Annotated in this window: 156 protein-coding genes, 4 tRNA genes, 2 pseudogenes and 1 riboswitch; of the genes and pseudogenes, 36 read left to right on the forward strand and 126 right to left on the reverse strand. The window is 70.6% G+C overall.

Annotated features, from left to right (window positions below; translation table 11 throughout):
• Both QCN29_RS11785 and QCN29_RS11790 read right to left on the reverse strand, forming a co-directional pair.
• A partial coding sequence (locus tag QCN29_RS11785) for a helix-turn-helix domain-containing protein (protein ID WP_279927817.1) occupies window positions 1-341 on the reverse strand: 341 nt, incomplete at its 3' end.
• The gene (locus QCN29_RS11790; RefSeq protein WP_279927818.1) at window positions 331-1,335 is read right to left on the reverse strand and encodes a helix-turn-helix domain-containing protein; all 1,005 of its coding nucleotides are present in this window, start codon (window positions 1,333-1,335) and stop codon (window positions 331-333) included. The genes QCN29_RS11790 and QCN29_RS11785, both read right to left, overlap by 11 nt.
• Window positions 1,336-1,608: 273 nt before the next feature.
• Here QCN29_RS11790 and QCN29_RS11795 point away from each other — a divergent pair, with 273 nt between their 5' ends.
• Window positions 1,609-2,025: a peptidoglycan-binding domain-containing protein gene (locus QCN29_RS11795; protein WP_279927819.1), complete on the forward strand. Its 417-nt coding sequence runs from the start codon at window positions 1,609-1,611 to the stop codon at window positions 2,023-2,025.
• A gap of 195 nt (window positions 2,026-2,220) precedes the next feature.
• Here the strand turns inward: QCN29_RS11795 and QCN29_RS11800 are convergent, their stop codons facing one another.
• The 3 genes from QCN29_RS11800 to QCN29_RS11810 all read right to left on the reverse strand — a co-directional run bounded on the left by QCN29_RS11800 (window position 2,221) and on the right by QCN29_RS11810 (window position 5,225).
• On the reverse strand, window positions 2,221-3,444 hold the full coding sequence (locus QCN29_RS11800; protein WP_279927820.1) for an NADP-dependent isocitrate dehydrogenase: 1,224 nt from the start codon (window positions 3,442-3,444) through the stop codon (window positions 2,221-2,223).
• 116 nt (window positions 3,445-3,560) lie between these two features.
• Entirely contained in the window at window positions 3,561-4,343 is a 783-nt protein-coding gene (locus QCN29_RS11805) for a DUF3017 domain-containing protein (RefSeq protein ID WP_279927821.1), read from the reverse strand.
• Window positions 4,344-4,361: 18 nt separating this feature from the next.
• The gene (locus tag QCN29_RS11810) at window positions 4,362-5,225 is read right to left on the reverse strand and encodes a bifunctional methylenetetrahydrofolate dehydrogenase/methenyltetrahydrofolate cyclohydrolase (protein ID WP_279927822.1); all 864 of its coding nucleotides are present in this window, start codon (window positions 5,223-5,225) and stop codon (window positions 4,362-4,364) included.
• Window positions 5,226-5,490: 265 nt separating this feature from the next.
• Here QCN29_RS11810 and QCN29_RS11815 point away from each other — a divergent pair, with 265 nt between their 5' ends.
• Complete coding sequence (locus QCN29_RS11815) at window positions 5,491-6,027, forward strand: hypothetical protein (RefSeq protein ID WP_279927823.1); 537 nt, start codon at window positions 5,491-5,493, stop codon at window positions 6,025-6,027.
• Between the two features lie 298 nt (window positions 6,028-6,325).
• On the opposite strand, the gene purH is transcribed toward QCN29_RS11815, so the two are convergent.
• Both purH and purN read right to left on the reverse strand, forming a co-directional pair.
• Complete coding sequence (purH, locus tag QCN29_RS11820) at window positions 6,326-7,882, reverse strand: bifunctional phosphoribosylaminoimidazolecarboxamide formyltransferase/IMP cyclohydrolase (RefSeq protein ID WP_279927824.1); 1,557 nt, start codon at window positions 7,880-7,882, stop codon at window positions 6,326-6,328.
• Complete coding sequence (gene purN, locus QCN29_RS11825; RefSeq protein ID WP_240139863.1) at window positions 7,869-8,525, reverse strand: phosphoribosylglycinamide formyltransferase; 657 nt, start codon at window positions 8,523-8,525, stop codon at window positions 7,869-7,871. The genes purH and purN overlap by 14 nt, the downstream gene beginning before the upstream one ends.
• Window positions 8,526-8,783: 258 nt before the next feature.
• Between purN and QCN29_RS11830 the strand changes: the two genes are divergently transcribed.
• Window positions 8,784-9,584 carry a hypothetical protein gene (locus QCN29_RS11830; RefSeq protein ID WP_279927825.1) on the forward strand — a complete coding sequence of 267 codons (801 nt, stop codon included), beginning with the start codon at window positions 8,784-8,786 and terminating at the stop codon, window positions 9,582-9,584.
• A gap of 107 nt (window positions 9,585-9,691) precedes the next feature.
• On the opposite strand, the gene QCN29_RS11835 is transcribed toward QCN29_RS11830, so the two are convergent.
• Complete coding sequence (locus QCN29_RS11835) at window positions 9,692-11,743, reverse strand: trypsin-like serine protease (protein WP_279927826.1); 2,052 nt, start codon at window positions 11,741-11,743, stop codon at window positions 9,692-9,694.
• A gap of 66 nt (window positions 11,744-11,809) precedes the next feature.
• Entirely contained in the window at window positions 11,810-12,313 is a 504-nt protein-coding gene (locus tag QCN29_RS11840; protein WP_279927828.1) for a hypothetical protein, read from the reverse strand.
• A 430-nt stretch (window positions 12,314-12,743) separates the two neighbouring features.
• Between QCN29_RS11840 and QCN29_RS11845 the strand changes: the two genes are divergently transcribed.
• Window positions 12,744-12,929 (forward strand): ALF repeat-containing protein, encoded by a 186-nt coding sequence (locus tag QCN29_RS11845; protein ID WP_279927830.1) that lies wholly within the window; start codon window positions 12,744-12,746, stop codon window positions 12,927-12,929.
• Between the two features lie 293 nt (window positions 12,930-13,222).
• Here QCN29_RS11845 and QCN29_RS11850 read toward each other — a convergent pair whose 3' ends face one another.
• Window positions 13,223-14,872 carry a cell division protein PerM gene (locus QCN29_RS11850; protein ID WP_279927832.1) on the reverse strand — a complete coding sequence of 550 codons (1,650 nt, stop codon included), beginning with the start codon at window positions 14,870-14,872 and terminating at the stop codon, window positions 13,223-13,225.
• Window positions 14,873-15,348: 476 nt separating this feature from the next.
• On the opposite strand from QCN29_RS11850, the gene QCN29_RS11855 reads away from it, so the two are divergent.
• Window positions 15,349-16,092, forward strand: a complete 744-nt coding sequence (locus QCN29_RS11855) for a sigma factor-like helix-turn-helix DNA-binding protein (RefSeq protein WP_318036707.1) — start codon at window positions 15,349-15,351, stop codon at window positions 16,090-16,092.
• 165 nt (window positions 16,093-16,257) lie between these two features.
• Here the strand turns inward: QCN29_RS11855 and sucD are convergent, their stop codons facing one another.
• The 5 genes from sucD to QCN29_RS11880 all read right to left on the reverse strand — a co-directional run bounded on the left by sucD (window position 16,258) and on the right by QCN29_RS11880 (window position 23,407).
• The gene (sucD, locus tag QCN29_RS11860; protein ID WP_240139869.1) at window positions 16,258-17,142 is read right to left on the reverse strand and encodes a succinate--CoA ligase subunit alpha; all 885 of its coding nucleotides are present in this window, start codon (window positions 17,140-17,142) and stop codon (window positions 16,258-16,260) included.
• Window positions 17,143-17,163: 21 nt separating this feature from the next.
• Complete coding sequence (gene sucC / locus QCN29_RS11865) at window positions 17,164-18,342, reverse strand: ADP-forming succinate--CoA ligase subunit beta (RefSeq protein ID WP_240139870.1); 1,179 nt, start codon at window positions 18,340-18,342, stop codon at window positions 17,164-17,166.
• A 189-nt stretch (window positions 18,343-18,531) separates the two neighbouring features.
• On the reverse strand, window positions 18,532-19,755 hold the full coding sequence (locus QCN29_RS11870; RefSeq protein ID WP_279927938.1) for a VWA domain-containing protein: 1,224 nt from the start codon (window positions 19,753-19,755) through the stop codon (window positions 18,532-18,534).
• A 128-nt stretch (window positions 19,756-19,883) separates the two neighbouring features.
• The gene (locus tag QCN29_RS11875) at window positions 19,884-22,280 is read right to left on the reverse strand and encodes a DUF5682 family protein (protein ID WP_279927834.1); all 2,397 of its coding nucleotides are present in this window, start codon (window positions 22,278-22,280) and stop codon (window positions 19,884-19,886) included.
• The gene (locus tag QCN29_RS11880; protein WP_240139872.1) at window positions 22,277-23,407 is read right to left on the reverse strand and encodes an ATP-binding protein; all 1,131 of its coding nucleotides are present in this window, start codon (window positions 23,405-23,407) and stop codon (window positions 22,277-22,279) included. The genes QCN29_RS11875 and QCN29_RS11880 overlap by 4 nt, the downstream gene beginning before the upstream one ends.
• 167 nt (window positions 23,408-23,574) lie before the next feature.
• Here QCN29_RS11880 and QCN29_RS11885 point away from each other — a divergent pair, with 167 nt between their 5' ends.
• Together QCN29_RS11885 and QCN29_RS11890 are read left to right on the forward strand one after the other, a co-directional pair.
• The gene (locus tag QCN29_RS11885; RefSeq protein WP_279927836.1) at window positions 23,575-24,924 is read left to right on the forward strand and encodes an SWIM zinc finger domain-containing protein; all 1,350 of its coding nucleotides are present in this window, start codon (window positions 23,575-23,577) and stop codon (window positions 24,922-24,924) included.
• A 40-nt stretch (window positions 24,925-24,964) separates the two neighbouring features.
• Window positions 24,965-26,596: a DUF5691 domain-containing protein gene (locus tag QCN29_RS11890; protein WP_279927837.1), complete on the forward strand. Its 1,632-nt coding sequence runs from the start codon at window positions 24,965-24,967 to the stop codon at window positions 26,594-26,596.
• A gap of 73 nt (window positions 26,597-26,669) precedes the next feature.
• Here the strand turns inward: QCN29_RS11890 and QCN29_RS11895 are convergent, their stop codons facing one another.
• A complete protein-coding gene (locus QCN29_RS11895; RefSeq protein ID WP_279927939.1) occupies window positions 26,670-27,083 on the reverse strand; it encodes a cobalamin B12-binding domain-containing protein in 414 nt (137 codons plus the stop codon).
• Between the two features lie 428 nt (window positions 27,084-27,511).
• Here QCN29_RS11895 and QCN29_RS11900 point away from each other — a divergent pair, with 428 nt between their 5' ends.
• The gene (locus QCN29_RS11900; protein WP_279927839.1) at window positions 27,512-28,393 is read left to right on the forward strand and encodes an esterase/lipase family protein; all 882 of its coding nucleotides are present in this window, start codon (window positions 27,512-27,514) and stop codon (window positions 28,391-28,393) included.
• Between the two features lie 243 nt (window positions 28,394-28,636).
• Entirely contained in the window at window positions 28,637-30,202 is a 1,566-nt protein-coding gene (locus tag QCN29_RS11905) for a peptidoglycan DD-metalloendopeptidase family protein (RefSeq protein ID WP_279927840.1), read from the forward strand.
• A 168-nt stretch (window positions 30,203-30,370) separates the two neighbouring features.
• On the opposite strand, the gene pcrA is transcribed toward QCN29_RS11905, so the two are convergent.
• Window positions 30,371-32,848 (reverse strand): DNA helicase PcrA, encoded by a 2,478-nt coding sequence (gene pcrA, locus QCN29_RS11910; protein WP_279927842.1) that lies wholly within the window; start codon window positions 32,846-32,848, stop codon window positions 30,371-30,373.
• A gap of 299 nt (window positions 32,849-33,147) precedes the next feature.
• A riboswitch (cyclic di-AMP (ydaO/yuaA leader) is annotated at window positions 33,148-33,306 on the forward strand.
• A gap of 2 nt (window positions 33,307-33,308) precedes the next feature.
• On the opposite strand from pcrA, the gene QCN29_RS11915 reads away from it, so the two are divergent.
• The gene (locus tag QCN29_RS11915; RefSeq protein WP_279927844.1) at window positions 33,309-34,535 is read left to right on the forward strand and encodes a C40 family peptidase; all 1,227 of its coding nucleotides are present in this window, start codon (window positions 33,309-33,311) and stop codon (window positions 34,533-34,535) included.
• A gap of 21 nt (window positions 34,536-34,556) precedes the next feature.
• Here QCN29_RS11915 and QCN29_RS11920 read toward each other — a convergent pair whose 3' ends face one another.
• On the reverse strand, window positions 34,557-34,910 hold the full coding sequence (locus QCN29_RS11920) for a hypothetical protein (protein WP_279927846.1): 354 nt from the start codon (window positions 34,908-34,910) through the stop codon (window positions 34,557-34,559).
• A 334-nt stretch (window positions 34,911-35,244) separates the two neighbouring features.
• Between QCN29_RS11920 and QCN29_RS11925 the strand changes: the two genes are divergently transcribed.
• Window positions 35,245-36,372, forward strand: a complete 1,128-nt coding sequence (locus tag QCN29_RS11925) for a C40 family peptidase (protein ID WP_279927940.1) — start codon at window positions 35,245-35,247, stop codon at window positions 36,370-36,372.
• Window positions 36,373-36,430: 58 nt separating this feature from the next.
• On the opposite strand, the gene QCN29_RS11930 is transcribed toward QCN29_RS11925, so the two are convergent.
• Both QCN29_RS11930 and QCN29_RS11935 read right to left on the reverse strand, forming a co-directional pair.
• Window positions 36,431-37,129: a response regulator transcription factor gene (locus tag QCN29_RS11930; RefSeq protein ID WP_279927847.1), complete on the reverse strand. Its 699-nt coding sequence runs from the start codon at window positions 37,127-37,129 to the stop codon at window positions 36,431-36,433.
• The gene (locus tag QCN29_RS11935) at window positions 37,126-38,433 is read right to left on the reverse strand and encodes an ATP-binding protein (RefSeq protein WP_279927848.1); all 1,308 of its coding nucleotides are present in this window, start codon (window positions 38,431-38,433) and stop codon (window positions 37,126-37,128) included. The genes QCN29_RS11930 and QCN29_RS11935 overlap by 4 nt, the downstream gene beginning before the upstream one ends.
• Window positions 38,434-38,609: 176 nt before the next feature.
• Between QCN29_RS11935 and QCN29_RS11940 the strand changes: the two genes are divergently transcribed.
• Window positions 38,610-39,983, forward strand: a complete 1,374-nt coding sequence (locus QCN29_RS11940; protein ID WP_279927849.1) for a PspC domain-containing protein — start codon at window positions 38,610-38,612, stop codon at window positions 39,981-39,983.
• Window positions 39,984-40,205: 222 nt separating this feature from the next.
• Here the strand turns inward: QCN29_RS11940 and QCN29_RS11950 are convergent, their stop codons facing one another.
• From QCN29_RS11950 to guaA, 3 genes are all read right to left on the reverse strand, one after another.
• Entirely contained in the window at window positions 40,206-40,709 is a 504-nt protein-coding gene (locus QCN29_RS11950) for a DoxX family membrane protein (RefSeq protein WP_398859179.1), read from the reverse strand.
• 207 nt (window positions 40,710-40,916) lie between these two features.
• On the reverse strand, window positions 40,917-41,777 hold the full coding sequence (locus tag QCN29_RS11955; protein WP_279927851.1) for a class II aldolase/adducin family protein: 861 nt from the start codon (window positions 41,775-41,777) through the stop codon (window positions 40,917-40,919).
• A gap of 106 nt (window positions 41,778-41,883) precedes the next feature.
• Window positions 41,884-43,479: a glutamine-hydrolyzing GMP synthase gene (gene guaA, locus QCN29_RS11960; RefSeq protein WP_279927852.1), complete on the reverse strand. Its 1,596-nt coding sequence runs from the start codon at window positions 43,477-43,479 to the stop codon at window positions 41,884-41,886.
• Window positions 43,480-43,805: 326 nt separating this feature from the next.
• On the opposite strand from guaA, the gene QCN29_RS11965 reads away from it, so the two are divergent.
• On the forward strand, window positions 43,806-44,099 hold the full coding sequence (locus tag QCN29_RS11965; protein WP_279927853.1) for a chorismate mutase: 294 nt from the start codon (window positions 43,806-43,808) through the stop codon (window positions 44,097-44,099).
• Between the two features lie 561 nt (window positions 44,100-44,660).
• Window positions 44,661-45,788: a hypothetical protein gene (locus QCN29_RS11970; RefSeq protein WP_279927854.1), complete on the forward strand. Its 1,128-nt coding sequence runs from the start codon at window positions 44,661-44,663 to the stop codon at window positions 45,786-45,788.
• Window positions 45,789-45,945: 157 nt separating this feature from the next.
• Here the strand turns inward: QCN29_RS11970 and QCN29_RS11975 are convergent, their stop codons facing one another.
• From QCN29_RS11975 to QCN29_RS12005, 7 genes are all read right to left on the reverse strand, one after another.
• Window positions 45,946-47,775, reverse strand: coding sequence for a GMC family oxidoreductase N-terminal domain-containing protein (locus tag QCN29_RS11975; RefSeq protein WP_398859180.1), 1,830 nt, complete (start codon window positions 47,773-47,775; stop codon window positions 45,946-45,948).
• 90 nt (window positions 47,776-47,865) lie between these two features.
• On the reverse strand, window positions 47,866-49,479 hold the full coding sequence (locus QCN29_RS11980; protein ID WP_279927855.1) for a succinic semialdehyde dehydrogenase: 1,614 nt from the start codon (window positions 49,477-49,479) through the stop codon (window positions 47,866-47,868).
• A gap of 152 nt (window positions 49,480-49,631) precedes the next feature.
• Window positions 49,632-51,395: a serine/threonine-protein kinase gene (locus QCN29_RS11985; RefSeq protein ID WP_279927856.1), complete on the reverse strand. Its 1,764-nt coding sequence runs from the start codon at window positions 51,393-51,395 to the stop codon at window positions 49,632-49,634.
• A 41-nt stretch (window positions 51,396-51,436) separates the two neighbouring features.
• Window positions 51,437-53,176: a serine/threonine-protein kinase gene (locus QCN29_RS11990; RefSeq protein ID WP_279927857.1), complete on the reverse strand. Its 1,740-nt coding sequence runs from the start codon at window positions 53,174-53,176 to the stop codon at window positions 51,437-51,439.
• 199 nt (window positions 53,177-53,375) lie between these two features.
• Entirely contained in the window at window positions 53,376-55,883 is a 2,508-nt protein-coding gene (locus tag QCN29_RS11995; protein WP_279927858.1) for a protein kinase, read from the reverse strand.
• A gap of 162 nt (window positions 55,884-56,045) precedes the next feature.
• Window positions 56,046-58,511, reverse strand: a complete 2,466-nt coding sequence (locus QCN29_RS12000) for a serine/threonine-protein kinase (protein ID WP_398859178.1) — start codon at window positions 58,509-58,511, stop codon at window positions 56,046-56,048.
• Window positions 58,512-58,999: 488 nt separating this feature from the next.
• Window positions 59,000-60,706: a glycerol-3-phosphate dehydrogenase/oxidase gene (locus tag QCN29_RS12005; RefSeq protein WP_279927860.1), complete on the reverse strand. Its 1,707-nt coding sequence runs from the start codon at window positions 60,704-60,706 to the stop codon at window positions 59,000-59,002.
• 327 nt (window positions 60,707-61,033) lie between these two features.
• On the opposite strand from QCN29_RS12005, the gene QCN29_RS12010 reads away from it, so the two are divergent.
• Complete coding sequence (locus QCN29_RS12010) at window positions 61,034-62,281, forward strand: nucleotide sugar dehydrogenase (protein ID WP_279927861.1); 1,248 nt, start codon at window positions 61,034-61,036, stop codon at window positions 62,279-62,281.
• 173 nt (window positions 62,282-62,454) lie between these two features.
• On the opposite strand, the gene QCN29_RS12015 is transcribed toward QCN29_RS12010, so the two are convergent.
• The 4 genes from QCN29_RS12015 to QCN29_RS12030 all read right to left on the reverse strand — a co-directional run bounded on the left by QCN29_RS12015 (window position 62,455) and on the right by QCN29_RS12030 (window position 66,873).
• Window positions 62,455-63,579 (reverse strand): GuaB3 family IMP dehydrogenase-related protein, encoded by a 1,125-nt coding sequence (locus QCN29_RS12015; RefSeq protein ID WP_279927862.1) that lies wholly within the window; start codon window positions 63,577-63,579, stop codon window positions 62,455-62,457.
• A gap of 115 nt (window positions 63,580-63,694) precedes the next feature.
• Window positions 63,695-65,200, reverse strand: coding sequence for an IMP dehydrogenase (gene guaB, locus QCN29_RS12020; protein ID WP_279927864.1), 1,506 nt, complete (start codon window positions 65,198-65,200; stop codon window positions 63,695-63,697).
• A 173-nt stretch (window positions 65,201-65,373) separates the two neighbouring features.
• The gene (locus tag QCN29_RS12025; protein WP_240139397.1) at window positions 65,374-65,961 is read right to left on the reverse strand and encodes a sigma-70 family RNA polymerase sigma factor; all 588 of its coding nucleotides are present in this window, start codon (window positions 65,959-65,961) and stop codon (window positions 65,374-65,376) included.
• 300 nt (window positions 65,962-66,261) lie between these two features.
• Entirely contained in the window at window positions 66,262-66,873 is a 612-nt protein-coding gene (locus QCN29_RS12030) for a response regulator transcription factor (protein ID WP_003948568.1), read from the reverse strand.
• 438 nt (window positions 66,874-67,311) lie between these two features.
• Between QCN29_RS12030 and QCN29_RS12035 the strand changes: the two genes are divergently transcribed.
• Complete coding sequence (locus QCN29_RS12035; RefSeq protein WP_279927866.1) at window positions 67,312-67,635, forward strand: WhiB family transcriptional regulator; 324 nt, start codon at window positions 67,312-67,314, stop codon at window positions 67,633-67,635.
• Window positions 67,636-67,809: 174 nt separating this feature from the next.
• On the opposite strand, the gene QCN29_RS12040 is transcribed toward QCN29_RS12035, so the two are convergent.
• On the reverse strand, window positions 67,810-68,766 hold the full coding sequence (locus tag QCN29_RS12040) for a LysR family transcriptional regulator (protein WP_279927867.1): 957 nt from the start codon (window positions 68,764-68,766) through the stop codon (window positions 67,810-67,812).
• An 80-nt stretch (window positions 68,767-68,846) separates the two neighbouring features.
• Here QCN29_RS12040 and QCN29_RS12045 point away from each other — a divergent pair, with 80 nt between their 5' ends.
• From QCN29_RS12045 to QCN29_RS12055, 3 genes are all read left to right on the forward strand, one after another.
• A complete protein-coding gene (locus tag QCN29_RS12045) occupies window positions 68,847-69,527 on the forward strand; it encodes an MOSC domain-containing protein (protein ID WP_279927868.1) in 681 nt (226 codons plus the stop codon).
• Window positions 69,528-69,729: 202 nt separating this feature from the next.
• Window positions 69,730-71,244: a multicopper oxidase family protein gene (locus tag QCN29_RS12050; RefSeq protein WP_279927870.1), complete on the forward strand. Its 1,515-nt coding sequence runs from the start codon at window positions 69,730-69,732 to the stop codon at window positions 71,242-71,244.
• A 10-nt stretch (window positions 71,245-71,254) separates the two neighbouring features.
• Complete coding sequence (locus tag QCN29_RS12055; protein WP_279927871.1) at window positions 71,255-72,028, forward strand: SDR family NAD(P)-dependent oxidoreductase; 774 nt, start codon at window positions 71,255-71,257, stop codon at window positions 72,026-72,028.
• A 311-nt stretch (window positions 72,029-72,339) separates the two neighbouring features.
• On the opposite strand, the gene groL is transcribed toward QCN29_RS12055, so the two are convergent.
• The 3 genes from groL to QCN29_RS12070 all read right to left on the reverse strand — a co-directional run bounded on the left by groL (window position 72,340) and on the right by QCN29_RS12070 (window position 75,616).
• Window positions 72,340-73,968, reverse strand: coding sequence for a chaperonin GroEL (groL, locus tag QCN29_RS12060; RefSeq protein WP_240140192.1), 1,629 nt, complete (start codon window positions 73,966-73,968; stop codon window positions 72,340-72,342).
• Window positions 73,969-74,068: 100 nt separating this feature from the next.
• Complete coding sequence (gene groES / locus QCN29_RS12065; RefSeq protein WP_066995800.1) at window positions 74,069-74,377, reverse strand: co-chaperone GroES; 309 nt, start codon at window positions 74,375-74,377, stop codon at window positions 74,069-74,071.
• 306 nt (window positions 74,378-74,683) lie between these two features.
• Window positions 74,684-75,616: a polysaccharide deacetylase family protein gene (locus QCN29_RS12070; protein ID WP_279927874.1), complete on the reverse strand. Its 933-nt coding sequence runs from the start codon at window positions 75,614-75,616 to the stop codon at window positions 74,684-74,686.
• Between the two features lie 215 nt (window positions 75,617-75,831).
• On the opposite strand from QCN29_RS12070, the gene QCN29_RS12075 reads away from it, so the two are divergent.
• Entirely contained in the window at window positions 75,832-77,067 is a 1,236-nt protein-coding gene (locus QCN29_RS12075; protein WP_279927943.1) for a class I SAM-dependent methyltransferase, read from the forward strand.
• Between the two features lie 144 nt (window positions 77,068-77,211).
• Here the strand turns inward: QCN29_RS12075 and QCN29_RS12080 are convergent, their stop codons facing one another.
• The 6 genes from QCN29_RS12080 to tsaB all read right to left on the reverse strand — a co-directional run bounded on the left by QCN29_RS12080 (window position 77,212) and on the right by tsaB (window position 81,494).
• A complete protein-coding gene (locus QCN29_RS12080; RefSeq protein WP_279927875.1) occupies window positions 77,212-78,474 on the reverse strand; it encodes an RNA polymerase sigma factor in 1,263 nt (420 codons plus the stop codon).
• Window positions 78,475-78,518: 44 nt separating this feature from the next.
• Entirely contained in the window at window positions 78,519-78,875 is a 357-nt protein-coding gene (locus QCN29_RS12085) for a YciI family protein (RefSeq protein ID WP_279927877.1), read from the reverse strand.
• 100 nt (window positions 78,876-78,975) lie between these two features.
• Entirely contained in the window at window positions 78,976-79,236 is a 261-nt protein-coding gene (locus tag QCN29_RS12090; protein ID WP_240140195.1) for a hypothetical protein, read from the reverse strand.
• An 11-nt stretch (window positions 79,237-79,247) separates the two neighbouring features.
• Window positions 79,248-80,357 carry a tRNA (adenosine(37)-N6)-threonylcarbamoyltransferase complex transferase subunit TsaD gene (tsaD, locus tag QCN29_RS12095; RefSeq protein WP_279927878.1) on the reverse strand — a complete coding sequence of 370 codons (1,110 nt, stop codon included), beginning with the start codon at window positions 80,355-80,357 and terminating at the stop codon, window positions 79,248-79,250.
• Window positions 80,350-80,820 carry a ribosomal protein S18-alanine N-acetyltransferase gene (rimI, locus tag QCN29_RS12100; protein ID WP_398859181.1) on the reverse strand — a complete coding sequence of 157 codons (471 nt, stop codon included), beginning with the start codon at window positions 80,818-80,820 and terminating at the stop codon, window positions 80,350-80,352. Before rimI ends, tsaD begins: the two co-directional genes overlap by 8 nt.
• 20 nt (window positions 80,821-80,840) lie before the next feature.
• Window positions 80,841-81,494 (reverse strand): tRNA (adenosine(37)-N6)-threonylcarbamoyltransferase complex dimerization subunit type 1 TsaB, encoded by a 654-nt coding sequence (tsaB, locus tag QCN29_RS12105; RefSeq protein WP_279927880.1) that lies wholly within the window; start codon window positions 81,492-81,494, stop codon window positions 80,841-80,843.
• 120 nt (window positions 81,495-81,614) lie between these two features.
• Between tsaB and QCN29_RS12110 the strand changes: the two genes are divergently transcribed.
• Window positions 81,615-82,184, forward strand: a complete 570-nt coding sequence (locus tag QCN29_RS12110) for a hypothetical protein (protein WP_279927881.1) — start codon at window positions 81,615-81,617, stop codon at window positions 82,182-82,184.
• A gap of 340 nt (window positions 82,185-82,524) precedes the next feature.
• Here QCN29_RS12110 and QCN29_RS12115 read toward each other — a convergent pair whose 3' ends face one another.
• The 10 genes from QCN29_RS12115 to QCN29_RS12160 form a co-directional block, all read right to left on the reverse strand.
• Window positions 82,525-82,722 (reverse strand): hypothetical protein, encoded by a 198-nt coding sequence (locus QCN29_RS12115; protein WP_279927882.1) that lies wholly within the window; start codon window positions 82,720-82,722, stop codon window positions 82,525-82,527.
• Between the two features lie 139 nt (window positions 82,723-82,861).
• Window positions 82,862-83,386 carry a tRNA (adenosine(37)-N6)-threonylcarbamoyltransferase complex ATPase subunit type 1 TsaE gene (gene tsaE / locus QCN29_RS12120; RefSeq protein ID WP_279927883.1) on the reverse strand — a complete coding sequence of 175 codons (525 nt, stop codon included), beginning with the start codon at window positions 83,384-83,386 and terminating at the stop codon, window positions 82,862-82,864.
• Window positions 83,346-84,620: an alpha/beta fold hydrolase gene (locus QCN29_RS12125; protein ID WP_279927884.1), complete on the reverse strand. Its 1,275-nt coding sequence runs from the start codon at window positions 84,618-84,620 to the stop codon at window positions 83,346-83,348. The genes tsaE and QCN29_RS12125 overlap by 41 nt, the downstream gene beginning before the upstream one ends.
• Before the next feature lie 9 nt (window positions 84,621-84,629).
• Window positions 84,630-85,940 (reverse strand): alanine racemase, encoded by a 1,311-nt coding sequence (alr, locus tag QCN29_RS12130; RefSeq protein WP_279927886.1) that lies wholly within the window; start codon window positions 85,938-85,940, stop codon window positions 84,630-84,632.
• Between the two features lie 21 nt (window positions 85,941-85,961).
• Entirely contained in the window at window positions 85,962-87,431 is a 1,470-nt protein-coding gene (locus QCN29_RS12135; protein WP_279927887.1) for an NAD(P)H-hydrate dehydratase, read from the reverse strand.
• 77 nt (window positions 87,432-87,508) lie between these two features.
• On the reverse strand, window positions 87,509-87,877 hold the full coding sequence (locus QCN29_RS12140) for a holo-ACP synthase (protein WP_240135323.1): 369 nt from the start codon (window positions 87,875-87,877) through the stop codon (window positions 87,509-87,511).
• The gene (glmS, locus tag QCN29_RS12145; RefSeq protein ID WP_279927889.1) at window positions 87,874-89,721 is read right to left on the reverse strand and encodes a glutamine--fructose-6-phosphate transaminase (isomerizing); all 1,848 of its coding nucleotides are present in this window, start codon (window positions 89,719-89,721) and stop codon (window positions 87,874-87,876) included. Before glmS ends, QCN29_RS12140 begins: the two co-directional genes overlap by 4 nt.
• Window positions 89,722-89,801: 80 nt before the next feature.
• A complete protein-coding gene (locus tag QCN29_RS12150) occupies window positions 89,802-90,038 on the reverse strand; it encodes a hypothetical protein (protein WP_279927890.1) in 237 nt (78 codons plus the stop codon).
• 39 nt (window positions 90,039-90,077) lie between these two features.
• Window positions 90,078-90,887 (reverse strand): ABC transporter permease, encoded by an 810-nt coding sequence (locus QCN29_RS12155; protein ID WP_240135326.1) that lies wholly within the window; start codon window positions 90,885-90,887, stop codon window positions 90,078-90,080.
• A gap of 2 nt (window positions 90,888-90,889) precedes the next feature.
• A complete protein-coding gene (locus QCN29_RS12160) occupies window positions 90,890-91,918 on the reverse strand; it encodes an ATP-binding cassette domain-containing protein (RefSeq protein WP_279927891.1) in 1,029 nt (342 codons plus the stop codon).
• Window positions 91,919-92,109: 191 nt separating this feature from the next.
• On the opposite strand from QCN29_RS12160, the gene coaA reads away from it, so the two are divergent.
• Window positions 92,110-93,105 carry a type I pantothenate kinase gene (gene coaA / locus QCN29_RS12165; RefSeq protein WP_279927892.1) on the forward strand — a complete coding sequence of 332 codons (996 nt, stop codon included), beginning with the start codon at window positions 92,110-92,112 and terminating at the stop codon, window positions 93,103-93,105.
• Between the two features lie 165 nt (window positions 93,106-93,270).
• Here the strand turns inward: coaA and glmM are convergent, their stop codons facing one another.
• The 4 genes from glmM to QCN29_RS37325 all read right to left on the reverse strand — a co-directional run bounded on the left by glmM (window position 93,271) and on the right by QCN29_RS37325 (window position 97,957).
• Complete coding sequence (gene glmM, locus QCN29_RS12170) at window positions 93,271-94,629, reverse strand: phosphoglucosamine mutase (RefSeq protein ID WP_279927894.1); 1,359 nt, start codon at window positions 94,627-94,629, stop codon at window positions 93,271-93,273.
• A 152-nt stretch (window positions 94,630-94,781) separates the two neighbouring features.
• On the reverse strand, window positions 94,782-95,297 hold the full coding sequence (gene rpsI, locus QCN29_RS12175) for a 30S ribosomal protein S9 (RefSeq protein ID WP_240135330.1): 516 nt from the start codon (window positions 95,295-95,297) through the stop codon (window positions 94,782-94,784).
• Between the two features lie 40 nt (window positions 95,298-95,337).
• Entirely contained in the window at window positions 95,338-95,781 is a 444-nt protein-coding gene (gene rplM, locus QCN29_RS12180; protein ID WP_240135331.1) for a 50S ribosomal protein L13, read from the reverse strand.
• A gap of 490 nt (window positions 95,782-96,271) precedes the next feature.
• Window positions 96,272-97,957 carry an ABC-F family ATP-binding cassette domain-containing protein gene (locus QCN29_RS37325; RefSeq protein WP_279927895.1) on the reverse strand — a complete coding sequence of 562 codons (1,686 nt, stop codon included), beginning with the start codon at window positions 97,955-97,957 and terminating at the stop codon, window positions 96,272-96,274.
• A gap of 55 nt (window positions 97,958-98,012) precedes the next feature.
• Here QCN29_RS37325 and QCN29_RS12190 point away from each other — a divergent pair, with 55 nt between their 5' ends.
• Window positions 98,013-98,963, forward strand: a complete 951-nt coding sequence (locus QCN29_RS12190; protein WP_279927896.1) for a hypothetical protein — start codon at window positions 98,013-98,015, stop codon at window positions 98,961-98,963.
• Here the strand turns inward: QCN29_RS12190 and truA are convergent.
• The 34 genes from truA to QCN29_RS12360 form a co-directional block, all read right to left on the reverse strand.
• Window positions 98,919-99,794 carry a tRNA pseudouridine(38-40) synthase TruA gene (truA, locus tag QCN29_RS12195; RefSeq protein ID WP_279927897.1) on the reverse strand — a complete coding sequence of 292 codons (876 nt, stop codon included), beginning with the start codon at window positions 99,792-99,794 and terminating at the stop codon, window positions 98,919-98,921. The genes QCN29_RS12190 and truA overlap by 45 nt on opposite strands.
• A 126-nt stretch (window positions 99,795-99,920) precedes the next feature.
• Entirely contained in the window at window positions 99,921-100,409 is a 489-nt protein-coding gene (gene rplQ / locus QCN29_RS12200; RefSeq protein WP_279927898.1) for a 50S ribosomal protein L17, read from the reverse strand.
• Window positions 100,410-100,863: 454 nt separating this feature from the next.
• Window positions 100,864-101,886: a DNA-directed RNA polymerase subunit alpha gene (locus QCN29_RS12205; protein WP_003956430.1), complete on the reverse strand. Its 1,023-nt coding sequence runs from the start codon at window positions 101,884-101,886 to the stop codon at window positions 100,864-100,866.
• A gap of 155 nt (window positions 101,887-102,041) precedes the next feature.
• Window positions 102,042-102,446: a 30S ribosomal protein S11 gene (gene rpsK / locus QCN29_RS12210; RefSeq protein WP_003948617.1), complete on the reverse strand. Its 405-nt coding sequence runs from the start codon at window positions 102,444-102,446 to the stop codon at window positions 102,042-102,044.
• A gap of 68 nt (window positions 102,447-102,514) precedes the next feature.
• Window positions 102,515-102,895 carry a 30S ribosomal protein S13 gene (rpsM, locus tag QCN29_RS12215; protein WP_240135336.1) on the reverse strand — a complete coding sequence of 127 codons (381 nt, stop codon included), beginning with the start codon at window positions 102,893-102,895 and terminating at the stop codon, window positions 102,515-102,517.
• Window positions 102,896-103,111: 216 nt separating this feature from the next.
• Window positions 103,112-103,225, reverse strand: a complete 114-nt coding sequence (gene rpmJ, locus QCN29_RS12220) for a 50S ribosomal protein L36 (RefSeq protein ID WP_003956441.1) — start codon at window positions 103,223-103,225, stop codon at window positions 103,112-103,114.
• 60 nt (window positions 103,226-103,285) lie between these two features.
• Complete coding sequence (infA, locus tag QCN29_RS12225; RefSeq protein WP_003956442.1) at window positions 103,286-103,507, reverse strand: translation initiation factor IF-1; 222 nt, start codon at window positions 103,505-103,507, stop codon at window positions 103,286-103,288.
• A 262-nt stretch (window positions 103,508-103,769) separates the two neighbouring features.
• The gene (map, locus tag QCN29_RS12230; RefSeq protein ID WP_240135337.1) at window positions 103,770-104,606 is read right to left on the reverse strand and encodes a type I methionyl aminopeptidase; all 837 of its coding nucleotides are present in this window, start codon (window positions 104,604-104,606) and stop codon (window positions 103,770-103,772) included.
• Window positions 104,607-104,716: 110 nt separating this feature from the next.
• Window positions 104,717-105,376 carry an adenylate kinase gene (locus tag QCN29_RS12235; protein ID WP_279927900.1) on the reverse strand — a complete coding sequence of 220 codons (660 nt, stop codon included), beginning with the start codon at window positions 105,374-105,376 and terminating at the stop codon, window positions 104,717-104,719.
• Window positions 105,376-106,695 (reverse strand): preprotein translocase subunit SecY, encoded by a 1,320-nt coding sequence (gene secY / locus QCN29_RS12240; protein ID WP_279927901.1) that lies wholly within the window; start codon window positions 106,693-106,695, stop codon window positions 105,376-105,378. Before secY ends, QCN29_RS12235 begins: the two co-directional genes overlap by 1 nt.
• Before the next feature lie 235 nt (window positions 106,696-106,930).
• Entirely contained in the window at window positions 106,931-107,386 is a 456-nt protein-coding gene (gene rplO, locus QCN29_RS12245; RefSeq protein ID WP_240135340.1) for a 50S ribosomal protein L15, read from the reverse strand.
• Between the two features lie 2 nt (window positions 107,387-107,388).
• Entirely contained in the window at window positions 107,389-107,571 is a 183-nt protein-coding gene (gene rpmD, locus QCN29_RS12250) for a 50S ribosomal protein L30 (RefSeq protein ID WP_071273185.1), read from the reverse strand.
• Complete coding sequence (gene rpsE, locus QCN29_RS12255; RefSeq protein WP_030201551.1) at window positions 107,571-108,176, reverse strand: 30S ribosomal protein S5; 606 nt, start codon at window positions 108,174-108,176, stop codon at window positions 107,571-107,573. The genes rpmD and rpsE overlap by 1 nt, the downstream gene beginning before the upstream one ends.
• 41 nt (window positions 108,177-108,217) lie before the next feature.
• Complete coding sequence (gene rplR, locus QCN29_RS12260) at window positions 108,218-108,601, reverse strand: 50S ribosomal protein L18 (RefSeq protein WP_279927903.1); 384 nt, start codon at window positions 108,599-108,601, stop codon at window positions 108,218-108,220.
• A gap of 3 nt (window positions 108,602-108,604) precedes the next feature.
• Entirely contained in the window at window positions 108,605-109,144 is a 540-nt protein-coding gene (rplF, locus tag QCN29_RS12265) for a 50S ribosomal protein L6 (protein ID WP_240135342.1), read from the reverse strand.
• A 21-nt stretch (window positions 109,145-109,165) separates the two neighbouring features.
• A complete protein-coding gene (gene rpsH, locus QCN29_RS12270) occupies window positions 109,166-109,564 on the reverse strand; it encodes a 30S ribosomal protein S8 (protein ID WP_240135343.1) in 399 nt (132 codons plus the stop codon).
• Between the two features lie 225 nt (window positions 109,565-109,789).
• The gene (locus QCN29_RS12275; RefSeq protein ID WP_003956452.1) at window positions 109,790-109,975 is read right to left on the reverse strand and encodes a type Z 30S ribosomal protein S14; all 186 of its coding nucleotides are present in this window, start codon (window positions 109,973-109,975) and stop codon (window positions 109,790-109,792) included.
• Between the two features lie 5 nt (window positions 109,976-109,980).
• Complete coding sequence (gene rplE / locus QCN29_RS12280) at window positions 109,981-110,538, reverse strand: 50S ribosomal protein L5 (protein ID WP_240135344.1); 558 nt, start codon at window positions 110,536-110,538, stop codon at window positions 109,981-109,983.
• Window positions 110,538-110,861, reverse strand: coding sequence for a 50S ribosomal protein L24 (gene rplX / locus QCN29_RS12285; protein ID WP_240135345.1), 324 nt, complete (start codon window positions 110,859-110,861; stop codon window positions 110,538-110,540). The genes rplE and rplX overlap by 1 nt, the downstream gene beginning before the upstream one ends.
• A gap of 2 nt (window positions 110,862-110,863) precedes the next feature.
• Window positions 110,864-111,232, reverse strand: coding sequence for a 50S ribosomal protein L14 (rplN, locus tag QCN29_RS12290; RefSeq protein WP_003956455.1), 369 nt, complete (start codon window positions 111,230-111,232; stop codon window positions 110,864-110,866).
• A 103-nt stretch (window positions 111,233-111,335) separates the two neighbouring features.
• Entirely contained in the window at window positions 111,336-111,620 is a 285-nt protein-coding gene (rpsQ, locus tag QCN29_RS12295) for a 30S ribosomal protein S17 (RefSeq protein ID WP_240135346.1), read from the reverse strand.
• Complete coding sequence (gene rpmC, locus QCN29_RS12300) at window positions 111,620-111,844, reverse strand: 50S ribosomal protein L29 (RefSeq protein ID WP_030759371.1); 225 nt, start codon at window positions 111,842-111,844, stop codon at window positions 111,620-111,622. The genes rpsQ and rpmC overlap by 1 nt, the downstream gene beginning before the upstream one ends.
• The gene (gene rplP / locus QCN29_RS12305) at window positions 111,844-112,263 is read right to left on the reverse strand and encodes a 50S ribosomal protein L16 (RefSeq protein WP_240135347.1); all 420 of its coding nucleotides are present in this window, start codon (window positions 112,261-112,263) and stop codon (window positions 111,844-111,846) included. Before rplP ends, rpmC begins: the two co-directional genes overlap by 1 nt.
• A 5-nt stretch (window positions 112,264-112,268) precedes the next feature.
• Entirely contained in the window at window positions 112,269-113,102 is an 834-nt protein-coding gene (gene rpsC / locus QCN29_RS12310) for a 30S ribosomal protein S3 (protein WP_279927906.1), read from the reverse strand.
• A complete protein-coding gene (gene rplV / locus QCN29_RS12315; RefSeq protein ID WP_043264895.1) occupies window positions 113,102-113,449 on the reverse strand; it encodes a 50S ribosomal protein L22 in 348 nt (115 codons plus the stop codon). The genes rpsC and rplV overlap by 1 nt, the downstream gene beginning before the upstream one ends.
• A gap of 52 nt (window positions 113,450-113,501) precedes the next feature.
• Window positions 113,502-113,783 (reverse strand): 30S ribosomal protein S19, encoded by a 282-nt coding sequence (rpsS, locus tag QCN29_RS12320; protein ID WP_240135349.1) that lies wholly within the window; start codon window positions 113,781-113,783, stop codon window positions 113,502-113,504.
• Between the two features lie 12 nt (window positions 113,784-113,795).
• Window positions 113,796-114,632, reverse strand: a complete 837-nt coding sequence (gene rplB, locus QCN29_RS12325) for a 50S ribosomal protein L2 (RefSeq protein ID WP_240135350.1) — start codon at window positions 114,630-114,632, stop codon at window positions 113,796-113,798.
• A gap of 42 nt (window positions 114,633-114,674) precedes the next feature.
• The gene (rplW, locus tag QCN29_RS12330; protein ID WP_240135351.1) at window positions 114,675-114,998 is read right to left on the reverse strand and encodes a 50S ribosomal protein L23; all 324 of its coding nucleotides are present in this window, start codon (window positions 114,996-114,998) and stop codon (window positions 114,675-114,677) included.
• Window positions 114,998-115,648 carry a 50S ribosomal protein L4 gene (gene rplD, locus QCN29_RS12335; RefSeq protein ID WP_279927908.1) on the reverse strand — a complete coding sequence of 217 codons (651 nt, stop codon included), beginning with the start codon at window positions 115,646-115,648 and terminating at the stop codon, window positions 114,998-115,000. The genes rplW and rplD overlap by 1 nt, the downstream gene beginning before the upstream one ends.
• Before the next feature lie 8 nt (window positions 115,649-115,656).
• Window positions 115,657-116,301, reverse strand: coding sequence for a 50S ribosomal protein L3 (rplC, locus tag QCN29_RS12340; RefSeq protein ID WP_240135353.1), 645 nt, complete (start codon window positions 116,299-116,301; stop codon window positions 115,657-115,659).
• Between the two features lie 14 nt (window positions 116,302-116,315).
• The gene (gene rpsJ / locus QCN29_RS12345) at window positions 116,316-116,624 is read right to left on the reverse strand and encodes a 30S ribosomal protein S10 (RefSeq protein ID WP_003948644.1); all 309 of its coding nucleotides are present in this window, start codon (window positions 116,622-116,624) and stop codon (window positions 116,316-116,318) included.
• A 494-nt stretch (window positions 116,625-117,118) separates the two neighbouring features.
• On the reverse strand, window positions 117,119-117,796 hold the full coding sequence (locus tag QCN29_RS12350; protein ID WP_279927910.1) for a DUF899 domain-containing protein: 678 nt from the start codon (window positions 117,794-117,796) through the stop codon (window positions 117,119-117,121).
• A gap of 96 nt (window positions 117,797-117,892) precedes the next feature.
• Window positions 117,893-118,102, reverse strand: coding sequence for a DUF397 domain-containing protein (locus QCN29_RS12355; RefSeq protein ID WP_279927911.1), 210 nt, complete (start codon window positions 118,100-118,102; stop codon window positions 117,893-117,895).
• Window positions 118,099-118,980, reverse strand: coding sequence for a helix-turn-helix domain-containing protein (locus QCN29_RS12360; RefSeq protein WP_279927912.1), 882 nt, complete (start codon window positions 118,978-118,980; stop codon window positions 118,099-118,101). Before QCN29_RS12360 ends, QCN29_RS12355 begins: the two co-directional genes overlap by 4 nt.
• Before the next feature lie 151 nt (window positions 118,981-119,131).
• Between QCN29_RS12360 and QCN29_RS12365 the strand changes: the two genes are divergently transcribed.
• Both QCN29_RS12365 and QCN29_RS12370 read left to right on the forward strand, forming a co-directional pair.
• On the forward strand, window positions 119,132-119,581 hold the full coding sequence (locus QCN29_RS12365) for an ATP-binding protein (RefSeq protein WP_279927913.1): 450 nt from the start codon (window positions 119,132-119,134) through the stop codon (window positions 119,579-119,581).
• Window positions 119,582-119,974: pseudogene (locus tag QCN29_RS12370) on the forward strand (hypothetical protein); the annotation flags it as partial.
• 111 nt (window positions 119,975-120,085) lie between these two features.
• On the opposite strand, the gene QCN29_RS12375 reads toward QCN29_RS12370, so the two are convergent.
• Window positions 120,086-120,673, reverse strand: a complete 588-nt coding sequence (locus QCN29_RS12375; RefSeq protein WP_279927914.1) for a Uma2 family endonuclease — start codon at window positions 120,671-120,673, stop codon at window positions 120,086-120,088.
• A 258-nt stretch (window positions 120,674-120,931) separates the two neighbouring features.
• Between QCN29_RS12375 and QCN29_RS12380 the strand changes: the two genes are divergently transcribed.
• From QCN29_RS12380 to QCN29_RS12390, 3 genes are all read left to right on the forward strand, one after another.
• Window positions 120,932-122,602: an RNA ligase family protein gene (locus tag QCN29_RS12380; protein WP_279927915.1), complete on the forward strand. Its 1,671-nt coding sequence runs from the start codon at window positions 120,932-120,934 to the stop codon at window positions 122,600-122,602.
• A complete protein-coding gene (locus QCN29_RS12385; RefSeq protein WP_279927916.1) occupies window positions 122,603-125,440 on the forward strand; it encodes an RNA repair domain-containing protein in 2,838 nt (945 codons plus the stop codon).
• Between the two features lie 434 nt (window positions 125,441-125,874).
• A complete protein-coding gene (locus QCN29_RS12390) occupies window positions 125,875-128,001 on the forward strand; it encodes a PIG-L family deacetylase (protein WP_398859183.1) in 2,127 nt (708 codons plus the stop codon).
• A 110-nt stretch (window positions 128,002-128,111) separates the two neighbouring features.
• On the opposite strand, the gene tuf is transcribed toward QCN29_RS12390, so the two are convergent.
• From tuf to QCN29_RS12460, 14 genes are all read right to left on the reverse strand, one after another.
• Window positions 128,112-129,305 carry an elongation factor Tu gene (gene tuf / locus QCN29_RS12395; RefSeq protein WP_279927918.1) on the reverse strand — a complete coding sequence of 398 codons (1,194 nt, stop codon included), beginning with the start codon at window positions 129,303-129,305 and terminating at the stop codon, window positions 128,112-128,114.
• A gap of 156 nt (window positions 129,306-129,461) precedes the next feature.
• On the reverse strand, window positions 129,462-131,588 hold the full coding sequence (gene fusA, locus QCN29_RS12400) for an elongation factor G (protein ID WP_240135363.1): 2,127 nt from the start codon (window positions 131,586-131,588) through the stop codon (window positions 129,462-129,464).
• A gap of 38 nt (window positions 131,589-131,626) precedes the next feature.
• Window positions 131,627-132,097: a 30S ribosomal protein S7 gene (gene rpsG / locus QCN29_RS12405; protein WP_100108597.1), complete on the reverse strand. Its 471-nt coding sequence runs from the start codon at window positions 132,095-132,097 to the stop codon at window positions 131,627-131,629.
• A 2-nt stretch (window positions 132,098-132,099) separates the two neighbouring features.
• The gene (gene rpsL / locus QCN29_RS12410) at window positions 132,100-132,471 is read right to left on the reverse strand and encodes a 30S ribosomal protein S12 (RefSeq protein ID WP_003948652.1); all 372 of its coding nucleotides are present in this window, start codon (window positions 132,469-132,471) and stop codon (window positions 132,100-132,102) included.
• Between the two features lie 857 nt (window positions 132,472-133,328).
• Window positions 133,329-137,240 carry a DNA-directed RNA polymerase subunit beta' gene (locus QCN29_RS12415; RefSeq protein ID WP_240135364.1) on the reverse strand — a complete coding sequence of 1,304 codons (3,912 nt, stop codon included), beginning with the start codon at window positions 137,238-137,240 and terminating at the stop codon, window positions 133,329-133,331.
• A 96-nt stretch (window positions 137,241-137,336) separates the two neighbouring features.
• Entirely contained in the window at window positions 137,337-140,822 is a 3,486-nt protein-coding gene (gene rpoB, locus QCN29_RS12420; protein ID WP_279927920.1) for a DNA-directed RNA polymerase subunit beta, read from the reverse strand.
• 536 nt (window positions 140,823-141,358) lie between these two features.
• Window positions 141,359-141,745, reverse strand: coding sequence for a 50S ribosomal protein L7/L12 (gene rplL, locus QCN29_RS12425; protein WP_279927921.1), 387 nt, complete (start codon window positions 141,743-141,745; stop codon window positions 141,359-141,361).
• Window positions 141,746-141,869: 124 nt separating this feature from the next.
• Window positions 141,870-142,397: a 50S ribosomal protein L10 gene (gene rplJ / locus QCN29_RS12430; protein ID WP_240135367.1), complete on the reverse strand. Its 528-nt coding sequence runs from the start codon at window positions 142,395-142,397 to the stop codon at window positions 141,870-141,872.
• A 296-nt stretch (window positions 142,398-142,693) separates the two neighbouring features.
• Window positions 142,694-143,650: a LolA-like protein gene (locus tag QCN29_RS12435; RefSeq protein WP_279927922.1), complete on the reverse strand. Its 957-nt coding sequence runs from the start codon at window positions 143,648-143,650 to the stop codon at window positions 142,694-142,696.
• 157 nt (window positions 143,651-143,807) lie between these two features.
• Window positions 143,808-144,530 carry a 50S ribosomal protein L1 gene (gene rplA / locus QCN29_RS12440; RefSeq protein WP_240135369.1) on the reverse strand — a complete coding sequence of 241 codons (723 nt, stop codon included), beginning with the start codon at window positions 144,528-144,530 and terminating at the stop codon, window positions 143,808-143,810.
• A gap of 108 nt (window positions 144,531-144,638) precedes the next feature.
• Window positions 144,639-145,073: a 50S ribosomal protein L11 gene (gene rplK, locus QCN29_RS12445; RefSeq protein WP_067282281.1), complete on the reverse strand. Its 435-nt coding sequence runs from the start codon at window positions 145,071-145,073 to the stop codon at window positions 144,639-144,641.
• Window positions 145,074-145,257: 184 nt separating this feature from the next.
• Window positions 145,258-146,127 (reverse strand): transcription termination/antitermination protein NusG, encoded by an 870-nt coding sequence (nusG, locus tag QCN29_RS12450; protein ID WP_240135370.1) that lies wholly within the window; start codon window positions 146,125-146,127, stop codon window positions 145,258-145,260.
• Window positions 146,128-146,202: 75 nt separating this feature from the next.
• Window positions 146,203-146,490 carry a preprotein translocase subunit SecE gene (secE, locus tag QCN29_RS12455; protein WP_240135371.1) on the reverse strand — a complete coding sequence of 96 codons (288 nt, stop codon included), beginning with the start codon at window positions 146,488-146,490 and terminating at the stop codon, window positions 146,203-146,205.
• 122 nt (window positions 146,491-146,612) lie between these two features.
• Window positions 146,613-146,685, reverse strand: a tRNA-Trp gene (locus QCN29_RS12460).
• 228 nt (window positions 146,686-146,913) lie between these two features.
• Here QCN29_RS12460 and QCN29_RS12465 point away from each other — a divergent pair.
• Both QCN29_RS12465 and QCN29_RS12470 read left to right on the forward strand, forming a co-directional pair.
• Complete coding sequence (locus QCN29_RS12465) at window positions 146,914-148,140, forward strand: pyridoxal phosphate-dependent aminotransferase (RefSeq protein ID WP_279927923.1); 1,227 nt, start codon at window positions 146,914-146,916, stop codon at window positions 148,138-148,140.
• A 235-nt stretch (window positions 148,141-148,375) separates the two neighbouring features.
• A complete protein-coding gene (locus QCN29_RS12470; protein WP_279927924.1) occupies window positions 148,376-149,407 on the forward strand; it encodes an adenosine deaminase in 1,032 nt (343 codons plus the stop codon).
• 549 nt (window positions 149,408-149,956) lie between these two features.
• On the opposite strand, the gene QCN29_RS12475 is transcribed toward QCN29_RS12470, so the two are convergent.
• The 6 genes from QCN29_RS12475 to QCN29_RS12500 all read right to left on the reverse strand — a co-directional run bounded on the left by QCN29_RS12475 (window position 149,957) and on the right by QCN29_RS12500 (window position 152,678).
• Window positions 149,957-151,012: a UDP-N-acetylmuramate dehydrogenase gene (locus QCN29_RS12475; protein WP_279927926.1), complete on the reverse strand. Its 1,056-nt coding sequence runs from the start codon at window positions 151,010-151,012 to the stop codon at window positions 149,957-149,959.
• 241 nt (window positions 151,013-151,253) lie between these two features.
• Window positions 151,254-151,682 carry a MaoC family dehydratase gene (locus QCN29_RS12480; RefSeq protein ID WP_279927927.1) on the reverse strand — a complete coding sequence of 143 codons (429 nt, stop codon included), beginning with the start codon at window positions 151,680-151,682 and terminating at the stop codon, window positions 151,254-151,256.
• 5 nt (window positions 151,683-151,687) lie between these two features.
• Complete coding sequence (locus QCN29_RS12485; protein ID WP_240135376.1) at window positions 151,688-152,140, reverse strand: MaoC family dehydratase N-terminal domain-containing protein; 453 nt, start codon at window positions 152,138-152,140, stop codon at window positions 151,688-151,690.
• Window positions 152,141-152,228: 88 nt separating this feature from the next.
• A complete protein-coding gene (gene rpmG, locus QCN29_RS12490) occupies window positions 152,229-152,393 on the reverse strand; it encodes a 50S ribosomal protein L33 (protein WP_003956487.1) in 165 nt (54 codons plus the stop codon).
• Window positions 152,394-152,484: 91 nt separating this feature from the next.
• Window positions 152,485-152,557: transfer RNA gene (locus QCN29_RS12495), tRNA-Met, on the reverse strand.
• 48 nt (window positions 152,558-152,605) lie between these two features.
• Window positions 152,606-152,678: transfer RNA gene (locus tag QCN29_RS12500), tRNA-Thr, on the reverse strand.
• Between the two features lie 212 nt (window positions 152,679-152,890).
• Between QCN29_RS12500 and QCN29_RS12505 the strand changes: the two genes are divergently transcribed.
• Both QCN29_RS12505 and QCN29_RS12510 read left to right on the forward strand, forming a co-directional pair.
• The gene (locus QCN29_RS12505) at window positions 152,891-154,129 is read left to right on the forward strand and encodes an amidohydrolase family protein (RefSeq protein WP_279927928.1); all 1,239 of its coding nucleotides are present in this window, start codon (window positions 152,891-152,893) and stop codon (window positions 154,127-154,129) included.
• A gap of 132 nt (window positions 154,130-154,261) precedes the next feature.
• Complete coding sequence (locus QCN29_RS12510) at window positions 154,262-154,918, forward strand: NAD(P)H-binding protein (protein WP_279927929.1); 657 nt, start codon at window positions 154,262-154,264, stop codon at window positions 154,916-154,918.
• A 107-nt stretch (window positions 154,919-155,025) separates the two neighbouring features.
• On the opposite strand, the gene QCN29_RS12515 is transcribed toward QCN29_RS12510, so the two are convergent.
• Window positions 155,026-155,107 (reverse strand) — tRNA-Tyr (locus QCN29_RS12515).
• Between the two features lie 196 nt (window positions 155,108-155,303).
• Here QCN29_RS12515 and QCN29_RS12520 point away from each other — a divergent pair.
• The 3 genes from QCN29_RS12520 to QCN29_RS12530 all read left to right on the forward strand — a co-directional run bounded on the left by QCN29_RS12520 (window position 155,304) and on the right by QCN29_RS12530 (window position 157,124).
• Complete coding sequence (locus QCN29_RS12520) at window positions 155,304-155,792, forward strand: YajQ family cyclic di-GMP-binding protein (RefSeq protein ID WP_240135386.1); 489 nt, start codon at window positions 155,304-155,306, stop codon at window positions 155,790-155,792.
• A 172-nt stretch (window positions 155,793-155,964) separates the two neighbouring features.
• The gene (locus tag QCN29_RS12525; protein ID WP_279927930.1) at window positions 155,965-156,462 is read left to right on the forward strand and encodes a methylated-DNA--[protein]-cysteine S-methyltransferase; all 498 of its coding nucleotides are present in this window, start codon (window positions 155,965-155,967) and stop codon (window positions 156,460-156,462) included.
• Complete coding sequence (locus QCN29_RS12530; protein WP_279927931.1) at window positions 156,459-157,124, forward strand: alpha-ketoglutarate-dependent dioxygenase AlkB family protein; 666 nt, start codon at window positions 156,459-156,461, stop codon at window positions 157,122-157,124. Before QCN29_RS12525 ends, QCN29_RS12530 begins: the two co-directional genes overlap by 4 nt.
• A gap of 24 nt (window positions 157,125-157,148) precedes the next feature.
• Here the strand turns inward: QCN29_RS12530 and QCN29_RS12535 are convergent, their stop codons facing one another.
• The gene (locus tag QCN29_RS12535) at window positions 157,149-157,418 is read right to left on the reverse strand and encodes a GlsB/YeaQ/YmgE family stress response membrane protein (protein WP_240135389.1); all 270 of its coding nucleotides are present in this window, start codon (window positions 157,416-157,418) and stop codon (window positions 157,149-157,151) included.
• Between the two features lie 128 nt (window positions 157,419-157,546).
• On the opposite strand from QCN29_RS12535, the gene QCN29_RS12540 reads away from it, so the two are divergent.
• Window positions 157,547-158,794 carry an APC family permease gene (locus tag QCN29_RS12540; protein WP_279927932.1) on the forward strand — a complete coding sequence of 416 codons (1,248 nt, stop codon included), beginning with the start codon at window positions 157,547-157,549 and terminating at the stop codon, window positions 158,792-158,794.
• 195 nt (window positions 158,795-158,989) lie between these two features.
• On the opposite strand, the gene QCN29_RS12545 is transcribed toward QCN29_RS12540, so the two are convergent.
• The 11 genes and pseudogenes from QCN29_RS12545 to QCN29_RS12595 all read right to left on the reverse strand — a co-directional run.
• Entirely contained in the window at window positions 158,990-159,544 is a 555-nt protein-coding gene (locus QCN29_RS12545; RefSeq protein ID WP_279927933.1) for an SMI1/KNR4 family protein, read from the reverse strand.
• Between the two features lie 59 nt (window positions 159,545-159,603).
• Window positions 159,604-159,996: a YccF domain-containing protein gene (locus QCN29_RS12550; RefSeq protein ID WP_240135392.1), complete on the reverse strand. Its 393-nt coding sequence runs from the start codon at window positions 159,994-159,996 to the stop codon at window positions 159,604-159,606.
• Entirely contained in the window at window positions 159,993-160,856 is an 864-nt protein-coding gene (htpX, locus tag QCN29_RS12555) for a zinc metalloprotease HtpX (RefSeq protein ID WP_279927934.1), read from the reverse strand. Before htpX ends, QCN29_RS12550 begins: the two co-directional genes overlap by 4 nt.
• 158 nt (window positions 160,857-161,014) lie before the next feature.
• The gene (locus tag QCN29_RS12560) at window positions 161,015-162,577 is read right to left on the reverse strand and encodes an NADH-quinone oxidoreductase subunit N (RefSeq protein ID WP_279927935.1); all 1,563 of its coding nucleotides are present in this window, start codon (window positions 162,575-162,577) and stop codon (window positions 161,015-161,017) included.
• Window positions 162,574-164,169, reverse strand: a complete 1,596-nt coding sequence (locus tag QCN29_RS12565; RefSeq protein ID WP_279927944.1) for a complex I subunit 4 family protein — start codon at window positions 164,167-164,169, stop codon at window positions 162,574-162,576. The genes QCN29_RS12560 and QCN29_RS12565 overlap by 4 nt, the downstream gene beginning before the upstream one ends.
• A gap of 27 nt (window positions 164,170-164,196) precedes the next feature.
• Window positions 164,197-166,203: an NADH-quinone oxidoreductase subunit 5 family protein gene (locus QCN29_RS12570; RefSeq protein WP_279927936.1), complete on the reverse strand. Its 2,007-nt coding sequence runs from the start codon at window positions 166,201-166,203 to the stop codon at window positions 164,197-164,199.
• A complete protein-coding gene (gene nuoK / locus QCN29_RS12575; RefSeq protein WP_279927937.1) occupies window positions 166,200-166,574 on the reverse strand; it encodes an NADH-quinone oxidoreductase subunit NuoK in 375 nt (124 codons plus the stop codon). Before nuoK ends, QCN29_RS12570 begins: the two co-directional genes overlap by 4 nt.
• Window positions 166,574-167,161 (reverse strand): NADH-quinone oxidoreductase subunit J family protein, encoded by a 588-nt coding sequence (locus QCN29_RS12580; RefSeq protein WP_240135397.1) that lies wholly within the window; start codon window positions 167,159-167,161, stop codon window positions 166,574-166,576. Before QCN29_RS12580 ends, nuoK begins: the two co-directional genes overlap by 1 nt.
• Window positions 167,158-167,667 carry a 4Fe-4S binding protein gene (locus tag QCN29_RS12585; RefSeq protein ID WP_279927945.1) on the reverse strand — a complete coding sequence of 170 codons (510 nt, stop codon included), beginning with the start codon at window positions 167,665-167,667 and terminating at the stop codon, window positions 167,158-167,160. The genes QCN29_RS12580 and QCN29_RS12585 overlap by 4 nt, the downstream gene beginning before the upstream one ends.
• Before the next feature lie 95 nt (window positions 167,668-167,762).
• A complete protein-coding gene (locus QCN29_RS12590; protein WP_240135398.1) occupies window positions 167,763-168,734 on the reverse strand; it encodes a complex I subunit 1/NuoH family protein in 972 nt (323 codons plus the stop codon).
• Window positions 168,731-169,433 (reverse strand): annotated as a pseudogene (locus QCN29_RS12595) (hypothetical protein); the annotation flags it as partial. The pseudogene QCN29_RS12595 and the gene QCN29_RS12590, both read right to left, overlap by 4 nt.

Here is a 169,433-nt window from a genome sequence, read left to right on the forward strand (position 1 = left end):
TCGGCGGCGGGGCGGGCGGAGCCGTGCTCCGCCGACGCGGCGGGCGGCTCGGGGGCGGCGGGGCGGGCGCGGCCGCTCCAGGCGGCGTCGGCCAGCTCCCACAGGGCGAGCAGCCGCCCGGCCGGGACCCCGGCGACCGCGCACAGCGCCTCGACCGCCTGTCGCGGCACCGGCTTTCTGCCGTTGACATAGCGCTCCCAGGAGGACTTGCTGTACGGGGTGCGCGCGGCCAGTTCGGCAAGGCTCAGCCCCGCCGCCTCCCGCAGCGCCCGCAGTTCGGCGGCGAGCCGTTCGCACTCCGCGGCCGGCGGGAGGTCCCCGCTGCCGCGGCTATCGGGCACGGCGTAGCTCTCCCAGGGTGTCGGGGCCGACGATGCCGTCCTGGACCAGCTCGCGGGCGGCCTGGAAGCGCTTCGCGGCGGTCTCCGTACTCGGGCCGTACAGACCGTCGACATCGCCCGGGTCGAACCCGTGCCGCTTGAGCAGGCACTGGGCCTCGACGACGTCCCAGCCGCTGCCGTTGAGGGCGAGAATCGTGTCCTGGACCAGGCTGTGGCCCGCGTACAGCTTGCCGTCCTTCTCGCCCGGCTCGCACTCGTACGTCTCCCCCTGGCGGTACACGAACAACTCCTGCTGGCTGTTGCCCCCCTTGCCGGCCGACGTCCCGTCCTCGCCCGCCGACGCGGTGAGGAAGCCTCCCGCGAAGGCCAGGGCCGCCAGGACGACGGCGACGGCGAGAGCAGCCGCCAGGGGAACGGTCCGCCGGACGCGGGGCTCGGGGCCCTCGCCCGACGGCGGCGGTCCGGACTCCCCAAGCTCCGCCGTGCCGTTCTCGGCCCCGACCTCAGAGACACCAAAGACCCCCGTTGCATCCAGGGGAGATCCCGGGCCCGAGACCGTCGCGGAGGGCGATCCTGACGGGGTCCTCGACGCGGCCCCCGACGGGGCCCCCGACGGGGTCCCAGACGGGGTCCCTGACGGGGTCCCTGACGGCCGCGCGGCGCCGGGGAAGGAGTCCGACGGGGGCTCGGTCCCCGGCAGCCCGCCCTCCGCCGGGCGCGCCGCCCTCGACGCCTTCGCCTGCTCCGCCACCTCGTGCAGCACGAGCAGCCGGGTCGGCTCCGTACCGCAGATCCGCGCCAGTTCCTCGACGGCGCCGCGCGGCACCGGCTTCTTCCCGTTGAGATAGCGCTCCCAGGACGAGCGGCTGTAGCTGGTCTTGCCCGCGAGAGCGGCGAGGCTCAGACCGCTGTGATCCTTCAGTCTGCGTAACTGGACGACCAGTTGCCGCTCATGGTCGTCGAGTGCCGCCGGCAGTTCCTTCCATCGGGCCATATGAGATCCCCCCTCCCTCTGCGTCACTCCCCCATCAGATCGCCCTTCGGGAGGGCAGTTCCACCCTCTTCTCGTTCATGGCGTGTTCCGGCCAGGCGCCGGCGTCCCACGGCAGTCTTTCGAGCGCTCGCATCCCAGCAGCTCAGAGCTTGGGACGTCCCACAGGGGCCCATTCCGTCGACTTTCCTGGACCGCGGCGGAGTTGGCGCAGGAGAGTCGTTCCCGAACCGATGCCGGGCAGGGGCCCGGCGCACTCACAGGGGGATGAAACCAGTGAACGTACGCAGGCATCTCGCACTGGCGACGGCCGCTGCCGCTCTCGGCGGCGGTCTCGCCCTCGCCCCGGCGGCACAGGCGAGCACGGCCCAGACGGCTCAGGAGAGCGGCGCAGCGGCCTACTCCTGTCATATGACGAAGAAGAACGGCCGTTGGCACGCGGGCCACTACAGCGGCAACACCGTCACCCCCGCGGCCGGCAGGGTGACCTCGGCAGGCATCGAGGCTCAGTGCATCCTCAAGCACGTCTGGAAGCAGAGCATCGCGGTGGACGGCTACTTCGGGCCCAAGTCCCGGGCCGCGTTCAAGCCCGTGCAGCGGAGCGCGAACAGCGTCTGCAACGCGAAGCTCGTGGTCGACGGGCTGCCCGGCCCGAAGTCGTGGCCGTACCTGCGGCACACCGGCTGCCCGTGAGCCCTCGCGGTCACGGTGAGTCCGACGGCCGACGGCCGATGGCCGGGCACCGCTGATCGGTGACCGATGGCCGGTGGCCGGTGACCGATGGCCGGTGGCCGTGATGGCTGACGGCCGATGACTGACGGCTGACCACTGCCGTCGGGGATGCGCGGCCCGGCCTCTACGGGGGGAGGTCGGGCCGCCGTCGTCGTGTCAGCCGACCGAGGCCGTCTGCTTCTGCAGACGGCCGTCGAGCGCGTCCAGGAACTGCTCGGTCGTGAGCCACGGCTGGTCGCGCCCGATCAGGACCGCCAGGTCCCTGGTCATCTGGCCGTTCTCGACGGTGTCCACGCACACCTGCTCCAGTGTCCGCGCGAAGTGCGTGACATCAGGTGTGCCGTCCAGCTCTCCCCGGTGGGCGAGACCGCGCGTCCAGGCGAAGATCGACGCGATGGGGTTGGTCGACGTCGACCTGCCCTGCTGGCGCCTGCGGTAGTGGCGGGTGACGGTGCCGTGCGCGGCCTCCGCCTCGACCGTCCTGCCGTCGGGCGACATCAGGACCGACGTCATCAGGCCGAGGGAGCCGAAGCCCTGGGCCACGATGTCGGACTGCACGTCCCCGTCGTAGTTCTTGCACGCCCAGACGTAGCCGCCCTCCCACTTCAGCGCGGAGGCCACCATGTCGTCGATCAGCCGGTGCTCGTACGTCAGCCCCTTGGCGTCGAAACCGGCCTTGAACTCGGTGTCGAAGACCTCCTGGAAGAGGTCCTTGAAGCGGCCGTCGTACTTCTTCAGGACCGTGTTCTTGGTCGACATGTACACCGGGTACTCCCGCGCCAGCCCGTAGCGGAACGACGCACGGGCGAAGTCGCGGATCGACTCGTCGAGGTTGTACATGGACAGCGCCACGCCCGCGCCGGGGAACTCGTACACCTCCAGCTCCACGGGCTCCGAGCCGTCCTTCGGGGTGAAGGTCATGGTGAGAGTGCCCTCTCCGGGGACCTTCAGATCGGTGGCGCGGTACTGGTCGCCGAAGGCGTGGCGGCCGACGACGATCGGCTTGGTCCAGCCGGGGACGAGCCGCGGGACGTTCTCCATGATGATCGGCTCGCGGAAGATCACCCCGCCGAGGATGTTGCGGATGGTGCCGTTGGGCGAGCGGTACATCGCCTTGAGGCCGAACTCCTCGACCCGCGCCTCGTCCGGTGTGATCGTGGCGCACTTGACCCCGACCCCGTGCTTCCTGATGGCGTGCGCGGCGTCGATCGTCACCTGGTCGCCGGTGGCGTCGCGGTGCTCGATGCCGAGGTCGTAGTACTCCAGCTCGACGTCGAGGTACGGCAGGATCAGCCGGTCCTTGATGAACTGCCAGATGATGCGGGTCATTTCGTCGCCGTCGAGCTCGACGACGGGGTTGGCTACCTTGATCTTGGGCATCAGGCGGTACGTCCCTCTCGCGCGACTCGGCGATTTATCTCGTCGTCAAGATACTCGCCGTCGTGATGTCGCGCCGCTACAGCCGCGCCGCGCCGCCGGGGCGGGATTCCCGCGGGCTACCGGACGGTGAAGTGGACCGCGTCCTCCATGAAGGGGACGTCCAGCCACGGCTTCGGCTGGGTCACCAGGGCGAGCAGCACGATCAAGGTGCCCAGCAGGCCGTACGTCACCATGTCGGTGAACCGGGACCGCACCGCCAGCATGCCCACGGAGGGCACGACACGGCGCATGACGGCCCCGCCGATCAGTGCGCCGCCGATCAGGATCGTGCCGATGCGGAACGAGTCGGCGAAGGCGTCGACACCGACGACCACCAGGCCAACGCCGACGAGCAGAAGCACAGTGAGCAGCGGCCACTGCCGCGCGGGCGCGGGCGCGTCCCACGGCGCGGCGCGTCCGCCGCCCTCGGGGCGGGCGGTGTCGGTGGTGACGGCGGGGAACCTCCGGGAGCCCTTCTTCACAGGGCGTTCGGACGCATGGCCCACGGCAGCGGCGGAGGACGACGCCTCCGCCTCCGGGCCCGCAGAGTCAGCGGCGGTGCGTGCGGACGAGGTCTCCGCGGCAGGCCGTCCCGTGGGCCCGCCCTGCGATTCGGCCTCCCCGGCGCGGTCGTGCGGGGGGACCGACGTCGCTGTCCCGGCCGCCGCCGCAGGTCCCGCAGGGGACGGCTCTTCGGCGGACCCGCCGTCGGGCGGCGTCGCCGAGCCGGCCCGCCCGTCGCCGCCGGGCGACTCATCAGCCGGGCCCGCAGAGGCCGGCGACCCGCCCGACGTCGCCGACGGGTCGCCGGAGGGCTCCGGCTCGTCGTCTGCCCGGCCGCTGTTCGCAGATACGCCCATGGGGTCGGCCCCTTCGCTTCAGTCCGCTGCGGCGACGGCGCGCTCCGCCGCCTCGACGACGTTCACCAGCAGCATGGCGCGGGTCATCGGGCCGACGCCGCCCGGGTTGGGGGCGACCCAGCCGGCCACCTCCGCGACGCCCGGGTGGACATCGCCGACGATCTTGCCGCTCTCGTCGCGGCTGACGCCGACGTCGAGGATCGCCGCGCCGGGCTTGACGTCCTCCGGCTTGATCAGGTGCGGCACGCCCGCGGCGGCGACGATGATGTCCGCCTGCCGCAGCTGCGCGGCCAGGTCGCGCGTACCCGTGTGGCACTGCGTGACGGTCGCGTTCTCGGTCCGGCGCGTCAGCAGCAGCGGCATCGGGCGGCCGATGGTGACACCGCGGCCCACGACGACCACATGCGCACCGGCGATCTCCACGCCGTGGCGGCGCAGCAGATGCACGATGCCCGCCGGGGTGCACGGCAGCGGACCGGTCTCGTTCAGCACGAGCCTGCCGAGGTTCATCGGGTGGAGCCCGTCGGCGTCCTTGGCCGGGTCCATCAGCTCCAGCACCCGGTTGGCGTTGATGCCCTTGGGGAGCGGGAGTTGCACGATATAGCCGGTACAGGCAGGGTCCTCGTTGAGCTCCCGCACGACCGCCTCGATCTCTTCCTGCGTGGCGGTGGCGGGCAGTTCACGCTGGATGGACGCGATGCCCACCTGCGCGCAGTCGCGGTGCTTGCCCGCGACGTACTTCTGGCTGCCGACGTCGTCCCCGACGAGCAGGGTCCCCAGCCCGGGCGTCACGCCCTGGGCCTTGAGGGCCGCCACGCGGGCGGTCAGGTCGGACTTGATCGCGGCTGCGGTGGCCTTGCCATCGAGAATCTGGGCAGTCATGGGCCCATCCTCCCGGATGACCCGGCCTCTGTTCCAATCGCGTCCGATCGCACCGACTCACGGGATGCGCACATCCCAGCGGCCCTGGCCACGCAGGGTTGCACTTGCACAACTCCTGTGCATACCGACTGGACAAAAAGTCAACGTTACGACCACGATGAGCCGCGCAGTACCGCGGCAGCGCTGGGGGGCAGATCGCGAAGATTGTGGAAGTTCCTCCGCTCGGACCGCGTCGTCCCCGCACTTTCAACGGAGGAAACACGCCATGAGTTTCGGCGACCCGAACAACCCCTACGGCCAGCCCCAGGGCCAGCCGGGCTACGGCTACCCGCAGGCCCCGCCGGTCCAGCCGGGCTACGGCTACCCCGCCGGCCCGACCGAGATGCCGGGCGGCGTCAAGGCCGCGCGCGTGATGCTCTTCATCATCGGCGGCTTCCAGGTGCTCGGCGCCGCGCTCTTCGCGTTCACCGGCGCGGCCATCAGCGCGGCCAAGGACGACCCGACGCTCAAGGACGACGTCCAGTTCCAGCAGCTCGCCGACTACTCGGCCGGCGCCATCTACGCCATCGCGTTCATCGTCCTGCTGTGGGGCGTGCTCGCGATCTTCCTGGGCGCGAAGTTCGGCAGCGGCGGCAACGGCATCCGCATCACCGCGATGGTCTTCGGCATCATCACGGCGATCCTGGGCATCTACCCGTTCGTCATCGTGGGCCTGGTGCACACCGTGCTCGCCATCCTGATCGCCGTCTTCGTCGGCAAGTCGGACGGCGGCGCCTGGTTCAACCGCCAGCGCGTCGCCTGAGCGAGCGCACCCGCGTGCGAAGGCCGTGACGCGCCCCCGGGCGCGTTGCGGCCTTCGGCCGTTCTACTGGCGCATTCAGGCCACTCCGGCCTGGGCCCTACCGGTTGACCACTCCGGCACATCAGCCGCTCCGGCGGGATCGGCACACGAGTGGGTGACGAACGCGGCCTGTCAGGGCGACTGGCCTGGTACAGGGACGCCCGGCACCGGCCGCGGCAGTCGGACGCCCGGAGCCGTCCGCGCTCTCGCAGGCCCGCGGCGTCGACAGTCCGCGGGCCTGCGGTTCGCCCTGTTCGCCTCAGTGGAAGAAGTGGCGCGTCCCCGTGAAGTACATCGTCACGCCCGCCTTCTTTGCCGCCTCCACCACCTGCTCGTCCCGCACCGAACCGCCGGGCTGGACGACCGCCCTGACGCCCGCCGCGGTGAGGATCTCCAGGCCGTCCGGGAAGGGGAAGAAGGCGTCGGAGGCCGCGTACGAGCCCTGGGATCGCTCCGTGCCCGCGCGCTCGACCGCGAGCTTCGCGGAGTCGACGCGGTTGACCTGGCCCATCCCGACGCCGACCGACGCGCCGTCCTTGGCGAGCAGGATGGCGTTGGACTTGACCGCGCGGCAGGCGCGCCAGGCGAAGGCCAGCTCCTTCAACTCGTCCGCGGCGAGCGCCTCGCCCGTCGCGAGCGTCCAGCCGGCCGGGTCGTCGCCGTCCGCCTGGAGGCGGTCGGCGGCCTGGAGCAGTGCACCGCCGTCGATCGCCTTGACCTCGACCGGGTCGGCGGGGGCATCCGGGCAGCGCAGCACCCGGATGTTCTTCTTGCGGGCCAGCGCCTCGACCGCGCCGTCCTCGTAATCCGGGGCCACGATGACCTCGGTGAAGATCTCGGCGACCTGCTCGGCCATCTCCTTGGAGACCGGGCGGTTGACGGCGATCACTCCGCCGAACGCGGAGAGCGGGTCGCAGGCGTGCGCCTTGCGGTGCGCCTCGGCGACGTCCGCGCCGATCGCGATCCCGCACGGGTTGGCGTGCTTGATGATCGCCACGCACGGCTCGTCGTGGTCGTACGCGGCACGGCGCGCGGCGTCGGTGTCCGTGTAGTTGTTGTACGACATCTCCTTGCCGTGCAGCTGCTCGGCCTGGGCGAGGCCGCCGCCGCGGCCGCCGACGTACAGCGCCGCGCCCTGGTGCGGATTCTCGCCGTATCGCAGCACGGCGGAGCGCTCGTACGTCGCGCCGAGGAAGTCGGGGAAGCCGCTGTCGTCGGCCGCCGCGTAGTCGTCGGCGAACCAGCCCGCCACCGCCACGTCGTACGCGGCGGTGTGCTGGAACGCCTCGGCGGCGAGCCGCTTGCGCGCCGCCAGGTCGAAGCCGCCCGACCGCGCGGCCTCCAGGACCTCGGCGTACCGTGCCGGGCTGGTCACCACGGCCACGGACGGATGGTTCTTGGCCGCGGCGCGGACCATCGACGGGCCGCCGATGTCGATCTGCTCCACACACTCGTCGGGCGTCGCGCCCGAGGCGACCGTCTCCCGGAACGGATAGAGGTTCACGACCACCAGCTCGAACGGCTCCACGCCCAGCTCTGCGAGCTGCCGCTGATGGTCCTCGAGCCGCAGGTCGGCGAGGATGCCGGCGTGTACGCGCGGGTGGAGCGTCTTCACCCGGCCGTCCAGGCACTCGGGGAACCCGGTCAGGTCCTCGACCTTGGAGACCGGGACGCCGGCGGCAGCGATCTTGGCCGCGGTGGAGCCGGTGGAGACCAGTTCGACGCCAGCTTCGTGCAGCCCGCGTGCGAGCTCCTCGAGACCGGTCTTGTCATAGACGCTGATCAACGCTCGACGGATGGGCTTATTCACCGACATGAACCTTTCGTCCCTCAATGCGGTAGCCGTGCCAGGCCAGACGCCGCACGACATCGACGAGCAGCCTTCGCTCGACTTCCTTGATCCGCTCATGGAGAGCGGCCGCACCGTCCGGCGTGTCCTCTTCCGTCACCTCCACCGCGCCCTGCGCGATGATCGGGCCGGTGTCGACGCCGTCGTCGACGAAGTGGACGGTGCACCCGGTGATCTTCGCGCCGTAGGCGAGCGCGTCGCGCACTCCGTGCGCACCCGGGAAGCTGGGCAGCAGGGCGGGGTGCGTATTGACGATGCGCCCGCCGAACCTCGCGAGGAACTCCTTCCCCACGATCTTCATAAAGCCGGCCGACACCACGAGATCGGGGTCGTACGCCGCCGTCGCCTCGGTGAGCGCGTGGTCCCACTCCTCGCGCGTGCGGTGGTCCTTGACCTTGCACACGAACGTGGGAAGCCCCGCCCGCTCGGCACGCTCCAGCCCGGCGATGCCGTCGCGGTCGGCGCCGACCGCCACGACGCGTGCGCCGAACCCCTCCGGGTCGGCGTCGACGGCATCCAGCAGGGCCTGCAGATTGGTGCCGGAGCCGGAGACCAGGACGACGAGGCGTGCGGGCCGACCGGGGCGGGCGAGGGGAGGCGGGGAGGCCACGGCGGGTCTCTTTCTCACGGGCTGCTGCACTGACGGACTGCTGTTCTGACGGGCGGCGCCGGCGGGCTGAGCCGGCTTTGTATGGTCGTACGAACGAATCATGCCCTTCGATACGGGGAACCCTACGAAGGAGCCGACCGTCAGCAACGATACCGGCACCGACAACGGCCCCCGCGGGACGGGGGCGGAGCCGGGAGGTAGCGTCTGGGGACAGCACCCGTCCGCTGACGGGCACGACGAGGGGAAGACGTTCACCAGATGCCGGACCGCCGCCGCCGTATGGGCCACCTCCTGTTGCCGCGGGAACGCCAGTCCACGGACGAGAACAACCCCTTCGCGCCGCCGCCGGAGGGCAGGCCGGACCAGCCCTGGCAGCCGCGCCGCCCCGAGAACGGCGGAGGCGCCGAAGGGGGTGGCCGTGACGGCGGCAGCCGCGAGGACCACGAGGGTCGTGAGGACTCACCGGGCGAGGGCCCTGGTTCCTCCGGATCTGGCTCCTCCGGTTCCTCCTGGGGCGGCCAGTGGAGCAGCCGGCAGCCGGGCCGCGCCTCGGGCGGCGGCTTCGGCGGCCGCCCCAACGGCCAGCAGGGCTCCGGAGGCGGCCGCTCCGGCGGCCCGGCGGGCCTGCGCTGGGACCCGACGGACCCGGCCCAGCGCCGGGCGCGCTATGCGCTGCTTTCGGGCATGTGGGCGTTCTTCTTCGCGCTCTTCGACTTCCCGGAGATCGCGCTGCTGCTGGGCGCGCTCGCCCTGTACTGGGCGATCAGCTCCCTGCGTGCCAAGCCGCAGTCCCGCACCCCCGACCCGGCCGCCGCACAGCCGCCCGCCTCCCGGCAGCCGTCGTCCGGCAGCCCGGCCCGGCCCTTGATCACCGCGGCCGTCAGCGGCCTGGTCATGGCTTCGATCGCCCTGATGTTCGTAGCCGCGAACTTCACCGCGCAGCTCGTCTACCGCGACTACTACACCTGTGTCTCGGACGCCCTGACCAAGGACGGCCAGCTCGCCTGCAACGAACTCCTCCCGGAGCCCCTGCGCGGATGGATCGGCGTCAAGGAGTAGGGCCTGGACAAGCGCCGGGGGTGCCTTGCAGCCCTGCTGCACGGCACCCCCGAGGAGCCCTGTGAATCCGGCCGGCGCCGCACCTGCGGCGTCGGCCGGATCGCGTCTCAGTTCACGATCTTGCTGTTCCAGTGCTTGACCGGAGCTTCGAAACCGCCGCCCGTGCTGGTGAAGCTCCAGACACCGGTGTGGCTGCGGCCGTCGGAAGTGGTGCCGTAGTCATACAGGACGCCGAGGTCGGTCTTGCCGTCACCGTTGAAGTCACCGGCAACCGGCTCACTGCGCTCCCAGCTCCAACTACCCGAACCGGAATCCCACACCTTCAACGGCTTCTCAAAACCCGCACCATTACTGGCGAACGTCCACAGCCCAGAGTGATTACGACCGTCCCCAAGCTTCCCGTAGTCATACAGGACACCGAGATCAGCCTTACCATCACCGTTGAAATCACCGGCAACCGGCTTACTACGCTCCCAGCTCCAACTACCCGAACCGGAATCCCACACCTTCAACGGCTTCTCAAAACCCGCACCATTACTGGCGAACGTCCACAGCCCAGAGTGATTACGACCGTCCCCAAGCTTCCCGTAGTCATACAGGACACCGAGATCAGCCTTACCATCACCGTTGAAATCACCGGCAACCGGCTTACTACGCTCCCAGCTCCAACTACCCGAACCGGAATCCCACACCTTCAACGGCTTCTCAAAACCCGCACCATTACTGGCGAACGTCCACAGCCCAGAGTGATTACGACCGTCCCCAAGCTTCCCGTAGTCATACAGGACACCGAGATCAGCCTTACCATCACCGTTGAAATCACCGGCAACCGGCTTACTACGCTCCCAGCTCCAACTACCCGAACCGGAATCCCACACCTTCAACGGCTTCTCAAAACCCGCACCATTACTGGCGAACGTCCACAGCCCAGAGTGATTACGACCGTCCCCAAGCTTCCCGTAGTCATACAGGACACCGAGATCAGCCTTACCATCACCGTTGAAATCACCGGCAACCGGCTTACTACGCTCCCAGCTCCAACTACCCGAACCGGAATCCCACACCTTCAACGGCTTCTCAAAACCCTCGCCGTTGCTGAGGAACGTCCACAGGCCGGAGTGATAGCGGCCGTCCTCATGCCGGCCGTAGCGGTACAGCACGGCGACATCGTCCTTGCCGTCGCCGTTGAAGTCGCCGGCAACCGGCTTGCTGGCGCCCCAGTACCAGCTGCCCGTGCCGGAGTCCCACAGAGTGCGCGGGGCCTTGAAGCCGTCGCCGTCACTGGTGAAGCCCGTCAGGGCGGAGTGGTTGCGGCCCTCCGCGATCTTGCCGAGGTCGCTCATGACGCCGAAGTCGGCCTTGCCGTCGCCGGAGAAGTCGCCGGCCAGCGGAGTGTGCTGCCTGGGCAGGGAGCGCACCTGCTGAATCCACGGATTGATGTCGTCGACACGGGTGTCGAGAGCGCCCGTGCGCGTCTCCTCCGAGCCGAGGCATCCGCCCTGCCACGACCTGCTGTGGAGAGCCACCAGCTCGGGCCGTCCGTCGGCGATGCGGACGGCCGGGCCGCCCGTGTCGCCCTTGCAGATGGCGGCGTCGCCCTTGGCGGCCAGCCCGATGGTGGCGCCGTCGACGGCGTCGATGCCGAACTCGCCGCTGTGCAGACGGCCGGGCGCCCACCCCGTGGCCGTGCGGCCATAGCCCATGGCCTCCAGCGTCTCCCCCTTCTGCGGCGCCGAAACAGCCAGCTGAACGGGGGCGACATCGGTGACCGGCTCGGCGAGCCTGGCCATGACCAGGTCACGGTCCGATCGGGGAACGACCTCGGTGATCGCCACGGTCCGCGCGGCGGGCTGGAGCAGATCCGTGCTGCCGAGCGTGGCGGTCGACGGCTGCGCGGGCTTTCCGGCCGCCACCGTGCCGCCCGGGGTCTCTGCGAAGCAGCTGGCGGCGGTGAGGATCCACTGAGGGTCCACCAGCGCGCCCGTGCAACCGCGCGTGTCGCCGACGTCGATCTGCGCGGCGAAGGTACGGGATCCTTCCGCGGCCTGCCCGCCCGAAACGGCCAGGGCAGGCGTGCTGCCCAAGGCTGCGGCGGCGATGGCGGTGGCGGCCGCCAGGGTGCATCTGCTCGTTCTTCGAGAAAGGAACTGCGATGGCATGGGTGTCCTCCGGTGTGGAGTTGCTGGAGTCGAGTAAGCCGGTCCTGCCCTCGCGGCAGGCAGCGCCTACTTGTTGGCGTGGATCTCCAGGAGGACGTGGTCGCGTCCCTGGGGATCGGCCGTCTCGCCAACCGCCGTCCAGGTGTTCTTCTCGACGTCGAAGGAGACCTCGCGCTCGTCGACGCTCATGTCCACACGGGTCGAGTAGTCGTTCCCCCTGACCCCGTACACCTGATCCAGTTCCAGCTGGAGGTACCCGCCGTTCCCGGTGACCTCGAAGCAGTGCTCGCCCTTGGACCGGCTTGAGACCACAAGCGGGTTGGTCGCGGTCGCGCAGTCGGCGAGCACGATGTGGCCGTCGCCGCGGATCAGGCGGATTCCGCGCTCTTCGAAGATCTTGTCGGCCTGGGGGTAGGCGAAGTCCTCGACGGCGAAGGGCGGCATCTCGGCCGCTGCCGCGGCGGGGGCCACCGGTGCGTGGCCGTCGCGGGAGTCGGCGACGGCGGTTGCGGCGAAGGCGACGGTCCCCAGGACGGCGCCAGTCGCAAGAAGGGCAGAAGTAAGCTTCATGGTCACTCGATTGCTTCCTGTGCGTGTGGTCAGTACGGCCCGGAGAAATCGGGTGAGGCCCCGTCACCGTCTCGAATCATCGAGCATCGAGCATCCCTCGACGGTCGCAGCAGCAATCTGCGATCCATCCCCCGCTTCCCCCGTGTCAGCAAGGCTATTCATATCATCCTCCCGGCTGCCTTCCTTCGGAGAGGTGCGACGCCGACCAATGGGCCGGGACCGCCAGTTGACGACTTCCGGGCACGGCAGGGCCGGATGGCTGCGATGACCACGCAGTGCGCCGGACGGCGCGGGAGTGTGTGTCATCATGCGCGGTTCCGGGAACAGTTGCCCCGTTGGGCCCCGACCCGGCCCGACAGCAGTCGAGGGGGATATGACCATCAGCGGAAAGAGACTGAGACAAGCGGTGCGAGCGCGCGCCGCTGTCGCCATGACCACGGTCATCGCGCTCAGCACGGGGGCGCTGGGAATATCGACGGCGACCGCGGCCGAACAACCCCGGACCGGGAATGACCGCGGCCGCGTCGTCGCCGCCTGGCAGGCAGGGGATTCCGGCGTCAGGACGGCGGCCGAGCAGGCTCTGACCGGCTCGGACGAAGACATGAGGAATTCCTGAACGAGGGCCTCCGCATCGCTGCGGAGGAAGACGACCGGGTAGCGGCCCTGCGGATGCCCAGTTCCGTCGGAAAGGGAGTTCAGACAGCCGCAAGGAAGCCCTGACCCCCAGGGCCCGGGACCCAAGACCCACCGACACTCCTCAGGGGGCCCGGCGGCAAGCCCGCCAACACCCCAGGGAGGTCTGGGAGAAGCCTCGCCGAGCCCCCAGGGTGCAGGGCAAAGCCCACCAACACCCCCGGACGCCAGGCGAAGCCACTCGCACACCCCGGGGGTCGGGGGCAGAGCCCCCGGTTACGGGGAGGGGCGGGATTGGGGAAGGTCTCCCCCCGAAGAGCCCGACGGCTCCGTGCGCGGTTCGCCCTGGGCGCCCCGGTCCGCCCAGGGATCCGCCGGCAGGAAGTCATACGCCTCCGAGGCCTCCGGGCTCTCCGAGGTCCCGGAGCCCTTCGAGGTTTTCGGGGCTTCCGAGGTTTTCGGGCTCTTCGGGGCCTTCGAGGCTCCCGAAGGCTCCGCAGGCTTGGAAGGCCCCGCAGGCTTGGAAGGCCCCGCGGGCTTGGAAGGCTCCGCGACCTCGGAGGGCCCCGAAAGCACCGCAGACTGACCCGCCGTCTTCTCGATCCCCAGATCCGCACCCACCGGCACCTCCCGCGCCCCACTCACCCGGCGCGCCTCCCCCATCGCACGCAATCGCCGCCACCCCCGTACTCCCAGCGCCCCCGTCATCCCGATCCCCCCGCACCACACCAGCGCCGCCGCACCCGTCAGCCACCACACGGGGCCGAAGGCCGCCAGACGGCCGGTGCCCAGCGAACCGCCGGACGCCGCGGCGAGGAAGGCGGTCAGCAGGGCGCAGCCCGCCGCGCCGAGGAGGGCGGTGAGCACGGTGTCCCGCCACCCGGCGGGCCCCCGGTCCCGTACCGTCAGCCACGCCACCGCTCCGCCCGCCGCCATCGGCACCGCAAACGCGGCACTGGTCAGCGGCGTCGCCCCGCCACCCGTTTCCGGCACCGCCGCCAGCCACGGGAAGTACGGGGCGCCGCCGAGGGCGTCGGCCACGGACCCGCCCCCGCCCAACGGCGCCGCCGTCGCACCTGCGCCCACACCGAAGCCGGGCCCGAGCCCGTACGCCGCCCCCCAGACGGCCGCGTTCGGCATCAGCGCCAGCATCAGCAGGACCACCGCGGCCTGCCCCGGCCACGCCTCCGCCAACCGGAACAGCGACTCGTGCGCCGTGCCCCAGTGCCATCCCAGCGAGGCGACGGCGAGCACCGCACCGCCGGCGGCCAGGGTGAGGGCGGCCGTGCAGGCCGCGCGCAGCGCCACGATGACGCGGGTGCGGGCGACCCCGACCCGCGCCCGTTCCGGCACCCACCCCGGCAGCGGCCCCAGCGGCCGGCCCCGTGCCGTCCAGATCCCCGCGGCCGCCGACGCCGCCGCCACCGGCGGCAGATGCAGTACGGCACTGACGACGTCCCCGGCCAGCGGCCCGCCCGCCGCGTACGCCGTCGCCGCCGCGCCGACGATCAGATATCCCCCCGTCACCGCGCACCACACGTCCAGGCCGTTGCGCAGGCCGGCCTGCTCGCCGCGCTCCGCGGAGTCCCGCGCGGCGCGGTGCGCCAGCCAGACGGGCAGCGCCGCAAGCAGCAGCGGCACGACGCCCATGGGGGCGGGCTGGCCGGAGAGCGTGTCGGTCCGTACGAGCTCCACGCCGTGGGCGAGCAGCCACAGCGACGCGGCGACGCGGAACGCCCCGCCCGGCCCGCTGTCGGGGTACGGGGAGCTGATCCACGCCGCCGTCGCCAGCATCGTCAGGGCCCCGAGTCCCAGCCCCGCCGCCACCGCCCCGCGTACGGACGCCGCAGCCACCAGGACGGCCCGTCCGCCGTACGCCACGCTCTCCGTCTCGGCTGTCTGCGTCACGTCGGTCGCCTGAGTCACGCCGCCATGCTGCCAACGGCACCTGCTTTCGCCCCGCAACAGGCGAATGACCGTTGTGTCGCTCAATATATGGTTATGTACTTTAACGCAGAGTGCAGTGCGGCGGTGTCCCGGCCATGACCCGGAGCAGCACCCTCCTGGCCACGTCTTCGGAACCCGGCACGGCCTCTCGGGCGCCCACTGCGGAAACAGCGCCAGAGGGTTCGCCGAGGCCCGAACCGGAAACCGGTTCCAAAGCGGACCAGGGAGCGGAACGGGAAGCAGCCCCGGAACCGGGAACGGCCCCGGGGGCGGAAGCAGCTCCTGAGGCGGCTTCTGAGGCGGTTCCTGAGGCGGTTCCTGAGGCGGTTCCTGAGGCGGTTCCTGAGGCGGTTCCTGAGGCGGCTTCTGAGGCGGAAGCGGCTCACAGCCGTGCGCCGTCGCCCGCCCCCGCCGAGGCGTTCGACGCGCTCTACACGGAGGCCGCCCCCGCCCTGGTGCACCAGGCCTACCTGCTCACCGGCCGCCGCAGACTCTCCCAGGAGGCGGTAGAGCGCGCCTTCCACCACGCCTGGCAGCACTGGGCCGAGGTGGCACGCGACCGCGACCCCGCCGGCTGGGTACGGGCCGTCGCGTACGACCACGCCCTCTCCCCCTGGCACCGGCTGCGCCCCACCCACCGGCACCCCGACGCCCCGCCGGTCGAACACGACCGCCGCGCCCTGCTCGATGTGCTGCTCTCGCTGCCGCCGTCGTACCGCCGGACTCTGCTGCTCTACGACGGCCTGGGACTCGACCTGCCCGAGACGGCGGCCGAGACGGAGGCGTCCACTCCGGCCGCCGCGCGCCGACTGCTGCACGCCCGCGAGGCGGTGGCCGTGCGCCTGCCCGAGCTGGCCGACGCCGGGGGGCTCCAGAAGCGGCTGGCGGCCCTCGTCGGCTCCGGGCCCGCCATGGCGCCGTCGCCCGCGCGCGCGGTGCGCACCGGCGGCGAACGCCGGGCCAGGCTGTGGACGCGGGCGGCGATCGTGGTCACGACGCTGCTGATCGGGGTCACGGCCGTTGCCGCGATCACCTCCCCGGGGGAGTACCGGGCCCCCGTGGCCCCGGGTCGGCCGGTCGACGGAGTGCCCCCGGCCGCCGGACCCGAAAAGCTGAGCGATGGGAACGAGGCGCTGCGCGACCGGCTCCGCTCCGGGCCCGCCGCCGGACCCGGGCGACTTCTTCCGCAGCTCCGCTAGCAAGGGTGCGAGGTGACGCGCGGTGACGCTGATGGTGCGTGACGGTGGGTGATGGTGGTTGATGGTGCGGAGTGACGCGTGACGACGTGAAAGGACCCGCCCCCGTCCATCGGGGTGCGGGCCCTTTTCACATGCGTGCGTACGTCAGCCGACGAGGCTGTGTGCTCAGCCGCCGAGAATGGCGCGCGCCAGCTTGGCCGTCTCGGTCGGGGTCTTGCCGACCTTGACGCCCGCGGCCTCCAGGGCTTCCTTCTTCGCCTGGGCGGTGCCGGAGGAGCCGGAGACGATGGCGCCGGCGTGGCCCATGGTCTTGCCCTCGGGCGCGGTGAAGCCCGCGACGTAGCCGACGACCGGCTTGGTGACGTTGGCCTTGATGAAGTCCGCCGCACGCTCCTCGGCGTCGCCGCCGATCTCGCCGATCATCACGATCAGGTCGGTGTCGGGGTCCTCCTGGAAGGCCTTCAGCGCGTCGATGTGCGTGGTGCCGATGATCGGGTCGCCGCCGATGCCGACGCAGGACGAGAAGCCGATGTCACGCAGCTCGTACATCATCTGGTAGGTCAGCGTGCCGGACTTGGAGACCAGGCCGATGCGGCCGGGCTTGGTGATGTCCGCCGGGATGATGCCCGCGTTCGACTGACCGGGGGTGATCAGTCCCGGGCAGTTGGGGCCGATGATCCGGGTCTTGTTGCCCTTGGCGCCCGCGTACGCCCAGAACTGCGCGGTGTCGTGGACGGCGACGCCCTCCGTGATGACGACCGCGAGGCCGATCTCGGCGTCGATCGCCTCGACGACCGCGTCCTTGGTGAACTTCTCCGGGACGAAGATGACCGTGACGTCCGCGCCGGTCTGCTCCATCGCGTCCTTGACGGACCCGAAGACCGGGATTTCGGCGCCGTCGAACGCGACCGTCGTGCCCGCCTTGCGCGGGTTGACGCCGCCGACGATGTTGGTGCCGGAAGCCAGCATGCGCTTGGTGTGCTTCTGGCCCTCGGAGCCGGTCATGCCCTGGACGATGACCTTGGATTCCTTGGTGAGGAAGATAGCCATGGTTGTGGTGTCCCTCGTCCCTTACTTCGCAGCAGCCAGCTCGGCGGCCTTGTCGGCCGCGCCGTCCATGGTGTCCACACGCTGCACGAGCGGGTGGTTGCGGTCGTCGAGGATCTTGCGACCCAGCTCCGCGTTGTTGCCGTCCAGACGCACGACGAGCGGCTTGGTGACGGCCTCGCCCTTGGACTCCAGGAGCTCCAGGGCCTGCACGATGCCGTTGGCGACCGCGTCGCACGCGGTGATGCCGCCGAAGACGTTGACGAAGACCGACTTGACGTCCGGGTCGCCCAAAATGATCTCCAGGCCGTTCGCCATGACCTCGGCCGAGGCGCCGCCGCCGATGTCGAGGAAGTTGGCGGGCTTGACGCCGGAGTGCTTCTCACCGGCGTACGCGACGACGTCGAGGGTCGACATGACCAGACCCGCGCCGTTGCCGATGATGCCGACCTCGCCGTCCAGCTTGACGTAGTTCAGGCCCTTGGCCTTGGCAGCAGCCTCGAGCGGGTTGGCTGCGGCCTTGTCCTCGAGCTCGGCGTGCCCCGGCTGGCGGAACTCGGCGTTGGCGTCCAGCGACACCTTGCCGTCCAGCGCCAGGACGTCACCGTCCACGACCTTGGCGAGCGGGTTGACCTCGACGAGCAGGGCGTCCTCGGCGACGAAGGTCTTCCACAGGGAGACCAGCACCTCGGCGACCTTGTCGGCGACGTCGGCCGGGAACTTGGCGGCCGCGACGATCTCGCGGGCCTTCTCCGGGGTCACGCCCTCGTTCGCGTCGACCGGGATCTTGGCCAGGGCCTCGGGCTTGGTGGCCGCGACCTCTTCGATGTCCATGCCGCCCTCGACGGAGGCCATCGCGAGGAAGGTTCGGTTGGTGCGGTCGAGGAGGTAGGAGACGTAGTACTCCTCGGCGATCTCCGGCGCCAGCTCGGCGAGCATCACCTTGTGGACCGTGTGGCCCTTGATGTCCATACCGAGGATGTCGCGGGCCTTCGCGACCGCGTCGTCCTCGTCGGAGGCCACCTTCACGCCGCCGGCCTTGCCCCGGCCGCCGACCTTGACCTGCGCCTTGACGACCGACTTGCCGCCGAGACGCTGGGTCACCTCGCGCGCCGCCTCAGGCGTGTCGATGACTTCACCGGCCAGCACCGGTACACCGTGCTTGGCGAAGAGGTCCCTCGCCTGGTACTCGAACAGGTCCACGCGCGTCCGTCCCTTTTCTAATGATCGCGGTTCGTTGTCTGCGTGGGCGTGCCGCGAAGGGCAACGTGACTCCGCTGTCACATAGGGGGGCGTACACGGTGTCCGTGGACGCGGCATGTCCGTCTCGCAGGTTATCCCCGTGGGACCTGGCTCCCTAAATCGCAGATCACACCTGCGCGGTGATACCGGTCACAGAATCCCCTCCCGGGGGCCGCGGCCATAGGACGCCGTGTCCGGTATGGGCAGAGGGCGTTTCTCGATGGCCGCCGCCATCACGTCGGGGAACAGATCCGGCGTACAGGCGAACGCAGGCGCGCCCAGCGCGGCGAGCGCCGCCGCGTGCTCGCGGTCATAGGCCGGCGTGCCTTCGTCGGAGAGCGCGAGCAACGCGACGAACTGCACCCCCGAGGCCTTCATCGCCGCAACCCGCTTCAGCATCTCGTCCCGTATCCCCCCTTCGTACAGATCGCTGATCAGGACGACGACGGTGTCGGCGGGGCGGGTGATCTGCGACTGGCAGTACGCCAGGGCCCTGTTTATGTCGGTGCCGCCGCCGAGCTGTGTGCCGAAGAGGACGTCGACCGGATCGTCAAGCTGGTCGGTGAGGTCAACGACGGAGGTGTCGAAGACGACCAGCCGGGTGCTGATGGATCTCATGGACGAGAGGACCGCCCCGAACACCGAGGCGTAGACGACGGAAGCGGCCATCGAGCCTGACTGGTCGATGCAGAGCACCACCTCCTTCTTCACCGACTGCGACGCCCGCCCGTATCCGATGAGCCGCTCCGGAACGACCGTGTGGAACTCGGGCAGGTAGTTCTTGAGGTTGGCCCTGATGGTGCGGTCCCAGTCGATGTCCCGGTGCCGGGGACGGCTGACCCTGGCCGAGCGGTCGAGCGCTCCCGTGAGCGTGGACCGGGTGCGTGTAGCGAGCTTCTTCTCGAGCTCGTCGACGACCTTGCGCACCACCGCCCTGGCGGTCTCCTTCGTCGTCTCCGGCATGGCCTTGTTGAGGGAGAGCAGTGTGCCGACCAGATGCACATCGGCCTCGACGGCCTCCAGCATCTCCGGCTCCAGCAGCAGCGTGGACAGTCCCAGCCGGTCGATCGCGTCCCGCTGCATCACCTGGACGACGGAGGCGGGGAAGTAGCTGCGGATGTCCCCCAGCCAGCGGGCGACCGAGGGGGCGGACGCGCCGAGCCCCGCGGAGCGGTCGCCCTCACGGCCGCGGCCGCCCGCCCCTCCCCCGTACAGCGCGGTGAGCGCTCCGTCCATGGCCGCGTCCCGGCCGGAGGGCGCCCAGCACGTGCCGTCGGCGTCGCCGCCTCCGAGGACGAGCCGCCAGCGTCGCAGCCGCTCGTCGCCCCCCTCTCCCATGGCCGCGTCGTCCGCCGTGGTCAGCCTGTCCGCCATGGCCGCGTCGTCCGCCGTGGTCAGCCTGTCCGCCATGGCCGCGTCGTCCGCCGTGGTCAGCTTGTCCGCTGTAGCGGTCTTGTCCGCCGTGGCCGTCTCATCCGCCGCGGCCGCCCTGTTCACCGTGGTCATCGAGTCACCCCCCGCAAGGTCGTCAGGTCGTTGTCGTTCGGCCCGTCGGCTTCCGCGGTCCCGAGCAGCAGGCGCAGCACCGGCAGGACCGCGCCCGCCCGCGTCTCGTCGAGGCCGGGGCCAAAACCGGGGGTGTGGGGTCCGGAGTGCGCCGCCGCCCCTGGGCGGCCCGCGCCCGGGGCTCCACGCCGGACCAGCTCGCCCAGAGTGCGGCGCACCCCGGGCTGGTAGGCCGAGAAGGTGCGGCGCAGCAGCGGCAGCACATCCGTGAACGCCTCCGTCGGCACCCCGGTGAGCCAGGCGTCGACCAGCCCCAGCAGCCGCTCGTCGTGGATCAGGAGCATGCCGCCGCCTGAGGCTCCGCCGACGAAGCCCTCGATCCAGGCTGCCGCGTCGGCCGGCGGCGTGCCGGCCGAGAGGGCGAGCGCCATCAGCCGGGCGGCCTCGTCGTCCGCCAGCCGCCGGTCGTCGAGCAGCAGCCGCACGGCGCGGCCGCGGAGGACTCCGGGCACCGTGTCGCGGTCCGCGAGGCGGCGGAGGACCGCGGTCCAGCGAAGGGTCTGCCGGCCGGCGTCGGGCAGCAGACCGATCACGCCGTGCACGGCGTCGAGATTGGTGCGCATCGCGGCTGCGCCGTCCGCGTCGAGCCCTGTGCACGCGGGCGGCAGGCCGACGCATATCCGGTCGGCGAGCCCGGAGGCGACCTCGGCGAGCGCCGCCGTGTCCGTGGACCGCACATCGCCGTACCGAAGCGAGCGGACCAGTGCGGGCAGCGCCTCGGCGAGATGGCCGACGTCCGCGTCGAGCGCGGCACGGTCGGCGAGGGCACGCATCACCACGGGCAGCGCGTCCGGCAGCCCGGCCAGCAGACACCGCTCGGCGAGGGCCGTGACATCGGCGAGCGCGGCGGCCTCCAGCGCCCGGGCCTGGGCCTTGGCGGTGGCGGCGGAGAGCACGGTGGTGCCCCAGACTCCGGCCTCCGCGACCCGCACGGCCAGCTCCGGGTCCCAGCGGAGCCGCCAGGTCTCGCGGAAGGTGCCCGTCCCCGACCGTCCGGCGGCGGGCTCGCCCCAGCGGATGCCGAGCAGGTTCAGCCGGTGCAGCAGCCGGCTCTTGGCGGCGTCGGTCTCCTTGCGCAGGTCGAGGTCCGCCTCGCGCTCGAGAGCCTCGGGTTTGAGGCGCAGGCTGCGCTGCTGCCGGGCCAGATCGCGCTGGAGCGGGACGGCGGGTGCCGCTTCCGGGACCTCCCCGAGCACGTCCCCGACGACGAGCCGGTCCCGGACGAGGTCGAGCGGCACGTCGGAGCCGTCGCACAGCACGGCTCTGACGGCGTCGGTCGTCTCGGTCAGCCCGGCGAGCGGGCGTCCGCGCATGGCGGCGAGCGTCCCGGCGAGCCGCACCGCCTCGATGACATGGGCGGAGGAGACCATGTGGTCCTCCTCGCGCAGCAGCCCGGCGACCTTGGTCATCCAACGCTCGACGGGCCGGTCGGGTGCGCTGAACAGATGCGCGTACCAGCCGGGTGAGTCGATGCCCGCGCCGTAGCCGGTGTGCCGGGAGAGACGGCGGTGGGTCCAGGGCACCCAGGTCATCTCGGTCTTGACCTTGGGGAGGCCCTTGAGGAGGGCCTTGTCGGCCGCCATGGTGGTCTTCCGGGCGAGCGCGGGCACATGCCAGGCCCCGCACACCACGGCGACGGCGTCCCCGAACTCCTTGCGCGCCGCACGGAGCTTGAGCCGCATATGCGCTTCGCGTACGAGGTCGCTCCCGTGCCCGCCGTGGTCGTATGTCTCGCGCAGCGCGGCCATCGCCTCGGCGACGGCGGCGAACGGGGCGTGGGAGTCGTCGTCTTCGCGGGCCGTGCGGTGCTCGACGACGTCTTCCCACCAGCGCTCCGGGTCGTCGTAGCCGGCGGCTTGGGCGAGCGCGCCGATGGGGTCCACCCGCATGGCCTCCGCGGTGCCGTGGATGTCCGTCTCCTCTCCGCCGTCTTCGGGGGCGGCGCCCTCCCCCGCGGTATGCGCCGATTCCGCCGGGTTCTCCTCCGGCTCCCCCGCGGTCTCCTCCTGCCGCATCGCCAGCGAGTGCGCCGCCGGGAGGTCGATGAACCGCACCGGGACGCCGTGCGCCAGCGCCCACCGGATCGCGGTCCACTCCGGCGAGAACTCGGCGAACGGCCAGAACGCCGCCCGCCCGGGGTCGTCGACCGCGTGGGCGAGCAGTGCGACCGGCGGCCGCATGCCGTCGTCGGCGGCCAGCGGCAGCAGTGCGTCCGCCTCGGGCGGGCCCTCGATCAGGACGGCCGCCGGCGAGGCCGCGTCCAGTGCGGCCCGGACCGCCCGCGCCGAGCCGGGCCCGTGGTGGCGGACGCCGAGGAGCAGCGGATGCGTCATGCGCTCACCTCGCGGCAGGCGCGGTAGAAGTCCTTCCAGCCGTCACGCTCGCGCACGACCGTCTCCAGATACTCCTGCCAGATCACCCGGTCCGCCGCCGGGTCGCGCACCACCGCGCCGAGGATGCCGGCGGCCACGTCGCCGGGGCGCAGCACTCCGTCGCCGAAGTGCGCCGAGAGTGCGAGACCGCCGGTGACCACGGAGATCGCCTCGGCCGTGGACAGCGTGCCCGAAGGGGACTTGACCTTGGTGCGGCCGTCGGCGGAGACGCCGTCGCGCAGCTCGCGGAAGACGGTCACGACCCGCCGGATCTCCTCCAGGCCCTCGGGCGCGGCCGGCAGGTCGAGTGAACGCCCTATCTGGTCCACTCGCCGCGCCACGATGTCGACTTCGTCGTCGGCCGAGGCGGGCAGCGGCAGCACGACCGTGTTGAAGCGGCGGCGCAGCGCGCTGGAGAGGTCGTTGACGCCGCGGTCGCGGTCGTTGGCGGTGGCGATGAGGTTGAAGCCGCGCACCGCCTGCACTTCCTCCCCCAGCTCGGGCACCGGCAGTGTCTTCTCCGACAGGATCGTGATCAGGGTGTCCTGGACGTCGGCGGGGATGCGGGTCAGCTCCTCGACCCGCGCGGTCATGCCTTCGGCCATGGCGCGCATGACCGGGCTGGGCACGAGGGCGTCGCGGCTGGGGCCGTGGGCGAGCAGCTGCGCATAGTTCCAGCCGTAGCGGATGGCCTCTTCCGGGGTGCCGGCGGTGCCCTGCACAAGCAGTGTCGAGTCGCCGCTGACGGCCGCCGCGAGATGCTCGGACACCCATGTCTTCGCCGTGCCGGGGACGCCGAGCAGCAGCAGGGCGCGGTCGGTGGCGAGCGTGGTGACGGCGACCTCCACGATCCGCCGCGGCCCCACGTACTTGGGTGTGATCACGGTGCCGTCCGGGAGGGCGCCGCCGAGGAGGTAGGTGGCGACGGCCCACGGCGACAGCCGCCAGCCGACCGGACGCGGCCGGTCGTCGGCTGCGGCGAGGGCCGACAGCTCATGTGCGAACGCCTGCTCGGCGTGGGGCCGCAGCGCCTCGGGCCCGGCCGAGTCCGATGCGTCGGACGCGTCGTCACAAGCGCTGTCGGGCATGGTTTCAGGCATGGCTTCGGACACGGACATGGGTCCCCCTCAAGATCGCTCGGCTCCGTCGGCCGATGCGTTCTCCACGGTGCACCACACCACTGACAATCGATCGCTGACGAGCCGTCGCCGCAGGTCAGAGCCGATTGTCAGTGGTCGGTCCTACCGTCGTCGACATGAATCAGCAGGGGGTGCGCTGGACGTCGGAACAGGTGCTGGCACTGGCTCCTGACGACGCTTCACGCAGAGCGGGAAACAAACTGAGCGGGCCCGGCCCGTGGTCGGGTGCGGGCTGCAGCGGCTCGGGGGCGGTGTGGGGTCTGTGCAAGGGCAGTGGAAGCAGGCCGTACCAGACGGTTGTGGACACCGCGGGCGGCCCGGCCTACAAGTGCAGTTGTCCGAGCCGCAAGTTTCCGTGCAAGCACGCGCTGGGTCTGCTGCTGCTGTGGGCGTCGGACGGCGCCGCGGTCCAGGACGCGGCCGCGCCGGAGTGGGCCGAGCAGTGGCTGGAGGGCCGCAGACAGCGAGCCGCCGGCCGGGACGGCAAAGGCGGGGGCCGGGGCGGCGGGAAGCCGGCCGATCCGGAGGCGTCCAGGCGGCGTGCGGAGCGCAGGGCGGAGCGGATCACCGCGGGCGCGGGTGAGCTGGAGCAGCGGCTCGCGGATCTGCTGCGCTCCGGGCTGGCCACGGCCGAGCAGTCGGGGTACGGGCTGTGGGAGGAGACCGCTGCCCGCATGGTGGACGCCCAGGCGCCCGGGCTGGCGGCCCGCGTCAGGGAGTTGGGCGCGGTGCCCGGCTCGGGGGCGGGCTGGCCGGTGCGGCTGCTTGAGGAGTGCGCGCTGCTGCATCTGCTGAATGCGGCCTGGCTGGGCCTCGATCGGCTGCCCGATCCGCTGGCGGCGGTGGTCCGGTCCCGGGTGGGGCTGTCCTCGCCCGCGGCGGGCGAGCCGGTGCGGGACCGCTGGCTGGTCCTCGCGCAGTACGACTCCGCGGACGGCAAGATCACCACGCGCCGCATCTGGCTGCACGGCCGGGAGTCGGGCCGGACGGCGCTGCTGCTGTCCTTCGGCGCCCCGGGCCGGGCTCCGCAGCTGGCGCTGCCGGTGGGGCTGACGGTGCAGGCCGTGCTGACTCCGTACGGCGGGGCAGGCCAACTGCGTGCAGAGCTCACCGAGACGGCCGGCGCCCCCGTGCAGGACGGCGGACGGCCGCCGGGAGAGCCGGTCACCTCCGCGGTGGAGGCGTATGGGCGGGCGCTGCGCGACGATCCGTGGCTGGAGTCCTGGCCGGTGACGTTGCGGGACGTCATACCGGTTCCTGCGGACGAGGGGTGGCAGCTCGCCGACGCGGACGGCGAACTCGCGCTGCCGGTCGCCCCCGACGCGCTGTCCCGACCCGGCCTGCTGCGTCTCGCCGCGGTGTCCGGCGGCCGGCCGGTGGCCGTGTTCGGCGAGGCGGGCCATCGGGGCTTCTCCCCGCTCGCCGTCTGGCCCGAAGGCGCGTCCGAGACGGTTCCGCTGATCTGAGCCCGCTGAAGAAGCCGAAAGCAGAAGAAAGGGAGGCAGCATGACCGACGCCTCGCTCTGGGAGGATCTCGTCACCTCGGCCCTCCTCGGCACCGACCGGCGCGCAGTGCCGGGCGCGGCCGCCGCACCCGGCAAGGACGCGCCGGTCGCGCTGCTGGACGCGGCGGCGCTGCAGACCGTGCGGCGCAGGGCGGGACTGCTGCCCGCGCCCGCGGCGCCACTGCCCGAGCCCGCCCCTCATGACCCGCGACCGGGGTTGCCCGCGGCGGCTCGCCGCCGTCTGGCGCAGCTGCTGGCGGACCGCGCCGCGCCTTCGGGCGGCAGCGGCCGGCGCGGCGTCGCGCCCGATCTGACCGAGCTGCTCCCGCAGTGGCTGACCGCCGCCAACGAGCGGGGGTGCCAGGCCCCGGCGGAGCTGCTGCCCGCTCTGCTGGACGCGGCGCGGGCGCGCACGGATCTGCGGCCGCAGACCCTCGTCTTCGCCGGGCCGCGCGCGCTCTGGCTCGCCGGGCTCAACGCTGAGTGGAGGTTCGCGCTGCGCAGCGCGGGAAGCGGCTCGGCACTGCCCGATGCGACCGACGCGGACGCGGTGCGAAAGCTGTGGGAGGAGGGCCTGTTCGCCGAGCGGGCAGCGCTGCTCGCAGCCGTGCGCGACCGGGACGCCGGTGCGGCGCGCGAACTGCTGGCTTCGACCTGGCCCACCGAGCGTGCCGAGGACCGGCTGATGTTCCTCGACTCGCTGCGTACGGGGCTGTGCCCGGCGGATGAGCCGTTCCTGGAGCAGACCCTGTCCGATCGGAGCCGTAACGTCAGGGCCCTGGCCGCGGAGCTGCTGTCCGCGCTGCCGGGCTCCGCACTCGCCGGGCGTATGGCGCGGCGGGCGGCCTCCTGCGTCAGCCTGGACCACGACGGCCCGGACGGACAGGCGGCCATCGCGGTGGAGGCCCCGCACGAGTGCGACGCGGACATGCAGCGCGACGGCATGACCGTGAAGCCGCCCTCAGGGCGCGGTGAGCGCTCCTGGTGGCTGGGGCAGCTCGTGGAAGCCGCGCCGCTGACGGTCTGGCGGGAGCGGCTGGGCGGGCGCTCGGCGGCGGAGACGGTGGCCCTGCCCGTGGCGGACGGCTGGCGGGACGAGCTGCACGCCGCCTGGTGCCGGGCGGCGGTGCGGCAGGGGGACGCCGAGTGGTCCCGGGCGCTGCTGGGCGTCCCCGGCTCGCCGCCTGCGGACGGCCCCGGCACGATATCCCTGGCCGAACGGGCGAAACTGCTGGCGGCGCTGGCGGAGGAGGAACGGGCGGAGTGGGTCGCGCGCTTCGTCGCGGCGCACGGCCTGTCGGAGGCGTTCCAGCTGCTCGGGGTGTGCGCGGTGCCCTGGGCGCAGCCGCTGGGCCGGGCAGTGGTCGACGCCCTGGACATCGCGCGCGACGCCGGGAGCTATCCGTGGAGCTTCAGCGGTGTGATGGGCCTGGCCGAGCGCTGTCTGGACCCGTCGGCGGCCGTCCGCCTCGAGCCGCTGGCGGCCACGCCGGACGAGCCGGAAGGAGCGTCTCCGGGCGCGGGCGGCTACTGGTCGGAGGCCTTCCAGCGGCTGGTGTCCACTCTGCGCCTGCGGGAGGCCATGCACGCCGAGCTGGCCGGCCCGGCAGCACCCGGTCCCGACACCGCCTGACGCCCGGGGCGGGCATGCCGGGACACCGGCTCACGGAGCCGGAAGGAGCAGCCGGAAGGACACGGCAGACAGGCTATGTCTCGGCCGGGTGGCGGACGTTGGCGTTGACCCAGTCGACGATGGACGCCGTCGTGGCGCCGGGGGTGAAGATCTCCGCGACGCCGAGCTGCTTCAGCTCGGGGATGTCCGCCTCGGGGATGATGCCGCCGCCGAAGACCTTGATGTCCTCGGCATCCCGGTCCTTCAGCAGCTCGATCACCTTCGCGAAGAGCGTGTTGTGCGCGCCGGAGAGGATGGACAGGCCGATCGCGTCCGCGTCCTCCTGGATCGCGGTGTCCACGATCTGCTCGGGCGTCTGGTGCAGCCCGGTGTAGATGACCTCCATGCCCGCGTCGCGCAGCGCCCGCGCGATCACCTTCGCCCCGCGGTCATGGCCGTCGAGGCCCGGCTTGGCCACCACCACGCGGATCGGACCGCTCACACCCATCACTGCCTCCACAAACCCGGCTGCCGTGTCCCCGGAGGGGCCGGCGAAGTGAACGAACGTTATCTCCAGCATCCCGCAACCCGCAGTTTCACGGCGGACAGGGAGGGGGAAATCACACGTGGGACATGTTCGCTATGCGTCGTACCCGCACCAGAGGGCTCACAAGCCGTCGCGGGCACGATCGCAGGGGAGCCGCTACAGGGTCATCGCGCCACCGCGCCGTCAGCCGCCCGGCACGGCGGCGCGACCCGACCCACCTCGGTACGCGCTACGCCACCGCCCCCGACGACGCCGCCGTCCAGACCCGCACAGGACGGCAGGCGGCGCGCGGGGGCGGACAGCGCATCCGCCGGCCGCGAGTGGCAGCACCCCATGAGGGGCGCACGGGGGACGGAGCCTGCTCTCGCGTGCCGTAGGGGAGGTAGGCCATGAGGGTCCCCACCAGGGTCCTGACCTTGCCGCTGCCGATTCCACGGCTTCCGCACCCGATGCGGCATCTGCGACTGTCTGCCGCACTGCTCCGCGCCACCGCCCTGGAGCTGACGATCCTCGCCGGCCATCTGCTGCTCTATCCCACCGGCCTGACGCAGGAGCGCCCCGGGCCGGAGCCCGCCTCCGACCCCTCGGGCCGAGGCCACGCGGGCACGGCCGCTCTGCCCGCGGACACGACGCGGCGCCCACCGGTCGTCCTGCTCCACGGCTTCGTCGACAACCGCTCCGTGTTCGTGCTGCTGCGCCGCTTTCTCGCCCGCGACGGCGGCCGCCGGGTCACCTGCCTCAACTACTCTCCCCTCACCTGCGACATCCGCACCGCTGCCGCGTCGCTGGGCCGCCATATAGAGGACATATGCGCCAGCACCGGCCATCGCGAGGTCGATGTCGTGGGGCACAGCCTCGGCGGCCTCGTCGCCCGCTACTACGTGCAGCGCCTGGCCGGCGACCGCCGCGTACGCACACTCGTCACCCTCGGCACCCCGCATGCCGGCACACCCGTCGCCCTGCTCGCGGGCGCACACCCCCTCGCGCGCCAGATGCGCCCCGGATCGCCGGTGATCGAAGAGCTGCGGCAGCCCGCTCCGGGCTGCCGCACCAGATTCGTGAGCTTCTGGAGCGATCTCGACCATTTGATGATCCCGATGGAGACGGCCTGCATCGACCACCCGGATCTGATCGCCGAGAACGTGCCGGTGAGCGGAATCGGCCATCTTGCGCTGTCGGTGCACCCGGCCGTCGCAGCCGGCGTCCGCCAGGCGCTGGAGACGGGCAAGGCGGCGGCGGGCGGCCCGTCGGACACGGCCTCCGCAGCCTGACGGTCGGAGCACCTCCAACACCCCCCAGTCGAACGAATTTCGAACGTACCGCCAAAGCTGCGCCCACTGACTGCCGAAAGGCCGCCGAATGCCCGTTTCCTGATTCGCTGAAAGCAGCTGGAGATTGTCGCCGTCGCATACCGCCGGGTACAGTCGCGGCCACTGCGTCGCCTCCGGGACCGCCGTTCGCCGGCCCCGGACCCAGGCGCCCCAGGTCCTGCTGCCGAGGCGAGAGAGAAGTTGGTGAACGACCAGCACGCCCACGCCGGGTACGTCGGATACGACGGCCACGCTGCCGGCAGCTTCGACGCCGACCCGCTCTTCGGCTCCCTCCCCGGCGGCTACGAGGCCGGCCACAGCGGCCAGTACGACTCCTCGCAGTGGAACGCTGGAACCGCCGGCTACGGATACGACACGGGCTACGCCGGAACGCAGGGCGAGCAGCACCAGCAGCAGCAGTACGAGACCGGCGTCTACCAGACATCCGCCACCGCCTCGTATGACACGGCCGGCTACGACGCCACCGGCCAGTGGGACGCCACCGCCTGGAACCAGGCCTCCGGCCAGACGGGCCAGTACGAGAACGTCGCCGCGTCGTTCGGATACGACGGGTACGGGGCGACGACCACGGGCCAGTGGGCGGCACAGGCCTACGATGCCACCGGCCAGTGGGACGCCACCGCCTGGAACACCGGCGAGACCACCGCAGAGCCGTTCGTACCGCAGCAGTTCACGCCTGAGCAGGAGCTCGCGCCGGAGCAGGACTTCGCACCGGAGCAGGACTTCGGGCAGGGGCAGGACTTCACACAGTCGTTTGCCCAGGAGCACGCCTACGAGCCGCCCTCCCCCGACGAAGGCGACGGCGGGCACGGCTACGGCCCCGAGGGCCTGGACAGCACAGCGGAGTTCCAGGGGCTGGACGACGTCCACAGCGCGGCAGATGCCGAAGACGGCGGCATGGCTGCCGACGCCGGTGGCCCGGATGGCGAGCCCGAGACGCTCACCCCCGCCGCCCCGGTCACCCCGCGCCCCGTCCGCCGCTCCGGCGGAGGCAGCAGAGGCCGCCGCCGCACCCCTGCGAAACGCTCCGCCCTGCTCACCGTCGCCGTCCCCTCGGCCTGTGTCATGGGCGTCGCCGGCATCGCGGCCGCTTCGGTCAACAACCTCGGTTCGGGCGACGACGGGGACGGCAAGGACGGCACGTCCACCGTCGCGGCCGCCGCAGACGAAGCCGCCGCCGAGTCCATCGCGGCCAACAGCAAGATCGATACGCAGCTCGCGGCCCTCAGCGCCGACGCCCGCGACTTCGGCGACCGCGCCTCCCGCACCCAGGAGCGCATCGACCTCAAGGCACGCCAGGAGGCGGAGCGCAAGAAACGCGAGGAGGAGGCCAAGCGGCGCGAGGCGCTGCGGCCCAAGTTCATGCTGCCGGTCAAGCAGCACGGCCTCAGCGCGTACTACGGCCAGGCGGGCATCAACTGGATGTCCGTGCACACCGGCATCGACTTCCCGGTGGCCTATGGCACACCCGTTATGGCGGCCACCGACGGCACCGTGCGCACCCAGTGGAACAGCGCCTACGGCAACATGGCCATCGTCACCGCTCCCGACGGCACCGAGACCTGGTACTGCCACCTCAGCAGCACCAAAATCCGGTCAGGCACGGTCAAGGCCGGCGACGTCATCGCCTACGCAGGCAGCTCCGGCAACTCGACCGGCCCGCACCTCCACTTCGAGGTCCGGCCCGGCGGCGGCTCCGCCGTCGACCCGCTGGCCTGGTTGCGCGGCAAGGGCCTCGACCCGACGTAGCGATCCGCCGTAGGCGACGGCGGCGTCTGCTGGGCCGACGTATACCTCAACGAACGAGGTCCCCTCCGGTCACGGAGGGGACCTTTTCTCACACGTGTCACCTTGCGCCCGGTCACAGTGCGAGGGCCGTGAAACCTCACGGCTTCACCACGTCACGGCTTCACCACGTCACAGCTTCACCACCGGCGCGTACCTCAGCAGCAGCCGCTTCGGCTTGGCGTCGCCGAAGTCGATCGTCGCCTGCGCGTCGCCGCCGGAGCCCTTCACCTCGATCACGGTGCCCAGGCCGAACTGGTCATGGGTGACGCGGTCGCCGACCGAGAGCGCGATCACCGGCTTCTCACCGGCGCGCCGCGTGGCGAAGCCCGACGCTCCGCGCCCCGCACGCGAGCCTGAAGCGGCGCTCAGCGAGGACGCGATCCCCGCGGTCGGACCCGCGGGCGCGGCCACAGGCCCGGTCCGCTTCCACTCCACATGCTGCCCGGGGATCTCCTCGAGGAAGCGGGAGGGCGGGTTGTACGACGGCTGGCCCCAGGCGCTGCGCATCGACGAACGGGTCAGATACAGCCGTTCACGGGCGCGGGTGATGCCCACATAGGCCAGCCGCCGCTCCTCCTCCAGTTCCTTGGCCTGCCCGAGCGCCCGCATATGCGGGAAGACGCCGTCCTCCAGGCCCGTGAGGAAGACGACCGGGAACTCCAGGCCCTTGGCCGTGTGCAGCGTCATCAGCGTGATGACGCCCGAGCCCTCCGTGTCCTCGTCGGGGATCTGGTCGGAGTCCGCGACCAGCGCCACCTGCTCGAGGAACTCGGCGAGGGTCCCCGCTCCCTCGGCTTCGCCCCGCTCCTGCTCGAACTCCAGTGCCACGGCGGCCAGTTCCTGGAGGTTCTCGATCCGTGTCTCGTCCTGCGGGTCGGTGGACGCCTGGAGCTCAGCGAGATAGCCCGTGCGCTCCAGGACGGCCTCCAGGACCGTGGCGGGGCCGGCGCCGGACTCCACGACGGTGCGCAGCTCGTCCATGAGGGCGTTGAAGCGCTTGACCGCGTTGGCGGAGCGGGCCGCCATGCCATACGCCTCGTCCACACGGCGCAGCGCCTGCGGGAAGCTGGTCTTCTCGCGCAGCGCCAGCGCCTCGATCATCGCCTCGGCGCGCTCGCCGATGCCCCGCTTGGGGACGTTGAGGATGCGGCGCAGCGGGACGCTGTCCTCGGGGTTGGCCAGGACCCGCAGATACGCAAGGACGTCCCGGACCTCCTTGCGCTCGTAGAAGCGCACTCCGCCGACGACCTTGTACGGCAGGCCGACGCGGATGAAGACCTCTTCGAAGACACGGGACTGGGCGTTGGTGCGGTAGAAGACGGCGACGTCGCCCGCCTTCGCCTCGCCCGCGTCCGTCAGCCGGTCGATCTCGTCGGCGACGAACTGCGCCTCGTCGTGCTCGGTGTCGGCGACATAGCCGGTGATCTGTGCGCCCGCGCCCGCATCGGTCCACAGGTTCTTGGGACGGCGGCTCTCGTTGCGCTCGATGACGGCGTTGGCCGCGGAGAGGATGGTCTGCGTCGAGCGGTAGTTCCGCTCGAGCAGGATGGTGGTGGCGTCCGGGTAGTCCTCCTCGAACTGGAGGATGTTGCGGATGGTCGCACCGCGGAAGGCGTAGATCGACTGGTCGGCGTCGCCCACCACGCACAGTTCGGCGGGCGGCAGGTCCTCGTACCCCTCTCCCACCAGCTCGCGCACGAGCGTGTACTGGGCGTGATTGGTGTCCTGGTACTCGTCGACCAGGACATGACGGAAGCGCCGGCGGTAGTGCTCGGCGACATCCGGGAACGCCTGGAGGAGGTGGACGGCGGTCATGATGATGTCGTCAAAGTCCAGGGCGTTGGCCTCGCGCAGCCGCGCCTGGTACATCCGGTACGCCTCGGCCAGGGTCTGCTCGAAGCCTCCCCCGGAGCCTCCGGCCTGGGAGGCGCCCCCGGCCACCTGATCGGCGAAGGTCTCCTCGTCGATCAGCTCGTTCTTCAGATTCGAGATCTTGGCGCTGAAGGACTTGGGCGGGAACCTCTTGGGGTCGAGGTCCAGGTCCCGGCAGACCAGCGCCATGAGGCGCTTGGAGTCGGCTGCGTCGTAGATCGAGAACGACGAGGTGAAGCCGAGCCTCTTGGACTCGCGGCGCAGGATGCGCACGCATGCGCTGTGGAAGGTGGAGACCCACATCGCGCCCGCACGCGGGCCGACGAGCTGCTCGACGCGCTCCTTCATCTCCCCGGCGGCCTTGTTGGTGAAGGTGATCGCAAGGACCTGGCCGGGGTGCACATGCCGGGTGGCCAGCAGATGCGCGATCCGGTGGGTGAGCACGCGCGTCTTGCCGGAGCCGGCGCCGGCCACGATGAGCAGCGGCGATCCGGAGTGCACCACGGCGGCGCGCTGCTGCTCGTTGAGCCCCTCCAGCAGGGCGGCGGGGTCCACGACAGGGCGCGGCGCGCCGTCGCGGTAGTAGGCGTCCCGCGCCGGAGGCACGTCGTAGGCGCCCTGGAAGAGGTCGTCCGGAACCGGCTCCGGCGCCGTCGCGTCATCGGGCGGCGGCGGGTGCTCGTCCTCCGGGGGCTGGAGGTCCGCCAGGAAGCTGTCGTCAAAGAGGCTGCTCATCGCTCTCAAAGTCTAGGCGTCCGCTCTGACACTCCGGGGCCGCATTGAGCCAGACCCCCGGGCGGCCGGGGAGCGGCCGTAGGCAGCGCTTGCACGCGCACCGTGCGCGACGGAACGACGACATCCGGTCAATGACCACCAGTGACGACATCGGCCCTACCGGCGGTAAACGGCCTGATCCCGCCGAGGTAACGAAAATGTATCGGACATTTCGAACATCAACCTTCACAGCAACCACACGGGTTGGCTAGCGTGCTCGACCAAGCGATCCCGCACCGCCATGGCGAACCACGCCAAACGGGTCGCCCACGCCGAATCCGGCCTTTCCGCAGGGAAGTTCGGAACCGGGGAACCACCCAGCACAACCGGGGTGAATCGGACCCTCGCCGGTCCGTAGGGCAGCCTTCCGTCCCGCCCGAACCCGTCAGCTAACCCGGTAGGCGGTTCACGGAAGAAGGAGATGTCGGCCTTGGCGTCGCATCGCAAGCCCCGCGGCCGTACCGCGATATCCACCCCCGCCGTCGGGTTCACCACCGCAGCCCTCGCCGGCGTCACGCTGCTGTCCTCCCAGAACGCAGGCGCCGCGCCCAGCGCGCCCGCCGAGCCGAAGCCGTCCATCGAGGAAGTGCAGAAGAAGGTCGACGACCTGTACCGGCAGGCCGGGACGGCCACCCAGAAGTACAACCAGGCCAAGGAGGCCACCGCCGAGAAGCGGCAGGAGGTCGGCAAGCTGCTGGACGAGGCGGCGGAGCGCACCGAGGCGCTGAACGAGTCCCGGCGCGCGCTGGGCAACTACGCCGCCGCGCAGTACCGCTCAGGGGCAGTGGCCCCGACCGCCGCGCTGGTCTTCGCCGACAGCCCGCAGTCGTACTTCGACCAGACACAGCTGATGGAGCGGCTGAGCGACCGTCAACGCAGCGCGGTCGCCGACTACGAGACCGAGCGTGCCGCCGCCGCGAAGCAGCGCACCGAGGCGGCCAAGAGCCTGGAGTCGCTCACCGCGTCGCAGGAGACGCTGCGCGCCGGGAAGCAGGAGGTGCAGGCGAAGCTGCGCGAGGCGCGCGAGCTGCTGTCGAAGCTGACGGCGGAGGAGAAGGCACGGCTCGCGGAGATCGAGCGGAAGAAGGCGGCGGAGGCCCGCCGCAAGGCCGAGGAGAAGGCCAGGGCGGAAGCGGAGGCGGCGGCCGCCGCGGAGGCCGAGAGGGAGCGCCTGCGCGCGCAGGAGCAGCAGGAACAGCAGCAGGAGCAGCAGGAGCAGAGCCAGGACTCCGGGGCGGATAGCGGGACCGAGTCGGGGGCGGGCACGACGTCCGGCGGCGACGCGGACGCCGACTACGCGGCCAAGGCCGACAAGGTGCTGGACTTCGCCCGCGCCCAGCTCGGCAAGCCCTACGTCTGGGGCGCGAGCGGCCCGTCCTCCTACGACTGCTCAGGGCTGACCCAGGCCGCCTGGCGGGCTGCCGGAGTCTCCCTGCCGCGCACCACCTGGGACCAGGTGGAGGTCGGCAAGCGGGTCGCGACGGAGGATCTGCTCCCGGGCGACCTGGTCTTCTTCTACGACGACATCAGCCACGTGGGCATCTACATCGGCGACGGCATGATGATCCACGCGCCCAAGCCCGGCACGAACGTGCGCGAGGAGTCGATCTACTACATGCCCATCTACGGCAGCGTGCGCCCCGCCTGACGCCTGCGGCGCCGGGGCGTCTCAGGTCCAGAGGGTGGCGATGAAGACATTGGCCGTCGTCAGCGCGCCCACCGCGCCGAACAGCGGCTTGTCGATCTTCTCCTCATCCCGCTTCACGTACACCAGGCCCAGGATGACGACAAGGATCACCAGCTTGATGCCGACCTTGAGGTTGTTCACCGACTGATCGTCGGCCTGGTTGAGGCCGACCAGCGCCACCCCGGTGATCAGCATGGTCAGCGCGCCGTGCAGCATCGCCGGGGTGAAGCGCGCCGTGCCCGCGCTCATCGCCTTCATCTGGGTCAGGAAGCCGCCGAGCAGCGAGGCGATGCCGATGATGTGCAGGGCGACGAAGACATTGATGAGTACGTCCATGAAGCGGAGCCTAGCCCGGCCTATAGCACCCCCCTCCTGGCGGGTCGAGGGCTTTCCCGTGCATTGGTCAGCCCCCGGCGGCAAAGGGCCCCGCACCATGATCCACCCGGTCTCAATGCGCACCCCCCTGTCCACCTTCGGGCAATAACGGTCCATACGGCGCTCGGCCGTGACCGCCAGGTCTAGCGTCCTGCGGCAGGTGGCCGACTCCCACCACCCGCCGGGCCGCCCCGGCGGCCGTCGGCTGCCCCGCCCAAGACCCGGCGACGGCCCGCTCCCCCTGTGCGGTCCGCCGCCGGGTCCGCAGGGAGAACGGAAGGATGTGGACGCCGTCGTGGCAGCGCACCGGAAACCCAAGCAGAACCCCCTGGCCGGGCCCGCCGCCCGCACCGCAGCCACCCTCGCCCTCGCCTCGGCGGCCACGGCGACCGCTTTCGAAGGCGGCGCCCACGCGGAGCCGGCCCTCACGCCCGCGCAGATCAAGGCCAAGGTCGACCAGCTCTACCAGGAGGCGGAGGCGGCGGCCGAGAAGCACAACGGCGCGCAGGAGACCACCGCCAAGGCTCGCAGGGAACTGGACCAACTGCGCGACCAGGCGGCGCGGAAGACCGAGAAGCTCAATGCCTCACGGGACCGGCTGGGGTCGTTCGCCGCCGCCCAGTACCGGGCGGCGGGCATGGACCCCGGCATGCAGCTCGCGCTCACCTCGGACCCCGACGAGTATCTGGAACGGGCCGAGCTCGCGGGCCGGGTCGGCGAGCTGCAGGCCGGGGCGATCGCCGGGGTGCACCGGCAGCTCGTGGAGATCGGGCAGCTCAAGGCGCGTGCGGAAGAGCGGGTGGAGACCCTCAGGACCCGGCAGTCCGACCTCGCCAGGCACAAGACGACCGCCCGGGACAAGCTCGCGGCCGCCCGGCGAATGCTGGACCGGCTGACCGCCGAACAGCGCGCCGCGTACGAAGGCGTCGCGGCGGGCGAGAGCAGCGGCGCCGCGGCGGCTGCCCTGCGCCCCTCCGGGGCACGCGTCGCGCAGCAGACCGGGGCGGCCGCCCCGTCGGCCCCCGCGCAGACATCCGCCCGGACACCTGCCGAGTCCACCCCGAAGGCCGCCGACTCCCGTGCCGCTCAGGCCGTCTCCTACGCCTACGGGGCACTTGGCAAGCCGTATGTGTGGGGCGCGACCGGCCCGTCGTCGTTCGACTGCTCAGGGCTCACCCAGGCGGCATGGCGCTCCGCCGGGGTCTCCCTGCCGCGCACCACCTACACCCAGATCAACGCGGGCCGGCGGGTCACCCGATCCCAACTCGCCCCGGGCGACCTGGTCTTCTTCTACTCCGGCGTCAGCCATGTCGGCATCTACATCGGCAACGGCCAGATGATCCACGCGCCCAGGCCCGGCGACGCGGTGCGGATCGCGCCGATCGACCAGATGCCCTTCGCGGGCGCGAGCCGCCCCGCATGAGCCGGGTCCGCGAACTGGCGGGCCGGCGGGCTCGCTGGCTGGCTGGCTGGCTGGCTGATCAGACCAGCCGACGGGCGGTCGCCCAGCGCGTCAGCTCATGGCGGTTCGACAACTGGAGCTTGCGCAGCACCGCGGAGACATGCGACTCGACGGTCTTCACCGAGATGAACAGCTGCTTGGCGATCTCCTTGTAGGCATAACCGCGGGCGATCAGCCGCAACACCTCGCGCTCCCGCTGAGTCAGCCGGTCCAGGTCCTCGTCCACGGGAGGCGCGTCCGTGGAGGCGAACGCGTCCAGGACGAACCCGGCGAGCCGCGGTGAGAACACGGCGTCGCCCTCCTGCACCCGGAAGATCGAATCCACCAGATCCGTGCCCGTGATCGTCTTGGTGACATAGCCGCGGGCGCCGCCTCGGATCACACCGATGACATCCTCGGCGGCGTCGGAGACGGACAGCGCCAGAAAGCGCACCGGATTCTCGGCGGCCGCCATCAGCGGGGCACAGCGGCGCAGCACCTCGACCCCGCCGCCGCCCGGCAGATGGACGTCGAGCAGCACGACTTCGGGGCGGGTGGCCGTGATGACGGTGACGGCCTGGTCGACATCGGCGGCCTCGCCGACCACCTCCACTCCGGTCCGCTCGGTCTGACCGATCTCGGCCTGCACTCCGGTGCGGAACATCCGGTGGTCGTCGACGAGCACCACCCGCACCCGCCGCTCGGCCGCCGTCGCCTCGACAGTGGTCTCCTCGGTCATTCCTCGCTCGCCGCCCTCTCCATCTCGAGCTCCACTTCCGTGCCCTCCCCGGGCGCGGAACGCAGCCGCGCCGCGCCCCCGTTGCGCTGCATCCTGCCGATGATCGATTCTCTGACGCCCATCCGGTCGCCGGGCACCGCGTCCAGGTCGAAGCCAGGGCCCCGGTCCCGTACGGACACAAAGACCGTACGCCCCTCGACCTCCGCGTAGACCTGGACGGGCCCCCCTCCGCCACCGTACTTGGCGGCATTCACCATCGCCTCGCGCGCGGCTTGCATCTGGGCGCCCAGTCCCTCGTCGAGGGGACAGTCGCCGACCACGACGACCTCGAGAGGCACACCGTGCTTGTCCTCGACCTCCGCGGCGGACTTCCTGACGGCCTCGGCGAGGGAGTCGGGCTCGTCGGCCTCCTCCTTGCCGGTGCCCTCCGGCTTGTAGAGCCAGTTGCGCAGCTCGCGCTCCTGGGCGCGGGCGAGCCTGCGGACCTCCGAGCCGTCATGGGCGTTGCGCTGTATGAGGGTGAGCGTGTGCAGGACCGAGTCATGGACGTGGGCCGCGACCTCGGCGCGCTCCTGGGCGCGGATGCGCATCGTGCGCTCCTCGGAGAGATCCTGGGTCATCCGCACCAGCCAGGGCCCGGCGAGCAGGGCGACTCCGGCGATGACGGCAATGGCGCCGGTGAGCACATTGCCCAGCTGTGCGGCCGAGCCGCGGACCACGACGAAGACGGTCAGCCCCATGCCGACGAGGGCGACTCCGGCGACCGCCCGGCCGATCTGGAGCAGCCCGCGGCGACGGCTGTCCGTGGGCAGATCGGCCCAGCGGGCGCGGCGGGCGTTGTCCACCTGCCGCCAGACCAGCACGACGCCCGCGCCGACGAGCAGGATCGGCCAGATGTAGCGGCCGGTGCTGCCGCCCATGTCGACGCTGCCGACGAAGATCGCCGTGCCGATGAGCAGAGCGACCAGTGCCACGATCTGGCCCTTGTCGGGCTTGCGCAGCCTGCGACGGCCGTCCGGGGTGGTCTCGAAGACGGAGCGGGGCTCGGCGGTCCTGCCGCCGACGCCGAGCGGCACGACGATCCAGAAGACCGCGTACAGCAGCACGCCGAGGCCGTCGGCCAGGAAGAGCGCCAGGAAGACCAGCCGCACCCAGACGACGGGGAGGCCCAGGTGCCCGGCCAGACCGCGGGCGACGCCGCCGAGCATCCGCCCGTCGGCGCTGCGGTACAGCTTGCGCGCCGGCTGCTCCTCCGGGGCAGGGGCGCGGGAGGGAGCAGCGGCTCGGGGCATGACGGCGGGCATGCCTCCGATGGTCACACGTCCTGGCGGGCGCCGGTATCAGGGCCGACCCCTGACCCGACCCTGATACCGCCCCGGCGGGTCCGGTCGAGCCCCGATGCGGACCAGGGGCCGATATCAGGGAACGGCCAGGGTCGGGCCGGGTGCCGCCCGGCCGCGCTGCCCGTCACCATGGACATATGAACCAGCCGACCACTCCGCCCCAGGGCCACCGCGCCTCGCGCCCGCATGGGGCATCCGACGATCCGGATGTCCATGCGGACTCCGCGGAGGCCTCGGCGGCTGCGGCGGTCCCCGCGGCGGGTCCGCTGCGGCGGTCCGCGGAGCACAAGGCGCTCGCGGGCGTGTGCGGCGGCCTCGGCCGGTACTGCGACATCGATCCGGTGATATTCCGCATCGTCGTCGGGGTGCTCTCCGTCACGGGCGGCATCGGCCTTGTCTTCTACGGCTTCGCCTGGCTGCTGATCCCGATGGAGGGCGAGGAGGAGAACGAGGCCCGCCGGCTGCTGTCGGGCCGGGTCACCGGAGCGTCGCTGGCCGCGGTGCTGATGGCGCTCGTCGGCTGCGGGCTGCTGCTGTCGATGCTCCAGAACGACAACATGCTGTCGTTCGCCGTGCTGCTGTCCATCGCCGCCGGTTGGGCCGCCTACTGGTCCCACCGCCGCAGGGTCGGCGCTCCGGACGGCGTGCCGCTGGACCCCGCCGCCGCGCAGGCCGCGGCCGAGGCCCCGCCGGAGGCCACCGCGCCGCCGGTCCCCGAGAGTCCCTCCTGGTGGCGCGACCCGATCGTGAAGGACGGCAGCACGGGCCCCGTTCCCACGGGCTATCTGTGGGGCCCGGAGGGTGCGGCCGCTGCCGACGACGGCGCGCCGCTCTTCCGCAGCGGCCGCGATGTCTGGGCAGCGCCCCGCCCGCCGCGCGGCCCGCGCAGCATCGGCGGTCTCACCTTTCTGCTCGCCCTGATCGCGGGCGGACTTGGCACCGCGCTCTCCTGGGAAGGGAATCCGCTCGGCACCAGTCTGCAGATCGGTCTCGTCTGCGCGCTCGCGGTCTTCGGGCTCGGGCTGCTCGTCAGCGCGCTGATAGGCCGCACGGGCTTTGGCACCGTCCTGCTCACCGTGATCACGGCGGTGCTGCTGGCCGGTGCGGCGGCGCTGCCCAAGGAGATCAGTACGCACTGGGTCCGCACCGAGTGGCGGCCGGACACCATCTCCGCTGTGCAGTCGAGGTACGAGCTCGGCACCGGCGTCGGCACGCTCGATCTCTCCGCCCTCACCGTCCCGGCGGGCCGCACGGTATCGGCGTCCGCGGAGGTCGGGGCGGGCCAGCTGAGAGTCGTGCTGCCCCAGGACACTCCGGTGACGCTGGACGTCGAGGCCGGCCTCGGCGACATACAGCTGCCGGGTGACGCGGCGGACGACATAGACGTCGAGCCCGGGCTGGAGCGGGAGCACCGGCTCCCCGCCCCGGACGGCGCACGGCCGTCCGGGACGCTGGAGCTGCGCCTTGAAGTGGGCATCGGACAGGTGGAGGTCACCCGTGCAGCACCCTGATTCACACCACGGACCGAGGCGGGACCACGGTCCCGACCGCGAGAGCGGCGTCCGGTTCCGGCATCCGTTCCGGCCCGCGAGGCTCATCGCGGGGTTCGCCGCGCTGACCGCCGCGCTGCTGTACGCGGGCGATGCGGCGGATGCCTGGCACACACCCTGGTTCGCGGCGTTCCCGGTCGTCTTCGGCGGGTTGTTCCTGGCCGGGGCGACGGCCTGGGTGCACTACCGCATACGTCGCCGTTCAGCCCAGAGCGCATCCGCCGAGAACATGGACGCCCCTGCGAGCACCAGCGGCAGCCAGGCCATCAGATAGACGAGGTCGTTGCCGTAGTAGTACGGCTCCGTCTGCCAGCTGACGGTCAGCCACAGACTGAGCGAGATCAGCGCACCGCCGGCGGCGGCCAGGCGGGCGACGATCCCGAAGAGCGTGCCGATGCCCACCGCCAGTTCCCCGAAAGCGATGGCGTAGCCGAAGCCCACGGGGCTCTCCAGGGCGAGGTCCACCAGCCAGGGCACGGCGGAGGAGTCGCGCACAGAGTTCATGATCTCGCCGATCGAGCCGGGGCCGCTGGCCGACATAAAGCTGCTGTCGGTGATCTTGTCGAGCCCGGCGTAGATGAAGGTCACGCCGAGGAAAACGCGCAGCGGCAACAGGGCGTATCTGCTCGCCAGTTCCTTCCAGCCGCCCTGTCTGCCCCCGTCCGCCATGCCGTATGTCGCAGTCATCCGCTGCATCGGTGCCATCGTCGGTCCCACCTGTCCCACCTTGCCCTGCCTGTCACGCCTACAGTTGACCCATCAACTGACCATACGTATGCGGGCCCAGGGTGGCTCACCGTAAATACCGCCGAATGCCACGGGATGCCGCCTCATACCACCGGATACCACCCAGAGGGGGACTCTGCGAAGCGGCCGTCCTCGGAAACCGCCACCTCACACTGAGTGCGGCCTCAGCAGATCGGGCTCTTCCCGGCTGATCTGCCGCCACAACGGCTGGTAGCTGATCCAGGCGACCAGGTCGCTGCCCAGCCGCTCACGGGTGGCCGCCGCGTCACGCGCCCCGATGAGGACGGGCTTGCCCGCCGCCCGTGCCAGCAGCTGGATGCGGCAGCAGCGCTCCATGGAGATGAACCACCAGGCCGCCGCGTCGACCGAGTCGCCGACGGTGAGCAGGCCGTGGTTGCGCAGGATGACGGCCTTGCGCCCGCCGAGCGCGGCGGCGATCCGGCGTCCCTCGGCCTGGTCGACGGCCACCCCGGTATAGGAGTCGACCAGGGCGTGGTCCTCGTAGAAGGCGCATGCCTCCTGGGTGATCGGGTCGATCAGCTCGCCGAGCGCCGCCAGCGCCCGCCCGTGCACCGAGTGGGTGTGCGCCACGGCGATCACATCGGGGCGGGCGAGATGGACCGCCGCATGGACGGCGAACGCGGCCTGATTGACGCGGCGGCACCCGTCGACGACCTGCCCGGCGCTGTTGACCAGCAGCAGTTCCCCAGCGGTGATCTGGGCGAAGGGCACCCCGAAGGGGTTGATCCAGAAGCAGTCGGCAAACTCCGGGTCCCGTGCGGTGATATGGCCCGAGACCCCGTCCTCGTATCCGAAGCGACCGAAGAGCCGGAGGGCGGCCGCGAGCCGCTCCCTGCGGGAGACACGTTCGTCCTCCGGGGAACCGTGCTCGGGCGGCATCGCGAATCGGAGCTGCTCGACGGGGACGCGCTGGGGCGCCTGCACTTCAGGCGGCTCCGGGGGCGGCGGAGGTGGGGGTGAGGGTGGACGTGGCGGCGTCTCGGTCATGGCCGGAAGGTAGCTCCGGCCGCGGCAACTGGCCATAGACAGCACGACGCCGCCGTCCCCGTGCGGTGGGGACAGCGGCGTCGAAGCGCCCGTCAGAGCAGCGGGCTCACTCCCATTCGATGGTGCCCGGCGGCTTGCTCGTCACATCCAGGACGACGCGGTTGACGTCCGCGACCTCGTTGGTGATGCGGGTGGAGATCCGCGCCAGCACGTCGTACGGCATCCGCGTCCAGTCGGCCGTCATCGCGTCCTCGGACGAGACGGGCCGAAGCACGATCGGGTGACCGTAGGTGCGGCCGTCCCCCTGGACGCCGACGCTGCGCACATCGGCGAGCAGCACGACCGGGCACTGCCAGATGTCCCGGTCGAGCCCGGCGGCGGTCAGCTCCTCCCGGGCGATGGCGTCGGCCTCCCGCAGGAGGTCCAGCCGGTCGCGCGTGACCTCGCCGACGATGCGGATGCCCAGCCCCGGCCCCGGGAAGGGCTGGCGCTGCACGATCTCCTCGGGCAGCCCGAGCTCCTGGCCGACCATGCGGACCTCGTCCTTGAACAGCTTGCGCAGCGGTTCGACGAGCTCAAACTCAAGGTCCTCGGGCAGTCCGCCCACATTGTGGTGGGACTTGATGTTGGCGGTGCCGGCGCCGCCGCCGGACTCGACCACGTCCGGGTACAGGGTGCCCTGCACGAGGAAGGCGACGTCCTCGCCGGACCGGGCCTCCGCGACGATCTCGGCCTGCGCCTGTTCGAAGACCCGGATGAACTCCCGACCGATGATCTTCCGCTTCTCCTCCGGGTCGGAGACCCCGGCGAGCGCCTTGAGGAAGCGGTCCTGCGCGTCGACGACCTTGAGCTGCACGCCGGTCGCCGCGACGAAGTCCTTCTCGACCTGCTCGGTCTCGCCCTTGCGCATCAGCCCGTGGTCGACGTACACACAGGTCAGCTGGGAACCGATGGCCTTCTGGACGAGCGCGGCCGCGACGGCCGAGTCGACGCCTCCGGAGAGTCCGCAGATCGCCCGCTTGTCGCCGACCTGCTCACGGATCGCCGCGACCTGCTCCTCGATCACATTGCCGGTGGTCCAGTTCGGCTGGATGCCCGCGCCCCGGTAGAGGAAGTGCTCCAGCACCTGCTGGCCGTAGGTGGAGTGCATCACCTCGGGGTGGTGCTGGACGCCGTACAGCCTCTTCTCGTCGTTCTCGAAGGCCGCGACCGGCACGACGTCCGTGGAGGCGGTGACGGCGAAGCCCTCGGGCGCGGCGGAGCAGGCGTCGCCGTGGGACATCCACACCGACTGCTCGGCGGGGGTGCCCTCGAAGAGCGTGGAGCCGGAGTGGCTGACGTACAGCGGGGTACGGCCGTACTCGCGCGCCCCCGTGTTGTCGACGGTGCCGCCGAGCGTGGTCGCCATCAGCTGGAAGCCGTAGCACATGCCGAAGACCGGGACCCCGGCCTCGAAGAGCTCCCGGTCCAGCCGGGGGGCGCCTTCCTCGTACACGGACGAGGGTCCGCCGGACAGGATGATCGCCTTGGGCTTCTTGGCCAGCATCTCCGCCACGGGCGTGGTGGAGGGGACGATCTCGCTGTAGACCCGTGCCTCACGGACGCGACGGGCGATGAGCTGGGCGTACTGCGCGCCGAAGTCCACGACGAGGACGACGTCCGGGCTGGGTGCGGGCGCGGCAGCAGGGGGCGCTGAGGACACTACGGCGGCCTTCCGGCGGTGGTGGGAGGAGGGGTTCTCGCTGTCGATTCTACCGGCGCGGTCAGCCCTCTCTTCGTCTCACCATCCGAACCCGGCTTGGCCCCCGCGCGTTCGGAAGGGCCATACTGGGCGCATGCGCACGCAGCAGACCTTCGTCTTTACCTATGGCAACCGGCCCACCGGCTGCCATGGTCGTGCTGCTTGAGCCACTGACAAGCGACTTCCCAGGCGCCCCGGGCCGACAAGGCCCGGGGCGCCTGCCGTTTCCGGGCCGTACCGTCCCGGGGCTCCGACACAGCAGAGCACTGCAGACAGGAGCCCCGACCATGACCTCGACCACAGCCACGGCGACCGACACCGGCGCGCGCACCGATGAGGCCGCCACCGTGATCAGCGGCGCACGGGAGCGCATCGACGCGCTCGACGACCGCATCATCGGCCTGATCCAGGAGCGTATGGCCGTCTCAGCCGTCATCCAGGACGCCCGTATCTCCTCGGGCGGCCGACGGGTGAACCTCGCGCGGGAGATGGAGGTGCTCGCCCACTACCGCGACGCTCTGGGCAAGCCGGGCACCTCGCTGGCGATGACCCTGCTGGAGCTGTGCCGGGGCCGCATCTGAGTTCGGGCGCATCCTCACTCGTACGGAGCGTGACCGCAGGACGCGGGCGGTCGTTGTCCGATTGTCCGTGCCAGCCAGGGGCGGGCCTCGAAGGAAACCACGCGTGGCTCCGCTGGAGCGTGTGACGTGTCGCAGGCACGTCGTGGGACCTCGCCCCAGCGCGCGTGACCGGTCGGCAGGGGACAGCAGCCCGGTCACTCCAAAGAGCGGTCGGCTCCGGGGACGCCCGGAGCCGACCGCAACCGGTCCGGAAAACCAGAGTCCGTCAAGGGCCCCGCGGTCAGACCGCGGGGCCCTTGCCCATGTGCACCCCGTCCGCCCGGAAGCCTTCACGGCTCGGTCTCAGCCTTCGATGCGGAGCAACACGGACGGCGCTCAACGTGATGCAAGCCACATAAAGTTTCTGTGAGTTCCCCTGCAACCAATTTCATCCGTCGCAGGTCATGCATGCGGAACCAAGAGCCTCGCCCGTGACATCTCCGGGCGAGGCCCACCGCTTCGTGCCTCCCGACGGGTGGCACGCCGGACTTCACTGAGGTCACTTTGAAACTTCGCCGCGCTATGGCTGTCGCCGCTGCGACCGCTGTCATAGCTCCCGCCGCGTTCCTGGCTGCTCCGGCCGCCTACGCGACTGACGGCAACAACGGCACCACCGCCTCCGAGTCGGCGTCCGAGACGCCGCAGGAGGAGAACACCCCGTCCACGGAGAACGAGACGGAGCCCCCGGCCGAGGAGTCCGAGCAGGCCGAGAAGGCCGCCGAGGGCGACGCGACGGTGGAGACGGGCGGCGAGTCCGAGAACGACACGTCCGCCTCCGAGGCCCAGGGCGAGAAGAAGCCCGAGGGTGAGGCCGAGGGCGAGAAGAAGGAGGACGACAAGACCTCCGAGACGCCCAAGACCGAGGGTGACGACAAGCCCGAGAACGAGTCCGGCACGCCGGACGCCGAAAGCAAGTGGACTCCCTTCGAGTGTGAGACTTTCGACCTCGACGAGAACCTCCAGGTCAGCGTCTCCGGTCTGCCCAGCAAGATCGTCGCGGGCTCCGGCTGGCACAACTTCACCTACTCGGTGACGAACGACTCGGACGCCGACCTCACGGACGTCTACATCGAGACGTACACCGAGTACGACGACGACACGAACTTGGAGCACTCCCTCGCGCTGGAACTCGCGCAGATCGAGTTCAAGGACCCCGAGACGGGCCAGTGGACCGACTCCTACCAGGAGCTCTTCGAGGACGAGGAAGGCGAACTGCTCGTCACCGGCAGCTTCGTCGGCTACATCGACGACCTGGCGAAGGGTGAGACCGCCGAGATGGACCTGCGTGTCCGCATCGACGCCAAGGCCCCGGCCGGTTCCTCGTTCGCCCTGAGCAGCGCCATCTACGCCGGTGAGGGCACGTCCTGCAACGGAAATGGGGACTCCTACGCGTTCACCGTCCTGGCCAAGGAAAGCAAGCCGGGCGACGTGGACGAGGCCAAGCCGAGCGGTGAGAAGCCCGAGGGCAAGAAGCCGAACAGCCCGAAGCCGCAGGGTGGGGCCAAGGAGCTCCCGGTCACCGGCAGCCTCGCCGAGACCGGCTCGAACTCCATGCTGCCGACCATCGGCATCGCCGGTGGCATCGCCATCGTCGCCGGCACGGGCGTGGTCTTCGCGCTGAAGCGGCGCGGCAACGGCGCGGCCGCGTAAGGCACACCGCCGCACAGACGGGGAAGGCGCTGCACTCGGAGGGGGGTGCAGCGCCTTTCCGCTGTCCGCGTCCTGCCTGGTTCGGCCCGGCGCGGGCCCGGGCGGACCCGTACCGACCCGGGCGGACCGGCGCCGGGCCCGGGCGGACCGTGTCGGACTACTGCCCGCGCTTCGGCGGGACCGCGGGAATCCCCAGGAACGGCAACTTCAACGCGCCGAACGCGTCCGCCGGGACCGTTGGCGACGCCGGGGCCACGGGCGCGAGGCGTCGATACGGCTCACTCTGCGCGGGGCGCGGGTCGGGCTCGCCCTTGTTGGGCCAGAAGGACATCGCGCGCTCGGCCTGCGCCGTGATCGTCAGGGACGGGTTGACGCCCAGGTTCGCCGAGACGGCCGCGCCGTCGACGACCGAGACGCCAGGGTGGCCGTACAGCCGGTGGTACGGGTCGATCACCCCGTCCTCCGCCGACGCGCCGATCACACAGCCGCCCAGGAAGTGCGCGGTCAGCGGTGTGCCCACCAGTTCACCGACGTTCGAGCCCGCGAAGCCGTTGATCTCCTCGGCGAGCAGGGTCGCCGCACGGGTGCCCTCGGCGATCTGCTTGGGGTTGGGGGCGCCATGGCCCTGGCGGGCGGTCAGCAGCCCTTTCCCGGGGCCGCGCGGCCTGCGGTAGGTGGTCAGGGAGTTGTCCACGGACTGCATGACCAGGCCGATGATCGACCGCTCCGACCAGCGTCTGTTGGAAAGGGAGCGCGCCAGCAGCCAGGGGTGCCGGACCGCGTTGCGCAGCCAGCCGCGCACCCGGCGCTCCGCGTACGGCGCCTGGAGGGTGGACAGCAGGCCCATCGCGTTGGAGCCCTTGCCGTAGCGGACCGGTTCGATGTGGGTGTCGGCGTCCGGGTGGATGGACGAGGTGATCGCCACGCCCCGGGTGAAGTCCGCCTTCCGTACGCCGTGCTTCGCCCGGTAGCGGCGGTCGGTGGTCTGGGAGCCGACCAGCGCCTCGGAGTTGGTGCGGGTCAGCTCGCCGAGCCGGGCAGGGATGCGCGGCAGCAGCCCGCGGTCGCGCATCGTGTGCAGCAGGGTCTGGGTGCCGTACGTCCCCGCCGCCACGACCACGTACCGCGCCCGCAGCACCCTGCGGCGTCCTCTGCGCCGTGCGTCCGTGGGCACCGTGGTGATTTTGTGGCCGCCCTGCCCGTCCTCGGCGATCGCGACGGCCGTCGTCATGGGGTGGATGACCGCGCCGGCCTGTTCGGCGAGGTGGAGGTAGTTCTCGTTGAGGGTGTTCTTCGCGCCGTGGCGGCAGCCGGTCATGCACTCGCCGCACTCGGTGCACGCTCTGCGGGCCGGCCCCGCGCCGCCGAAGTACGGGTCGTCCACGGCCCCGCCCGGCTTCGCCTTCGCCGTGCCGTCCGCGTCCTTGCCGTCGCCGAAGAAGACGCCGACCGGGGCCATATGGAAGGTGTCGCCGACGCCCATCGCCTGTGCGGCGGCCTTGAGGTGCACGTCCGAGGGGGTCGTGGTCGGGTTGAGCCGCACCCCCAGCATCCGCTTCGCCTGGTCGTAGTGCGGGGCGAGTTCGTCCCGCCAGTCGGTGATGGACGCCCACTGGCGGTCCTCGAAGAAGGCCGCGGGCGGCACGTACAGGGTGTTGGCGTAGTTGAGTGAGCCGCCGCCGACTCCCGCGCCCGCCAGCACCATCACATTGCCCAGCAGATGGACGCGCTGGATGCCGAACAGCCCGAGCGCCGGGGCCCAGAGGTAGTTCCGCAGGTCCCAGGAGTTCCTGGGCAGGGTCTCCGGCGTGAAGCGGCGGCCGGCCTCCAGGACGCCGACCCGGTATCCCTTCTCCGTCAGCCGGAGCGCCGAGACCGAGCCGCCGAAGCCCGAGCCGACGACGATGACGTCGTAGTCGTACACGTCGTCGTCATGCATGTCGCCTTGCACGTCGTCACGCATGTCGCCTTGCACGTCGTCACGCATGTCGCCATGCACATCGTCGCCCTTGTCGCGCACGTCGTCACGCACGTCGTCGTCGCGCACCTCGTACACCGGACTCCTCCCAGCGCAGTCTCAACGCAGCCTGAGCGCCTTCATGACCTTCAGAGAGGCGCTCATGAACGCCGCGTACTTCTCGTCGTCCATGCCGAAGGACGGGGCCAGCGGCAGCAGCCGCTGCTGGGCGACGGTCTGGGCCTCGGTGTACTTCAGGATGCCCTCGGAGCCATGGCGCCGGCTCAGCCCGGAGTCCTTCATGCCGCCCATCGGCGACTGCGCGCTGCCGTACGCGGGCGCATAGCCCTCGTTGATGTTCACGGTTCCGGTGCGCAGCCTGGCGGCGACGGCATGGCCGCGCCTGCCGTCCTCGGTCCACACGCTGGAGTTCAGCCCGTACGGGGTGGAGTTGGCGAGCCGGACGGCCTCGTCCTCGTCGGCGAAGCGGTAGACGGAGACGACCGGCCCGAACGTCTCCTCGGTGCAGACGGCCATCGGCGCCTCGACGCTGTCGAGGATCGTCGGCTCGTAGAAGAGAGGGCCGACGTCGGGCCGGGCGCGACCGCCGGCCACCAGCCGGGCGCCCTTGGCTACGGCCTCCTCGACATGACGGGTGACGGTCTCCAGCTGCCGCTCGCTGACCAGTGAGCCCATGTCGGCCCCGTAGGCGAGGGCGCTGCCGAGGCGCATCGCCTTCGTACGGGCGGCGAAGCGTTCGATGAAGTCGTCGGCGATCGACTCGTGAACGTAGAGACGTTCGATGGATATGCACAGCTGGCCGGCGGAGGAGAAGCAGGCGCGCACCGCGCCGGCCGCGGCCTTGTCCACATCCGCGTCGTGCAGCACCAGCATCGCGTTCTTGCCGCCCAGTTCGAGGGAGACGCCGATGAGCCGGGCCGCGGCCCCCTGGGCGACCTCGCGGCCGGTGCGGGTCGAGCCGGTGAAGGAGACGTAGTCGGCGTGCCGGACGACCTCGGGGCCGATGACGGGACCGTCTCCGAGCACCACCTGGAAGACCTCGGCGGGCAGTCCGGCCTCGATAAGCAGGTCGCGCGCCCACAGCGCGGTGAGGGCGGTCTCGGTGTCCGGCTTCATCACCACCGCGTTGCCGGCGACGAAGGCGGGCAGCGCATCGCCGACGGACAGCTCCAGCGGGTAGTTCCAGGGGGCGATCTGGCCGACGACGCCGCGTGGATGGCGCAGTTCGGTGGTCTTGGTCAGTACGGGGACGACGCCGGTGTGCCGCTTGGGGCGCAGGTACGCGGGGGCTGTGCGGCCGTAGTGGCGGGCCGCCACGGCGACGGCCTGGACCTCCTCATGGGCGTGCAGACGGGCCTTGCCCGTCTCCAGCTGTATCAGGTCGAGCACCTCGGCCTGCCGCTGAAGCACCAGATCGTGGAAACGGAGCAGCACGGCGGCTCGGGTGCGCACTGAGGCAGCCGCCCAGACCGGCTGCGCGACGCGGGCGCGGTCAAAGGCGGTCGCGACGTCCTCGGGCGTCGACTCGGGCAGCTCGGCCAGCTTCTCACCGGTGAAGGGCGTGTGGTTGGCGGTGCGGCCGGAGCCGACGACCCCTCGGGTCAGCTGGGCGACCACCTCCGGGGTGACGACATCGGCCGCGGTGCGCACACCGGCCGGAGCGGCGGCTGTCGGGTTGCCGCCGGAGGCGGCGGGTGCCTGCGAGTCCGTCATGGGGCCGAGAGTATGCGCCATCCGGAACTTTTGGTACCCGCCGGTAACACCTTTTCACACCCTGCTCACCAGTCCGCTGCAACCACGCCAGCGATCGCTGGCATAAATGCCCTGATCAGCGGCTTGTCATGGCGCGCAAAGGGTTGGAGCGGTCACAGCCCCTGGATGTCGAGATGTTTCACGACCCCGTCGAACAGCCGGTCGCCCTCCTGCGCCGCCCAGCCCTCCGCAGGGCCCGACACCCGCAGCCGCCAGTAGATCTGGTCTCCCCCCTCGCCGGTGGCGACCACACGTTCCTGCCAGCGGTAGCGGATCGGATCGTCGTTGGAAGAGCTGTAGGGCACATAGTCGACGACGGTGTCGAACGCCTCCTTGCCCTGCTGCGTCGAGGCGGTCGACACGACGTTCTGATCCTTGATCTCGTTGCCGTCCTCGCCGCCCTTCTCATAGTGCTTCTTCCACGCGTCGGCCTGCGGCGGCAGCTCGTCCTCCTCCTCGGCGGTCTCGATGCGCTCCAGATAGACGGTGAACACCCCACTGGGATCCCAGTAGGTGACGCTGCGCCCGTTGTCGCCCTCGACCCTCTCGTACTCGGACGGCACGGCGATGTTCGCCTCGACCACTTCCCGGTCCGTGCGCGCCTCCCAGCCCACCGGCAGCTCATCGCCGCCGAGCGGATCCAGGAACACGAAGAGGAGCGCCAGCGCCACGGCCACCACCCCGCCCAGCAGCCCGAACTGCGCGGGGCGGTTCTTGTGCAGCACCGGCGGCACCCACCGACTGCCGCCCGAAGCCGCGCCTGCGCCGCCCTGGTGCGACGCCAGCGCCGTCACATCGAGGGCGGGCTGCGCCGGGCGCACGATCGACTCCAGCGTCTGCCGGACCTCGGCCGCGTCAGGCCGCATCGCCGGGTCCTTGCGCAGCAGCCGCATCACCAGCGACCCGAACGCCCCGCTGCCGCGGGCGGGCATCTGCGGCTCGGCGGAGATCACGGCCTGCAGCGTCGCGGGGGTGTTGGAGCGGCGGTAAGGGGACATGCCCTCGACTGCCGCATACAGCACGACGCCCAGCGACCACAGGTCCGATTCGGGCCCCGGGTGCTGGCCCAGCACCCGCTCGGGCGCGATGAACTCCGGGGAGCCGACGAACGCACCGGTCTCCGTCAGCCCCTGCTCTCCCTCCACCTGTGCGATCCCGAAGTCGGTCAGCACGACACGGTCGCCGCGGCCCAGCAGGACGTTGTCCGGCTTGACGTCGCGGTGCAGCACGCCGACCTCGTGCGCGGCGGAGAGCGCGCCGAGGACGGCGAGGCCTATGCGGGCGGCCTCGCGTACGTCGAGGGTGCCGTCGCGCAGCCGGCCGGCCAGCGACTGGCCCTGCACCAGCTCCATGACGATCCACGGCTTGTCGTCCTCGATCACCACGTCGTGCATGGTGACGACCGAGGGGTGCTCGATCCGGGCGGCTGCGCGCGCCTCGCGCTGCATCCGCTGGTAGACGTTGTCCCGGTGGCTCTCGCTCAAGTGCTCCGGCACGCGGGGCTCCTTGACTGCCACGGAACGGTCCACGACCTCGTCGTGGGCCCGCCACACCGTGCCCATGCCCCCGTGGCCGAGGCGGGAGACAAGCCGGTAGCGGCCACCGATCAGCCGGCCCTGACCGGGTTCGGCACCCGGGCGGGGATCGGCGGCAGGAGCCGGAACATGTGGCTCCGCGGGCGGGCGGGCCGCCTGCGTGGGCTGGTACACGGAGCTCTGCTGCCCCGCTCCCCGTTCCGGCCCCTGCCCCTGCGCTTGCCCGTATCCCGGTCCCTGTCCCGGTCCCTGAACCTGTCCCTGGTACGGAGGCTGCCCTGCGTTCGGCGGCCTGAGTCCGTAACTGGTGGGCTCGTTCACCCGTCCCCCATCGTTCGTCATGTTCACATCGTCGGCCGGGGCCGGCAGCGGATGCTACCGCCTCACTCCTCCGTCGCCTGCGGCGGTCGCCAGCTCTGCACCATGACGTCGAACTGTTGTCGGGTGGTTTCCCAGTCGTCGGCGGGTCCCGACATGTAGAGCGCGTACTCCGTGCCGTCGTCCCCGTAGTACATCTGGTCGATGGCGCGCCGCGGACCGGGGTGGTTCTGCTTCTCCGTCCAGGTGAACTCCCAGATGGCGGAGAGCGTCTGGTCGCGGAAGGTGTTCTGGTCCAGCTTCATCCGCCGGTAGTCGGGCAGCCGCTTCTGCAGACCCTTCTCCATGCTGAGCATGTGCATATAGGGGTTCTCGAAGTCGGGCGTCGGATCGATGCTGATGCGGATGCGATGGCGGCCGTTGTCGGGGGTGTAGTCGATCTGGTCGCCGTCAAGCTGGCGCTGCCAGCCCTGGGGCACCAGCAGACTGAACCCCTCCGGGTCCTGGACGCGCCGCCACTCCGCGGAGTTCACCGCCTCCCGAGCGCCTGGGGAGTCCTGCGGGCCCGCCGAGCTGCCGGCCGTCTGCCGCCCCGCGCCGTCGCCGCCTGTGCCCGTCCCGCCGAAAGCATCCGCGTACTTCATCACCGCAAGGCCCGCGCCGCCTCCGACGAGCGCCGCGAGGACCACGACGAGCACCACACCGCGCAGCCGGCCGGAACGGCGCGGGCGGTCCCCCGCCGGGTACGCAGCCATCGCGGGCGTATGGGCCGGCGCATGGGCGGGGGTCGCGGGCGGCCGCGCTCCCTGGAACGCCGTGCCGTGCAGGGGCGTTCCGGCGTCCGCTGCCCTGGCGGCCGGGTTGCGGGCCGGGCCGTGCGTCGCGTAATGAGCGAGGTCCCGGGCCGTGCCGCCCGGGAAGCCCGTGGTGAAGCGGTGCGTTGCGGACTGGGACATCGCCGTCGTCGTCCGCCCCTCCAGCGCATCCTCGAGCATCCGCTCCGCCTCGGCCGCCGACGGTCTGGCGGCCGGGTCCTTGCACAGCAGAGCCGTGATGACCGGGGCGAGCAGCCCGGCATGCTGCGGGGGCGGCGCCTCCTCGTCCACCACCGCCTGCATCGTGCCCAGCGGCGAGGAGCGGCGGAACGGCGACTCGCCCTCCACCGCCGTGTAGAGCGTCGCCCCCAGCGACCAGAGGTCGGACGCGGGGCCCGGGTCATGTCCCCTCACCCGCTCGGGGGCCAGATAGTCGATGGAACCGACGATCTCACCGGTGCGGGTGATCGTGGCGTCTCCCTCGATCGCGGCGATCCCGAAGTCCGTGATCAGCACCCGGCCGTCCCGCCCCAACAGGACGTTGCCGGGCTTCACATCGCGGTGGAGCACTCCGACGGCATGGGCCGCGCCGAGCGCGCGCAGCACCTGCAACCCCACTCGGGCGGCCTCGCTCGCCTCGATCCGCCCTGTCTCCTTGGCGGCGTCGGCGAGTGACGGCCCGTCGACGTACTGCATAACGATCCACGGGCGGTCGTCGTGGTCCAGCACGTCGTGAACGGTGACGACGCCGGGGTCGCTGATCCTCGCGGCGGCCCTGGCCTCCTTCTTGGTGCGGGCGTGCAACACCGCGCGGTCGGCCTCGGAGGCGTAGCGTCCGGCTGTCAGCTCCTTCACCGCAACGACGCGGCCCAGGACTTCGTCATCCGCGCGCCAGACCTTGCCCATGCCGCCCCTGCCGATCGACTCGCGCAGCCGGTAGCGCCCGGCGAGCAGCAGACCCGCCTCCGTCGTGCCTTGAGAGTGTTCCACGTTCCCCGCCCCGATCCTTGGGTTCACAGGTTACGGAGAGAAAGCACCGGTAAGGAACCGGGGCAGCCCAAGTGACCACACCGTGACGGAGAAAAGCGATCGAAATCCCGGAGAAAGCAGTGCAGAAGCCGCGATAGGCCCTGAGCGAACGGGAGTTGTGCACCTGTCGCCGCAGTGACAGCGGGTGATCAACGGACGGTCAGCGGGTGACCCGGTAGGAAGCGGCGGCCTGTTGGTGGTACGCGGTCACCTCGTCGCGCTGCGCCTCCGGCCCTATCACCTGGATCACGTGGTAACGGCCGTCGACCATGAGCGCGAGATTGCGTACGTACACCTCCCGTCCACTGCTGTCACGCCAGGTGAACTGGCCCTCCGCCATGGCCTGTCGCCCGACGTCGACCCGCCGCAGCCCCGTCGCGCTGGCCCAGGAGGAGTCCCGGAACGGCTGGAGCTCGCGCTCCTTGTCGCGCTGGTAGGCGAGCGGGTCATCGCCGTGGTCGGCCACGCTGTCCCGCCCCGGGACGACGATGAGGATGAAGTCTCCGTCCGAATAGCGGACTTGGCCGGCGTCGTTGACGGGGCTGCGCCGCCAGCCCTCGTCGACGGCTATCCGGAAGCCCTCGGGGTCCTTGCGGAGGGCATAGCCGTCCGGGAGGCTCCCCGTCGGGGCCGACGTCTGCGGTTCCTGTGCGCCGGGCGGCTGCTCCGGCGTGGCGTCGGGGGCGGTGTGATCGGGGCTCGGACCGGCCGGGGAAGGCCGACCGCCCGTTCCGTCCTCTCCTGTTTCGCCCTGCTGTCGGCCGCTGCTCTGCGTCGGCTCCCGGCCCGGCGGCGGGCTGTCCGTCCCGGCCTTGGGCAGAAACAGCACGGCGTAGGCGATGCCGACCGCCGTCAACAGCAGGATCAGCAGCAGCAAGGTGCGGCCGAGCGCCCGAGGGCCCCGCTCCCGGACGCCGCCATGCGGGTCTCTGCGGTGTCGGTGACGGCCGTGGACGACGTCCGGCACGCCCGCGCGACGTCGGCGCACCAGCTCGCCGCGCCGCCGTACGACCGGGAGGCGGGCGGCGTCCACCGGCCCCGACGGGACGGGCACCACGTTCATCCCCGCGTCCGGCTCGGGCGCGGACCGCACCAGAGAACGCAGCCAGCCGCGCAGCTCCTCGAAGTCGGGGCGCTCGGTCGGGTCCTGGCGCAGCAGCGACTCGACGACGGGGCGCAGCGGACCGCACTCCTCGGCGAAGGCGGGCGGCTCCGCGCAGACGAGCTGCACCAGCTCGACGGCGTTCTCCTCGGGGTAGGGGGCGTGCCCCTGCACGGCCCGGAACAGCAGCGCCCCGAGCGCCCAGAGGTCGGTCGCCGGTCCCACGGGTGCGGCGAGCTGCCAGTTCTCGTGCACCGGGCCCGCCTGCTCGGGGGCCCAGCGCTCGGTGACCGCGCCGACGACCGCGATCCGAGCCTGGCGGGCCCGCTCGGCCGCCAACGGCGTGGCGGGGCCCCGGTAGCGGGCTCCGTCCTCCGCGGCGACCTCTTCCCAACGCCCCGCCTGCGCTTCTTTCGCCGGGGGCGGCAGGGCGGGCGGACGCTCCGCTCCGTCATGGCTGCGGGGCTGGGGCAGCGCCGCACGCGCGCCGCCTGCCGGCGCGGGGCCGGGGCCGCTTTCCCGCCCCTGCTCCGGGCCGTCGTGCCAGGAGCCCGCCAGCTGTACCCGGTTGCCGCCGCCGGGGTGGCCGGGGCCGCCCTCCGGGCCGGCGCCGTGGCCGCCGGACTGACCGGGAAGGCGGCCCGAGCCGCTCTCGGCCCGCGGCTGGGCCCACCAGTCGGGGTCGCCTGTCTGGCGTCGCGCCTCACTGGCCCGGGCGGCGGCCTGTGCCCCGGCTCGGTACGCGGCGATCGCTCCGGCCCTGGCCGCGCGGACGTCGGGCACCGCGGCGGGCTGCGCCTCCGGCTCCGGCACCCGCTCCAGCTCTGGGTCCGGCTCCCGCTCCCGCTCCGGCTCCCGCTTCGGCTGCGACTGCGGCTCCAGGGCGTGCGTGTGCGTCTGCGCCGGCTGCGCCTCGCTCTGCGTCCGTGGCCGGCCCGGGCCGGGCTCCGGAGCGGGTGCATAGCCGCACAGGGCCTCCTCCGCCGCGCCGGCGGCGAGCCCGGTCAGCACCACCCGTCCGTCGTCGCATATGAGGATCGTGCGGACGGTGATGTTCCGGTGGGTCCAGCCATGCGCGTGGAGCGCGCGCAGCGCGGTGAGCACATCAGAGGCGATCTCGGCGGCGCGATAGGGGCTGAGGGGCCTCTCGGCGAGCAGCGCGGCGAGCGGGCGGGCCTCGACGCGCTCGCTCACGATCCACAGGGAGCCCGCCTCCGCGAAGACGTCGAAGACCTGGTCGAGACGCGGGTGATCGGGAACCTGCGCTGCGGCCTGGGCGGCTTCGACCGCCCTGCGCACGGCGGGGTCGGCGGGGCGGCGCGTCGTATGCCCCTGACCGCCTCGCCGCGCGGCCGCGCCGGCCGGCGGGCCGCCTGCCTCACGGCCGCCGCCGTCGCCCTCCAGGACCTCGGCCTCGACCACTTCGGGGAGCGGCACCTGCCGCACCAGCACTTCATGTCCGCTGTAGGTGTCAAACGCCGGGGTCTCACCCAGTTCATAGGCGTCGGAGGGCAGCAGCGGCAGGCGGTAGCGGTCGGCGAGCACCCGTCCCGCGTAGTCGTCCACAAGGCCTCCCCACCAGCCCGCTGTCACCCGACCGGCCACCCGGCTTGTGCGAAACCGTCCGCCGCGGTGCCGCTGCCGGTGTCAATTCCGGTCGGACAACGCCTTTTTACGGCTGCGTACCGTCCATGAGCTCTCACGATACGTGTCCTTGTCCGGTCGTGCTCAGTCCTTGGGGCTGAACGTGGCGAACGCCGTCTCGCGCAGCGTCGTGCACTCCTCGTCCTGCCATTCACTCGCCTTGCAGCTGATCATGATCGAGTAGCCGTGCCGGGCGTCCACCTTGAAGCCCCTGTTGAGGACCCGTACCCGCTCACCGCCTTGATTGCGCTCGAACTGCCAGTCGGCCACGGTCGGATAGCCGTTGTACGCGACCTTGTCGATGCCGAGGTGCTTGTAGCCGCTGCTGCTGGCCCTGACGCCGGACACGGCCTGCTGCCAGGCCCATGCGGCGTCGTCGCCGGGGCTGGAGGTGAAGTCGATCTGCAGCCGGGGGAACCCGCCGCTCTCGCTGAATATCGCGCCGGAGTTCCGGCCCGCTATGCCCGTCTGCTTGAACTTCTCGGGCATGGCGACGGTGAAATTGAACTGGGTGTTGGAGACCGTCGCATAGCCGGCGGGCAGCGATTCCCCGCCCGGCTTGTCGCCGTTCTTCCCGCCGTCGTCGCCCTGTTGGCCGTCCGGGTCGTCCCCGGCGTCGCCTGCGGTTGCGTTGCCGGCGCCGTTCCCGGCGCCTTCCGCGGCAGCGCCGTCCGGGCCGGGGCTGCCGCCGGAATCCGTGTCCTTGGCGTTGCCGCCCTTGGCGGGGTCCTGGCCTTCTGTGGCCGCTCCGCCGTCCCCGCCGCCGTTCGCAGCGCCGGCGGAGGCGGTCTTGTTCTTGTCGCCCTGGGAGTCCTTGCCGCCCTCGTCGCCGCCGCCCAGAGTGAGCAGCAGCACGGTGGACAGCACGGCCAGCACGACCACCACCGCAACGATCACCAGGGTGCGGCGGGAGACCACATCCGTGATCGGCGCACGCACAGGGGCCGGCCGCCCGGCGGGCTGCTGGGGCTGCGGCTTGGGCTCCGGTGCGGCCGCGGCCGCGGCCGCGTTCCGTACGGAGCGGAGCGCGCCGCGCAGCCGGTCGGCGGCGGGGTCCTTCGCAGCCGTCTGCGCCGGAGGCCGAGCGGCCGGGCCCCGGGGCGGAGCGGGCGGCGGCGGTGGCGGCATCGCTATGACCCGCGTGGCATCGGACTCCGGTTCGGGAACCGCGGGCTCCGGCGCTTCGGGGGCATGGACCACGGCGGTCAGCAGCTTGCGGGCGCCGGTGTCGTCCAGCCGCTGCTCCGGGTCCTTGGCGAGGAGCCCGTAGATGACTTCCTCCAGCGGGCCCGCGTTCTTGGGCGGGTCCAGCGGCTCGGTCATCACTGCGGTCAGCGTCGCGATCGCCGACCCCTTGTCGTACGGCGGCGCTCCGTCGACGCTCGCGTACAGCAGCCCGCCCAGCGACCAGAGGTCGGCTGCCGGGCCCGGCTTGTGGCCACGGGCACGTTCGGGGGAGATATACGAGGGCGCGCCGACGAGCATGCCGGTGGAGGTGATCGAGGGATCACCCTCGACCTGGGCGATGCCGAAGTCGGTGAGCACCACCCGCCCGTCCTCTGCGATCAGCACATTGGACGGCTTCACATCGCGGTGCAGGATGCCCTGCCGGTGGGCCGAGCGCAGCACGTCGAGGATCGCGAGTCCGACCTCGGCAGCGCGGCGGGGCGTCAGGGTGCCGTCCTCGCGGATGACTTCGGCGAGGGACTTGCCCTCGACGAGCTCCATCACGATCCAGGGGCGGTCGTCCTCGTCGACGACGTCGTAGACGGTCACCGCGCTGTTGTTGCGGATCCTGGCGATCGCCTTGGCCTCGCGCAGAGTGCGGGTGATGAGACGTCGCTTCTCGTCCTCGTCGATGCTGTTGGGGAAGCGGAGCTCCTTGACCGCCACCGTGCGGCCGAGAGTCTCGTCGACGGCCCGCCACACCGTGCCCATGCCGCCGCGGCCGAGGACCCCGCCGAGCCTGTACCGACCGGCAAGGAGCTGCCCGTCGGCCCCGGCAGCCCCGCGCCCTGCCGCCGGTGCGGACGCCGCGCTCCGCCCGCCGCCCGCACCGGCCTTGGCCGACTCGCCCTTCCCCGAGCCCGCCGTGCCGGAGCCGGCCTTGCTCGTACCGCCCTTGACCGAGTCCGGCTTGCCTGAGTCAGCCTTGCCCGCGCCAGCCTTGCTCGTACCGCCCTTGGCCGAGTCCGGCTTGCCCGAGTCAGCCTTGCCCGCGCCGGTCGAGTCCGTGCCGGACTTGGGCGCATCGGACTTGGCCCCGGCCTGCGTGCCCGCGTCGGAGGTGGCCGGACGCCCGGTCTCGGGCCGAGCACTGTCCGACGCCCCTGCTGCCGGGGCTGCCTCCGGAGGGGACGCCTCGGCCTGCCCGGACTCCGACTGAGCCGGCTTCTCCTGCTCAGGCTTCCTCTCGGCCTTAGTCTCGGCCTTCTTGCCGCCCGTGCGCCCGCTCCGGCGGCCGGGCTCACTCTCGGTCGTGCTCTCGGCGCCGGCCTCGGTCTCGGCATCCGGGTCAGGGGCGCCGGCCTTTGGGGCGGAGGCCTTCACAGGGCCTGTGTCCGCCGCGGAGCCGGTCGACTGATGCGGCGACTTGGCGTGCGCCGCCGCGGACCGGTTGCCCGAACCTTCGCCGCTTCCGGGGGTTATAGGCGCCTCGGTCGACGCGTCCGACGCCTTGTCGGCCGCCGACTCCGGCTGCTTCCCGGGCTCCTGGGAATCCCCCCGGGGCTCCGTACCGGAAACCGGCCCAGCCGCCCGCTGGGGCTCCCGTGACTGCTCCGCCTCCGACATGCGTCCCCTCTGCGATCCCTGATCTTCGCCCGCGCCCGCCCGTTGGCCGCGCGTGCGGTAACCCGCCCTGGCAGAGCCCCCATTGTCCCTTACTCCGGGACCCGTTCATCTCCCGGGTCCGCCCTTGCCCCGGACAGGCCCGAAAGGGTGGGATTACCACAATGCCACGAGTTGCTCAGAGTCGTTCAGACCAGGGCACACTCGATCAAGGCCGTTGAAGCCGGAGCGCCGCGCCGGAGGGGGCTTCAGAGCGGAACGATGTCGGGCGCTCCCAGTCTCGCCGCGTCGGCCGTCAGGTCGTCCGGCTGGCGCTGCGACTCACGCTCCGCCTCCACCCGCTTCTCGTAGTGCGCCACCTCCTTCTCGATCTGTCTCTCGTCCCAGCCGAGGACGGGCGCCATCAACTCCGCGCACTCCCGCGCACAGCGCGTCCCCCGGTCAAAGGTCTCGATGGAGATCCTGGTCCGGCGGGTGAGCACATCGTCCAGATGGCGCGCGCCTTCATGCGAAGCCGCATAGACGACCTCCGCCCGCAGATAGTCCTCCGCACCCTCGAGCGGATCACCGAGGCCGGGATCGTCGGCGATCAGCGCGAGCAGTTCCTCGATGAGCGAGCCGTACCGGTTCAACAGATGCTCCACGCGCACCACGTGAAGCCCCGTCCGGGCCGCGATCCTCGCCCGGGCGTTCCACAGTGCTCGATAGCCCTCCGCGCCGAGCAGCGGCACATCCTCGGTGACGCAGTCCGCGACCCGCTGGTCCAGCCCGTGCACCGCCTCGTCCACCGCGTCTTTCGCCATGACCCGGTAGGTCGTGTACTTGCCGCCCGCGACGACCACCAGGCCCGGGACGGGGTGCGCCACCGTGTGCTCGCGCGACAGCTTGCTCGTGGCGTCCGACTCGCCGGCCAGCAGGGGTCGCAGCCCCGCGTACACCCCTTGGACGTCGTCCCGTGTCAGGGGCACGGCCAGCACCGCGTTCACATGGTCGAGGAGATAGTCGATGTCGGCGCTGGAAGCGGCGGGATGGGCCTTGTCGAGATCCCAGTCGGTGTCGGTCGTGCCCACGATCCAGTGCCGACCCCAGGGGATGACGAACAGCACCGACTTCTCCGTGCGGAGAATGAGCCCGGTCGTCGAGTGGATGCGGTCCTTGGGCACGACCAGATGGATCCCTTTGGACGCCCGCACATGGAACTGGCCGCGCTCTCCGATCAGCGCCTGTGTGTCATCCGTCCACACCCCGGTGGCATTGACGATCTGCCTGGCCCGGACCTCGTACTCCCCGCCGGCCTCGACATCCTGCACCCGGGCTCCGACGACTCGGTCCCTCTCCCGCAGAAAGCCGACCACCCGTGCCCGGCTGGCGACTTGGGCCCCGTAGCTCGACGCCGTCCGCACGAGGGTGGCCACATAGCGGGCGTCGTCCATCTGCGCGTCGTAGTACTGCAACGCGCCGACCAGAGCGTCCTTCCGCAGGGCGGGGGCGACCCGCAGGGCCAGGCGTCGCGACAGATGGCGATGCACGGGCAGTCCACGCCCATGCCCGGAGGAGATGGACATGGCGTCGTACAGCGCGACGCCTGAGCCCGCGTACAGGCGCTCCCATCCCTTGTGCTGGAGCGGATAGAGGAAAGGCACGGGCTTGACCAGATGCGGGGCGAGCCGCTCCAGCAGCAGTCCCCGCTCTTTGAGAGCCTCTCTCACCAGGGCGAAGTCCAGCATCTCCAGATACCGCAGTCCACCGTGGATGAGCTTGCTCGACCGGCTCGACGTGCCCGAAGCCCAGTCACGGGCCTCGACGAGCCCTGTCGACAGCCCACGGGTGACGGCGTCCAGCGCGGTGCCGGCTCCCACCACACCGCCGCCCACCACCAGAATGTCCAGTTCCCGCTCGGCCATTCCGGCGAGCGCCGCGGCGCGCTCCGCGGGTCCCAGTGTCACTGTCCTCACTGCTGCCTCCCGTCGCCCGCGGGCGGGCGTTTGTCGGCGTGTCCGGTGCGGTCATGCGGTGATGCGGTCATGCGGTGATGCGGTGATGCGGCCGTGCAGCCTCAGGGGCCCATGGCCCTGACGCTGTGTGCGGCCGGGCTCACAACGTCGATTCTGGCCGCACTCCGCCGCTTCAGCCACCGCCTGTGGATAACACTCGGACGGCCACAGGCTCGCAATACGGCATATCGGTCATATTTACGCCTAGTCTGACATTGCGCCTGCTCATTCTGTCCACTGGGCTTGCGCCCTCTGCCCCTCTTGGCTATGGGAAGGACGGCCACCGCCATGCCCGCAGATTTCGCCGTGATCGGACTCGGCTGCCTCGGACTGCCGCTCGCCCAGGCCGCAGTGGCCGCCGGCATCGGAACCATCGGCTACGAAACCGACCCGAGCCCGCGCCGTCCGGCGGAACCGGCGGCGGGCCGCACTCCGGCGGACATCCGCCGAATGGTCTCCGGCGGCTTCCGCTCCGTCGCCGACCCGGCGGAACTCGGCCGGGTGCGCACTGCGGCGATCTGCGCGCCCACGCCGCTTGGGGCCGACGGCACACCGGATCTCGGGTCGGTCGCGGACGCCGCCCGCGCCCTGGCCCCGCGGCTGCGGCCGCACACCACGGTGCTGCTGGAGTCTGCCGTGCTTCCGGGCACCACCGACGAGTTCCTGCGCCCCCTCCTCGAAGAGGGGTCGGGGCTGCGGGCGGGCCGGGACTTCCATCTGGCGTACTCCCCCGGGCGTCTGGACCCGGGCAGCCGGACCCATGGTTACGCCAACACCCCTAAGGTGATCGGCGGCCTCACCCCGGCCTGCACCGAAGCGGCCGCCGCGTTCTACAGCCGGCTGACCGACAAGGTCGTCCGGGCACGCGGGCTCCGCGAGGCCGAGACGGTCAAGGTCCTCGAAACCAACTACCGGCAGGTCAATATCGCGCTGGTCAACGAGATGGCGGTGCTCTGCCACGACCTCGGCGTCGACTTCTGGGACGTCGTCCGCTGTGCCGAGACCAAGCCGTTCGGCTTCCAGGCGTTCCGCCCCGGCCCCGGCGTGGGCGGCCACGGCGTTCCGATGGATCCCCGCTTCCTGCCCCCCGCGGGGTCCGCGCCGCGCGGAGCCCTGCGCATGGTCGGCCTCGCACAGGAGATCAACGCCAGCATGCCGCAGTACGTGGTCCAGCGCTGCGCCGCCCTGCTGAACGAGCACGGCAAGTCGGCGCGCGGCGCGCGCGTACTGCTCCTCGGTGTCACCTACAAACCGGACCTCGCCGATCTGCAGTGCTCCCCCGCCGTCGAGGTCGCCCGCCGACTGATGGACCTGGGGGCGTCGGTGAGCTACCACGACCCGTATGTGCCGCACTGGAGGGTGCGGGACCTGCCGGTCCCGAGGGCGGACTCGCTGTACGAGGCCGCGGCCGGAGCGGATCTGACGGTGCTTCTCCAGCACCACCGGACGTACGACCTCCAGGGCCTGGCGGTCAAGGCCCAGTTGCTGCTCGACACCCGCGGAGCCACCCCGGCGGGCGCGGCCCACCGCCTGTGAGGCTCCCGAGCGCTCTCCGCCCATCCCGTCCCGACCCTTCCCGCAACCAGGGCAGGCCCCCGCCGACGGGGCGGCGGGGGCCGGGGCGGAGGTCGGGGCGGAGCCCGGTTGCGGGAGCCTTGCCATGTCTCAGGGGTTGGGGGCAGGCTCCCGCCGAGAGCGGAGAGAAGCGGTCAGCGGCTGTGCTGGGAGTCCGCGACCGTCACCTCGACCCGCTGGAACTCCTTGAGCTCGCTGTAGCCGGTCGTCGCCATGGCCCGCTTGAGCGCGCCGAAGAAGTTCATCGAGCCGTCCGGCTTGTGCGAGGGCCCGGTGAGGATCTCCTCCGTGGTGCCCACGACGCCCAGGTCCACCAGCTTGCCGCGCGGCACGTCCTCGTGGACCGCCTCCATGCCCCAGTGACGGCCCTTGCCCGGGGCCTCGGCGGCGCGGGCCAGCGGGGAGCCCATCATCACGGCGTCCGCGCCGCAGGCGATCGCCTTCGGCAGATCGCCCGACCAGCCCACTCCGCCGTCAGCGATGACATGGACATACCGGCCACCGGACTCGTCCATGTAGTCACGGCGGGCCGCGGCCACATCGGCGACCGCCGTCGCCATCGGCACCTGGATGCCCAGGACGTTGCGCGTGGTGTGCGCGGCGCCGCCGCCGAAGCCGACGAGCACGCCCGCAGCCCCCGTGCGCATCAGGTGCAGCGCGGCCGTGTAGGTCGCGCAGCCGCCGACGATGACCGGCACGTCCAACTCGTAGATGAACTGCTTCAGATTCAGCGGCTCGGCCGCGCCCGAGACGTGCTCGGCGGAGACGGTGGTGCCGCGGATGACGAACAGGTCCACGCCGGCGTCCACGACGGCCTTGGAGAACTGCGCGGTGCGCTGCGGCGAGAGCGCGGCGGCGGTGACCACTCCGGAGTCGCGCACCTCCTTGATGCGCTGCCCGATCAGCTCTTCCTTGATCGGCTCGGCGTAGATCTCCTGCAGTCGGCGGGTCGCCTCGTCCACCTCAAGATCGGCGATCTCGTCGAGCAGCGGCTGGGGGTCCTCGTACCGGGTCCACAGCCCCTCGAGGTTCAGCACGCCGAGCCCGCCCAGCTCGCCGATGCGGATCGCTGTCTGCGGCGAGACGACGGAGTCCATGGGGGCGGCGAGGAAGGGCAGCTCAAAGCGGTAGGCGTCGATCTGCCAGGCGATCGAGACCTCTTTCGGGTCCCGGGTGCGCCGGCTCGGTACGACGGCGATGTCATCGAACGCGTACGCCCGGCGGCCGCGCTTGCCGCGCCCGATCTCGATCTCAGTCACGTTGTGTGGGCCTTTCCCTCTACGTCTGCCGGGTCCAGTATCCCCGACAACCCCCGTGCACACGTCTGGGGCGGCCCCGGATGCCCCGGGACCGCCCCTTCACGCGCGCGTGCCGCTACTTCCTGCTGTAGTTCGGCGCCTCGACCGTCATCTGGATGTCGTGGGGGTGGCTCTCCTTGAGCCCCGCGGAGGTGATCCGGACGAACCGGCCCCGCTCCTGCAACTCGGGGACGGTGCTCCCGCCGACGTAGAACATCGACTGTCGCAGACCGCCGACCAGCTGGTGGACGACCGCGGAGAGCGGACCGCGGTAGGGCACCTGGCCCTCGATGCCTTCGGGCACCAGCTTCTCGTCGGAGGCGACGCCCTCCTGGAAGTACCGGTCCTTGGAGAAGGAGCGCTGCTCGCCGCGGGACTGCATCGCACCCAGGGAGCCCATGCCCCGGTACGACTTGAACTGCTTGCCGTTGATGAACAGCAGCTCGCCCGGCGACTCCTCACAGCCCGCGAGCAGCGAACCGAGCATCACCGTGTCCGCACCGGCGACCAGCGCCTTGGCGATGTCGCCCGAGTACTGCAGACCGCCGTCGCCGATCACCGGGACGCCGGCTTCCTTCGCGGCGAGCGAAGCCTCGTAGATGGCCGTGACCTGGGGGACTCCAATGCCCGCGACCACGCGGGTCGTGCAGATCGACCCCGGCCCCACACCGACCTTGATGCCGTCGACTCCGGCGTCGATCAGCGCCTGCGCGCCGTCGCGGGTGGCCACGTTGCCGCCGATGACATCGACGCCCGACGCGTTGGACTTGATCTTCGCGACCATGTCGCCCACCAGCCGCGAGTGGCCGTGGGCGGTGTCGACGACGATGAAGTCGACGCCCGCCTCGATCAGCGCCTGGGCGCGTTCGAAGGCGTCGCCCGCGACGCCCACCGCGGCGCCGACGAGCAGTCGGCCTTCCGCGTCCTTCGCGGCGTTCGGGTACTGCTCCGCCTTGACGAAGTCCTTGACCGTGATCAGGCCCTTGAGGACGCCCGAGTCGTCGACCAGCGGCAGCTTCTCGATCTTGTGGCGGCGCAGCAGCTGCATGGCGTCCACGCCGGAGATCCCGACCTTGCCGGTGACCAGCGGCATCGGGGTCATGACCTCGCGGACCCGACGGCTGCGGTCGGACTCGAACGCCATGTCGCGGTTGGTGACGATGCCGAGCAGCTTGCCCGCGGCGTCGGTGACCGGGACGCCGCTGATGCGGAACTTGGCGCACAGCCGGTCGGCGTCGGCGAGCGTGGCGTCCGGACGGACCGTGATGGGGTCGGTGACCATGCCGGACTCGGAGCGCTTGACCAGGTCGACCTGGTTGGCCTGGTCGGCGATGGAGAGATTGCGGTGCAGCACGCCCGCGCCGCCCTGCCGGGCCATGGCGATGGCCATCCGCGCCTCGGTGACCTTGTCCATGGCGGCGGACAGCAGAGGGATGTTCACCCGTACGTTCCGCGAGAGGTGCGAGGCGGTGTCGATCTGGTCCGGAGCCATGTCGGACACGCCGGGCAGCAGCAGCACATCGTCGTAGGTCAGCCCGAGTGTCGCGAATTTCTCGGGCACTCCGTCGACGTTGGCAGTCATGACACCTTCCCCAATGGCCTTGATCGGTGCGGATGTCCATGCTAACGGGCTCAGCGGGCGTCTCATTCCACGATCAAGATCACCCAGCAGCTTTGTATGTTCACACGGACGGAGTAACGGCCGAGGGCCCTTGGCCCTCGGCGAGGTCGGGACCGCTGTGTCGCGAAGCCCGGCTACTGCTCGGCGAGGGCGCGCAGCCGGCTCAGCGCCCGGTGTTGTGCGACCCGGACCGCGCCGGGCGACATCCCCAGCATCTGCCCGGTCTCCTCGGCGGTCAGCCCCACGGCCACCCGCAGAACCAGCAGCTCGCGCTGGTTCTCCGGCAGATTGGCCAGCAGTTTCTTGGCCCACTCGGCGTCGCTGCTGAGCAGCGCGCGCTCCTCGGGCCCCAGGGAGTCGTCGGGCCGCTCGGGCATCTCGTCGGAGGGCACGGCCGTCGATCCCGGGTGGCGCATCGCCGCCCGCTGCAGGTCGGCGACCTTGTGAGAGGCGATGGCGAAGACGAAGGCCTCGAAGGGTCTGCCCGTGTCCTTGTAGCGCGGCAGCGCCATCAGAACGGCGACGCAGACCTCCTGGGCGAGGTCCTCCACGAAATGGCGCGCGTCGCCCGGCAGCCGGCTGAGCCGGGTGCGGCAGTAGCGCAGCGCCAAAGGATGGACATGGGCGAGCAGGTCATGAGTCGCCTGCTCGTCACCGTCCACAGCGCGGTGGACGAGTGCGCCGATTGCCCCGCGGGCAGTCGCCGCCTCGTCGTCACGCATCGGTCCATGGTGCCTTGGCGGCTTCTGGTCCATGGCACCGCGTCCGTCGTTGTGCACCGAAGCGTTATGAGCGGGCGCGCCCGACCTCATACCGTGCGCCCTCCCCTCCCGCTCGACCGACTCGTCCCCGAGGAACTCCACCCCTCAAGGATGCGGCATCGCGCGGGAAACGTATGCCCGCCGCGGTAGGCGGCCCCGCCCACCCGGCGGCGGGCGGGGCCGACAGCACCCCCGGATAAGGCTTGCCCTCGGCCCATTCGGCCGGCCCCGATCGAGATCCCGATCCGCTCCGCCCGACGCCTAGCGAACCAGGCCCCAACGGAATCCGAGCGCCACCGCGTGCGCCCGGTCCGAGGCGCCGAGCTTCTTGAAAAGCCGCCTGGCGTGCGTCTTCACCGTGTCCTCTGAGAGGAAGAGCTCCCGGCCGATCTCGGCGTTGGACCGGCCGTGGCTCATGCCTTCGAGCACCTGGATCTCACGTGCGGTGAGCGTGGGCGCGGCGCCCATCTCCGCGGAGCGCAGCCGGCGCGGGGCGAGCCGCCAGGTGGGGTCGGCGAGCGCCTGGGTGACGGTCGCGCGCAGCTCGGCGCGTGAAGCGTCCTTGTGCAGATAGCCGCGCGCGCCTGCGGCGACGGCCAGCGCCACGCCGTCCAGGTCCTCGGCCACGGTCAGCATGATGATCCGAGCGCCGGGGTCGGCGGACAGCAACCGGCGGACGGTCTCCACGCCGCCCAGTCCGGGCATGCGCACGTCCATGAGAATCAGATCCGAGCGATCGGCGCCCCAGCGGCGGAGGACTTCCTCGCCGTTGGCCGCGGTCGTCACGCGCTCGACGCCGGGCACGGTCGCTACCGCGCGGCGCAGCGCCTCTCGGGCAAGCGGGGAGTCGTCGCAGACGAGAACGGAAGTCATGGCCGTCCTCCGCAGCTGATGCGCGTCACCTTGAGCCTCCAGGCTGGGTACGTTTCGTCACCTGTGCGGTTGACGCTCTCAGACATGTGCCCGAGCGCTTCTTCCTTCAACCGCCTCCGCACTCTCAACGACGGTCACCCGAAAGAGTTACGGGTCGGCCCGTCGCCTTCAACACTCCACGTGAGGGGTCGAGCGCGGAGAAGAGCGCCACACCTCGCACGCCCTTCCACTGAGCGACTATGCCCCATTCAGCGGCTTTTCTTCCCTTTTGCCAGTGTCTGTGGCTAGATTCGCAATGAGTCATATTTACATCTACTTAGACAGTAGATGTACGGTCGTTGGGCACGGCGGATGCCTCTTCCGGCTCGCATCCGGCCGTTTCCGACCTGTCCTGCAATCCACCTGTATCCACTCAGTACGGTTTCAAGGGGACACGCCATGGCAGATTTCTCCCGTCTTCCGGGGCCCAACGCCGATCTGTGGGACTGGCAGCTCCTCGCGGCATGTCGTGGGGTCGACAGCTCGCTCTTCTTCCACCCCGAGGGGGAGCGTGGCGCAGCGCGGAGTGCGCGCGAGAACTCGGCGAAGGAGGTCTGCATGAGGTGCCCGGTCCGCGCCGAGTGCGCGGCCCACGCGCTGGCGGTGCGGGAGCCGTACGGCGTGTGGGGCGGGCTGACGGAGGACGAACGCGAGGAGCTGATGGGACGCGCGCGGCACCGGCTGGTTCCGGCCACGAGCGGCACGGGCACGGGAGGGGGCTGAGGCCTCGGCCCGGACCCCGGGCAGTGGACGCGATCCGCAGACCGGTCACCGCAGCCGGCCTGCGGATTTGGCCTGCGAACCCGGTCTGCGGACCTGACCGGCGGACTTGACCGGCGGACCTGGCCGGCGGACCTGACGAACCGGCCTGGTGCGGATCCGGTCAGTGGAGCCCGGTCACGGGCGGCCGACCACTGGCGGTCGGCCCCCGAGAGCAGGGATCATCGAAGGCCGGTCACCGGCGCCTGCGGCCGCGGTGAGCTGGTCGAGAGTGGCCGCGACGGCCGGTACCTGTGCAAGGTCGGGGAGCGTGAGGGCGACGATCTCGCGGTGGACGGCAGGCTCCACCGAGACGGTGCACGCCCCCTTGGGGCGCACCGACTCCAGCGCCAGCTCGGGCAGCACCGCCACGCCGAGGCCCGCACCGACCAGCCCGATCACCGCCGGGTAGTCGTCGGTCGCGAAGTCGATGCGCGGGGTGAAACCGGCGTCTTCGCAGACCCGGACCAGCTGGCGGCGGCAGCGGGGGCAGCCCGCGATCCAGGGCTCGTCGGCCAGCTCCGCGATGGCGACCTGCCCCGACGCGGCGAGACGGTGCCCTTCGGGGACCAGCCCGACGAGCCGGTCGGTGAGCAGGGGACGCACCACGAGGTCCGCCCACTCCGCCTCAGCGCCCGAGGCGTAGTAGCGGAAGGCGAGCGCCACGTCGCAGTCGCCTTCGCGCAGCATCTCCACCGAGCGCGGCGGCTCCGCCTCGACAAGGGAGACACGCGTGCCCGGATGCGCCGCGCGCAGGGCGGCCAGGGCGGTCGGCACCAGTGTGGAGCTGCCGCTGGAGAAGGACACCAGCCGCACCCGGCCGGCGCGCAGCCCGGCGATGGCGGCGATCTCCTCCTCGGCGGCGGTGAGCCCGGCCAGAATCCCCGCCGCATGGCGCACCAGCGCCTCACCCGCCTGCGTCAGACGCATCTCGCGGCCCGTGCGGATCAGCAGCGGCGTGCCGGCAGACGCTTCGAGCGCCTTCATCTGCTGGCTGACGGCCGGCTGGGTGCAGCCCAGCTCGCGCGCCGCCGCGGAGAAGGACCCGGTGGCGGCCACGGCACGCAGAACGCGGAGATGGCGAGCTTCGATCACCCTCCAAATATAAGGGGCCCTTGGGTCTTGATGGTGATATCGACTGGTTGTCTTGGGGTGCAGGAGTTAGCGTGTCCGGCATGAAGCCCAGGCAGCTGCTGACCGTGAACGTGGGACGTCCCAAGGCCGTCGACTACGCCGACATCGGCACGACGGGGATCGACAAGCAGCCCGTGGAAGGGCCCGTCCGGGTGACGGAACCGGGGCCCAAGGGTCAGGGCGGCAGCGGCCTCGCCGGGGACTTTATCTGCGATCTGCGCCACCACGGCGGCTCGGACCAGGCGGTCTACGCCTTCGCCCGCGAGGATCTCGACCGGTGGGAGCTGGAGCTCGGGCACCCCCTTCCCAATGGTTCGTTCGGCGAGAACCTCACCGTCAGCGGGGTGGATGTGACCGGCGCGAAGATCGGCGAGCGCTGGCGGATCGGCCGGGATCTGGTGCTGGAGGTGACCAGCGGCCGCATCCCCTGCCGCACGTTCGCGGCCTGGGTGGGGGAGAGGGGCTGGGTGAAGCGCTTCACCCAGGACTCGGCGCCTGGAGCGTATCTGCGGGTCGTCGCGCCCGGCGAGATCCGCGCGGGCGACCCGATCGAGGTCGTGCACCGTCCGGACCACGACGTGACCGTCCGGACGGCGTTCCGCGCCGAGACGGTGGAGCGGACGCTGCTGCCCAAGGTGCTCGCCGCGGGGGACGCGCTCCACGCCGGACTGCGCAGGGACGCGCTCGCGTATGTCGAGAAGTACGGCGACGGCGGTTCCTAGGTTCCGAGGAAAACGGCTCCGAGGAAAACGGCTCCGAGGGGAACGGCTCCGAGGAGAGCGGCTCCGAGGGGAACGGTTCCGAGGAGAGCGGCTCCCCGGCGGCTCGTAGGGGAAATCCCCGAAGGGTTTGGGGAGTTGTTTCGGGGACGGCTCGGGGACCGTCCCCGATGTGTGTGCGAGCGTGGGCCGGGAGTCTGGAGCCATGTCCCGACTCAGGCGCGTCCTCATTCTCGTCACGACGGTCGCCGTCGTCGCCGGCCTGGCACTCGGCGGCGGGGCCGTGTGGCTGTACTCCGACGCCAAGGTGTCCACAGCCGGCTCGACGTCGTTCGGCAACGAGCTGGCCGTCCCACCGCTCGCGAAGTCGCGGGTGAAGCCGGACGGGACACGCGTCTTCGATCTGACGATGCAGTCCGGGCACAAGGAGTTCATACAGGGGAAGAAGACGCCGACCTGGGGCTTCAACGGCGACTATCTCGGCCCGACGCTGCGGGCGGCACGCGGGGAGAAGGTGGAGGTCAAGGTCGCCAACCGGCTGGGTGAGGCGTCCACCGTGCACTGGCACGGGATGCATCTGCCCGCGGCCATGGACGGCGGCCCGCACCAGATGGTCGCCCCCGGTCAGACGTGGACGCCGCACTGGACCGTGGACCAGCCCGCTGCCTCCCTCTGGTACCACCCGCATCCGCACGGCAGGACCGAGAAGCATGTGCAGCGCGGGCTGGCCGGGATGTTCCTGCTGGACGACGAGCGGTCCGCGGGGCTTGCGCTGCCGAAGACCTACGGAGTCGACGATCTGCCGGTCATCGTCCAGGACGTGCGGTTCGACGGAGCGGAGTTTGACCACGGGCACCGGCTGATGAGCGACACCGGCTTCCTCGGTGACCGCACGATGGTCAACGGCACACTCGACCCCTATGCGGAGGTGCGGGACGAGCGAGTGCGGCTGCGGCTGCTCAACGCCTCGACCGCACGCGTCTACGCCTTCGGGTTCTCCGACGGCCGGGAGTTCTCGCTGATCGGCACGGACGGCGGACTGCTGGAGCAGGCCGTGCCCATGGAGCGGATACGGCTCTCGCCCGGCGAGCGCGCCGAGATCGTCGTGCGGATGGAGCCGGGCGAGAAGACGGTGCTGCGCAGCTTCCCGCCGCGGGATCTGGGAGAGGGCTGGCAGAAGCGGTTCAACGGGGGCGACGACACCTTCGACGTACTCCAGCTGAGGGCACACCGGGAACTGCGTCCCTCACCCCAGGTCCCGGACCGACTGGGTGGGCTGGAGTTGCCGGATGCCTCCGACGCGGTCCGCGGGCGGTTCTTCGGGCTGCGGACGTCGGGCATCAACGGCAGGAAGATGGACATGGCCCGGATCGACGAGACGGTCACGCGTGGTGAAACGGAGATCTGGACGGTGCGCAACGAGCACGGCACTCCGCACAACTTCCATGTGCACGATGTGCAGTTCCGGGTTCTGGAGGTGGACGGTGAGCGCCCACCGGCGGAGCTGCGGGGCGCGAAGGACACGGTCTTTGTCCCCGGCCGTACGACCGTGAAGCTGGCGGTGCGGTTCGACGGACCCTCGGATCCAGACGTTCCGTATATGTACCACTGCCATCTGCTGTACCACGAGGACCTGGGGATGATGGGCCAGTTCGTGGTGGTCGACAAGGGTCAGAAGGCGGGCCGGGTCCATGTCCCGGACGGTCACCAGGGGCACTAACGTGCCGCCTATGACGACTGCACTGATTACGGGAGCGACCGCGGGGATCGGCGCCGCGTTCGCCCGGCGGCTCGGGTCGCAGGGCCACAACCTGGTGCTGGTGGCCCGGGACACCGAGCGCCTCCAGCGACAGGCCACGGAGTTGCACGACCGGCATGGCATCGAGGCGGAGGTGCTGACGGCCGATCTGGCGACGGAGGAGGGCATCGCGGCAGTCGAGCGCAGGCTCGTGGACCGCAGGGAGCCGGTCGATCTGCTCGTCAACAACGCTGGCTTCGGCAACAAGGGGCGCTACCTCGAGGTGCCCATGGCCGATGAGCTGACGATGCTGAAGGTGCACTGCGAGGCGGTGCTGCGGCTGACCTCGGCCGCGGCCGAGTCGATGCGGGAGCGCGGCCGGGGCGGGGTGGTCAATGTGGCCTCGGTCGCCGCCTTCGTGCCTCGCGGCACCTATGGCGCGTCCAAGGCATGGGTGGTGCAGTTCACCCAGGGCGCGGCACGGGACTTGGCCGGCTCCGGGGTGCGGCTGATGGCGCTCTGCCCCGGACTTGTGCGGACCGAGTTCCACCAGCGGGCCGGGATGGGAATGGACAACGTCCCGGGGTGGATGTGGCTGGACGCGGACAAGCTGGCAGAGGAGGCGCTGGCGGACCTGGCGCGTGGCAAGACGCTGTCGGTGCCGGACACGCGCTACAAGGTGCTGATGGGGGTGGTGAAGCTGACGCCGCGCGCGCTGCTCGGCGGGATCACCTCCAGGACAGGCCGCAAGTACGGGCCTCGGTAGCGATGTCGGCCGCGTCGCCGTCCAGGGCAGGGCGGCCGGCGGGCAGGGTCAGTGTGTGGCGGACGCCGTCCGGCCAACGGAAAGCAGCAGTTCATCGGCGGCTGCCTCCTCGTGTGCGCGGGTCCAGCCGCACGCTGCACGCGGCGGTGACGTCCGGCCGGGTGATGGAGCTGCTGCGCAGCGGAAGACGGAGAGGAAAGCCGTGAGGCCCGGCGCCCCGTAAGCGGGGTGCCGGGCCTCATCTGCGTGCGCGACGTGCCTCATAAGCGCGGACTCACAAGCGTGTGCCGCAAGCTCGCGTCGGAAGCGCGTCAGTGGGCGTGGCCGTGACCGTGGCCGTGGCCTGCGTCGGCCTCCTCCTCTTCCTTCTTCTCGACGACCAGGGTCTCGGTCGTGAGCAGCAGGGAGGCGATGGAGGCGGCGTTCTCCAGGGCGGAGCGGGTGACCTTGACCGGGTCGATGACGCCGGCCTTGACCAGGTCGCCGTACTCGCCGGTCGCGGCGTTGAAGCCCTGGCCCTTGTCAAGCTCGGCCACCTTGGAGGTGATCACGTAGCCCTCCAGGCCGGCGTTCTCGGCGATCCAGCGCAGCGGCTCGACGACCGCGCGGCGGACGACGGCGACGCCGGTGGCCTCGTCGCCCTCCTTGCCGAGGCTGTCCTCGAGCACCTTGGCGGCGTGGACCAGCGCGGAACCGCCACCGGAGACGATGCCCTCCTCGACCGCGGCGCGGGTCGCGGAGATGGCGTCCTCCAGGCGGTGCTTCTTCTCCTTCAGCTCCACCTCGGTGGCGGCGCCGACCCGGATCACGCACACGCCGCCGGCCAGCTTGGCGAGTCGCTCCTGGAGCTTCTCGCGGTCCCAGTCGGAGTCGGTGGTCTCGATCTCGGCCTTGATCTGGTTGACGCGGCCCTTGACGTCCTCGGCGTTGCCGCCGCCGTCGACGATCGTCGTGTCGTCCTTGGTGACGGTCACGCGGCGGGCGGTGCCCAGCACGTCGAGGCCGGCCTGGTCGAGCTTGAGGCCGACCTCCTCGGCGATGACGGTGGCGCCGGTCAGGGTGGCCATGTCGCCGAGCATCGCCTTGCGGCGGTCGCCGAAGCCGGGGGCCTTGACGGCCACCGCGTTGAAGGTGCCGCGGATCTTGTTGACGACGAGGGTGGACAGGGCCTCGCCCTCCACGTCCTCGGCGATGATCAGCAGCGGCTTGCTCGCGCCTGCCTGGATGATCTTCTCAAGCAGCGGCAGCAGGTCCTGGATCGCCGAGATCTTGCCCTGGTGGATCAGGATGTACGGGTCGTCGAGGACGGCCTCCATACGCTCCTGGTCGGTGACCATGTACGGGGAGAGGTAGCCCTTGTCGAAGGCCATGCCCTCGGTGAAGTCCAGCTCCAGACCGAAGGTGTTGGACTCCTCGACGGTGATCACACCGTCCTTGCCGACCTTGTCCATCGCCTCGGCGATCAGCTCGCCGACCTGCTGGTCCTGCGCGGAGAGCGCGGCGACCGCGGCGATGTCGGTCTTCTCCTCGATCGGGCGCGCGGTGGCGATCAGCTCGTCGGAGACGGCCTTGACGGCGGCGTCGATGCCCCGCTTCAGCGCGGCCGGGGAGGCGCCGGCGGCCACGTTGCGCAGACCCTCGCGGACCAGCGCCTGGGCCAGCACGGTGGCGGTGGTGGTGCCGTCGCCCGCGATGTCGTTGGTCTTGGTCGCCACCTCCTTGACGAGCTGCGCGCCGAGGTTCTCGTAAGCGTCCTCGACCTCCACCTCACGGGCGATGGTCACGCCGTCGTTGGTGATGGTGGGCGCGCCGAACTTCTTGTCGATGACGACGTTGCGGCCGCGGGGGCCGATGGTCACCTTCACGGTGTCGGCGAGCTGGTTGACACCGCGCTCAAGCGCGCGACGCGCGTCCTCGTCGAACTTCAGGATCTTCGCCATGGGAGCTTCTCAGTCCTCTCAATGGAACTGCGCCCCCGGCGCCCGGCTTACATACGTACGCGGGGGGCCAGGGGCGCAGATCACGGCACTGCCGGGTGAATTACTTCTCGATGATCGCGAGCACGTCGCGAGCAGAGAGGACGAGGTACTCGTCGCCGTTGTACTTCACCTCGGTGCCGCCGTACTTGCTGTAGAGCACGACGTCGCCGACCTTGACGTCGAGCGGCAGGCGCTCGCCGTTCTCGAAACGGCCCGGGCCCACGGCCAGGACAGCGCCCTCCTGGGGCTTCTCCTTGGCAGTGTCCGGGATGACCAGGCCAGAGGCCGTGGTCTGCTCGGCGTCGAGCGGCTGGACCACGATACGGTCCTCGAGCGGCTTGATGGCAACCTTGGAGCTGGTGGTCGTCACGATCCGACCTCCCCCTTCGGAGATCTCACGGGGTTAACTGATCTGAGGTGGCGACCAGGTGGATCCGTCGTCGCGGGTGCCGGACCTGCCTGTCGCTGTGTCTGGCACTCTCCTGTGGGGAGTGCCAGAGCCGAGACTATGACCGCGATTAGCACTCGGTCAAGCGGAGTGCCAGTAGAGCACCCGTTTCGGCCGTGCGGTGTCCGAAGGCCGTCGGCCGTCCGGCCCGCCGGGCAGCGGCACCCGGCGGCGTTCCCACTGCTCTGACCGGGCGCAGGCGCAGGCTCAGAGGCACCCGCAGGCGGCTCAGAGGTAGTCCTCCAGCCTGGCGACGGCGTAGCCCTTCGCCGTCACCGTGTTCATCACCCGACGGATCATGTCCGGCATCGTTCCCTTCCAATCCCCCCGACCCCGGAAGTGCGTGAGGATGATGTCGCCCGGGTGCAGATCCCGGTCCCACTCCCGCCACTCCATCCGGTCGGGGAACCCTTCTGCCGCCCAGAGGGGCACCGCCTTGATCCCGCACGACTGGGCGGCGCGCAGCGTGTCCTTGTTGTAGTTGCCGTACGGCGGCCGGAACAGCCGGGGCCGGGTGCCATAGCGCTTCTCCAGCTTGTCCTGCTGACCGCAGATCTCCCCCTTCTGCTCGGCGTACGACAGGGCGGGCAGATAGCGGTGGTTCAGCGTGTGGTTGTGCAGGGCGACCCCGCGGTCCTGCATCCGCTTGAAGTAGCCGTAGTCGTCCTCGATCAGGTAGTCGCTGAGGAAGGCACTGTACGGGATCCGCAGCTCGGACATCATCCGCAGCAGATCCGGGTCCTTCTCCATGCCGTCGTCGATGGTCAGGAAGACGACCTTCTCCTTCACCGGCACCGTGGTGAAGACCGGCGGCAGCGAGGCCCCGCCCGCGACCTCGAACCCTTTGCGCGTGGCGATCTCCGGCTTGGCCGCGGGGGGCGAAGGCGCGGTGAGCGGCGTCTGCTTCAGGCCCCACCTGCGGGCCGCGGCGACGCGGGCGGCGTGCTCCTTCTTCACCCGCTCGACATACGCGGTGAGGGCGCCGGCCGCACCCTGCCGCGCGTCCTGGCCGGCGGCGGGCCGGGAAGCGTCGCCGTCTGCGACCCCGCAGCCGGAGCCGAGGGCGGCGGCCAGCAGGACGACGAGCGCCGCGCCGGGCCGCGACGCCCTCCCCCCTTGTCGATATGACCTAATGCTTACCTTTTGTCTGACAAGCTGCATGGCGTCGCATCCTGACAGCACGGCGCGCCGCACCCGGCGCGACACCCCGTCGGCGCCGCCGCCGCGAGCGGACCATCCCCCGCCTGGCCGACAATGTCCCGGTGAACGCCCCTGACCCCGCCGCCCCGCCCGCTTCCGACGCCTCAGGCTCTTCCGCCCCCTCGGCCTCCTCAGCCTCCTCGGCCTCCTCCGACCCCCTCGTCTCCTTCGCCGCGCTGCGCACCGAGGAGGGCGCGGCGCTGCTGGCGGGCCTGGCCTCCTACGACCCGGCGCAGGAGCTGGCCGTCGCCACCCGGCTGCGTCGCGACCACCCGGCGGAGCTCGTCTCCGCCGCCCTGGGGCAGGCGCGGCTGCGGCAGCGGGCCGCCGCGAAGTTCGGCGCGGACGACGCCCAGCGGATGTTCTTCACCCCGAACGGCGTCGAGCAGGCGACCCGCCGCTCCGTCGCCGCCTACCGCGCAGGCCGCCTCGCCGCTCTCGGCGTACGCAGCGTCGCCGATCTGTGCAGCGGCATCGGCGGAGACGCGATCGCGTTCGCCCGCGCGGGCATCCGCGTCCTCGCCGTGGACCGGGACCCGTTGACCGCCGAGGTCGTGCGGGCCAACGCCGAGACCCTGGGTCTCGCGGGCCTGATCGAGGTCCGCTGCGCGGATGTGACGGAGGTCGACGTCTCGGCGTACGACGCCGTCTTCGTCGACCCCGCGCGGCGCGGCGGAGCGGGGTCGGCGGCCCGCGGCGGCCCCGGTGCAGGCGGCGGGCGCGGCCCCGGTGCGGGCGGCGGGCGGATCTTTGACCCGGAGGCCTACTCCCCGCCGCTGTCCTGGGCGGTCGGCGCGGCACGCACCCGCCCGCACGCCGCCCTGAAGGTCGCTCCGGGCATCCCCCACGAGGCGGTCCCCGAGGACGCCGAAGCCGAGTGGATCTCCGACGGCGGCGAGGTCAAAGAGGCCGTGCTCTGGTTCGGCACCCGCCCGGGCACGGTGACGGCGACCCTGCTGCCCGGCCCCCGCTCCCTGACCGGCCGGGGCCTGCCCGATCCGCCCGTACGGAAGGTGGGCCGCTATCTGTACGAGCCCGACGGCGCGGTCATCCGCGCACATCTGGTCGCCGAGGCGGCCGAGGAACTCGACGGCGGGCTGATCGACGAGACGATCGCGTACATCACCGCCGACGAGCTCCGCCCCACGCCGTATGCGACGGCCTATGAGATCACCGACGAACTCCCCTTCAACGTCAAGCGCCTCAAGGCGCTTCTGCGCGAGCGCGGGACCGGGGTGCTGACGGTGAAGAAGCGCGGCTCGGCGGTGGAGCCGGAGGAACTGCGCCGCAAGGTGAAGTCCGCGCTGGGCAGCGGCCCGCACGCGGTGACGGTGTTCCTGACGAGGGTGGCGGGGGCCCCGACGATGCTGCTGGGCCGGCCGGTCGGTTCTCCCCTGCAGCCCTGCCCGTAACCGGGGGCTCCGCCCCGGACCCCGTACGGCCTTCGGCCGTGCCTCAATCGCCGGACGGTCTGAAGTTCAGCCCCGGCTGGGGGTACCGCCCAGCGGTAGCCGGGGGAGCTTGACGCGCGGGGGTACAGCGGGCGGAGCCCTCGGTTACGGAAGGGCTGCGGCTTTCGTCCGCAGCAGCTCCCGCTCGCGTTCGTTGCCGGTGAGCGAGGCTGCGCGCTCGAACTCCGCGCGGGCCTCCGCGATGCGTCCCAGACGGGCCAGGAGGTCGCCGCGGACGCTCGGCAGCAAGTGGTAGCCCCTGAGGGCGGGTTCCGCGGAGAGTGCGTCCACGAGGGCGAGGCCCTCTGCCGGACCCTCGGACATCGAGACGGCGACGGCGCGGTTCAGTTCGACGACCGGGGACGGGGCGAGGCGCGCCAACTGCCCGTACAGTGCCGCGATCGCCGCCCAGTCGGTGTCCTCGTAGCGCACCGCCTGCGCATGGCAGGCGGCGATCGCGGCCTGCAGGGTGTACGGGCCGTACGGCCCGTGCCCCGCCCGCTGGAGCGCCTCGATGCCGCGGTGGATCAGCAGCCGGTTCCACCGGGCGCGGTTCTGGTCGGCGAGCAGCACCGGCTCGCCGTCCGGACCGGTGCGCGCCCGGAGCCGTGAGGCCTGGAACTCCAGCAGGGCGGCCAGGCCGTGGACTTCCGGCTCCTTCGGCATCAGACCGGCCAGGACCCGCGCCAGGCGCAGCGCGTCCTCGCACAGCGCGGGACGAAGCCAGTCGTCCCCGGCGGTGGCCGAGTAGCCCTCGTTGAAGATGAGGTAGATGACTTCGAGGACGGAGTCCAGACGCGCGGCGCGGTCCTCTCCGTACGGCACTTCGAAAGGCACTCCGGCTCTTCCCAGCGTCCGCTTGGCCCGCACGATCCGCTGGGCGACCGTCGCCTCGGGCACCAGGAACGCCCGGGCGATCTCGCCGGTCGTCAGCCCGCCGAGCAGCCGCAGTGTGAGAGCGATCCGCGCGTCCGGGCCCAGCACGGGGTGGCAGGCGGTGAAGACCAGCCGCAGCACGTCGTCGTCGATGGCGTCCGGGTCGGCGTCCTGCGGGCCCGGTTCGCACGGCGCGGCGGTCTCCAGGTCTCGCCCCACCTCCGCGAGCTTGCGCGCATAGGTCTCACGCCGCCGTACGAGGTCGACGGCGCGGTGCCTGGCCGTGGCCATGAGCCAGGCGCCCGGGTTGTCCGGGACACCCGACTCCGGCCACTGCTCCAGTGCTGCGACCAGCGCGTCCTGCGCCAGCTCCTCCGCTATGCCGACGTCCCGCACGATCCGCGCCACCGCGGCGATGATCCGCGCGGCCTCGATGCGGAAGACGGTCTCGACGGTACTCGGCACGGTGTCGGTCGCTGCTGTCACGGACACCCATCAGAGCATCCGTCCGGCGCGCGGGCCAGCGGATCGTACGGTCAGTCCTCCGCGATCTGCCGGATCTCGCAGGTGACCGGCAGATCCTCGTCGTGGACCTGCAGAAAGCGCCTGCCCCACTCAAGGGCCTCGGCCATGTCCTTGCACTGGGTGATCGCATAGCCGCCGACGACCTCCTTCGCCTCGGTGAAGGGGCCGTCCGTGACGGACACCTTGCCGTCCTTCCAGTTCAGGCGGACGCCCTGGGAGGACGGGGTGAGCCCGGCGGTGTCCAGCATGACCCCGGCCTTGGTGATCTCCTCCAGGAGCGCCTCCATGCGCTGCATCATCTCGGGGCTGGGGCCGCCGGCGGGGATGGCGGACTCGTCGACGCGGACCATGGACAGAAAACGCGGCATGGTGACTCCTCGGGTCGCAGGAGGGCGGGGCCGTTCCCCGCCTCTCACCCCATGCGTCGAACGGGACGGCCCCGGATCGACACCCCGGGAGAAATTCTTCTCAGAAGTTCTCCGGCCCGGCCGCATCGACCGACTCGAAGCGCCAGCGGTGCACCGGACGGGTGATCAGGTCCGCGTCCGGCTCCGGAAGCTCGGGCGGCTGGGCCCCTCCGTCGTCCGTCTCCCACCAGGTGATGACCAGCACCCGGTCCCCGGCCGCCCGGAACGTCTCACGGCGCAGCGGATCGCGCGCGAGGCGCTGCGCCCGGGCCCACTCCAGCAGTTCCGCGCCGCGCCCCTGGACGGCCCGGGCCTCCCACATCAGCGCCAGCCTCACGAGTAGAGGTTCTCCTTGCTGATCTCATGCACATGATCATGGCTGTGCCGGTGATTGTGCGCGGGTGACGGCACATGGGGGTCGGTCACGGGAAGCGAGGAGTCCGCGGAGAGTTCGAAGTCGGAGGCCGGCCGGTTGCGGGCCACCATCTCCGCTCCGAGCGCCGCGACCATCGCGCCGTTGTCCGTGCACAGCCCGGGCCGGGGCACGCGCAGCCGGATGCCCGCGCGCTCGCACCGTTCCTCGGCGAGCGCCCGCAGCCGGGAGTTGGCCGCGACGCCGCCGCCGATCATCAGATGGTCGACGCCCTCGTCCCTGCATGCGCGTACGGCCTTGCGGGTCAGCACGTCGACCACCGCCTCCTGGAAGGACGCGGCGACATCCCGCACGGGCACCTCCTCGCCGGCCGCGCGCCTGGCCTCGATCCAGCGGGCCACAGCGGTCTTCAGGCCGGAGAATGAGAAGTCGTACGCGGGGTCCCGCGGTCCGCTCAGCCCGCGCGGGAACGCGATCGCCTCGGGGTCGCCCTCCCTGGCCAGCCGGTCGATCACCGGACCGCCCGGGAAGCCCAGGTCGAGCACGCGCGCGATCTTGTCGAAGGCCTCGCCCGCCGCGTCGTCGATCGTCGCGCCCATCGGGCGCACATCGCTGGTGATGTCCGGCGCGAGCAGCAGCGAGGAGTGGCCGCCGGAGACCAGCAGCGCCATCGTCGGCTCGGGCAGCGGGCCGTGCTCCAGTTGGTCGACGCAGATGTGCGAGGCCAGGTGGTTCACCCCGTACAGCGGCTTGTCCAGCGCGTACGCGTACGCCTTGGCCGCGGACACGCCGACGAGCAGCGCGCCCGCGAGACCGGGGCCCGCGGTCACGGCGATGCCGTCGAGGTCCCGGGCGCCGACGCCCGCCTGCTTCAGTGCGCGCTCGACGGTCGGGACCATCGCCTCCAGGTGCGCGCGCGAGGCGATCTCCGGGACCACTCCGCCGAAGCGGGCGTGGGTGTCCACGCTGGAGGCGACGGCGTCGGCGAGCAGCGTCGTGCCGCGGACGATGCCGACGCCGGTCTCGTCGCAGGAGGTCTCGATGCCGAGTACGAGGGGTTCGTCAGCCATCTTGTCGATTCTCAGTTCCTTGTACGGTCAGGCGCATGACGAGGGCGTCGACATTGCCGGGCTGGTAGTAGCCGCGGCGGAAGCCGATGGGTTCAAAGCCGAAGCGCTCGTACAGCTTCTGGGCCCTGGTGTTGTCCACCCGCACTTCGAGGAGCACCTGGTCGCACTCGAAGGCGGTGGCGTGGCGGAGCAGTTCGGTCAGCAGCCGGGAGCCGAGGCCGCCGCCCTGGGCTTCGGGGGCGACGGCGATGGTCAGCACGTCGCCGAGGCCGCCGGCGGCCCCCAGCCCGGCGTAGCCGACGACACGTCCGTCGGCCGGCCGCTCGGCCACGACGTAGCGGCGGGTGGCCAGCGGACCGCGCGCATGGGCCAGCTCGGACCAGAACATGCCCGGCGACCAGGCGTCCTCGGGGAACAGCGCCCGTTCGAGATCCAGCACCTGTTCCAGGTCCCACCAGCGCATCTCGCGCAGCACAGGGGCGGTCACTTGGGGGTGACCACCTTGTAGTTCCTGGGCACCTGCGCGTCGGGGCGGCGCAGATACAGCGGCAGCGGCGGCAGGAACTCCTCGCCCGCGGCCAGCTTCCGCGCGGCCAGGTCCGCCAGCGCGGCTGCCGACACATGCTCGGGTCCGCGGATGTCGGCGAACACCTCGGGATACAGGGCCGCCCCCGCGCCCACCGCCGGGAGTCCGGCGACCTGCCCGTCGATCTCCGCGGGGCGGTCGACCGCGGGCTCGGTGACGCGTCTGCGCTCCGCGTCGTACCGCGCCCAGTAGACCTCCTTGCGGCGCGCGTCCGTCACCACCGTGAACGGCTCGTCCAGGCCGGAGGCGTGTGCAAGGCCGTCCAGCGTGCACAGGCCGTGCACCGGCACCCCGAGAGCGGAGCCGAACGTCGCGGCCGTCACGAGGCCGACGCGCAGCCCGGTGTACGGGCCCGGGCCGACGCCGACGACCACACCGGTGACGGCGGCCGGTTTCACCCCCGCTTCGGCGAGGACGCGGTCGACGGCGGGCAGCAGCAGTTCCCCGTGCCGCCGCGCGTCGACGCGAGTGGACTCGGCGACGACGGAGCGGCCGTCGTGCAGAGCGGCGGTGACGGCGGGGGTGGCGGTATCAACGGCGAGCAAGAGCACGCAAACAGCCTACGGCCACGGCGGGCGGTGCAAGGCGTCCCGTCGGAGGCGACGGCGGCTGCTACCGTCACCCCCGAACGACGGGTACGCACAGGTGCGCGGGGAAAGGTGGGCGGACGGGTGGCACGGAGCAGCTCGGGGATGGTGGCCGGGCTCACGGCGGCCGCGCTGGCGGCGGTCGGCTTCCTCGCCTACCAGGCGTCTGCGAGCGCCCCCGACGATCTGGGCGAGGCCCGTACGCCGAGCGTCTCCCCGTCCCCCGGGGCGTCCGGCGCGCCCGGCGGTCCGGCAGCCGGGAAGCCCGACCCGACGGTGCTGCCCGCCGACTCCGGGACGGGTGTGCGCGTGGTGTACGCGCTGAAGGACCGACGGGTCTGGCTGGTGGACGACAAGAACGAAGCCATCCGCACCTTCGAGGTCATGCCGTCCACCGTGAGCCCGCAGCCGGGTGCCTACTCCGTCACCTCCCGGTCGGGCAGCGTCACCGGATCGGACGGCGTGCCGATCGAGCATGTGGTCCGCTTTGCGAGCGTCGACGGCGTGACCGTCGGCTTCAGCGCGGCCGTGGACGGGTCGACGGCGGCGCCTGACCCGTCGAAGAAGACGGGCGGGGTCCGGATGGCCCGCGCGGACGGCGACGCGGTGTGGCGCTTCGCGACGATCGGCTCCAAGGTGGTCGTCCTCCCCTGACACGGGGTTCCCCCGCAGAACATGCGCCTCCGGCGGGGCGTACAGCACTCCCCCCAAGGCCACGAGCAACGCCACACCCCCGAGAACGCCCACGGGCCACCGGCTCCACACCCCCGCGAACGCCCACGGGCCACCGGCTCCACACCCCCGCGAACGCCCACGGGCCACGGCTCCGCGGGGCCGGGGAGCCCAGCGGCGAGCCGGTGCCACAGGAACGGGGAGCCTGGCAGCGAGCCGGTGCCGCACGGGTGTGAGGGCGAGGGCCCACACGCAGAAGGGGCGGGTGGGCGGGGAAGGAGCCCACGCACCGCGAGGAGGCCGACAACCGGGCCGGAGGCCGCTACGCGGCGGTGCGGCGCTCGTTCTCCTCCGCGCCCTCATCCGCCGGCTCCGCCGGACGGCGTCCCGCCCGCGGCGGGGTCGAGACCGCGTTCGCAGCGGCGCAGGACGCCAGAAGGTCGCTCATCGGGACGCCCGACGGCGACGGCGTCGACGACGGCGCTTGCGTCCGCTGCGCTTCGCGCTCGGATGCCGGCATGGAAGCCTCCCGGGGGCTTAGTTAGGCACACCTAACCAGGACTGACTACCATGTCACCACGCCCGCCGACCCGATGCAACAATTTACCGACAGCCTGTCGGCGTCTTCGTCGGAATGTACAGCCCTCCGCGCTGGGGGCTCAGCCCGCCGCCGCCCCCAGTTCCACGCTCGTCCACCGCTCCCCGTATCCGGTCAGCGTGACCTCGCGCCGGTCGTCGTCCGTGCTGCCCACGACCCGGTGGATCCGCACGTGCAGCCGGTCCTCGGACAGGTCCTCGACCTTCCCCTCGCCCCACTCCACGACCACGACCGACTCCGGCAGCGACACGTCGAGGTCGAGGTCCTCCATCTCGTCCAGGCCGCCGCCCAGCCGGTAGGCGTCCACATGGACGAGTGCCGGCCCTCCGGTCAGCGACGGGTGGACGCGCGCGATGACGAACGTCGGGGAGGTCACCGCCCCCCGTACTCCCAGGCCCTCCCCGAGCCCGCGCGTCAGCGTGGTCTTGCCCGCGCCCAGCTCGCCGCTGAGCATGACCAGGTCCCCGGGGCGCAGCAGTTTCGCGAGCCTGCGCCCCAGTTCCTGCATCTGTTCGGGGCAGTCGACCGGGAACTGGAGGGATGATTCAGCCGCCGGACGTGCCGGGCTGCTGTGCGGTGCTTCCATACGGGTCAACGTTAGCCGCTCGCGGCACCGCGCCGACCCGCGCCAACAGGTCGGCAAGCCGGTCGGTGACGGTCTCCGGGTGTTCCAGCATCACCAGATGGCCGGCGTCCGGCACCAGCACCAGCTCCGCGTCCGGCAGCCGGTCGGCGATGGCCTCGCTGTGGGAGCTGGGCGTGACCAGGTCCCGCTCCCCCGCCAGCACCAGCACCGGCACCTCCAGGAAGACCTCCAGCGCCGCCGACTTGTCGTGTTCTGCGAAGGCCGGATAGAACTCGGCGACCACGTCGATCGGCGTGGACTCGATCAGCCGCTCCGCGAACCGCGCGACCGCCGGGTCCACGTCCTTCGACGAGAACGAGTACCGCTTGATCAGCCCGGCGAAGAGGTCCGCCGTCGCCCGCCGCCCGCGCTCCACCAGATCGGCCTGTGAGCCGAGCGCCCTGAGCACGCCGGGCAGCACCCGCCGCACCGCGTTCACCCCCACCACCGGCAGCCCGTAGGTGACCTCGCCGAGCCGGCCGCCCGATGTGCCGACGAACACGGCGCCCACGACCCGCTCACGCACCAGTTCGGGGCAGTGCGCGGCGAGGGCCATCATCGTCATGCCGCCCATGGAGTGGCCGGCCAGCACCAGCGGCCCCTCGGGGGCGGCGGCGTCGATGACCGCCTTGAGGTCGCGGCCGAGCTGGTCGATGGTGACCGGCACGCCGTCCGGGCCCGCCTGTGCCAGGCCGCGCGCCGAGCGGCCGTGGCTGCGCTGGTCCCAGTACACCGTGCGCACCAGCCCGCGCAGCGCGGCGCGCTGGAAGTGCCAGGAGTCCTGACTGAGGCAGTAGCCGTGGCTGAAGACGACCGTCACCGGCGCGGGCGACCTGCGCCCGAACAGCCTGCGACGGCGCGGCCCCGCCTGGCCGCCCGCCGTCTCCGGGTCCACCTCGTCGACCTCGTACCACAGCTCGGTGCCGTCGTCGGCGACCGCCTTGCCGGGGGTGCCGCGCAGCGAACCGTACGGCCCCGAAGCGTCGAGGGCGAGCCGCGCCTTCCTGCGCATCCCACGGCCGACGGTGAGCCGCTCGACCGCGACGCCCGCTGCGGCGCCGGCCGCGAGCACCCCTATCGCGGCGCCGGCGACACCCGCCCGGCGCCAGCCCCCCGCCGCGGCCGTCGCAGCCGTCGCGGCTGCTGCTGCCGCCGATGCGGCGGCAGCGGCGTCCTCGGTGCTGCTCTCGCTCACCCTCCGCTCCTACTCCTCGCGCTCTCCGTGCTTGTCGTGCTTGTCGTGCTTCTCGTGCTTGTCGTGCTTGTCGTGCTTCTCGTGCTTGTCGTGCTTGTCGTGCTTCTCGTGCTTGTCGTGCTTCTCGTGTTTCTCGTGCTTCTCGTGCTTCTCGTGCAGATAGACGCGCGGAACCCGCTTGCCGATGCGCGTGACGATCTCGTACCCGATGGTGCCGGCCGCCTCCGCCCAGTCCTCGGCGGTCGGCTCACCCCGGTCGCCCGGCCCGAACAGCACCGCCTCCGCGCCCTCCCCGAGAAGCCGCCCGCCGGGCTCGCCCGGCCCGAGGTCCACCACGAACTGGTCCATCGCGATGCGGCCGGCCACCCGCAGCCGCTTCCCGCCCACGAGGACCGGGCCACGCCCGGACGCATGGCGCGGAATGCCGTCGGCGTAGCCGAGGGGGACGAGGCCGAGGGCCGTGTCGCCGTCCGTCACATAGTGGTGCCCGTAGCTGACGCCGTGGCCTCCGGGGACCTGCTTGACCAGCGCGACAGAGGCGGAGAGCGTCATCACGGGACGCAGCCCGAAGTCGGCGGGCGTGCCGATCTCGGGGCTCGGCGAGACCCCGTAGACGGCGATTCCGGTCCGTACGAGATCGAAGTGGGACTCGGGGAGGGTCAGCGTCGCCGGGGAGTTTGCGATGTGCCGCACTTCCGGATCCAGCCCCTCCTTCTCCCCGTAGGCCACCAGATCGCGGAAGGAGTCGAGCTGGGCGGCGATCGAGGGGTGGCCGGGCTCGTCGGCGCAGGCGAAGTGGGACCACAGGCCGGTGACCTTGACCGCGCCCTCGGCCTCGGCGGCGCGGGCGGCCGCGACCAGCTCCGGCCAGTCGGCCGGCGAAGCGCCGTTGCGCCCCAGACCCGAGTCGGCCTTGAGCTGGACCCTGGCCGTCCGGCCGGCGGCGCGGGCCGCGGCGGCGGCCTCGTCCAGCGCCCACAGGCCGCTCACCGACACATCGATGCCGGCTTCGACGGCTTCGCGCCACGGGCCGCCGGGAGTCCACAGCCAGCACAGCAAGGGGGCGGTGATCCCCGCCTCGCGCAGTGCGAGCGCTTCCTCCGGGAGGGCGGCGCCGAGCCACGTCGCCCCGCCCTGGAGGGCGGCCCTGGCGCAGGGCAGCACGCCGTGCCCGTACGCGTCGGCCTTCACCACGGCCATCAGCGCGGACCCCGGGGCATGGGCGCGCAGCGCACGGACATTGGCGCGCAGGGCCGAGAGGTCGATCTCCGCCCGGGCCCGGAGCGCGCGCTGCTGTGTCTGGTGTGTCTGGTGGCTCATCCCGCCCAGTGTCTCAAAGCGTTATGACACCCCTGGTACGACGTCCCGGATGTTCCGGACGTCCCGGCAGGCGGACGGCAGCGCGTCCGCCACCTCCTGGGCGGTGATCGGAGTGCCGCCGCGGGCCGCGGCGAGGCGTGCCGCCAGGCCGTGGAGGTACGCCCCGACCGAGCCCGCGTCGCGCGCGTCGAGGCCCGCGGCGAGGAGCGAGCCCGTCAGGCCGGACAGGACGTCGCCGCTGCCCGCCGTGGCGAGCCACGGCGTGCCCATGGGGTTGGCCCGCACCGGTGCGGCGTCCCCGGGGGCGGCCACGAGCGTCGTCGAGCCCTTGAGCAGCACGGTCGCACCGAAGCGGGCGGCCAGCTCCCGCACGGAGGCGAGGCGCGCCGACTCCACCTCCTCACGGGAGACGCCGAGCAGGGCGGCCGCCTCGCCCGCGTGCGGGGTGAGCAGGGTGGGGGCGGCGCGGGTCCGTACGGTCTGCGGGTCCAGCAGCCGCAGACCGTCCGCGTCTACCAGGACTGGCACGTCGGAGGCCAGCACATCGCGGACGGCCCCCTCGGCGTCCTCTCCGAGGCCGGGGCCGACCGCCCAGGCCTGGACGCGGCCGGCCTTCGACGGGGGGCCGCCCTGGACCAGGCTCTCGGGGAAGCGGGCGATCACCGCGTCGGCCCCGGGGCCCACATACCGTACGGCCCCGGCCCCGCCGCGCAGTGCGCCCGCGACGGCGAGCACGGCCGCGCCCGGGTAGCGGGCGGAACCGGCCACGACGCCGACGACGCCCCTGCGGTACTTGTCGCTCTCCGCGGCGGGGTGCGGCAGCAGCCGCGCGACGTCCCCGTGCTGGAGCGCCTCCAGGTCGGGCACCGACGGCAGATGCTCCTCCAGGCCGATGGGAACGAGGCGGACCGGGCCTGCGTGATCATGGGCCGGATCGACGAGGAGCCCCGGCTTGTACGCGCCGAAGGTGACCGTCGCGTCGGCGCGCAGGGCCTCGCCGCGGACCTCGCCGGTGTCCGCCTCGGTCCCGCTGGGCAGGTCGACGGCGACGACGACGGCGTTCGAGCCGCGGGCGGCGCGGGCCAGGGGGACGGCGTCGGCGCGCAGCCCGCCCTTGCCTCCGATGCCGGTGATGCCGTCCAGGACCAGGTCCGCGGCGGCCAGCGCCTCGAACGGGTCGTCGGCGACACGGCCGCCCGAGGCGAGCAGGTCGGCGAGGCCACCGGGGTGGGCGCGGTCGGGGGCGAGGAGGACGGCCGCGACGCCGGCGCCGCGGCGGGCGAGGCGCGCGCCAGCGTACAGGGCGTCGCCACCGTTGTCCCCGCTGCCTGCGAGGACCACCACCCGCGCGCCGTACACGCGGCCCAGCAGCCCGGCACAGGCCGCGGCCAGGCCCGCTGCGGCGCGGTGCATCAGCGCGCCCCCGGGCAGCCGCGCCATCAACTCGGCCTCTGCGGCCCTGACGGTCTCCACGCAGTACGCAGTACGCATGCCCTGAGTCTGCCGCAGCCCTCGCGCCGGTGCGGCGACTTGCTCCCGCGGACGGGGCCCCTTCCGCCCGCCTCCGGCTACCCCTCCGCGATCACCACCGCCGACGCCACCCCGGCGTCGTGGCTCAGCGAGACATGCCACGCCCGCACCCCCAGCTCCGAGGCTCTCGCCGCCACCGTGCCGGTGACGCGCAGGCGGGGCTGGCCCGAATCCTCGACATAGACCTCGGCGTCGGTCCAGTGGAGTCCGCCCGGCGCGCCCAGAGCCTTGGCGACGGCCTCCTTCGCGGCGAAACGGGCCGCGAGGGAGGCGAAGCCCCGCCGCTCCCCGCTGGGCAGCAGCAGTTCCTGCCGGACGAAGAGCCGCTCCGCCAATGCCGGCGTGCGCCGCATGGTCGCGGCGAAGCGGTCGATCTCCGCGACGTCGATCCCCACCCCGATGATCATTCGACGGTGACCGACTTGGCGAGGTTGCGCGGCTGGTCGACCTCGTTGCCGCGGGCGGTGGCCAGTTCACAGGCGAAGACCTGGAGCGGCACGGTCGCCACCAGGGGCTGCAGCAGGGTGGGCGTCGCGGGGATGCGGATGAGGTGGTCGGCGTACGGGACGACCGTCTCGTCGCCCTCCTCCGCGATCACGATCGTCCGCGCGCCGCGCGCCCGGATCTCCTGGATATTGGAGACGATCTTGTCGTGGAGCACGGAGCGGCCGCGCGGCGACGGCACGACCACCACGACCGGCAGGTCGTTCTCGATGAGCGCGATGGGCCCGTGCTTCAGCTCGCCCGCCGCGAAGCCCTCGGCGTGCATATAGGCAAGTTCCTTGAGCTTCAGCGCGCCCTCCAGCGCGACGGGATGGCCGACATGCCGCCCCAGGAAGAGCACGGTGTCCTTGTCGGCGAGGGAGCGGGCCAGTTCGCGCACCGGCTCCATGGTGTCGAGGACCTTCTCCACCTGGTGCGAGATGCGCGCCAGGTCGCGGATGACGGCGAGGATCTCGTCTCCCCACTTGGTGCCGCGCACCTGCCCCAGGTAGAGGGCGACCAGATAGCAGGCCACAAGCTGGGTCAGGAACGCCTTGGTCGAGGCGACGGCGACCTCGGGCCCGGCGTGCGTGTAGAGCACGGCGTCGGACTCACGGGGGATGGTCGAGCCGTTGGTGTTGCAGATGGCCAGCACCTTCGCACCCTGCTCCCGGGCGTGCCGCAGCGCCATGAGGGTGTCCATGGTCTCCCCCGACTGGGAGATCGCGATCACCAGGGTGCGCTGGCCGAGGATGGGGTCCCGGTAGCGGAACTCGCTCGCCAGCTCCACCTCGCACGGGACGCGGGTCCAGTGCTCGATGGCGTACTTGGCGATGAGCCCGGCGTGGAAGGCGGTGCCGCAGGCCACGATGACGACCTTGTCGGCCTCGCGCAGCACGGAGACGGGGATGCGGATCTCGTCGAGGGTGAGGGACCCGGCCGCGTCGATACGGCCCAGCAGCGTGTCGGCGACGGCCTTGGGCTGCTCGGCGATCTCCTTCAGCATGAAGTAGTCGTAGCCGCCCTTCTCGGCGGCCGAGGCGTCCCAGTCGACGTGGTACGAGCGGACGTCCGCGGGGGCGCCGTCGAAGTCGGTGACCTCGACACCGTCGCGGCGCAGCTCCACGACCTGGTCCTGGCCGAGTTCGATCGCCGAGCGGGTGTGGGCGATGAACGCGGCCACGTCGGAGGCGAGGAAGGACTCGCCCTCTCCGACGCCCACCACCAGCGGCGAGTTGCGGCGCGCGCCGACGACGACATCGGGCTCGTCCGCGTGCACGGCGACGAGGGTGAACGCCCCTTCGAGCTGCCGGCACACCTGACGCATCGACTCGGCCAGGTCGCCGCAGGAGGAGAACGACTCGGCGAGGAGGTGCGCCACCACCTCGGTGTCCGTCTCGGACGCCAGGGTGTGGCCGCGTTCGGCCAACTCCTCGCGCAGGGCGGCGAAGTTCTCGATGATCCCGTTGTGCACGACGGCGACGCGCCCGGCGTTGTCCAGATGGGGGTGGGCGTTGGTGTCGTTGGGTGCGCCGTGGGTGGCCCACCGGGTGTGCCCGATGCCGGTCGAGCCGCTCGGCAGCGGCCGGTCGACCAGTTCCTTCTCCAGATTGACGAGTTTGCCCGCCTTCTTGGCCGCGGCCAGCCCGCCGTCGGCGAGCACGGCGACCCCGCCCGAGTCGTACCCCCGGTACTCCAGCCGCTTGAGACCCGCCATGACTACATCGAGCGCCGACTGTCCGCCGACGTAACCCACGATTCCGCACATGGCGGCAGCCTACGACGACGCCGGGGGCGTCCGGGTCAGCCGAGACCGGAGCGCCCCGACGGCGGTCGGGAGGGAGGCGGTCAGCCGAGCTTGGCGAGCTGCGCGTCGACGACGGCTGTCGGCAGCGGGAAGTCCTGGCCGATCACCGCGCTGGCGACGTCGGAGTCGAGGAATCGGGCAAGTGTGCCGCCCTCGGCGACGACCACCAGGTGGCCCCGCGAGGTGCCGACGGCCTGCAGGTCGTATATGTCGTGGACACGGTAGAGCCGTCTGTCGCCGGGACGATCACCGCAAGGCGCACCGGGACCCGACCGCAATGCCCCTGTGACCGAACCGCCCCTGACGCGGCGAACCCGTCACGCCTTCGCCCGATAGGCCCGCATCGCCAGCGGATAGAACACCACGGCTATGCCCGCGGCCCAGGCCAGCGACCAGAGCACCGGTCCGGCGACCGGCCCGCCCAGCAGCAGCCCCCGGAAGGCGTCCGAGAGATGCGACACCGGGTTGACGTCGCTCCACGCCTGGAGCCATCCGGGCATCGTCTCGACCCGGACGAAGGCACTGCTGGTGAAGGTGATCGGGAAGATCAGGGTGAAGGCGAAGGCCTGCACCTTCTCCGCGTCGCCGGCCAGCATCCCGATCAGCACGGCGGACCAGGACACCGCGGCGGCGAAGACGATCACCAGCGCGCCGCCCAGCAGCAGTCCGTCGAGGCCGCCGGTGATCCGGAAGCCCAGTGCCATGCCCAGGCCGATCATCAGCAGCATCGCCCACACATGCTTGGCGAGATCCGCGGTGATCCGGCCGATGAGCGGCGCGGAGCGGGCTATCGGCAGGCTCCGCAGCCGGTCGAAGACGCCCTTGGTCAGGTCGGTGTTGAGCGCCATGGCCGTGTACATCGTCATGAACAGCGTGTTCTGCACGATGATCCCGGGCAGGGCGTACTTCAGATACGCCTCGGGCGAGCCGGCCATCTGCCCGCCCAGCACATAGGTGAACAGAAAAACGAACATGATCGGCGTGATGCTGTAGTCCACCAGCTCCAGGGGGTTGTGCTTGACGGCCACCAGGCTCCGCCACGCCATCGTGAACGTCTGCTGGAGGCCGGCCAGCGGATGCACCCGCCCGCTCTTGGACAGCGGAGCGGCGACCGTCGTGGCAGCCATGGCTAACGCACCGCCCTCTCGGCTCCTTCGCGCCCCTCACCGGGGGCGCCCGCGACGGCTGCCGCCTCGTCCGCCTCGGACGGCTCCTCCGGCTGCTGGGGCTCCGCCCGGTGCCCGGTCAGCGCGAGGAACACCTCGTCGAGGGAGGAACGGCGCAGGGTCAGCTCGCCCACGGCTATGCCCTCGCCGTCCAGCCTGCGCACCACTGCGGGCATCAGCGCCGGATCCTTCACCGGGACGGTGATCGAATCGCCCTCGATCTGCGTCTGCGGCCCCGCCTCCTCCATGACCAGCACATGGGCGGTCATCAGATCCGCCCGTTTCACCGGTCTGACCTGGAGCACCTGTCCGCCGACCTGCGCCTTCAGCTCGTTCGGCGTGCCCTCGGCGATGACCCGGCCCCTGTCGATGACCACGATCCGGTCGGCGAGCTGATCGGCCTCGTTCAGATACTGGGTGGTGAGCAGTGCGGTCACCCCGTCGGCCACCAGGCCGCGCAGCATGTCCCACAGTTCGCCCCGGCTGTGCGGATCGAGCCCCGTCGTCGGCTCGTCCAGGAACAGGATCCTCGGCCGTCCGACGAGGCTGGCCGCCAGGTCCAGCCGTCGCCGCATACCGCCGGAGAACGTCTTCACGGCACGCCCCGCGGCCTCCGTGAGATGAAAGCGCTCCAGCAACTCCTTCGCCCGCGCCCTGGAGTCGCGCCGCGGCATGCCCAGCAGTCGGCCGATCAGCAGCAGGTTCTCGGTGCCGGTGAGGTTCTCGTCCACTGCCGCGTACTGCCCGGTCAGACCGACCATCGCCCGGACCGCGCCCGCCTCCCGCACCACGTCGTGACCGGCGACCTCGGCCCTGCCCTCGTCGGGCTGCAGCAGTGTGGCGAAGATCCGGACGGCTGTGGTCTTCCCGGCGCCGTTGGGCCCGAGCATCCCGAGCACCGTGCCGGTGTGTGCCGCCAGGTCGACTCCGGCCAGCGCCTGGGTCTCCTTGAAGCGTTTGGCCAAGCCCTCCGCCTGGATCGCGTACGTCATGGGATTCCCCTCGGGTCGGCGGACACCGCGCGGCGAACACCGGGGTCGGCGCTCACTCCTCTGACAACTGTGACGCACGCCACTGACATTCCTCATCGGTCGAGTCGACGGCCCGTGGATGAGCACATCCCCCCGCGGCACGTGACCGAGCCCACGGCCCACAGCCGCCGTGCAGCCCCGACAATGGCTGAGTGATCTCTTCGCCGCCACGAAGCGCCCACCGTCGCGCCGAGCCCGCCCCCACCCCGTACGTCGATCTGACCCGCGCCGAGTGGAGCGCGCTGCGCGACAGGACCCCGCTCCCCCTCACCGCCGAGGAGGTCGAGCGGCTGCGCGGTCTCGGCGATGTCATCGATCTGGACGAGGTCCGGGACGTCTATCTCCCCCTGTCCCGGTTGCTCAATCTGTATGTGCAGGCCACGGCCGGTCTTCGGGGGGCGCTCAACACGTTCCTGGGCGACGCGGGCGACGGCCACGGCGAACAGCGCGGCACGCCCTTCGTCATAGGGGTCGCGGGCAGCGTCGCCGTCGGCAAGTCGACCGTCGCCCGGCTGCTGCAGGCGCTGCTGGCCCGCTGGCCGGAGCACCCGCGCGTGGAGCGGGTCACCACCGACGGCTTTCTGCTGCCCATGAAGGAGCTCCAGTCCCGCGGACTGATGTCGCGGAAGGGTTTTCCCGAGTCCTACGACCGGCGGGCGCTGACCCGTTTCGTCGCCGACATCAAGGCGGGCAAAGACGAGGTCACCGCCCCCGTCTACTCCCATCTGATCTATGACCGAGTGCCGGGCGAGGTGCTGACCGTCCGCCGCCCGGACATCCTGATCGTCGAGGGGCTGAACGTCCTGCAGCCCGCACTGCCCGGCAAGGACGGCCGCACCCGGGTCGGTCTGGCCGACTACTTCGACTTCAGCGTGTATGTGGACGCGCGCGCCGACGACATCGAGAACTGGTACCTCAACCGCTTCCGCAAACTGCGCGAGACGGCCTTCCAGAACCCCTTCTCGTATTTCCGCAAGTACACCCAGGTCTCCGAGGAGGAGGCGATGGACTACGCACGCACCACCTGGCGCACCGTCAACAAGGTGAATCTGCTGGAGAATGTGGCCCCGACCCGCGGCCGAGCCACACTGGTGCTGCGCAAGGGCCCGGACCACAAGGTCCAGCGCCTCTCGCTGCGCAAGCTCTGACTGCCGCCGGCAGCCGGCATACGACCCCGACACGGCGAAGGGCCGCCCCTCGGGGCGGCCCCTGCCGTACGGCCGACGGCTCTTGACGCTGGGTCAGGCGGTCACCCGGTCAGCCAGTCAGCCAGCCGGTCAGCCGGTGAGCCAGTCAGTCAGCCGGTCAACCGGTCAGCCCAGCGCCGACTTCACCACATCGGCGAGACGGCTCGCGACCGACCGCGCCTGCTCGATGTCCGCGGCCTCGACCATGACGCGCACCAGCGGCTCGGTCCCGGAGGGACGCAGCAGGACCCGGCCGGTCTCGCCCAGCTCACGCTCCGCCTCGGCCACGGCGCTCGCCAGCTCGGCCGAGGTCTTCACCCGGGACTTGTCCACGTCCTTGACGTTGATCAGCACCTGCGGCAGCCGCTCCATCACCGCCGCCAGCTCAGCCAGCGGACGGCCGGTCGCCGCGACGCGCGCGGCCAGCAGCAGGCCGGTGAGCGTGCCGTCGCCCGTGGTGGCGTGGTCCAGCACGATCACATGCCCGGACTGCTCGCCGCCGAGCGCGTAGCCGTGCTCCTTCATCGACTCCAGGACGTACCGGTCGCCGACCGCGGTCTGCACCAGCTGTACGCCCTCCCGCTCCATGGCCAGCTTGAAGCCGAGGTTCGACATGACGGTGGCGACGACCGTGTCGCCGCGCAGCGCCCCGGCCTCGCGCAGGGCCAGCGCGAGCACCGCCAGGATCTGGTCCCCGTCGATCTCGTTGCCCGCCGCGTCCACGGCGAGGCAGCGGTCGGCGTCCCCGTCGTGCGCGATGCCGAAGTCCGCCTCGTGCTCGACGACGGCCGCCTTCAGCTGGTCCAGGTGGGTGGAGCCGCAGCCGTCGTTGATGTTGAGGCCGTCCGGGGAGGCGCCGATGGTCACCACTTCGGCCCCGGCCCGTGCGAACGCCTCGGGGGAGACCCGGGCGGCCGCGCCGTGCGCCTCGTCGAGGACGACCCTCAGCCCGTCGAGACGGTTGGGCAGCACGCCGATGAGATGGGCGACGTACTTGTCGAAGCCCTCGTCGTAGTCCCGCACCCGGCCCACGCCGGCCCCGGTCGGCCGGTCCCACGGCGCGCCGGTCCGGTGCTCCTCGTAGACGGCCTCGATGCGGTCCTCCAGCTCGTCGGCCAGTTTGTGGCCGCCGCGCGCGAAGAACTTGATGCCGTTGTCGGGCATCGCGTTGTGGCTCGCGGACAGCATCACGCCGAGGTCCGCGCCGAGCGCGCCGGTCAGGTACGCCACGGCGGGCGTCGGCAGCACGCCGACGCGCAGCACGTCGACGCCCGCGCTGGCGAGCCCCGCGACGACGGCAGCTTCCAGGAACTCTCCCGAGGCACGCGGGTCGCGTCCGACCACCGCGGTCGGCCGATGCCCTTCGAACGTCCCCGCCTCGGCCAGCACATGCGCCGCCGCGACCGACAGGCCGAGCGCCAGCTCCGCCGTCAGGTCCGCATTGGCGACACCGCGCACACCGTCCGTGCCGAAGAGTCGTCCCACAGCTGTCCTCCGAGAGTTGCTCCGTACTGCGAAAATCCGGGCCCGTGGGGGGTACTCGCCCGTTATACGCCCCGGGCCGGTCAATGACGAACGCCCCGGCAGCACGGAGTGCCGCCGGGGCGTTCCAGTAGCCGTTGCAGGCCAGCGCGTGATTAGCGCTTGCTGTACTGCGGGGCCTTGCGGGCCTTCTTCAGACCGGCCTTCTTGCGCTCGACCGCGCGGTCGTCGCGGCGGAGGAAGCCGGCCTTCTTCAGGGCGCCGCGGTTGTTCTCCACGTCCGCCTCGTTCAGGGCGCGGGCCACGCCGAGGCGCAGGGCGCCGGCCTGGCCGGAGACGCCGCCACCCGCGATGCGGGCGATGACGTCGTAGCGGCCCTCGAGCTCGAGCACCTTGAAGGGCTCGTTCACTTCCTGCTGGTGCACCTTGTTCGGGAAGTAGTCCTCAAGGGTGCGACCGTTGATCTTCCACTTGCCGGAACCGGGAACGATCCGGACACGGGCGATCGCGTTCTTGCGACGGCCCAGGCCGGCGGCCGGCTGCGGCTCGCCGAAGCGGGACGCCAGGGACTCGGTGGTGTATTCGCCCTCGAGCGGGACCTCGGTCTCGGTGGTGTACTGCTCGATGTCGACAGTCTCGTCGAGAGGCTGCTCAGCGGTGGTCTCGGCCACGATTCTCCTCAGATTCTCTTCGTCTTAGGGGTGGCCGGACTTACTGCGCGACCTGGGTGATCTCGTACGGGACCGGCTGCTGGGCAGCGTGCGGGTGCTGGTCGCCCGCGTAGACCTTCAGCTTCGAGAGCATCTGACGGCCCAGGCTGTTCTTGGGGAGCATGCCCTTGACGGCCTTCTCGACGGCCTTCTCGGGGCTCTTCTCAAGCAGCTCGTCGTAGCGGACGGAGCGCAGACCACCCGGGTAGCCGGAGTGGCGGTACGCCATCTTCTGGGTCCGCTTGTTGCCGGAGAGATGCACCTTATCGGCGTTGATGATGATGACGAAGTCACCAGCGTCAACGTGCGGAGCATAGATCGGCTTGTGCTTGCCCCGCAGAAGGGTTGCGGCGGTGGTCGCCAGACGGCCCAGGACAACGTCCTGCGCGTCGATGATGTGCCACTGGCGCGTCACATCGCCGGGCTTGGGGCTGTACGTACGCACGGTCGTAGCCTTCGCTTCTTCAGTGAATGGGGTCCTGACAAGGCCACCCGGACGATCACGACAGCCTTGGCAGCACTGCGGTGACGCAAACCGCGTGCCTGCCGCTGGTCATCGGCCCGGTGGACCGGCGTAAGGGCCCGTCACGTGAGATAGAGCAAGCCAATACGCATAACGAACCAGAAGAATAGCCGGACCGTCGGCCCGGGGTCAAAACGACGGTGACGCCTCCGGCTGGGGTGCGGGCAGGCCCCCGGTCGCGGACACCCCGGTGTCTCGGATGCGTGAGGGTCCCGGGTGCGCCGGGGTCCGGTCTCCGTGCTCGGCTCACGTCGAGTCTCGGGCACCCCGGTCGCGGGCACCCCGTTCGCGGACGCCCCGGTGTCTCGGATGCGCCTGGGTCCGGTCGCCGGGGCCGGTCGCGTCGGGTCCCGGGTACGCCGGGGTCCGGTCGGTCACGCCGGGCCGCAGACCCCGGAGCGCCCCGCGAGGCTCAGCGCGCTCGCCGGACTCTCCGCTCGTCCCAGACCGGCCCCTCCGTCTCCCGGACCCGCCCGTCCGCGCCGAAGACCAGAAAGCGGTCGAACGAGCGTGCGAACCACCGGTCGTGCGTCACCGCCAGCACCGTCCCCTCATACGCCTCCAGCCCCTCCTGCAGGGCCTGAGCACTCTCCAGGTCCAGGTTGTCCGTCGGCTCGTCGAGGAGCAGGGCCGTCGTGCCGGCGAGCTCCAGCAGCAGGATCTGGAAGCGGGCCTGCTGCCCGCCGGACAGCTTCTCGAACACCTGGTCGCCCTGGCGCTCCAGCTCGTACCGCCGCAGCGCGCTCATCGCCCCGCCCCGGTCCCTGGCATGCTCGGTCCACAGGATGTCGACGAGCGTACGCCCCAGCAGCTCGGGGTGGATGGGGGTACCTCCCATGCCCGGAGGGCTATGGGGGAGATTTTGGGCGAAATGCCCGGGCACCACGCGCGCACCCAGCTTCCACTCCCCGTCGTGCGCCACCGGCTCCCCCGCCAGCAGCCGCAGGAAATGGGACTTCCCCGAGCCGTTCGAGCCCAGCACCGCGACCCGCTCCCCGTAGAAGACCTCCAGGTCGAACGGTTTCATCAGCCCGGTCAGCTCCAGCCCCGCGCAGGTCAGCGCCCGCACCCCGGTGCGCCCGCCGCGCAGCCGCATCCGGATGTCCTGCTCCCGCGGCGGCTCCGGCGGCGGCCCGGCGTCCTCGAACTTCTTCAGCCGGGTCTGCATCGCGCGGTAGCGGGAGGCCATGTCCGGACTGTTCGCCGCCTGCTGCCGCAGCCGGAGCACCAGCGCCTTCAGCCGCGCATGCTCCTCGTCCCAGCGGCGTTTCAGCTCCTCGAACCGCGCGAACCTCTCCCGCCGAGCCTCGTGGAACGTCCCGAAGCCCCCGCCGTGCACCCACACATCCGACCCCGCGGGCCCCGGCTCCACGGCCACGATCCTCTGGGCCGACCGCGCCAGCAGCTCCCGGTCGTGCGAGACGAACAGCACCGTCTTACGGGTCTCGGCCAGCCGCTCCTCCAGCCACCGCTTGCCGGGGACATCCAGATAGTTGTCCGGCTCGTCCAGCAGCAGCACCTCGTCCGGGCCCCGCAGCAGCGCCTCCAGCACCAGCCGCTTCTGCTCGCCGCCGCTCAGCGTGCGCACCTCGCGCCACTGCGCCTTCTCATACGGAACGCCGAGCGCCGCCGTCGTGCAGACGTCCCACAGCGTCTCCGCCTCGTACCCGCGCGCCTCCGCCCAGTCGCTGAGGGCCTGCGCGTACCGCATCTGCGCGGCCTCGTCGTCGACTGTCAGGATCAGATGCTCGGCCTCGTCGACGGCTGCCGCCGCCTCCCGGATCCGCGGCGGGGCCACCGACACCAGCAGGTCCCGCACGGTCCGCTCGTCCCTCCCCCGTAGCCCTCCGGGCACGGGAGGCGCCCCCATCGAGCCGACGAACTGCGGCATCACCCCCAGCCCGCCGCTCGCGGACACGGACCCGCCGTGCGGCTGCAGCTCCCCCGCCAGCAGCCGCAGCAGCGTCGTCTTCCCCGCCCCGTTCGGTCCCACCAGAGCGGCTGCCGCGCCCTCGCCCACCCGGAACGAGGCATCGGCCAGCAGCGGCCGCCCATCCGGCAGGTAGTACTCCAGATGCGCGGCTTCAAGATGTCCCATGCGCCGATTCTGACCGGGCGGACCGGTCTCCCCCAACAGGTTTAGGATGCGCGGCATGAGCTTTGGGCAGGGGGGACCTCAGTGGAGCCCCGGAGGATCACAGCAGCAGCCGCAACACCGGTTCAATCCGCACAACCCCTACGGGCAGCCGGCGTCCGACCCCCTGGGGGGCGAGTCCCAGACGCCTGACTGGGCCGCGCTCGCCGACGCCTCCGCCACCCGCGCCCGCCGCAAGCGCTGGCTGCTGATCGGCGGGGGTGCGCTCGCCGCCGCCGCGGTCGGCGGCATCGTCGCGACCGCGATCGTCACCGCTGACGGCGCCGACGACGACAAGCGCGCGGGCGGCACGAGCACCGGGCAGCGTCCCGAACCCCCGGACCTGTCGTCCGACACGGCGCAGCCCGAGCCGTCCTTCTCCTCCGTCGCCCCGCTGCCGCCGCCCGACCCCAAGGAGTTCATTTCCAGCGCCGACAAGGACAAGGCGCCGCTGAACACCGACTCGCTGTTCCCCGGCAAGCGGCTCACCATGGGCGACCGCGGCTATCTCAAGGGCGCGACCGGCGACACCGAGAACTGCGCGGCCGTCGCCAAGGGCGGACTCGGCACGGTCCTGACCGCCAACAGCTGCGAGCGGGTGCTGCGCGCCACATACACACGGGACGGCATCGCCGTCACCGTCGGCGTCGCCCTCTTCGAGACGGAGGCCACGGCGAAGAAGGCCGTGGAGCAGTCCGCCGGCAGCATCGCCCCCCTGCCCGGCGCAGGCGTCCCCGCCTTCTGCAAGGGAGGCCCGGTCTGCCGCTTCACCGCCAACCACTACGGGCGCTACGCCTACTTCACCGCCACCGGCTACACCACGCCCAAGTCCGTCACCAAGGGCGACTCCAATGCCTTCCAGAGCGGTGACGACGTGGCGGAGTTCACCTTCCGGCAGATCGTCCGCCGCGGCGAGGCACAGGCCTCAGCAGCAGCCACCGCCCCCGCCGGGAACGCCGGCGGGCAGTGACCGCCTGTTGCGGGCCTCGAGGCTGCGGGCGGCCAGCAGCGCGTCGGCCGGGTAGCCGACCTCTTCCAGGGTCAGGCCGTGCGGCCGCACCACATGTACGGCCGAGTCCCGCACACCTGCGGCCAGCACCTTCGCCGGCCAGTCGGGCGACCGGTGACCGTCGCCGACGAACAGCAGCGCGCCGACGAGCGAGCGCACCATGTTGTGGCAGAAGGCGTCCGCCCGCACGGTCGCGGTGAGGATCCCGGATGCGGGGTCCCGCTCCCAGCGGAGCTGCTGAAGAGTCCGGATGGTGGTCGCGCCGTCGCGCTTCCTGCAGTACGCGGCGAAATCGTGCTCGCCGACCAGGCCGCGGGCCGCCTCGTTCATGGCGTCGACGTCCAGCGGCCAGTCGTGCCAGAGGACGTGGCCGCGCAACAGCGGGTCGACGCCGCCCGGGTTGTCGGTCACCCGGTAGGCGTAGCGCCGCCAGATCGCCGAGAAGCGGGCGTTGAACCCGGCGGGGGCCTCGGCCGCCCTCCAGACGCGGACGTCGTGCGGGAGCCGCCCGGCCAGCCGCCGCAGCAGCTTCTCCCGGTGCTCGGCCCAGACCTCCCCGGGCAGATCGACGTGCGCGACCTGTCCGCGGGCGTGCACGCCCGCGTCGGTGCGGCCCGCGACGGTCAGCTCGTACGTCTGCGAGGAGCGGGTCACCGTGCGCAGGGCGTCCTCGATCTCGCCCTGGACGGTCCGCCGGCCGCGGGCCTGCTTGGCCCAGCCGGAGAAGTCCCTGCCGTCGTACGACAGGTCCAGCCGCACCCGTACGAAGCCGGGCTCCACCTCATCGCTCACGCGACCGATCCTCTCAAACCTCTGCACACACGGAACGGGCCCGCCCCCGGGAGGGGTGCGGGCCCGTCCGTCAGCCGTTGCCCCGCCGGGCCCGGCGATCGCCCCCGCTGCGCGGGGGCTGGAGGCTCACGCCTCCTTGGACTCCTCGGCGGGAGCCTCGGCGGCCTCCTCGGCGGGAGCCTCGGCGGCCTGCTCGGCCTCCTTCACCGCGCGCTTGGTCGCGGCCTCGGCCTCGGCGACGGTCGCCTTCTTGGCGATCTCACCCTCGACCAGCTCGATCACGGCCATCGGGGCGTTGTCGCCGCGACGGTTGCCGATCTTGGTGATACGGGTGTAGCCACCCGGGCGCTCGGCGTAGCGCGGAGCGATCTCGGTGAAGAGCGTGTGGACGATGCCCTTGTCCGTGATCGTCTGCAGCACCTGGCGACGGTTGTGGATGTCGCCCTTCTTCGCCTTCGTGATCAGACGCTCCGCGACCGGACGCAGGCGGCGGGCCTTGGCCTCGGTCGTGGTGATGCGGCCGTGCTCGAAGAGCGACTTCGCGAGGTTCGCGAGAAGCAGCTTCTCGTGCGCGGCGCTGCCGCCCAGACGGGCGCCCTTGGCGGGCTTCGGCATGGTTCTTCTCCTTGTGATCTGCACCGGCCGTATCAGGTACCGATGTCAGCCTGTGCGAGGGGCTTGCGGCCCCTCGCGCACCCCCGGTCGGTGACCGGGGAAGTCCTTGTCCACCCGGGCTGCCGCCCGGGACCTGCACTTCCGGCCTGCGGCCGGCCCGCCCCGCGAGGGGGGCGCTGCGCACCTGGCTGGTGCGTCCTTCTCACGGCGCAGGAGACCCGCACCGGCCCGCCGGCGCCTTCGCGGCGCCCTTCCGCGCCCCGCAGACCACCCCGGCCCAGAGGCCCGAAGACGCACCCGGCGCAGCCGGGCGACCTCCCGCAGCCCGGAGGGCCGGGGAAACCGTGCCGGCGGAGCCGGCACAGCGTCCCGGGGCGGAGCCCCGGAAAGGAGAGCCGGCCCGCAGGGTTGCGGGGCCCACGTGTGTGGGCCCCGCAACCCTGCGGGAGGCTGCTCAGTACTGCTCGGTCTCGACGAAGCCCGCGTCCGCGTCGTCGTCCGCCCCGAAGGCGTCCGCCGCGGCGGTCGGGTCGAATCCGGGCGGGCTGTCCTTCAGGGCCAGGCCCATGCCGGCCAGCTTCGCCTTGACCTCGTCGATCGACTTCGCGCCGAAATTGCGGATGTCGAGGAGGTCCGCCTCGGAGCGCGCGACGAGCTCGCCCACGGAGTGGATGCCCTCACGCTTGAGGCAGTTGTACGAGCGGACCGTGAGCTCCAGCTCCTCGATCGGCAGCGCCAGGTCGGCGGCGAGGGCGGCGTCCGTCGGCGACGGGCCCATGTCGATGCCCTCGGCGTCGATGTTGAGCTCGCGCGCCAGACCGAACAGCTCGACCAGCGTCTTGCCGGCCGACGCCATGGCGTCGCGCGGACGCATGGCCTGCTTGGTCTCGACGTCGACGATCAGCTTGTCGAAGTCGGTGCGCTGCTCGACACGGGTCGCCTCCACCTTGTAGGTGACCTTGAGCACCGGCGAGTAGATGGAGTCGACCGGGATACGGCCGATCTCCTGGCCCACCTGCTTGTTCTGCACGGCGGAGACATAGCCGCGACCGCGCTCGACGGTCAGCTCCATCTCCAGCTTGCCCTTGCCGTTCAGCGTGGCGAGCACCAGGTCGGGGTTGTGCACCTCGACACCCGCCGGCGGCGCGATGTCCGCGGCGGTGACCAGGCCCGGACCCTGCTTGCGCAGGTACATCACGACCGGCTCGTCGTGCTCGCTGCTCACGACCAGCTGCTTGATGTTCAGGATGAGGTCGGTGACGTCCTCCTTGACGCCCGGCACGGTGGTGAACTCGTGCAGAACGCCGTCGATGCGGATGGACGTGACCGCCGCACCCGGGATCGAGGAGAGGAGCGTACGGCGGAGGGAGTTGCCGAGGGTGTAGCCGAAGCCCGGCTCCAGCGGCTCGATGACGAACCGGGAGCGGTACTCGTCGACGACCTCTTCGGTCAACGAGGGACGCTGAGCGATCAGCATGTGTGGATCAGATCCTTCAGTCGTGGGCGCCCGCTATTTGACGCCCGACGGGTACTGCGCAGCACGGCTGCGCGTGCTGCGTACTGCAAGGGTACGGGCGGCACGGCCCTTGCGAGCCGTACCGCCCGGAACACCCAGGTGAAGCGATGCGCGCGTCAGACGCGGCGGCGCTTCGGCGGACGGCAGCCGTTGTGCGGCGTCGGGGTGACGTCCTGGATGGAGCCGACCTCGAGGCCGGTGGCCTGGAGGGAGCGGATCGCGGTCTCACGGCCGGAGCCGGGACCCTTCACGAAGACGTCGACCTTGCGCATGCCGTGCTCCTGCGCGCGGCGCGCGGCCGACTCGGCGGCCATCTGCGCGGCGAACGGGGTGGACTTGCGCGAGCCCTTGAAGCCGACGTGGCCGGCGGAGGCCCAGGAGATCACGTTGCCGGTCGGGTCGGTGATCGACACGATCGTGTTGTTGAACGTGCTCTTGATGTGCGCGTGGCCGTGAGCGACGTTCTTCTTTTCCTTGCGGCGCACCTTCTTGGCTGCGCCCTGACGTCCCTTGGGGGGCATCCTTTTACTCCTACGGGGAGGTGGTCGGTCCTACAGCGAAGACCGCTGGTGAGCGTCCTGGCTGCGGACTACTTCTTGCCCGGCTTCTTCTTGCCGGCGATGGCGCGACGCGGTCCCTTGCGGGTACGGGCGTTCGTGCTGGTGCGCTGACCGCGGACCGGCAGGCCGCGGCGGTGACGCAGACCCTGGTAGCAGCCGATCTCGACCTTGCGGCGGATGTTGGCCTGGATGTCGCGGCGGAGGTCACCTTCGGTCTGGAAGTTGACGTCCACGTACTCGCGGATCTTGACCAGGTCCTCTTCGGCCAGGTCACGAACACGGGTGTTGGGGTCGACACCGGTGGCGGCGAGGGTCTCCTGGGACCGGGTGCGCCCGATGCCGAACACGTAGGTGAGGGCGACCTCGATGCGCTTGTCGCGCGGGAGGTCAACGCCTTCAAGGCGTGCCATTCATGGCTCCTGTTGATATGCGGAGGTCTTCCGCAGAGCCGTTCCACGGCCGCCGGCCCTCCCCGTGAGGAGAGTGGTACGGCCTGGTCTCCGGCCTCCGCCGGAGGTGTCGCCGGCCGTTGTGCGGTGCACTGGCCAGGCGGGCCCTGCGTATGTACATGTGGTGCGTCGCGCGAAGAACTGCGATCTCGCGTGCGAGGCGGTGATGGTCGTGCGTCAGCCCTGGCGCTGCTTGTGGCGCAGGTTGTCGCAGATGACCATGACCCGGCCGTGGCGGCGGATCACCTTGCACTTGTCGCAGATCTTCTTGACGCTCGGCTTGACCTTCATGGGATGTGAGGTTCTCCGGGTCAGTGCCTACGCCCCATGGAACAGGGACGGCGGCAAGATCTACTTGTAGCGGTAGACGATCCGTCCACGCGTCAGGTCGTACGGAGAGAGCTCCACGACGACCCGGTCGTCCGGAAGGATACGGATGTAGTGCATACGCATCTTGCCGGAGATATGCGCGAGGACCTTGTGACCGTTCTGGAGCTCCACCTTGAACATGGCGTTCGGGAGGGACTCGATCACGGTGCCCTCGATCTCGATGGCACCTTGCTTCTTGGCCACGCTTCGCCCTTCGGATCGGCTACCTTGATCAGCTCCCGTGGGACCGCCTCCCCCTTGAGGGCATGCGGATACACGAGAGCCGACGCATCAGTCTACGTGAGGCTCCCGGAAAAGACGAATCCGGGGAGTCTGCCCAACGTACAAGATTCTTAAGCTGTGGGTGTACGCAACACGGGGGAGCTCAGCCCAAGGGGCCGGGGCGCCTCACAGGCTTCGAGCGGCTGCGGCGGACTCCGTCCGCCGGCCCCCGGGGTCCGGGAGCTCAGCCCAAGGGGTCCGGCGCCGCCTTCACGCCCAGCTCCGCGAGCTTCGCCTTGCCCCCGTCGACCGCCGTCAGCACCAGGGGACCGTCCTCCGTCAGCGCCACCGAGTGCTCCCAGTGCGAGGACCAGGTGCCGTCCGTCGTGATGACCGTCCAGTCGTCCTCGAGGACCTCGGTGTGCGGGGTGCCCAGCGAGACCATCGGCTCGATGGCCAGGCAGAAGCCGGGGACCAGCTTCGGACCGCGGCCGCGCTTCCTGGAGACGTAGTTCAGCAGATGCGGGTCCATGTGCATCTCGCTGCCGATGCCATGGCCCCCGTAGTCCTCGATGATGCCGTACTTGCCCGTAGCGGGGCGCGGCTGGCGGCGGATGTACGTCTCGACGGCGCGGGAGACGTCGACCAGTCGGTTGCCGTTCTTCATCGCGGCGATGCCCGCCCACATCGACTCCTGGGTCACCCGGGAGAGCTCTATCAGCTCCGGAGCGTGGCCGGAGCCCACGAAGGCGGTGTACGCGGCGTCGCCGTGCCAGCCGTCGACGATCGCGCCCGCGTCGATGGAGATGATGTCGCCGTCCTTCAGAACGACGTCCTCACTGGGGATGCCGTGGACGACGACCTCGTTGACAGAGGTGCAGATGGTCGCGGGGAACCCGCCGTAACCGAGGAAGTTCGACTTCGCCCCGTGGTCGGCGATCACCTTGCGGGCGACCTCGTCCAGGTCCTTGGTCGTGGCGCCGGGGACCGCCGCCTCACGGGTCGCGGCGTGGATGGCGGCGACGACCAGCCCCGCCTCGCGCATCTTCGCGATCTGCTCCGGGGTCTTGATCTCCACCATGCCTCTGTTGCCTTCCAGCGTCGTCGGGTCCGAGCCCAGTCCTGTTCCGGGCTCAACAGTACGGCCGCGGCGTCCAGCGGACACCGCGGCCGTACGGAGAATGAATCGCCTCAGTCCCGGTCGGACTTCTTCAGCGCCTCCATCGCCCGCTGCGTCACCTCGGTGACCTTGCCCAGCGCGGAGATGGTGACCACCAGGCCCTGGGCCTTGTAGTAGTCGATGATCGGCTCGGTCTGCGTGTGGTACACCTCGAGCCGCTTGCGGACGGTCTCCTCGGAGTCGTCGTCCCGCTGGTAGAGCTCCCCGCCGCAGACGTCGCAGACTCCCTCGCTCTTCGCCGGGGAGTACGTCACATGGAAGACATGGCTGGAGTCGTTGCGGCAGATCCGTCGGCCGGCGATCCGCTTGACCACCTCGTCCTCGGGGACCTCCAGGTCCAGCACCGCATCCAGCGTCATGTCCTCGGCCTTGAGCATCGCGTCCAGCGCCTCGGCCTGCGAGACATTGCGCGGGAAGCCGTCCAGCAGGAAACCGTTCTCGGCGTCCGGCTGCTCCATGCGGTCCCTGGCCATGCCGATGGTGACCTCGTCCGGCACGAGATCGCCCGCGTCCATGTACGCCTTGGCCTTGAGCCCCAGCTCCGTGCCCTGGCTGATGTTGGCGCGGAAGAGGTCGCCCGTGGAGATGTGCGGGATCGACAGGTTCCCGGCAAGGTACGCGGCCTGCGTTCCCTTGCCGGCGCCCGGAGGCCCGACGAGGACGATTCGCATCAGCGGAGGAACCCTTCGTAGTTGCGCTGCTGGAGCTGGCTCTCGATCTGCTTCACGGTCTCCAGACCCACACCCACGATGATGAGGATGCTCGTCCCGCCGAACGGGAAGTTCTGGTTTGCGCCGCCGAAGCCTGCCAACGCCATCGTCGGCACAAGAGCGATCAGGCCCAGGTACAGCGAGCCCGGCCAGGTGATCCGGTTGAGCACATAGCTCAGATACTCAGCGGTCGGTCGGCCAGCCCGGATGCCCGGGATGAAGCCACCATACTTCTTCATGTTGTCCGCGACGTCCTCGGGGTTGAACGAGATCGCCACATAGAAGAAGGCGAAGAAAACGATGAGGACGAAGTAGGTGGCGATGTAATACGGGTGGTCACCCCGTACGAAGTGCGCTTCGATCCACCTCTTCCAGCCCGCGTCCGAGTTGGAGAACTGCGCGACGAGCGCCGGGATGTAGAGCAGCGACGAGGCGAAGATGACAGGAATCACACCTGCCTGGTTCACCTTCAGCGGGATGTAGGTGGAGGTTCCGCCGTACGAACGGCGGCCGATCATGCGCTTCGCGTACTGGACGGGGATACGGCGCTGGGCCTGCTCGACGAAGACGACCAGTCCGACCATCACAAAGCCGATCAGGATGACCGTGCCGAACTCGATCCAGCCCTGGGCGAGGCTGCCGCTCTCCTTGATGGCCCACAGCGCGCCGGGGAAACCGGCGGCGATGGAGATGAACATCAGGATGGACATGCCGTTGCCGATGCCGCGGTCGGTGACCAGCTCGCCGAGCCACATCACGGCGGCGGTGCCCGCGGTCATGGTGATCACCATGACGACGGTGACGAAGATCGACTGGTCCGGGACGATCTGGTCGCGCACCGGGCAGCTCGGGAAGAGCGCGCCGCTGCGGGCGGTGGCCACCAGGCCGGTGCCCTGGAGCACGGCCAGGGCGACGGTGAGATAACGCGTGTACTGCGTGATCTTCGCGGTGCCGGCCTGCCCCTCCTTCTTCAGGGCTTCCAGGCGCGGGATCACCACGGTCAGCAGCTGCAGGATGATGCTCGCCGTGATGTACGGCATGATGCCGAGCGCGAAGATGGTGATCTGCAGCAGCGCTCCACCGCTGAACATGTTCACCAGGCCGAACAGGCTGTTGTTGCCTCGCGAGGCCGCGTCGACACAGATCTGCACATTCTGGTAGCTGACGCCGGGGATCGGGATGTGCGACCCGAGCCGGAACAGCACGATGATGCCGAGCGTGAAGAGCAGCTTCTTGCGCAGGTCGGGCGTCTGGAACGCCCGGGCGAACGCGGTGAGCACGGTGCCTCCTGCGACCCCCGCGCTACTGCGTCAGAGGTGACGGTCTTGAGGATCGACGAATATGAATCAGTTAGCGGTCAATGACGGCCCCGTGGCCCAAGTGGGCACACAGGGCTGAAGTTAACAGTGCACGCCACCTTACCGGCGACCGTGCCCACCTAGGAACGACCAACCGGGGATGCCCCTTTTGCGAGGCATCCCCGGTTAAGTGTTCACGCCATCGAGTCGGCTCGGATCAGACGAGCTCGGTGACGGAGCCGCCGGCGGCGGCAATCTTCTCCTTGGCGGAACCGGAGACGGCGTCGACCGTCACCTGAAGCGCCACGGAGATCTCGCCCTGGCCAAGGACCTTGACGAGGCTGTTCTTGCGCACCGCACCCTTGGCGACCAGGTCGGCCACGGTGACCTCGCCACCCTCGGGGTAGAGGGAAGCGAGCTTGTCCAGGTTGACGACCTGGTACTCGGTGCGGAACGGGTTCTTGAAGCCCTTGAGCTTCGGGAGACGCATGTGGAGGGGCATCTGCCCACCCTCGAAGCGCTCCGGAACCTGGTAGCGGGCCTTGGTGCCCTTGGTGCCACGACCGGCCGTCTTACCCTTCGACGCCTCACCACGACCGACACGGGTCTTGGCGGTCTTGGCGCCCGGGGCGGGACGGAGGTTGTGGATCTTGAGCGGGTTCTGCTCCGCCATGATCAGTCGACCTCCTCGACCGTCACGAGGTGGCGGACGGTGTGCACCATGCCGCGGAACTCGGGGCGGTCCTCCTTGACGACGACGTCGTTGACCCTCTTCAGGCCAAGCGAACGCAGCGTGTCACGGTGGTTCTGCTTGCTGCCGATGTACGACTTCGTCTGCGTGATCTTGAGGCGGGCCATTACGCACCCGCCCCGGCACGCGCACGCAGCAGGGCCGCGGGGGCGACGTCCTCGAGCGGCAGACCGCGGCGGGCCGCGATCTCCTCGGGACGCTGCAGGCCCTTCAGGGCCTCCACGGTCGCGTGCACGATGTTGATCGCGTTGTCCGAGCCGAGCGACTTCGACAGGATGTCGTGCACGCCCGCGCACTCGAGCACAGCACGCACCGGGCCACCGGCGATAACACCGGTACCGGGGGAAGCCGGCTTGAGCAGGACGACGCCCGCGGCCTTCTCGCCCTGGATCGGGTGCGGGATGGTGCCCTGGATACGGGGGACCTTGAAGAAGTGCTTCTTGGCCTCCTCAACGCCCTTGGCGATGGCGGCCGGCACCTCCTTGGCCTTGCCGTAGCCGACACCCACGGTGCCGTCACCGTCGCCCACCACGACCAGCGCGGTGAAGCTGAAGCGACGACCACCCTTCACAACCTTGGCGACGCGGTTGATCGCGACGACGCGCTCAACGTACGCGGTCTTCTCGGCGGCAGCTGCGCCGCCGTCACGGCCCTTCCGGTCCCGCCGCTCGCCGCCACCGGCACCGCTTCCGCGGCGCTGGGGTCCAGCCATTGGATTTACCTCTCTCTTTTCCGCTAGCTACGACAAGCGGCTCAGAACTTGAGCCCGGCTTCGCGGGCGGCGTCCGCCAGGACGGCGATGCGCCCGGCGTACTTGTTGCCACCACGGTCGAACACGACAGCCTCGACACCCGCGGCCTTGGCACGCTCGGCGACCAGGGCGCCGACCTGCTTGGCCTTCTCGGACTTATCGCCCTCGCCACCGCGGATGGACGCGTCCAGGTGCGACGCCGACGCCAGGGTGTGGCCCTTGATGTCGTCGATGACCTGAGCGGTGATACCGCGGTTCGAGCGCGTGACGACCAGGCGAGGACGCTCGGCCGTGCCCGACACCTGCTTGCGGATGCGGATGTGGCGGCGCTTCTTGGCGGCGCGCTTGTACGCGTCACCCTTAGCGATCTTCACACCGTATGCCATGGCTTACTTACCCGCCTTTCCGACCTTGCGGCGGATGACCTCGCCCGCGTACTTGACGCCCTTGGCCTTGTACGGGTCGGGCTTGCGCAGCTTGCGGATGTTCGCGGCGACCTCGCCGACCTTCTGCTTGTCGATGCCCTCGACCGAGAACTTGGTCGGCGACTCGACCTTGAAGGAGATGCCCTCGGGGGCCTCCACCAGGATCGGGTGGCTGTAGCCGAGCTGGAACTCCAGGTTGGAGCCCTTCGCGGCGACGCGGTAACCGACACCGCTGATCTCGAGCGCCTTGGCGTAACCCTGGGTCACGCCGGTGATCATGTTCGCCACCAGCGTGCGGGACAGGCCGTGCAGGGCCTTGTTCTGACGCTCGTCGTTGGGGCGCGTCACCGAGAGGGTGCCGTCCTCGCCCTTAACAATCTCGATCGGCGCAGCGACGGTGTGGCTCAGGGTGCCCTTGGAACCCTTCACCGTGACCGTGCGGCCCTCGATGGTGACGTCCACACCGGCGGGAACCTGGATGGGGAGCTTGCCGATACGCGACATGAGCTTTTCCTCCGTTCCCGACTACCAGACGTAGGCGAGGACTTCCCCACCCACGCCCTTCTTCTGCGCCTGCTGGCCGGTCAGGAGGCCGTGCGACGTGGAGATGATCGCCACGCCCAGGCCGCCGAGAACCTTCGGCAGGTTGTTGGACTTCGCGTACACGCGCAGACCCGGCTTGGAGATGCGCTTGATGCCGGCGATCGAACGCTCGCGGTTCGGGCCGAACTTCAGCTCCAGGACGAGGTTCTTGCCGACCTCGGCGTCCTCGACCCGCCAGCCGGTGATGAAGCCCTCCTGCTGGAGGATCTCTGCGATGTGCGACTTGATCTTGCTGTGCGGCATCACGACGTCGTCGTGGTAAGCCGAGTTCGCGTTCCGCAGACGCGTGAGCATGTCTGCGATCGGATCAGTCATGGTCATGAATTGGCCTTCGGCCTCTCTCGCCGGGGTTTCCTGTCTGTGCCATCCCTCTCCCCGATCCGAGACGGGACGGGTGCGGCACGGGGACCTACGGCGTAGTAAGTCGGTAGGGGCGGCGGACGCCCAACCCCGCAAGCCTACGGCATACGAGGCGGGGCTCCGCCGACCCAGTTGCTTACCGAGAGCGTCCGGGCATCCCTGTACTGGCCTTGCGGCGTACGGGGATTACCAGGAGCTCTTGGTCACGCCCGGCAGCTCGCCACGGTGAGCCATCTCACGAAGGCACACACGGCAGAGGCCGAACTTGCGGTACACGGAGTGCGGACGACCGCAGCGCTGGCAGCGGGTGTACGCACGCACGCCGAACTTGGGCTTGCGGGCAGCCTTCGCGATCAGAGCCTTCTTCGCCATCTCGCTTACGCCTCCTTGAAGGGGAAGCCGAGGTGACGGAGGAGCGCGCGGCCCTCAGCGTCGTTGGTCGCCGTGGTCACCACGGTGATGTCCATACCCCGGACGCGGTCGATCTTGTCCTGGTCGATCTCGTGGAACATGACCTGCTCGGTGAGACCGAAGGTGTAGTTGCCACGGCCGTCGAACTGCTTGGGGGACAGGCCGCGGAAGTCGCGGATGCGCGGCAGCGCGAGCGACAGGGTGCGGTCCAGGAACTCCCACATGCGGTCGCCACGGAGCGTGACATGGGCGCCGATCGGCTGGCCCTCGCGCAGCTTGAACTGCGCGATGGACTTGCGGGCCTTGGTCACGGCGGGCTTCTGGCCGGTGATCGTGGCGAGGTCCTTGATGGCGCCCTCGATCAGCTTGGAGTCGCGGGCGGCGTCGCCCACACCCATGTTGACCACGATCTTGACGAGGCCGGGGACCTGCATGACGTTCTCGTACTTGAACTCGTCACGCAGCTTGTCCACGATCTCGCCGCGGTACTTCGCCTTGAGGCGCGGCGTGGTGGTGGTCGTCATCAGATGTCCTCACCCGTCCGCTTGGCAACGCGGATCTTGTTGCCGTCTTCGTCGAAGCGGTAACCGACACGGGTCACGACCTTCTTGCCGTCCTTCTCCACGACGAGCTGAACATTGCTCACGTGGATCGGGGCCTCGACCGTGATGATGCCGCCGGCCTGGGAGGCGCGGCCCGGCTGGTTCGCCTTGGTGTGCTTCTTGACCCGGTTGACACCCTCGACCAGGACGCGGTCCTCGCGCGGGAAGGCCGCGATGACCTTGCCCTGCTTGCCCTTGTCCTTGCCGGTGATGACCTGAACCAGGTCGCCCTTCTTGATCTTCATGCTTACAGCACCTCCGGCGCGAGCGAGATGATCTTCATGAACTTCTTCTCGCGCAGCTCACGGCCCACGGGGCCGAAGATACGGGTGCCGCGAGGGTCGCCGTCGTTCTTCAGAATGACGGCGGCGTTCTCGTCGAAGCGGATGTACGAGCCGTCCTGGCGGCGGCGCTCCTTGACGGTGCGAACGATGACCGCCTTGACGACGTCACCCTTCTTCACGTTGCCACCGGGGATCGCGTCCTTGACGGTGGCGACGATGACGTCACCGATGCCCGCGTAGCGGCGACCGGAGCCGCCGAGCACACGGATGCAAAGGATTTCCTTCGCACCAGTGTTGTCGGCGACGCGCAGTCGCGACTCCTGCTGGATCACGTCTATCTCCTGATTGTCTGCCGGTTCCCGGCAGGGGCCCTCTGGCGAGGCGGCCCCTGCCGAGCCTGGCGGAACGAACTCGAAGGGTTACCCCTTCAAGCGATTACTTGGCCTTCTCGAGGATCTCGACGACGCGCCAGCGCTTGGTCGCGGACAGCGGCCGGGTCTCCATGAGGAGGACGCGGTCGCCGACGCCCGCGGCGTTCTGCTCGTCGTGCGCCTTGAGCTTGTTGGTACGGCGGATGACCTTGCCGTACAGCGCGTGCTTGACGCGGTCCTCGACGGCGACGACGACGGTCTTGTCCATCTTGTCGCTGACGACCAGGCCCTCACGGGTCTTGCGGAATCCGCGCTGCGTCTTCTCTTCAGTCACGTTGCTCTCGCTCATCAGGCGTTCTCCACCGTCTCGATGCCCAGCTCGCGCTCACGCATCAGGGTGTAGATCCGGGCGATGTCCTTGCGGACGGCCTTCAGCCGGCCGTGGTTCTCGAGCTGGCCCGTCGCCGCCTGGAAGCGGAGGTTGAACAGCTCTTCCTTGGCCTCGCGGAGCTTGGCAACAAGCTCCTCGTTGCCCAGCTCGCGCAGCTCGGACGCCTTGGTACCGGCCGACATCACGCTTCACCTGCCTCGCGCTTAACGATCTTGCACTTCATCGGCAGCTTGTGAGCCGCACGGGTGAGCGCCTCACGCGCGATCTTCTCGTTCGGGTAGGACAGCTCGAACATCACCCGACCGGGCTTGACGTTCGCGACCCACCACTCGGGGGATCCCTTACCGGAACCCATGCGGGTCTCGGCGGGCTTCTTGGTCAGCGGGCGGTCCGGGTAGATGTTGATCCAGACCTTGCCGCCACGCTTGATGTGGCGGGTCATCGCGATACGAGCCGCCTCGATCTGGCGGTTCGTGACGTAGGCCGGGGTCATCGCCTGGATGCCGTACTCGCCGAACGCAACCGTGGTGCCACCCTTGGCCATACCACTGCGCTTCGGGTGGTGCTGCTTGCGGTGCTTGACCCTACGGGGGATCAGCATTTCGGTCAGGCCTCCGTTCCGGTGCTCTCAGCCGGAGCGGCCGCGGCCGCGGGAGCCTCGGCCTTGGGGGCCTCGGCAGCCGGCGCGGACTGCTGCTGCTGCGGCTTGCGGCCGCGACGCTCGCCACGGCCACCGCGGGCCGGGCGGTCGGCGCCGCCGCGGGCCGGGCGGTTGCCGGCGCGGGCGGCGGCGTTCTCGGCGCGGACCTCGGCGATGTTCTTGACGTCGCCCTTGTAGATCCAGACCTTCACGCCGATGCGGCCGAAGGTGGTCTTGGCCTCGAAGAAGCCGTACTCGACGTTCGCGCGGAGCGTGTGCAGCGGCACACGGCCCTCGCGGTAGAACTCCGAGCGGGACATCTCGGCGCCGCCGAGACGGCCGCCACACTGGATCTTGATGCCCTTGGCGCCCGCCTTCATGGCCGACTGCATGCTCTTGCGCATGGCGCGGCGGAAGGAGACGCGGGAGGACAGCTGCTCGGCGACGGCCTGGGCCACCAGCTGAGCGTCCACCTCGGGGTTCTTGACCTCGAGGATGTTCAGCTGGACCTGCTTGCCGGTCAGCTTCTCCAGCCGGCCGCGGATCTTGTCGGCCTCCGCACCGCGGCGGCCGATGACGATGCCCGGGCGAGCGGTGTGGATGTCGACGCGGACGCGGTCACGGGTGCGCTCGATCTCCACCTTGGAGATGCCGGCGCGCTCCATGCCGGACGTCAGCATCCGACGGATGGCGACGTCTTCCTTGACGTAGTCCTTGTACAGCTTGTCGGCGTACCACCGGGACTTGAAGTCGGTGGTGATACCGAGTCGGAACCCGTGCGGGTTTACCTTCTGGCCCATTACCGGGTTCCTTCCTTGCTGCTGACGACCACGGTGATGTGGCTGGTCCGCTTGCGGATCCGGTAGGCACGGCCCTGGGCGCGCGGACGGAACCGCTTCAGGGTCGGGCCCTCGTCGACGTACGCCTCGCTGATGAACAGCGTGGAGGCGTCCGTGTGGTCGTAGTTGTGCGCGGCGTTGGCGATGGCGCTGTCCAGCACCTTGCCGACCGGCACGCTCGCGGCCTGCGGGGCGAAACGCAGGACCGCCTGAGCCTCCGTGGCGTCCATGCCACGGATGAGGTCCACCACGCGGCGGGCCTTCATGGGCGTGACGCGGATGTACCGCGCCTGGGCCCTGGCTTCCATGGTTGTCCCTTCAGTGTCTGACACGTTCGTCATAGTCGGTTTCACCCCGCACTTAGCGGCGCTTCGACTTCCGGTCTTCCTTGACGTGGCCTCGGAAGGTGCGGGTCGGCGCAAACTCGCCGAGCTTGTGGCCGACCATCGACTCGGTGACGAACACCGGGACGTGGGTCTTGCCGTTGTGCACCGCGATCGTGTGGCCCAGCATGGCCGGGACGATCATCGAGCGACGGGACCAGGTCTTGATGACGTTCTTGGTGCCGGCTTCGTTCTGGACATCCACCTTCTTGATCAGGTGGTCGTCGACGAAGGGCCCCTTCTTGAGACTGCGCGGCATCTAAACCCGCTCCTAGCGCTTCTTGTTCGTCTTGCGGCGGCGGACGATGTACTTGTTGCTCGCCTTCTTGGGAGAACGAGTACGACCCTCCTTCTGACCCCACGGGCTGACCGGGTGGCGACCACCGGAGGTCTTGCCCTCACCACCACCGTGCGGGTGGTCGACCGGGTTCATGGCGACACCGCGGACGGTCGGGCGGACGCCCAGCCAGCGCTTGCGGCCTGCCTTGCCCCAGTTGATGTTCGACTGCTCGGCGTTGCCGACCTCGCCGATGGTGGCGCGGCAGCGGACGTCGACCAGGCGGATCTCGCCGGACGGCATGCGCAGGTGGGCCATGGAGCCCTCCTTCGCCAGCAGCTGCACGGAGGCGCCGGCCGAGCGGGCGAACTTCGCGCCGCCGCCGGGCCGCAGCTCGATGGCGTGGATGGTCGTACCGACCGGGATGTTGCGCAGCGCCAGGTTGTTGCCCGGCTTGATGTCGGCGCCCGGGCCGTTCTCGATGCGGTCGCCCTGGCTCAGGCCGCGCGGCGCGATGATGTAGCGCTTCTCGCCGTCGGCGTAGTGCAGCAGCGCGATGCGGGCGGTGCGGTTGGGGTCGTACTCGATGTGAGCGACCTTGGCCGGCACGCCGTCCTTGTCGTGACGACGGAAGTCGATCACGCGGTAGGCGCGCTTGTGGCCACCGCCCTGGTGACGGACGGTCACACGACCGGTGTTGTTACGGCCGCCCTTGCTGTGCAGCGGGCGGACCAGCGACTTCTCCGGCGTGGACCGCGTGATCTCGACGAAGTCGGCGACGCTGGCGCCACGACGGCCAGGAGTCGTCGGCTTGTACTTGCGGATACCCATTTCTCAGTCCTCGTCCGATATTCGGACGATCCAGACCGCCCCTTAGGCGGTCGGACCGCCGAAGATGTCGATACGGTCGCCCTCGGCGAGGGTCACGATGGCGCGCTTGGTGTTGGCGCGCTTGCCGTAACCGGTGCGGGTGCGCTTGCGCTTGCCCTGGCGGTTGATCGTGTTGACCCCGGTGACCTTGACCGAGAAGACCGCCTCGACGGCCTGCTTGATCTGGGTCTTGTTGGCACGCGGGTCGACGACGAACGTGTACTTGTTCTCGTCCAGCAGCGCGTAGCTCTTCTCGGAGACGACCGGCTTGACCAGGATGTCACGCGGGTCCGAGAAGGTCTTGCTGGTGATCGTGGCCTCAGACATCAGGCCTCGCTCCCTTCGGTCTCAACGGTCTTGGGACCAGACACGAAGGACTCGAAGGCGGCCTGGGTGAAGACCACGTCGTCGGAGACGAGCACGTCGTACGTGTTCAGCTGGCCCGGCTCCAGGATGTGCACCTGGGGCAGGTTGCGAGCGGACAGCCAGGCGGCCTCGTCCGAGCGCTCGGCGACCAGGAGCAGGTTCTTGCGCTCCGAGATCTTGCCGAACAGCGTCTTCGCGGCCTTGGTGGAGACCTCGCCCTCGATCACGCCGGAGACGACGTGGATGCGAGCGTTGCGGGCCCGGTCGGTGAGGGCGCCACGCAGGGCGGCGGCCTTCATCTTCTTCGGGGTCCGCTGCGAGTAGTCACGCGGCACGGGGCCGTGGACGACGCCACCGCCGGCGAACTGCGGCGCACGGGTCGAACCCTGGCGGGCGCGGCCGGTGCCCTTCTGGCGGTACGGCTTCTTGCCACCGCCACGGACCTCGCCGCGGGTCTTGGTCTTGTGCGTGCCCTGGCGGGCAGCGGCCAGCTGCGCGACAACGACCTGGTGGATCAGCGGAATGCTGACCTTGGCGTCGAAGATCTCCGCGGGGAGCTCGACGGTCCCGGCCTTGTCGCCTGCCGGCGAAAGGATGTCAATGGTGCTCATCGGTTACCTCAGGCCCCCTTGGCCGCGGTACGGACCAGGACGAGGCCGCCGTTCGGACCAGGAACCGCGCCCTTGATCAGGAGCAGCCCCTTCTCCGCGTCAACGGCGTGAACGGTCAGGTTCTGGGTGGTGACCCGCTCATTGCCCATGCGGCCAGCCATGCGGAGGCCCTTGAACACACGGCCCGGGGTGGCGCAGCCACCGATGGAACCGGGAGAGCGGTGCTTGCGCTGCGTGCCGTGTCCGGCGCCGAGGCCACCGAAGTTGTGGCGCTTCATGACACCGGCGAAGCCCTTGCCCTTGCTCTTGCCGGTCACGTCCACCTTGACGCCGGCCTCGAAGGCCTCGGCGGTGATCTCCTGGCCGAGGGTGTACTCGCTGGCGTCAGCGGTACGGATCTCGACGAGGTGACGACGGGGGGTGACGTCGGCCTTGGCGAAGTGACCCTTGAGGGGCTTGTTCACCTTGCGCGGGTCGATCTCGCCGAAGGCGATCTGGACCGACTCGTAGCCGTCGGTGTCATTCGTACGGACCTGGGTAACGACGCAGGGCCCGGCCTTGACGACGGTCACCGGGACGACACGGTTGTTCTCGTCCCAGACCTGGGTCATGCCGAGCTTCTCGCCCAGGACGCCCTTGATCTGCTTAGCCATCTCTTCCGCGCCTCTCAGAGCTTGATCTCGATGTCAACGCCGGCCGGAAGGTCCAGGCGCATCAGCGAGTCAACGGTCTTGGGCGTCGGGTCGAGGATGTCGATCAGGCGCTTGTGCGTGCGCATCTCGAAGTGCTCGCGCGAGTCCTTGTACTTGTGCGGCGACTTGATGACGCAGTACACGTTCTTCTCAGTGGGCAGCGGCACCGGGCCCGCGACCGACGCACCAGTGCGGGTCACCGTCTCGACGATCTTCTTCGCCGAGGAGTCGATGACCTCGTGGTCGTAGGCCTTGAGCCGGATGCGGATCTTCTGTCCCGCCATGGCTACTTCGTAGTCCTGTCTCTCGAAACGCTCTGGAACCCGTGGGTTTCCTTGTCCTGCTCCGACCCACGCGGTCGGGCGTGTCGCAGCCCCTCTGTGAAGATCTCCCGAAGGATTTCCCATCGAAGGGGGTGCGGGCCCGCCTGGAACCGCGGAACCGGGGGCAAGACACCCACCGGGCGCCTGGCCGGCACCCCGCTGACGCTTCCCGGAAGATTCCCGTACGTCCGCCCCAGCGCTGCCGTGCGGCGTCCAAGCCGTGTGGCAGATAGGGCGACGAGTACTGTGGGACTCGCTTCCGGTCCTCCCGGCGGGAGGCGCGCAGCATCGGCACTCAACCGAGCAACCCGGACAGTCTGCCATACGGGGCGGGGCGGCGGCCAATCGAGCCGAGGATCGTACCCCGCGGCCGGGACTGATCAAACCGGACGCGCGGGGCAGCGCGCCCCGCTTCTCGACCTGTCACCGAGTGTGACCGACCGCCCCGGCTGCGGCTACGCCTCGCCGCCCTTGCCGTACTCGTCGTGCCAGTTCCACCACTCGTACGGCGGAGTCTGCGGATAGCCCTCGGGAGAGTCCTCCCATGTCTCCTGCCGCCCCAGCGCGGTCATGTCGAGATAGCTCCAGGTGCTCCCCAGCGCCTCGTCACCGCGGACGTTGATGAAGTAGGTGCGGAACACGGCGTCGCCCTCGCGGATGAACGCGTTCGTGCCGTGCCACTCGTCCACGCCGAAGTCGGCGTCGAAGTCGTCGATGATCGTGTACCAGGGCATCGTCCAGCCCATCCGCGCCTTCACCCGCTCGATGTCCGGCTGCGGGGCGCGCGAGGCGAAGACGAGCGTGGTGTCGCGGGCGTTCAGATGCGAGAGGTGGCCGACATGGTCGGCGAGCATGGAGCAGCCCACGCACGCGTGGTCGGGCCAGCCGGAGACGCCCGGCTCATGAAAGGCGCGGTAGACGATCAGCTGCCGGCGCCCGTGGAACAGGTCGAGCAGGCCGACCCTGCCTTCGGGCCCCTCGAACGCATACTCCTTCTCCACCGCCTGCCACGGCATCCGCCGCCGCTTGGCGGCGAGCGCGTCCCGGGCGCGGGTCAGCGCCTTCTCTTCGGCCAGGAGCCGCTGGCGGGCGGCCTCCCACTCCTGCGGTGAGACGACAGGGGGCGTCTTCATGGCGACGTTCACCTTCCCGTCCGGTCCGTGCGAGGACCCCCTGTGTCCAGGGTCGACGGCGACGGGACCGGGCGCACGCCGAACCGGTGACCGCGCTCAGCGCCCGGAGGCGTACCGCACGAAGCCGGCCCAGGCGAGGGGCGTGACCGCCAGACGGGGGCCGCCTATGTCTTTGGAGTCGCGGACGTGGATGGTGCGGGGGGTGGTGGCGACCTCAACGCAGTCGTTCGGGTTGCTGCTGTCGCTGTAGCTGCTCTTGAACCAGACAAGTGCATCCGATTCACCGGCAGAGGTCTTGCGAATCATGCTTCTCCCAGCACTTGCTCGATGAAGGCCATCGACTCTCGTGGCGCGAGAGCCTGCGCCCGGATGATCCCATAGGGCAGCTCAAGCACCCTGACCTGCTGCGGCCTCGATACGGGCCGACCCCCGAACTCCTCGTCGGCACGGCCGACCGCCGAACCGTCACCGAACTTGAGGATCTGGATCCTGCCGCCCGTTCCAGGGTGCTCCCAGCGGGCGGTCGGCATGATCTGGATGTCTACGCTCGACAGCCGCCCAACCTCCAACAAGCGTTCGAGCTGTCGACGCTGCACCATTCTGCCCCCGATGGGGCGGCGCAGGGTCACCTCTTCCAGGACAAAGCTGAGGTCCGGCGGGGGCGTTCGATTGAAGATGGCCTGTCGGGCCATTCGGGCATCCAACGCCCGTTCCAGCACATCGGGAGTGAGCGAAGGCCGCCGCGTCCCCAGCAGCGCCCGCGCGTGCTCCTCGGTCTGCAACAGACCGTGCAGGTTGTGGTTGCCGTACGAGAGCAGCTCCACCGCCCGGGCTTCCAGCTTCGCCAGCTCCCGGACCTTCTTCGGGTAGCGGACCTCCTCCACGTCCTTCTTCATCGCGGCGATCAGTCCGCCCGCCTTCAGGACCTGGTCCGCCCTGTCCAGATACTCCGGCCTGGGGATCCGGCGGCCCGACTCCACCTTGTAGACCAGATCCTCGCCGTACCCGATCGCGCTCCCGAACTCCGCCGCGCGCAGGCCCGCCGCCTCGCGGTGCAGCTTGAGCTGGCGGCCCACAGTTGCCACGACCGCCGCGCCCGGCTCATCGGCCGGGTCCACCTCCCAGCCCGGCTCGTCCACCTCAGTCGTGGGCTGTTCCGAGCTGCCGACTTCCGTCGCCACCATGCCACCTCCGACCTAACGCCACCTGTGCTCACCTCCCTGTCCGCACCCCCTCCGGACAGTCCGGACACCACTGGACAAGGCCCGGACAGTGACTGTACGCAACGCTGCGATCACTGGAAGTCGGATGGCGACCCCGGCCAGGATCAGTGAAATGACGCACGGAACCGCTCAATTCACGGCACCGGAAAGCGATTTCGCGATCCAGCTCGCCCCCACCCGCTACTCCGCGCGACTCTCGCGCGAGCTCGCCGCGATGTGGCTGCGCACCTGGGACGCGCCTCGCGAGGTGGCCGAAACCGTCACCCAGCTCGTGGGCGAGCTCGCGGCAAACGCGGCGGTGCACGGCAGAGTGCCGGGGCGGGACTTCCTGATCACCCTCCACCTCGCGGACGACGACCGCATCCTGCGGATCGAGGCAACCGACACCCGCACCGAGCGGCTGCCGGAAACCCAGCGGCAGGCACCAGCACCCGACGAGGAGTCGGGACGCGGGCTGCTCATCGTCGACACACTCGCCGACCGATGGGGCGTGACGGACGGACCGGTGCCACGCAAGACGGTGTGGGCCGAGCTTGACCTCGCACACCAGTCCACCGGGTGAACACACGCAGCCAATCCGTCGGTCGATGCGATCCTGAGGGCGCTGTCCAACGCGCTGCGGGGCGAGCCCGAAGACATCGTCAATCCCGTCGTCGAATTCACCGCACAGGGCCTGGGCGACCGCCCAGCCGCCGAGATCTGGAGGAACCTGGTGGCCGTGGACCTCTCCTTCTACAAGTCCCCCCTCTCAGAAGAACTCCGCGACGAAGGCCGAGAACAAGGCGAAGTCAAGCGGGCCGCTGAAGACGTCCTGCTCGTCTTGGAGCAGCGCGGTCTCACCGCATCAGATCAGATCCGCGAGCGCATCACCGGGTGTGCCGATCCCGAGATGCTGAGCCGCTGGCTCATCCGCGCCGTCACCGCCACCTCCGCCGAAGAGATCTTCGAGGAGTAGGAACCTCTGTCGGGTGCCCGGTCCGGTCACCCAGACTGGGCACCCGCATGCGCCGCCGCTCCGTCGGAGACGGCCGCTCGGAACCGATGGACCTCCTGACCGCAGGGGCAGCTACGGATAGCGCGGCAGGTTGTCCGTCGGGATGGTCCAGTCGGCGATGGTGACGTCCTCGCCGTACTGGAAGTCCTTGCGCGTGGCGTAGCGGGGACCGCTCGGCGTGGGGTGGATGTCGGAGAGAACCGCGCCGGAGCCGGTACGGGGGTCGAAGATCACATAGATGGGGATGCCGAGAAGCGGATAGTCCCGCATCTTGCTGACCCAGTCGTTGTCCGGGTTGGAGCGGGAAACGACCTCGACGGCGGCGATGAGGGTGCGGGGGTCGAACGAGCCCTGGATCTCCATGTCGGACTCGGCGATCACCATGATGTCGGGGTGGCGCATGATGCCTTCGGGCTTGTTCTCGACATCAGGGGTCCCGGTATGCGCGGCGAGCTCCTCCGGCATTGCTTTCTCCAGGCGCTTGCGGATGCGCAGCGTGGTGAGTTCATGCGGGCCGGTCGGCGCCATCATGTCGTGGACGATTCCTTCCTTCGTGATCTCGAACTTCCCGGGAAGGGTGTCGTCCATCGACTGAACGACCTCCAGCATCCTCTGGTACATCGAGGAGTCGTTCGTCGCGTCATTCGGGGCGATGGTCATGGCGCGCGCTCCCCATCGGTGCCGTCGGGCCGGAGTCGTGCCCCTCATGCTAGGCGGTCGCCTGGAAACATGGCCGCAGCGGCGACCATACGACCGCCAACCCCTCTCATACACAGCCCGGTTGGGGCAGTCCATTCATTCGGGTGACGGCGAACCGGGTCTGCCCGGGTGTGTGCACGCACGGGATATTTCGGTGGCCGGGCCCCTCGCCCCGCCCCTACATTGGCGTGCCGTTGCACAACGGGGGGGGAGTCGGCCATGCGGACGTCGTATCCGCGTACTCCGCATCTGCCGTGGTCGCCGGGGGCGGCTTCGGACGACGTACGGGCAGGTGATCTCGGCGGTCTCGCCGGCCGGGAGGTCGTGGTCACCGAGAAGCTCGACGGGGAGAACACCACGCTGTACGCGGACGGGCTGCACGCCCGTTCGGTGGACTCCGCGCACCATCCGTCGCGGACCTGGGTGAAGGCGCTGCAGGGCCGGATCGGGCACGGCGTTCCCGCCGGATGGCGGATCTGCGGCGAGAACATGTACGCCCGTCACTCGCTCGCGTACGAGGCGCTGGACGGCTACTTCTACGGCTTCTCGGTGTGGGACGCCGACGGCCGGTGCCTGGACTGGGACCGCACCGTGGACTTCCTGCGCGGACTCGGGGTGCCCACGGCCCCCGTCCTGTGGCGGGGGACCTTCGACGCACGGGCCGAGCGGGCGCTGCGGCGGCTGGCCGTCGACACCGGGCGGCAGGAGGGCTATGTCGTACGGACGGTGGAGGGCTTCGCCGCGGAGGAGTTCCGGCGGCGGGTCGCCAAATGGGTGCGGCCCGGGCATGTGCAGACCGATGCGCACTGGATGCACGCGCAGGTCGTGCCCAACGGGCTGGGGCCGAAGGCGGCGCTGTGGGCGGTGCGGTCGGGGGCCGCGCCCGATGCGGCCGGGCTGTCCGCCGCGCTCGATGTGGACGAGGTCGACGCGGAAGCCGCGCACGAGGTCGCGGGACGTCTCGCCAGCACGGGGGACACCCGGCTCGCGGGCGTCCTGGCCGCGCTGCTGCACAGGAGCCGTCGCGGCACACTGGCCGGCCGCCTCGCAGGAGCGCTGGGCCTGCCGCTCGCGCGGCACATCGCGGACCTGGTCGGACTGCACTCCGCGCTGCACCGCCCCTACCCGGACGAGGAGCGCAGGGCAGGGCTCGTACGGATGTCCTGGGCGGTGGACCTCGGCGTCCTGCACGCCGTGGCCGCGGCGGTCGCGGACGACGGCGAGGCGCGGGAGCAGGTGGAGTGGTCCGCACTGCACGCGGAGGAAGCGGGTCCGCTCCACGGGCTGCGCCAGACCTTCGCGGATCTTCCGGATCCGGCCGCGGCCGCCCGCTGCCTGGCGGAGGCGCGCCAGGCGCACGCCGAGGGCCGCATCCGCTCCGTCGAGGAGGCGACCGCGGCCACTTACCGCTGGCGGGACGGGGACTTCCCCCGGCTGATCCAGCTGGCCGGCCCCGCGGGCAGCGGCAAGAGCAGCTTCGCCCGGGACCTGACCGGGGTCGATGCGTATGTCTCGCTCGACGAACTGCGCGAGGCACGGGGCTCGCGCAGCGACCAGTCAGAGAACAGCGCGGTCCTGCGCGAGGGCCTCGGCCGGCTCGACGCGGCTCTGGCGCGCGGCGGCGGCACCGTGGTGTGGGACGCCACCTCGCTCAACCCGCACCAGCGCTCCCTGGTGCACGCGGTCGCCCGACGGCGCGACGCCCTGATCACCCACGCGGTCGCCCTGGTCGACGAGGGCGAACTGATCCGGCGCAACGCCGTGCGGGAGCACCCGGTGCCGCCCGGAGTCCTGGAGAGCCAGCTGCGCCGGTTCGTCCCGCCGTACCCGGGCCAGGCGCACCGCACCTGGTACATCGGGGCGGGCGGGACCATGGAGGAGGAGGCGTAGATGCGTACCAGCGAGGAGATCTACCACCGGGTCCGCTGGGACGCGCGTTTCGACCCGGCCCGCTTCGTCATCGGCGTCGCCCAGCGCAGCGCCCCGCCGAAGCGGATCCCGCTGACCGCGTTCACACCGGGCGGGGACATCCCCTGGCACCGGGTGCTGTTCTTCGAGGCGGACGGCGAGCTGGTGTGGGACCGCCCGTCGGGAGTGGACCGGATCGACGCCACGGACGCGGGACGGGTGCACGACCCCCGGCGGCTGCGGTCCCCCTTCTTCGCGGCGCGCTCCCCCCACGCCTGGGACGGCGACGCCTGGGCGCCCGCCGAGACCCCGCACGGCACACCGGCGACCGCGGGGCTGCGCGTCCTGACCTGGAACACCCTGTGGGACCGGTATGACGCCGACCGCATCGACACCGCACGGCGACGGCCGCTGCTGCTGGCAGCGCTGCGCGACGCCGACGCGGACGTCATCGCCCTCCAGGAGGTCGAGGACGAGCTGCTCGCGATGCTGCTGCGGGAGAGCTGGGTGCGCGAGGCGTACACGCTGGGCGCGGACCCGTACGGCCGCGAGGTGGACGACTGCGGGCTGCTGCTGCTCAGCCGGCTGCCGGTCCGGGAGGCGGGGCTGCATGTGCTGGGCCGGCACAAGGCGGTGGCGGCCCTGGCGGTGGAGACTGCCGCCGGTCCGCTGGTCGTCGCCGCCACCCATCTGACCAGCGACCACTCCGAGGACGGCGCGGCGCGCCGGGAGGCGGAGCTGGTGCGGCTCGCCGAGGGGTTGGCGGGCGTCGAGGGTGATCTGGTGGTGCTGGGCGACTTCAACGACGGCGGGGACGTCGTGGAGACGACGCTCGGCATGCGGGACGCCTGGAGCGAGGTGCACGGCCAGGACGACCGGACGCCGACGTTCGACCCGGCGGCCAATCCGCTGGCCGCCGTCTCGTCGCTGTCGGGCCGGGCCTCCCGGCTGGACCGGGTGCTGGTGCGCGCGGGCGGGGAGATCCGGGTGGACGGGGCGGCGCTGCTGGGAGACCGCCCGTCCGCGTCCGGTCTCTTCGTCTCCGACCACTACGGCGTCGAGGCGGATCTGAGCCTGGACGGCCAGGGCCCCGCAGGCGTTCTCGACGTACGGCCTACGGCCAGGACGGCGGTGGCGTGGCTGCCGCCGGACGAGCTGTGGCCGCCGGTCCAGGCGGTCCGCCGGGACCACGACCCGCAGATAGGGCGGTGGCCGCCCCATGTGAACCTGCTGTTCGGCTTTGTTCCGGAGGCGGATTTCGAGGCCGCGGTCCCGCTGCTCGCCGCGGCCGCCTCCGCCGTCGATCCCTTCGACTGCGTCCTGGACGGGGTCCACAGCTTTGGCCATCGCGACCATGCCACGGTCTGGCTGGACCCGGCCGCCGCGGGCGAGGAGCCGTGGGCGGCTCTGCGCCGGGCGCTGGAGCAGCGCTTCCCGCGCTGCCGGGGTCACCGCAGGGGCTTCACCCCGCATCTGAGTCTGGGCCGCACGCGCGAGCCGCATGCTCTGATCGGGGAGTGCGCCTCCCGGCTGGAGCGGATGACCGCCCGGGTCGGCGAGGTGGTGCTGCTGTCGCGGCGGGGCGCGGAGCCGATGGAGGTACGGGCCAGGGTGCGGCTGGGCACGGGAGAGGCCGTGTGGGAGCGGGAGGCGGCGACGCCCCCTGCTGGGCCGCCCTCCGCCGGGGCCTCCGTCGGGCCGCCCCGTGCCGGGACCTCCGCCGGGCCGCCCCCTTCCGGTCCGCTCTCCGCCGGGCCGTTCCCGCACGCCGCCGACACCGCCCGGCGGATCGGCGACGCTCTGCCGGAGGGCTGCGTCCATGTGGTGGGCTCCCGCCGGATGGGCTGCGCGCTGCCGGACGCCGACCTGGACCTGGTGGCCGCGCTGCCGGGCGATGTCCCGATCGACGCCGTACGGGCCCGGCTGTCGGCCGCGCTGCCGGAAGCGGCCGACATCCGCGAGGTTGTCGGCGCACGCGTCCCCGGTCTGCGGCTGCGAGTGGACGGCCTCGGTGTGGATCTGGCGGTCGTCGCGACGGGTGCGCTGCCTCCGCGAGAGGCGGTGCCCCGGCGTGCGGAGCTGGGCGAGGCGGCGGCGGTGGCGCTGAGTGCGGTGAGCGACGCGGACGCCGTGCCCGCGCTGGCCGGGCCGCACCGGCACGCTTTCGCGCGGCTGGCGCGCGAGGTGAAGGCCTGGGCGCGCGCCCGCGGTCTGGACACGGCACCCTTCGGCGGCGTGCCGGGCCTGGCGTGGTCGCTGCTGGCGGCACACACGGTGAGCGGGTCCGGGGACCGTCCGGCCCTCGAACTCCTGCGTGACTTCTTCGCCGCCTGGGCGGTCTGGGACTGGCGGGAGCCCCCGGCGACAACCCCGACGGCCCCCGTGCGTTCCTGCACGGACCAACTCACCCCGGCCATGCGGGATCTGCTGGGCCAGGAGCTCTACCGCGCATGGGAACTGGTGGACACGGCGCTCGCCGACGGCTCCGACCCTCGCCCCGAGCTGCTCTCTCCTCCCCCGCTGCACCGCCGCCACGCGGCGTGGGCGGTCCTGACGGTCCCCGTCGGCCCGGAAGAGGGCCGTGTCCGCGGCCGTCTTCGCGCCCTGCTGACCGCTCTGGAGGACGCGGGCGTGGCCGACGCCCACGCCTGGCCCCGCCCCTTCGCCGTGACCGGCGCCGCACGCCGCTATGCGATCGGCCTCGGCGCGGCTCCCCCGGACGAGGGCAGGCTGACCCGGCTCGCCGCGCCCTGGCTCAGGGGCCTGACCGGCACGACGCTCACCTGGGCCGCGGGCGGCGAGGTCCCCTCGCTGCGATGAAGCCGGACGCCTTGGCGCTCCGCGGGGAAGCGAGGCGATCGGCAGGCCGTCCAGCGTGCGCGGGCGCGTCCTGTGCAGGCACGTCCTGTGCAGGCACGTCGTGCGCGGGCGCGTCCTGTGCAGGCACCTCGTGTGCAGGCACGTGGTGACCGGTCGGGCCTACGCGGCGGAGCTGCGTATCGATACAGCCCGCACCCTTTCCAGTCGCTGCCCAACCGGGCCGCACTCCACCAGACCTGCTTGGTCCGGGGCAACCCTAGGCCCTTGATCCCCGTCTAGGTGATCGCGGAACGCTGCGCCGACCAGCCCGTTCCGCGTCATGGGGAGAGCAGAGCAGCGCAGCCGGGGGCGGCACGCCCGTCCGCTGCGGGGGAAGCGGACGGAGCACACGACAGGTGAACGACAGAGCTGCCCACACCCCTGCCGCCGGGCGCATGCCGAGCGGGCGCACGTCGACCGGACGCACGTCGACCCACCCGCGGCGGCGGGCCTTCATCGCGGGGGCAGCCGCCGTCGCCGCAGCCGCGACAGGGTGTTCCGTACCGCGGCCGCGGCGGACCGGACCGGCCGCGGACCCGGCGCCCGGGATGCCGGTTGCCGACGCCCGGCGGGCGCAGCTGATGCAGATCCTGGCCCACCCGGACGACGATCTGTACTTCATGAACCCGGACACCCGGCAGATGCTCGACGCCGGAGTCCCCCTCGTCTGCGTCTATGTCACCGCAGGCGAGCACAACGGCAAGAACCGCATACCCGGCCGCGACGATGTGCCGGCCGACCGGGCGGCGTACTCCTCCGCCCGGCACCAGGGTCTGCGCCAGGCCTACGCGGAGCTTCTCGGCCTCGACCGGTTCACCGACTGGGCCAAGGACGTGGCCTCCCTGCGCGGCGGCCGTCGAGCCGAGACCAACACGCTGGTCAGCGGCCCCCGCCGAGTCGAGCTGGTGTTCCTCAATCTGTCCATGCACACGCTGCGCCGCCATATGGCGCTGCCCGCCCTGTGGAACGAGCACTCGGCCGGGCTGAGCACCTTCGTGGCCGCCGGATCTCCGCTGCGCAGGGCGGAGACCTACGACTACGGCGGGCTCATCGACGTACTCGTCGGGCTGATGGCGCGCTACCGGCCGACCGTGATCCAGACGCTGGACCCCGACCCGGACATCCAGCTCAGCGATGAGACCACCCGTAAGAGGGACAGCGAACAGCGCGGCTACTCCGACCACGGCGACCACACCGCCGCCGCCTGCTTCAGCTGGGCGGCGATGGTGCGCTGGGTGGCGGAGGAGACACGGGACGGCGGCGAGGTGCCGGCCTTTGTCGCGACCGCGTTCCGCGGCTACTACAACCGGCACTGGCCGAAGAACCTGCCGGACAGCGTGCTGAAGGAGAAGGCGTCGCACCTGGTGCCGTACGGCGGCTCGCCCGACTGGGAGTGCGGGAACGCAAGCGGCTGCGGCGACTACAACGTCGGCGGCGACCGGCCGCTGACGAACTGGAAGGGCTGGGTGCGCTCCACCCGCCACCGCCATCCGGGACCGCGGATACGCGTCGCGGCAGACCCGGACGGGCGGCTCTCGGCGTACGGGGTGCTGGGCCTGCGCGCCGTACGGTGGCGCGAACGCGACCCCGGCGGCGGCCGGTGGGGCGCACCCCGGGATCTGGGCGGTGGACCGCTCGCCCCCGTCCTCGGCTCCGCGACGCTCGCGGACGGCCGACAGCTGCTCTTCGGACTGCGCTTCGCCGCGGTCAACGGGCACAGCGGGCCCAACCGGCGCGAGATCGTGCTGCTGGAACAGCGCTCCCCCGGAGGGCCGTTCCTCGCCTGGCGGGGCCTCGGCAATCCGGAGCACGGCGACGACCGCGGACGCCGCATCGGCGTGCCGACCGCGGTGACGGCCCCCGACGGCCGCGTCCATCTCTTCGTACGCAACGCCGACAAGGGGGTGAGCACCCGGGTGCGGGAGGCGGACGGCTCCTGGAGCGGCTGGCAGGCACTCCCCGACGGCGGCGGCGTCCAGGACGGGATGTCGACGGCCGTGGACGGCGCGGGGCGCATCCATCTCTTCGCGGCGGGCCGGGAGAGCGTACGGCACTGGTCGCAGACTGCGCCCGGGCAGGCCCTGACGCTCCAGACAAGCCGGCACCTGCCCGCCCCCGTCGACGTCCCCGCCGCGCTGCCCGCCCTCGACGGCGGCATACGGCTGTACTTCCGCTCCGAGCGGCCCCGGCGGCCGAAGTCCCCGGACGACGGGCGCGGCTCCGCCTCTCCCCGTCTGACGGCGGTGCGGGTGGACGGCGGGGAGGCGTCCGGCGTCCGCTTCGACGGGTACGGGCCGGTCACCGCCGCCCCCGGGCACGCCGGCCACCCGGTCCTGCTGGGCCGTGCCCTGGACGGCCGGCTCCAGCTCCACACGGGCGGCGCGACGATCACCCGTGCCGCGGGCCCGGTCGCGCTGGACGGAGCTGCGCTGCACCTGGGGCATGCCGGGCCGAGGGTCGTCGGCATGGGGCCGGACGCGCACCCCTGGACCTGGTCCCCTGCGGCGGACACCGCAGGCTGACCACGCGCAGGACACGGACTGGGCACCGGCTGGGCACGCAAGAAGGGCCCCGCACCTCGCGGTGCGGGGCCCTCCGAGAAGGCTTCAGGCCCTGAAGACAGTCAAGAGATTCACTTGACGATCTTGGTGACCTGGCCGGCGCCGACGGTCCGGCCACCCTCGCGGATGGCGAACTTCAGGCCCTCCTCCATGGCGACCGGCTGGATCAGCTGGACGGACATGGAGGTGTTGTCGCCCGGCATGACCATCTCGGTGCCCTCGGGGAGGGTCACCACGCCGGTCACGTCCGTGGTACGGAAGTAGAACTGCGGGCGGTAGTTGTTGAAGAACGGGGTGTGGCGGCCACCCTCGTCCTTCGACAGGATGTAGGCCTGGGCCTCGAACTCGGTGTGCGGGGTGACCGAGCCCGGCTTGATGATGACCTGGCCGCGCTCGACGTCCTCGCGCTTGATGCCGCGGAGGAGCAGACCGACGTTCTCACCGGCCCGGCCCTCGTCCAGCAGCTTGCGGAACATCTCGATGCCGGTGACCGTGGTGGTGGTCTTCTCCGGCTTGATGCCGATGATGTCGACCGTCTCGTTGACGTTCAGGACACCACGCTCGATACGGCCGGTGACGACCGTACCGCGACCGGTGATCGTGAAGACGTCCTCGATCGGCATCAGGAACGGCTTGTCGGTGTCGCGCTCCGGGGACGGGATGGCCTCGTCGACGGCCTTCATCAGGTTGAGGACGGACTCGCCCCACTCCTTGTCGCCCTCAAGGGCCTTCAGAGCGGAGACCTTGACGACCGGAACGTCGTCGCCCGGGAACTCGTACTCGGAGAGGAGCTCACGCACCTCGAGCTCGACGAGCTCCAGGATCTCCTCGTCGTCCACCATGTCGGCCTTGTTCAGGGCGACGACGATGTACGGCACGCCGACCTGGCGGGCCAGGAGCACGTGCTCCTTGGTCTGCGGCATCGGGCCGTCGGTGGCGGCGACCACGAGGATGGCGCCGTCCATCTGGGCAGCACCGGTGATCATGTTCTTGATGTAGTCCGCGTGACCGGGGCAGTCGACGTGGGCGTAGTGACGCGACTCGGTCTGGTACTCGACGTGCGCGATGGAGATGGTGATACCGCGCTGGCGCTCCTCAGGAGCCTTGTCGATCTGGTCGAAGGCCGAGGCCTCGTTCAGGTCCGGGTACGCGTCGTGCAGCACCTTGGTAATGGCGGCCGTGAGGGTCGTCTTACCGTGGTCAATGTGACCGATGGTGCCGATGTTGACGTGCGGCTTAGTCCGCTCGAACTTCGCCTTCGCCACTGGGGTCCTCCTGTGGAGTGGTTCTGTACGCCTTACTCATCGGCGCCAGGTGATCTTTGCTGGGATGCCGGGGCCCGGGGTGTTCCCTCCGGGATACGGAGGGAACACCCCCTTGAGGCCTGCCGGTGATAAGCCTAAAGCGTGTACTCGGGTGAGTTACTCGCCCTTGGCCTTCGCGATGATCTCCTCGGCGACGTTCCGGGGAACCTCGGCGTAGGAGTCGAACTGCATCGAGTAGCTTGCGCGACCCGAGGTCTTGCTGCGGAGGTCGCCGACGTAGCCGAACATCTCCGACAGCGGCACCAGGCCCTTCACGACGCGGGCGCCGGCACGCTCCTCCATGGCCTGGATCTGGCCACGGCGGGAGTTGATGTCACCGATGACTTCACCCATGTAGTCCTCGGGCGTGGTGACCTCGACGGCCATCATCGGCTCGAGGAGAACCGGGGACGCCTTGCGCGCGGCCTCCTTGAAGGCCTGCGAACCGGCGATCTTGAAGGCGAGCTCGGAGGAGTCGACCTCGTGGTAGGCGCCGTCGATGAGCGTGACGCGCACGCCCGTCATCTCGTAGCCCGCCAGGATGCCGAACTGCATGGCCTCCTGAGCGCCCGCGTCCACCGAGGGGATGTACTCCTTGGGGATGCGGCCACCGGTGACCTTGTTCACGAACTCGTACGAGGCGTCGCCGCCGTCGATCGGCTCGATCGCGATCTGCACCTTGGCGAACTGGCCGGTGCCGCCGGTCTGCTTCTTGTGGGTGTAGTCCACACGCTCGACGGTCTTGCGGATCGTCTCGCGGTACGCGACCTGCGGCTTGCCGACGTTGGCCTCGACCTTGAACTCGCGCTTCATACGGTCGACGAGCACGTCGAGGTGAAGCTCGCCCATACCACCGATGATGGTCTGGCCGGTCTCCTCGTCCGAGTGAACCTGGAAGGAGGGGTCCTCCTCCGCGAGCCGCTGGATGGCGACACCCAGCTTCTCCTGGTCACCCTTGGACTTGGGCTCGATGGCGACCTGGATGACCGGCGCCGGGAAGTCCATGGACTCCAGGATCACCGGGTTCTTGTCATCGGCCAGCGTCTCACCGGTGGTGGTCTGCTTCAGGCCCATGACGGCGACGATGTCGCCCGCGCCCACCGACTCGATCTCCTCACGCTTGTTGGCGTGCATGCGGTAGATCTTGCCGATGCGCTCCTTCTTGCCCTTCACGCTGTTCAGCACCGCGGTGCCGGCGTTCAGGCGACCCGAGTAGACCCGGATGAAGGTGAGCTTGCCGAGGTGCGGGTCGCTCGCGATCTTGAAGGCGAGAGCGGCCAGCGGCTCGTCGTCGGACGGCTTGCGCGCGACGGCCTTCTCCGGGTCCTTCACGTCGTGGCCCTCGATGGCCTCGACGTCCAGGGGGGAGGGGAGGTAGCGCACGACCGCGTCGAGCAGGGGCTGCACGCCCTTGTTCTTGAACGCGGTGCCGCAGAACACGGGGGTGACCGTGGTGTCGCCGCCCTTGCCGGAGGCGATGGTGATACGACGGATCGCGGCGTACAGCTGCTCCTCGGTGGGCTCCTGGCCCTCCAGGTACAGCTCCATGATCTCTTCGTCGTTCTCGGCGACGGTCTCGACGAGCTTGCCGCGGTACTCCTCGGCAGCCTCGGCGTGCGTGGCCGGGATGTCGACGACGTCGTACATCTCACCCTTGGTGGCCTCGGCGGACCACACAAGAGCCTTCATGCGGACGAGGTCGACGACGCCCTTGAAGTCCGCCTCGGCGCCGATCGGCAGCTGCATCACGATCGGGGTCGCGCCCAGGCGGTCCACGATCATGTCGACGCAGCGGTGGAACTCCGCGCCGGTCCGGTCGAGCTTGTTGACGAAGCAGATACGCGGCACGCCGTAGCGGTCCGCCTGACGCCAGACGGTCTCGGACTGCGGCTCCACACCGGCGACACCGTCGAACACGGTCACGGCGCCGTCGAGGACGCGGAGCGAACGCTCCACCTCGACGGTGAAGTCGACGTGACCCGGGGTGTCGATGATGTTGATGGTGTGGTCGACGTCCTCGAGCGGCCAGTGGCAGGTCGTCGCGGCGGACGTGATGGTGATGCCGCGCTCCTGCTCCTGCTCCATCCAGTCCATCGTGGCAGCGCCGTCGTGAACCTCACCGATCTTGTAAGAAACACCGGTGTAGAACAGGATCCGCTCGGTGGTGGTCGTCTTGCCCGCGTCGATGTGGGCCATGATCCCGATGTTGCGGACCTTGCCCAGGTCAAGCGAAGTGGTAGCCATAAGGCTTCAGTCTTCTCTCGGTCTCGATGTGGGTGCGACTACCAGCGGTAGTGCGCGAAGGCCTTGTTGGACTCGGCCATCTTGTGCGTGTCCTCGCGCTTCTTGACCGAGGCGCCGAGGCCGTTCGAGGCGTCCAGCAACTCGTTCATCAGGCGCTCGGTCATGGTCTTCTCACGACGGGCGCGGGAGTAGCCCACGAGCCAGCGCAGCGCGAGAGTGGAGGCACGGCCGGGCTTGACCTCGACCGGGACCTGGTAGGTGGCGCCACCGACACGGCGGGACTTGACCTCGAGCGCCGGCTTGACGTTCTCGAGGGCGCGCTTCAGCGTGATGACCGGGTCGTTGCCGGTCTTCTCGCGGAGGCCTTCCATGGCGCCGTAGACGATGCGCTCAGCGGTGGACCGCTTGCCGTTGAGCAGGATCTTGTTGATCAGCGAGGTCACCAGAGGAGAACCGTAAACCGGGTCGATGATGACCGGGCGCTTCGGGGCGGGGCCCTTACGAGGCATTCTTACTTCTCCTTCTTGGCGCCGTAGCGGCTGCGGGCCTGCTTGCGGTTCTTGACACCCTGGGTGTCAAGCGAACCGCGGATGATCTTGTAGCGAACACCCGGCAGGTCCTTCACACGGCCACCACGCACGAGCACGATGGAGTGCTCCTGCAGGTTGTGTCCCTCACCCGGAATGTAGGCCGTGACCTCGATGCCGGAGGTCAGACGCACACGCGCGACCTTACGGAGGGCCGAGTTCGGCTTCTTCGGGGTGGTCGTGAACACACGCGTGCAGACGCCGCGGCGCTGAGGGGAACCCTCGAGTGCGGGCGTCTTGTTCTTCTCGACCTTGTCCTGCCGGCCCTTCCGGACCAGCTGCTGGATCGTAGGCACTACTTCTCCGGTTTCTGTGTGCCGTGTAGTAAAACTAACCTGGAACGTCGCCGACCCACGCGGTCGGGTGTGTCGAATCCTGCCCGCCGCCGCCGAAGGCAGCGAAAGTGGCGGATTGCGGTGGCCGATCGAGGCTCGCCGTGCGGCTGTAGACACGCAGACGAGCCAAGGCACACCCCAGGCACAAGGTCTGAGCGTACCTACCGCATTCCCTTCGGTCAAAACAAATGCCCACGCGCGGGAGGTCTCGGGCGGGCAGCCCTCCCGGCGGGTAGGCGGCCCGCGGGTGGATACGGGGACGAATGGCCCCGGCCTGGCGCGAGCGGACGGCAGCGGGGCGCAGGACGTCCAAGGGCCGACGCCCTTGAACCCGCCCACACCGCATCGCGCACGAAGCGCAGCCGCCTCCCGGGCACAGGGGCAGAGCCCCGCGGCGCAGCGGCCACGGGCTATCCCCCTGCACCCGCTCGGCCCGCAGGCCACCTCCCGGGAAGCGGAGGGAACCTGCGATGGAGGAGCCGGAACGACGGCCCGCCTCCGGCATCCAGGGGCGGAGCCCCCGCGGGCAGCGGCCGGGGGTGTCACCCCGGCACCCGCACGAAGGACGCCTTCACCGCGCGGCCGCGCGGCTGCGCGAGCCGGGGGCGAAGTCCCAGCACTCCGAGGCACAGCGCAGAGCCCCGGCGTTACGAGGCGCCCGCCGACGCCCCGCACCCCCGCGCCGGGGGCGAAGCCCCGGCGCTACCGGGTACAGGGCGAAGCCCCTCGTCAGGGGATGGAGCCCCGCACTCCAGGCGCCGCAACGCCAAAGGGCGGGCACCCGCACAGGATGCCCGCCCTTGGCTCAGACGTACGCCTTACTGGTTGTACGGACCGTAGTCGTAGTCCTCCAGCGGAACGGCCTGGCCGGAGCCCGTGCCGAACGGCGAGTAGTCGATGTCGTCGTACCCGACGGCCGAGTACATCGCGGCCTTCGCCTCCTCGGTCGGCTCCACCCGGATGTTGCGGTAGCGGGACAGCCCCGTACCGGCCGGGATGAGCTTACCGATGATGACGTTCTCCTTGAGGCCGATCAGGGAGTCCGACTTGGCGTTGATCGCCGCGTCGGTCAGGACCCTGGTCGTCTCCTGGAAGGACGCCGCCGACAGCCACGACTCGGTGGCCAGCGAGGCCTTGGTGATGCCCATCAGCTGCGGACGGCCGGAGGCGGGGTGCCCGCCCTCGGTGACGACCCGGCGGTTCTCGGTCTCAAACTTCGACCGCTCCACCAGCTCGCCCGGCAGCAGCTCGGCGTCGCCGGACTCGATGATCGTCACCCGGCGCAGCATCTGCCGGATGATGATCTCGATGTGCTTGTCGTGGATCGACACACCCTGCGAGTTGTAGACCTTCTGGACCTCGCCGACCAGGTGGACCTGGACCGCGCGCTGGCCGAGGATGCGCAGCACGTCGTGCGGGTTGGTCGCACCGAAGGTGAGCTTCTGGCCCACCTCGACGTGGTCGCCCTCGCTCACCAGGACCTTGGCGCGCTTCGAGATCGGGAACGCCGTCTCGTCGCTGCCGTCGTCCGGGGTGACGATGATCTTCTTGGTCTTCTCGGTCTCCTCGATGCGGACCCGGCCCGCGGCTTCGGAGATCGGGGCCACACCCTTGGGGGTACGGGCCTCGAAGAGCTCGACGACACGGGGCAGACCCTGGGTGATGTCGTCACCGGCCACACCACCGGTGTGGAAGGTACGCATCGTCAGCTGGGTGCCCGGCTCACCGATGGACTGGGCGGCGATGATGCCGACCGCCTCACCGATGTCGACCAGCTTGCCGGTGGCCAGCGAACGGCCGTAGCAGTACGCACAGGTGCCGACCGCGGACTCGCAGGTCAGGACCGAGCGGGTCTTGACCTCCTCCACGCCCGCGGCGACGAGCTGCTCGATGAGCACATCGCCCAGGTCGACATTGGCCGGCGCGATGACCTTGCCGTCGACGACGACGTCCTCGGCGAGCATGCGCGCGTACACGGACGTCTCGACGTTCTCCGCCTTGCGCAGGGCGCCGTCGGCGCCCCGGTCGGCGATCCGCAGCTTCAGACCGCGGTCGGTGCCGCAGTCCTCCTCGCGAATGATCACGTCCTGGGAGACGTCGACGAGACGACGGGTCAGGTAACCCGAGTCGGCGGTACGCAGAGCGGTGTCCGCGAGACCCTTACGGGCGCCGTGGGTCGAGATGAAGTACTCCAGCACGGACAGACCCTCGCGGAAGGACGCCTTGATGGGCCGCGGGATGGTCTCGTTCTTCGCGTTGGACACCAGACCACGCATACCGGCGATCTGACGCATCTGCATCATGTTTCCGCGAGCACCCGAGTTGACCATCATGAAGATGGGGTTGGTCTTCGGGAAGTTCACGGTCATGGCCTCGGCGACCTCGTTGGTCGCGTTGGTCCAGATGCCGATGAGCTCCTGGGTCCGCTCGTCCTTGGTGATCAGACCGCGCTCGTACTGCTTCTGGATCTTCTCGTCCGCGGCCTCCCACTTGGCGACGATCTCCTTCTTCGCCTCGGGGACGACGACGTCGGAGATGGCCACGGTGACGCCGGAGCGGGTCGCCCAGAAGAAGCCGGCCGCCTTCAGGTTGTCGAGCGTCGCCGCCACGATGACCTTCGGGTAGCGCTCGGCGAGGTCGTTGACGATCTCGGAGAGCTGCTTCTTGCCGACCGCGTAGTCGACGAACGGGTAGTCCTCGGGCAGCAGCTCGTTGAAGAGCGCACGGCCCAGGGTGGTGCGCAGCCGGAAGCTGTCGCCCTGCTGCCACGGAGCGGTGATGGCGTCCTCGCCCTGCTCCTCGGCCGGAGGCGTCCAGCCGCGCGGCGGGATGGCGCCCACCGGGAAGCGGATGTCGACCTTCGCCTGGAGCGACAGCTCCCGGGCGTCGAAGGCCATGATCGCCTCGGCGGTCGAGTTGAACGACCGGCCCTCGCCGACGACCTCGCGCTCTTCCTCCTCGGAGGTGAGGAAGTACAGGCCCAGCACCATGTCCTGGGTCGGCATGGTCACCGGACGGCCGTCGGCCGGCTTGAGGATGTTGTTCGAGGACAGCATCAGGATGCGGGCCTCGGCCTGCGCCTCCGCGGACAGCGGCAGGTGCACGGCCATCTGGTCGCCGTCGAAGTCCGCGTTGAAGGCGGTGCAGACCAGCGGGTGGATCTGGATGGCCTTGCCCTCGACCAGCTGCGGCTCGAAGGCCTGGATGCCGAGGCGGTGCAGCGTGGGCGCGCGGTTCAGCAGAACCGGGTGCTCCGCGATGACCTCTTCCAGCACGTCGTACACGACCGTGCGGCCGCGCTCGACCATGCGCTTGGCGCTCTTGATGTTCTGCGCGTGGTTCAGGTCGACCAGGCGCTTCATCACGAACGGCTTGAACAGCTCCAGCGCCATCGCCTTCGGCAGGCCGCACTGGTGCAGCTTGAGCTGCGGGCCGACGACGATCACGGAACGGGCCGAGTAGTCGACTCGCTTGCCGAGGAGGTTCTGACGGAAGCGGCCCTGCTTGCCCTTGAGCATGTCGGACAGCGACTTCAGCGGGCGGTTGCCGGGGCCCGTGACCGGGCGGCCGCGGCGGCCGTTGTCGAACAGCGCGTCGACGGCCTCCTGCAGCATCCGCTTCTCGTTGTTCACGATGATCTCGGGGGCGCCGAGGTCAAGGAGACGCTTGAGGCGGTTGTTGCGGTTGATGACGCGGCGGTACAGGTCGTTCAGGTCGGAGGTCGCGAAGCGGCCACCGTCCAGCTGCACCATCGGACGCAGGTCCGGCGGGATCACCGGGACGCAGTCCAGCACCATGCCCTTGGGGCTGTTGGAGGTCTGCAGGAAGGCGGAGACGACCTTGAGGCGCTTGAGCGCACGGGTCTTCTTCTGCCCCTTGCCGGTGCGGATGATCTCGCGGAGGCGCTCGGCCTCCTCCTCCAGGTCGAAGGACTCCAGGCGCTTCTGCAGCGCGGCGGCGCCCATCGAGCCGTCGAAGTAGGTGCCGAAGCGGTCGCGCAGCTCGCGGTAGAGCAGCTCGTCGCCCTCGAGGTCCTGGACCTTGAGGTTCTTGAAGCGGTTCCACACCTCGTCGAGCCGGTCGATCTCGCGCTGCGCGCGGTCGCGCAGCTGCTTCATCTCACGCTCGGCGCCCTCGCGCACCTTGCGGCGCACATCGGCCTTGGCGCCCTCGGCCTCCAGCTCGGCCAGGTCGGTCTCGAGCTTCTTGGCGCGGGCCTCCAGGTCGGCGTCGCGGCGGTTCTCGATCTGCTGGCGCTCGACGGAGACATGGGCCTCCAGCGAGGGCAGATCGCGCGTACGGCGCTCCTCGTCCACGTACGTGATCATGTACGCGGCGAAGTAGATGACCTTCTCCAGGTCCTTCGGCGCGAGGTCCAGCAGGTAGCCCAGGCGCGAGGGGACACCCTTGAAGTACCAGATGTGGGTGACCGGCGCGGCCAGTTCGATGTGGCCCATCCGCTCACGGCGCACCTTGGCGCGGGTGACCTCGACACCGCACCGCTCACAGATGATGCCCTTGAAGCGCACACGCTTGTACTTGCCGCAGTAGCACTCCCAGTCCCGGGTAGGACCGAAGATCTTCTCGCAGAAGAGTCCGTCCTTCTCGGGCTTGAGCGTGCGGTAGTTGATGGTCTCCGGCTTCTTCACCTCGCCGTGGGACCACTGTCGGATGTCGTCCGCGGTCGCCAGGCCGATCCGCAGCTCGTCGAAGAAGTTGACGTCGAGCACTATGCGTCAATCCCTCTCAGGGTCGTGTCAATCAATGGTCTGTACGGGCCCGGGGCCGGCCGGGGCTCTCATGGGTGGGAGCCCCGGCCAGGCCCGTCAGACCTCTTCGACGCTGCTCGGCTCGCGCCGGGACAGGTCGATACCGAGCTCCTCCGCAGCGCGGAAGACGTCCTCGTCGGTGTCGCGCATCTCGATGGACATGCCGTCCGACGAGAGCACTTCCACGTTGAGGCACAGGGACTGCATCTCCTTGATGAGCACCTTGAAGGACTCGGGGATGCCGGGCTCCGGGATGTTCTCGCCCTTGACGATGGCCTCGTAGACCTTCACTCGGCCGGTGACGTCGTCGGACTTGATGGTCAGCAGCTCCTGGAGGGCGTAGGCGGCGCCGTATGCCTCCAGCGCCCACACCTCCATCTCACCGAAGCGCTGGCCACCGAACTGGGCCTTACCACCCAGCGGCTGCTGGGTGATCATCGAGTACGGGCCGGTCGAACGGGCGTGCAGCTTGTCGTCGACCAGGTGGTGGAGCTTGAGGATGTACATGTACCCGACGGAGATCGGGTCCGGGAACGGCTCGCCGGAGCGGCCGTCGAACAGCCGCGCCTTGCCGGACGGCAGGACCATGCGGTCGCCGTCGCGGTTGGGGACGGTGTGCTCCAGCAGACCGGCCAGCTCGTCCTCACGGGCGCCGTCGAAGACCGGGGTCGCGACATTGGTGCGCGGCTCGACCTGGTCGGCGCCGATGTGCTGCAGTCGCTGGGCCCACTCGTCGGCGAGGCCGGAGACGTCCCAGCCCTGGCTGGCGAGCCAGCCGAGGTGGATCTCCAGCACCTGTCCCGGGTTCATTCGGGACGGCACACCCAGCGGGTTGAGGATGATGTCGACCGGGGTGCCGTCCTCCAGGAACGGCATGTCCTCGATCGGCAGGATCTTCGAGATGACGCCCTTGTTGCCGTGGCGGCCGGCGAGCTTGTCACCATCGGTGATCTTGCGCTTCTGCGCCACGTAGACGCGGACCAGCTGGTTCACGCCGGGCGGCAGCTCGTCGCCCTCCTCACGGTCGAAGACGCGAACGCCGATGACCTTGCCGGTCTCGCCGTGCGGCACCTTCAGCGAGGTGTCACGGACCTCACGCGCCTTCTCACCGAAGATCGCGCGGAGCAGGCGCTCCTCCGGGGTCAGCTCGGTCTCACCCTTCGGGGTGACCTTGCCGACCAGGATGTCGCCCGCGACGACCTCGGCGCCGATGCGGATGATGCCGCGTTCGTCGAGGTCGGCGAGGACCTCCTCGGAGACGTTCGGGATGTCCCGGGTGATCTCCTCGGGGCCCAGCTTGGTGTCACGGGCGTCGACCTCGTGCTCCTCGATGTGGATCGAGGACAGCACGTCGTCCTGGACGAGGCGCTGCGACAGGATGATCGCGTCCTCGTAGTTGTGGCCCTCCCACGGCATGAAGGCGACGAGCAGGTTCTTGCCGAGCGCCATCTCGCCGTGCTGGGTGGCCGGACCGTCGGCGAGCACCTGGCCCTCGACGACCCGGTCGCCCTCGGAGACGATCACCTTCTGGTTGACCGAGGTGCCCTGGTTGGAGCGGGAGAACTTGGCGACGCGGTACGTGGTGTACGTGCCGTCGTCGTTGGCGACGGTGATGTAGTCGGCCGAGACCTCCTGGATCACACCGTCCTTCTCCGCCTTGATGACGTCGCCGGCGTCGGTGGCGCAGCGGTACTCCATGCCGGTGCCGACGAGCGGGGCCTCCGCCTTGATGAGCGGAACGGCCTGGCGCATCATGTTCGCGCCCATGAGGGCACGGTTGGCGTCGTCGTGCTCCAGGAACGGGATCATGGCCGTGGCGACCGACACCATCTGGCGCGGCGAGACGTCCATGTAGTCGACCTCGGTCGGCGGCACGTAGTCGACCTCGCCGCCGCGGCGGCGGACCAGCACGCGGGCCTCGGCGAAACGCAGCTCCTCGTTGAGAGTGGCGTTGGCCTGGGCGATGACGAAGCGGTCCTCCTCGTCGGCGGTCAGGTAGTCCACCTCGTCGGTGACCTGGCCGTCGACGACCTTGCGGTACGGCGTCTCGACAAAGCCGAACGCGTTGACCCGGCCGTACGAGGCGAGCGAGCCGATCAGACCGATGTTCGGGCCTTCCGGCGTCTCGATCGGGCACATGCGGCCGTAGTGCGAGGGGTGCACGTCACGGACCTCGAAGCCGGCCCGCTCACGGGAGAGGCCACCCGGGCCGAGCGCCGACAGACGGCGCTTGTGGGTGAGCCCCGACAGCGGGTTGTTCTGGTCCATGAACTGGGACAGCTGGCTGGTGCCGAAGAACTCCTTGATGGAGGCGACGACCGGCCGGATGTTGATCAGGGTCTGCGGCGTGATCGCCTCGACGTCCTGGGTGGTCATGCGCTCGCGCACGACGCGCTCCATCCGGGCCAGACCCGTGCGGACCTGGTTCTGGATGAGCTCGCCGACATTGCGCAGACGGCGGTTGCCGAAGTGGTCGATGTCGTCGGTCTCGACGACGATCTGGGTGCCGCTCTCGCCGACCGTCTCCACCTCGCCGGCGTGCAGCTTCACCAGGTACTTGATGGTGGCGATCACGTCGTCGACGGTGAGCACGCCGGCGTCCAGCGGCTCGTCCGCGCCGAGCTTCTTGTTGACCTTGTAGCGGCCGACCTTCGCCAGGTCGTAGCGCTTGGGGTTGAAGTAGAGGTTCTCGAGCAGCGTCTGCGCGGCCTCGCGCGTGGGGGGCTCACCCGGGCGCAGCTTGCGGTAGATGTCGAGCAGCGCGTCGTCCTGGCCCTGGGTGTGGTCCTTCTCCAGGGTGGCGCGCATGGACTCGTAGTCGCCGAACTCCTCGAGGATCTGCTCGGTGGTCCAGCCGAGGGCCTTGAGCAGCACGGTGACGGACTGCTTGCGCTTGCGGTCGATGCGGACGCCGACCATGTCGCGCTTGTCGATCTCCATCTCCAGCCAGGCGCCCCGGGAGGGGATGATCTTGGCGGTGAAGATGTCCTTGTCGGACGTCTTGTCGATGGAGGAGTCGAAGTAGACACCCGGCGAGCGGACGAGCTGAGACACCACGACACGCTCGGTGCCGTTGATGACGAAGGTGCCCTTGTTGGTCATGAGCGGGAAGTCGCCCATAAAGACCGTCTGGGACTTGATCTCGCCGGTCTCGTTGTTCGTGAACTCGGCCGTGACGAAGAGCGGCGCGGCGTAGGTGAAGTCGCGCTCCTTGCACTCGTCGATCGAGTTCTTCGGAGGCTCGAAGCGGTGGTCGCGGAAGGTCAGCGACATCGACCCGGAGAAGTCCTCGATCGGGGAGATCTCCTCGAAGATCTCCTCCAGACCGGACTTGGTGGGGACGTCCTGTCCGGACTCCAGAGCCGCCTCGACACGAGCCTTCCATGCGGCGTTGCCGAGCAGCCAGTCAAAGCTCTCGGTCTGCAGCGCGAGGAGGTTCGGAACCTCGAGGGGCTCCTTGATCTTTGCAAAGGAGATGCGCAGCGGGGCGGTGCTTGCGCCGTTGTTCGTATTCGCGGTCGAGGCGTTGCGCGAGGCGGCCAAGAGGGGGTCCTTCCGAGGGCTCGGACTCACTACGCGCGTACCGGTCCCAGGTCGGGCACGGAGACAGAACATCTCCCGACTGGTCAAAGGACCAGGTCAGGGCCGTTTCGGTCGGTGTGCTCGTACGAGGGCATGCCCCTGGTGACGGGCAGGGAGCAGCTAACAGGCAGCGCAAAGGGTCAGTGTAGCCACCTGGCCCACTGATGTCCAGTGCGGGTATCCACGACCCTCGTTGTTCTCATCTCCGCGGCTAGCCACGCGCCGTGTGGCGCACCTCGATACTGCCCGTCCGGTCGGCGATCCATGCCTCGGATACGGATCGTTGTGCCGACGCGTCCTGAGAATTGCGCGCTACGTGCGGTTCGTCAAGGCCCCCCATCGAGCGGGGCGCACGGCGAAGATCACCATACTCGCCATGTCGGCGAGTGCAAGACAGACGTCACGGGCATGCCGAAGGGCGACCACCCGGTTGGGTGATCGCCCTTCGGTGCGAGTCTCAAGCCGCCGCAAGCGGCCGGCTCAGGAGCTCAACGGGGTCACTTGACCTCGACGGAGGCGCCGGCGCCCTTGAGGGACTCGGCGGCCTTCTCGGCGGCGTCCTTGGCGACCTTCTCGAGGACCGGCTTCGGGGTGCCGTCCACGAGGTCCTTGGCCTCCTTCAGGCCCAGGGAGGTCAGCTCACGCACGACCTTGATGACCTGGATCTTCTTGTCGCCGGCGCCGGTGAGGATGACGTCGAACTCGTCCTTCTCCTCGACGGCCTCGGCGGCCGGGGCGCCCGGGGCGCCGGCGGCCACGACGGCGGCCGGGGCGGCGGCGGTGACGTCGAACTTCTCCTCGAACGCCTTCACGAACTCGGAGAGCTCGATGAGGGTCATCTCCTCGAACTGCGCGAGCAGGTCTTCCTGAGAGAGCTTCGCCATGGTGGCGGTCCTTCCACTAAGTCGGCTGGTGCCGGATGTACATGTGAGGCGGGCGTACGTTCGGCCCGCTGCGGCCGTGCCGGCTAGGCGCACCTAGACGACGGCGGCCAATGCGCGAGCCGAATTACTCGGCACCGCCCTGCTCGGCCTGCTTGGCACGAAGCGCCTCCGCGGTGCGGACGAACTTCGAGGGAAGCGCCTGGAAGAGCGCGGCAGCCTGGGACTGCTTGCCCTTCATGGCGCCCGCCAGCTTGCTGAGCAGAACCTCGCGGGACTCGAGGTCCGCAAGCTTCTTGATCTCGTCGGCGGACAGCGCCTTGCCGTCAAGGACACCGCCCTTGATGACGAGCGCGGGGTTCTCCTTGGCGAAGTCACGAAGACCCTTCGCCGCCTCGACCGGGTCACCGGTCACGAAGGCGACAGCCGTGGAGCCCTTGAGGTGCTCGTCCAGCTCGACCCCGGCCTCCTTGGCCGCGATCTTGGTCAGCGTGTTCTTCACCACTCGGTACTGAGCGTTCTCGCCGAGAGAACGACGGAGCTGCTTGAGCTGCGCCACGCTCAGTCCGGTGTAAGAGGTCACCACAGCCGCGTTGGAGTCCCGCAGCTTCTGCGTGATCTCCTCGACGGCTGCGACCTTGTCGGACGTCGCCATGAGCCTCGGCCTCCTTCCGGGTGATTCGGACCGCACGGGATCGACGAAGGAGGGGACTGGGCAAAACGAAACGCCCCGGCGCAGGCGCACGGGGCGTAGCTCGACCGAATCGGACCTTGGGTCTCTTCAGGAGCTTTCCACAGTCACCTGCGCGGGTCGTCCGCAGCTAGCGGATCCTTCGGCCTCCATACCCTCGTACGGGCACGGTGACAACCAGCGGTCTTTGGCTTCCGTGGAAGACTACGTGAACGGCCCCGGTCAGGCAAATCGGGCCGAGGGAGTGACGCCCGTCGCCGTCAGCCCTGGAGGACGGGCTCGTCGCCGGAGGCGTCGGCGCCCTCCCGCATGCCCTCTCCGAGCTTCTTCAGCTCCTGGAAGAGGTCGAAGGTCTCTTCGGCGGGCGGCGCCTGGACCTCGGCCTTGGCGCCGTAGTCGGAGTAGTCGGCCGTGATCTTCATGGTGCCCTGCGGAGTGTCCACGCCGAGGTCCATGCGGACGGGGTAGCCGTCCTCGTTGACCCAGACCTGGGTGTCGTACTCCTCGGCGCCCTGCTCCTTCATCTTGGCGAGCAGTTCCTCGCGCTCCTCGTCGCCGAGGACGGAGAGCGAGTTGTTGGACTTCAGCATCTCCTCGACGGTGAGCGTGCCCTTGTAGTGCTGGGTGTCCGTACCGTCGATCTTCTCCGGCCCGACGTGCTCGAGGTTCGGCGAGTCGAGCAGCAGCGCCAGCTGCTTGGCCGGGTCCTGGTTCATGTTCTCCAGCTGGGCGGTCAGCTGCTTCTGCATCGCCTCGTCGCCCGACGCCTCGGCGGCGGCCGCGATGTCCAGCTTCAGCCATTGCTTGCCGTCCATCTTGGCGGCCTGCTCGGAGCCCATGTCCATGTACATGGCGTTGTCGAGCCACACCATGCGCATCTGCTCGGGAGCGTCCGGAGCGGCCGTGAGCGCCTCGCCCTTCACGGTGATGTCCATGAGCGTCGGGTCCCACCCCAGGACGCCGGACATCTCCATCTCGCCGCCCTTGGCGCCGTCCACGCCCGCGGGCACGGAGATCGTCATGCGGACCTTGGCCGACTTCGCCTCTGCGGTCTTCTTGTACGCGGCCGTGATGACCTTGGTCACGGACCCGCGGGACGAGTCCACGGGCTCATTGGCGGCCTTCTTGTCACCGCCGCCCTGGCAGCCGGCCACACCGGCGACGACGACCGCAGCGGTCAGTGAGACGCCCGCGCGCCTCCATGCGGACATGCTCATGCCCCACCCCTCGTTTTTCTTTCGCGAACCTCAGCACCGTAGCGCATGCGTACGACACCCCCGTATCGAAAAACCGGCCCCCGCACCTCTGCGAGGTGGCGGGGGCCGGTTTCTCAGCGCGTTTCGCTCAGGGCGAGACCCGCGGCTGCCGTCGGTGTCAGACGGCGGCCGGGTCCTCCTCGACGAGGAGGTTGCGGGTGCGGTTCGCGTCCAGCGGGATGCCGGGGCCCATCGTGGTGGTCAGGGTCGCCTTCTTGATGTAGCGGCCCTTCGCGGCGGACGGCTTCAGACGGAGGATCTCCTCCAGAGCCGCACCGTAGTTCTCCACCAGCTTGGCCTCGTCGAAGGAGACCTTGCCGATGATGAAGTGCAGGTTCGAGTGCTTGTCGACACGGAACTCGATCTTGCCGCCCTTGATGTCGTTCACAGCCTTGGCGACATCGGGGGTGACGGTGCCGGTCTTCGGGTTCGGCATCAGACCACGGGGGCCGAGGACGCGGCCGAGGCGGCCGACCTTGCCCATGAGGTCCGGGGTGGCGACGACGGCGTCGAAGTCCAGACGGCCCTTCGAGACCTCGTCGATGAGTTCGTCGGCGCCGACGATGTCGGCGCCCGCGGCACGCGCGGCCTCGGCACGGTCACCGGTCGCGAAGACCAGGACCCGGGCGGTCTTGCCGGTGCCGTGCGGGAGGTTCACGGTGCCACGGACCATCTGGTCGGCCTTGCGCGGGTCGACGCCCAGACGCAGGGCCACCTCGACGGTGCCGTCGAACTTGGTGGTGGCGGTGTCCTTGGCGAGACGGACGGCCTCGAGGGGGGCGTAGTTCCGCTCCCGGTCGATCTTGGCGTCCGCGCCGCGGAGAGCCTTGCTGCGCTTCACTTCTTCTCCTGCTCAGTTCAGGGTGTGGAGTCGTGGTCCGGGCCAGCGCGTGGCCCTCCCACACTGTGTTGAGCATGCGGCTGCCGCCGCGTGCTCAGGCGGGGACGTTCAGCCCTCGACCGTGATGCCCATGGAACGGGCGGTGCCGGCGATGATCTTCTCGGCGGCGTCCAGGTCGTTCGCGTTCAGGTCGGGCATCTTCGTGGTGGCGATCTCGCGGACCTGGTCGCGCGTCAGCTTGGCGACCTTGGTCTTGTGCGGCTCGCCGGAGCCCTTCTCCACGCCCGCGGCCTTGAGGATCATCCTCGACGCCGGCGGGGTCTTGGTGATGAAGGTGAAGGAACGGTCCTCGTAGACCGTGATCTCCACCGGGATGACCCAACCGCGCTGCGACTCGGTCGCGGCGTTGTAGGCCTTGCAGAACTCCATGATGTTGACGCCGTGCTGACCCAGCGCGGGGCCGACCGGCGGGGCCGGGTTGGCGGCGCCGGCCTGGATCTGGAGCTTGATCAGCCCCGTGACCTTCTTCTTCTTGGGAGGCATTGCTCTCTCCGGGTCCTAGTGAGAGTGTTCAGCGCTCCACCCGATCATCCGGATGGAGGCATACCGCACAACGATAACGGGTATGGCTGCACGGCCAAAAACCGGGCAGGTCAGCACGGCCGCGAGAGCCGCACTGACCTGCCCGGACGCATTGCTCAGCAGAACGTCAGCAGCGCGCGCTGTGTCAGTTCTTCTGAATCTGGTCGAAGCTCAGCTCGACCGGGGTCTCGCGACCGAAGATCTCGACAAGGCCCTTGACCTTCTTCGAGTCGGCGTTGATCTCGTTGATGGTGGCCTGGAGCGTGGCGAACGGGCCGTCGGTGACGGTGACCGAGTCGCCGACCTCAAAGTCCAGCACCTGGACCTCGACCTTGCGGGCCGGAGCCGGCTTGCCCTCCGCCTCCGCGGCCTCGCGGGCGGCCTTCTCCTCGGCCTCCGGGGCGAGCATCTTGACGATCTCGTCCAGGGTCAGCGGGTACGGGTCGTAGGCGTTGCCGACGAAGCCGGTGACGCCGGGCGTGTTGCGGACGACGCCCCAGGACTCGTTCGTCAGATCCATCCGGACGAGCACATAGCCGGGCAGCTTGTTCTGCCGGACGTTCTTCCGCTCGCCGTTCTTGATCTGGACGATCTCTTCCTCGGGGACCTCGGCCTGGTAGATGAAGTCCTCGACGTTCAGCGAGACGGCGCGCTGCTCCAGGTTGGCCTTCACGCGCTTCTCGTAACCGGCGTAGGTGTGGATGACGTACCACTCGCCGGGAAGGCCGCGCAGCTCGTCGCGCAGTGCGGCGATCGGGTCGACGGGAGCTTCGGGCTCCGCCGCCGCCTCGGTCTCCGCGGCCTCCTCGGCCTGTGCCTCGTCGGCGGCCTCGACGGCCTCCGCCTCGGCGTCCCCCTCGGTGTGCACGGCCGCCTGCTCGGCGGGCTCGCCGGCTGCTTCCTCGGCGGCTTCCGCCTGGTCCGGCTCCACAGCGTCCGCCGCCTCAACGATGTCGAGCTGGTCCTCGGCGGACTCGATCGACTCGCTGCGGTCGTTCAGGTTCGGGTCAGACACGGTGGCTGCTTCTTCCTGGATACAGATGGGGTGGAACATGCGAAAACGGGCGCCGGGTCAGGCGCCCTCCGCGGATCAGCCGAAGACGTACTTGACTGCTTCCGAGAAGCCATAGTCAATCACGGTCACCAGGCTGATCATGATGACGACGAAAATAATCACCACAGTGGTGTACGTCGTCAGCTGGTTGCGCGTAGGCCAGACGACCTTGCGCAGTTCAGCGACGATCTGGCGGTAGAACAGCGCGAGCCGGCCCAGCGGGCCCCTCTTTCCGCGCTTCCCGCCCTTGCGGGTCTTCTTGTTGGAGTCCGGAGTCTCGTCCTCGGCATCAGGCATGTCGATGGAGCCTACGGCGTCCGTCACGATCTCTCACCTGATTCCCGGGTCGTGGCCGTGCCGCGCCCGGTGGAGCCGCACGGCGGTGCGTCTGAAATACGTACATGCGCACGCGGCGCGCCACACATCCTGGTGAAAGGTGTGTGTAGCAGGGCCGGAGGGACTTGAACCCCCAACCGCTGGTTTTGGAGACCAGTGCTCTACCAATTGAGCTACGACCCTTTGTGGTTCCCCCCAAACCTACAGCATCCGCGGAGCCGTCCGGCGAGGGCCAACGAGGAGTGAGTGTACGTGCTCCCAGGCCTGACGTCGAACAGATACCGCCGGGGGCCGCCGCCGCACCGCGCGTCCACCCCCGGCGGGAGCACGCATGACCGGATGGCGGCCTGTTGCGTCCGCTCCGCGAAACCTGTGTGTCGGGTGAGTAGGCCGTCTGGAACGATGGCCTCCATGAGCGCTGCAACCCCTCCGACCGAGCGCCGGGTCTCCGCGCGCGTCGGCGCGATCTCCGAGTCCGCGACCCTTGCCGTCGACGCCAAGGCCAAGGCCCTCAAGGCCGCCGGGCGCCCGGTGATCGGCTTCGGCGCCGGTGAACCCGACTTCCCGACTCCCGACTACATCGTCGAGGCCGCGATCGAGGCCTGCCGCAACCCCAAGTACCACCGCTACACCCCGGCCGGCGGGCTGCCGGAGCTGAAGAAGGCCATCGCCGAGAAGACGCTGCGCGACTCCGGCTACGAGGTCGACCCCGCCCAGATCCTGGTGACCAACGGCGGCAAGCAGGCGATCTACGAGGCCTTCGCCGCGATCCTCGACCCGGGCGACGAGGTGATCGTCCCCGCGCCGTACTGGACGACGTACCCGGAGTCGATCCGGCTCGCGGGCGGCGTGCCGGTCGAGGTGGTCGCGGACGAGACGACGGGCTACCGGGTCTCGGTCGAGCAGCTCGAGGCGGCGCGCACGGAGCGGACGAAGGTCGTGCTCTTCGTCTCCCCGTCGAACCCGACCGGCGCGGTCTACAGCCGCGAGGACGCCGAGGCGATCGGCCGCTGGGCCCACGAGCACGGCCTGTGGGTCCTCACAGACGAGATCTACGAGCACCTGGTGTACGGCGACGCGGAGTTCACCTCGCTGCCCGCCCTGGTGCCCGAGCTGCGCGACAAGTGCATCGTCGTGAACGGCGTCGCCAAGACGTACGCCATGACCGGCTGGCGCGTCGGGTGGGTCATCGGCCCGAAGGACGTGGTGAAGGCCGCGACCAACCTCCAGTCGCACGCCACCTCGAACGTGTCGAACGTCGCCCAGGTCGCGGCGCTGGCGGCCGTGTCGGGCAGCCTGGACGCGGTCGCGGAGATGCGCGCCGCCTTCGACCGGCGCCGGCAGACGATCGTGCGGATGCTCAACGAGATCGACGGCGTGGTGTGCCCGGAGCCGGAGGGCGCGTTCTACGCCTACCCGTCGGTCAAGGGGCTGCTGGGCAGGGAGATCCGCGGCAAGCGCCCGCAGACCACGGTCGAGCTGGCGGCGCTGATCCTGGAGGAGGCCGAGGTCGCGGTGGTGCCGGGTGAGGCGTTCGGCACGCCGGGCTATCTGCGGCTGTCGTACGCGCTGGGCGACGAGGACCTGATCGAGGGCGTGTCGCGGATGCAGAAGCTGCTGGCGGAGGCCCGGGCCTGACCACGCGCTGCACGCAAGCGGGCCTCCAGCCGTCGGCTGGAGGCCCGCTTATGCGTTCAGACACGCGCCCGTTCGGTGAACCGGCTGCCTGAGACGGGATCTATGCGGCAAGATCCTGCAGTGACTCCTCCCCCGGAGGGGCTTCTCACTCGTCCGCTCGCGCGGCCTCATGCACGGACAAGCCCTGCCCGGCACCTCACGGCACAGCGCGGAGTCTACCAGTAACGGAGGGTGTATGGAGGCGGTCCGCGACGTCAGCCTGCTGCCCAAAGCCCATCTGCATCTGCACTTCACCGGGTCCATGCGGCCCACGACGCTGCTGGAGCTCGCCGACAAGTACGGCGTCCATCTGCCCGACGCCCTCACCGGCGCCCTCACCGGCGGCCATCCGCCGAAGCTGCGCGCCACCGATGAGCGAGGCTGGTTCCGCTTCCAGCGGCTGTACGACATCGCCCGGTCGTGTCTGCGCTCCCCCGAGGACATCCAGCGGCTGGTGCGCGAGGCCGCCCAGGAGGACGTGCGGGACGGCTCCGGCTGGCTGGAGATCCAGGTCGACCCCACCTCCTACGCGCCGATGCTCGGTGGCCTGATCCCGGCGCTGGAGATCATCCTGGACGCGGTCGAGAGCGCCTCGCGCGAGACCGGTCTCGGCATGCGGGTGCTGATCGCCGCGAACCGGATGAAGCACCCGCTGGACGCCCGTACGCTCGCCCGGCTCGCGGTGCGGTTCGCGGACCGCGGCGTCATCGGCTTCGGTCTCTCCAACGACGAGCGCCGCGGCATGGCGCGCGACTTCGACCGCGCCTTCGCCATCGCCCGCGCCGGCGGCCTGCTCGCCGCCCCGCACGGCGGGGAGCTGACCGGCCCCTCCTCCGTACGGGACTGCCTGGACGATCTCCACGCCGCCCGCATCGGCCACGGCGTCCGCGCAGCCGAGGACCCGCGCCTGCTGCGCAAGCTGGCCGACCGCGGAGTGACCTGCGAAGTGTGCCCCGCCTCCAACGTGGCCCTCGGCGTCTACGAGAAGCCCGAGGACGTCCCGCTGCGCACCCTGTACGACGCGGGCGTCCCGATGGCCCTGGGCGCGGACGACCCCCTGCTCTTCGGCTCCCGCCTGGCAGCCCAGTACGAGATCGCCCGCCGACACCACGCCTTCACGGACGAGGAACTGGCAGACCTGGCCCGCCAGTCGGTCCGAGCCTCCGCGGCCCCGGACGAGAACAAGACGAAGCTCCTCGCCGACATCGACGCCTGGCTGGCGTCATAGCCCACCGCAGGCACGTTCACCGGAGCCCCGGGCCTCGGTCCCCCTGAGCAGCCCCATGGCGCGAACCGGCCACCTGCGAACCGCATGGCGCGGGCCCGAGTCGCCGCGCGAAACCGCCGCGTATGGGGAGGGCGGGGCCGAGTCGCCGCGCGAAACCGCCGCCCGCGCGGCACGCGGAGAGGGCACGGGCCGGAAGCAGCCGCCCGTGCGACACACAGACAAGACGGAGCGCGAACTCGCGCCCACACGGCCCGTGTCGAGACACAGCCCAAACCGCCGCCCGAATCGGCCACGGCGTCCGCGCGGCCGCGCGAAACCGCCACGCACAGAGCGCGAGGCCGAATCGTTGCGCGAAGCCGCCACGCACAGAGCGCGGGCCCGAGTCGCGGCGCGAAGCCGCCACGCACAGAGCGCGGGCCCGAGTCGCGGCGCGAAGCCGCCGCGTATGGGGGGCGGGGCGTCAGCCTCGTGTCGCCGCATACGGGGGGCTGGGGGCGGAGGCCCCGGTTTTCGGGAAGGGGCGGGGTCAGGGAAAGGAACCCGGGCCGGTCAGAGCGTCACGCCCACCGTCACCGGCTCATTGACAAGCGTCACCCCGAACGCCTCCCGCACCCCCGCCACCACCTCCCGCGCAAGCGCCAGCAGGTCCTCCGCGGTCGCCCCGCCGCGGTTGGTGAGCGCGAGCGTGTGCTTGGTGGAGATGCGGGCAGGCCCCTCCCCGTACCCCTTGGGGAAGCCCGCGCGGTCGATCAGCCAGGCCGCGGAGGTCTTGATCCGTCCCTCCCCGTCCGGAAACGCGGGCGGCCCGACATCCGCGCCGAGCCGGTCCCGTACCCGGACGAGAAACGCCTCGAACTCGGCGTCCGTGAGGATCGGGTTGGTGAAGAACGAGCCCGCGGACCACGTGTCGTGGTCGTCCGCGTCGAGGACCATCCCCTTGCCGGCCCGCAGCTTCAGCACGGTGTCGTGGGCGTCGGCCACGGCCACCCGGTCGCCGGGTTCGACGCCGAGGGCGCGGGCGGTCTCGGCGTACCGGAGGGGAGCGGACAGACCGCCCGCGTCCTCCAACTGGAGGCGGACGCGCAGCACCACATAGCGGCCGGGGTCGGCCTTGAATCGGCTGTGGCGGTAGGAGAAGTCGCAGTCGGCGTTGGGGACGACCACGGTCTCCTCGGCCCGGCGGTCGTATGCGACGACCTCGGTGATGACGCCGGAGACCTCCTGGCCGTACGCGCCGACGTTCTGGATGGGGGTGGCGCCGGCCGACCCGGGGATGCCGGCGAGGCACTCGACGCCGGCGAGCCCCGCCTCGACGGTGCGGGCGACGGCGTCGCTCCAGATCTCGCCCGCGGCGAGCTCCAGCGTCGTCCCGTCGAGCGTGCAGCCCTTGGTGGCGATGCGCAGCGCGGTGCCGTCGAACCCCTTGTCGCCGATGACGAGGTTGCTGCCCCCGCCGATGATCAGCAGCGGCGTGCCGGCGGCGTCCGCCTCCCGTACGACGGCGACGATCTCGTCGTCGGTGACGGCGGTCACCAGCCGTGTGGCCGGCCCGCCGATCCGGAAGGTGGTGAGGGGCGCGAGTGAAGCATCCTGAATCTCCTGCACCCGCCCAAGGGTACGGTCCCGTCCGGAGCCCGCCGGCAGAGGCAGCGGTGGGAGAGCGCCTGTCACCGGCAGAGGCAGCGGTGAAAGCGCCTGCCACCGGCAGAGGCAGCGGTGGGACAGCGCCTGCCACCGGCAGAGGCAGCGGTGGGAGAGCGCCTGTCAGGGGCAGCGCTCCGCCAGCAAGGGGCGAGCGCTCCAGAGCGCCCGCCCCTGACACCGGCCTCTGTGAGGGGCGCGCCGGTCAGGCGAGCCGCACCACCGCGCGCGCCATCCCCAGCACCTTCTGTCCAGCGCTGACGGCGGTCAGATCCACCCGTACCCGCTTGTCGTCGAGCAGGGCCGCAACCTTGCCGCTGACCTCGATCGACGCACCCTTGTCGTCGTTCGGCACGACGACCGGCCTGGTGAAGCGAACGCCGTACTCGACGACCGCGCCCGGGTCCCCCGCCCAGTCCGTCACCACGCGGGCGGCCTCGGCCATGGTGAACATGCCGTGGGCGATGACGTCGGGCAGCCCGACCTCGGTGGCGAACTTCTCATTCCAGTGGATCGGGTTGAAGTCGCCGGACGCTCCCGCGTAGCGGACCAGCGTGTCGCGTGTCACGGGGAAGGTCTGCGCCGGCAGTTCGAAGCCGACCTGGACCTCGTCGAATGCGATCTTCGCGGCCATCCGCCTCACCCTTCCTCGGCGGCACGCGCCACCAGCTTCGTCCAGGCCGTCACCACGTGCTCGCCGCTCTCGTCATGCACCTCGCCGCGGACGTCGAGGATGTCATTGCCCGCCAGCGACTTGATCGTCTCAATGGTCGAGGTGACGCTGAGCCGGTCTCCCGCCCGTACCGGCCTGGTGTAGGCGAACTTCTGGTCGCCGTGCACCACGCGGCTGTAGTCCAGGCCCAGTTGGGGGTCCTGAATGACCTGCTCCGCCGCTTTGAATGTGATCGCGAAAGCGAAAGTCGGCGGAGCGATCACATCGGGGTGGCCGAGCGCTTTCGCGGCCTCCCGGTCCGTGTACGCGGGATTCGCGTCGCCCACGGCCTCGGCGAACTCGCGGATCTTTTCCCGGCCGACCTCATACGGCGCGGTGGGCGGATAGCTACGCCCCACGAAGGACTGGTCGAGCGCCATAGGGCTGGCTCCCTCCTGGTATGTGCTTGGGGGTGGAACGACACGAGGCCGCCCCCAGCTGGGGGCGGCCTCGTGTACGAGCCTGGAATCAGCGCGTCTCGCGGTGCGCGGTGTGCGAGTTGCAGCGCGGGCAGTGCTTCTTCATCTCAAGACGGTCCGGGTTGTTGCGCCGGTTCTTCTTGGTGATGTAGTTCCGCTCCTTGCACTCCACGCAGGCCAGCGTGATCTTCGGGCGGACGTCGGTGGCAGCCACGTGAGTGCTCCTTGACGGACGGATGGTCGGAAATTGAACGCATAAAAGAGTAGCCGATCGGAGGACCGACCCCACAATCGGCTACTGTGTGTAGCGGTGACCGGACTTGAACCGGTGACACAGCGATTATGAGCCGCTTGCTCTACCGACTGAGCTACACCGCTGCGATGCAAGATCCCCTCGCCCGGAGGGCGAGGACGATCCAACACCAGAGCCCCAATACGGAATCGAACCGTAGACCTTCTCCTTACCATGGAGACGCTCTGCCGACTGAGCTATTGGGGCGAGCGATGAAGACATTACACGGTCAGTCGCCGTTCGCCCAAATCCGATTCCCGCCCTGTACCCCTCCCGCCACGTAGGCCACTCGTGGCTCCACCGGTACGACTATTGCGCTCCTCCTCGATGCGCGCCCCGAGCGCCCCTAGGCTCGACTCACGCAGCGTGATCCTGCGCCTCCCGCGACGGTCACGCCCGCCCGCCCCCGCAGGAGCGCGATGCCCGACAGTCAGCCGCAGCCCCCCGACGGCGCCACCGCGGACACCACAGCGCTGCTGCTGTACGGCGCGCGACTGACGGACGGCCGCACCGTCGACGTACGGCTCAGCGGCGGACGCATCGAGGCCGTGGGCACCGCGGGCAGCCTGACCCCGGCCCCGCGCTGCACCCGGGTGGACCTGAACGGCTACCTGCTGCTGCCCGCCCCCGCGGAACCGCACGCCCACGGCGACACGGCCCTCACCGCCGACACCCCGGGCCCGGTGTCGTACGCCGTGGAGGACGTGCAGCGGCGCGCCACCGAGGCCGCCCTGCTCCAGCTCGGCCACGGTGCGACGGCGCTGCGCTCACACGTGCGCATCGGGGACGTACAGGGTCTGGGGCCGATGGAGGCCGTTCTGCAGGCCAGGCGCTCACTGCGCGGACTCGCCGAACTGACCGCCGTCGCCGTCCCCCGGCTGCTGACCGGGATCGCGGGCGCGGACGGGCTGGCGATGCTGCGGGACTCTGTGAAGATGGGCGCCGCGGTCGTCGGCGGCTGCCCGGACGCCGACCCCGACCCGTCGGGGTTCACCGAAGCGGTGCTCGAGGTCGCCGCCGAGCATGGCTGCCCGGTCGACCTGCACACCCACGGCGAGGACCCGGCCCGGCTCGCCCGACTGGCGGCGATGGCCGGCGGGCTGCGGCCCGGAGTGACGATCGGGCCGTGCGCGGGGCTGGCGCGGCTGCCCAGGGAAGTCGCGTCGCGGGCCGCCGACCAGCTCGCCGCGGCCGGAGTCGCGGTGGTCTGTCTGCCGCAGGGCGGCTGCGCGGGGGTGGAACAGCGCGGCACCCCGCCGGTGCGGCTGCTGCGGGCGGCGGGCGTGCGGGTGGCCGCGGGCAGCGGGGCGCTGCGGGATGTGACGAACCCTGTGGGCCGTGGGGACCCGCTGGAGGCTGCCTATCTGCTGGCGTCGCAGAACGGGCTGCGCGCCCCTGAGGCGTACGCCGCCGCGGCCGGGGCGGCGCGGGAGGCGATGGGGCTGCCCGAGGTACGGGTGGAGGCGGGCTTCCCGGCGGAGCTGCTGGCCGTGCGCGGTGAGCGGATCGCGGGTGTGCTCTCGCTCGCGTACAGCAGGATCGTCGTCCACCGGGGGCGGGTCGTGGCGAGGACCAGCGCGGTGCGCGAGTACTGCGACTCGGCCGCCGCCGTGGCGCTCGAACTGCCCCGGCAGGGCCGCCCCGATCCGGCCCCCTGAACACCGCCCCCGCACCGCTCCCCGCCCCTTCAGCACCCTTTTCCTACTGCTTCCTGCGGCTTGCTGCTGCTTCCGGAGACTTCCTGCGGCTCTGCTGAGCGAGGCGCGCGCCGCGGACGTACGGTCGTAACCATGCGCATTGTCATCGCTGGAGGACACGGTCAGATCGCGCTCCGCCTCGAGCGGCTGCTCTCGAAGAGCGGACATGAGGTCGCGGGCATCATCCGCAAACCCGAGCAGGCCGCCGATCTGCGCGCCGTCGGCGCCGAACCGGTCGTCCTGGACCTGGAATCCGCCTCCGTCGACGCCGTCGCGGACGTGCTGCGCGGCGCGGACGCCGCCGTCTTCGCCGCTGGCGCGGGACCCGCGAGCGGGGTCGCCCGCAAGGAGACCGTGGACCGCGCCGCCGCCGTCCTCCTCGCGGACGCCGCGGAAGCGGCAGGCGTCCGCCGCTATCTGATCATCTCGGCGATGGCCGCCGACGCACAGCGCGAGGGGGACGGCGAGTTCGACGCCTATCTGCGGGCGAAGGGCGCCGCGGACGACGCTGTGCGCTCCCGGTCCGGACTCGACTGGACGGTCCTGCGCCCCGGCATCCTGACCAACGACGCCGGCACCGGCCTCGTAGAGCTGAAGGCCTCCACGGGCCGTGCCCCGGTCCCCCGCGACGATGTGGCGGCGGTCCTCGCAGAGCTGCTGGAGACCCCGGCCACCGCGGGTCTGACCCTGGAACTGATCAGCGGTTCGGTCCCGGTGCCGGTCGCCGTGAAGGACATCGCCGGCAACTGACACAAGCCCGTGGGCTACCGGGAGAAGTACATGCTGGGAGTGTAGATCACAGCAGAACGGCCCCTGTTATCAGCAGAGATGCCGATAACAGGGGCCGTTCTTTGGCGTGGCGGCGCCAGGATTCGAACCTGGGTAGGCTAAGCCGACGGATTTACAGTCCGCTCCCATTGGCCACTCGGGCACACCGCCATGGGATGTCGCCGAGAGAGACCCCGCTGTGGGCGGTGCCCCCTGGCAACGACGTAAACGATACCCGATGCACAGGGGTGCTTCGCCACCGGATTGATCAGCGGTCCGCGTGGGTCCGGGTGGCTAGGCTGGGCCGCAGCCGGCCGGGGCTTTCCGGCGGCGTCTCCACGCACCCCTATACAAGGAGCCACAGGACATGGCCGACTCCAGTTTCGACATCGTCTCGAAGGTCGAGCGGCAGGAGGTCGACAACGCGCTCAACCAGGCGTCGAAGGAGATCTCTCAGCGCTACGACTTCAAGGGCACCAACGCCTCGATCTCGTGGTCCGGCGAGAAGATCCTGATGCAGGCGAGCGGCGAGGAGCGGGTCAAGGCCATCCTGGACATCTTCCAGTCCAAGCTGGTCAAGCGCGGCATCTCGCTGAAGGCGCTGGACACCGGCGAGCCGCAACTGTCCGGCAAGGAGCACAAGCTGTTCGCCTCGATCAAGGAGGGCATCTCCCAGGAGAACGCCAAGAAGGTCGCGAAGATCATCCGTGACGAGGGCCCGAAGGGCGTCAAGGCGCAGGTGCAGGGCGATGAGCTGCGGGTCACCTCCAAGAGCCGCGACGATCTGCAGACCGTGATCGCGCTGCTGAAGCAGCAGGACTTTGACTTCGCGCTGCAGTTCGTGAACTACCGCTGAGCCGTGCGGGCCGGCGTCCAGGCCTGCCCCCGCTGGGCGGGCAGGCTCGACGTCGAAAACCCGCCAGCCTGTGGACCCTCGCAGGGCGCAGACTCGGAGAGGAGCAGGGGGCGGGGCCTGGCCTCGCCCGAGACGGGCCTCGACGGGAAGGGTGACGGGGAAGGTGACGGCCATGACGGTCTACGCGTGGGTGGACGGCCCGCTGGGCGAGATGCTGCTGGTCGGCGAGGAGACGGCGGACGGTCGTACGGCGCTGGCGTCGCTCTCCCTGCCGGGGCAGAAGGGCGCCGTGGCCGTCCAGGACGGCTGGCGGTGTGCGCCGAGCGCCTTCGAGGAGATCGCCGCCCAGCTGCGGGCGTACTTCGAGGGAACGCTGACCCGTTTCGACATCGCGTACGCGTGCGGCGGAACGGACTTCCAGCGGCGGGTATGGCAGGTGCTGGACGGGATCCCCTACGGCCAGACCGTCACCTATGGCGAGGTCGCCGACCGTGTGGGGGCGTCGGGCGCGGGCGTGCGGGCGGTGGGCACGGCGATCGGGCGCAATCCCCTCCTGGTGGTGCGGCCGTGCCACCGGGTGGTCGGAGCGGACGGGGCGCTGCGGGGATACGCGGCCGGACTGGAACGCAAGCAGCGGCTGCTGACGCTCGAGGGCGCGCTCGCCGTATGAGCGGGGCGCTCTTCCCCCGGGAGCGGGCGGTCGTCGCCCCGGGGGCGGTGCATGTACCGGGGTGGCTCGCCCCGGCCCGTCGGCGTGAGCTGGTCGAGGCCTGCCGGGTCTGGGCCCGCGGCCCGGCGCCGATCCGGCACACGGTGCTCCCCGGCGGGGGCGTGATGTCGGTGCAGACGGTGTGCGTGGGCTGGCACTGGCTGCCGTATCGCTATGTGCGCACCGCCGACGACGTGAACGGCGCGCGCGTCGCGGACTTCCCCGACTGGCTGGTCCGGCTGGGGCGGGAGGCCCTGTCCGCCGCCTACGGGGAGGAAGGACCGTGTCCGCCGGCGGCCTACTCCCCCGACGTCGCGCTGATCAATTTCTATGACGGGTCGGCTCGCATGGGGATGCATCAGGACAAGGAGGAGCGCTCCGGTGCTCCGGTCGTCTCGCTGAGCATCGGCGACTCCTGTGTCTTCCGCTTCGGCAACACCGAGACCCGGGGACGGCCTTACACGGATGTGGAGCTGGCCTCCGGCGACCTCTTCGTCTTCGGCGGCCCGTCCCGCTTCGCGTACCACGGCGTGCCGAGGGTGCTTTCGGGGACGGCCGACCTGGAGTCGGGGATGAGCTCCGGGCGGCTGAACATCACACTGCGGGAGACCGGGCTGTCCTGAGCCGTCGCCGTGGAGCCGCCGACGTCACCTCGAGCGTGAGTGGCCGAACAGGAGACGGTAGCCGATCAGCAGGACGAGCGAGCCGCCGATGGCCGCCGCCCAGGTCGCGCCGTCGTAGAACTCGTTGGCGATCGGCCGGTCCAGAAAGCGCGCCGAGATCCAGCCGCCGATGAACGCTCCGGCCACTCCGATGAGAGTGGTCCCGATCAGCCCGCCCGGGTCGCGGCCCGGGAGCAGGAACTTGGCTATGGCCCCGGCGAGCAGCCCCAGGACGATCCAGCTGATGATGCTCATGCCGTGAACCTGCCTTTCATGGTGTGTTGCGGTGTTTCCGCGGTGCGGTGTTGCCGTGGTTGCCGCGGCTGCCCTGCAAGACGCAGGGGCAGACGTCGGCGGTTGCGGTGATCAGTATGGTGCGTCCCATGAGTCAGGAACTGCGCCGCTCGCTCGGGGTCTTCGACGCGGTCGTGATCGGGCTGGGGTCGATGGTCGGCGCAGGCATCTTCGCCGCGCTGGGGCCGGCTGCCCGGTCCGCCGGTTCCGGGCTGCTGCTCGGGCTGGGGGTGGCGGCCGCCGTCGCGTACTGCAATGCGATGTCCTCGGCACGGCTGGCCGCCCGCTATCCGGCGTCGGGCGGCACCTATGTGTACGGACGGGAGCGGCTGGGCCCCTTCTGGGGATATCTGGCGGGGTGGGCGTTCATCGTCGGCAAGACGGCGTCGTGTGCTGCCATGGCTCTGACGGTGGGCGACTATGTGTGGCCCGGGCAGGCGCATGCGGTGGCAGTCGCGGCCGTGGTCGCGCTGACTGCCGTGAACTACGGGGGCGTTCAGAAGTCGGCGGGGCTGACTCGGGTGATCGTGGCGGTGGTGCTGGCGGTTCTCGCTGCGGTCGTGACGGTCTCCCTGGGGTCGGGGTCGGCTTCCGGTGCGGTGGACTTCGACCGGCTGGACGTCGGGGCGGACGCCTCGGCCGGCGGTGTGCTGCAGGCGGCGGGGCTGTTGTTCTTCGCCTTCGCGGGGTACGCCCGGATCGCCACACTGGGCGAGGAGGTACGGGATCCGGCCCGTACCATTCCGCGCGCCGTGCCGCTGGCGCTGGGCATCGCGTTGGCGGTCTACGCGGCGGTCGCCGTCGCGGTCCTTTCCGTGCTGGGCGCCGGGGATCTCGGGCGGGCCGCGGCGCCGCTGGTGGAGGCGGTGCGCGCCGCCGACGCCGGGTGGATGACGCCCGTGGTGCGGACGGGGGCCGCCGTGGCCGCGCTGGGATCGTTGCTGGCTCTGATCCTCGGCGTCTCGCGGACGACGCTGGCCATGGCGCGGGACGGGCATCTTCCGCGTCCGCTGGCCGCCGTGCACCCGCGCTTTCAGGTGCCGCACCGGGCGGAGTTGGCCGTGGGGGCCGTCGTCGCCGTGGCGGCGGCGACGGCGGACCTGCGCGGGGCGATCGGCTTCTCCTCCTTCGGAGTGCTGGCGTACTACGCGATCGCCAATGTGTCGGCGTGGACGCTGGGTTCCCGGCCGGTGCGGACGACGGCGGCGTTCGGGCTGGTCGGCTGTCTGGTGCTGGCGTTCGCGCTTCCGCCCGCCTCCGTGGCCGCCGGCGCCGCGGTGGTGGCGGCGGGCGCGGCGCTGTATGCCCTGCGGTCCCGCCGCGCTACTGACCGGTGACCGTCCGAGGCGCCCGCAGCCGGGCACCGGAGGCGGCGCAGCCCGCCGAGGCCACAGCCGGACACCGGCTGCCGGTACGCCGGACGAGAACAGCCGGACGGGAGCGACCCTGACGGGAACAGCTGGACGGAGCGGCCCCGACGGGAACAGCCCCGACGGAAGCGGCCATGACGGGAGCGGCCCGGCGGCCGCAGGTCATATGCGGGAGCGGAACTCCTCCCACGGTTTGAGGCCGTCGTCGCTCTCCGCGTCCGCGTCCTGCTCCGTCTCCCCGCCCTCTTCGCTGTGCCAGGCCGTGCCGTCGAGCCAGGCCGTGAGCCACTCGGCGAAGCTCGGGGCGTCGACATACCAGGCGTGGTCGGCCTCGCCGGCGTTCGGCTCGAAGAGCAGGACCATGGCCTCCTGACTGCGGCAGTCGACGCAGGCGAGCATGCCGCATCCCCAGTCGACGACCGGCACCACGCCCTCGGGCCAGGGCCAGTCCGGCTCCTTGAGCGCCGCCTCGCGCTGCGAGGCATACCGTGCGGCGATCGATTCGAGCGGCAGCAGACCGTATCCGGGGCCGAACCCGCCGTCCGCTATGCGCATATGGAGGGCGGTCAGCGCCGACGGCAGAGCGAAGCCCAGCGCGGCTTCCGCGTCCGCCACGGCGGAGGGGTCCGCGAGCGGCGGGAGCGGGTACTCGTGCTGCCAGTCGGAGGTGCGCGCGGCCGCGGCGGCCCGGTTGAGCAACTGCTCGGTCTCGGTCATGTGTTCATGGTGGACCACGGCACTGACAATCGAGCACCGGGCACGCGAGGCGCGGTCGGCTAACGGGTCGCGAAAGGCTGGTCCGTGGGCACGATTTCCTTGCCGAACGGCATGAGCGAGACCGGCAGCAGCTTGAAGTTGGCGATGCCCAGCGGGATTCCGATGATCGTCAGGCACAGCAGCAGCCCGGTGACGATATGGCCGAGGGCCAGCCACCAGCCGGCGAGGACCAGCCAGAGCACATTTCCGATGCAGGAGGGCGCGCCCGCATCGCTCCGGTCGACGACCATATAGCCGAACGGCCACAAGGTGTGGACGCCGATGCGGAATGCGGCCAGGCCGAAGGGGATGCCGATGATCGTGATGCAGAGGATGATCCCGGCGGCGAGGTAACCCAGGAACAGCCAGAAGCCGCTCAGGACCAGCCAGATGACGTTCAGGATTGTCTTCATGGGCGACGACCTGCCATCTGCTCGAGTCGGGTGATGCGCTCCGCCATCGGCGGATGCGTCGAGAACATGCGTGAGAGCCCCTGTCCGGGCCGGAACGGGTTGGCGATCATCAGATGGCTGGCGGTCTCCAGCCGGGGCTCGGGCGGCAGCGGAAGCTGCTTGGCGCCTGCCTCCAGTTTGCGCAGCGCGCTGGCCAGCGCAAGCGGGTCGCCGGTCAGCTGGGCGCCCGAGGCATCGGCCTCGTACTCCCGCGAGCGGCTGACGGCGAGTTGGATCACGGAGGCCGCCAGCGGACCCAGAATCATTATCAGCAGTATGCCGATCAGTCCCGGCCCCTCGTCGTCGTCCGAGCGGCCGATGGGGATCAGCCAGGCGAAGTTGGCCAGGAACATCACCACCGTGGCGAGGGCGCCGGCGACGGAGGAGATCAGGATGTCGCGGTTGTAGACATGGCTCAGCTCATGGCCGATGACCCCGCGCAGCTCACGCTCGTCGAGGATCCGCAGGATGCCCTCGGTGCAGCAGACGGCCGCGTTGCGGGGGTTGCGCCCGGTGGCGAAGGCGTTGGGGGCCTGCGTCGGGGAGATATAGAGGCGGGGCATGGGCTGGCGGGCCGCGGTCGAGAGCTCGCGCACCAGCCGGTAGAGCGCGGGGGCTTCGAACTCGCTGACGGGCCGGGCACGCATGGCGCGCAGCGCCAGCTTGTCGCTGTTCCAGTAGGCGTACGCGTTGGTGCCGAGCGCCACCACGAGGGCGACGATCAGCCCCGTGCGGCCGAAGAAGCTGCCGATGAGGAGGATGAGCGCCGACATCCCCCCGAGGAGGACGGCGGTCTTCAGCCCATTGTGCCGGCGGTGCACGGTACGCCCTCCAGGTGGTGCGGCAGGGGAACCCTTCGCGTGGTGGTGCTCCACTCATCAGTGGACCCTTCTGTTCTGGTCAACGCCAGGCGAGGGGCACTGGTTCCCTTGCATCTCGGCACCCGGGCTGGGCCGATCGGGTGGCGGTCCGCCGCGTGCTAGAAGAGGGTGTCCGCGGCGAACCGCAGCACAAGCTGGGGGTAGCCGGACAGGATGACGCCGCCTGCGGCGGTCAGCGCGAGGGCGACCGTGAGAGGCGCCGGCACAGCGGCCGCCCCTACGGCGGCGCCGCCGGCCTCCGCTCCCGCTGCTTCCACTTCCGCTCCCCCGGCGGCCTCCGGCTCTTCCGCTCCGCGGAAGAGGACGGCGGTCCACTGGAGGTAGTAGTAGAGGGCGATCACCACATTGACGCCCATGACGACGGCCAGCCAGCCCAGGCCCGCGTCGACGGCCGAGGAGAAGACGGTCACCTTGGCGAAGAGGCCGATGATCCCCGGGGGCAGTCCGGCCAGGCAGAGCAGGAAGAAGCCCATTGCCAGGGCGGTCAGCGGGCGGGCGGCGTACAGCCCCCGGTAGTCGGAGATCCGGTTGAGCGGGTGCGTGCGGGCCACGAGTGCGGCGACAGCGAAGGCGCCGAGGTTCACCACCGCGTACATCAGGGCGTAGGCGACGGTGGCGCCGATCTGGACGTCGCTGGTGTAGGCGGCGGCCGCGATGGGCACCAGGAGGTACCCGGCCTGTCCGACCGAGGACCAGGCCAGCAGTCTCACGGCGCTGAAGGAGCGGTCGGCCCGCTGCCGCAGCGCGGCGACATTGCCCGCGGTCATGGTGAGCGCGGCGAGCACCGCCATCGCCGGGCCCCAGACGTCGGCGTAGGCGGGGAAGGCGATGACGGTCACCAGGATGAGGCCGGAGAAGCCGACGGCCTTTCCGACGACCGAGAGGTAGGCGGCGACGGGCAGCGGCGCGCCCACATAGGTGTCGGGCACCCAGAAGTGGAAGGGCACGGCGGCCGTCTTGAAGGCGAAGCCGACGAGCGTGAGGGCGATGCCCGCCTTGGCGAGGGTGCCGAGCTGTCCGGGGACGTCGTCCAGTTCGACGGCGATCTGCGTCAGATGGAGCGAGCCGGTCGCCGCGTACACAAAGCTGACGCCGAGCAGCGTCACGGCGGTCGCGGTCACCGAGGACAGGAAGAACTTCAGCGCCGACTCGCTGGAGAGCCGGTCGCCGCGCTTGAGGCCGACGAGGGCGAAGGCGGGCAGGGAGGCGACTTCCAGGGCCACGACCAGGGTGGCGAGGTCACGGGAGGCGGGCAGCAGGGCCGCGCCGGCCGCGGAGGAGAGCAGCAGGAACCAGAACTCGCCCGCCGGCAGCCTGTCGCGTGTCTCGTGCAGCGAGAGCAGCGCGGTCAGCAGCGCGCCGCCGAGGACGAGGAACTGGATGGCCAGCGCGAAGTGGTCGGCGGTGTAGCTGCAGGCGTCGGCGGCCGCGGTGAGGCAGAAGGTCTCGCGGTCTCCCGCGCGCAGTGGCGCGAGGGAGAGGATCGCGGCGGCCAGGCCGGTGACTGCCATGGCTCCCAGGAGCCATCTGCGCCGCTCGGAGACGAAGAGGTCGGCCACCAGCACGAGCAGTCCGACGGCGGCCGTGATGGTCGGCGGCGCGATGGCGAGCCAGTCGACGGACTGGACGAGGCTGGTGACGCTGTCGGCTGCTGCGGTCACGACTGGCCTCCTGCGAGGAGCTGCTGCACGGCCGGGTCGGTGAGGCCGAGCAGGACGGCGGGCCACAGGCCGGCGAGGACGGTGAGGGCGACGAGCGGGGTCCAGGCGGCGAATTCGTACGCCTGGACGTCCGCCAGCGGCTCGGCGTCGGGCCGCGGCACGCCCATGCACACCCGGCGTACGACGACGAGGAGGTAGGCGGCGGTGAGCAGGGTGCCGAAGCCGGCGACCGCGAGGAAGGTGAGGTACGCGGGGCGGCTGAGGCCTTCGGCGGGTTCGAAGGCGCCGAACATGGCGAGCATCTCGCCCCAGAAGCCGGCCAGGCCTGGCAGGCCGAGGGAGGCGACGGCGGCGAAGGCGAGCAGTCCGCCGAGGCGGGGCGCACGGCCGTAGAGCGCGGCGCCGGCGACCCCGGCGAGGGTGTCCAGGTCGGCTGTGCCGTAGCGGTCTTTCAGCGCCCCGACGAGGAAGAAGAGCAGGCCCGTGATGAGTCCGTGGGCGATGTTGGCGAAGAGCGCGCCGTTGACTCCGGTCGGGGTCATGGTGGCGATGCCGAGCAGCACGAAGCCCATGTGGCCCACGGATGAGTAGGCGATCAGCCGCTTGAGGTCGCCGCCCGTGCCCTTCCTGGCCAGGGCGAGGCAGGCGAGGGAGCCGTAGACGATGCCGGCGACGGCGAACCCGCCGAGGTAGGGGGCGAAGGTCTGCATGCCGTCGGGGGCGATGGGCAGGACGATGCGGACGAAACCGTACGTTCCCATCTTCAGCAGCACTCCGGCGAGGAGTACGGAGCCGANCGTTCCCATCTTCAGCAGCACTCCGGCGAGGAGTACGGAGCCGACGGTCGGCGCCGCGGTGTGCGCGTCGGGCAGCCAGGTGTGCAGCGGCCACATCGGGGTCTTCACCGCAAGCCCGAGACCGATGGCGAGTACGGCGATGACCTGCACGGACGCGGTCATGCCCCGGCCGTTGTCAGTGGCGAGTGCCACCATGTCGAAGGTGCCGGTCTGCAGCCCGATGAGCAGCAGGCCGAGCAGCATGACGACGGAGCCGAGCAGTGTGTAGAGGATGAACTTCCAGGCGGCGGCCCGCCTGCCCTCGCCGCCCCAGCGGGCGATGAGGAAGTACATCGGGATGAGCACCATCTCGAACGCGAGGAAGAACAGCAGCAGATCGAGGACGGCGAAGGTCGCGAGCGTGCCGGACTCGAGGACGAGCAGCAGTGCGACGAAGGCCTTCGGGGACGGGCCCGAGGGCATCTTGAAGTAGCTGTACAGCGCGCTGAGGAAGGTCAGCAGCGCGCTCAGGACCAGAAGGGGGAGGGAGATGCCGTCGACGCCGAGGTGGATGCGCACATCGAGTGCGCTGATCCAGCTGATGTCCGTCGTGGCCTGCATCCTCGACGGCTGGTCGTGGTCGAAGCCGAGTGCCAGGACGAGCGCGGCGGCCAGGATCGCGCCGGTCACCGTCACGCCGTGGCGCAGGACGGCCTGCTCCGGGCTCTTGCCGCGCAGTCCGGGGGGCGCGGGCAGCAGTGCGGCCGCGGCGCCGAGGAGCGGGCCGACGACGATGAACGCGAGAAGGAACTGCATCACGGACTCGCTGATATCGATCACGGCTCAGGACCCCGCGTTGACGTTGGACAGGACGACGGCGGCGAGCGCCAGGACGACGGAGCCGGCGAGCAGCACGCTCAGATAGGTCTGCACATTGCCGGTCTGGGCACGGCGGACCGCGGCGCCCAGCCAGCGCGCTCCGGTGCCGGAGCCGTTCACATAGGTGTCGACGACCTCACGGTCGAGGAAGGCGACCAGCTTCGCCGCCGCCCGGACGGGGCGTACGAAGAGCGTGGAGTAGACGGCGTCGATGTGGAAGCCGACGGCCGCGTGGCGGTGCAGCCGGCCGAGGAGGACCCGGCCGGGGTCGGCCGGGTCGGCGGCGGCCGCGACATTGCCGTAGAGCGGGGTGTGGGCGGCGATGGCCTCGGCCTCCGCGGCGGCGGGTGACTCGTCGGGGTGGGCGGTGGCGGTGTCCATGGGGATGGGGGCGGTGGCCGCCTTGTAGCGCAGGGAGCGCCAGGCGGCGTAGGTGATCAGTCCGCCGGCCACGGCGATGCCGGTGCCGAGTACGGCGGTGGTGACGGTCGGGGCGAGGCTGTGGCCGTCGAACCAGCCGGCGATCGCGCCGACGGTCAGGCCCAAGCCGAGGGAGGGGACGGCCAGGAGCCAGAGCACGCCGTTCATGACGAGGGGCTCCCTTGCGTGGTCGGGGGCTTGGACGCCCCTGCCGTGGAAGGCGAGCAGCCACAGTCGGGTGGCGTATGCGGCGGTGAGGAGTGCGGTGAGCAGTCCGGCGACCAGCACGGTCCAGCCCGCGGCGGTGGGTGCGAGGTCGGTGTCGCCGAACGCCGTGTGTTCGGCGGCCACGAGGACGGCTTCCTTGGAGAAGAAGCCGGCGAAGGGAGGAATGGCGGCGAGCGCGAGGAGGGCGACGGTCATCGTCCAGTACGCGTCGGGGACGCGCTTGGCGAGGCCGGTCATCCGGGACATCGCGGCCAGCGAGTTGGTGCCGGCGGCGTGGATGACGACGCCGGCGGCGAGGAAGAGCAGGGCCTTGAAGGCTCCGTGGGACAGGAGGTGGAAGACGGCGGCGCCGCGGTCGCCCACGGCCAGGGCGCCGGTCATATAGCCGAGCTGGCCGATGGTCGAGTAGGCGAGGACGCGCTTGATGTCGTCCTGGGCGAGGGCTGCGAGCGCCGAGCCGACCATCGTGACCGCGGCCATCACGGCGAGGACGACGAGGGCCGCGGCGGAGGCGGTGAACACCGGAAGGAGCCGGGCGATGAAGTAGACGCCGGCGGCGACCATGGTCGCGGCGTGGATCAGCGCGGAGACGGGGGTGGGGCCCGCCATCGCGTCGGGGAGCCAGGTGTGCAGCGGGAACTGCGCCGACTTGCCGGCCACCCCCGCGAGGAGCAGCAGCGCGATCAGGGTGGGGTGGTCGAGGGACCCGGTGGCGACGGCGCCGAGCACTCCGGTGATGCGGAAGGTGCCGGCGTCGGCGGCCAGCGCGAACAGGCCGATCAGGAAGGGCACGTCGCCGAGCTTGGTGACGAGGAAGGCCTTGAGGGAGGCGGCGCGGGCCTCGGGCGTCTCCCAGTAGTGGCCGACCAGGAAGTACGAGCAGATGCCCATGATCTCCCAGCCGACCAGCAGCACCATCAGATCGCCCGAGTAGACGACGAGGAGCATCGCGGAGGTGAACAGGGACACCAGCGCCGCGTAGGAGGGATAGCGCGGGTCGTCGCGGAGATAGCCCGTGGAGTACAGCTGGACGCAGGTGGCGACGACCCCGACCAGGACGGCGACGAGGACGGCGAAGCCGTCGAGGTACAGGGCGAGGTCGATGGGGACCGAGCCGGTGGGTGTGAGCTGGGTGGCCGCGTCGATCGGGGCGCCGCCGCCCTGGCGGACGGCGACGGCGACGGCGAGCGCGGCCGCGCCGAGGGTCGGCAGGACGGCGAGCGGGCGGACGAAGCCCGGGGCGGTCCTGCCCAGGAGGAGTCCGGCCGCGGCGCCGAGGAAGGGAAGGAGGGGGACGAGTACGGCGAGGGTGGTCGTGGTCACGCGGCGGCCTCGGCCTTCTGCGCCCCAGCGGCGGGTGCGGGGCCGGTTCCGGGGCTGTCGCCTCGGCCCTCGGCCGTGTCCCGGAGCTTGTCGACGTCGGAGGTTCCGCGGTTGCGGTACACCATCAGGACGATCGCCAGGCCGATGCCGATCTCGGCTGCCGCGATGGCGATGGTGAAGAGGGTCAGCGCCTGGCCCGCGTGCAGGGTGTCGCGGAGCCAGACGTCGAAGGCCACGAGGTTGAGGTTGACGGCGTTGAGCATCAGCTCGACGGACATCAGCACGAGGATGGCGTTGCGGCGGGCGAGCACGCCGTACAGCCCGGTGCAGAAGAGGAGGACGGCCAGCACGGCGGGATAGACGAGGTGCATCAGCGCTTCCCCTCGGGGTCCTTGGCGTTCCTGCGGGACAGGACGATCGCACCGACGAGGGCGGCCAGCAGCAGCACGGACAGCGCCTCGAAGGGCAGCACCCAGTGCCGGAAGATGATCTCGCCGGACACTCTGGTGGACCCTTGGGCCGGTCCGTCCAGGTCGATCCAGGTCGTGCGGAACGCGTCGACGACCACCCAGACCAGGGCGGCCGCCGCGGCGACGGCGACGGCGAGGGCGGCCCAGCGGTTGCCGGAGTCGGCGTCCGGTGAGCGGCCGATGGGGGCCTTGGTGAGCATCAGCCCGAAGAGAAGGAGGACAACGACGGAACCGACGTAGATCAGTACCTGTACCCAGGCGATGAACTCCGCGGTCAGCAGCAGGTACTCGACGGCGATGCCGCCGAGGGCCACGACCAGCCAGAGGGCGGCGTGCACCAGCTGCTTGGAGGTGACCGTGACGACGGCCGCGCCGAAAGTGGCGAGGCCGACGAGGAGGAAGGCTATCTCGACGCCGGTCGGGGAGAGGAAGCCCTGCTCCCCGGTCGCGGCGACGGGCGCGTGGGCCAGCGCGGCGGCAAGCGTCATGCGTCTCCTCCCTCGGCGGGAGGCCGCCCGGCCTGCTCCTGCGCGGCGGCGAGCTTCTCTGCGGCCTTGCGGGCTGCGGCGACCTCCTTGGGTTCCTCGGCCTTCGGGTCGAGGGCGGGCGGCGCGGGCACCGTCCACATCCACTCGCGGAGCTTGTCGCGCTCATGGGTGAGCTCGCGGATGTCCGTCTCCGCGTACTCGAACTCCGGCGACCAGAACAGCGCGTCGAAAGGACACACCTCGATGCAGATGCCGCAGTACATGCACAGGGCGAAGTCGATCGCGAAGCGGTCCAGCACATTGCGGCTGCGCTCGCGGCCGCCGGGGGCCGCCGGGGGGACGGTCTCCTTGTGGGAGTCGATGTAGATGCACCAGTCGGGGCACTCGCGGGCGCACAGCATGCAGACCGTGCAGTTCTCCTCGAACAGGCCGATCACACCGCGGGTACGGGGCGGCAGTGCGGGCTGGGCGTCCGGGTAGTGCGCCGTGTGGGACTTCCGCGTCATCGTGCGGAGGGTGACGGCGAGGCCCTTGGCCAGGCCGCTGCCGGGGATGCGGGAACGCGGCTGCTGGGCCGACGGGGTCGGCCGGGGGGAAGCGGTCACGACTGGATCACCACCTTCACGACGCCGGTGAGGGCGATCTGGGCGAGGGCGAGCGGGACGAGGGTCGTCCAGGCGAGCTTCTGCAGCTGGTCCTCGCGCATCCGCGGATAGCTCACCCGCAGCCAGATGACGATGAAAGCGAGCACGGCGGTCTTGAGCAGGGTCCACACCCAGCCCAGGCCGTCGGCTCCGAACGGGCCGTGCCAGCCTCCGAGGAACAGAACGGCAGTCAGTCCGCACAGGATGACGATGCCCGCGTACTCGGCGAGGAGGAAGAGCGCGAAACGCAGCCCGGTGTACTCGGTGTAGGCGCCGAAGATGATCTCGGAGTCGGCGACCGGCATGTCGAACGGCGGGCGCTGGAGTTCGGCGAGGCCCGCGACGAAGAACACCAGAGCGCCGACGATCTGCCAGGGCAGCCACCACCACTCGAAGGCATCCAGGATGCCGACCAGCGAGACCGTGCCCGCCGCCATGGCCACGGAGGCGGCGGCGAGCAGCATCGGCAGCTCATACGCGAGCAGCTGGGCGGCGGTGCGCAGACCGCCGAGAAGGGAGAACTTGTTCGCCGAGGCCCAGCCCGCCATGAGCGAACCGAGCACCCCGACGCCCATCACTGCGAGGACGAAGAAGATGCCCGCGTCGATGACCTGGCCGACCGCTCCCTCGCCGGGTCCGATCGGGATCGCGACAAGCACGAGGAGATACGGCAGCAGCGCGACGGCGGGAGCGAGCTGGAAGATACGGCGGTCGGCGCCCGCCGGGACCACGTCCTCTTTCTGCGCGAACTTCACGCCGTCCGCGACGAGCTGCGCCCAGCCGTGGAAGCCGCCGGCGTACATGGGGCCCACCCGGCCCTGCATATGGGCCATCACCTTGTGTTCGGTCTGCCCGATGAGCAGGGGGAACACCAGGAACACGGCGAAGACGACGAGCAGCCGGAGGGCGACGTCGAGAGCGTCGTTCACGCGGGGTCGCCTCCGGCGGTCTCGTCCGGCCGGCTGTCGGACCCGTCGGCGGGCCCGGTCGTCGGCCGGGGGTCAGGAGTGGTGTCGGGCGCCTTCGCCCCGGGGGACTCGCCGGCCCCGGGCCGGGCGGTCGCCGCCTTGTCAGGGGCGTCTGCCTCGTCGGGGGCGTGTGCCTTGTCGGGAGCTTCGGCCTTGTCAGGAGCGTCGGCCTCGTCGGGGGCGTGTGCCTTGTCGGGAGCTTCGGCCTTGTCGGGGGCGTCGGCCTTGTCAGGAGCGTCGGCCGCCGGCTCGTCCGAGGCGTCCGGCTCGTCCGAGGCGGGACCTTCGGCGGATGTCTCGTCGAAGGCGGGGCGCGCATGGTGCCAGGGCGCGTCGGAGCTCCGGGTGCGCGCGGGCACGGCCGGGGCAGCCGGGGCGCCTGGAGCCTCGCCCCCGGACGCCTGCGCATCGCGGGCGGCCCTCGGCTCAGCGGGCTGCGCCTCAGGTGCCCCTGCCTCGGCCGGCTGCGGCTCGGCCGGCTGCGGCTCATGCGCCGGGCGCTGGGAGGCGGAGCCTTCCGAGGCGCTGCGCGCCCGCCGGGGCGCGGCGGCAGGGGTGGCGGAGGCTGCGGACGGTTCGCGCTGCGTGGCCGAGCCCTCGCTCACGCTGCGGGCGCGGCGCGCCGGCGCTGCCGGAGCGTCGGGGGTCTGGCCGGCCGAG

Origin of the sequence: Streptomyces chengmaiensis, assembly GCF_029846775.1 — a bacterium.
Classification (GTDB): domain Bacteria; phylum Actinomycetota; class Actinomycetes; order Streptomycetales; family Streptomycetaceae; genus Streptomyces; species Streptomyces chengmaiensis.

Bases quoted from the DNA above. Each gene is read 5' to 3' on its own strand.
- QCN29_RS11790 (WP_279927818.1), bottom strand. From the start codon at position 1,335: ATGGCCCGATGGAAGGAACTGCCGGCGGCACTCGACGACCATGAGCGG.
- QCN29_RS11800 (WP_279927820.1), bottom strand. From the start codon at position 3,444: ATGCCCAAGATCAAGGTAGCCAACCCCGTCGTCGAGCTCGACGGCGAC.
- QCN29_RS11805 (WP_279927821.1), bottom strand. From the start codon at position 4,343: ATGGGCGTATCTGCGAACAGCGGCCGGGCAGACGACGAGCCGGAGCCC.
- QCN29_RS11810 (WP_279927822.1), bottom strand. From the start codon at position 5,225: ATGACTGCCCAGATTCTCGATGGCAAGGCCACCGCAGCCGCGATCAAG.
- QCN29_RS11815 (WP_279927823.1), top strand. From the start codon at position 5,491: ATGAGTTTCGGCGACCCGAACAACCCCTACGGCCAGCCCCAGGGCCAG.
- purH (WP_279927824.1), bottom strand. From the start codon at position 7,882: ATGTCGGTGAATAAGCCCATCCGTCGAGCGTTGATCAGCGTCTATGAC.
- QCN29_RS11830 (WP_279927825.1), top strand. From the start codon at position 8,784: ATGCCGGACCGCCGCCGCCGTATGGGCCACCTCCTGTTGCCGCGGGAA.
- QCN29_RS11835 (WP_279927826.1), bottom strand. From the start codon at position 11,743: ATGCCATCGCAGTTCCTTTCTCGAAGAACGAGCAGATGCACCCTGGCG.
- QCN29_RS11840 (WP_279927828.1), bottom strand. From the start codon at position 12,313: ATGAAGCTTACTTCTGCCCTTCTTGCGACTGGCGCCGTCCTGGGGACC.
- QCN29_RS11845 (WP_279927830.1), top strand. From the start codon at position 12,744: ATGACCACGGTCATCGCGCTCAGCACGGGGGCGCTGGGAATATCGACG.
- sucD (WP_240139869.1), bottom strand. From the start codon at position 17,142: ATGGCTATCTTCCTCACCAAGGAATCCAAGGTCATCGTCCAGGGCATG.
- QCN29_RS11870 (WP_279927938.1), bottom strand. From the start codon at position 19,755: ATGGCGGACAGGCTGACCACGGCGGACGACGCGGCCATGGGAGAGGGG.
- QCN29_RS11875 (WP_279927834.1), bottom strand. From the start codon at position 22,280: ATGACGCATCCGCTGCTCCTCGGCGTCCGCCACCACGGGCCCGGCTCG.
- QCN29_RS11880 (WP_240139872.1), bottom strand. From the start codon at position 23,407: ATGCCCGACAGCGCTTGTGACGACGCGTCCGACGCATCGGACTCGGCC.
- QCN29_RS11885 (WP_279927836.1), top strand. From the start codon at position 23,575: ATGAATCAGCAGGGGGTGCGCTGGACGTCGGAACAGGTGCTGGCACTG.
- QCN29_RS11890 (WP_279927837.1), top strand. From the start codon at position 24,965: ATGACCGACGCCTCGCTCTGGGAGGATCTCGTCACCTCGGCCCTCCTC.
- QCN29_RS11895 (WP_279927939.1), bottom strand. From the start codon at position 27,083: ATGGGTGTGAGCGGTCCGATCCGCGTGGTGGTGGCCAAGCCGGGCCTC.
- QCN29_RS11900 (WP_279927839.1), top strand. From the start codon at position 27,512: ATGAGGGTCCCCACCAGGGTCCTGACCTTGCCGCTGCCGATTCCACGG.
- pcrA (WP_279927842.1), bottom strand. From the start codon at position 32,848: ATGAGCAGCCTCTTTGACGACAGCTTCCTGGCGGACCTCCAGCCCCCG.
- QCN29_RS11915 (WP_279927844.1), top strand. From the start codon at position 33,309: ATGTCGGCCTTGGCGTCGCATCGCAAGCCCCGCGGCCGTACCGCGATA.
- QCN29_RS11920 (WP_279927846.1), bottom strand. From the start codon at position 34,910: ATGGACGTACTCATCAATGTCTTCGTCGCCCTGCACATCATCGGCATC.
- QCN29_RS11930 (WP_279927847.1), bottom strand. From the start codon at position 37,129: ATGACCGAGGAGACCACTGTCGAGGCGACGGCGGCCGAGCGGCGGGTG.
- QCN29_RS11935 (WP_279927848.1), bottom strand. From the start codon at position 38,433: ATGCCCGCCGTCATGCCCCGAGCCGCTGCTCCCTCCCGCGCCCCTGCC.
- QCN29_RS11940 (WP_279927849.1), top strand. From the start codon at position 38,610: ATGAACCAGCCGACCACTCCGCCCCAGGGCCACCGCGCCTCGCGCCCG.
- QCN29_RS11950 (WP_398859179.1), bottom strand. From the start codon at position 40,709: ATGACTGCGACATACGGCATGGCGGACGGGGGCAGACAGGGCGGCTGG.
- QCN29_RS11955 (WP_279927851.1), bottom strand. From the start codon at position 41,777: ATGACCGAGACGCCGCCACGTCCACCCTCACCCCCACCTCCGCCGCCC.
- QCN29_RS11965 (WP_279927853.1), top strand. From the start codon at position 43,806: ATGACCTCGACCACAGCCACGGCGACCGACACCGGCGCGCGCACCGAT.
- QCN29_RS11970 (WP_279927854.1), top strand. From the start codon at position 44,661: ATGGCTGTCGCCGCTGCGACCGCTGTCATAGCTCCCGCCGCGTTCCTG.
- QCN29_RS11975 (WP_398859180.1), bottom strand. From the start codon at position 47,775: ATGCGTGACGACGTGCAAGGCGACATGCGTGACGACGTGCAAGGCGAC.
- QCN29_RS11980 (WP_279927855.1), bottom strand. From the start codon at position 49,479: ATGACGGACTCGCAGGCACCCGCCGCCTCCGGCGGCAACCCGACAGCC.
- QCN29_RS11985 (WP_279927856.1), bottom strand. From the start codon at position 51,395: ATGACGAACGATGGGGGACGGGTGAACGAGCCCACCAGTTACGGACTC.
- QCN29_RS12010 (WP_279927861.1), top strand. From the start codon at position 61,034: ATGCCCGCAGATTTCGCCGTGATCGGACTCGGCTGCCTCGGACTGCCG.
- guaB (WP_279927864.1), bottom strand. From the start codon at position 65,200: ATGACTGCCAACGTCGACGGAGTGCCCGAGAAATTCGCGACACTCGGG.
- QCN29_RS12025 (WP_240139397.1), bottom strand. From the start codon at position 65,961: ATGCGTGACGACGAGGCGGCGACTGCCCGCGGGGCAATCGGCGCACTC.
- QCN29_RS12030 (WP_003948568.1), bottom strand. From the start codon at position 66,873: ATGACTTCCGTTCTCGTCTGCGACGACTCCCCGCTTGCCCGAGAGGCG.
- QCN29_RS12035 (WP_279927866.1), top strand. From the start codon at position 67,312: ATGGCAGATTTCTCCCGTCTTCCGGGGCCCAACGCCGATCTGTGGGAC.
- QCN29_RS12045 (WP_279927868.1), top strand. From the start codon at position 68,847: ATGAAGCCCAGGCAGCTGCTGACCGTGAACGTGGGACGTCCCAAGGCC.
- QCN29_RS12050 (WP_279927870.1), top strand. From the start codon at position 69,730: ATGTCCCGACTCAGGCGCGTCCTCATTCTCGTCACGACGGTCGCCGTC.
- QCN29_RS12055 (WP_279927871.1), top strand. From the start codon at position 71,255: ATGACGACTGCACTGATTACGGGAGCGACCGCGGGGATCGGCGCCGCG.
- groL (WP_240140192.1), bottom strand. From the start codon at position 73,968: ATGGCGAAGATCCTGAAGTTCGACGAGGACGCGCGTCGCGCGCTTGAG.
- QCN29_RS12070 (WP_279927874.1), bottom strand. From the start codon at position 75,616: ATGCAGCTTGTCAGACAAAAGGTAAGCATTAGGTCATATCGACAAGGG.
- QCN29_RS12085 (WP_279927877.1), bottom strand. From the start codon at position 78,875: ATGCCGCGTTTTCTGTCCATGGTCCGCGTCGACGAGTCCGCCATCCCC.
- QCN29_RS12090 (WP_240140195.1), bottom strand. From the start codon at position 79,236: ATGTGGGAGGCCCGGGCCGTCCAGGGGCGCGGCGCGGAACTGCTGGAG.
- tsaD (WP_279927878.1), bottom strand. From the start codon at position 80,357: ATGGCTGACGAACCCCTCGTACTCGGCATCGAGACCTCCTGCGACGAG.
- rimI (WP_398859181.1), bottom strand. From the start codon at position 80,820: ATGCGCTGGTGGGACCTGGAACAGGTGCTGGATCTCGAACGGGCGCTG.
- QCN29_RS12115 (WP_279927882.1), bottom strand. From the start codon at position 82,722: ATGCCGGCATCCGAGCGCGAAGCGCAGCGGACGCAAGCGCCGTCGTCG.
- tsaE (WP_279927883.1), bottom strand. From the start codon at position 83,386: ATGGAAGCACCGCACAGCAGCCCGGCACGTCCGGCGGCTGAATCATCC.
- alr (WP_279927886.1), bottom strand. From the start codon at position 85,940: ATGAGCCACCAGACACACCAGACACAGCAGCGCGCGCTCCGGGCCCGG.
- QCN29_RS12135 (WP_279927887.1), bottom strand. From the start codon at position 87,431: ATGCGTACTGCGTACTGCGTGGAGACCGTCAGGGCCGCAGAGGCCGAG.
- QCN29_RS12140 (WP_240135323.1), bottom strand. From the start codon at position 87,877: ATGATCATCGGGGTGGGGATCGACGTCGCGGAGATCGACCGCTTCGCC.
- glmS (WP_279927889.1), bottom strand. From the start codon at position 89,721: ATGTGCGGAATCGTGGGTTACGTCGGCGGACAGTCGGCGCTCGATGTA.
- QCN29_RS12155 (WP_240135326.1), bottom strand. From the start codon at position 90,887: ATGGCTGCCACGACGGTCGCCGCTCCGCTGTCCAAGAGCGGGCGGGTG.
- QCN29_RS12160 (WP_279927891.1), bottom strand. From the start codon at position 91,918: ATGACGTACGCGATCCAGGCGGAGGGCTTGGCCAAACGCTTCAAGGAG.
- QCN29_RS37325 (WP_279927895.1), bottom strand. From the start codon at position 97,957: ATGGGACATCTTGAAGCCGCGCATCTGGAGTACTACCTGCCGGATGGG.
- QCN29_RS12190 (WP_279927896.1), top strand. From the start codon at position 98,013: ATGAGCTTTGGGCAGGGGGGACCTCAGTGGAGCCCCGGAGGATCACAG.
- rplQ (WP_279927898.1), bottom strand. From the start codon at position 100,409: ATGCCGAAGCCCGCCAAGGGCGCCCGTCTGGGCGGCAGCGCCGCGCAC.
- QCN29_RS12205 (WP_003956430.1), bottom strand. From the start codon at position 101,886: ATGCTGATCGCTCAGCGTCCCTCGTTGACCGAAGAGGTCGTCGACGAG.
- rpsK (WP_003948617.1), bottom strand. From the start codon at position 102,446: ATGCCCCCCAAGGGACGTCAGGGCGCAGCCAAGAAGGTGCGCCGCAAG.
- rpsM (WP_240135336.1), bottom strand. From the start codon at position 102,895: ATGGCACGCCTTGAAGGCGTTGACCTCCCGCGCGACAAGCGCATCGAG.
- rpmJ (WP_003956441.1), bottom strand. From the start codon at position 103,225: ATGAAGGTCAAGCCGAGCGTCAAGAAGATCTGCGACAAGTGCAAGGTG.
- map (WP_240135337.1), bottom strand. From the start codon at position 104,606: ATGGTGGAGATCAAGACCCCGGAGCAGATCGCGAAGATGCGCGAGGCG.
- QCN29_RS12235 (WP_279927900.1), bottom strand. From the start codon at position 105,376: ATGCGAATCGTCCTCGTCGGGCCTCCGGGCGCCGGCAAGGGAACGCAG.
- rplO (WP_240135340.1), bottom strand. From the start codon at position 107,386: ATGGCGGAGCAGAACCCGCTCAAGATCCACAACCTCCGTCCCGCCCCG.
- rpmD (WP_071273185.1), bottom strand. From the start codon at position 107,571: ATGGCCCGCCTCAAGATCACGCAGACGAAGTCGTACATCGGCAGCAAG.
- rpsE (WP_030201551.1), bottom strand. From the start codon at position 108,176: ATGGCTGGACCCCAGCGCCGCGGAAGCGGTGCCGGTGGCGGCGAGCGG.
- rplR (WP_279927903.1), bottom strand. From the start codon at position 108,601: ATGGCATACGGTGTGAAGATCGCTAAGGGTGACGCGTACAAGCGCGCC.
- rplF (WP_240135342.1), bottom strand. From the start codon at position 109,144: ATGTCGCGTATCGGCAAGCTCCCCATCCAGGTTCCCGCCGGTGTGGAC.
- rpsH (WP_240135343.1), bottom strand. From the start codon at position 109,564: ATGACCATGACTGATCCGATCGCAGACATGCTCACGCGTCTGCGGAAC.
- QCN29_RS12275 (WP_003956452.1), bottom strand. From the start codon at position 109,975: ATGGCGAAGAAGGCTCTGATCGCGAAGGCTGCCCGCAAGCCCAAGTTC.
- rplE (WP_240135344.1), bottom strand. From the start codon at position 110,538: ATGACGACCACCACCACGCCGCGCCTCAAGGCGAAGTACCGCGGCGAG.
- rplX (WP_240135345.1), bottom strand. From the start codon at position 110,861: ATGAAGATCAAGAAGGGCGACCTGGTTCAGGTCATCACCGGCAAGGAC.
- rpsQ (WP_240135346.1), bottom strand. From the start codon at position 111,620: ATGAGCGAGAGCAACGTGACTGAAGAGAAGACGCAGCGCGGATTCCGC.
- rpmC (WP_030759371.1), bottom strand. From the start codon at position 111,844: ATGTCGGCCGGTACCAAGGCGTCCGAGCTGCGCGAGCTGGGCAACGAG.
- rplP (WP_240135347.1), bottom strand. From the start codon at position 112,263: ATGCTGATCCCCCGTAGGGTCAAGCACCGCAAGCAGCACCACCCGAAG.
- rpsC (WP_279927906.1), bottom strand. From the start codon at position 113,102: ATGGGCCAGAAGGTAAACCCGCACGGGTTCCGACTCGGTATCACCACC.
- rplV (WP_043264895.1), bottom strand. From the start codon at position 113,449: ATGGAAGCCAGGGCCCAGGCGCGGTACATCCGCGTCACGCCCATGAAG.
- rpsS (WP_240135349.1), bottom strand. From the start codon at position 113,783: ATGCCGCGCAGTCTCAAGAAGGGGCCCTTCGTCGACGACCACCTGATC.
- rplB (WP_240135350.1), bottom strand. From the start codon at position 114,632: ATGGGTATCCGCAAGTACAAGCCGACGACTCCTGGCCGTCGTGGCGCC.
- rplW (WP_240135351.1), bottom strand. From the start codon at position 114,998: ATGTCTGAGGCCACGATCACCAGCAAGACCTTCTCGGACCCGCGTGAC.
- rplD (WP_279927908.1), bottom strand. From the start codon at position 115,648: ATGAGCACCATTGACATCCTTTCGCCGGCAGGCGACAAGGCCGGGACC.
- rplC (WP_240135353.1), bottom strand. From the start codon at position 116,301: ATGGCTAAGCAGATCAAGGGCGTCCTGGGCGAGAAGCTCGGCATGACC.
- rpsJ (WP_003948644.1), bottom strand. From the start codon at position 116,624: ATGGCGGGACAGAAGATCCGCATCCGGCTCAAGGCCTACGACCACGAG.
- QCN29_RS12350 (WP_279927910.1), bottom strand. From the start codon at position 117,796: ATGAAGACGCCCCCTGTCGTCTCACCGCAGGAGTGGGAGGCCGCCCGC.
- QCN29_RS12355 (WP_279927911.1), bottom strand. From the start codon at position 118,102: ATGATTCGCAAGACCTCTGCCGGTGAATCGGATGCACTTGTCTGGTTC.
- QCN29_RS12360 (WP_279927912.1), bottom strand. From the start codon at position 118,980: ATGGTGGCGACGGAAGTCGGCAGCTCGGAACAGCCCACGACTGAGGTG.
- QCN29_RS12365 (WP_279927913.1), top strand. From the start codon at position 119,132: ATGACGCACGGAACCGCTCAATTCACGGCACCGGAAAGCGATTTCGCG.
- QCN29_RS12375 (WP_279927914.1), bottom strand. From the start codon at position 120,673: ATGACCATCGCCCCGAATGACGCGACGAACGACTCCTCGATGTACCAG.
- QCN29_RS12380 (WP_279927915.1), top strand. From the start codon at position 120,932: ATGCGGACGTCGTATCCGCGTACTCCGCATCTGCCGTGGTCGCCGGGG.
- QCN29_RS12385 (WP_279927916.1), top strand. From the start codon at position 122,603: ATGCGTACCAGCGAGGAGATCTACCACCGGGTCCGCTGGGACGCGCGT.
- QCN29_RS12390 (WP_398859183.1), top strand. From the start codon at position 125,875: ATGCCGAGCGGGCGCACGTCGACCGGACGCACGTCGACCCACCCGCGG.
- fusA (WP_240135363.1), bottom strand. From the start codon at position 131,588: ATGGCTACCACTTCGCTTGACCTGGGCAAGGTCCGCAACATCGGGATC.
- rpsG (WP_100108597.1), bottom strand. From the start codon at position 132,097: ATGCCTCGTAAGGGCCCCGCCCCGAAGCGCCCGGTCATCATCGACCCG.
- rplL (WP_279927921.1), bottom strand. From the start codon at position 141,745: ATGGCGAAGCTCTCTCAGGAAGACCTGCTCGCGCAGTTCGAGGAGATG.
- rplJ (WP_240135367.1), bottom strand. From the start codon at position 142,397: ATGGCGACGTCCGACAAGGTCGCAGCCGTCGAGGAGATCACGCAGAAG.
- QCN29_RS12435 (WP_279927922.1), bottom strand. From the start codon at position 143,650: ATGAGCATGTCCGCATGGAGGCGCGCGGGCGTCTCACTGACCGCTGCG.
- rplK (WP_067282281.1), bottom strand. From the start codon at position 145,073: ATGCCTCCCAAGAAGAAGAAGGTCACGGGGCTGATCAAGCTCCAGATC.
- QCN29_RS12465 (WP_279927923.1), top strand. From the start codon at position 146,914: ATGAGCGCTGCAACCCCTCCGACCGAGCGCCGGGTCTCCGCGCGCGTC.
- QCN29_RS12470 (WP_279927924.1), top strand. From the start codon at position 148,376: ATGGAGGCGGTCCGCGACGTCAGCCTGCTGCCCAAAGCCCATCTGCAT.
- QCN29_RS12480 (WP_279927927.1), bottom strand. From the start codon at position 151,682: ATGGCCGCGAAGATCGCATTCGACGAGGTCCAGGTCGGCTTCGAACTG.
- QCN29_RS12485 (WP_240135376.1), bottom strand. From the start codon at position 152,140: ATGGCGCTCGACCAGTCCTTCGTGGGGCGTAGCTATCCGCCCACCGCG.
- QCN29_RS12505 (WP_279927928.1), top strand. From the start codon at position 152,891: ATGCCCGACAGTCAGCCGCAGCCCCCCGACGGCGCCACCGCGGACACC.
- QCN29_RS12510 (WP_279927929.1), top strand. From the start codon at position 154,262: ATGCGCATTGTCATCGCTGGAGGACACGGTCAGATCGCGCTCCGCCTC.
- QCN29_RS12520 (WP_240135386.1), top strand. From the start codon at position 155,304: ATGGCCGACTCCAGTTTCGACATCGTCTCGAAGGTCGAGCGGCAGGAG.
- QCN29_RS12525 (WP_279927930.1), top strand. From the start codon at position 155,965: ATGACGGTCTACGCGTGGGTGGACGGCCCGCTGGGCGAGATGCTGCTG.
- QCN29_RS12530 (WP_279927931.1), top strand. From the start codon at position 156,459: ATGAGCGGGGCGCTCTTCCCCCGGGAGCGGGCGGTCGTCGCCCCGGGG.
- QCN29_RS12535 (WP_240135389.1), bottom strand. From the start codon at position 157,418: ATGAGCATCATCAGCTGGATCGTCCTGGGGCTGCTCGCCGGGGCCATA.
- QCN29_RS12540 (WP_279927932.1), top strand. From the start codon at position 157,547: ATGAGTCAGGAACTGCGCCGCTCGCTCGGGGTCTTCGACGCGGTCGTG.
- QCN29_RS12545 (WP_279927933.1), bottom strand. From the start codon at position 159,544: ATGACCGAGACCGAGCAGTTGCTCAACCGGGCCGCCGCGGCCGCGCGC.
- QCN29_RS12550 (WP_240135392.1), bottom strand. From the start codon at position 159,996: ATGAAGACAATCCTGAACGTCATCTGGCTGGTCCTGAGCGGCTTCTGG.
- nuoK (WP_279927937.1), bottom strand. From the start codon at position 166,574: ATGCACCTCGTCTATCCCGCCGTGCTGGCCGTCCTCCTCTTCTGCACC.
- QCN29_RS12580 (WP_240135397.1), bottom strand. From the start codon at position 167,161: ATGACGCTTGCCGCCGCGCTGGCCCACGCGCCCGTCGCCGCGACCGGG.
- QCN29_RS12585 (WP_279927945.1), bottom strand. From the start codon at position 167,667: ATGACGCGGAAGTCCCACACGGCGCACTACCCGGACGCCCAGCCCGCA.